This is a genomic window from Arthrobacter sp. NPDC055585, assembly GCF_053619115.1.
On the sequence record NZ_JBSHIT010000001.1, the window covers coordinates 296,681 to 522,765 of the forward strand.

206 protein-coding genes, 5 pseudogenes and 2 riboswitches (2 of these 213 running past the window's edge) are annotated in these 226,085 nt (G+C 65.4%); of the genes and pseudogenes, 84 read left to right on the top strand and 127 right to left on the bottom strand.

From position 1 onward, the window contains the following. The 17 genes and pseudogenes from ACWGQ2_RS01210 to ACWGQ2_RS01290 form a co-directional block, all read right to left on the bottom strand. Positions 1 to 43, bottom strand: partial view of an NAD(P)/FAD-dependent oxidoreductase gene (locus ACWGQ2_RS01210; protein WP_452013493.1) — the 5' end (the start) only. It extends 1,340 nt beyond the left edge of the window; the window shows 43 of its 1,383 coding nt (coding positions 1-43); its start codon is at positions 41 to 43; its stop codon lies off the left edge, out of view. A 124-nt stretch (positions 44 to 167) separates the two neighbouring features. Then, complete coding sequence (locus tag ACWGQ2_RS01215) at positions 168 to 1,634, bottom strand: S8 family serine peptidase (RefSeq protein WP_452013496.1); 1,467 nt, start codon at positions 1,632 to 1,634, stop codon at positions 168 to 170. Further along, positions 1,631 to 2,611, bottom strand: coding sequence for a Ppx/GppA phosphatase family protein (locus tag ACWGQ2_RS01220; protein WP_452014468.1), 981 nt, complete (start codon positions 2,609 to 2,611; stop codon positions 1,631 to 1,633). The genes ACWGQ2_RS01215 and ACWGQ2_RS01220 overlap by 4 nt, the downstream gene beginning before the upstream one ends. Before the next feature lie 87 nt (positions 2,612 to 2,698). Next, a pseudogene (locus tag ACWGQ2_RS01225) lies at positions 2,699 to 3,289 on the bottom strand (DUF501 domain-containing protein); the annotation flags it as partial. Positions 3,290 to 3,373: 84 nt separating this feature from the next. Further along, the gene (locus tag ACWGQ2_RS01230; protein ID WP_452013498.1) at positions 3,374 to 4,096 is read right to left on the bottom strand and encodes a septum formation initiator family protein; all 723 of its coding nucleotides are present in this window, start codon (positions 4,094 to 4,096) and stop codon (positions 3,374 to 3,376) included. Between the two features lie 141 nt (positions 4,097 to 4,237). Beyond that, the gene (gene eno / locus ACWGQ2_RS01235) at positions 4,238 to 5,518 is read right to left on the bottom strand and encodes a phosphopyruvate hydratase (RefSeq protein WP_452013501.1); all 1,281 of its coding nucleotides are present in this window, start codon (positions 5,516 to 5,518) and stop codon (positions 4,238 to 4,240) included. Positions 5,519 to 5,635: 117 nt separating this feature from the next. Continuing rightward, the gene (locus ACWGQ2_RS01240) at positions 5,636 to 6,328 is read right to left on the bottom strand and encodes a MazG nucleotide pyrophosphohydrolase domain-containing protein (protein WP_452013503.1); all 693 of its coding nucleotides are present in this window, start codon (positions 6,326 to 6,328) and stop codon (positions 5,636 to 5,638) included. Further along, entirely contained in the window at positions 6,321 to 7,472 is a 1,152-nt protein-coding gene (locus ACWGQ2_RS01245; RefSeq protein ID WP_452013505.1) for an adenosine deaminase, read from the bottom strand. The genes ACWGQ2_RS01240 and ACWGQ2_RS01245 overlap by 8 nt, the downstream gene beginning before the upstream one ends. A gap of 33 nt (positions 7,473 to 7,505) precedes the next feature. Further along, positions 7,506 to 8,150, bottom strand: a complete 645-nt coding sequence (locus ACWGQ2_RS01250) for a DedA family protein (protein WP_452014470.1) — start codon at positions 8,148 to 8,150, stop codon at positions 7,506 to 7,508. Between the two features lie 237 nt (positions 8,151 to 8,387). Beyond that, on the bottom strand, positions 8,388 to 9,671 hold the full coding sequence (locus ACWGQ2_RS01255) for a thymidine phosphorylase (protein WP_452013507.1): 1,284 nt from the start codon (positions 9,669 to 9,671) through the stop codon (positions 8,388 to 8,390). After that, positions 9,668 to 10,093 (bottom strand): annotated as a pseudogene (locus ACWGQ2_RS01260) (cytidine deaminase); the annotation flags it as partial. The pseudogene ACWGQ2_RS01260 and the gene ACWGQ2_RS01255, both read right to left, overlap by 4 nt. Positions 10,094 to 10,124: 31 nt before the next feature. Beyond that, complete coding sequence (locus ACWGQ2_RS01265) at positions 10,125 to 11,414, bottom strand: ABC transporter permease (RefSeq protein ID WP_452013509.1); 1,290 nt, start codon at positions 11,412 to 11,414, stop codon at positions 10,125 to 10,127. Next, positions 11,411 to 12,778 carry an ABC transporter permease gene (locus tag ACWGQ2_RS01270; RefSeq protein ID WP_452013512.1) on the bottom strand — a complete coding sequence of 456 codons (1,368 nt, stop codon included), beginning with the start codon at positions 12,776 to 12,778 and terminating at the stop codon, positions 11,411 to 11,413. The genes ACWGQ2_RS01265 and ACWGQ2_RS01270 overlap by 4 nt, the downstream gene beginning before the upstream one ends. Continuing rightward, the gene (locus ACWGQ2_RS01275) at positions 12,775 to 14,319 is read right to left on the bottom strand and encodes an ABC transporter ATP-binding protein (RefSeq protein ID WP_452013515.1); all 1,545 of its coding nucleotides are present in this window, start codon (positions 14,317 to 14,319) and stop codon (positions 12,775 to 12,777) included. The genes ACWGQ2_RS01270 and ACWGQ2_RS01275 overlap by 4 nt, the downstream gene beginning before the upstream one ends. A gap of 137 nt (positions 14,320 to 14,456) precedes the next feature. Next, on the bottom strand, positions 14,457 to 15,569 hold the full coding sequence (locus ACWGQ2_RS01280; RefSeq protein WP_452013518.1) for a BMP family lipoprotein: 1,113 nt from the start codon (positions 15,567 to 15,569) through the stop codon (positions 14,457 to 14,459). Between the two features lie 253 nt (positions 15,570 to 15,822). After that, entirely contained in the window at positions 15,823 to 17,028 is a 1,206-nt protein-coding gene (locus ACWGQ2_RS01285) for an amidohydrolase (protein ID WP_452013521.1), read from the bottom strand. Positions 17,029 to 17,158: 130 nt separating this feature from the next. Beyond that, on the bottom strand, positions 17,159 to 18,307 hold the full coding sequence (locus ACWGQ2_RS01290; protein WP_452013524.1) for a mannose-1-phosphate guanylyltransferase: 1,149 nt from the start codon (positions 18,305 to 18,307) through the stop codon (positions 17,159 to 17,161). A 228-nt stretch (positions 18,308 to 18,535) separates the two neighbouring features. Here ACWGQ2_RS01290 and sdhC point away from each other — a divergent pair, with 228 nt between their 5' ends. The 5 genes from sdhC to ACWGQ2_RS01315 all read left to right on the top strand — a co-directional run bounded on the left by sdhC (position 18,536) and on the right by ACWGQ2_RS01315 (position 22,901). Continuing rightward, positions 18,536 to 18,916 (top strand): succinate dehydrogenase, cytochrome b556 subunit, encoded by a 381-nt coding sequence (gene sdhC / locus ACWGQ2_RS01295; protein WP_452013526.1) that lies wholly within the window; start codon positions 18,536 to 18,538, stop codon positions 18,914 to 18,916. A gap of 3 nt (positions 18,917 to 18,919) precedes the next feature. Then, positions 18,920 to 19,387: a succinate dehydrogenase hydrophobic membrane anchor subunit gene (locus ACWGQ2_RS01300; protein ID WP_452013528.1), complete on the top strand. Its 468-nt coding sequence runs from the start codon at positions 18,920 to 18,922 to the stop codon at positions 19,385 to 19,387. Between the two features lie 64 nt (positions 19,388 to 19,451). Then, on the top strand, positions 19,452 to 21,218 hold the full coding sequence (sdhA, locus tag ACWGQ2_RS01305; RefSeq protein WP_152228749.1) for a succinate dehydrogenase flavoprotein subunit: 1,767 nt from the start codon (positions 19,452 to 19,454) through the stop codon (positions 21,216 to 21,218). Next, positions 21,218 to 21,994 carry a succinate dehydrogenase iron-sulfur subunit gene (locus tag ACWGQ2_RS01310; protein ID WP_452013530.1) on the top strand — a complete coding sequence of 259 codons (777 nt, stop codon included), beginning with the start codon at positions 21,218 to 21,220 and terminating at the stop codon, positions 21,992 to 21,994. Before sdhA ends, ACWGQ2_RS01310 begins: the two co-directional genes overlap by 1 nt. A gap of 124 nt (positions 21,995 to 22,118) precedes the next feature. Further along, positions 22,119 to 22,901, top strand: a complete 783-nt coding sequence (locus tag ACWGQ2_RS01315; protein ID WP_452013532.1) for an alpha/beta hydrolase — start codon at positions 22,119 to 22,121, stop codon at positions 22,899 to 22,901. Here ACWGQ2_RS01315 and ACWGQ2_RS01320 read toward each other — a convergent pair. From ACWGQ2_RS01320 to ACWGQ2_RS01335, 4 genes are all read right to left on the bottom strand, one after another. Continuing rightward, positions 22,898 to 23,479: a 2'-5' RNA ligase family protein gene (locus tag ACWGQ2_RS01320; RefSeq protein WP_452013534.1), complete on the bottom strand. Its 582-nt coding sequence runs from the start codon at positions 23,477 to 23,479 to the stop codon at positions 22,898 to 22,900. The two genes, ACWGQ2_RS01315 and ACWGQ2_RS01320, sit on opposite strands and share 4 nt — an antisense overlap. 6 nt (positions 23,480 to 23,485) lie before the next feature. Then, a complete protein-coding gene (gene trpS / locus ACWGQ2_RS01325) occupies positions 23,486 to 24,514 on the bottom strand; it encodes a tryptophan--tRNA ligase (protein WP_452013536.1) in 1,029 nt (342 codons plus the stop codon). 10 nt (positions 24,515 to 24,524) lie between these two features. Further along, the gene (locus ACWGQ2_RS01330; RefSeq protein ID WP_452014472.1) at positions 24,525 to 25,373 is read right to left on the bottom strand and encodes an exodeoxyribonuclease III; all 849 of its coding nucleotides are present in this window, start codon (positions 25,371 to 25,373) and stop codon (positions 24,525 to 24,527) included. A gap of 80 nt (positions 25,374 to 25,453) precedes the next feature. Beyond that, positions 25,454 to 25,966: a hypothetical protein gene (locus tag ACWGQ2_RS01335; RefSeq protein WP_452013538.1), complete on the bottom strand. Its 513-nt coding sequence runs from the start codon at positions 25,964 to 25,966 to the stop codon at positions 25,454 to 25,456. 177 nt (positions 25,967 to 26,143) lie between these two features. Here ACWGQ2_RS01335 and ACWGQ2_RS01340 point away from each other — a divergent pair, with 177 nt between their 5' ends. Beyond that, positions 26,144 to 26,665, top strand: coding sequence for an O-acetyl-ADP-ribose deacetylase (locus ACWGQ2_RS01340; protein WP_452013541.1), 522 nt, complete (start codon positions 26,144 to 26,146; stop codon positions 26,663 to 26,665). A gap of 6 nt (positions 26,666 to 26,671) precedes the next feature. On the opposite strand, the gene ACWGQ2_RS01345 is transcribed toward ACWGQ2_RS01340, so the two are convergent. Continuing rightward, complete coding sequence (locus ACWGQ2_RS01345; protein ID WP_452013544.1) at positions 26,672 to 27,529, bottom strand: GAP family protein; 858 nt, start codon at positions 27,527 to 27,529, stop codon at positions 26,672 to 26,674. A gap of 125 nt (positions 27,530 to 27,654) precedes the next feature. Between ACWGQ2_RS01345 and ACWGQ2_RS01350 the strand changes: the two genes are divergently transcribed. Together ACWGQ2_RS01350 and ACWGQ2_RS01355 are read left to right on the top strand one after the other, a co-directional pair. Then, on the top strand, positions 27,655 to 28,929 hold the full coding sequence (locus ACWGQ2_RS01350; RefSeq protein ID WP_452013547.1) for a sensor histidine kinase: 1,275 nt from the start codon (positions 27,655 to 27,657) through the stop codon (positions 28,927 to 28,929). After that, positions 28,926 to 29,600 (top strand): response regulator, encoded by a 675-nt coding sequence (locus tag ACWGQ2_RS01355; RefSeq protein WP_452013549.1) that lies wholly within the window; start codon positions 28,926 to 28,928, stop codon positions 29,598 to 29,600. The genes ACWGQ2_RS01350 and ACWGQ2_RS01355 overlap by 4 nt, the downstream gene beginning before the upstream one ends. Before the next feature lie 24 nt (positions 29,601 to 29,624). On the opposite strand, the gene ACWGQ2_RS01360 is transcribed toward ACWGQ2_RS01355, so the two are convergent. From ACWGQ2_RS01360 to ACWGQ2_RS01380, 5 genes are all read right to left on the bottom strand, one after another. After that, positions 29,625 to 30,485, bottom strand: a complete 861-nt coding sequence (locus ACWGQ2_RS01360) for an ABC transporter permease (RefSeq protein WP_452013552.1) — start codon at positions 30,483 to 30,485, stop codon at positions 29,625 to 29,627. Then, positions 30,482 to 31,354, bottom strand: a complete 873-nt coding sequence (locus tag ACWGQ2_RS01365; protein WP_452013554.1) for an ABC transporter permease — start codon at positions 31,352 to 31,354, stop codon at positions 30,482 to 30,484. Before ACWGQ2_RS01365 ends, ACWGQ2_RS01360 begins: the two co-directional genes overlap by 4 nt. Next, positions 31,347 to 32,282: an ABC transporter ATP-binding protein gene (locus ACWGQ2_RS01370; RefSeq protein ID WP_452013557.1), complete on the bottom strand. Its 936-nt coding sequence runs from the start codon at positions 32,280 to 32,282 to the stop codon at positions 31,347 to 31,349. The genes ACWGQ2_RS01365 and ACWGQ2_RS01370 overlap by 8 nt, the downstream gene beginning before the upstream one ends. Positions 32,283 to 32,406: 124 nt before the next feature. After that, the gene (locus ACWGQ2_RS01375) at positions 32,407 to 34,017 is read right to left on the bottom strand and encodes a flavin-containing monooxygenase (protein ID WP_452013560.1); all 1,611 of its coding nucleotides are present in this window, start codon (positions 34,015 to 34,017) and stop codon (positions 32,407 to 32,409) included. Then, positions 34,014 to 34,967, bottom strand: coding sequence for an alpha/beta hydrolase (locus ACWGQ2_RS01380; RefSeq protein WP_452013563.1), 954 nt, complete (start codon positions 34,965 to 34,967; stop codon positions 34,014 to 34,016). The genes ACWGQ2_RS01375 and ACWGQ2_RS01380 overlap by 4 nt, the downstream gene beginning before the upstream one ends. 183 nt (positions 34,968 to 35,150) lie before the next feature. Between ACWGQ2_RS01380 and ACWGQ2_RS01385 the strand changes: the two genes are divergently transcribed. Next, positions 35,151 to 35,846 carry a GntR family transcriptional regulator gene (locus ACWGQ2_RS01385; RefSeq protein WP_452013565.1) on the top strand — a complete coding sequence of 232 codons (696 nt, stop codon included), beginning with the start codon at positions 35,151 to 35,153 and terminating at the stop codon, positions 35,844 to 35,846. A 123-nt stretch (positions 35,847 to 35,969) separates the two neighbouring features. Here the strand turns inward: ACWGQ2_RS01385 and ACWGQ2_RS01390 are convergent, their stop codons facing one another. From ACWGQ2_RS01390 to ACWGQ2_RS01400, 3 genes are all read right to left on the bottom strand, one after another. Next, positions 35,970 to 36,908, bottom strand: a complete 939-nt coding sequence (locus ACWGQ2_RS01390; protein ID WP_452014474.1) for a bifunctional methylenetetrahydrofolate dehydrogenase/methenyltetrahydrofolate cyclohydrolase — start codon at positions 36,906 to 36,908, stop codon at positions 35,970 to 35,972. A gap of 20 nt (positions 36,909 to 36,928) precedes the next feature. Continuing rightward, positions 36,929 to 38,212: a serine hydroxymethyltransferase gene (gene glyA, locus ACWGQ2_RS01395; RefSeq protein ID WP_452013567.1), complete on the bottom strand. Its 1,284-nt coding sequence runs from the start codon at positions 38,210 to 38,212 to the stop codon at positions 36,929 to 36,931. A gap of 88 nt (positions 38,213 to 38,300) precedes the next feature. Then, positions 38,301 to 38,389: riboswitch (ZMP/ZTP riboswitch) on the bottom strand. Between the two features lie 2 nt (positions 38,390 to 38,391). After that, positions 38,392 to 38,934 carry a GNAT family N-acetyltransferase gene (locus ACWGQ2_RS01400; protein ID WP_452013569.1) on the bottom strand — a complete coding sequence of 181 codons (543 nt, stop codon included), beginning with the start codon at positions 38,932 to 38,934 and terminating at the stop codon, positions 38,392 to 38,394. 69 nt (positions 38,935 to 39,003) lie between these two features. Between ACWGQ2_RS01400 and purU (ACWGQ2_RS01405) the strand changes: the two genes are divergently transcribed. From purU (ACWGQ2_RS01405) to ACWGQ2_RS01445, 9 genes and pseudogenes are all read left to right on the top strand, one after another. Next, positions 39,004 to 39,897, top strand: coding sequence for a formyltetrahydrofolate deformylase (gene purU / locus ACWGQ2_RS01405; protein ID WP_452014476.1), 894 nt, complete (start codon positions 39,004 to 39,006; stop codon positions 39,895 to 39,897). Positions 39,898 to 39,969: 72 nt separating this feature from the next. Beyond that, the gene (locus ACWGQ2_RS01410; RefSeq protein ID WP_452013572.1) at positions 39,970 to 40,494 is read left to right on the top strand and encodes a gamma carbonic anhydrase family protein; all 525 of its coding nucleotides are present in this window, start codon (positions 39,970 to 39,972) and stop codon (positions 40,492 to 40,494) included. Between the two features lie 102 nt (positions 40,495 to 40,596). Then, complete coding sequence (locus ACWGQ2_RS01415) at positions 40,597 to 41,805, top strand: ROK family transcriptional regulator (RefSeq protein ID WP_452013575.1); 1,209 nt, start codon at positions 40,597 to 40,599, stop codon at positions 41,803 to 41,805. A 240-nt stretch (positions 41,806 to 42,045) separates the two neighbouring features. Continuing rightward, positions 42,046 to 43,617, top strand: coding sequence for a multiple monosaccharide ABC transporter ATP-binding protein (mmsA, locus tag ACWGQ2_RS01420; RefSeq protein WP_452013577.1), 1,572 nt, complete (start codon positions 42,046 to 42,048; stop codon positions 43,615 to 43,617). Then, the gene (gene mmsB / locus ACWGQ2_RS01425) at positions 43,614 to 44,906 is read left to right on the top strand and encodes a multiple monosaccharide ABC transporter permease (RefSeq protein WP_452013579.1); all 1,293 of its coding nucleotides are present in this window, start codon (positions 43,614 to 43,616) and stop codon (positions 44,904 to 44,906) included. The genes mmsA and mmsB overlap by 4 nt, the downstream gene beginning before the upstream one ends. Positions 44,907 to 44,973: 67 nt before the next feature. Then, complete coding sequence (locus tag ACWGQ2_RS01430; RefSeq protein WP_452013581.1) at positions 44,974 to 46,056, top strand: substrate-binding domain-containing protein; 1,083 nt, start codon at positions 44,974 to 44,976, stop codon at positions 46,054 to 46,056. A 193-nt stretch (positions 46,057 to 46,249) separates the two neighbouring features. After that, a complete protein-coding gene (locus tag ACWGQ2_RS01435) occupies positions 46,250 to 47,365 on the top strand; it encodes a Gfo/Idh/MocA family protein (RefSeq protein WP_452013584.1) in 1,116 nt (371 codons plus the stop codon). Between the two features lie 142 nt (positions 47,366 to 47,507). Then, positions 47,508 to 48,977: a glutamate--cysteine ligase gene (locus ACWGQ2_RS01440; RefSeq protein WP_452013586.1), complete on the top strand. Its 1,470-nt coding sequence runs from the start codon at positions 47,508 to 47,510 to the stop codon at positions 48,975 to 48,977. Positions 48,978 to 49,167: 190 nt separating this feature from the next. After that, a pseudogene (locus ACWGQ2_RS01445) lies at positions 49,168 to 49,584 on the top strand (Hsp20/alpha crystallin family protein); the annotation flags it as partial. A 532-nt stretch (positions 49,585 to 50,116) separates the two neighbouring features. On the opposite strand, the gene ACWGQ2_RS01450 reads toward ACWGQ2_RS01445, so the two are convergent. Both ACWGQ2_RS01450 and purH read right to left on the bottom strand, forming a co-directional pair. After that, entirely contained in the window at positions 50,117 to 51,337 is a 1,221-nt protein-coding gene (locus ACWGQ2_RS01450; RefSeq protein WP_082413390.1) for an NADP-dependent isocitrate dehydrogenase, read from the bottom strand. A 175-nt stretch (positions 51,338 to 51,512) separates the two neighbouring features. Beyond that, on the bottom strand, positions 51,513 to 53,126 hold the full coding sequence (gene purH / locus ACWGQ2_RS01455) for a bifunctional phosphoribosylaminoimidazolecarboxamide formyltransferase/IMP cyclohydrolase (protein WP_452013589.1): 1,614 nt from the start codon (positions 53,124 to 53,126) through the stop codon (positions 51,513 to 51,515). 273 nt (positions 53,127 to 53,399) lie between these two features. Here purH and ACWGQ2_RS01460 point away from each other — a divergent pair, with 273 nt between their 5' ends. Next, entirely contained in the window at positions 53,400 to 54,752 is a 1,353-nt protein-coding gene (locus ACWGQ2_RS01460) for an MFS transporter (RefSeq protein ID WP_452013592.1), read from the top strand. A gap of 38 nt (positions 54,753 to 54,790) precedes the next feature. On the opposite strand, the gene purN is transcribed toward ACWGQ2_RS01460, so the two are convergent. After that, a complete protein-coding gene (gene purN / locus ACWGQ2_RS01465; protein WP_452013595.1) occupies positions 54,791 to 55,369 on the bottom strand; it encodes a phosphoribosylglycinamide formyltransferase in 579 nt (192 codons plus the stop codon). Positions 55,370 to 55,408: 39 nt separating this feature from the next. Here purN and ACWGQ2_RS01470 point away from each other — a divergent pair, with 39 nt between their 5' ends. Further along, positions 55,409 to 55,852 carry a hypothetical protein gene (locus tag ACWGQ2_RS01470; protein ID WP_452013598.1) on the top strand — a complete coding sequence of 148 codons (444 nt, stop codon included), beginning with the start codon at positions 55,409 to 55,411 and terminating at the stop codon, positions 55,850 to 55,852. Positions 55,853 to 55,932: 80 nt separating this feature from the next. Here the strand turns inward: ACWGQ2_RS01470 and ACWGQ2_RS01475 are convergent, their stop codons facing one another. The 3 genes from ACWGQ2_RS01475 to ACWGQ2_RS01485 form a co-directional block, all read right to left on the bottom strand. Continuing rightward, positions 55,933 to 57,252, bottom strand: a complete 1,320-nt coding sequence (locus tag ACWGQ2_RS01475) for a cell division protein PerM (protein WP_452013600.1) — start codon at positions 57,250 to 57,252, stop codon at positions 55,933 to 55,935. Positions 57,253 to 57,675: 423 nt separating this feature from the next. Next, on the bottom strand, positions 57,676 to 59,457 hold the full coding sequence (locus ACWGQ2_RS01480; protein WP_452013603.1) for a DUF222 domain-containing protein: 1,782 nt from the start codon (positions 59,455 to 59,457) through the stop codon (positions 57,676 to 57,678). A gap of 242 nt (positions 59,458 to 59,699) precedes the next feature. Further along, positions 59,700 to 60,452 carry a TSUP family transporter gene (locus ACWGQ2_RS01485; RefSeq protein ID WP_452013606.1) on the bottom strand — a complete coding sequence of 251 codons (753 nt, stop codon included), beginning with the start codon at positions 60,450 to 60,452 and terminating at the stop codon, positions 59,700 to 59,702. A gap of 22 nt (positions 60,453 to 60,474) precedes the next feature. On the opposite strand from ACWGQ2_RS01485, the gene ACWGQ2_RS01490 reads away from it, so the two are divergent. Beyond that, positions 60,475 to 61,104: a DUF1684 domain-containing protein gene (locus ACWGQ2_RS01490; RefSeq protein ID WP_452013609.1), complete on the top strand. Its 630-nt coding sequence runs from the start codon at positions 60,475 to 60,477 to the stop codon at positions 61,102 to 61,104. Positions 61,105 to 61,125: 21 nt separating this feature from the next. After that, on the top strand, positions 61,126 to 61,920 hold the full coding sequence (locus ACWGQ2_RS01495; RefSeq protein ID WP_452013612.1) for an MSMEG_6728 family protein: 795 nt from the start codon (positions 61,126 to 61,128) through the stop codon (positions 61,918 to 61,920). Positions 61,921 to 61,948: 28 nt separating this feature from the next. On the opposite strand, the pseudogene ACWGQ2_RS01500 reads toward ACWGQ2_RS01495, so the two are convergent. From ACWGQ2_RS01500 to ACWGQ2_RS01530, 7 genes and pseudogenes are all read right to left on the bottom strand, one after another. Continuing rightward, positions 61,949 to 62,680, bottom strand: a pseudogene (locus tag ACWGQ2_RS01500) (DUF6318 family protein). Next, positions 62,661 to 63,344, bottom strand: coding sequence for a DUF6318 family protein (locus ACWGQ2_RS01505; RefSeq protein ID WP_452013615.1), 684 nt, complete (start codon positions 63,342 to 63,344; stop codon positions 62,661 to 62,663). Before ACWGQ2_RS01505 ends, ACWGQ2_RS01500 begins: the two are co-directional and overlap by 20 nt. Further along, positions 63,344 to 64,231: a hypothetical protein gene (locus tag ACWGQ2_RS01510; RefSeq protein ID WP_452013618.1), complete on the bottom strand. Its 888-nt coding sequence runs from the start codon at positions 64,229 to 64,231 to the stop codon at positions 63,344 to 63,346. Before ACWGQ2_RS01510 ends, ACWGQ2_RS01505 begins: the two co-directional genes overlap by 1 nt. Next, positions 64,228 to 64,875 carry a DUF6318 family protein gene (locus ACWGQ2_RS01515; protein ID WP_452013620.1) on the bottom strand — a complete coding sequence of 216 codons (648 nt, stop codon included), beginning with the start codon at positions 64,873 to 64,875 and terminating at the stop codon, positions 64,228 to 64,230. Before ACWGQ2_RS01515 ends, ACWGQ2_RS01510 begins: the two co-directional genes overlap by 4 nt. A gap of 39 nt (positions 64,876 to 64,914) precedes the next feature. Then, positions 64,915 to 65,346: a hypothetical protein gene (locus tag ACWGQ2_RS01520; protein ID WP_452013622.1), complete on the bottom strand. Its 432-nt coding sequence runs from the start codon at positions 65,344 to 65,346 to the stop codon at positions 64,915 to 64,917. Between the two features lie 467 nt (positions 65,347 to 65,813). Then, the gene (locus tag ACWGQ2_RS01525; RefSeq protein ID WP_452013625.1) at positions 65,814 to 66,455 is read right to left on the bottom strand and encodes a DUF6318 family protein; all 642 of its coding nucleotides are present in this window, start codon (positions 66,453 to 66,455) and stop codon (positions 65,814 to 65,816) included. 113 nt (positions 66,456 to 66,568) lie between these two features. Further along, the gene (locus tag ACWGQ2_RS01530; protein ID WP_452013627.1) at positions 66,569 to 67,162 is read right to left on the bottom strand and encodes a hypothetical protein; all 594 of its coding nucleotides are present in this window, start codon (positions 67,160 to 67,162) and stop codon (positions 66,569 to 66,571) included. 383 nt (positions 67,163 to 67,545) lie between these two features. On the opposite strand from ACWGQ2_RS01530, the gene ACWGQ2_RS01535 reads away from it, so the two are divergent. Then, positions 67,546 to 68,991: a stealth family protein gene (locus ACWGQ2_RS01535; protein ID WP_452013630.1), complete on the top strand. Its 1,446-nt coding sequence runs from the start codon at positions 67,546 to 67,548 to the stop codon at positions 68,989 to 68,991. 74 nt (positions 68,992 to 69,065) lie between these two features. Here ACWGQ2_RS01535 and ACWGQ2_RS01540 read toward each other — a convergent pair whose 3' ends face one another. After that, positions 69,066 to 69,779, bottom strand: a complete 714-nt coding sequence (locus tag ACWGQ2_RS01540; protein WP_452013632.1) for a FadR/GntR family transcriptional regulator — start codon at positions 69,777 to 69,779, stop codon at positions 69,066 to 69,068. A gap of 221 nt (positions 69,780 to 70,000) precedes the next feature. Here ACWGQ2_RS01540 and eat point away from each other — a divergent pair, with 221 nt between their 5' ends. From eat to ACWGQ2_RS01565, 5 genes are read left to right on the top strand one after another with little or no spacing between them, the layout of a single operon-like run. Then, entirely contained in the window at positions 70,001 to 71,434 is a 1,434-nt protein-coding gene (gene eat / locus ACWGQ2_RS01545) for an ethanolamine permease (protein WP_452013634.1), read from the top strand. A gap of 27 nt (positions 71,435 to 71,461) precedes the next feature. Continuing rightward, positions 71,462 to 72,841 carry a glutamine synthetase family protein gene (locus ACWGQ2_RS01550; RefSeq protein ID WP_452014478.1) on the top strand — a complete coding sequence of 460 codons (1,380 nt, stop codon included), beginning with the start codon at positions 71,462 to 71,464 and terminating at the stop codon, positions 72,839 to 72,841. Next, complete coding sequence (locus ACWGQ2_RS01555) at positions 72,828 to 73,631, top strand: gamma-glutamyl-gamma-aminobutyrate hydrolase family protein (RefSeq protein ID WP_452013637.1); 804 nt, start codon at positions 72,828 to 72,830, stop codon at positions 73,629 to 73,631. Before ACWGQ2_RS01550 ends, ACWGQ2_RS01555 begins: the two co-directional genes overlap by 14 nt. Continuing rightward, positions 73,628 to 74,983, top strand: coding sequence for an aldehyde dehydrogenase family protein (locus ACWGQ2_RS01560; protein ID WP_452013640.1), 1,356 nt, complete (start codon positions 73,628 to 73,630; stop codon positions 74,981 to 74,983). The genes ACWGQ2_RS01555 and ACWGQ2_RS01560 overlap by 4 nt, the downstream gene beginning before the upstream one ends. Before the next feature lie 22 nt (positions 74,984 to 75,005). After that, on the top strand, positions 75,006 to 75,812 hold the full coding sequence (locus ACWGQ2_RS01565; protein WP_452013642.1) for a 3-oxoacyl-ACP reductase: 807 nt from the start codon (positions 75,006 to 75,008) through the stop codon (positions 75,810 to 75,812). Between the two features lie 65 nt (positions 75,813 to 75,877). Here the strand turns inward: ACWGQ2_RS01565 and ACWGQ2_RS01570 are convergent, their stop codons facing one another. Further along, positions 75,878 to 77,506, bottom strand: coding sequence for a catalase (locus tag ACWGQ2_RS01570; RefSeq protein WP_452013644.1), 1,629 nt, complete (start codon positions 77,504 to 77,506; stop codon positions 75,878 to 75,880). A gap of 161 nt (positions 77,507 to 77,667) precedes the next feature. Here ACWGQ2_RS01570 and ACWGQ2_RS01575 point away from each other — a divergent pair, with 161 nt between their 5' ends. Further along, positions 77,668 to 78,099, top strand: coding sequence for a pyridoxamine 5'-phosphate oxidase family protein (locus tag ACWGQ2_RS01575; RefSeq protein ID WP_452013646.1), 432 nt, complete (start codon positions 77,668 to 77,670; stop codon positions 78,097 to 78,099). A gap of 66 nt (positions 78,100 to 78,165) precedes the next feature. Here ACWGQ2_RS01575 and ACWGQ2_RS01580 read toward each other — a convergent pair whose 3' ends face one another. Beyond that, positions 78,166 to 79,062, bottom strand: coding sequence for a phosphodiesterase (locus ACWGQ2_RS01580; RefSeq protein WP_452013648.1), 897 nt, complete (start codon positions 79,060 to 79,062; stop codon positions 78,166 to 78,168). Between the two features lie 254 nt (positions 79,063 to 79,316). Between ACWGQ2_RS01580 and ACWGQ2_RS01585 the strand changes: the two genes are divergently transcribed. Beyond that, complete coding sequence (locus ACWGQ2_RS01585) at positions 79,317 to 79,859, top strand: hypothetical protein (protein ID WP_452013650.1); 543 nt, start codon at positions 79,317 to 79,319, stop codon at positions 79,857 to 79,859. Positions 79,860 to 79,987: 128 nt separating this feature from the next. On the opposite strand, the gene ACWGQ2_RS01590 is transcribed toward ACWGQ2_RS01585, so the two are convergent. From ACWGQ2_RS01590 to ACWGQ2_RS01625, 8 genes are all read right to left on the bottom strand, one after another. Next, the gene (locus ACWGQ2_RS01590; RefSeq protein ID WP_452013652.1) at positions 79,988 to 81,013 is read right to left on the bottom strand and encodes a zinc-binding dehydrogenase; all 1,026 of its coding nucleotides are present in this window, start codon (positions 81,011 to 81,013) and stop codon (positions 79,988 to 79,990) included. Between the two features lie 95 nt (positions 81,014 to 81,108). Next, positions 81,109 to 82,167 (bottom strand): zinc-dependent alcohol dehydrogenase family protein, encoded by a 1,059-nt coding sequence (locus ACWGQ2_RS01595; RefSeq protein ID WP_452013654.1) that lies wholly within the window; start codon positions 82,165 to 82,167, stop codon positions 81,109 to 81,111. 144 nt (positions 82,168 to 82,311) lie between these two features. Further along, entirely contained in the window at positions 82,312 to 82,707 is a 396-nt protein-coding gene (locus tag ACWGQ2_RS01600; RefSeq protein WP_452013656.1) for a YchJ family protein, read from the bottom strand. A gap of 55 nt (positions 82,708 to 82,762) precedes the next feature. Beyond that, the gene (locus ACWGQ2_RS01605) at positions 82,763 to 84,235 is read right to left on the bottom strand and encodes a serine/threonine-protein kinase (protein ID WP_452013658.1); all 1,473 of its coding nucleotides are present in this window, start codon (positions 84,233 to 84,235) and stop codon (positions 82,763 to 82,765) included. A 211-nt stretch (positions 84,236 to 84,446) separates the two neighbouring features. Then, the gene (locus tag ACWGQ2_RS01610) at positions 84,447 to 85,754 is read right to left on the bottom strand and encodes an Nramp family divalent metal transporter (RefSeq protein ID WP_452013660.1); all 1,308 of its coding nucleotides are present in this window, start codon (positions 85,752 to 85,754) and stop codon (positions 84,447 to 84,449) included. Between the two features lie 103 nt (positions 85,755 to 85,857). Further along, positions 85,858 to 86,253 carry a hypothetical protein gene (locus tag ACWGQ2_RS01615; protein WP_452013662.1) on the bottom strand — a complete coding sequence of 132 codons (396 nt, stop codon included), beginning with the start codon at positions 86,251 to 86,253 and terminating at the stop codon, positions 85,858 to 85,860. A gap of 141 nt (positions 86,254 to 86,394) precedes the next feature. Then, positions 86,395 to 86,520, bottom strand: a riboswitch (SAM riboswitch). 99 nt (positions 86,521 to 86,619) lie between these two features. Then, the gene (locus ACWGQ2_RS01620) at positions 86,620 to 87,069 is read right to left on the bottom strand and encodes a hypothetical protein (protein ID WP_452013664.1); all 450 of its coding nucleotides are present in this window, start codon (positions 87,067 to 87,069) and stop codon (positions 86,620 to 86,622) included. A 156-nt stretch (positions 87,070 to 87,225) separates the two neighbouring features. Further along, positions 87,226 to 87,429: a cold-shock protein gene (locus ACWGQ2_RS01625; RefSeq protein WP_066298618.1), complete on the bottom strand. Its 204-nt coding sequence runs from the start codon at positions 87,427 to 87,429 to the stop codon at positions 87,226 to 87,228. Positions 87,430 to 87,640: 211 nt separating this feature from the next. On the opposite strand from ACWGQ2_RS01625, the gene glsA reads away from it, so the two are divergent. Further along, on the top strand, positions 87,641 to 89,455 hold the full coding sequence (glsA, locus tag ACWGQ2_RS01630; protein ID WP_452013667.1) for a glutaminase A: 1,815 nt from the start codon (positions 87,641 to 87,643) through the stop codon (positions 89,453 to 89,455). Positions 89,456 to 89,667: 212 nt separating this feature from the next. Here glsA and ACWGQ2_RS01635 read toward each other — a convergent pair whose 3' ends face one another. The 5 genes from ACWGQ2_RS01635 to ACWGQ2_RS01655 form a co-directional block, all read right to left on the bottom strand. Beyond that, the gene (locus tag ACWGQ2_RS01635) at positions 89,668 to 89,871 is read right to left on the bottom strand and encodes a cold-shock protein (protein WP_055240158.1); all 204 of its coding nucleotides are present in this window, start codon (positions 89,869 to 89,871) and stop codon (positions 89,668 to 89,670) included. Positions 89,872 to 90,082: 211 nt separating this feature from the next. Then, complete coding sequence (locus ACWGQ2_RS01640; protein ID WP_452013669.1) at positions 90,083 to 90,661, bottom strand: DUF421 domain-containing protein; 579 nt, start codon at positions 90,659 to 90,661, stop codon at positions 90,083 to 90,085. A 93-nt stretch (positions 90,662 to 90,754) separates the two neighbouring features. Next, positions 90,755 to 91,225: an acyl-CoA thioesterase gene (locus ACWGQ2_RS01645; protein WP_452013671.1), complete on the bottom strand. Its 471-nt coding sequence runs from the start codon at positions 91,223 to 91,225 to the stop codon at positions 90,755 to 90,757. A gap of 99 nt (positions 91,226 to 91,324) precedes the next feature. Further along, positions 91,325 to 92,314 carry an LLM class flavin-dependent oxidoreductase gene (locus ACWGQ2_RS01650; RefSeq protein ID WP_452013673.1) on the bottom strand — a complete coding sequence of 330 codons (990 nt, stop codon included), beginning with the start codon at positions 92,312 to 92,314 and terminating at the stop codon, positions 91,325 to 91,327. 66 nt (positions 92,315 to 92,380) lie between these two features. Continuing rightward, positions 92,381 to 92,887: an SRPBCC family protein gene (locus ACWGQ2_RS01655; RefSeq protein WP_452013675.1), complete on the bottom strand. Its 507-nt coding sequence runs from the start codon at positions 92,885 to 92,887 to the stop codon at positions 92,381 to 92,383. A gap of 138 nt (positions 92,888 to 93,025) precedes the next feature. Between ACWGQ2_RS01655 and ACWGQ2_RS01660 the strand changes: the two genes are divergently transcribed. Continuing rightward, a complete protein-coding gene (locus ACWGQ2_RS01660; RefSeq protein WP_452013677.1) occupies positions 93,026 to 93,754 on the top strand; it encodes a DUF72 domain-containing protein in 729 nt (242 codons plus the stop codon). A 72-nt stretch (positions 93,755 to 93,826) separates the two neighbouring features. On the opposite strand, the gene ACWGQ2_RS01665 is transcribed toward ACWGQ2_RS01660, so the two are convergent. Genes ACWGQ2_RS01665 through ACWGQ2_RS01680 form a run of 4 tightly spaced genes read right to left on the bottom strand, consistent with a single transcriptional unit; the run spans position 93,827 to position 97,932 of the window. Continuing rightward, complete coding sequence (locus ACWGQ2_RS01665) at positions 93,827 to 94,624, bottom strand: ABC transporter permease (protein ID WP_452013679.1); 798 nt, start codon at positions 94,622 to 94,624, stop codon at positions 93,827 to 93,829. A gap of 10 nt (positions 94,625 to 94,634) precedes the next feature. Further along, positions 94,635 to 95,561: an ABC transporter permease gene (locus tag ACWGQ2_RS01670; protein WP_452013681.1), complete on the bottom strand. Its 927-nt coding sequence runs from the start codon at positions 95,559 to 95,561 to the stop codon at positions 94,635 to 94,637. Then, positions 95,561 to 96,712, bottom strand: a complete 1,152-nt coding sequence (locus ACWGQ2_RS01675; protein WP_452013683.1) for an ABC transporter ATP-binding protein — start codon at positions 96,710 to 96,712, stop codon at positions 95,561 to 95,563. The genes ACWGQ2_RS01670 and ACWGQ2_RS01675 overlap by 1 nt, the downstream gene beginning before the upstream one ends. Before the next feature lie 5 nt (positions 96,713 to 96,717). Beyond that, on the bottom strand, positions 96,718 to 97,932 hold the full coding sequence (locus ACWGQ2_RS01680) for an ABC transporter substrate-binding protein (protein ID WP_452013685.1): 1,215 nt from the start codon (positions 97,930 to 97,932) through the stop codon (positions 96,718 to 96,720). A gap of 249 nt (positions 97,933 to 98,181) precedes the next feature. Here ACWGQ2_RS01680 and ACWGQ2_RS01685 point away from each other — a divergent pair, with 249 nt between their 5' ends. Genes ACWGQ2_RS01685 through ACWGQ2_RS01700 form a run of 4 tightly spaced genes read left to right on the top strand, consistent with a single transcriptional unit; the run spans position 98,182 to position 101,934 of the window. Beyond that, complete coding sequence (locus tag ACWGQ2_RS01685; RefSeq protein ID WP_452013687.1) at positions 98,182 to 98,646, top strand: Lrp/AsnC family transcriptional regulator; 465 nt, start codon at positions 98,182 to 98,184, stop codon at positions 98,644 to 98,646. Beyond that, positions 98,643 to 100,046 carry an aspartate aminotransferase family protein gene (locus ACWGQ2_RS01690; RefSeq protein WP_452013689.1) on the top strand — a complete coding sequence of 468 codons (1,404 nt, stop codon included), beginning with the start codon at positions 98,643 to 98,645 and terminating at the stop codon, positions 100,044 to 100,046. The genes ACWGQ2_RS01685 and ACWGQ2_RS01690 overlap by 4 nt, the downstream gene beginning before the upstream one ends. After that, positions 100,046 to 101,431 (top strand): NAD(P)/FAD-dependent oxidoreductase, encoded by a 1,386-nt coding sequence (locus ACWGQ2_RS01695; RefSeq protein ID WP_452013691.1) that lies wholly within the window; start codon positions 100,046 to 100,048, stop codon positions 101,429 to 101,431. Before ACWGQ2_RS01690 ends, ACWGQ2_RS01695 begins: the two co-directional genes overlap by 1 nt. A 35-nt stretch (positions 101,432 to 101,466) precedes the next feature. Then, positions 101,467 to 101,934, top strand: coding sequence for an N-acetyltransferase family protein (locus tag ACWGQ2_RS01700; RefSeq protein ID WP_452013693.1), 468 nt, complete (start codon positions 101,467 to 101,469; stop codon positions 101,932 to 101,934). Positions 101,935 to 101,950: 16 nt separating this feature from the next. Here ACWGQ2_RS01700 and ACWGQ2_RS01705 read toward each other — a convergent pair whose 3' ends face one another. Further along, on the bottom strand, positions 101,951 to 103,582 hold the full coding sequence (locus tag ACWGQ2_RS01705; RefSeq protein ID WP_452013695.1) for a PucR family transcriptional regulator: 1,632 nt from the start codon (positions 103,580 to 103,582) through the stop codon (positions 101,951 to 101,953). Positions 103,583 to 103,728: 146 nt separating this feature from the next. Here ACWGQ2_RS01705 and ACWGQ2_RS01710 point away from each other — a divergent pair, with 146 nt between their 5' ends. From ACWGQ2_RS01710 to ACWGQ2_RS01740, 7 genes are all read left to right on the top strand, one after another. Continuing rightward, positions 103,729 to 105,219, top strand: coding sequence for a CoA-acylating methylmalonate-semialdehyde dehydrogenase (locus tag ACWGQ2_RS01710; protein ID WP_452013697.1), 1,491 nt, complete (start codon positions 103,729 to 103,731; stop codon positions 105,217 to 105,219). Between the two features lie 20 nt (positions 105,220 to 105,239). After that, on the top strand, positions 105,240 to 106,610 hold the full coding sequence (locus ACWGQ2_RS01715) for an aminotransferase class III-fold pyridoxal phosphate-dependent enzyme (protein WP_452013699.1): 1,371 nt from the start codon (positions 105,240 to 105,242) through the stop codon (positions 106,608 to 106,610). A gap of 280 nt (positions 106,611 to 106,890) precedes the next feature. After that, positions 106,891 to 108,609, top strand: coding sequence for an amidohydrolase (locus ACWGQ2_RS01720; protein ID WP_452013701.1), 1,719 nt, complete (start codon positions 106,891 to 106,893; stop codon positions 108,607 to 108,609). Continuing rightward, on the top strand, positions 108,603 to 110,042 hold the full coding sequence (locus ACWGQ2_RS01725; protein ID WP_452013703.1) for an NAD(P)/FAD-dependent oxidoreductase: 1,440 nt from the start codon (positions 108,603 to 108,605) through the stop codon (positions 110,040 to 110,042). Before ACWGQ2_RS01720 ends, ACWGQ2_RS01725 begins: the two co-directional genes overlap by 7 nt. Further along, on the top strand, positions 110,039 to 110,407 hold the full coding sequence (locus ACWGQ2_RS01730) for a cupin domain-containing protein (protein WP_452013705.1): 369 nt from the start codon (positions 110,039 to 110,041) through the stop codon (positions 110,405 to 110,407). The genes ACWGQ2_RS01725 and ACWGQ2_RS01730 overlap by 4 nt, the downstream gene beginning before the upstream one ends. A gap of 64 nt (positions 110,408 to 110,471) precedes the next feature. Continuing rightward, positions 110,472 to 111,965, top strand: coding sequence for a gamma-aminobutyraldehyde dehydrogenase (locus tag ACWGQ2_RS01735; RefSeq protein WP_452013707.1), 1,494 nt, complete (start codon positions 110,472 to 110,474; stop codon positions 111,963 to 111,965). A 45-nt stretch (positions 111,966 to 112,010) separates the two neighbouring features. Next, a complete protein-coding gene (locus ACWGQ2_RS01740) occupies positions 112,011 to 113,024 on the top strand; it encodes a nitrilase-related carbon-nitrogen hydrolase (RefSeq protein ID WP_452013709.1) in 1,014 nt (337 codons plus the stop codon). Here the strand turns inward: ACWGQ2_RS01740 and ACWGQ2_RS01745 are convergent. From ACWGQ2_RS01745 to ACWGQ2_RS01755, 3 genes are all read right to left on the bottom strand, one after another. Next, complete coding sequence (locus ACWGQ2_RS01745) at positions 113,021 to 113,983, bottom strand: L-lactate dehydrogenase (RefSeq protein ID WP_452013711.1); 963 nt, start codon at positions 113,981 to 113,983, stop codon at positions 113,021 to 113,023. The two genes, ACWGQ2_RS01740 and ACWGQ2_RS01745, sit on opposite strands and share 4 nt — an antisense overlap. 128 nt (positions 113,984 to 114,111) lie before the next feature. Continuing rightward, a complete protein-coding gene (locus ACWGQ2_RS01750; protein WP_452013713.1) occupies positions 114,112 to 114,771 on the bottom strand; it encodes a GntR family transcriptional regulator in 660 nt (219 codons plus the stop codon). A 4-nt stretch (positions 114,772 to 114,775) separates the two neighbouring features. Further along, positions 114,776 to 116,590, bottom strand: coding sequence for a gamma-glutamyltransferase family protein (locus ACWGQ2_RS01755; RefSeq protein WP_452014480.1), 1,815 nt, complete (start codon positions 116,588 to 116,590; stop codon positions 114,776 to 114,778). Between the two features lie 118 nt (positions 116,591 to 116,708). Here ACWGQ2_RS01755 and ACWGQ2_RS01760 point away from each other — a divergent pair, with 118 nt between their 5' ends. The 3 genes from ACWGQ2_RS01760 (at position 116,709) to ACWGQ2_RS01770 (ending at position 119,913) form a co-directional block, all read left to right on the top strand. After that, positions 116,709 to 117,410 carry a YoaK family protein gene (locus tag ACWGQ2_RS01760; protein WP_452013715.1) on the top strand — a complete coding sequence of 234 codons (702 nt, stop codon included), beginning with the start codon at positions 116,709 to 116,711 and terminating at the stop codon, positions 117,408 to 117,410. A 113-nt stretch (positions 117,411 to 117,523) separates the two neighbouring features. Then, complete coding sequence (locus tag ACWGQ2_RS01765; protein ID WP_452013717.1) at positions 117,524 to 118,063, top strand: GNAT family N-acetyltransferase; 540 nt, start codon at positions 117,524 to 117,526, stop codon at positions 118,061 to 118,063. A gap of 110 nt (positions 118,064 to 118,173) precedes the next feature. After that, positions 118,174 to 119,913 (top strand): L-lactate permease, encoded by a 1,740-nt coding sequence (locus tag ACWGQ2_RS01770; protein ID WP_452013719.1) that lies wholly within the window; start codon positions 118,174 to 118,176, stop codon positions 119,911 to 119,913. 88 nt (positions 119,914 to 120,001) lie between these two features. Here the strand turns inward: ACWGQ2_RS01770 and ACWGQ2_RS01775 are convergent, their stop codons facing one another. Beyond that, positions 120,002 to 120,820, bottom strand: coding sequence for an HpcH/HpaI aldolase family protein (locus ACWGQ2_RS01775; RefSeq protein ID WP_452013721.1), 819 nt, complete (start codon positions 120,818 to 120,820; stop codon positions 120,002 to 120,004). Beyond that, the gene (gene hpaH, locus ACWGQ2_RS01780) at positions 120,805 to 121,590 is read right to left on the bottom strand and encodes a 2-oxo-hept-4-ene-1,7-dioate hydratase (RefSeq protein WP_452014482.1); all 786 of its coding nucleotides are present in this window, start codon (positions 121,588 to 121,590) and stop codon (positions 120,805 to 120,807) included. The genes ACWGQ2_RS01775 and hpaH overlap by 16 nt, the downstream gene beginning before the upstream one ends. 123 nt (positions 121,591 to 121,713) lie before the next feature. On the opposite strand from hpaH, the gene ACWGQ2_RS01785 reads away from it, so the two are divergent. From ACWGQ2_RS01785 to ACWGQ2_RS01795, 3 genes are all read left to right on the top strand, one after another. Beyond that, complete coding sequence (locus ACWGQ2_RS01785) at positions 121,714 to 122,772, top strand: alpha/beta hydrolase (protein ID WP_452013723.1); 1,059 nt, start codon at positions 121,714 to 121,716, stop codon at positions 122,770 to 122,772. A 24-nt stretch (positions 122,773 to 122,796) separates the two neighbouring features. Continuing rightward, positions 122,797 to 124,266, top strand: coding sequence for a DUF5129 domain-containing protein (locus ACWGQ2_RS01790; protein ID WP_452013725.1), 1,470 nt, complete (start codon positions 122,797 to 122,799; stop codon positions 124,264 to 124,266). 76 nt (positions 124,267 to 124,342) lie between these two features. Further along, entirely contained in the window at positions 124,343 to 125,191 is an 849-nt protein-coding gene (locus ACWGQ2_RS01795; RefSeq protein WP_452013727.1) for a methylenetetrahydrofolate reductase, read from the top strand. 93 nt (positions 125,192 to 125,284) lie between these two features. On the opposite strand, the gene ACWGQ2_RS01800 is transcribed toward ACWGQ2_RS01795, so the two are convergent. Beyond that, positions 125,285 to 126,268 carry an ABC transporter substrate-binding protein gene (locus ACWGQ2_RS01800; RefSeq protein WP_452013729.1) on the bottom strand — a complete coding sequence of 328 codons (984 nt, stop codon included), beginning with the start codon at positions 126,266 to 126,268 and terminating at the stop codon, positions 125,285 to 125,287. 194 nt (positions 126,269 to 126,462) lie between these two features. Here ACWGQ2_RS01800 and ligM (ACWGQ2_RS01805) point away from each other — a divergent pair, with 194 nt between their 5' ends. Further along, positions 126,463 to 127,872 carry a vanillate/3-O-methylgallate O-demethylase gene (gene ligM / locus ACWGQ2_RS01805; RefSeq protein ID WP_452013731.1) on the top strand — a complete coding sequence of 470 codons (1,410 nt, stop codon included), beginning with the start codon at positions 126,463 to 126,465 and terminating at the stop codon, positions 127,870 to 127,872. Positions 127,873 to 127,969: 97 nt separating this feature from the next. Here the strand turns inward: ligM (ACWGQ2_RS01805) and ACWGQ2_RS01810 are convergent, their stop codons facing one another. The 3 genes from ACWGQ2_RS01810 to ACWGQ2_RS01820 are packed head-to-tail and all read right to left on the bottom strand — an operon-like array spanning position 127,970 to position 130,916. Continuing rightward, positions 127,970 to 128,605: a LutC/YkgG family protein gene (locus ACWGQ2_RS01810; protein WP_452013733.1), complete on the bottom strand. Its 636-nt coding sequence runs from the start codon at positions 128,603 to 128,605 to the stop codon at positions 127,970 to 127,972. Further along, entirely contained in the window at positions 128,602 to 130,119 is a 1,518-nt protein-coding gene (locus tag ACWGQ2_RS01815; protein ID WP_452013735.1) for a LutB/LldF family L-lactate oxidation iron-sulfur protein, read from the bottom strand. The genes ACWGQ2_RS01810 and ACWGQ2_RS01815 overlap by 4 nt, the downstream gene beginning before the upstream one ends. Next, complete coding sequence (locus ACWGQ2_RS01820; RefSeq protein WP_452013737.1) at positions 130,116 to 130,916, bottom strand: (Fe-S)-binding protein; 801 nt, start codon at positions 130,914 to 130,916, stop codon at positions 130,116 to 130,118. The genes ACWGQ2_RS01815 and ACWGQ2_RS01820 overlap by 4 nt, the downstream gene beginning before the upstream one ends. 193 nt (positions 130,917 to 131,109) lie before the next feature. On the opposite strand from ACWGQ2_RS01820, the gene ACWGQ2_RS01825 reads away from it, so the two are divergent. From ACWGQ2_RS01825 to ACWGQ2_RS01850, 6 genes are all read left to right on the top strand, one after another. Next, on the top strand, positions 131,110 to 132,834 hold the full coding sequence (locus ACWGQ2_RS01825) for an L-lactate permease (RefSeq protein ID WP_452013739.1): 1,725 nt from the start codon (positions 131,110 to 131,112) through the stop codon (positions 132,832 to 132,834). A gap of 114 nt (positions 132,835 to 132,948) precedes the next feature. Continuing rightward, positions 132,949 to 133,683, top strand: a complete 735-nt coding sequence (locus ACWGQ2_RS01830; RefSeq protein ID WP_452013741.1) for a FadR/GntR family transcriptional regulator — start codon at positions 132,949 to 132,951, stop codon at positions 133,681 to 133,683. A gap of 101 nt (positions 133,684 to 133,784) precedes the next feature. Further along, on the top strand, positions 133,785 to 135,131 hold the full coding sequence (locus ACWGQ2_RS01835; RefSeq protein ID WP_452013743.1) for a sensor histidine kinase: 1,347 nt from the start codon (positions 133,785 to 133,787) through the stop codon (positions 135,129 to 135,131). A 48-nt stretch (positions 135,132 to 135,179) separates the two neighbouring features. Continuing rightward, the gene (locus ACWGQ2_RS01840; protein ID WP_452013745.1) at positions 135,180 to 135,839 is read left to right on the top strand and encodes a response regulator transcription factor; all 660 of its coding nucleotides are present in this window, start codon (positions 135,180 to 135,182) and stop codon (positions 135,837 to 135,839) included. Positions 135,840 to 135,912: 73 nt separating this feature from the next. After that, a complete protein-coding gene (locus ACWGQ2_RS01845; RefSeq protein ID WP_452013747.1) occupies positions 135,913 to 138,723 on the top strand; it encodes an FAD-binding and (Fe-S)-binding domain-containing protein in 2,811 nt (936 codons plus the stop codon). 83 nt (positions 138,724 to 138,806) lie between these two features. After that, complete coding sequence (locus tag ACWGQ2_RS01850; RefSeq protein ID WP_452013749.1) at positions 138,807 to 139,727, top strand: hypothetical protein; 921 nt, start codon at positions 138,807 to 138,809, stop codon at positions 139,725 to 139,727. Between the two features lie 20 nt (positions 139,728 to 139,747). Here ACWGQ2_RS01850 and ligM (ACWGQ2_RS01855) read toward each other — a convergent pair whose 3' ends face one another. The 13 genes from ligM (ACWGQ2_RS01855) to ACWGQ2_RS01915 all read right to left on the bottom strand — a co-directional run bounded on the left by ligM (ACWGQ2_RS01855) (position 139,748) and on the right by ACWGQ2_RS01915 (position 151,325). Then, positions 139,748 to 141,157, bottom strand: coding sequence for a vanillate/3-O-methylgallate O-demethylase (ligM, locus tag ACWGQ2_RS01855; RefSeq protein ID WP_452013751.1), 1,410 nt, complete (start codon positions 141,155 to 141,157; stop codon positions 139,748 to 139,750). Between the two features lie 29 nt (positions 141,158 to 141,186). Then, the gene (gene purU / locus ACWGQ2_RS01860) at positions 141,187 to 142,020 is read right to left on the bottom strand and encodes a formyltetrahydrofolate deformylase (protein ID WP_452014484.1); all 834 of its coding nucleotides are present in this window, start codon (positions 142,018 to 142,020) and stop codon (positions 141,187 to 141,189) included. Positions 142,021 to 142,129: 109 nt separating this feature from the next. Then, positions 142,130 to 142,996, bottom strand: coding sequence for a methylenetetrahydrofolate reductase (locus ACWGQ2_RS01865; protein WP_452013753.1), 867 nt, complete (start codon positions 142,994 to 142,996; stop codon positions 142,130 to 142,132). Positions 142,997 to 143,223: 227 nt separating this feature from the next. Continuing rightward, positions 143,224 to 143,895, bottom strand: coding sequence for a response regulator (locus ACWGQ2_RS01870; protein ID WP_452013755.1), 672 nt, complete (start codon positions 143,893 to 143,895; stop codon positions 143,224 to 143,226). Beyond that, entirely contained in the window at positions 143,895 to 145,397 is a 1,503-nt protein-coding gene (locus tag ACWGQ2_RS01875) for a histidine kinase (protein ID WP_452013757.1), read from the bottom strand. Before ACWGQ2_RS01875 ends, ACWGQ2_RS01870 begins: the two co-directional genes overlap by 1 nt. Positions 145,398 to 145,524: 127 nt before the next feature. Then, positions 145,525 to 146,205, bottom strand: coding sequence for a 4-carboxy-4-hydroxy-2-oxoadipate aldolase/oxaloacetate decarboxylase (locus tag ACWGQ2_RS01880; RefSeq protein WP_452013759.1), 681 nt, complete (start codon positions 146,203 to 146,205; stop codon positions 145,525 to 145,527). Continuing rightward, the gene (locus ACWGQ2_RS01885) at positions 146,202 to 146,927 is read right to left on the bottom strand and encodes a PIG-L deacetylase family protein (protein ID WP_452013761.1); all 726 of its coding nucleotides are present in this window, start codon (positions 146,925 to 146,927) and stop codon (positions 146,202 to 146,204) included. The genes ACWGQ2_RS01880 and ACWGQ2_RS01885 overlap by 4 nt, the downstream gene beginning before the upstream one ends. Before the next feature lie 46 nt (positions 146,928 to 146,973). Further along, entirely contained in the window at positions 146,974 to 147,720 is a 747-nt protein-coding gene (locus ACWGQ2_RS01890; protein WP_452013763.1) for an SDR family NAD(P)-dependent oxidoreductase, read from the bottom strand. Then, positions 147,717 to 147,992: a muconolactone Delta-isomerase gene (locus ACWGQ2_RS01895; RefSeq protein ID WP_452013765.1), complete on the bottom strand. Its 276-nt coding sequence runs from the start codon at positions 147,990 to 147,992 to the stop codon at positions 147,717 to 147,719. Before ACWGQ2_RS01895 ends, ACWGQ2_RS01890 begins: the two co-directional genes overlap by 4 nt. Positions 147,993 to 148,030: 38 nt before the next feature. Beyond that, positions 148,031 to 148,732, bottom strand: a complete 702-nt coding sequence (locus ACWGQ2_RS01900) for an alpha/beta fold hydrolase (RefSeq protein WP_452013767.1) — start codon at positions 148,730 to 148,732, stop codon at positions 148,031 to 148,033. Next, the gene (locus tag ACWGQ2_RS01905) at positions 148,729 to 150,099 is read right to left on the bottom strand and encodes an MFS transporter (protein WP_452013769.1); all 1,371 of its coding nucleotides are present in this window, start codon (positions 150,097 to 150,099) and stop codon (positions 148,729 to 148,731) included. Before ACWGQ2_RS01905 ends, ACWGQ2_RS01900 begins: the two co-directional genes overlap by 4 nt. Next, positions 150,092 to 150,976 (bottom strand): class III extradiol dioxygenase subunit beta, encoded by an 885-nt coding sequence (locus ACWGQ2_RS01910; RefSeq protein ID WP_452013771.1) that lies wholly within the window; start codon positions 150,974 to 150,976, stop codon positions 150,092 to 150,094. The genes ACWGQ2_RS01905 and ACWGQ2_RS01910 overlap by 8 nt, the downstream gene beginning before the upstream one ends. Beyond that, the gene (locus ACWGQ2_RS01915) at positions 150,969 to 151,325 is read right to left on the bottom strand and encodes a protocatechuate 3,4-dioxygenase (RefSeq protein WP_452013773.1); all 357 of its coding nucleotides are present in this window, start codon (positions 151,323 to 151,325) and stop codon (positions 150,969 to 150,971) included. The genes ACWGQ2_RS01910 and ACWGQ2_RS01915 overlap by 8 nt, the downstream gene beginning before the upstream one ends. 263 nt (positions 151,326 to 151,588) lie before the next feature. On the opposite strand from ACWGQ2_RS01915, the gene ACWGQ2_RS01920 reads away from it, so the two are divergent. From ACWGQ2_RS01920 to ACWGQ2_RS01955, 8 genes are all read left to right on the top strand, one after another. Then, positions 151,589 to 152,725 (top strand): ROK family transcriptional regulator, encoded by a 1,137-nt coding sequence (locus ACWGQ2_RS01920; RefSeq protein ID WP_452013775.1) that lies wholly within the window; start codon positions 151,589 to 151,591, stop codon positions 152,723 to 152,725. Positions 152,726 to 152,777: 52 nt separating this feature from the next. Next, complete coding sequence (locus ACWGQ2_RS01925) at positions 152,778 to 153,842, top strand: extracellular solute-binding protein (RefSeq protein WP_452013777.1); 1,065 nt, start codon at positions 152,778 to 152,780, stop codon at positions 153,840 to 153,842. 79 nt (positions 153,843 to 153,921) lie between these two features. Further along, a complete protein-coding gene (locus ACWGQ2_RS01930) occupies positions 153,922 to 155,010 on the top strand; it encodes an ABC transporter ATP-binding protein (RefSeq protein ID WP_452013779.1) in 1,089 nt (362 codons plus the stop codon). After that, positions 155,007 to 156,821, top strand: a complete 1,815-nt coding sequence (locus ACWGQ2_RS01935; RefSeq protein ID WP_452013781.1) for an ABC transporter permease — start codon at positions 155,007 to 155,009, stop codon at positions 156,819 to 156,821. The genes ACWGQ2_RS01930 and ACWGQ2_RS01935 overlap by 4 nt, the downstream gene beginning before the upstream one ends. A 1-nt stretch (position 156,822) precedes the next feature. After that, complete coding sequence (locus ACWGQ2_RS01940) at positions 156,823 to 158,313, top strand: lyase family protein (protein WP_452013783.1); 1,491 nt, start codon at positions 156,823 to 156,825, stop codon at positions 158,311 to 158,313. Further along, positions 158,310 to 159,251: a carbohydrate kinase family protein gene (locus tag ACWGQ2_RS01945; RefSeq protein ID WP_452013785.1), complete on the top strand. Its 942-nt coding sequence runs from the start codon at positions 158,310 to 158,312 to the stop codon at positions 159,249 to 159,251. The genes ACWGQ2_RS01940 and ACWGQ2_RS01945 overlap by 4 nt, the downstream gene beginning before the upstream one ends. Positions 159,252 to 159,260: 9 nt before the next feature. Beyond that, the gene (locus tag ACWGQ2_RS01950) at positions 159,261 to 160,304 is read left to right on the top strand and encodes an amidohydrolase family protein (RefSeq protein WP_452013787.1); all 1,044 of its coding nucleotides are present in this window, start codon (positions 159,261 to 159,263) and stop codon (positions 160,302 to 160,304) included. Between the two features lie 2 nt (positions 160,305 to 160,306). Then, positions 160,307 to 161,059: a glucosamine-6-phosphate deaminase gene (locus tag ACWGQ2_RS01955; protein ID WP_452014486.1), complete on the top strand. Its 753-nt coding sequence runs from the start codon at positions 160,307 to 160,309 to the stop codon at positions 161,057 to 161,059. 4 nt (positions 161,060 to 161,063) lie between these two features. On the opposite strand, the gene ACWGQ2_RS01960 is transcribed toward ACWGQ2_RS01955, so the two are convergent. Beyond that, the gene (locus ACWGQ2_RS01960; protein WP_452013789.1) at positions 161,064 to 161,438 is read right to left on the bottom strand and encodes a VOC family protein; all 375 of its coding nucleotides are present in this window, start codon (positions 161,436 to 161,438) and stop codon (positions 161,064 to 161,066) included. Between the two features lie 136 nt (positions 161,439 to 161,574). On the opposite strand from ACWGQ2_RS01960, the gene ACWGQ2_RS01965 reads away from it, so the two are divergent. Genes ACWGQ2_RS01965 through ACWGQ2_RS01975 form a run of 3 tightly spaced genes read left to right on the top strand, consistent with a single transcriptional unit; the run spans position 161,575 to position 164,082 of the window. After that, a complete protein-coding gene (locus ACWGQ2_RS01965; protein WP_452013791.1) occupies positions 161,575 to 162,441 on the top strand; it encodes an aldo/keto reductase in 867 nt (288 codons plus the stop codon). A 47-nt stretch (positions 162,442 to 162,488) separates the two neighbouring features. Continuing rightward, on the top strand, positions 162,489 to 163,190 hold the full coding sequence (locus ACWGQ2_RS01970) for a type 1 glutamine amidotransferase domain-containing protein (protein WP_452013793.1): 702 nt from the start codon (positions 162,489 to 162,491) through the stop codon (positions 163,188 to 163,190). 37 nt (positions 163,191 to 163,227) lie between these two features. Next, positions 163,228 to 164,082: an SDR family oxidoreductase gene (locus ACWGQ2_RS01975; RefSeq protein WP_452013795.1), complete on the top strand. Its 855-nt coding sequence runs from the start codon at positions 163,228 to 163,230 to the stop codon at positions 164,080 to 164,082. A 15-nt stretch (positions 164,083 to 164,097) separates the two neighbouring features. Here the strand turns inward: ACWGQ2_RS01975 and ACWGQ2_RS01980 are convergent, their stop codons facing one another. The 3 genes from ACWGQ2_RS01980 to ACWGQ2_RS01990 all read right to left on the bottom strand — a co-directional run bounded on the left by ACWGQ2_RS01980 (position 164,098) and on the right by ACWGQ2_RS01990 (position 166,366). Further along, the gene (locus ACWGQ2_RS01980) at positions 164,098 to 164,553 is read right to left on the bottom strand and encodes a DUF3817 domain-containing protein (protein ID WP_452013797.1); all 456 of its coding nucleotides are present in this window, start codon (positions 164,551 to 164,553) and stop codon (positions 164,098 to 164,100) included. A 79-nt stretch (positions 164,554 to 164,632) separates the two neighbouring features. Next, positions 164,633 to 165,430, bottom strand: a complete 798-nt coding sequence (locus ACWGQ2_RS01985; RefSeq protein WP_452013799.1) for a nitrilase-related carbon-nitrogen hydrolase — start codon at positions 165,428 to 165,430, stop codon at positions 164,633 to 164,635. A gap of 18 nt (positions 165,431 to 165,448) precedes the next feature. Further along, positions 165,449 to 166,366: a DUF5996 family protein gene (locus tag ACWGQ2_RS01990; protein WP_452013801.1), complete on the bottom strand. Its 918-nt coding sequence runs from the start codon at positions 166,364 to 166,366 to the stop codon at positions 165,449 to 165,451. Between the two features lie 227 nt (positions 166,367 to 166,593). Here ACWGQ2_RS01990 and ACWGQ2_RS01995 point away from each other — a divergent pair, with 227 nt between their 5' ends. After that, on the top strand, positions 166,594 to 167,877 hold the full coding sequence (locus tag ACWGQ2_RS01995; RefSeq protein ID WP_452013803.1) for a multidrug effflux MFS transporter: 1,284 nt from the start codon (positions 166,594 to 166,596) through the stop codon (positions 167,875 to 167,877). Between the two features lie 13 nt (positions 167,878 to 167,890). Here ACWGQ2_RS01995 and ACWGQ2_RS02000 read toward each other — a convergent pair whose 3' ends face one another. Next, entirely contained in the window at positions 167,891 to 168,919 is a 1,029-nt protein-coding gene (locus tag ACWGQ2_RS02000) for a LacI family DNA-binding transcriptional regulator (protein ID WP_452013805.1), read from the bottom strand. 164 nt (positions 168,920 to 169,083) lie between these two features. On the opposite strand from ACWGQ2_RS02000, the gene ACWGQ2_RS02005 reads away from it, so the two are divergent. The 5 genes from ACWGQ2_RS02005 to ACWGQ2_RS02025 all read left to right on the top strand — a co-directional run bounded on the left by ACWGQ2_RS02005 (position 169,084) and on the right by ACWGQ2_RS02025 (position 175,600). After that, positions 169,084 to 170,394: an ABC transporter substrate-binding protein gene (locus ACWGQ2_RS02005; protein WP_452013807.1), complete on the top strand. Its 1,311-nt coding sequence runs from the start codon at positions 169,084 to 169,086 to the stop codon at positions 170,392 to 170,394. A 12-nt stretch (positions 170,395 to 170,406) separates the two neighbouring features. After that, positions 170,407 to 171,360, top strand: coding sequence for a carbohydrate ABC transporter permease (locus ACWGQ2_RS02010; RefSeq protein WP_452013809.1), 954 nt, complete (start codon positions 170,407 to 170,409; stop codon positions 171,358 to 171,360). Further along, on the top strand, positions 171,361 to 172,179 hold the full coding sequence (locus ACWGQ2_RS02015; protein ID WP_452013811.1) for a carbohydrate ABC transporter permease: 819 nt from the start codon (positions 171,361 to 171,363) through the stop codon (positions 172,177 to 172,179). Between the two features lie 3 nt (positions 172,180 to 172,182). Beyond that, a complete protein-coding gene (locus tag ACWGQ2_RS02020; protein WP_452013813.1) occupies positions 172,183 to 174,537 on the top strand; it encodes a beta-xylosidase/alpha-l-arabinosidase in 2,355 nt (784 codons plus the stop codon). Positions 174,538 to 174,604: 67 nt separating this feature from the next. Then, entirely contained in the window at positions 174,605 to 175,600 is a 996-nt protein-coding gene (locus ACWGQ2_RS02025; protein WP_452013815.1) for an acetylxylan esterase, read from the top strand. Between the two features lie 17 nt (positions 175,601 to 175,617). Here the strand turns inward: ACWGQ2_RS02025 and ACWGQ2_RS02030 are convergent, their stop codons facing one another. The 12 genes from ACWGQ2_RS02030 to xylA form a co-directional block, all read right to left on the bottom strand. Further along, complete coding sequence (locus ACWGQ2_RS02030) at positions 175,618 to 176,016, bottom strand: hypothetical protein (protein WP_452013817.1); 399 nt, start codon at positions 176,014 to 176,016, stop codon at positions 175,618 to 175,620. Further along, positions 176,016 to 177,119 (bottom strand): serine hydrolase domain-containing protein, encoded by a 1,104-nt coding sequence (locus ACWGQ2_RS02035; protein WP_452013819.1) that lies wholly within the window; start codon positions 177,117 to 177,119, stop codon positions 176,016 to 176,018. The genes ACWGQ2_RS02030 and ACWGQ2_RS02035 overlap by 1 nt, the downstream gene beginning before the upstream one ends. Continuing rightward, entirely contained in the window at positions 177,119 to 177,628 is a 510-nt protein-coding gene (locus tag ACWGQ2_RS02040) for an ArsR/SmtB family transcription factor (protein ID WP_452013821.1), read from the bottom strand. Before ACWGQ2_RS02040 ends, ACWGQ2_RS02035 begins: the two co-directional genes overlap by 1 nt. Positions 177,629 to 177,666: 38 nt before the next feature. Further along, positions 177,667 to 177,972: a cytoplasmic protein gene (locus ACWGQ2_RS02045; RefSeq protein WP_452013823.1), complete on the bottom strand. Its 306-nt coding sequence runs from the start codon at positions 177,970 to 177,972 to the stop codon at positions 177,667 to 177,669. A gap of 74 nt (positions 177,973 to 178,046) precedes the next feature. After that, the gene (locus ACWGQ2_RS02050) at positions 178,047 to 178,619 is read right to left on the bottom strand and encodes a hypothetical protein (RefSeq protein ID WP_452013825.1); all 573 of its coding nucleotides are present in this window, start codon (positions 178,617 to 178,619) and stop codon (positions 178,047 to 178,049) included. 19 nt (positions 178,620 to 178,638) lie between these two features. Continuing rightward, the gene (locus ACWGQ2_RS02055) at positions 178,639 to 179,787 is read right to left on the bottom strand and encodes a zinc-dependent alcohol dehydrogenase (protein ID WP_452013827.1); all 1,149 of its coding nucleotides are present in this window, start codon (positions 179,785 to 179,787) and stop codon (positions 178,639 to 178,641) included. An 83-nt stretch (positions 179,788 to 179,870) separates the two neighbouring features. After that, positions 179,871 to 180,494: a GNAT family N-acetyltransferase gene (locus ACWGQ2_RS02060; protein ID WP_452013829.1), complete on the bottom strand. Its 624-nt coding sequence runs from the start codon at positions 180,492 to 180,494 to the stop codon at positions 179,871 to 179,873. A gap of 86 nt (positions 180,495 to 180,580) precedes the next feature. Continuing rightward, on the bottom strand, positions 180,581 to 181,978 hold the full coding sequence (locus tag ACWGQ2_RS02065; protein WP_452013831.1) for an ABC transporter substrate-binding protein: 1,398 nt from the start codon (positions 181,976 to 181,978) through the stop codon (positions 180,581 to 180,583). Between the two features lie 65 nt (positions 181,979 to 182,043). Next, the gene (locus ACWGQ2_RS02070; RefSeq protein WP_452013832.1) at positions 182,044 to 182,949 is read right to left on the bottom strand and encodes a carbohydrate ABC transporter permease; all 906 of its coding nucleotides are present in this window, start codon (positions 182,947 to 182,949) and stop codon (positions 182,044 to 182,046) included. Further along, complete coding sequence (locus tag ACWGQ2_RS02075; RefSeq protein ID WP_452013834.1) at positions 182,946 to 183,887, bottom strand: carbohydrate ABC transporter permease; 942 nt, start codon at positions 183,885 to 183,887, stop codon at positions 182,946 to 182,948. Before ACWGQ2_RS02075 ends, ACWGQ2_RS02070 begins: the two co-directional genes overlap by 4 nt. A gap of 224 nt (positions 183,888 to 184,111) precedes the next feature. After that, complete coding sequence (locus ACWGQ2_RS02080; RefSeq protein WP_452013836.1) at positions 184,112 to 185,524, bottom strand: xylulokinase; 1,413 nt, start codon at positions 185,522 to 185,524, stop codon at positions 184,112 to 184,114. Between the two features lie 62 nt (positions 185,525 to 185,586). Next, entirely contained in the window at positions 185,587 to 186,774 is a 1,188-nt protein-coding gene (gene xylA, locus ACWGQ2_RS02085) for a xylose isomerase (protein ID WP_452013838.1), read from the bottom strand. A gap of 172 nt (positions 186,775 to 186,946) precedes the next feature. On the opposite strand from xylA, the gene ACWGQ2_RS02090 reads away from it, so the two are divergent. Next, complete coding sequence (locus ACWGQ2_RS02090) at positions 186,947 to 188,146, top strand: ROK family transcriptional regulator (protein ID WP_452013840.1); 1,200 nt, start codon at positions 186,947 to 186,949, stop codon at positions 188,144 to 188,146. A 90-nt stretch (positions 188,147 to 188,236) separates the two neighbouring features. On the opposite strand, the gene ACWGQ2_RS02095 is transcribed toward ACWGQ2_RS02090, so the two are convergent. The 6 genes from ACWGQ2_RS02095 to ACWGQ2_RS02120 form a co-directional block, all read right to left on the bottom strand. Continuing rightward, complete coding sequence (locus ACWGQ2_RS02095) at positions 188,237 to 189,337, bottom strand: NAD(P)/FAD-dependent oxidoreductase (protein ID WP_452013842.1); 1,101 nt, start codon at positions 189,335 to 189,337, stop codon at positions 188,237 to 188,239. Positions 189,338 to 189,363: 26 nt separating this feature from the next. Continuing rightward, a complete protein-coding gene (locus ACWGQ2_RS02100) occupies positions 189,364 to 190,983 on the bottom strand; it encodes a GMC family oxidoreductase (RefSeq protein WP_452013844.1) in 1,620 nt (539 codons plus the stop codon). Further along, the gene (locus ACWGQ2_RS02105) at positions 190,980 to 191,648 is read right to left on the bottom strand and encodes a hypothetical protein (protein WP_452013846.1); all 669 of its coding nucleotides are present in this window, start codon (positions 191,646 to 191,648) and stop codon (positions 190,980 to 190,982) included. Before ACWGQ2_RS02105 ends, ACWGQ2_RS02100 begins: the two co-directional genes overlap by 4 nt. Positions 191,649 to 191,650: 2 nt before the next feature. After that, positions 191,651 to 192,727, bottom strand: a complete 1,077-nt coding sequence (locus ACWGQ2_RS02110) for an NAD(P)-dependent alcohol dehydrogenase (protein WP_452013848.1) — start codon at positions 192,725 to 192,727, stop codon at positions 191,651 to 191,653. A 74-nt stretch (positions 192,728 to 192,801) separates the two neighbouring features. Next, the gene (locus ACWGQ2_RS02115) at positions 192,802 to 194,094 is read right to left on the bottom strand and encodes an ion channel protein (RefSeq protein WP_452013850.1); all 1,293 of its coding nucleotides are present in this window, start codon (positions 194,092 to 194,094) and stop codon (positions 192,802 to 192,804) included. A gap of 145 nt (positions 194,095 to 194,239) precedes the next feature. Next, positions 194,240 to 196,138 carry an FAD-binding monooxygenase gene (locus ACWGQ2_RS02120; protein WP_452013852.1) on the bottom strand — a complete coding sequence of 633 codons (1,899 nt, stop codon included), beginning with the start codon at positions 196,136 to 196,138 and terminating at the stop codon, positions 194,240 to 194,242. 401 nt (positions 196,139 to 196,539) lie between these two features. Here ACWGQ2_RS02120 and ACWGQ2_RS02125 point away from each other — a divergent pair, with 401 nt between their 5' ends. Next, positions 196,540 to 198,084 (top strand): M20/M25/M40 family metallo-hydrolase, encoded by a 1,545-nt coding sequence (locus tag ACWGQ2_RS02125; protein ID WP_452013854.1) that lies wholly within the window; start codon positions 196,540 to 196,542, stop codon positions 198,082 to 198,084. 126 nt (positions 198,085 to 198,210) lie between these two features. Here ACWGQ2_RS02125 and ACWGQ2_RS02130 read toward each other — a convergent pair whose 3' ends face one another. Continuing rightward, a complete protein-coding gene (locus ACWGQ2_RS02130; protein ID WP_452013856.1) occupies positions 198,211 to 200,031 on the bottom strand; it encodes a bifunctional metallophosphatase/5'-nucleotidase in 1,821 nt (606 codons plus the stop codon). Between the two features lie 331 nt (positions 200,032 to 200,362). On the opposite strand from ACWGQ2_RS02130, the gene ACWGQ2_RS02135 reads away from it, so the two are divergent. Continuing rightward, on the top strand, positions 200,363 to 201,301 hold the full coding sequence (locus tag ACWGQ2_RS02135) for an EamA family transporter (protein ID WP_452013858.1): 939 nt from the start codon (positions 200,363 to 200,365) through the stop codon (positions 201,299 to 201,301). On the opposite strand, the gene ACWGQ2_RS02140 is transcribed toward ACWGQ2_RS02135, so the two are convergent. The 4 genes from ACWGQ2_RS02140 to ACWGQ2_RS02155 form a co-directional block, all read right to left on the bottom strand. After that, on the bottom strand, positions 201,264 to 202,142 hold the full coding sequence (locus ACWGQ2_RS02140) for a DUF4190 domain-containing protein (RefSeq protein WP_452013860.1): 879 nt from the start codon (positions 202,140 to 202,142) through the stop codon (positions 201,264 to 201,266). The genes ACWGQ2_RS02135 and ACWGQ2_RS02140 overlap by 38 nt on opposite strands. A gap of 181 nt (positions 202,143 to 202,323) precedes the next feature. Beyond that, complete coding sequence (locus ACWGQ2_RS02145; RefSeq protein ID WP_452013862.1) at positions 202,324 to 202,824, bottom strand: hypothetical protein; 501 nt, start codon at positions 202,822 to 202,824, stop codon at positions 202,324 to 202,326. A 37-nt stretch (positions 202,825 to 202,861) separates the two neighbouring features. After that, on the bottom strand, positions 202,862 to 203,440 hold the full coding sequence (locus tag ACWGQ2_RS02150) for a hypothetical protein (protein WP_452013864.1): 579 nt from the start codon (positions 203,438 to 203,440) through the stop codon (positions 202,862 to 202,864). A gap of 45 nt (positions 203,441 to 203,485) precedes the next feature. Next, on the bottom strand, positions 203,486 to 203,896 hold the full coding sequence (locus tag ACWGQ2_RS02155) for a RidA family protein (RefSeq protein ID WP_452013866.1): 411 nt from the start codon (positions 203,894 to 203,896) through the stop codon (positions 203,486 to 203,488). A 98-nt stretch (positions 203,897 to 203,994) separates the two neighbouring features. Here ACWGQ2_RS02155 and ACWGQ2_RS02160 point away from each other — a divergent pair, with 98 nt between their 5' ends. From ACWGQ2_RS02160 to ACWGQ2_RS02185, 6 genes are read left to right on the top strand one after another with little or no spacing between them, the layout of a single operon-like run. Continuing rightward, a complete protein-coding gene (locus tag ACWGQ2_RS02160; RefSeq protein WP_452013868.1) occupies positions 203,995 to 204,618 on the top strand; it encodes a TetR/AcrR family transcriptional regulator in 624 nt (207 codons plus the stop codon). A gap of 33 nt (positions 204,619 to 204,651) precedes the next feature. After that, positions 204,652 to 205,266: a TetR/AcrR family transcriptional regulator gene (locus ACWGQ2_RS02165; RefSeq protein WP_452013870.1), complete on the top strand. Its 615-nt coding sequence runs from the start codon at positions 204,652 to 204,654 to the stop codon at positions 205,264 to 205,266. Positions 205,267 to 205,319: 53 nt separating this feature from the next. Beyond that, a complete protein-coding gene (locus ACWGQ2_RS02170; protein ID WP_452013872.1) occupies positions 205,320 to 206,609 on the top strand; it encodes an MFS transporter in 1,290 nt (429 codons plus the stop codon). Next, the gene (locus tag ACWGQ2_RS02175) at positions 206,609 to 208,246 is read left to right on the top strand and encodes an amidohydrolase (RefSeq protein WP_452013874.1); all 1,638 of its coding nucleotides are present in this window, start codon (positions 206,609 to 206,611) and stop codon (positions 208,244 to 208,246) included. The genes ACWGQ2_RS02170 and ACWGQ2_RS02175 overlap by 1 nt, the downstream gene beginning before the upstream one ends. Positions 208,247 to 208,269: 23 nt before the next feature. Further along, a complete protein-coding gene (locus ACWGQ2_RS02180; protein WP_452013876.1) occupies positions 208,270 to 209,328 on the top strand; it encodes an agmatine deiminase family protein in 1,059 nt (352 codons plus the stop codon). Then, positions 209,328 to 211,040 (top strand): amidase, encoded by a 1,713-nt coding sequence (locus ACWGQ2_RS02185; protein ID WP_452013878.1) that lies wholly within the window; start codon positions 209,328 to 209,330, stop codon positions 211,038 to 211,040. Before ACWGQ2_RS02180 ends, ACWGQ2_RS02185 begins: the two co-directional genes overlap by 1 nt. Before the next feature lie 805 nt (positions 211,041 to 211,845). Here the strand turns inward: ACWGQ2_RS02185 and ACWGQ2_RS02190 are convergent. The 11 genes from ACWGQ2_RS02190 to ACWGQ2_RS02240 all read right to left on the bottom strand — a co-directional run bounded on the left by ACWGQ2_RS02190 (position 211,846) and on the right by ACWGQ2_RS02240 (position 223,802). Continuing rightward, the gene (locus tag ACWGQ2_RS02190; protein WP_452013880.1) at positions 211,846 to 212,277 is read right to left on the bottom strand and encodes a hypothetical protein; all 432 of its coding nucleotides are present in this window, start codon (positions 212,275 to 212,277) and stop codon (positions 211,846 to 211,848) included. Positions 212,278 to 212,282: 5 nt separating this feature from the next. After that, positions 212,283 to 212,864 carry a hypothetical protein gene (locus ACWGQ2_RS02195; protein WP_452013882.1) on the bottom strand — a complete coding sequence of 194 codons (582 nt, stop codon included), beginning with the start codon at positions 212,862 to 212,864 and terminating at the stop codon, positions 212,283 to 212,285. Continuing rightward, positions 212,815 to 213,810 carry a hypothetical protein gene (locus ACWGQ2_RS02200; RefSeq protein ID WP_452013884.1) on the bottom strand — a complete coding sequence of 332 codons (996 nt, stop codon included), beginning with the start codon at positions 213,808 to 213,810 and terminating at the stop codon, positions 212,815 to 212,817. The genes ACWGQ2_RS02195 and ACWGQ2_RS02200 overlap by 50 nt, the downstream gene beginning before the upstream one ends. Continuing rightward, positions 213,807 to 214,310, bottom strand: a complete 504-nt coding sequence (locus tag ACWGQ2_RS02205; protein WP_452013886.1) for a hypothetical protein — start codon at positions 214,308 to 214,310, stop codon at positions 213,807 to 213,809. The genes ACWGQ2_RS02200 and ACWGQ2_RS02205 overlap by 4 nt, the downstream gene beginning before the upstream one ends. Before the next feature lie 114 nt (positions 214,311 to 214,424). Beyond that, on the bottom strand, positions 214,425 to 215,024 hold the full coding sequence (locus ACWGQ2_RS02210) for a phosphatase PAP2 family protein (protein ID WP_452013888.1): 600 nt from the start codon (positions 215,022 to 215,024) through the stop codon (positions 214,425 to 214,427). A gap of 39 nt (positions 215,025 to 215,063) precedes the next feature. Continuing rightward, positions 215,064 to 216,038, bottom strand: a complete 975-nt coding sequence (locus ACWGQ2_RS02215) for a D-2-hydroxyacid dehydrogenase (protein ID WP_452013890.1) — start codon at positions 216,036 to 216,038, stop codon at positions 215,064 to 215,066. A gap of 105 nt (positions 216,039 to 216,143) precedes the next feature. Next, entirely contained in the window at positions 216,144 to 219,431 is a 3,288-nt protein-coding gene (locus ACWGQ2_RS02220) for a glycoside hydrolase family 3 C-terminal domain-containing protein (protein ID WP_452013892.1), read from the bottom strand. A gap of 333 nt (positions 219,432 to 219,764) precedes the next feature. Next, on the bottom strand, positions 219,765 to 220,568 hold the full coding sequence (locus ACWGQ2_RS02225; RefSeq protein ID WP_452013894.1) for an ABC transporter ATP-binding protein: 804 nt from the start codon (positions 220,566 to 220,568) through the stop codon (positions 219,765 to 219,767). Continuing rightward, on the bottom strand, positions 220,565 to 221,608 hold the full coding sequence (locus ACWGQ2_RS02230; protein WP_452014488.1) for a FecCD family ABC transporter permease: 1,044 nt from the start codon (positions 221,606 to 221,608) through the stop codon (positions 220,565 to 220,567). Before ACWGQ2_RS02230 ends, ACWGQ2_RS02225 begins: the two co-directional genes overlap by 4 nt. Positions 221,609 to 221,691: 83 nt before the next feature. Beyond that, positions 221,692 to 222,783: a FecCD family ABC transporter permease gene (locus tag ACWGQ2_RS02235; RefSeq protein ID WP_452013896.1), complete on the bottom strand. Its 1,092-nt coding sequence runs from the start codon at positions 222,781 to 222,783 to the stop codon at positions 221,692 to 221,694. Beyond that, positions 222,780 to 223,802 carry an iron-siderophore ABC transporter substrate-binding protein gene (locus ACWGQ2_RS02240; protein WP_452013898.1) on the bottom strand — a complete coding sequence of 341 codons (1,023 nt, stop codon included), beginning with the start codon at positions 223,800 to 223,802 and terminating at the stop codon, positions 222,780 to 222,782. The genes ACWGQ2_RS02235 and ACWGQ2_RS02240 overlap by 4 nt, the downstream gene beginning before the upstream one ends. Positions 223,803 to 224,050: 248 nt before the next feature. Between ACWGQ2_RS02240 and ACWGQ2_RS02245 the strand changes: the two genes are divergently transcribed. Continuing rightward, entirely contained in the window at positions 224,051 to 225,163 is a 1,113-nt protein-coding gene (locus ACWGQ2_RS02245) for an alpha/beta fold hydrolase (protein WP_452013900.1), read from the top strand. 21 nt (positions 225,164 to 225,184) lie between these two features. Here ACWGQ2_RS02245 and ACWGQ2_RS02250 read toward each other — a convergent pair whose 3' ends face one another. Both ACWGQ2_RS02250 and ACWGQ2_RS02255 read right to left on the bottom strand, forming a co-directional pair. Next, the gene (locus ACWGQ2_RS02250; RefSeq protein ID WP_452013902.1) at positions 225,185 to 225,514 is read right to left on the bottom strand and encodes a nuclear transport factor 2 family protein; all 330 of its coding nucleotides are present in this window, start codon (positions 225,512 to 225,514) and stop codon (positions 225,185 to 225,187) included. Positions 225,515 to 225,656: 142 nt separating this feature from the next. Beyond that, positions 225,657 to 225,869, bottom strand: coding sequence for a hypothetical protein (locus ACWGQ2_RS02255; RefSeq protein ID WP_452013904.1), 213 nt, complete (start codon positions 225,867 to 225,869; stop codon positions 225,657 to 225,659). A 150-nt stretch (positions 225,870 to 226,019) separates the two neighbouring features. Here ACWGQ2_RS02255 and ACWGQ2_RS02260 point away from each other — a divergent pair. Next, positions 226,020 to 226,085: pseudogene (locus tag ACWGQ2_RS02260) on the top strand (DUF4236 domain-containing protein); its annotated part runs 87 nt beyond the window's last position; the annotation flags it as partial.

Genomic DNA, 226,085 nt, shown 5'->3' on the forward strand with positions numbered 1-226,085 from the left:
CCAGAACGCGGGGACGATCAGAGAATTGTGTTTGCGATGCCATAGGCAACATCCTACCCGACTTGTGAAAGTCTTCACTAAGTCGCACAACTTGATTTCTTCACCTTCCGGCACAGCGGTTATCGGCCTTCACTGCGGCTGTTTCCAGCCGGCCCGGAAGTGCCCGCTCAGGGCTGTGAAGCGCGCTCTGCCCGGTGGTCAATGTCATCTTCGGCAGCATCGATTTGCTCGGCAGTCTCCGGGTCCGGCGAACCGTTCCCGGCGGTCTGCGCCGAGCGCCTTACCCGCACTACGGCAATGGCTCCGCCGGCGCCGACGATCAGGATCAGCCCACCAAATCCCAGAACCAGGCCGGCCGGCAGCGGGTCATCACCGGAGCGGGGATCAGCTGCCACCGGCACCTGGGGTTCGGGGATGTCCGGAAGACTCTGGCCCGGCGCAGGCGCTGTGTCTTCCCCCGCAGGGGCTTCACCGCGGCGGTGAATGCGGATCCATTCCTCGATCGTTCCGAGAGGGTTCCCGGCAACAGCCGGAACATCGGCATTCAGGGCGGCTGCGGCGTCCACCACGCCGTACCCGTAGAGTGTGTCCCGGCCGGGAGCACCGCTGTCCTTTGCCGTGGTGATGATCCGGTTGATCACCTGCGGGGCAGTCAGCTCCGGATAGGCAGAACGGATCAGGGCCGCGACGCCGGCAACCAGCGGCGCGGCAGCGGAGGTTCCGGACCACTCGGCGTAGCGTGACGGCCCGTCCGGCAGGCCGCCCACCAGCTTCTCAGCCGGGGCGGCTACGCCGATACTGATGCCTTCGGAGGAGGAATCCCAGCTGGCACGTCCTTCACGGTCGAGTCCGGCGACGGTCAGGACACCCGGGATCGTTGCGGGCGCCCCTACCTGGGTCATCCCCGCGACGCGGTTGCCGGCCGCCGCCACAATGACGACGTCGTTCTGTTCCGCGTAGAGGAAGGCCTCGTCCCAGCTTTCAGGCCAGGCCGTCGAGGTAGACCCGAGGGACATGTTGATGACTTTGGCGCCGTTGTCCACGGCCCAGCGCACAGCGTTGGGCAGCTGCTCGTCAATCGTAACGCCGCCCGGATTGGCACCGCCGATCCACGCCGAGACAGAGAGGATCTCAGCCTTGGGAGCCACGCCGATGATGCCGTCCGGGCCGGCGCCGGGGCCCTTGTAAGCGTCTTTGTCCTCTTTGTCAGCCTTGTCTTCCTTGTCAGCCTTGTCGTCTTTGCTCTCTTCAGCGGCATGCCCGCGTCCGCCCAGCAGCGTTGCAACGAGGGTGCCGTGCACCGGGTTCACACCCAGCCCGCGTGCGCCGGCGGGATCACCGGCGCCGGAGACATCCGTTCCGCCGGTGACGGCCCCGGCAAGATCCGGGTGGCTCGTGTCGATGCCGGTGTCGATGACCGCCACCTTGACGCCCTCACCCTGGCTCTTCTTCCAGGCCTCGGTAATGCCGTAGTCGGAAAGCCAGTACTGCCTGTCCCGCCATTCGTCCGCGTGGGCGGCCTCCGGGGCCGCCAGCTGGAACAGGATCACGGCGGTGAGCGAGAAGGCTCCGGCACCGGCAGCACGCCTGAACGCGGCGCCGGCCTTCCGGCGCCGTCCTGCTTCCCCGCTCACCGGAGGGTGCTCAGGGCTATGCCATCAAGGATGTCGTGCTCCGAGGTGATCGCGGATTCAACCCGCCCATCGGTAAGTTCTGACACCCGGTCAACGATTGTCTGCCAGATCAGTGCGCCGGCGCCGATCACGTCGACGCGTCCGGGGTGCATGTACGGCAGGGCGGCGCGCTCGGCACGGCTCATGTGGAGCAGTGAGGCGGCCGCGTGGTCCACCTGTCCGCTGCTCAGCTCGGTTCCGTGGATCGCTTCGGAGGAGTATTCAGGCAGTTTGAGGGCATGCGCCGTAACTGTGGTGATGGTTCCGGCAACACCAATGAGCCGGTCAGCGGTAGCCAGCGGAACCGTTGGGAGGACCTGGGCAATCATGTCCAGGATGTCCCCGCGGGCCATGGCGATTTCCGCCTCGGTGGGCGGGTCGGAGACCAGATGGCGTTCGGTAAAGCGCACGCAGCCCATGTCCGTGCTCTTGGCCGCCAGAACGTGGCCGTCGATTCCCAGCACAAACTCCGTGGAGCCGCCGCCAAGGTCGACGACGAGAGTCCGGGCGCCCTTGTCCCCCGCCAGGACGCTGGACGCGCCCGCAAAGGACAGCCCGGCTTCCTCATCACCTGAAATAACCTCGGGTTCAACGCCCAGCCGGGAGCGGATGCCTTCGGTGAATTCTTTCCGGTTCTCGGCGTCGCGGGTGGCGGACGTGGCGACGAACCGGACCTTCTGCGCTCCGTGTTCGCGGATCAGGGCTGCGTATTCGTCCGTGGCTTCGAAGGTGCGCTCCAGCGCGGCGTCAGAGAGCCGGCCGGTCGCGTCCACCCCTTCACCCAGGCGGACAATGCGCATCAGGCGAACGACGTCGGTCAGCCGGGTAACGCCGTTTTCAGTGTGTGCGTCAGCGATCAGCAGCCGGATCGAGTTGGTGCCGCAGTCCACGGCAGCTACCCGGAGGACTCCGGCGGTTCCTGCATCCTGCTGTTCCATGGTGGCCTCCTGCTCTGACGCTGCTGCCTGCTGTTCAGCCTGCAGCGCCGCACGCCGGGCAGCCCGTTTCCGGTCCAGTTCCTCTGCCGAGAGGCCCTGGGTCTTGGTGTGGCGGCTCAGGTCACGGATGGGTGCAGGACTGTCGGTGTCCCATGCGCCAACACAATAGCAGCGCTCCCGGGTCCACCATTCGGCAATGGCGTCCAGGGCTTCGTCGCCCAGCGGGTTGACCCCGGGCCCGGCGGCCAGCGAGTGGCCCACCAGGACGTGCAGGCACTTCACGCGTGTGGGCATGCCTCCGGCGGAAACGCCGTCGATCTCCGGTACCGGCCCGGTGCCGGTGCGTTCGCCGATGTCATTGCGGACCTGAAGGTAGGCCTCGTGGGCGTGGCGGTAGCGTTCTGCCAGTTCCGGGTCCTGTTCCAGCCGTTCGGTCATTTCGGTCATCAGCCCGGAGGCCTCGAGCCGGGACACGGCCGAGGTGATGACGGGGTGGGTCAGGTAGTACGTGGTCGGGAAGGGAATTCCGTTGCTGAGCCGCGGCGCGGTGGTGGCGACCAGCGGGTTGCCGCAGACGCAGCGGGCCCCGATTTCGACGACGTCGCGGACCGGCCGTCCGAGCTGACGGCTCAGGGTCTCCAGGTCTTCCTGGGTCGGGGTGAGCTGCTCTGGGGTCATACCGGAAGGTCCTTCCTGGGGGTCCGCTGGGGACCCGAACTGGCAATGTTTCTATGCACCAGCCTACTGTGCCCGGCGTGCAGGTCAGGGTGCGGTGGCTGAGCGGAGAACCGAATCCCAGAGGGCATCGACCCATTCCAGGTCCTGCGGAGCCTGCGCTGCAGCCTGCTCCTCGACGTCCTCCACACCGTGTTCGCCCTTGACCAGGTAGCGGGTCTCCCCCGGCATCACCAGGAAGATCCGTTCGCGGGCCTGTGCCTTGATGTACGCAGGGTCTTCCCAGCGGTCCAGGGTCTCTTCGAGTTCACGCCCCACTTCCTGCTCACGGGCGATTTCGGCTTCCAGTGCCGCGATTTCCGAACGCTGCTGCAGGAAGGTGCGCACGGACGGGGCGAGCAGCACGGTGATGACCACCATCACAATGCCAAGGGCCAGCAGCCGTCCGGAAAAGGACTTGGCCGGGACAGGCTTCAGCGACGGTTCGGTGCGTGCGGATGTGCCGGCCGCTTCAGCGGCGGGGACATCCCGGCGGATTTCTCCGGCCAGTTCCTGGCGCGCAGCGGCGCGCGCTTCGGAGGGATCCGCCGGTTTTGCCGGCCTGGCGGGTTTCGCAGATTTCGCTGACTTCTCGGACTTGGCGGTTTTTCCCGCTTTCACGGCTTTCGCGGGCTTTGTCCGGGGCGCGTCAGTGCCGGAGGCGGTCAGCTGATCCGTGGTCCTGGGAGCTTCCGGGGCAGTGCCGGGGCGCCGCTGGGTCCCGCCGGGCTGGCCGGCCGGCCGGGGTACCTTGGGGCGTCGGGTGGGCATGCGGCTCCTGTCTCTGGCTGGCTCTTCCGGGTCCTGTGTTGCCGGCGGTGGTACCCGCAGCGCAGGGAAGGACCAAACAGGACCAAAAACAGCGCCGGTGGGCACCCCCACATTCGAGGGTACCCACCGGCGGCGGTGTTACTAGGCCGTGAAACGCGGGAAAGCGCTGCGTCCTGCGTAGCGTGCGGCGTCGTCGAGCTCTTCTTCGATGCGCAGCAGCTGGTTGTACTTGGCAACACGCTCTGAACGGGCCGGAGCACCGGTCTTGATCTGGCCTGCGTTGGTGGCAACGCAGATGTCCGCGATCGTGGTGTCTTCGGTTTCCCCGGAGCGGTGCGAAGTGATGGTGGTGTAGCCGGCGCGCTGGGCCATGGTGATGGCGTCCAGGGTCTCGGAGAGGGTGCCGATCTGGTTGACCTTCACCAGCAGGGAGTTGGCGGCGTTTTCCTTGATGCCGGTCTCCAGGCGGGCCGGGTTGGTGACGAAGAGGTCGTCGCCGACCAGCTGCACCTTGTCGCCGAGGCGGGCGGTGAGGGAGGTCCAGCCTTCCCAGTCGTTCTCATCCAGCGGGTCTTCGATCGAGACCAGCGGGTAGTCACGCACCAGTTCCTCGTAGTACGCGGACATTTCCTCAGCGCTGCGGTTCTGGCCTTCGAAGACGTACGCGCCGTCCTTGAAGAACTCGGAGGAGGCAACGTCCAGGGCCAGCGCAATGTCACGGCCCGGCTCGTAGCCGGCACGCTTGATGGCTTCCACGATCAGGTCCAGCGCGGCGCGGTTGGACGGCAGGTTGGGAGCGAAGCCGCCCTCATCGCCCAGGCCGGTGGAGAGGCCCTGTTCCTTCAGGACGGACTTGAGGTTGTGGTAAACCTCAACACCCCAGCGCAGGCCCTCGGAGTAGGTGTCCGCGCCGAGGGGAACAATCATGAATTCCTGGATGTCGACGTCGGAGTCCGCGTGGGATCCGCCGTTAAGGATGTTCATCAGCGGAACGGGCAGGATGTGCGCGTTCGGGCCGCCGAGGTAGCGGTAGAGCGGCAGGGCAGCGGACTCAGCAGCTGCGCGTGCGACGGCAAGGGAGACGCCCAGGATGGCGTTGGCGCCCAGGCCGGACTTGTTCTCGGTACCGTCCAGGTCGATCATGGCCTGGTCGATGGCACGCTGGTCAGCGGCGTCGAAGCCCAGCAGTGCGGGCTGGATCTGGTCGATCACGGCTTCGACGGCCTGCAGCACGCCCTTGCCCTGGTAGCGGTCCTTTTCCCCGTCGCGGCGTTCGTTGGCTTCGAAGGCACCGGTGGAGGCACCGGAGGGCACTGCGGCCCGGCCGAACGTGTCGTCGTCGAGCAGTACCTCAACCTCAACGGTCGGATTTCCGCGCGAATCTAGGATCTCGCGGGCGTGAATGGCATCAATGATGGCCATGGGAATGCTCCTGTTCATTGGAACTCGGGTTGGTTGCTACAGCCAGGCCTATGACGGGGACCACGCTGTCTGCTTCCAGCCTAGTGGAATCGGGTCGCTGAGTAAGGACTCAGGGCGTCAATCGGTAATGCCGGGGCCCTGAGCCGTAAAACGGCGCACGGCGCGGCGGAGTGCGGCTTCGGGGTCGATGCCGCGTTCGGATGCCTGGCGGACCGCTTCGAAAAGCAGGTCACCGAGCTCCTGCTCATCTGAGAAGTCAGGCAGTACGGCTCCGGAGCCGGGTACCTGCTGCCCTGCCCGGCGTGCCCTCTCCTGTGCCTTGGCTGCCAGGGCCAGGGCGGGCAGCGCCTTCGGGATGCCTTCGAACGGGCTGCTGCGCTGCGGTTTTTCGGTTTTCTTCACTGCGTCCCAGGCCCGCTCGATTTCCGCAGTGTCCCCGGTGGTGGAGTCCTGCAGGGAACCGTCCGGGCGGAAGACGTGCGGATTGCGGCGGATCATTTTGTCCGTCAGCCCGGTGACGACGTGGTGTATGGAGAAGTTGCCGGATTCCTCCTGCAGCCGGGCGTGCAGCAGCACCTGGAAGAGCAGGTCCCCCAGTTCTCCGCTGAGCTCCCGTGCGTCCTCGGCCCGGGTATGGCCTGTCTCCACGGCTTCTATGACCTCGTAGCTCTCCTCAAGCAGGTACTCGAGCAGGGATTCGTGGGTCAGCGCCCGTGTCCAAGGGCATCGTTCGCGCAGCTGCGCAACGACCTGGGCCAGGCGGGAAAACTCCTGGCCCAGGCCGCTGCTGCCGTGCAGGGAATCAGTCACGGGCGTTGCTGAAACCTTCGGTGATGTATTCGGCGAGGACGGCACGCTCTTCCAGCGGCAGGAACGCTGCGTTGGCCGCATTGAGGGTCAGCTCCAGGAGATCATCCAGGTCGTAGCCGAAGGTGGCTGCCAGCAGTTCGAACTCGTCCGTGAGGCTGACGCCGCTCATGAGCCGGTTGTCGGTGTTGACGGTGACCACAAAACCGGTCTGGAACAGCAGGTCGATCGGGTGGGACTCGATGTCACCGCCGAAGGACTCCACGGCGCCGGTCTGCAGGTTGGAGGAGGGGCAGATCTCCAGGGGGATGCCCCGGTCGCGGACCCATGCTGCCACGTCGCCAAGGGTGACCATGCCGACGGCGGCGTCCTCACCGGCGTCGGGCGCTTCCTCGTCTTCGAAGTCGACTTCGATGTCCTCGGCGATCCGCACGCCGTGGCCCAGGCGCAGGGCCCGGCCATGCACCAGGGCGTCGGTGATGCTCTCCACTCCGGCGGCTTCGCCGGCATGGACGGTTACCGGGAACATCTGCTCGGCGAGGTAGGTGAAGGCGTCCTTGAAACGCGAGGGCGGGAAACCGTCTTCGGCGCCCGCGATGTCGAAGCCCACGGCTCCGCGGTCGCGGTGGCGGACGGCCAGTTCGGCGATTTCCATGCCGCGGTCACCGTGGCGCATGGCGGTAATCAGCTGGCCAACCTGGATCAGCCGGCCGCTGGCCTCCGCTGCCGCCACGCCTGCTTCCAGGCCTTCCTGCACGGCTTCGACGGCCTCGTCCAGGCTCAGGCCGGCGGCCAGATGCTGCTCCGGTGCCCAGCGGACTTCGGCGTAGACCACGCCGTCCTCCACCAGGTCCTCAACGAACTCGCGGGCCACGCGGGCAAGGCCCTCGCGGGTCTGCATCACGGCGATGGTGTGGTCAAAGGTTTCCAGGTAGCGCACCAGGGAACCTGAGTTGGCGGATTCACGGAACCACTCCCCCAGGGCGACGGGATCAGTGGACGGCAGCGTGTGGCCAACGGCTTCGGCAAGCTCCACGATCGTGGCCGGGCGCAGCCCGCCGTCGAGGTGGTCGTGCAGCGAAACCTTCGGCAGGACGCGGATGTCGAAGCTGGAAAGGGCAGCGGGATTCGTAATGGGCTCAGTCACACGCCAACTCTACGTGAGCGCCACGGAGTGTGCTTAGGGCTCGGAGTTGACGCGCTCTTCGAGCGGCTCGCGGGTGCGGAGGGGAGTCGGGCCGCGGAATTTGGCGATGGTCCGGTCAATGACCAGGCCCAGGACAAGGGCGACGGCGATGGCCACCACAACGGCCAGCAGGTGGTTCTCCTTGAACCAGGCTCCGGCGAGGGCACCGATGGCCACGGAGTACGCGGCCCAGAGGATCGCCGACATACCCGTCAGCGCCACGAACATCCGCCGAGGGAAGCGGGTGGCGCCGGCGGTCAGGTTCACCACCACACGGCCCACCGGGATGAACCGGGCAATCAGGATCAGGGACACCGCGCGTTTCTCCAGCTCCCGGCCGGCCCAGACGAAGCCGCGCTGCATCCGCGGCCCCCGCATCCAGCGGTATCTGTCCGTGCGCAGCGTACGTCCCAGGGCGTAGGCGATGTTGTCCCCGATGAAGGCCCCTGCTGCGGCGGAGAGGGCGATCAGCCAGACGTTCGGGCCGCCGTCCAGGAACACCAGCGCAGCGAGCCCCACTACCAGTGACTCGCTGGGGATCGGCGGGAAAAAACCGTCCAGCAGGCAGCACGCGAAGAGCACCAGGTAAACCCAGGGGGCGCCTGAGTAGGTCAGGACGAAGTTGTTGATGTTGTCCATTACGGCGTTGAGAACGTCCAATGGGCGGCACTCCTCGGGTCGGTTTCTGTCATCTACAACGATGCCACTTCCAGATCAGTGCCCGTCACCGGGTATCTCCCCGGGAACACCCTGAGAGACCCCTGCCCGAACCCTGAGTCCTCCGTCCTCGCCGGTGCCTTCCACCCCATCGAGATAGCAGAAACTGCCCGTATGAGCTCTCATACGGGCAGTTTCTGTCATCTCGTTTTTGGAGGGCTAGCTGATCCGGTCGATGATCAGCGGCTGCACTTCGGAGGCCTCCGGGGCAATGACGGCCGCCCCCTCGAGGGCTTCCTTCGCCCGCTCGAACTTCTCCGGGGTGTCCGTCAGCAGCGTCATCAGCGGCTGGCCGGCTTTCACCGTGTCCCCCGGCTTGGCATGCAGCCGCACGCCCGCTCCGGCCTGCACGGCGTCTTCTTTCCGCGCCCTTCCGGCGCCGAGGCGCCAGGCGGCAACGCCCACGGAGAGGGCATCCAGTTCCGTGAGCACACCGTCTGCGGAGGCCGTGATCGTCTCCGACTCCCGGGCGACTGGCAGCTCGGCGTCAGGATCGCCGCCCTGGGCGGAGATCATCCGGCGCCACACGTCCATCGCCCGGCCGTCCTTCAGCGCCGCGGCGGGATCGGCGTCGGGCTGGCCTGCAGCGGCGAGCATCTCCTTGGCCAGGGCCACGGTCAGCTCGACGACGTCGGACGGGCCGCCGCCGGCGAGCACCTCCACCGACTCCTGGACCTCAATCGCGTTGCCCGCGGTCAGGCCCAGCGGGGTGGACATGTTCGTGAGGAACGCCACAGTATTGACGCCTGCGTCTTTACCGAGTGTGACCATGGTTTGGGCCAGCTCGCGGGCGTCGTCCACATTCTTCATGAACGCACCGGAGCCCACCTTCACGTCCAGGACCAGCGAGCCGGTTCCCTCGGCGATCTTCTTGCTCATGATGGAGGACGCGATCAGCGGGATGGCCTCAACCGTGGCGGTCACGTCGCGCAGGGCGTAGAGCTTCTTATCCGCCGGGGCAAGGCCCGCGCCGGCCGCGCAGATCACGGCGCCGACGTCGGCCAGCTGGGCCATCATCTCGTCGTTGCTGAGCGCTGCACGCCAGCCGGGGATGGCCTCCAGCTTGTCCAGCGTGCCGCCGGTGTGGCCGAGGCCGCGGCCGGAGAGCTGCGGGACGGCAACACCGAAGACGGCCACGAGCGGCGCCAGCGGCAGGGTGATCTTGTCCCCCACGCCGCCGGTGGAGTGCTTGTCCGAGGTCGGCTTGCCCAGCGAGGAGAAGTCCATCCGCTCGCCGGAGGCGATCATCGCCGCCGTCCACCGGGAGATTTCCTCCCGGTTCATGCCGTTGAGCAGGATTGCCATATTCAGTGCGGCCATCTGCTCGTCAGCGATCACGCCGCGGGTGTACGCGTCAATCGTCCAGTCGATCTGCTCCGGGCTGAGGGTCCCCCGGTCCCGCTTCACGCGGATGATGTCTACGGTGTCAAAGCGTTCGCTCATTTGCCTGCCTGCCCTTCCAGGTGCTGCGGCCCGAAGGCATCAGGCAGCACTTCATCCATGGTTCGAATTCCGCTGACGGTCAGCAGCTGCATGCCCGGTGCCCGGAATTCGTAAAGCAGCTGGCGGCAGCGCCCGCACGGCATGAGGGTTTCGCCCTCGCCGTCCACGCAGGTGAAGGCCACCAGGCGTCCTCCGCCGGTCATGTTCAGCTGGCTGATCATGGAGCACTCGGCGCACAGCGTGAGGCCGTAGCTGGCGTTTTCGATGTTGCAGCCCGAGACAATCCGGCCGTCATCGGTCAGTGCGGCTGCTCCCACGGGGTACCGGGAGTAGGGAACGTAGGCATGGGCCATGGCTTTCCGGGCCGCGTCCTGCAGGGCGTTCCAGTCAATTTCAGGCGCAGGGGTAACTGCGTTCATCTGTGTATCCTTCTGTTCCTGGTCGGAGCGGGGATCAGCTCTTGATGTAGGGAATGCCGCTGGCCGCCGGCGCCCTGGACTTACCGACTACACCGGCGACGGCGAAGATAGTCACCACGTAGGGCAGCATGGCCAGGAACTGGTTTGGCACCGGAGTGCCGAGCAGGCTGAGCACGGACTGCAGGTTGGAGGCGAAGCCGAACAGCAGCGCTGCGAAAAGCGCACCAATCGGGTTCCAGCGGCCGAGGATCAGCGCGGCAAGGGCAATGTAGCCCTGGCCGGAAGTCATGTCCCGGTTGAAGGAAGACACCGATACGAGGGTGAAGAAGGCTCCGCCGACGCCGGCAACGGCACCGGCGAGCAGCACGTTCCAGAACCGCATGCGGTTCACGTTGATACCCACGGTGTCCGCGGCCTTGGGGTGCTCGCCCACGGCACGGGTCCGCAGGCCCCACTTGGTGTGGAAGAGGCCGAAGTAGATCGCCGCGACGGCAATGTACATCAGGTAGCCGATCACGGACTGGTCGAACAGGATCGGGCCCAGGATCGGAATATCCGAGAGCAGCGGAATCGCGATCTTGTCCAGGCGAGGGGGCGAGTTCCACTTGGCCGAGTCCGCGCTGAGCACGGTGGAGAAGAGGAAACCGGTCAGGCCGGAGACAAGCACGTTCAGCACGACGCCGACGATCACCTGGTTCACGATGTACTTGATGCTGAAGACTGCCAGCACCAGGGAAACCAGGACACCTGCAATGGCCGCGGCGAACAGGCCCACGAAGGCGTTGCCGGACAGGGAGCCCGCCACGGCGGCCGCGAAGGCGCCGAAGAGGAGCTGGCCTTCAATGGCAATGTTGACGACGCCGGAACGTTCACACAGCACACCCGAGAGCGAGCCGAAGATCAGCGGGAACGCCAGCGTGAAGGAACCGGCAAGCAGCCCGTACAGTGCCACGCTGGGGCTGCGGGCGCTGCCCACCGCCCAGGTCAGGAACGCGGCAATGAAGAACACGGCGAAGATGGCAATCAGCCATCCCGGGATGTGCTGGTAGCGGTTGACCAGAATGAACGCGTAGGCAGCCGAGGCGAGCAGAACCACTGAGGCGATCCAGCCCAGGACCGGGGCTGAAACCACAATGTTGGGCAGCTGGATGGCCGCCCCGTCGTCCGTCAGGCGGAAAGTGACTTCACTGGCCGGGGAGCCCAGGCCAAAGACAATGAAGCCGAGGACAGCCAGGACACCGAGGATAATCGGGGTCTTCCAGCTGCGGATGGCCTGCAGGTCTGCCGGCCGGCCCTTGGAGGCGAGAGTTGTTGCGGTGCTCATGATGCTCCTTGCGCTGCATCGGCTTTTTTGGTCATGCGCTTGCCGGAGGTCTTGAACGCTCCGGGCGGCGGAATCCTGAACAGGGACCGGACCAGCGGCGGTGCGGCGATGAACAGAACGATCAGCGACTGGACCACCAGGACAATGTCAATGTTGGTGCCGGTGCTGGTCTGCATGGTGACGCCGCCTGCGCGGAAGGCGCCAAAGAGCAGGCCTGCCGCGAAGGTGCCCCACGGTGAGGAGCGGCCCAGCAGGGCAACGGTAATGGCGTCAAAGCCGAAGCTGGCCGCAACACCGGAAGTGAGGACCTTTTCGGTGCCCGACACCTGGGCCACACCGGCCAGGCCGGCCAGGGCACCGGCGATCAGCATCACGATCACGTAGCCCTTGGTGGTGTTGATGCCGGCGTTCCGCGCAGCGGCGGGATTGGCGCCAACGGCACGGAGCTCAAAGCCCACGGTGGAGCGGTTCAGCAGCCACCAGATGAAGACCGTGGCCGCGATGGCCATGATGAAGCCCCAGTGCAGGCGGAAGCCGGAACCGAACAGCGGCGGGAACATGGCGCTCTCATCCAGCTGCGGGCTGATGGGGTTGGTGGACCCCGGGCGCTGGAATCCGGGCGTGGTGAGCAGGAAGAGCACCAGCTGGATCGCGATGTAGTTCAGCATGATGGTCACAATGACTTCATGCGCTCCGGTCCTCGCCTTCAGCAGACCGGCTATGCCGCCCCAGAGCGCACCGCCCACCGCACCGGCAATGATCACGATCAGCAGGTGCAGACCCACCGGCAGGTGCCAGCTGAAGCCAACCCAGGCTGCCAGGGTGGCGCCGATCAGGATCTGGCCCTGGGCACCGATGTTGAACAGGCCCGCGCGGAAGGCGAGAGCGACGCCGAGACCCGCACAGATCAGCGGGGTCGCCACTGTGAGGGTCTGGGTCAGCGGGTAGATCATCCGGGAGAAGGTGTCTGCTTCAAAGTTGAAGACCGAGCCCTGGAACAGGGCCACGTAGGCGCCCGAGGCCGCGGACCACGCAGCGCCCAGCATGTCGCCCGGGCGGCGGAAGAAGTAGCCTGCGGATTCGGCAACCTCTTCGTCGGTCAGGGCAATCAGCAGGCCGCCGACAATAAGGGCCATCAGCACGGAGAGCACTGAGACCAGCGCATTGCCGGTGACGATGCGGCGCAGCATGGACTCGCTGCCGGTCTCCGGGTGGAGTTCGGCCTCCGCCACGGGTACGGCAGGCGGCGGAAGTGCCCCGCCTGCGGTTTCGGCAGCGGTCAGTAGCCGTGTTTCATCAGCGGCTGCCTCCTCTTTCCGGGGGGCTGAATCGCCCGGCTGCCTGTTTGCTTCCTCCGGGCTCACTGCGCCCCTCCCTCGATCTCGCTCTGGTGCGAAAGTGCATCTTCGGCGCCCATGCCGGCCATCATCAGGCCCAGCACATCGCGCGACGTGTTGCCCGGGACAATGCCCATGAGCCGCCCGCTGTACAGCACGGCGATCCGGTCAGCCAGTTCCAGGACCTCGTCCAGCTCCGTTGAAACGATCATCACCGGGGTGCCGCCGTCGCGCTCTGCCACGATCCGCTTGTGCAGGAACTCAATGGATCCGACGTCGACGCCGCGGGTGGGCTGGGAGGCAATGAACAGAGACAGGGGCCGGGACAGTTCCCGCGCCATGACAACCTTCTGCTGATTGCCGCCGGAAAGGGTGCCCGCTGCGGCTTCAGCCGACTGCGTGCGGATATCGAACTCGTCGATCTTTTCTGCCGCGTTCTTGGCCACGACGGCCGGACGCATGGACAGGCCCTTGGCGAACGGGGCCTTGTTGTAGCGGTTCAGGACCAGGTTCTCGGCGACGGTGAACGTTCCCACGAGTCCGTCAACGCTGCGGTCTTCGGGCACAAAGCCCACACCGGCGTCGATGATCTGGGCTACACGCTTGCCGACGAGTTCTTCGCCGTCGAGCTTGATGGATCCCGTGACGTGGTCCTGCAGGCCCATGATGGCCTCGGTCAGTTCTGTCTGTCCGTTGCCCTGAACGCCGGCGACGGCGAGGATCTCGCCCTTGGCGATCTCAAAGCTGAGGTGGTCCACCACTGCCTGGCCGGTCTCGGAGAGCACCACCAGATCGCGGACCTGGAACGTTGCCTCGCCGAGCCTGGCCGGCTCCTTCTGCAGGTTCAGGCTGACCGAACGGCCCACCATCATGGAGGCGAGTTCGGTGGTGGAGGCGCTTGGCGGAGCATCGCCAACTACCTTGCCGCGGCGGATCACGGTAATGACGTCGGAGACGGCCTTGACCTCGCGCAGCTTGTGGGAGATGAACACAACGGACTTGCCGTCGTTGCACAGCTGGCGCATGATCGCCAGCAGCTCATCAGTCTCCCGCGGGGTGAGGACGGCGGTGGGCTCGTCAAGGATCAGGACTTCAGCGTCCCGGATCAATGCCTTGATGATTTCAACACGCTGCTGCACACCGACCGGCAGATCCTCCACAACGGCGTCGGGATCAACGTCGAACCCGTACTGTTCGGAGATCTGGCGGATGCGGGCGCGCGTGGTTTCGAGGTTCAGCGCTCCGGTGCCCCGGGTGGTTTCGTTGCCCAGCGCCACGTTCTCCGCAACGGTGAACACGGGCACCAGCATAAAGTGCTGGTGCACCATGCCGATTCCGGCGGCCATGGCATCGCCGGGACCTGAGAAGACAACGGGTTTGCCGTTGATGAGGATTTCGCCCTCTGTGGGTTCGTAGAGGCCGTACAGGACGTTCATGAGCGTTGATTTGCCCGCCCCGTTCTCACCGAGCAGGCTGTGAACCTGTCCCGGCTCGATCACCAGGTCTATGTGGTCGTTGGCAACCAAGGTGCCGAAGCGCTTGGTGATGCCCTTGAGTTCGAGTTTCACAACCCCAACCAATCTGTTTGTGTCTGAGTGTTTGGGTACCCCCAAAAGGAAGGTTACCCGGAACAGAACGGACCGCTGCCGCCGGCTGCAGCGCAGCCGGACGAACAGCGGTCCGTTAGTTGCGGCCTATGCCCGGATTACTTGGGGCTGGCAGCGGATTCTACGGAGATTTCGCCGGAGATGATCTTGGCCTTGATCTCATCTACAGCGGACTTGACGTCGGCCGGCACGGCCTCTTCCTGGTCGTGGTACGGAGCCAGGGTGACGCCGCCGTTCTCCAGGGTGCCGATGTACGGGGCTGCGTCGAAGTTGCCCTCAACGTCCTGGGTGATGACCTCTTCAACGGCCTCGCCCATGAGCTTCATAACGGAAGTCAGGATGTATTCCTTGCCGTTGCCTGCGGTCTCGTAACCGTCGGAATCGACCCAGATCACCTTGTTGGTGCCGCCGCCTGCGTTGGCTTCGACAACAGCGTCGAGCGTACCGGTGCCCACCGGACCGGCAACCGGCATGATGATGTCGGCGCCTTCGTTGATGAAGTTCTCAGTGGTGGTCTTACCTGCACCGGTGTCGGTGAAGTTGCCGATGAAGGAACCGGTCTGGTCAGCCTTGTTCCAGCCCAGGACCTCGACGTCGGCGCCGTTCTCTTCGTTGTAGTAGGCAACGCCGTCAGCGAAGCCGTCCATGAAGATGGTCACGGTGGGGATGTTGATGCCGCCGTAGGTGGCAACCTTGCCGGTCTCCGACGTTCCGGCAGCTACGTAGCCGGCCAGGAATGCAGCCTGGGCGGTGTCGTAGATGATCGGCTTGACGTTATCCAGCTCGATGGAGTTGTCATCGATGATGGCGAAGTGGCTCTCCGGGTTAGCGGCAGCCACTTCCTGGGTAGCATCGGCGAGGAGGAAGCCGACGGTGACGGTGATGTCACAGCCGTTCTGGACAACCATGGAGTCCAGGTTCGGACCGAAGTCGGTCTCGGACTGGGACTCAGCGGTCTTGATCTCGATGCCCAGGTCAGTTTCAGCAGCCTTCAGGCCCTCGAAGCCGGACTGGTTGAACGAGCGGTCATCGAATCCGCCGGAGTCCGAAACCATGCAGGCCAGGAAATCGCCGTTGGCGCTTGCCTCGCCGCTGGATGCGGAGTCTTCCTCGGGGGCGGCACCGCAGCCGGCCAGCAGAAGCGCCGATGCGCCCAGCATGGCGACGGATGCACCGGCATTGCGCTTGAAGCCGCGCGGGAAATTCTTCAATGTTCCTCCAGAAAAGAAAAGTGTTCCACCGCCTTAACTGCGGCTCGGCCCGCCGGACGGGAGGGCCTTTCGCAGGTGCGTGTGGTGCGCGCTCCTTCCCTCATGGAGCGCAGCAAGACCTAACCATAGTGCATGTGTTGCGAACCACTACGCGAAGAGGCGCCCTGGGGATCATTTGTTTACATGTTGTTATCAATCGGGGCTCTGTGAAGGGCCCGCGAGGTTGCGGGCAGGCCGCGGAATCCCGCCTGGATCAGTGCCGCAGGCCGCGCGCAGCGCGCACAGCGGCTGCCGCCATCACGGAGACGCCGCAGCTGATCGCCAGTTCATCCGGGTTGTAGTCCCCGCGGTGCAGGTCGAAGGTTTCCCCTCCCGGCGTGCGGGTACCGAGGCGCATCATGGCGCCGGGGATGGCCTGTGTCATCCAGGCAAAGTCTTCCCCGCCCATGGACTGCGGAGTCAGGACTACCGAATCCTCCCCAAGCTCAGCCCGGGCAGACGCTTCGATCAGACCCGTTTCGGCTTCGGAGTTGATAACCGGCGGCACACCCCTGGTGTGCTCCAGCGCCACCTCCACACCGTAAGGAGCGGCAACTTCGCGGACCACGTCGTCGAGCAGTTCGCCCGCCGCGTGCCAGGCCTCGGCGTCAAGGCAGCGCATGGTGCCCGCCATAAAGCCGTGGCCGGGGATGGCATTCGGCGCGGACCCGGCGTGGATCTGGCCCCAGACAACGGACACACCGCTGCGGACATCGATCCGCCGGGACAGGATGGCGGGAACGCTGACGGCGATCTGGCTGAGCGCGAAGACCAGGTCCTGGGTCAGGTGCGGCCGTGAGGTATGTCCGCCCTGGCCGGAGAGTTCAATCCGAATGGTGTCGGAGGCGGAGGTGATGGCACCGATGCGGGTACCCACCTGCCCGACGTCGACGCGGGGGTCGCAGTGCAGGGCCAGGATGCGCGGAACTCCGGAAAGCACTCCCTGTTCGATCACGGACAGTGCACCGCCGGGCATGACTTCTTCGGCCGGCTGGAAGATCACCCGGATCCGCCCGCCCAGCGATCCCTCGGCGTCGAGCTTTGCCAGCACCCGGGCAACGCCGAGCATTACGGTGGTGTGGATGTCATGCCCGCAGGCGTGCGTTATCCCGGTGTTCACCGAGGCGTAGGGAAGGCCGGTTTCCTCCAGGACAGGCAGCGCATCGATGTCCGCGCGCAGCGCCAGGCCGATCGGGCCGTCTCCAATGTCCACGTAGGCACCGGTGTTTTCAAGCCGCTTGGGCTGCAGGCCTGCTGCCTCCAGCGCCTCAACGATCCGGTCCGTGGTGCGGAACTCCTTGTGTGAGAGCTCGGGATGCGAGTGCAGATCCCGCCGGAACTCGATCAGCTCACCCAGGATTGGAGCAACACTGCCCCTAATAGACGGAACTGGTGAACTGCTAAGTGGGGTTGTCTGCACGTATTCAAGGTTAGCCAACCTGTGCTGGTTCGCGGGAACTGGATGACTTTAAGACTTCCCACGGCCCAATTTCGTGAGCCGGGGAGCCCTGCGGTGTTGCCTGGGCTACTCCTTATAACTGCAGGTCTAACTACAGGACGTCCGTGTCACCGCTGGCCTTGAGGTGCTCCACAGCCTTTTTGACTTCCTGTGCGTGGTCCTTCGTGGTGACCAGCAGGGCATCAGGCGTGTCCACAATCACCACGTCCTCGATGCCGATCAGGGCAATAACGCGTTTGGTATCAGACACAACAATCCCCGAGGCATCCTCGGAGTAGACACGCGCACCCTCGCCCATCACAGTCAGTTCACTGTTTTCAGCAGCCGGGTTCAGCCGCCCGATGGCGGCGAAGTCCCCCACGTCATCCCAGCTGAAGATGCCGGGAATCATGGCGACGTCTCCGGCCGCCGCAGCGGGTTCAGCCACCGCGTAGTCAATGGCGATCTTGGGCAGCGTCGGCCAGACCCTCAGCACCACTTCCCGGCGGTTCTCGGTGTCCCAGGCTTCGGCGATTTCCATCAGTCCGGCGTGGAGTTCAGGTTCATTAGCCAGCAGGTGCTTGAGCATCAGGGCGACCGGGGCCACGAACATGCCGGCATTCCAGCTGTAGTTGCCGCTGCGCAGGTAGCCGCGGGCGGTGTCCTCGGACGGCTTCTCGACGAATTCAACAACGGAATGCGCGCTGGGCGCCCCGTCAATGACCAGCGGTTCCCCGGCCTTGATATAGCCGAATCCAGTGGAGGGGTGCGTGGGGTGGATGCCGATCGTGACGATATATCCCTGTGCGGCAGTGTGGATGGCCTCCCGGACGGTCTCCTGGAAAACCTCGACGGGCGTGATCACCTGGTCTGCGGCGAAGGAACCCATGATGATGGACGGGTCGCGCTGGTACAGGATTGCCGCCGCCAGGCCAATGGCGGCAGCGGAGTCCTTGGGCTCATTTTCCAGCACCAGGTTCTCCTGCTGGATTTCGGGCAGCTGGGCCAGCACGGCGGAGCGGTGAAGCTGGCCGGTCACCACCATGACACGGTCGTCACTTAGCGGTGCCAGGCGGTCATACGTCGCACGGATCAGCGTGGATCCGGAACCCGTGAGGTCGTGAAGGAACTTCGGCGCCGCGGCGCGGGAAAGCGGCCACAGCCGGGTCCCTACTCCCCCGGCCGGAATCACGCCGTAGAAGCGGTCGAAGATGTCGGCGCCGGCCGATTCCGGGTTCACATTTGTCATTTCAGTACTCATCAGTGCCAAGGTTAGCTGAGAGTCCCCTCAGCCATGGCCGCAGACACGAGCGCGTGCTGCCGCCGGCGCACTGCGGAGTGTAAGCCAGGTCACACTGTAGGGGAACCTAAATTGATCCCGCTACGGGTGGGACCTAGATTATGCTTGAGCTTATAAGTGCTCTCGCACCGGCGTCATCACTGCGTGGAAGACGCGCTAGCGCCGCTGCGATGCAGGGAGGAATATTCAGTGTCGAAGTTACCAGCAGGCACGCTTTACCGCGGCCGCGAAGGCCAGTGGTCATGGGTGGCCCATCGGATTACTGGCGTGGTGATCTTCTTCTTCCTTTTGGTCCATGTTCTGGATACCTCGCTGGTGCGCGTGTCGCCCGAGGCCTACAACGTGGTCATCGGAGCGTACAAGAACCCCATCATGGGCCTCGGTGAGCTTGGGCTCGTCGCCGCCATCGTGTTCCACGCCTTCAACGGCCTCCGGGTGATTCTTATCGACTTCTGGAAGAAGGGCCCCAAGTACCAGCGCCAGATGCTGTGGGGCGTCGTCGGCCTTTGGGCCGTGACCATGATCGGCTTCTCCATCCGCCACATTCCCATCATTTTCGGGGGTCACTAAGCCATGAGCACTCCTTCAATTGACGCCCCCCGGGCAGGACGCATCTCCCCGAAGTACACCCGCAACGGGTCGGGCAAGGGCAACTTCGAGATGATCGCATGGCTGTTTATGCGCATCTCCGGCGCCCTGCTGGTCATCCTGATCTTCACCCACCTCTTCATCAACCTCATGGTTGGCGACGGCATCAAGGCCATCGACTTCGGGTTCGTTGCCGGCAAGTGGGCCTCCCCGCTCTGGCAGATCTGGGACCTGGTCATGCTCTGGCTGGCCATGCTCCACGGAACCAACGGCGTGCGCACCATCATCAACGACTACGCCGAGAAGAACTCCACCCGCATGTGGCTCAAGACGGTGCTGTACTCGGCAACCGTCGTCATCATCGTTCTTGGCACCCTCGTGATCTTCACCTTCGATCCGTGCCCTGCCAACGCGACGCTGGACCAGCTGCCGTCCTTCTGCCCCGCTCCCTAGCCGGGCAGACACCGCAGCAACTCCCTAAGAGCTACAAACAGTTTCAACAGAAAGAGCATCTGGTATGCAGGTCCATAAGTACGACGTCGTCATTGTCGGCGCCGGCGGCGCCGGTATGCGTGCCGCCATCGAATCCGGACAGCGCGCACGGACGGCGGTACTGACCAAGCTGTACCCCACGCGTTCCCACACCGGAGCAGCGCAGGGCGGCATGTGCGCAGCACTGGCCAACGTAGAAGAAGACAACTGGGAATGGCACACCTTTGACACGGTCAAGGGCGGTGACTACCTGGTGGACCAGGATGCCGCCGAGGTCATGGCGAAGGAAGCCATCGACGCCGTGCTGGACTTGGAAAAGATGGGCCTGCCCTTCAACCGCACGCCTGAAGGCCGGATCGACCAGCGCCGTTTCGGCGGCCACACCCGGGACCACGGCAAGGCTCCCGTGCGCCGCGCCTGCTACGCAGCAGACCGCACCGGCCACATGATCCTGCAGACCCTGTACCAAAACTGCGTCAAGCACAACGTTGAGTTCTACAACGAGTACTACGTTCTGGACCTGCTGACCGTTGAAGACAGCTTCGGCCAGAAGCGCGTTGCGGGCGTCGTCTCCTACGACCTCGCCACCGGTGAACTGCACGTTTTCCAGGCCAAGTCCGTGGTCTTCGCGTCCGGCGGTGCCGGCAAGGTCTTCAAGACCACCTCCAACGCCCACACCCTGACCGGCGACGGCATGGGCATTGCGTTCCGCAAGGGCATCCCGCTGGAAGACATGGAGTTCATCCAGTTCCACCCGACGGGCCTGGCCGGCCTGGGCATCCTGCTCTCCGAAGCTGCCCGCGGTGAAGGCGCGATCCTGCGCAACTCCGAGGGTGAGCGCTTCATGGAGCGCTACGCACCGACCATCAAGGACCTCGCTCCCCGAGACATCGTTGCCCGTTCCATGGCCAACGAAGTCCGTGAAGGCCGCGGCTGCGGCCCGAACAAGGACTACGTCCTGCTGGACCTCACCCACCTGGAGCCGGCACACATCGATGCCAAGCTCCCGGACATCACGGAATTCGCCCGCACCTACCTGGGTGTGGAGCCGTACACCGAGCCCGTTCCCGTGTTCCCGACGGCGCACTACGTCATGGGCGGCATCCCGACCAACATCAAGGCCGAGGTCCTCCAGGACAACGACACCGTGATCCCGGGCCTGTACGCGGCCGGCGAAGTAGCCTGCGTTTCCGTCCACGGCTCCAACCGCCTGGGCACCAACTCCCTGCTGGACATCAACGTCTTCGGTAAGCGCGCCGGCATCTACGCCGCCGAGTACGCATTGCAGGCCGACTTCGTCGACCTGCCGGAAGATCCGGAAGCAGACACGATTGCCCTGCTGGATGTTGTCCGCAACTCCGAAGGCACCGAGCGCGTTTCCGAAATCCGCCGCGACCTGCAGAACACCATGGATGCCAACATGCAGGTGTTCCGTACAGCCGAGACGATCCAGAAGACGCTTTCCGACATTGCAGATCTGGAAGAGCGTTACAAGAAGATCAACGTCCAGGACAAGGGCAAGCGCTTCAACCTTGACCTGCTGGAAGCCGTAGAGCTCGGCTTCCTCCTGGAACTGGCCAAAGTCATGTCCGTGGCTGCCCTGCACCGCGAGGAATCGCGCGGCGGCCACTTCCGTGAGGACTTCCCGGAGCGCGATGACGAGAAGTTCATGCTGCACTCCATGGCCTACAAGGTCGATGAGGCCGACAACGCCGAGCACACGGCCGGCATCCGGCTCGATACCAAGCCGGTTATTTTCACGCGCTACGAGCCGATGGTGAGGAAGTACTAATGACAACGGAAGTCGCTGAGCCGGCCTCAAAGATTGACCTGGCTGAATCAACTGCCGGTGAAATCCCCTCCTTCGACATCACGCTGAAGGTACGCCGCTACAACCCGGAGATCTCTGACGAGGCCCACTGGGACGAGTGGACGCTGACCATGTACGGAACGGACCGCGTGCTGGATGCCCTGCACAAGGTCAAGTGGGAGCATGACGGCACCGTTTCCTTCCGCCGTTCCTGCGCCCACGGCGTCTGCGGTTCCGATGCCATGCGCATCAACGGCCGCAACCGCCTGGCCTGCAAGACCCTGCTGAAGGACCTGGACACCTCCAAGCCCATCCTCGTCGAGCCCATCAAGGGCCTGCCGGTGGAAAAGGACCTGATCGTGGACATGGAACCCTTCTTCCAGTCCTACCGCGAGATCATGCCGTTCCTGATCTCCAAGGGCCACGAACCGACGAAGGAGCGCCTGCAGTCCGCTGAGGACCGTGAGCGTTTCGACGACACCACCAAGTGCATCCTCTGCGCTGCCTGCACGTCTTCCTGCCCCGTCTTCTGGACCGACGGACAGTACTTCGGCCCGGCTGCGATCGTGAACGCACACCGCTTCATCTTCGACTCGCGCGACGACGCCGGAGACATGCGCCTTGAAATCCTGAACGACAAGGAAGGCGTGTGGCGCTGCCGCACCACCTTCAACTGCTCGGAAGCATGCCCCCGCGGCATCCAGGTCACCAAGGCCATCTCCGAGGTCAAGCAGGCCATCCTGAACCGCTCCATCTAGTTCAGGGGCTTAGCCCGCTTTCATAAGGCGGGGGAACCGGATTATCGTCCGGCTCCCCCGCCTTTTGCATACCCCGGCACCCGTCCTTCGGGTACACGTCCGGGCAGCAGATAGGGTTGACTGCATGCCAGAGTTCGAATCTGTTTCTTTCCCCGGTGTCAACGGCACCACCCTGGCCGGCACCCTGGACGTTCCCGACGGAGATCCACTCGGCTGGGCGGTGTTCTGCCACGGCTTTGCCCTCGGGAAGAACAGCGCAGCGGCTTCCCGCATTTCCAAGGCCCTCGCCGAGCGGGGCATCGGAGTGCTGCGCTACGACGCCGCCGGGCTGGGCCGTTCCACCGGGTCCTGGGAAGACGGATCCTTCACCACCAAGGTCAGCGACCTGCACAACGCCATGGCCTATCTGCGCTCCTCCGGGCGCCCGCCAACACTGCTGCTGGGCCACTCACTTGGCGGAGCAGCCGCCCTCGCCGCCGCCTCAGCCGAAGACTCCCTGGCTGCCCTGGTGACGATTGGCGCCCCGTTCCGGCCCTCCCACGTGGCTCATCTGTTCGAGGATGAGCTGGGGACCATCGCTGACCAGGGTGAGGCCGACGTCGAGCTGGGCGGGCGCACCCTGACCATCCGGCAGCAACTGGTCGAGGATCTCCACAGCCACGACCTGCGCGGGTGCATCGAGACCCTGGAAATACCGCTGCTGGTGATGCACTCCCCCACGGATGAGACCGTGGGGATCGAGAACGCCTCGGAGATCTTCAATGCCGCACGCCATCCGCGCAGCTTTGTCTCCCTGGAAGGGGCCAGCCATCTCATGCCGGACAGGGAACAGACCTCCCGGGCAGCGGAGATCATCGCCGCGTGGGCGGGTATCTATCTGCGGCAGGCCCGGGACAAGGGCTTCTAGCCCTTCAGGACCATTTCCTCGCGCAGCACCCACAGGCCGTGCGGATCGTGTTCAAACACGCCGATCCGGTCAACGGTGAAGCTCGCGGAATAATCCCTCAGGGTCTCCACTGCGTTGTCCATGCTGGCCTCGGAAACGTCGTGGGCAACGGTGACGTGCGGGTGGTAGGGGTACGGCATCTGGTGATCCAGCGGGCCCGACTGCAGCTGCTGGTGCAGCTTCGAGCACTCCTGGAAACCATCGTCTACCTGTACGTACACCACCGGAGTGACGGGCCGGAAGGACGCGGCGCCGCGAAGGGTCACGGTGAAGGGCGCCTGGGCGGCCGTCACTTCACGCACGTGCTCCAGCGCCGATGCCCAGTCCGGTGCCGGCGTCGTGGTTACCAGCGTGATGTGGGCCGGAATTACTGATGCCATCGGGTCGCCAAACGAGGCCCTTGCACGTCGCAGCTCCGAGGCGATGGGCTCGGGAACCGAGATCACAATCCCGACCCAGCACGGGCTTTCGGGCACCCGGCCGCTGCCGCCGCGGGCTGCGCCGGATGAAGTCTGGACGGTCGAGTTCGTGTAGCCCATGAGCGCTTAGCGGGCGGTGGAACCCAGTGGGAGGAAACCGATCTTCTCGTACACATCGGCAAGTGTAGCCGACGCCGTTTCACGGGCTTTCAGGGCCCCCTTGGCCAGCAGGCGGTCCAGTTCCGCCGGGTCAGCCAGCAGCTCCAGGGCCCGCTCCCGGATGGGACGGATGTGGTCGGTTGCAGCTTCTGCCAGGTCTACCTTCAAGTGTCCGTACATCTTGCCTTCATACTCCTTGACCAGGGTGTCGATGCTCCGGCCGGTGATCAGCGAGTAGATGGAGAGCAGGTTGGAGACACCGGGCTTGGCTTCCCGGTCAAACCGGATCTCCGTGCCGTCGTCAGTCACGGCCGACTTGATGCGCTTGGCAATTACCTTGTCCGGGTCCAGCAGGTTGATCAGCCCTGCCTGGGATTCGGCGGACTTGGACATTTTTGCAGCCGGGTTCTGCAGGTCGTAAATCTTTGCGGACTCCTTCTGGATGAAGGCTTCCGGCACCGTGAACGTGTCTCCGTAGCGGGTGTTGAACCGCTTGGCGAGGTCGCGGCTGAGCTCAACGTGCTGCCGCTGGTCCTCACCCACGGGTACGCCGTGGGGCTGGTACAGCAGAATGTCCGCCACCTGCAGGATCGGATAGGTGAACAGTCCCACACTGGCTGAGTCAGCGCCGAAGCGCTGCTGCTTGTCCTTGAACTGGGTCATCCTGGACGCTTCGCCAAAGCCGGTAATGCAGTTCATTACCCATGCCAGCTGCGCGTGTTCGGGCACCTGGGACTGGACGAACAGGGTGGCCTTGTCCACATCCACCCCGCCGGCAATGTACTGCGCAGCGGTCACGCGGGTGCGCTGGCGGAGGTCCGCCGGGTCCTGCGGCACGGTGATCGCGTGCAGGTCCGGGATGAAGAAGTAGGCGTCGTACTGCTCCTGCAGGCGCACCCAGTTCACCAGGGCACCCAGGTAGTTGCCCAGGTGCAGTGAATCCGCGGAGGGCTGCATTCCGGAGAGAATGCGCTGGCGGGCGGGGGTCTGCGTCATGTTTTCTGCCTCAGAACTTGTAGTCGACAACCACGGGGGCGTGGTCGGAGAAACGGGCGTCGTACGTGGCTGCGCGGTCGACGACGGCGCTGACGGCACGCTCGGCGAGGGCGGGAGTGGCCATGTGGTAATCGATGCGCCAGCCGGCGTCGTTGTCGAAGGCCTGTCCGCGCCAGGACCACCAGGTGTAGGGCCCGGGAACCTCGCCGGCGAGCTTGCGGGCTACGTCCACGTAACCGATTTCGTCGCTGAAGAAGCGGTCAAAGTAGGCACGCTCTTCCGGCAGGAACCCTGCCCGCTTGACGTTGCCCTTCCAGTTCTTGATGTCCAGGGTGGTGTGGCCGACGTTGAGGTCTCCCACAATCAGGGCGTAGTCGCTGGTGGCAGCGAGCACGGGCAGCCGGGCGGCCATGACGTCCAAGAAGCGGTACTTGTCGTCCTGTTTGGGTGTGCCGGCCTCGCCGGAGTGCACGTAGGCGCTGACCACGGTGAGGAGCTTCTCCTCGCCGTCGACCGGGATCTTGAAGTCGGCTTCGACCCAGCGGCCGGAGAGGGCGAAGTAGTCTTCACCGATGTGTTCGCGCACGGCCACGGGTTCGGCGCGGGAGACGATCGCCACCCCGGAACGCCCCTTGGCTTCTGCCTCGGCGTGCAGGATGTGCCAGTCGCTGCCCAGCAGGTCGCGGACAACGGCGTCGGGAGCACGGACTTCCTGCATGCAGAGGATGTCCACGCCGCGCTCGGCAAGCCAGTCGGCCATGCCGCGTTTGTACGCCGCGCGGATGCCGTTCACGTTGACGGTTGCGATCCTCAGTGCTGACGCACCGGGTTCAGGGCTGGACTCCCCAGTCGATTCCATGCTCACGCCAAATACCTTACCCCTCAGTAGCTTTCGTTTCCGGCGGTTCCGCCGCGCCTAGAGCGTGCGGCGTCCGCTGCCTAGTCGACTACAGTGCCTTCGACCGGACCGCCGTCATCCTTCTTCATCATTCCGCGGGCGTTATGCGCCGTGATCTCAATCGTTTCAATGGCGCGGGCAACCTGGTCGGCGTCGGTGCCGAGGTTGTCGCGGATCACCTTGGACTGGACCTGGATGATCTTGAAGCTGTGGTCCAGCTTCTGGTCGCGGATGAGAGTTGCCTCGTCCATGACCTCAACGGAAGGTGCCGCGCCGGCGGCACGGTTCAGTGAATCCTGTGCCTGGGCGAGCTTGGCGCCGGCCTTGCGCGCCGCACCGCGGATGCTGAAGACAACAAAGGCGAACAGCAGCAGCCAGCCCAGGGAGATGATCACCACCAGCCAGCCAACGACGTCGTTCTCATTGGCGGCGAAAAGCACGGCAACAATGAACACGAAGACCATGACGGTGGTCCCGATCGTGGCCATCTGGCGGCTGATACCCCGGCCGGGATTGCTTGCTGACGGCGTCTTGCCGTTACGGATGGACTGCATAACCCTATTCTCTCAAATTTTCGGGGGCCTCATTCCGGCTTACCCCCTCGGCGAAATGAGAGGCCAGTTACGGCTCTTTTGAGGTGCCAAAAGAGCTGTAACTGGCCTCTCGATGGAGGGATTCGAGACATGCTGGCGGGGTTGCCCGAGCGCGGCTGCGGCTGGAAGGCTGAGCCCATGGAGATTGAGCTGCTGCAGGGAGACATCACAACGCGCGACGTCGACGCGGTAGTCAACGCCGCCAACTCGTCACTGCTGGGTGGCGGCGGTGTGGACGGAGCCATCCACCGGGCGGCCGGCCGGCAGCTGCTGGAAGCCTGCCGCGCCCTGCGGCAGGCTGATTATCCGGACGGGCTTCCGGTAGGCCAGGCAGTGGCCACGGAAGCCTTCAATCTTCCGGCCCGGTGGGTGATCCATACCGTAGGCCCCAATGCCAACGCCGGGCAGACCGACCCGGAGCTGCTGCGCCAGGCGTTTGCCAACAGCCTGGCCGTGGCTGAGGAACTGGGGGCTGCCACCGTGGCCTTCCCGGCAATCAGTGCGGGGGTCTACGGCTGGGACGCGGACGACGTCGCCCGCACGGCGCTGCAGGCAGTTAGCAATCATCCGGGAACAGGCATTGCACGCATCGAGTTTGTGCTGTTCAGCGACCGCGTAGCCCAGGCCTTCCGTTCCGCTCTGGATGAGCTCCGCGGTTAAGGCGCCTCACCCGCCGAAGGGGTTCCAGGAAGCGCCCGGAAACAGCCCGGCCAGTCCTGCCCGCAGCATCAGGAACCCGACAATCCCCACGATCCAGAGCACCGCTTCACCCACTGCTTTGGACAGCCATGCCCGCAGCCGCTCCAGCGGGCCGTCCAGACGCCTTCCCAGTACCCGCCGCGCTGTCAGCAGCACAGCCGCAGGCAGCAGCATCACCAGGCAGTAAAGCGCCAGGACCCCGGCGGACGCCGTCCAGTCTGTCCCCGAGGCGGTCACCAGTCCCACGGCAGCCAGGTAGGGCAGCATGGTGGGCAGCTCCAAGACCCCGGCCAGAAGCGCGAGCCCCAGGAGTCCGCCCCGGGTATCCAGGGCCTTGCCGATCCGCTGCTGCCAGCGGCGCTCCGTGGCTTGCGAGCGCTGGAGTGCGGCGGTTGTCCGTGTGTTGCCGGTTTGGGCGTCAGCCCTACCCGTGGTTTCCGGCGTGAAGCCCGGCCCCGTGTGCGGCCCGGCAGCGCCGGCAGCAGCGCCGGTTTCAGCGCCGGGTTTCTTGAACAGGGTGTCCCTGAACGACCAGAGAAGCATGCCCGCGCCTGCCGCGATCATCAGCGCCTGCACAGCCGGGAGTTCCAGGATCGTACCCATTCCCCCGCCCAGCATCCGTCCCAGCCCGCTGGCACCGGAGAGCAGCAGCAGACCCACCAGGAAATAGAACAGCCCGACGGCGCCGAGGTAGGTTGCCACCTTCCCGGTGGTCTTTCCAGCGTCACGCCGCATCAGGAGCCATATAGGGATCACGAGGGTGCCGATGCTGGTGCTGTCTACCAGGGCGAGTATGCCCAGCTGGGCGAGGGTTTCCGGAGTCATAGCGGCTACTCTTCCCGGGCGGCGGCCTGTAGGAATCCGGCCTTCGGCGTAACCGGGGTCATTCTTTAGTGCCACGGCACCGATACCTCCTTGGCCGAAGACAACACCCACGTCAGGATGGAGTCATGAACTTTTCCCCGGGCCAGGCTGCCCCGGCCCGCAGGATCCGGCGTGAGGACGTCCTGCTGGCGTTTGCCTACGCTGCCCTGGCCTGGCTGCTGCATTCCCTGGACCTGACTGCCACCGGCACCCCGGCGGTCCCGCAGCTGGTGCCGTGGTGGCCGATGCTGACCGTCATCGGCTGTGCCGCCGTCCTGTTCCGCCGTGTCCGGACGGCCGTGATGGTGCCGGTTGCTCTGGCCGCGGCGGTCCCGCTGGTCCTGGCCAACAGCACGGTCGGGTTGTTCCTTATCTTCGAAGCTGTCTTTTCCCTGGTCCTGTTCGGTTCCGCCCGGGCGGCCCGTGCAGCGGAGGTCACTGTCCTTGTGCTTTGTGCCGCCTCAGGCGTGACTGTCTGGACGCTGACCGGAGACCTCGGCGACGGTGTAACGGTCATCCTGCTCGCCGGCATGATTCTGCTGCTCCCGGCAGAGTGGGCGTCCAACCTGCGCAAGGCGGCCCAGCTGGCCAAGAGCGAGAGTGCCCGCGCAGCTGCTATCCGCGCGGCCGCGCGGGACCAGGAGCGTCTTGCCGCCCGCGAACACGAGCTCGCCCTGGCAGCGGAGCGGCAGGACATGGCACGGGAACTGCACGATGTCCTCTCCTCCCGGCTCTCCGCTATTGCCCTGCAGTCCGGAGCAGCGCTGCGCAGCCCGCAGGGCAGCTCCCTGCCGCTGGAGGTGCTGGCGCACGTGCGTCAGGAAAGTGTGAAGGGTTTGGAGGAGCTCAACGGGATGATCCGCACCCTCAGTACCGGCATCCCCCGTGCCCTGGCCGGCAGTGTCCAGGACCTCGACGCCGTCGTTGCAGGACACCGGGCCGCCGGAATGAACATCTGCTGGACAAACCGCGTTCCCCGCTCTGACGAGCTGCCCTCCCCTGTGCAGGCCGCCATATACCGGATTGCCGTGGAGTCGCTGGTCAACGCTGCCCGCCACACGGACGGCGCCCGGGTCAGCATGCTGCTGGAGCGCACTTCCGGCGGTCTGCGGCTGGTGGTGGAGGACGACGGCGGAAGCACTGTCCCGGGATCCGGCTCGGCTGCCGGTACCGGCCCGGGTACCGGCACCGGGCTGCCCAGCATCCTGGCACGCGCCGAGCAGCTTGGCGGCCGGGCGGCTGCCGGCCCGGGGCCGGAGGGCACCGGGTGGAAAGTTGAAGCTATGCTCCCGGTCAGCCCGCCGGAAGCGGCACCAGAGCAGCACCAGAACAGCGTCAGCACAGGAGGAACAAAGGTATGAGCGGGGATATTCGGGTTCTGCTGGCTGACGATCACGCTGCGATCCGGCTGGGTATGCGCATGGTCCTGGAGACCGAGCCGGGGTTCGAGCTGGTTGGCGAAGCGTCCGACGGCGCCACGGCCGTGCGGATGGCCCGTGCACTGCGCCCGGATGTTGTGCTGATGGACCTGCGGATGCCCGTGGTTGACGGTGTCCAGGCCACCGGGGAAATCGTGTCCGGCGGCCTGGCGAAAGTGGTAGCCCTGACCACCTTCGACCATGATTCCTATCTGTTCGGTGTCCTCTCCGCGGGCGCAGCCGGCTTCCTGCTCAAGACAGCGGAGCCTGCCGAGATTACGACGGCGCTGCGGCGGGTCCACGACGGCGGCACGGTGATCGCTCCGGAGGTTGCAGGGCGGCTGGTGGATGCCTTCGTCTCCGGGCGGGAACATGCGGTTCCTGACGCACCGCTGGCCCCCTCCCAGGCCCTGGCCCCGGAGAATGAGCTGACCACGCGGGAAGAGGAAGTCCTGGACTGCCTTGCCGAAGGGCTCAGCAACGTCCGGATCGCCCGCAAACTGGGCATCTCTGAAACCACAGTCAAGACCCATGTTTCACGGGTGCTGGCCAAGCTTGGCGTTGAATCCCGGCTGCAGGCGGCGCTGGCTGCCCGGGTCCGGACACCCTCATAGGGTCCGTGCACCCCGGCACAGACCCTACTTCTGGAACAGCGCTTCGAGCCTGCGGGTGGTCACAATCAGGCCGATCGCGATCATCACCACGAAGTAGAGCAGGTGCCCGGCCGTGGCGAGGCTGAAGGCTCCGGCGCTGATTTGGCGCAGCATTTCCACGCCGTGCCACAGCGGGAGTGCCTGGATGATCCACTGCACTGCCTGCGGGTAGACGCTGAGCGGGTAGAAGGTGGCGGAGAACAGGAACATGGGCAGCATGACGAAGTTGACCCAGTCCAGCTGCTGGAAAGTCTTCATGTAGCTGGTGATTGCCATCCCGAAGGACGCGAAGCCGAAGGCGACCACCACTGCGGCGGGAATCATCAGCAGCGCCGCCGGGGAGGTCACCAGTCCCATGGCAGCCATAACAGCAGTGAAGCCGGTGGCGTACATGGCTCCGCGCAGCAGGGCCAGCAGGATCTCGCCCAGTGCCACGTCCAGCGGCCCCAGCGAGGTGGCCAGCATGCCCTCATAGAGCTTGGCGTAGTTGAGCTTGAAGAACACGTTCATGGTGGAGTCGTAAACGGCGCCGTTCATGGCGGAGACGGCCAGCAGTGCGGGCGCGATGTATGCCGCGTAGCTGATCTGCTCGCCGCCCGGTCCGGTGACGGTGCCGATCAGTGCGCCCAGACCGATGCCCATGGCAATGAGGTACAGCACCGGTTCCACAAAACCGCTGATCATGATGGACCAGTTGGTTCCCCAGGTCGCCTTCAGCCCGCGGGCAAAGACGGCCCGGATGTTCCGTGCATAGAGCGAGCCCAGGACCCGCTTCCCGGCCAGCGCCGGAGATCCGGGTGCCAGGAAGTCCGACGCCGCTCCCCCGGTACGTTGTTCAGCACTCATTTGCCCAGCCTCCGTGTAAAGGTACGCCGGGCCAGGAGCCAGCCGCCCGCTGCGAGGGCCAGCAGATAGGCCACGTGCACCACGGTCAGGAGAACCGGTTCAGCCAGTCCGTAGCTGAACATCCGGCCCAGCTCGGTGGCATGCCAGAGCGGTGAGATCCAGCCGATCCAGCGGATCACCAGCGGCAGGGTGTCCAGCGGGAAGAAGGTGCCGGAGAACAGGAACAGCGGCATGACGATGAACCGCTGCACCATGGCGAACTGTCCGCGGTCTTCGGTGATGGAGGCACTGTAGGCCATCAGCGGCAGGCCGAAAGCCAGCCCGCCCAGGATGGCCGTGAAAATCATCAGCCAAGCGGTGCCCGGATTGCCGACGGCGCTGAAGAGCAGCAGGAACACGAAGTAGGCTCCGCAGGTAATCAGCAGCCGCACGCCCAGTCCCAGCACATGCCCGTCCACCAGCTGCCCGCTGGAGAGCGGCGAGGCGTTGGGCCCGTAGTAGGTCCGCCGCCATTTGAAGCCGGACATCACGGTGTACGTGTTTTCCTCGCTGGAAACCATGATCGCCGCCGTCGCCAGCAGCGCCGGAGCGACGAACATCAGGTAAGAGACAGAGGAGCCGTTGCCGGTTTCGAAGGCCGCGTTGGTACCGGTGTCCACCAGCGAAGCCAGTCCGATCCCCATGCCGAAGAGGTACACCAGCGGGGTTCCGACGGCGGTGACCAGCACGGTGATCCCGTAACCGCGCATCCGGCGCAGCCAGTGTTCGGCGTAGTAGACCGCTCCGAAGCGCCGCGCCCTGCGGGCGGTCTCTTCCGGTGTCAGCGGGGACCGCAGCCCCAGGACTGCGTGGGTGCGCTGCTCAGTCAACGAGACTCCTGCCGGTCAGGCGGAGGAAGACGTCCTCCAGCGAAGAACGCCGCACCAGCGAGGTGATGGGCCGCAGCCCACGGGAGCTGACCGCTTCAAGGGCAGCTTCGCCGTCGTTCGCGTAGATCAGAACCCGGTCCGGCAGCGTCTCGATGCGCTCACCGATGCCGTCGAGTTCCGCCGCGACCGTGGTGTTGCGTTCGGACCCGAAGCGCAGCTCCACCACCTCGCGGGAGGAGTGGGTGCGGATCAGCGCTGCCGGAGACCCTTCGGCCATGATCGTGCCCTTGTCCACCACAATGAGCCGGTCGCAGAGCTGCTCGGCCTCGTCCATGTAGTGCGTGGTGAGAATCAGGGTGACGCCGGCTTCCTTGAGCCGGAAGAGGCGGTCCCAGAGGATGTGCCGGGCCTGCGGGTCCAGCCCTGTGGTGGGCTCGTCCAGCAGCAGGATCTTGGGATCGTTGATCAGTGAGCGGGCGATGGTCAGGCGGCGCTTCATACCGCCCGAGAGGTCGTCCACCCGCGCCCTGGCTTTGTCCGTCAGCTGCGCGAACTCCAGCAGTTCGTCCGCCTTGGGCTGCAGGTAGCTCTTGGGCAGGCCGAAGTAACGTCCGTAGGCAAGCAGGTTGTCCCGGACGCGCAGCTCCTCGTCCAGGTTGTCCTGCTGCGGAACCACTCCCAGGTGTGCCCGGACTTCCGGTCCGTTGGTGTTCGGGTCCAGGCCCATGATCGCCAGCTCGCCGGAGGTGCGCCGGGAGACTCCGCCGATCATCTTCATGGTGGTGGATTTCCCGGCACCGTTCGGACCCAGCAGCCCGAAGGACTCCCCTGCCGGAACTTCGAAGCTGATGCCGTCAACGGCGGTGAAGTCCCCGTAGGACTTGGTGAGGTTCGACGCGGCGATGACCGGGCCCTGGAAGCCGCTCATGGCGGGCGTTTTAGAGGTTGTGATCTGCGGCACCCGGCAATCATAGTGCAGGGTTCAGGGGGAAACACGCAGGCCCGCCCTCCAATCGGAGGACGGGCCTGCGGTTCGTGTTCGGTGCCCTGCACTAAAGGAGGGCGAACCCGTCGTAGCGGCTGGCCGCTACCTGGTCGCACTTCGCCCGGTACGCTCCTACTCCCCCGACATAAGGCATGAACACCCGTGGCTTTCCAGGCACGTTCGCGCCGAGATACCAGGAGTTGGCCTGTGGATAGAGCGTCAGGTCCGCAACTTGGTTCACGTGGTCAACCCAGCTGTCCTCGGCTTCGGGAACAGCCTCACTCTCGGCCAGTCCCTCCCGCTCCAGAAAGCTGATGTGGTCTGTAATCCAGTCCACGTGCTGCTCGATCGAGGTAACCATGTTGCTGAGAACCGATGGACTGCCCGGCCCCGTGACCATAAACAGGTTGGGGAACCCCGACGTCGCCAGGCCCAGGTAGGTGCGCGGGCCCGCCTCCCATTTCTCCGCCAGGGCGGCATTGCCCCGGCCACGGATGTCGATGCGGGCGAGCGCTCCGGTCATGGCGTCGAATCCGGTGGCGAAGACGATCGCATCGAATTCGTACTCCGCTTCGGTGGTGCTCAGGCCGGTCTCCGTGATCTTGGCAATCGGCGCCTTGCGGACGTCGACCAGTTCCACATTCTCCCGGTTGAAGGTTGCGTAGTAGTCGGTGTCCACGCAGATTCGTTTTGTCCCCACCGGATGATCGAACGGCTTGAGCAGTTCGGCAACCGCCGGATCCTCGACTATTTCCTCGATGCGTTCCCGGATGTATCCGGCCACCACCTCGTTCGCTTCGCGGTTCACACCTATGTCAGAGAAGCACTGGGCCAGACGGTATCCGCCCTGTTTCCAGTGCTCGTCCAGGATCTGGCGCTGCTCATCCGGTGCAACCGAGAGTGCCGGTGCCTCACCGGGAGGGAAGGGCAGGCCCGTGGGCGTGTGCTTTGCCCGGCTCCGGAGATCCGGGTACTGCTCCTTGATGGTTGTCCATTCCTCCGGTTCCAGCGGCCGGTTGTGTGCGGGGACGCTGTAGTTCGGTGTCCGCTGGAAGACCGTCAGGTGATCCGCCTGCTGGGCAATAATTGGAATTGACTGGATCCCAGATGACCCCGTACCCACTACCCCTACTCGCTTACCGGTGAAGTCAACGCCCTCATGCGGCCAGCTACCGGTGTGGTAAATGTCCCCGGTAAAGGACCCGAGTCCGGGAAACTCCGGGATCCTCCCTGCGGAAAGACACCCGGTGGCCATGATGCAGTAGCGCGCCACCACCTTCTCCTCGCTTCCGTCCTGTTTGCGGACAGCGAGGTGCCAGCGCTTCTCTGCCTCGTTATAGACGGCAGAGACGACCTCACGTTCAAGTTCGATGTCCCGCATCAGGTCAAAGCGTTCGGCAACGTGGTCCAGGTACCGCAGGATTTCCGGCTGGGTGGCGTACTTTTCCGACCAGACCCATTCCTGCTCCAGCTCCGGGGAGAACGAATATGAGTAGTAGGCGCTTTCAACATCGCAGCGGGCGCCCGGGTATCGGTTCCAGTACCAGGTTCCGCCGATGCCCTCGCCCCGCTCGAACACGGTGCAGCTAAGCCCCAGTTCCCTCATCCGGTGCAGCAGGTACAGCCCGGAGAACCCCGCGCCTACAACGGCTGTGTCTACTTCCCGTTCCGCGCTCACCGCTCCGTCACCGCCTCCAGGTCACGGGAGACAGACTCAACAATGTGGTCCAGGACCTCGGTGCTGGCCGGCAGGATCCCGAGCATCGTAATGAACCCGTGCATCTGCCCTTCCCAGCGCTTGTGGTTTACCGGCACTCCGGCCGCCTCCAGGGCCGCGGCATAGGCTTCTCCTTCGTCCCGGAGCACATCATGGGCGGCGGTAATAATCAGGGCCGGGGGCAGTCCGCTGAGATCGCCGGCGTGCAGCGGTGCGGCTTCGGGATGCCGGCGCTGGCCCGCGTCCGGCACGTACTGGTCCCAGAACCAGCTCATGAACTCGGTAGTGAGCAGCGTCTGGTTCTCCGCTTCAAGGTAGGAAGAGCGCGTGAAATCTGCGTCCGTGACGGGGTAAATGAGCACCTGCACTGCCAGCGCCGGTCCGCTGTGGTCCCGTGCCCGAAGGGTCATGGCTGCGGCCAGGTTTCCACCGGCGCTGTCCCCTCCAATGATCAGGGGCACGTCACGGCCGGCAATGTTCGTCAGATGTTCGGCCGTCCAGGTCAGGGCTGTCCAGGAATCCTCCACCGGAAGCGGGAAGGGATGCTCCGGTGCCTTGCGGTAGTTCACCAGCACAACCGCATACCCGGAGCGTTCCGCGAGCTGCCGGCCAAGGGCGTCGTATCCGTCAATGTCCTGCAGCACCCATCCGCCGCCGTGGAGGTAGATGAACACGGCGTCAGGTGACTCCACCGGAACGTGGACCCGCACCTCGAACTGGCCGCCGTCGGTGCTGGTGAGCAGGTGGTCCTCGGTGCGGACCATCTCGATCACCGGGTCAGCATCTCCGGTCAGGGCTTTGGCTGCCAGGCGGGCATCCGCGGGAGCCATGGTCCACATGGGTTGGGCGTCCGGCCCTGCGGCCTCCGCCGCGGCCGCGAGAAAAGCTGTGGTTGCTGAGTCCAGGGGCATGGCATTCTCCTCATTGAGTTGCTTCCCGCACCCGCTCTATCGAGTGCAGGTCCGCGACAATGTAAGTTGCAGAATGCATTCTTGCCATAGGTATTCCGGAAAATTGGTGGACGGGTACCCTAAGTGCAAGCTCCCATGGGGGACGGCCGCGGACGTGCCGCGGACGGGAAGGAGAGCCGGTCCTTGGAATTCGAATTGCCTACCACCCGGCGCGAGGCGGTGGCCAACCACCTGCGCGAGGAGATCCTCAGCGGCAAGCTGGAACCGGGCCGTCCGATCCGGGACAGCGAGATCGCTGCCCGCCTGAACGTCAGCATCACGCCTGTCCGCGAGGCCATAACCGAGCTGGTGGCAGAGGGCCTTATTGACGCCGCCGCGAACAAGCGGCGCAGCGTTTCCGTGCTGACCCAGCGGCAGGCGATGGAACTCATGGATGCCCTGGGCATCGTGACGGTCGCGGCCCTGGAACGGGCACGGACGCTCAGCACCGCGCAGCTGGAGCAGCTCAGCACCGCCGTCGACCTGTTCACCCGGGAAGTGAGCCAGTACCGCTTTGAGGCATCACGGACCCGGCTGATCGACATCATCCGCGTGCTGCTGGAGGCCGCGGACAACGCCGAGCTCGAAGCCATGGCTGAACGGGTGATGCTGCGGTCCCTGCGGCGGATCAGCCTCTACCCCTCCGGGCACCTGGTCCCGCTGTGGGTCGATGCTTTCCAGGACATGCTCAGCTGCCTGCGCCGCGGCGAGAATGCCCAGGCGCAGGCCAGGCTCCGGGAGTTCTTTGCCCGCCTGGTTCAGCGGATGAATGAGGACCGGCCCGCGGACGCTGTGCTGCTGCCGGGAGCACCGAACACCGTGGAGCCCGCAGGGACCTAGTCCCCGGAACTTCCCCTGCCCACTTCCGGAGACCCGGCGCTCTCATAGCCGCTGATCCCAAACAGACAGGGAGCGGAACCGCCGTGCTCGGTTCCGTTCCCTGTCTGTTCTCAGCGTGACGCTTTAGGCAGTGGGAAGGATTCCCACGCTGCGCTCGGCGGCCTCCACCACGTTGGCCAGCAGCATGGCGCGGGTCATCGGTCCCACACCGCCCGGATTCGGGGACATCCAGGACGCCACAGAGGCAGCATCCTTCTCGACGTCGCCGCTCAGGGTCGTTTTGCCGGTCTCCGGATCGGTGACCCGGGTGACGCCTACGTCCAGCACAATGGCGCCGGGCTTGAGTTCGGCAGCCTTGACCATGCCCGGGAATCCGGCGGCGGCAACAACGACGTCGGCCTCGGCCAGCAGCTCAGGCAGGTTGACCGTGCCGGTGTGCGCCAGGGTGACCGTGGCGTTGATCTGGCGCCGGGTCAGCAGCAGTCCCAGCGGACGGCCCACCGTGACACCGCGGCCGATCACCAGCACACTCTTGCCGGTCAGGACCAGCCCGTTGCGTACCAGCAGCTGCACAATGCCATGCGGCGTGCAGGGCAGGGGTGAGTTCATCGGGTCGGAGACGTTCAGCACCAGCCGGCCAAGGTTGACCGGGTGCAGGCCATCAGCGTCCTTTTCAGGCGCGATGCGCTCGAGGATGGCGTTGGTGTCCAACTGCTTCGGCAGCGGGAGCTGCACAATGTAGCCGGTAACAGCCGGGTCCTCGTTCAGCTCATCAATGACCTTCTCGAGTTCTTCCTGGCTGATGTCAGCGGGCAGGTCGCGGCGGATGGAGTTGATGCCCACCTGCGCGCAGTCCTTGTGCTTGCCGCCCACGTAGGAGTGGCTGGCCGGGTCATCGCCCACCAGCACGGTTGCCAGTCCCGGAGTGATCCCGTGCTCGTCCTTGAGGACCTGGATGCGTTCGGTCAGCTCAGCCTTGATCTCCTTGGCGGCTTTGATGCCGTCCAGGACCTGGGCCGTTGCGGGTGCGGTTTCCTTCGCGGTCTCCACTGCGCCTTCCATGTTGGTTGCCTGCTCCATGCTTACCATTCCTCCTGGCCGGGGTAGAGCGGAAAGTCCTCGGCGAGTGCCGTGACCCGGTTGCGCAGGGCCTCCGTATCCGGGGAGGGCTTCAGCGCTGCGGCAATAATTTCTGCCACCTCAGTGAACTCCTTGGCGCCGAAACCGCGGGTAGCCAGCGCCGGGGTTCCAATGCGCAGTCCGGAGGTGACCATCGGCGGCCGCGGGTCGAAGGGGATCGAGTTGCGGTTCACGGTAATGCCGACGGAGTGCAGCAGGTCTTCGGCCTGCTTGCCGTCCAGCACCGAGTTGCGCAGGTCCACCAGGATCAGGTGTACGTCGGTGCCGCCGGTCAGCACGGATACACCGTGCTCAGCTACGTCAGCGGCGGTGAGGCGGTCCGCGATGATGCGGGCGCCTTCAAGGACACGTTCCTGCCGTTCGCGGAACTCCTCGGAGCCGGCCACCTTGAAGGCCACGGCCTTCGCAGCGATCACATGCATCAGTGGGCCGCCCTGCTGCCCCGGGAAGACGCTGGAGTTGATCTTCTTGCCGAACTCCTCCTTGGCCAGGATCATGCCGGAACGCGGACCGGCAAGGGTCTTGTGCACCGTGGAGGTAACGACGTCGGAATACGGCACCGGGCTCGGGTGCAGGCCGGCCGCTACGAGGCCGGCGAAGTGAGCCATGTCCGTCCAGAGGTAGGCACCAACCTCGTCGGCAATGGAACGGAACGCTTCAAAGTCCAGCTGCCTCGGGTACGCGGACCATCCGGCGATGATGACCTGCGGCTTTTCGGCGATCGCCTGCTCGCGGACTTTGTCCATGTCAACGCGGTAGGTGTGCTCGTCCACGCCGTAGGCTGCCACTTCGTAGAGCTTGCCGGAGAAGTTCAGCTTCATGCCGTGGGTCAGGTGCCCGCCGTGGGCCAGGTTCAGGCCCATGATCTTGTCACCGGGCTTGATCAGGGCGGCCAGGGCGGCAGCGTTGGCCTGGGCCCCGGAATGCGGCTGCACGTTGGCGAACTCGGCGCCGAACAGGGCCTTGACCCGTTCGATCGCGAGGTTCTCGGCAACGTCAACCTGCTCGCAGCCGCCGTAGTAGCGGCGTCCGGGGTAACCCTCTGCGTACTTGTTGGTCAGGACGGAACCCTGGGCTTCCAGGACGGCACGCGGCGCGAAGTTCTCGGAAGCGATCATTTCCAGCGTATTGCGCTGGCGGGCCAGTTCCCCGTCAAGGACTGCGGCAATCTCCGGGTCAACCTCGGAGAGGGGGGCATTGGTGACGGGCTGGGTGGATAGTCTCACGTGGATCTCCTGGGGAAAGGTGTTCTATAGGTCAGGCTACCTGCCGGGCACCCCCGGGGTCCGGGCATGACAAACAGATGACAACTTGACCGAAGGCCCAGGCGTGCGATCCGCGGTGTGTTACTGCTGTGCCGCTTCCTGGTGGTTACCCACCCAACGCCAGTTGCGACGGTTACATCCTACCGCGCAGCCAGGTCTTCCCATTCGAAGCCGGTCACGGTGCCTGCCTCCCAGTCGGAGCGCAGCCGGCTGTAGACCACTTCGGCCAGCCGGTTCCCGTCCGGCAGCGGCCACTGCTCGCGCAGGTGCGCTTCCTTGACGAATTCGGAGCGAAGCAGGGTCTTGCGCATGGCGATGTTGTCCTCCCGCATCCTTCCGGCGAAACGCCGCAGGTGCGGATAATCGGTGAAAACCTTGTCTGTCAGCGCGCGGAGCACGGGCACCCCCTTGCCCTCTCCCCTGTGCTCCTCCACGAGGCGAAGGTCAAAGTAAGCGCACTCCTGGTCAAGGTCTTCCAGGATCACTAGGCCAAGGCGGTGGTTGCCGCCGAAAACCCAGAAGGTGCAGACGCCGTCGGACTCAAACCGTCCTTCCAGCAGCAGCCGGCGGACCAGTTCCTCGGAGGGGGCTGTGATCCGGTGGAACGGAAAGCTGTTGGTGGTCAGGAATTTGACCAGTTCCTCTTCGTCCTTGTCCATAAGCGGGGCGAAAGTAACGTCCATTCACCCAGCCTAGGCGGTAGCTGCCCGGGCGGTAACCTTGGAAGGGTGAGAGAAGATGCCTCCGCCGGGCTGCCGGCGTCCCCCGTTTCCCCTGCCTCCGATGCAGGCGCTGCTGCTGAAGCCGGTGCCTACACCCTGACACTCTCCTGTGCCGACCGGCCGGGAATCGTCCACGCCGTCTCCGGAGCGCTGGCGGGGGCCGGCGGGAACATCACGGAGTCCCAGCAGTACGGGAGCCCGGACTCCGGCACCTTCTTTATGCGCGTGGACTTCACGGCGCCGGGCAGCTACGACGACGTCCGCTCCCGGATCACCCCGGTGGCCGGACAGTTCGGCATGGATTGGGAACTGCACCGCGCCGGGGTTCCCGTGCGCACCCTGATCATGGCATCCAAGGACGGGCACTGCCTCAACGATCTGCTTTTCCAGCAGCGGGCGGGCAACCTGCCGATCGAGATCCCGGCGATCGTCTCCAACCATCGGGATCTGGCCGGCCTGGCTGAGTTCTACGGCATTCCGTTCCACCACATCCCGGTCACTGCGGACACAAAGCAGGAAGCCGAAGACCAGCTCAGGGCGCTGATGGCTGAACTGGACATTGAGCTGGTGGTGCTGGCCCGGTACATGCAGATCCTCAGCAATGAGCTCTGCCAGGAACTCTCCGGGCGGGCAATCAACATCCACCACTCCTTCCTGCCCTCCTTCAAGGGCGCCCGCCCGTACCACCAGGCGCATGCCCGCGGCGTAAAGCTGATCGGCGCGACGGCACACTACGTGACCTCGGACCTGGATGAGGGGCCGATCATTGAGCAGGAAGTCATCCGGGTGGACCATTCCCGCACAGCGCAGCGGCTTGCCGCCCTGGGCGCGGGAGTGGAGGGACGGACCCTGTCCAAAGCGGTGCAGTGGCATGCCGAACACCGCGTGCTGCTCGACGGCCGCCGGACGATCGTCTTCAACTGATTCCGGGGCGCGCACGGAAGGGTGGCGTGCCGCACACCGGGGCGTCCGGTGCACGCCCGTTAGAGTTGTCGCATGGCTCACATCGTTACGCTCCGCGGCAAGACGCCCGTTATTGACCCGTCCGTTTTCCTGGCGCCTACGGCGTCACTGATCGGCGACGTCGAAATGGGGCCGGGGGCCAGCGCCTTCTACGGTGTCTGTGTGCGCGGTGACTCCAACTCGATCCGGGTCGGTGCCGGAACCAACCTGCAGGACAACGTGGTGCTGCACGCAGACCCCGGGTTCCCAACCAGCGTGGGTGAGCGGGTCAGCGTGGGGCACAACGCCGTGGTGCACGGCTGCACGGTGGAGGACGACTGCCTGGTGGGCATGAGCGCGACCATCATGAACGGAGCAGTGATCGGCGCCGGTTCCCTTGTTGCTGCCGGAGCCCTGGTGCTCGAGGGCACCCAGGTTCCACCGCGCTCCCTGGTGGCCGGGGTGCCTGCCAAGGTGCGCCGCACCCTGAGCGATGAGGAGTTCGCCTCCGTGCAGCGCAACGCTGCCCATTACCTCGACATGGCCGCGGAGCACCGCGAAGCCCTCACAGCGAACTAATTTCTCCGCACTCCCCCGGACCTCTGGAAATTCAGCGCGCCCGTGAAATCTCTTTGCATTCATTTCTTGACGACAAGCCATCCGTATAGGACCCTGAACTTTATGTCTGCCGAATCACCCTCAATGTTGAGGGCATTTCCCGCCGCCGGCCGGCGTACAAAACCCGGTTCCCAGACCGCGCTGCGTGCCCGCAACGCACAGCGCATCCAGGAGGCGCTGCTCGCTGCAGGCCCCCAAACCCAGGCCGAGCTCTCACGCTCGACCGGCCTTTCCAGTGCCACGGTCTCAAATATCGTGCGGCAGATGACTGAATCCGGACTGGTCAGAACGGAACCCACCACAAGTTCCGGCCGCCGCGCTCTTTCCGTCCGGCTCAATGACACGGGCGCCGTCGCCGCCGGGATCGATATCGGCCGCCGCCACGTGCGGGTAGTGCTGGCCACTCTGGGCTACAGCATCATCGCTGAAGACTCGATCTCCCTGCCCGCCGGGCACAGTGCCGATGAAGGCATGGACGCCGCCGCGGAACTCTTCGAATCCGTGCTCCGGGAAGCCGATGTGGACCGGGACCGGGTCCTGGGCGCCGGCGTCGGCATTCCTGGTCCGATCGACCGGCGCAGCGGCACCGTGGTGCGGGGCGCGATCCTGCCCGAATGGGTGGGCATCAATATGCGTGAAGACCTGGCTGCCCGGCTCAAAGTCCCCGTTCACATCGACAATGACGCAAACCTTGGCGCGCTGGCGCAGGTTACCTGGGGGCCGCACGGCGGCTGTGAGAACCTCATCTTCGTCAAGGTGGCTACCGGCATCGGCGCCGGGCTGGTGATCAACGGGTCGCTGTTCTACGGCCACGTAGGCATCACCGGGGAGATCGGCCATGCCACCATCTCTGACCAGGGCCTGATCTGCCGTTGCGGCAACCGGGGCTGCCTGGAAACCGTTGCCTCCACCGCCACCATGATCGACCTCCTCAGCCGCGCAGCCGCTGAGCCGGTCAGCACCGCGGACATCATCGCGCAGGCCGCAGCCGGAGATCCGGCGACCCTGCGGGTGGTGGACGACGCCGGCATGGCAGTGGGGCGGGCCATGGCGGGAATTGCCAATGCGCTGAACCCCGAGGTGATCGTCGTGGGCGGTTCGCTGACTGGGCTGGGCGAAGCCTTCCTTGGGCCGATTGAGCGCGGACTCCTGCGGCACGCCGTGCCGCTGATCGGGGAAACCACCACGATCACCATGTCCTCGCTCGGGGACCGCGCCGAAGCGCTCGGCGCTGCGTCCCTGGTCCTGGCGCAGGCCGATGCCCTGCTCTGATCAGCCCGTTTCACCGTAAGCCCTATTTATTTAGAATCTATGTTTTTTCATGCTGTTTCCGCCTTGTGTTCAAGACTTGACGGCAAGTAGGGAATAAGAGTTTACTTCTCTATCGACCCCTTCTTAGGGTCTGCAGCAAGACAAAGAAGTCACAACGGGAGGCACTTATGCGAGCAGCAGTTGCAGCTCGGGCAACTGGAGCGCTCAGCGTCCAGTGCCCCTACGGCGGGGTTTGGGCACATGCCGCATAACCACACCATCCTGGAAATGCGTTCCATCACCAAGGAATTTCCCGGCGTCAAGGCTCTGGCCGACGTCTCAATCTCCGTAAAAGCAGGCGAAATCCACGCCATTTGCGGTGAAAACGGAGCCGGAAAATCCACCCTCATGAAGGTTCTTTCCGGCGTTTACCCCTACGGGACCTACAGCGGCGAAATCGTCTTCCAGGGCGAAGTTGTCCAGTTCAAGGACATCCGTTCCTCCGAAGCCGCCGGAATCGTCATCATCCACCAGGAACTGGCGCTGATCCCCGAACTGTCCATCGCGGAGAATATCTTCCTGGGCAATGAGCCGCGTCGCTTCGGCGTCATCGACTGGGACCGTGCCAACCTCGAAGCCTCAGAGCTGATGGCTCGGGTTGGCCTGGAGGAAGATCCCACCACCCCGATCAAGGATATCGGCGTGGGCAAGCAGCAGCTGGTGGAAATCGCCAAGGCCCTGAGTAAGCGCGTGAAGCTGCTCATCCTCGACGAGCCCACCGCGGCCCTGAACGAAACCGATTCCCAGCACCTGCTGGATCTGATGGCCGGGCTGCGGTCCAAGGGCATCAGCTGCATCATGATCTCCCACAAGCTGAACGAGATCGAGCAGATCGCGGATTCGATCACCATCATCCGTGACGGCCAGTCCATCGAGACCATCGACGTCGCCGTCGAAGGGGCGAATGAAGACCGCATCATCAAGGGCATGGTGGGCCGCTCGCTTGAATCCCGCTTCCCGGACCACACGCCGAACATCGGCGAAGTGTTCTTTGAAGTCCGGGATTGGACCGTCGGCCACCCCACGGTGCCGGACCGCCTGGTCTGCAAGGGCTCAAACTTCCACGTCCGCCGGGGCGAGATTGTCGGTTTTGCGGGTCTTATGGGGGCGGGGCGCACTGAACTGGCCCGGTCCCTCTTCGGCCGCTCCTACGGCAACTTCATCAGCGGCCAGATCATCAAGGACGGACGGGAAGTCACCTTCAAGTCCGTGCCGCAGGCCATCAGCCACGGCCTGGCGTACGTAACAGAGGACCGCAAGACCCTCGGACTGAACCTGCTCGATGACATCAAGGCCACCACCGTGGCCTCAAACCTGAAGAAGATCACCAAAGGCCTGGTCGTCGACAAGGACGAGGAATACCGCTACGCCGAGGAATACCGCAAGAACCTGCGGACCAAGGCTCCCACCGTGGACGAAGGCGTCTCCAAGCTTTCCGGCGGAAACCAGCAGAAGGTTGTCCTGGCGAAGTGGATGTTCACCGACCCGGACCTGCTGATCCTCGACGAACCCACCCGCGGCATCGACGTCGGCGCCAAATACGAGATTTACGGGATCATCCAGCAGCTGGCCAACCAGGGCAAGGGCGTGATCGTGATCTCCTCGGAGCTTCCCGAGCTCCTTGGTCTCTCCGACCGCATCTACACCATCTTCGAAGGCGCAATCACCGGCGAACTTTCCAAGGCTGAAGCCAGCCAGGAAAACCTGATGAGGCTCATGACCTCAGCCGGCAAGCACACCTCCGACCTCGCCACCCAAGGACCCCTCTCATGAAAGCCATGAAACAGCTGCTGAGCGGCAACGGCCGCCAGTTCGGCATGATCTTTGCCCTCGTCGTCCTCATTGGCCTCTTCCAGTGGCTGACCGACGGCAAGACCCTGACGCCCACGAACATGATCAACCTGTTCAACGGCAACTCCTACATCCTGATCCTTGCCGTGGGCATGGTCTTTGTGATCATTGCCGGGCACATTGACCTCTCCGTCGGCTCAGTCGCCGCCGTAACGGGCATCCTTGTGGCGATGGCCATGCGGGACTGGGGCATCCCGTGGTGGGCCGGCATCCTGCTCGGCCTGCTGATCGGTGCCGCCATCGGCGCCTGGCAGGGCCTCTGGGTGGCGTACGTCGGCATCCCGGCGTTCATCGTCACCTTGGCGGGCATGCTGATCTTCCGCGGAGCCAACCAGTGGTTCGGCAAGTCCAACACCGTTCCCGTACCGCAGGAATTCCAGTTCATCGGCGCCGGCTACCTGCCCGAGATTGGTCCGGACACCGGCTACAACAACCTGACTCTCCTGCTGGGCCTGGTTCTCGCCGCTGTGGTGATCGTGGGCGAAATGCGCCGCCGAGCAAAGACCGTCAAGATCGGCTCCGTCAATCCGCCGGCCTGGGTTGCCGTCACCAAGACCGGCCTGCTGGTAGCAGCCATCCTGTACGCCACGTACCTGTTCTCCACCGGCCGCCCCGGCACCTCCTTCCCGGTATCCGGCATCATCCTGGCTGCCCTGGTGGTCCTGTACGTATTCATCTCCACCAAGACCGTGGTTGGCCGCCACGTCTACGCAGTGGGCGGCAACCTGCACGCTGCCGAACTCTCCGGCGTTCGGAGCAAGAAGGTCAACTTCCTGGTCATGATGAACATGTCCATCCTGGCCTCCCTGGCCGGCATGATCTTCGTGGCCCGCTCCACTGCCTCCGGCCCGTTCGACGGCACCGGCTGGGAGCTGGACGCCATCGCGGCCGTCTTCATCGGCGGTGCGGCCGTCTCCGGCGGCGTCGGCACCGTGGTGGGCTCGATCGTCGGCGGCCTGGTCATGGCCGTGCTGAACAACGGCCTGCAGCTGCTCGGCATTGGAGCCGACCTCACCTCGATCATCAAGGGCCTGGTCCTGCTGATCGCCGTGGCACTGGATGTCTGGAACAAGAGCCAGGGCAAGCCCTCCATCATCGGCCTGATGATGAAGAACTTCGGGTCCAAGGACAAGCTCTCCGTCCCGGCTCCCGTAAACCCCAAACCTGAAATGCCCACCGGCACCAAGTCCACCATCGGAACGGACGCCTAAGCCCTACCGGGCCTTTCAATCCGCACCACCCATACCACCCGCACCACCCATCAAGAGAAGGAACACCATGCGTAAGATCGCAAAGTCATTTGCCGTAGTCGCCACGGTGGCAGCACTGTCGCTGTCTGCCTGCGGCCGTGCCGACGAAGCTTCCACCGGCGAGGCTGCCGGCTTTGAAGAGGGATCGGCAATCGGCGTCGCGCTGCCCCAGAAGACCTCGGAAAACTGGGTCCTTGCAGAAGGCCTGTTCAACGACGGCTTGGAAGAAGCCGGCTACGAACCGCAGGTCCAGTTCGCCAACGGCGGCGTCTCCGAGCAGCAGAACCAGATCAGCTCCATGATCACCAACGGTGTGAAGGTCCTGGTTGTCGGTGCTATCGACGGCGCCCAGCTGGGCTCCCAGCTGCAGGAAGCCAAGGATGCCGGCATCACCGTCATCGCCTATGACCGCCTGCTGACCAACACCGAAAACGTTGACTACTACGTCGCGTACGACAACTTCCAGGTCGGCCAGCTCCAGGGCCAGGCCCTGCTGGACGGCATGAAGGCCAACAAGCCCGAAGGCCCGTGGAACATCGAGCTGTTCGCCGGCTCCCCCGATGACGCCAACGCACAGGTCTTCTTCGACGGCGCGATGGACGTCCTGAAGCCGGAAATCGAAGCCGGCAACCTGAACGTTGTTTCCGGCCAGTCCGAATTCAACCAGGCTGTCACCCAGGGCTGGAAGGCCGAGAACGCCCAGAAGCGCATGGACACCCTGCTCTCGGGCTCCTACGGTGCTGAGGAACTGGACGGCGTCCTGTCCCCGAACGACACCCTGGCCCGCGCCATCCTGACCTCCGTTGCCGCTGCCGGTAAGCCGGTTCCGGTTGTCACCGGTCAGGATTCCGAGGTTGAGTCCGTGAAGTCCATCATGGAAGGCGTCCAGTACTCCACCATCAACAAGGACACCCGTGCCCTGGTTAACCACACCATTGACATGGTCAAGGGCCTGGGCGCCGGCGAAGAGCTGGAAATCAATGACAACGAGTCCTACGACAACGGTGTGAAGGTTGTTCCGGCTTACCTGCTGGAACCGCAGATCGTCACCAAGGACAACGCTGCCGAGGCTTACGCCAACGACCCGACGCTGGCTGAACTGGTTAAGTAAGTCCGGTTCTCCTGACGCAGTTCAGCCCGGGCTGCCCTCCATCGCCGGAGGGCAGCCCGGGCTTTTTCGTACACACCGGAACCAAACCGTCCGCCAGTGAGTCTGGGGACTGGGCAGTTCCCTGCACTGCCCATAAGGTAGTTCTAATGCCGAGACACTAGCTGGCCAAGCCACTATTTGAGAGCCGAGGAATATGAGCGCCCCGCAGTTTATCCGCACACCGCCGTGCGTCCTTCAGGGGGCGCCCAGCCCGGTGCAGTCCACCGGCCGCACCCTGAGGTGGGGCGTCGTCGCCACAGGCCGTATTGCCGCCCGCGTGACCGAAGACATCGCCAGGCTTGAAGACGCAGTCCTCCAGGCAGTCAGCTCTCGTTCAGAGGCTACGGCGGTTGAATTCGCCGACCGGTTTGGGTTCGCCTCCAGCTATTACGACGACGATGCCCGGGGCAAGGGGTACCGCCAGCTCTTCGCGGACCCGGAAGTCGACGTCGTCTACATCGCTTCCCCGCATGCCCAGCACTATGAACTTACCCGCGAAGCACTTGAAGCCGGCAAGCACGTGCTCTGCGAAAAATCGATCACCATCAATGCCGCGGAACTGGCAGACCTGATTGAGGTGGCCTCCCGCCGCGGAGTCTTCCTGATGGAAGCCGTGTGGACACGGTTCCTGCCGTGCATCAACCGGCTGTGGGAAATCATCTCCAGCGGCGAGCTCGGCGAAATTCACTGGGTCCAGGCAGACCTCGGTTTCCCGGCCCCCTATGACCCCGCCAGCAGGCTCTGGGACCCTGCGGCCGGCGGCGGAGCCCTGCTGGACCTCACTGTCTATCCCCTGACCCTCGCCGTCGGAGCGCTCGGTTTTCCGCAGCGGATCCAGGCGACCGGCACCCTGAACGCCGACGGCGTGGACACCCAGAATGCACTGAACCTCGGCTATGACTCCGGCGGGCAGGCCCAGCTGACTTCCTCGCTGCTCGCCTCCGGTCCCCGCACGGCAACCATCTGCGGCAGTGAAGGCTGGGTCCGGACCGGCGCTCCCTTGCACAACCCGGTGGAACTGCATATCCAGCAGCACATGGGTCCCTCACGGACCGAGCGTTTCCAGCAGGTCGGCAACGGCTACACCTATGAGCTGCGGGAAGTCACGCGCTGCATCCAGGAAGGCCTGACCGAAAGCCCGACGATGCCCTGGGCCGATTCCCTGCAGACCATGCAGCTCTTTGACGAGGTACGTGCCCAGCTTGGTGTCCGCTACCCCAACGATGAGCGTTCCCTGCCGTCCCTGCAGCCGGCCAGCAAGCTTCCCTAACAGTCCGCGCTGCCCCACCGCCCGTCTGTAAGCACAGCTTCCGGACGGGCGGTTTTCTCTGTCCGGGAGTTGTTGGCACGGACCGAAAATGAGGGCCGCCGGGACGCTATACATCCCCACCCCGGCGTGGTTATCTTCATCCATGGGAACAGAGGTCAACGCCAGGTCGTTCACCCGCGAAGAGCGGACCCGCTACCGACGCCGCCTGCTGGAGAACCTGGACCGGTTCGCCGGTTTTCTGGGGACTGCACAGTTCGCAGACACCGCGAGCATCGGCGTCGAACTTGAATTGAACCTGACCAACGACGACTTCACGCCCGCGCTGCGGAACACCTCCGTGCTGGAGGAAATCGCCGATCCGTCATTCCAGACGGAGATGGGCGCCTTCAACATCGAGATGAACCATCCGGCGATGTCCATCCGCGGGCAGGGCCTGCTGGAGCTGGAAGAAAGCCTGCGAGCCCAGCTCAACCGGGCAGATGAGCTTGCTGCCAAGGCCGAGGCGAACATCCTGATGGTGGGGATCCTCCCCACGCTCACCAATGAAGTGCTCGACGGCGATGCCTGGATCAGCTCCGGCGCACGCTACGCAGCACTGAACACCTCCGTGCTCCAGGCCCGCGGCGAGGACGTTTATCTCTCGCTGAACGGTTCCGAATCCCTGACGCAGTACGCCAAGAACATTGCCCCGGAGGCTGCCTGCACCTCACTGCAGCTGCACCTGGAGGTAAGCCCGGCGGACTTCGCTCCCGCCTGGAACGCTGCCCAGCTGATTGCGGGCCCGCAGGTGGCTCTGGCTGCCAACTCGCCCATCTTCCTGGAGCATGTGCTGTGGCAGGAAACCCGCATTGAGCTGTTCAAGCAGGCCATAGATACCCGTCCCCCGGAGATGCGGAACCAGGGTGTGCGGCCGCGGGTCTGGTTCGGCGAACGCTGGATCACCTCCATCTTTGATCTCTTCGAGGAGAACGTCCGGTATTTCCCGGCCCTGCTGCCCGAGCTTTCCTCCGCCAGCTCCGGTTCCACGGACGCCGGAGCTCCCCTGCTCCCGGAGCTTCGGCTCCACAACGGCACCGTGTACCGGTGGAACCGGCCCATCTATGATCCGGGTACCCATACGCCCAACCTGCGGCTTGAAAACCGTGTGCTGCCCGCCGGGCCCACCGTCCTGGATGTCAGTGCCAATGCCGCGTTCTTCTACGGACTAATCCAGAAGCTGCGGACTGCTGACCGGCCGCTGTGGACCCGTACAGCGTTCAAGACCGCCGCGGACAACTTCCTGGCCTGTTCGCGGCTGGGTCTGGATGCCTCGGTGTATTGGCCAGGGATCGGCGACATTCCGGTGACGGAGCTGGTGGTCCGGCATCTGGTGCCGATGGCGGCGGACGGACTCCGGGAGCTGGGCGTGGATGACGAGCTCATCGAGCGGTACCTGACGGTGATCCGTGAACGCGCCAGGACCGAGCAGAACGGTGCGTCATGGCAGGTTTCGGTTCTTTTGCAGCTGGAGGCTGAGGGCTACGACCGCACCTCTGCACTGGCTGAAATGACCCGCCGTTACTGGCACCATATGCACAGCAACCAACCGGTTCATCTGTGGCCGGTGAATTGATCATCCGGAGTCGGATTTTCACGCGGCCTCTGGCACTCGACATCACCGAGTGCTAGCCTAATTTCATTCTTGAGTGGATATGACTCAACCCGATTCAGTGACCGCTCAAGTAATCGACCCTTCGTTATTCCTGTCAGTGAAGAACACATCCACCCGTCTGAACGGGACGGGTGAAAAGGAGTTGATGAGAATGGCCATGAAATTCGATCCTTTCCGCGAACTGGACCGCATGGCAGGTGCCCTTCTGGATCCCCGGCAGCGGCTGCGGCTGATGCCGATTGATCTGTACCGCGAGGGCGACCACTACATCTTGAACGCAGACCTGCCCGGCATAGATCCGGGATCGGTCGATGTGGATGTTGACGGCCAGCTGCTTACCATTCGGGCTGAACGCACCATCCATGTGCCTGAAGGCGCCACCTGGCTGAACCGTGAGCGTGAGTCCGGCACTTTCCTGCGCCAGCTGAACCTTGGCCAGGGCATCAACATTGAGGGCATCTCCGCCAAGTATGAAAACGGTGTCCTGAGTGTGTTTATCCCGGTCAGCGAGCGGGCGAAGCCACGCAAGATCGAGGTTTCCTCGTCCTACAGCGGCAGCGGTGGTGACGTGGTCAGCGGTGAGTCCACCTCCGAACCACTGATCTCTTCCGTGTCCGGCTCTTCCGGCTCGAGCGGCTCTTCCGGTTCAAGCTCCTCCGGCTCCTCGGGCGGGATGGGTTCTAGCGGTTCGGGTTCCGGCTCCTCGGGCGGGATGGGCTCAGGAGGTTCAGGCTCCGGTGGCATGGGCTCCGGTTCGGGGATGGGCGGCTCCGGCTCGGGCTCATCGGGTTCCAGTGGCTCGGGCTCCGGCGGCATGGACTCAGGCTCCAGCTCAGGCTCTTCCGGCTCCTAGTGCCCAGCAGGCTGTGCCCCTATGAGCCCGCCGGACGGGCCGGGATTAGGCGGCTTTAATACTCCGGAGCGAGCTCTGCGAGCGAGGAGTTTCGTTGCCTCCGTTCCGGCCCGCCCGGGGGCCAGTACGGGACCCGGCAGACCGGCAGGACCAACGAGGCCACACCGGTCCTAACGCACCATAAAACACAGCCAGCCCCAGTCCTTCCGGACCGGGGCTGGCTGTTTGCGGCTGTGAAGCTTGGGTTTTAGCCCAGGCGCACCTTGAGGTTCTCGTCCAGTGCGGCGAGGAACTCTTCGGTGGTCAGGTACGGCTGGTCGGGTCCGACCAGCAGTGCCAGGTCCTTGGTCATCTTGCCGGATTCAACCGTCTTGACGACTACGTCTTCAAGGGTCTGGGCGAAGTTGATGACCTCGGGGGTGTTGTCCAGCTTGCCGCGGTGCATCAGGCCACGGGTCCACGCGAAGATCGAAGCGATCGGGTTGGTGGAGGTGGGCTTGCCCTGCTGGTGCTGGCGGTAGTGACGGGTCACGGTGCCGTGTGCAGCTTCAGCTTCAACGGTCTTGCCGTCCGGGGTCATCAGCACGGAGGTCATCAGGCCCAGCGAGCCGAAGCCCTGGGCAACCGTGTCCGACTGGACGTCGCCGTCGTAGTTCTTGCAGGCCCAGACGTAGCCGCCTTCCCACTTCATCGCGGAGGCAACCATGTCATCGATCAGGCGGTGCTCGTAGGTGAGCCCGGCTGCTTCGAACTGGTCCTTGAACTCGGCGTCGAAGACTTCCTGGAACAGGTCCTTGAACTGGCCGTCGTAGGCCTTCAGGATCGTGTTCTTGGTGGAGAGGTACACCGGGTAGTTGCGCTGCAGGCCGTAGGCGAAGGATGCCCGGGCGAAGTCCTTGATGGACTCGTTGAAGTTGTACATGCCCATGGCCACGCCGCCCTCTTCGGGGTACGTAACAACGGTCTGCTTGATTTCTTCGCCGCCGTCAGCCGGGGTGTAGGTCAGGGTCAGGGTGCCGGCACCCGGAACCTTGAAGTTGGTGGCCTTGTACTGGTCGCCGTGTGCGTGGCGGCCAATGATGATCGGCTTGTTCCATCCCGGAACCAGACGCGGGATGTTGGAGATGATGATCGGTTCGCGGAAGACGACGCCGCCGAGGATGTTGCGGATGGTCCCGTTCGGGGAGACCCACATCTTCTTCAGGCCGAATTCTTCAACGCGGGCTTCATCGGGGGTAATGGTTGCGCACTTGACGCCCACGCCGTGTTCCTTGATGGCGTTGGCTGCGTCGATGGTGACCTGGTCGTCCGTGGCGTCACGGTTCTGGATCGAGAGGTCGTAGTACTTCAGGTCTACGTCCAGGTACGGGTTGATCAGGCGGTCCTTGATGAACTGCCAGATGATCCGCGTCATCTCGTCGCCGTCGAGCTCTACGACAGAGCCCACAACCTTGATTTTGTCAGCCACACGGTCTCCTTGTGGAATGGGGGTCCACGGACATGGCTTTAGACATGCGGGGACCCGGCTTTTTGGGTCTGGTTTCTGAGGTCAACTATGCCACAGCGCGGATGCGCTCCCTAAACTGCGGGCCGCATGCTTTCGTCATGCAGGCGGCCCGCAGCGGGGCATTGCCGGGAATTTTCTAGTGGAAGAAGTGCCGTGCACCGGTGAAGTACATGGGCACGCCGGCCGCGTTCGCAGCAGCAATTACCTCTTCGTCCCGGACGGAACCGCCGGGCTGAACGACGGCGCGGACGCCGGCATTCAGCAGGATCTCGAGTCCGTCTGCGAAGGGGAAGAACGCGTCCGATGCGGCTACGGAGCCGCGGGCACGCTCGTCATCTTCGCCGGCCAGCGTGTTGGCGCGCTCCACGGCGAGCTTGCAGGAATCCACGCGGTTGACCTGTCCCATGCCCACACCCACTGAGGCGCCTTCACGGGCCAGCAGGATCGCGTTCGACTTGGCGGCGCGGACGGCGCGCCAGGCGAAGACCAGATCTGCCAGCGTCTTTTCGTCGGCTGCTTCACCGGTCACCAGGGTCCAGTTGGCCGGATCGTCACCTTCTGCCTCGACGGTGTCCGGCTGCTGCATCAGCACGCCCCCGGAGACCTGGCGGAACTCCACCGGGTTGCGGCCGTAGCCGTCCGGAAGCGTGAGCAGGCGGATGTTCTTCTTGCGGGAGAGGATTTCCACGGCTTCCGGCTCAAAGTCCGGTGCAATGACTACCTCGGTGAAGATGTCCTTGACCGTCTCAGCCATGCCTGCCGTGACCGTGCGGTTCGCTGCGATCACTCCACCGTAGGCGGAAACCGGGTCGCAGGCGTGAGCCTTCAGGTGGGCGTTGGCGATCGGGTCTGCGGCGCCGGGGGAAGCTACGGCCACACCGCAGGGGTTGGCATGCTTGACGACGGCGACGGCCGGCTCTTCGAAGTCGAAGGCAGCACGCAGGGCGGCGTCGGCGTCGACGTAGTTGTTGTAGGACATGGCCTTGCCGTGCAGCTGGTCTGCCTGTGCCACACCGGGCATCGAGTCCTGGTCTGCGTAGAGCGCAGCTGCCTGGTGCGGGTTTTCGCCGTAGCGCAGCACCTCCGAGCGTTCCAGAGCCATGCCGGTGTACGCGGGCCAGGTTGCTCCGGCTTCGGTCCCGTCGCCGAACTCCGCGGCAGTCCACTTCGCCACAGCCGTGTCATACGCAGCAGTGTGGGCGAACGCTTCGGCGGCCAGGCGGCGTCGCTCGTTAAGGTCAAAGCCGCCCGCTGCGGCAGCTGCGGTCACAGCACCATACTTGGCGGGATCCACTACGACGGCGACGGAGGGGTGGTTCTTGGCGGCGGCGCGGACCATGGAGGGGCCGCCAATGTCGATCTGTTCGACGACGTCGTCCTGCGCTGCGCCGGACTTCACGGTCTCGACGAACGGGTAGAGGTTCACCACCACGAGGTCGAAGGCTTCGATTCCGAGCTCTTCGAGCTGGTCCCGGTGATCCTGGCGGCGGCGGTCGGCCAGGATTCCGGCGTGCACACGGGGGTGAAGTGTCTTAACGCGGCCGTCCAGGCATTCGGAGAAGCCCGTAACCTCGGCAACCTCGGTGACTTCGATGCCTGCCGCGGCGATCTGCTTGGCGGTGGAGCCGGTGGAGACAATGCTGACGCCGGCGGCGGAGAGGCCCTGAGCCAGTTCCGTCAGGCCGGTCTTGTCATAGACCGAGATGAGGGCCCGGCGGATGGGTACACGGTCAAGGGGGGTGTTGCTCACGGAAGTCACTCCAACTGGGTATCGGCGAACGATGCACGCGGGCCATCGGCGGGCCCAAGTTGAGTTTATGCCTTGGACCGCCCGGGAGCAGGGCAGCTGGGTAATACTCACTGCCGGGGCCGTCACCCTTTTGACGCAGCCGCGCCCGGGTGCTTAGCGGCGGCGCATCCGCGAACATTACGGCGGCCGCGCGTGCAGCAGCTCCGGACGTTGTACAGTTTCCCCAGTTAGTGCATTTATGACTATAAGTCCCGGCGGAAGGCCAGCCCCTAAATGACAACGACCCATACCCTGCCTGCGGGCGACGAGGTGGTCCAGAACCTGCCGTGGCGCTGGCGGGTGCAGGGGAAGATCTTCCTGATCGGCGGGCTGGGCTTTATGTTCGATGCCTGGGACGTCACGCTGAACGGCATCCTCATTCCCCTGCTGTCCCAGGAATGGAATCTGGTGCCGGCGCAGGCAGCCTGGATCGGTACTGCGAACCTGCTGGGAATGGCTATTGGTGCCTTCCTGTGGGGTTCCATTGCGGATGCGATCGGCCGAAAGCAGGCCTTTACCGCGACGCTGCTGATCTTCTCCATCTTTACCGTGGCCGGCGCCTTTGCGCCGGACATCGCCTGGTTCTGTGTCTTCAGGTTCCTTGCCGGTGTGGGACTGGGCGGCTGTGTTCCGGTGGACTACGCCCTGGTTGGCGAGTTCACGCCGCGGAAGCAGCGCGGCCGGGTGCTGACTGCAATGGACGGCTGGTGGCCGGTGGGGGCTGCGCTGTGCGGAGTCACCTCCGCCGTCATCATGGCCACGGTCGCGGACTGGCGCTGGACCATGCTGGTCATGGTGATCCCGGCGCTGCTGGTCTTCTGGGTCCGCCGTTCCGTTCCCGAGTCCCCGCTGTTCCTGGTCCGCAAGGGCCGTACCGAGGAAGCCAGCGCCGTCATCAATGACCTGATCCGGCGTACCGGAGGAACCCAGACCGAGTGGCGGCTTCCAGAACCGGAGGCGGCGCAGAAGTTCTCCCTGAAGACCACCGGCAGCCAGCTGGCCGAGCTGTGGAAGAGCAATCCGAAATCCACGGTCACCGCGTGGTCGCTGTTTGTGACCGTGCTGCTGGTCTACTACCTGGCTCTGCAGTGGATGCCGAAGATCCTCGTGGATGCGGGGTATGCCGAGTACAAGGCGTTTCTGACGACGTCCGGCATGGCTGCAGTGGGCCTGCTGGGTGTTGTTGCTGCCGCCCTGCTGGTTGAACGGGTTGGGCGCAAATGGCTGCTCGGCATTACCGGTCCAGCGGCTGCCGCGTCATTGGTTGTGGTGGCCCTGGTGGTTGATGTTCCGGCTGCTGCGACTACCTGGCTGCTGATCTACGGGTTCGTGGTGCAGGTGGCGATTCCGGTGCTCTACACCTACGTTTCCGAGCTGTACCCCACACGGCTGCGTGCCAGCGGGTTTGGCTGGGCGTCTACTGCGTCCCGTGTGGGTGCAGGTTTTGGTCCATTGCTCTTTGTCTCCGTGCTGTGGCCGTATCTGGGCCTGCCGATGTCCTTTGCCGTGGCCGGACTGCTGGTGCTGGCTGCTGTCCTGTGGATGGCAAAGTTCTCGCCTGAAACCAGGGGCGCTGCACTGGACTAGGGTTCGCTGGGTTCGGTTCGCTCGAGCCGGTTGCCCGGCTAGAGTGCCGGAACGCCCTCTTTGCTGATCTTGGCCAGGGTCTCGATGAGCAGCCGGCGTTCCTGCACCTTGATGCGCTCGTGCAGGGTCTCCTCGGTATCGCCGTCGAGCACCTCCACCGCAGCCTGCGCCAGGATCGGACCGGTGTCCACACCGGCGTCGGCGATATGGACCGTGCAGCCAGTGACCTTCACTCCGTATGCCAGTGCGTCGCGGACACCGTGCGCACCCGGGAAGGACGGCAGCAGAGCGGGATGGGTGTTGACGTAGCGGCCTTCGAATGTCTCGATGAAGTGCTCATCAACAATCCGCATAAATCCCGAGGAGAGAACGATGTCCGGCCCGTAGGATGCGACCTTTTCGGTCAGTGCCCGGTTCCAGTCGGCACGGACCTCATAGTCCTTGAAGTTCACAACGAACGTTTCGTACCCGGCTGCAGCAGCGCGTTCGACGCCGTAGGTTCCGTTCCTGTCGGCACCCACAGCCGCGATTTCGACGTCGAGCTCCCCCGCTGCCACCGCATCGAGGACGGCCTGGAGGTTGGAGCCGGTGCCGGAAACGAGAACAACAATTCGCATGTGTCAACCTTAAGTCCAAGCGTCGCCTAGGCTTAATCCATGAATAACGACGGCCCTGAAGTACGCCCGCGACCGCCGTTTCCGCCGGCAACACGCAAACCTGAGCCCACGCCGGCCCAGTCGAAGCAAGCCCGGTCCTATCTGTGGGTGTTCATTGCCCTGCTGCTGGGAATGCTGATCAGCTCCGAGCTTGTGCTTCCCTGGAAGCTGCTCCCGCTTGCCCTGGGGATTGCGGCCCTGGTGGTTGGCATTATGACCATGGTGAAGGTGGTCCGTTACGGGCTGCACAGTGCGCTGCGTGTCATCATTTCGATGGGTCTGGCAGCAACAGCCTTCATGACTCTTGGGCTTGCTGCCATGGTGGCGTTGTGGCCGCTGACCGCCAAATATGAGAGCTGCATGCAGTCAGCGCTGACTGTCCAGGCTACGGAGACCTGCACCAAGGATTACCTGAGTTTCGGCGGGATGCTGCCTCAGCCGTAAGTGGTTTGGCGGATGGGTTGCCGTCCGTTTGCCCCGGTTGCTGACTGGCTCGGTTGTCTACTTGGCCCGGTTGTTACTGGTTAGCTCCGTGATCCGGCTGAGATAGCGGAGGGGCGTCTGGTCCGTTCACGCTCCAGCCAGGGTCCCACGGCATAGCCGATCACAACACCGACGGCGACTTCCGCAGCGATCCAGATTCCGGTCCAGAGGGGATCCGGGCCGATCTCCACGAACCGCCCAATCCCCAGTGAGCCTCGTGCAATGAGTGCCGCTGCGGCTGCCAGGAGTCCGGAGATCAGTCCGATCACGGCTCCGAGGCAGATGGTGGAGACGGCTGCCGTGAACCACCGCGCCCGGATCTTGATGGAGAGCCATTCGTCGAAGTGGTTCTCCCCCTCACGCAGGAACCACCAGCCTGCAAGTACTCCTGCCACCACGGGAATCAGCAGTGCTGCGTAGGCATATTCTGCTTGTCCGCTCGGCAGTGCTGCCAGCAGCGGGACAGCTGGCAGGGGGCCGACAGTTGTTTCCAGCGGACTAATGATGCTTCCGGTTCCGATGCTGAAGCCTGCTCCGGATGCCCAGGCAAGGGCCCAGACAACGAGGTTTGGCAGCAGTCCCAGCTGTGCGACGGTGAGGACGATGCCTCCGATGATTCCGGCGTCGAGCTTTTGGTACACCGTTGCGATTTCTGCCCAGCTCAGGGCCACAGCCACCACCAGGAGAACTGCTGAGAGTCCGATTGCTGCTGTAATGCCAACGACTCCGGCGCGGATGGCTGCCCACAGGTACGATCCTGCCCAGCGTGAGTGCTGGCTGGTCCGGGCGATCCAGTCTGTGAGGTCCACGCCGATTAGCCGGACCCAGGATCCGGCCTCCAATCTGGCGCCAACGATTACTCCGAGGCCTGCTGCGATGAGTGGTATCAGCGCTCCTGCCACAAGGGAGATGCGTACATCTTCATTTGCGGAGAAGTATGCAGCTGCCGTTCCAAGCAGGGCGTAGGTTCCCAGTGCTCCCAGTAGTGCCTGCCAGAGCTGGTCTGTGTAGCAGGCCCGTGCCAGTCGCCGTCCGGCTCTCCAGCAGAGGAAAAACGGTATGAGGGTCAGTCCCAGCGGAATAAGTGAGAGCAGCCCTCCGGAGGCTTCGGGCCCTACTGTTCCAGCCGGAAAGGTGAGCGACAGCGGAACTCCGTGCAGCAGCAGCCAGGCTTGTCCGCTCAGCCGTGCCAGGGATGCGTAGTCGCGGTCTGAGAACCCGTTTGCTGCCCACACTCCGGTTAGCGGCAGGATTACGACCAGGGCTGACAGCACTGCTGCCTGACCGAGTTCGAACATTCCCTGCAGCCAGAGCGGCATGGGCACCACACCCGGTTTCTTCGGGCGCTTAAAGAGTTTCATCGCTTTCTATCGTGCCATTCTGATGGGTCCCAGCAGTTGAGGGTGTGGGTGTGAGTCGAGGTTGGAGTTGTGATCCTGCACGCTCCAGCGCATTGTCCCCTTTAGACCCGCCAGGTTCACTTCAGAACACTGCCGTCTCCATCTCTACCACTGGTGCGGTAGCTGAGGACGAGTCAAAGCAGGACTGTACCGCTGCATTGTCTGTGCTGCCTGCACTGTCTGCGCTGCCTACACTGTCTGCGCCGGCTGCACCGTTCGAACCGTCTGCACCGTCTGCACCGTCTGCCAAGACTATTGAGACTTCTGGGTGTGAGACTCCGTCTGTCAGCTGCCGAACCGGGCTGTCCTGGCACCAAGTGAGACCGCGTAGCCGAACGTCGGAAGTGACGTTGCCTAGAAGTCGTGGCTCAGAAGGGACGTGACTCAGAAGGGAGGTGGCTCGTCGTCCGGTTGTTTGGCGTTCTGCCCGGGCGGCTCGCGGCGCTGTTTTGGTGGAGTGGGCATGGACGCCAGTGCTGGGTCGGTGGCGTACGTGCGCCCTGTGGGTGAGTCCCATTCGATGGTTCCGGGCTCTGATTGGCGTGCTTTCCAATGTCCGAGGGTTTTGAACCGGTGGTGTTTGGGACAGAGGTGTTCCAAGTTCGAGTGGTCGGTTGCTCCGCCGTGGGAGAACGGCGTGGTGTGGTCGATCTCCGCGTGGGTGACGCTCACTGAGCAGCCTGGGAATCTGCAGGTTCCGTCCCGTGCTTGGAGCCAGCGTTTGAGTCCGGCCGGGATGCGGCGTGTTCGTCCGACATTCAGGATTTCACCGGTGCTGGGGTCTTGGAGCAGGGGTGTCCAGTGCAGTGCCTCGAGGATCATGGCCCGTGCTGTCTCGGCACTGATGGGTCCGTAGCCGTTGAGCTCAGCGGGGTTCTCATCGACCCCGGCGAGGGTATCTGCGTTGACCAGGACCATGACCTCGGTGCGGACCTTTGAAGGGTTCTGGTTGCGGTTGCGGTGCCGTTCCGCCCGGCGAGGACGTTTCGCTTCCCTGTTCGTAGCGGCTTTGCGGTCGGCGGTTTTTTGTCCGCCTGTCCCAGTATCGTTTGCGGTATCCGTGGTGGGTTCGCCTTCGAGCAGCAGTGCGGTAAGGGTGTCGGCGCGGAGCTGGTCCATGGTTCGGGGGTCTCCGGCTCGTTTGCCGGCCTTGGCTGCACCGGTGAGGGCAGCGAACATGGACTGGCCCTTCTCAGCAGCGATGATGGCACTGAGGCAGGACATACCGTCAGGCAGCGGCTGGAGGTAAACGCGGCGTTTGTCCTTCGCCTGCCGGTGACGAACCGGAATGAGATCCGGAAACCGGGATTCCCGAAGCCTGCGGGCACGGCGGCCAAACCCCGCGGCGGTCCGGCCTTCCGCCTCTGTGAGCAGATCGCGCTCGAACGCGCCGCGGACAGTGAGCACCTCGGCGCCTGCCAGGACATCATCGGTTCCGGCTCCGCCTGCCGACGCTGCCCCTTTGTCAGCTGGTCCCGGTCCTCCGCCCTCACATCCCTCACTTCCGTCACCAGCTCCGTCCTCGGCGCCATCACCGGGTTCTCCATCGAGCCCGAGATCCAGCTGGCCCGGATCCCCGGCAGAGTGGTTTACGGCGGTGCCTGCCTCAACCCGGTCATCGGCGGCGGCCTGGACGTCCGGGACCTCGAGGACCTCGGTGGGGAGGTTATGGGTTTCTTCGAGGATGATCCGGGCGTGCTGCAGACCGATCTTGCCCTCGGCCAGGCGGGCAAGGGTCTCCGGAGCGTCAGTACACAACCTGGAGGATTCGCTGATGAGCTGCATGGCCGTCATGTGCGGAATGTTCAGGACGGTGGACGCTTCAGCAGCTGCGAGACTCAGGGCAAGGGCAGGCTCTTCCCGGCCGGATGCATCGGAAATGTCCCGGGCGAAAAGCACCTCCAAACGGGCCGCGGCATGTGCCTGCTGGGCCTGTGCCCAGGAGATCAGCATGCCAAGGCGCTGCAGAGCAGACACGGTTTCGTCATAGCCCAGGGACTCGGAACCACGGAACGACAACCGGCCAGCAAACCCCTCCGGCAAAGACAACACCGCCGCATCGTCGGAGGACGCCGGATCGGCGCAGAACACTGCACTGGCACCCGGCACACCGCTACGATCCCGGTCTGCTGACCGGGAAAACGGTGTGCCCGAGGAGCGGTTCATACCCCTAACTCTTTCAGCTGCCACTGACATTCAGAGGCCTAAATCGGCCCTTTTCAGGAGCACGAAATACCGGCGATTTACCCGCTTTTCCGGCAGGATTGGGCTCCACCTACGGGCCACGAAATGCGAGCTAAGTCAGCCCTGCACAGCCGGCGGACGCACAGTCCCAGCCCACCGCCCCTACGCGCCGCCGTCGGCCACCGCCCGTACGCACCGCCGTCGGGCACCGCCGCCCTGCCCTGCTACGCCACCAGGTCGATGATGCCCTTGACCATCGCTGCGCCGGCGCCGAGGAAGGCGATCACGATGACTGCGAAGCGGACGTGGTCGTCGCGGATGTGCTTCTGCAACCGCTCCCCCGCATAGATGCCACCAACAATCATCAGACCGATCAGCACCCAGGCAACAACACCAAACGGCGGCATCTGGCCCGGGTCAACAGTAAGTTTCACCGCGAGGGTCACCGTGGCAATGGTGACGAAAAAGGGCTGAAGCGTCGCGGCGAACGGCCGCTGCGGCCACCGCGCCATCACGGCATAGGCACTGACTGCAGGCCCGCCGACACCAGCAATAGCGTTGGTCACGCCCGAGGCAAAACCTGCGATTGCCTTCGCCGGGTTACCGGTGACGACCACCGAATTGCGTGCCAAGACCAGGGACGCGCCCAGAGCCACCAGGACGATCGCACCGACGATCACAGCCATCGGCGCTGCCGGCAAATACACAGCAGCGATCGACGCCGGAACACTCCCGATCCCGGCAGGAATCACCAGCCACCGGTACATGCTCCAGTCCACGTCTTTCCAGACCCGGAACATGATCAGCAGCGACGAAACCAGTCCGCACACATTCACCATCAGCACGCCGGCATGGGCGCCAAGGATGATCACCAGGAACGGCGAAATCAGAAGTGCGAACCCAAGTCCGGCGATCCGCTGGGCCAGCGCCCCAACAAAGATCGAAGCCAGCACAACAATTAGCAGTCCCGTAGTCACCCGAACACACTACGCTGGGGTCATGGTTTCCCCCGATTCGGCACTCCGGACGGCTGACTGGCGCCGTCGCATGTTCGACATATACGCACAGGTGCGCCGGGAGGCGGAGGCGGGCTCGCCGTCGTCGGCCCACGAACTCTGGCGCCGCGAGCGAGACGATCTGTTCGCCACCCACGCCGCGTCACCGCTGAGTGAGGACGCGAAAGAGCGTTTCCGGGGACTCGCCGTCGCGCCCTATGATCCGGAGCTGCGCTGCGAGGCAGCAATCGACGACGACGGCGCCGGGCAGCAGCTCGAAGTCCCCACAGGCACGGACGGGATGGTCTACTTCGAACGCCTCGGAACCGTTTCGACGCCGGTTGGCAGGCTGGCACTGTGGCGTCTTGCCACGTACGGAGGCGGGCTTTTCCTGCCGCTGCGCGACGGTCTGGCCGGCAAACCGGACGGAACGTACGGCGGCGGGAGGTACCTCCTGGACACGATCAAGGGGGCTCATCTCGGGGAAGCGCCGGGCGATTCCCTGATTCTGGATTTCAACTTTCTGTACAACCCGTCGTGCGCGTACGACGAACGCTGGGCATGCCCCCTGCCCGGGCCCGATAACCGTGTCGCTGAGCCTGTGTATGCGGGGGAACTGTATGCCGAGTACTAGTCCCTGCTGCGGAGGCTGAAGGTGCAGACGTTTCTTCCTTACGAGGATTTCCGGCGCAGTGCCGAAGTACTCGATTCGCCTCGGCTGGGCAAGCAGCGGGTGGAAACACTACAGATTCTGCGGGCGCTGGTGGTGCCCGATTACGGCTGGCAAAGTCATCCAGTGACGCGCATGTGGATGGGTTACGTGCCGGCTCTGACGCTGTACGGGCTGGCGATGACGGATACCTGGGTGGCGCGCGGGTATGCGGATACGGTGCGGGATCAGCTGGTTGAGTTCGCTCCCGACGCCGACGTCCGCAAGGTGCCTCTGCCCCCGTGGCTGGGTGATGCGCGTGTTCACGAGAGCCATCAGTCGAACCTGCTTGCCAAGGATCCTGTTTTCTATGCGGACCTGTTCCCTGGCACTCCCCCGGACCTGCCCTACGTCTGGCCGGAACCGGAAACTCTGCTGCTCCCCGCCGAACCGGTGAAAGATGCCTTGTGGGTGGCCCGGCCGGTGACCGGATGTGATGTGCCGGTGATCGAGCTGCAGATGCTGACCGCCCGGGGTAAGCCTGTGACGGGCAAGAAGGCCCGTGAGCTTGAGCGATTCCTGGATGTAATGGACGACGGCGATACGGTCGCTCTGCTCGGTCCGGACCGATCCGTTCTTGAGCTGGGAACGGTCGGCGGAGTTACCCTCACCAATGACACTGCCCGGCGTAATGTCGACATTTTCGGTAGCGTGAACCGTTCGGATTTCAGGTACCCGGCGCTGCTTCAGGATCCGCGGACGGTTTTCACTGTGCCTCGACCCGATGTTCCTGGGCATTAGCCCGGCCATCCGGTCAACACGGCAGTATCTAACCGCTGTGACTGATGGTCACCACATCGACAGCAGTCCATCCTCCCTCACCATAGGATGCTTCGATCATCTGTACAGAGGGACGCTCATTGCCGTCAACTGTTTTTTGAAACCCGGAAGGTCCATAGAACTCGAGGGGTTCCTGAATCATCTGCACAAGCACCTGTCGGAGACCGTCAGGGGTGAGCGCAAATGAGCTATCCACTCCTAGGACCGTTATCTCGGCTCCTGCTATCCAGTCTTCGCCTGTGAACCCACTCTCAACGGTTTCATAGAACGGCCCACACACGTAGCACTCTGGTCCACTGACGGATTTCAACAGCTACGCGTCGCCCGTCTCGTATCCGTAGTTGGCCAACTCATACCAGTGCCGGGCAAAGGCAATAAGCCCCTCCTTGGACTCGGCCTTCGCCTCTTCAGGCATCACAGGCAACGGAACGGTCTCCGCAGGACCCTCAGCCGACGCTGGCTTATACGTCGCGGAGGGAGAAGGCGTAGGAGAAACGGCCTCCATGACAGATGGGCTCGGAGACTGTGCCACGTCGGCGCCAGATCCGGAACATCCAGCAAGAAACGTCACTGAACCAGCCACCATAAGTGAAACCACAGCCAAACGTCGTTTAACAGGGCGCCCCAGCATCAGAACAGCTGACAGGAGGGTGACTATCTTGCCGTCGGGCCTCCAGCCACCTCTAATGAACTTCATACCGTCACATGCTTCGTAGTTCATCGACTATCCACTGATGGCCTTTGTAGTGTGCCTCCAACATCTGGACGACGGGTCGATCAGTTCCTGGATAATGGTCGTATATTCGGTTGTCGGGCCCCTGTAGTTCAAAGGCGTCCTGTTTGAATTGGACAAGAACCTGGTAGCGGCCTTCAGAGGTCAATACATACGCTGAGTCGATTCCCAGGACAGTAATATGCGCCCCAACGATCCAATCCGAGCTGTCGTACCCGTCTGAAACGACTCGGTAATAGCGCGAACAATCAGTGCATTCCGGCCGGCTCACCGTCTTGATCGGCTGGACGTCCCCGGTCTCATACCCGTAATTCACCAGCTCATACCAGTACCGCGCGAAAGCAATAAGCCCCTCCTTGGAGTCGACCTTCGCTTCCTCAGGCATGACAGGCAACGGAACATTCTCCGCAGGACCCTCAGCCGAGGCAGGCTTATACGTCGCTGACGGTGAAGGAGCAAGAGAAACAGTTTCACTGACAGATGCACTCGGAGACTGGGCGGCATCAGCACCAGGATCATCAGATCCGGAACACGCGCTTAGTGCCACCAGAGAACCAGCCACAACAAGAGAAACCGCAGCTAAACGGCGTCCAACACCAAGGCTGGATGTCAAAGCCTTCTTTATCCGTTGCAACATATGAGAGACGTACATCAGCAGCCAACTCCTGCCGGATTCACCAAGCAGTTATCTGCGACATTGCGGGATTCAGAACGCCATACGCTGAGGACCTGGGACGGAGAGGCAACTTCAGCTCGGCCGTCCATGGGAATCATGGGTCCCCCGTTCACCGAGTATTCACCCGAGAAGAAGGTCGTTACCGCCACCGGAAAATCACCTGTCTGGGAATACATGTGACTCGTTTCCGTCTGCTCTCCCCAGCGCGCCTCTGGCAAAGGTCCACCGGGAGTCGAAACCGGTCCATAATTCGTCCCGTCACCGTAATCAAAGGTGTACTCCGTAGGCTCGACCTCGATGCGGATGGACTGACCCAGCAGTTCCATCTCAAAAACCTGGCTCGATGCCTCAACATAAACGTTTGTGTTCGCGCCGATCAGAGTATGTGGGCTGGGCTGCAGAGTCATGGTTCCGGGCGCGATCGGAGCCTCTTGGAAGGCTGTAAGTACAGCTTCGCGGAGTCGCTCTTGGAAGGCAGCCGGGTCTTCTGAGTAGATGCAGGTAGGAACTTCACTCATTCGGGTCCATTCCGGGTTTTCATCTGCTCTCAACGCCGAAGACCACCAAACTAAGCGGCCATCCGGCCCCGCTGAGCACTCGAGCCCGTATCGAACAAAGCAACTCACGTCGCCGTCGTTATCGTCAAAACACGCAGCCTCATATTTGTATTGCATAGGGTCTTCCGCCAAACCAGTTTGAAACGTTCCCCAGACACCTGTCGACGGATCCTGGTAGTAAGTGGCCCGTCCTTCTACAGTGCCCCCTCCTCCGAGATCTCCTTCCCCTTCGCCTCCGGCTGCCACAACCATCCTGATGGCTAGAGCCGCGGCGAGGAACGGTAACGCAGCCGGTCGAAGGATCATGGCATTTGCCTTATGGTGACCACATCCGTGGCAATCCATGATCCTTCATGAAAGTGGGCGTCCATCAACTGGACGTATACGTTCCCCTCGCCAACTGTCCGTGAAAAAGAGTTGGATTCGTAAACGTCGATCGGGACCTGCTTGAACATCACGAGTACTTGTCGGGCACCTGACTCGGTTAGCGCGTATTCGGATGCCACCGAACTCACTTCGATCTGCCCTCCTGCAGCCCAATTCTCACCTTCGTACCAAGTTTCGAGGGTCGAATATGCTCCATTACAAGCAGTGCAGTCCGGTCCGCTGACAGACTTCAGCGGCTCCACATCCCCCGTTTCGTACCCGTAATTAGCCACCTCATACCAGTACCGTGCGAAAGCAATAAGTCCCTCCTTGGACTCGACCCTCGCCTCCTCAGGCATCACAGGCAACGGAACATTCTGCGCAGGACCCTCAGCAGACGCAGGCTTATACGTCGCCGACGGTGAAGGCGTAGGAGCAGGAGCAACAGTTTCACTGACAGATGCACTCGGAGACTGGGCAGCATCAGCACCAGGATCATCAGATCCGGAACACCCAGTCAGAACCACCAAAGAACCAGCAAAAGCAACCGCAGCTAAACGGCGTCGAACACGAAAACTAGACATCAAAGCCCCTTATCCGTTGCACCATATGAGAGTCGCGCATCAGCAGCCGACTCCTGCTGGATTTATCAAGCAGTTATCAGCGACGTTGCGCGATTCCGAGCGCCACACACTGAGAACCTGGGCCGGAGACTCAATTTCAGCGCGTCCGTCCATAGGAATCGTGGGTCCGCCGTTGACGGAATATTCGCCGGAGAAAAATATCGTCACGCTCACGGGGAAATCACCGGTCTGGGAATACATGTGGCTCGTCGCAGTCTGCTCACCCCAGCGTGCTTCTGGCAGAGGTCCGCCGGGTGTTGATACCGGCCCGTAACTTGTGCCATCACCATAATTGAACGTGTACTCCGTAGGCTCCACCTCGATGCGGATGGACTGACCCAGCAGTTCCATCTCAAAAACCTGGCTCGATGCCTCAACATAAACGTTTGTGTTCGCGCCGATCAGAGTGTGTGGGCTGGGCTGCAGAGTCATGGTTCCCGGCGCGATCGGAGCCTCTTGGAAGGCTGTAAGTACCGCTTCGCGGAGTCGCTCTTGGAAGGCTGCTGGATCCTCTGAGTAGATACAGCTGGGGGCGTCACCTAGGCGGGGCCAAGTTTCGGGATCTGTGGCTCGTAATCCAGAGAACCACCACACCAACCGACCGTCTTCTGAAGCAGTACACGTCGCCGCCTGGTTCAGGCACGTCAGGTCACCAGAGTTTTGGTCATCGAAACACGCAGGCTCAAAACGATATCCGTTAGGGTCGTCCGGGATCCCTACTTGCACACTCGTCCACACTCCAGAGTCATGTTGGTACCACTCGCCAACGACATTCCCATCGTGGAACGACGAATCTCCACTCCCTTTTTCTTCGCTGGAAGCGACGGCCGGTGTTGGAAACGTAGTCATCAAAACCAAAGTGAATAAGGCGCCCCATCGTATTGTCGTAGCCTGTCGCATTACATACTCGACAATTGTTCGACGATCCAATGATCCTTCTCGTAGCGTGCCTCCAATATCTGGACGACGGGCCTTTCACTTCCGGGGTCAATTCCATACTCCGCCCCACCTGGACCGTAGTACTCAACCGGCTCCTGCGTGAACTGGATCAGCACTTGATACAGGCCAGCCGGTGTAAGCACATAGTCGCTGTGGACACTCCTGAAATCGATCAGAGAGCCGGCCATCCAATCGTCGTCACTATAACCGCGATCGACAACACCGAAGTATCGATTACAGTCAGTGCAGTCCGGCCCGCTCACCGCCTTAACCGGCCCCACATCCCCGGTCTCATATCCGTAATTCACCAGCTCATACCAATACCGCGCGAAAGCGATAAGCCCCTCCTTGGACTCGACCTTCGCCTCCTCAGGCATCACAGGCAGCGGAACATTCTCCGCAGGACCCTCAGCAGAGGCAGGCTTATACGTCGCTGACGGTGAAGGAGTAGGTGTAGGAGAAACCGACTCAGCGACAGATGCGCTCGGAGACTGGGCAGCATCCGCACCAGGATCATCAGATCCGGAACACGCACTTATCGCCGCCAAAGAACCAACAAGAGAAACCGCAGCTAAACGGCGTCGAACACCAGGACTGGACATCAGAACCCCCGTGATAGGCAAGGCAGCGTGCGGTAGATCCTACTCAAACTGGCGCACAGCATACTTACTTATCCACAGGACACCACAGCAGAAGAGCAACAAGCCCAAAAAGTTCAGTCAGTACTGCGCAAGGACACAAGCATCCGCTTCACATCACGGAACTCGTCCGAGCCGGCATACGCCGCAGCCTTCTCCAGATGGGCCGAAACATCAGAACCCGCATCAGGAGGGACCACACCGGAAAACCGGCCACCGCTGGACTCAGTCAGGGTGAAGAAATCAAACAAGCCGCAGGAAGCCTGCTCGGCAGTCGGAGGCGGAGCACTGACAACCGCATAGGAAACCAGAGCTTCACCAGCTGACGGAGCAACAGAGTGGTACACAAAACGCTGGGAGGTGCCCTGGGCTGACTTCAGCTCCGGCATCGGCTGGGAATCGTACTCCGTATACGTGACCGGCTCCTGCATGCCCATACATACCTGATCGGTAATAATCCCGGTGTCGAGCCAGGCCATCAAAGCGCCGTCGGCATCGTAGACATGGTAGGAAACACCGCCGGCAGGATCATTCGCCAACGCAGCAACTTCACGAACTGACCAGTCAGGAGGGTATTCAAACTCAAGGGAAGCCGAGTCAATTTTCTGGACAGACCAGGCCGGATCCGACGGGTCTGGAACTGCACAGGACTGCACAGCCAAGGCCGCCATTACGGCGCCTGCGAACAGGGTGTTACGGTATCTCACATCGGCTCCCGGAGGTTTCCGCGTGCTAAGCATCAATGCTACGCAGCCCCGCCAGCGCCGCCCATAGCATCCCGCGGTTTCCCAGCCCCGGCACGGCACCAAACCGGCCAGAGCACACCGAGGGTCCAGCTACCTGTGCAGCGTCGCACGCTTCCCCTTTTTCAGCGCCTTAACGGCTCGACCCCTCGGAGGCTCCAATTACCGACATCACAGCTGAGCACGACGTTTACTTCGGCACGCCCGAAGAAACCACAGAGACAGAAGACCTCCAAACAGCATCCCTGGCAGTCATCGAACGGGTAGAACACCGGCCGAACGTTCGCAAGATCAAGGGCCGGCTGACACTTATGGACACCGGTCTGACCCCGCACCAGGCAATGGTGGAAGACCTGCTGTTTGTGCGCCGTGTACTGGACGACGCCGGAATCGACTACCTGCTGGTCCGCGGCAACGACCAGCGCCCCGTAATCGCCATCGACCTTCAGCTGCGCGAAGACCTGCGCCGCGCCCTGGTCGAAGCCTGCCGGGATGAACCCTTCTACTCACGCAGCGTAGACACCGAAAAGTCCCGGACAGTACTGGTGGCCGACGGCGATCTCTCGCCGCACCAGAAAACCCGCATCATCCGGCTGTTCCGGCCGCGCGGCACCAGCGGAACCAACCTCGTCTTCGGACCCTCCGCCGGCGTCCAGGTTGAGCTCTGGGAGCTTGGGGAAAAGGAAATCACCCTTCCGGTGGAAAACTCCCTGACCCGGCGCACCCTGCCCGCCGCAGAAGTTGTCCGCGGAAAGGTAGACAAGCACGGCCTGATCTGGCCGACGATCGAGAACATGTTCGCGGACCATGCCACGGACATCAGGTTCGACGTCGATCTGGTCTTCTCCTGGGTGGACGGCAGTTCACCGGAATACCGGGCCCGGCGCGCAGCACTGATGCAGGACGCCGTAGTCGGCGAAGGCGATGACCATGAAGCCCGTTACCGCCAGATCAACGAACTCAAGTACGCCCTGCGCTCGGTGTACATGTTTGCCCCTTGGATCCGGCGCATCTTCATCGCCTCGGATTCCCCACGCCCGGACTGGCTGGCTGACCACCCGTCCGTCACGTTTGTGCCGGCAATCGAACACTTCCGCGACCCGTCCGTGCTGCCCACCTTCAATTCGCAGGCCGTAGAATCCCAGCTGCAGCACATCCCCGGGCTCTCCGAACACTTCCTGTATTCCAATGACGACATGTTTTTCGGCCGCCCCGTAGGACCGGACCTGTTTTTCTCCCCCGGCGGGATCACCAAGTTCATCGAAGCCAGCACCCGCATCGGCCTCGGCGCCAACGACCCCGAACGCAGCGGCTTCGAAAACGCCGCACGCGTGAACCGCATGCTGCTCTGGGAACGCTTCGGCCGCATCACCACACGCCACCTCGAGCACACCGCAGCGCCGCTGCGCAAAAGTGTCCTTGTGGAAATGGAAGCCGTGTTCCCCGAAGAATTCGCGGCCACGGCGGCAAGCAAGTTCCGCGCAAAGGACAACATCTCCGTCACGAACTCGCTGTACCACTACTACGCGCTGCTCACCGGACGTGCCGTCACGCAGGAAACCGCGAAGGTGAAGTACGTGGACACCACGTCCTATCAGGGCCTGAAGTCCATGGACCGGCTGCTGGCCAAACGGAACAAGGACCTCTTCTGCCTCAACGACGGGTCCTTCCCCGAAGTCTCCGCCGAAGAGCGCACCGAACGGGTCACTGACTTCCTGGAGAAGTACTTCCCCATCAAGGCGCCCTGGGAAAACTAAGAAGACAGCAAAGCACGACGGCGGCACCCGCCTCCCACGGGGAGGGCCGGGTGCCGCCGTAGTAGTTTCGAGCGCTACCCCAGGAACCCGCGCAGCAGCCGCTCAGTTCCTTCAAGGTGCGCCATAGCGGCAGCCTCGGCAGCATCCGCATCTCCGCGCAGCACAGCATCCACGAGCTCCCGGTGCTGGGCCTGGGAATGGTCCAGGTTGGCCTGCAGCAGCGGAATCCGGTCCAGAAGATCACTGGCCTGGGCACGGACCTCGGCAACGGCAGCCACCAGGCGCGACGAACCTGACAGTTCAGCAACGGCGATGTGGAACCGGGCATCTTTCGGGCGGAAAGTATCCGTGGAGGCGTGGTCCACTTCCTCCAGCGCCGCCAGCAGATGCCCGCGCGCAGCAGGGGTCAGCGTCGCTTCGGCCGCAAGCCGGGCCGCAGCCGACTCCACCACCCGGCGGAACAGCAGTACGTCTTCCAGGTCCCCCGCATCACCCTGGCTCACAGGCACGGGCTCGGGCAGGACCTCCGCGGCGAAGGTTCCGCCGTAGCGTCCGCGCCGTGACTCCAGGTATCCCGCGGACTGAAGCTCTGCGAGCGCCTCGCGCAAAGTAGCCCGGGAAACACCCAGCTGGGCGGCAAGCTCACGCTCGGGCGGAAGCCGGGAGCCGGCGGCGTAGATGCCGAGCTTGAGGTTCTCCAGCACCCGCTCCACGGTCTCTTCAAACGCGTTGCCGCGGCGCACGGGCCGCATTGGCAGCGCCCCGGAGTCGAAATGCGGCATGCCCATGCGGGAAGTCTAAGCCCTAAAACACTCAAATCAGGCCAATAAAAATGTTCGTTGAACTATTGACGGGCAGCGGTCTCTAGCCGCAGACTCTTCACCAACCTTCATGGACTGAAATCAGTCCATTGTGCGCCCAGTGCGCCTGCGTCCGGCTACACCAGCTTTTGCTCCACGCGGTTTGTTCCTGCACCGTCCGGCTTCACTGAACGAACGAGGAAGACAGCATGGCTAAATCCCGGGTCGACTACACAAAAGTCGGCGCTAACTACATGAGCCAGCGGCAGCTCAAGCGCGGCGCGGCAGGCTGGATCCTGCTGGCAGGCCTGGGCGTCGCCTACGTGATTTCCGGAGACTTCTCCGGCTGGAACCTCGGCCTGGCCCAGGGGGGCTGGGGCGGACTGCTCATCGCCTTCGTCCTCATGGGAATCATGTACACGTGCATGGTCTTCGGGCTGGCCGAGCTCTCCTCCACGCTGCCGACCGCAGGGGCAGGCTACGGCTTCGCGCGGCGGGCCCTGGGACCGCTGGGCGGCTTCGCAACCGGCATGGCCGTGCTGATCGAATACGCTGTGGCGCCGGCTGCCATCGCCACCTTCATCGGCGGGTACATAGAAGCGCTGGGGCTGTTCGGCCTGACCAACTCCTGGCCGGTCTACCTGGTCACCTACGCCGTCTTCATCGGCATCCATCTGCGCGGAGTGGGCGAGGCGCTCAAGCTGATGTTCGTCATCACCGCCATCGCCGTCCTGGCGCTGGTCGCCACCGTGGTGGGCCTGGTTCCCAAGTTCGACGCCGCCAACCTGTTCGACATTGTGCCCACGGACGCTGCCGGAGCGAGTTCCTTCCTCCCCATGGGCATTGCCGGTGCCCTGGCCGCCCTGGTCTACGGCATCTGGTTCTTCCTCGCTGTGGAAGGCGTCCCACTGGCCGCCGAGGAGACGGCAGACCCCAAGCGGGACATGCCCCGCGGCATCATTGCGGCCATGGCGATCCTGCTGGTCTTCGGTGCACTGATGCTGGTGCTCGTGCCAGGAGCCGCCGGTGCCGAGGCCATGAGCACCTCGGACAATCCGCTGCCTGAGGCCCTGCGCATCGCCTACGGCGGCAACACGTTCCTGGCCGACTTCGTGAACTACGCCGGGCTGGCCGGACTGGTGGCCAGTTTCTTCTCCATCATGTACGCCTACTCCCGGCAGCTCTTCGCCCTCTCCCGCGCCGGTTACCTGCCGCGCTGGATGTCCCTGACCACCCGGTGGCGCACCCCGTACATGGCGCTGATTGTCCCGGGCACCATCGGCTTCCTGCTCGCAGCGATCACCGGTGACGGCGGGCTGCTGATCAACATCGCCGTCTTCGGCGCAACGGTCTCCTACGTGCTGCTGAACCTCTCCCACATAGTGCTCCGCCGGCGCGAACCGGACCTGCCGCGCGGCTACCGCACCCCTGGCGGAGTGGTGACCACCGGCGTCGCGCTGGTCCTGGCGGTAGTGGCCGTAGTGGCGACCTTCGTAGTGGATGTGCTGGCCGCTTCGATTACCGCGGGCATATTTGTAGCCGCGCTGGCCTACTTCTGGTTCTATAGCCGCCATCATCTGGTCGCCAGCGCCCCGGAGGAGGAATTCGCCCAAATCACCGAGGCCGAATCGGAAATCCGTTAGGAACAAAACGTGGGAAGCGGACAGAGCATGAAGCAGCAGGAGCAGAAACTACCGCCCAACGGGCTGGACATCGAAGAACTGCGCGAACGCACCGAAGCGGGCAGCATCGACACCGTGATCGTAGCGATCACGGACCATCTGGGCAGGCTGCAGGGCAAACGGTGCGGCGCGAAGTCCTTCCTGGAGGACGTCTACCCGCACGGAGCGGAGGGCTGCAACTACCTCCTCGCAGTGGATGTGGATATGAACACCATTGACGGGTACGAGTCCTCCTCGTGGGAGAACGGCTACGGAGACCTGGTGATGCGCCCGGACATGGAGACACTGCGCCTGGTGCCCTGGCTGCCCGGCACCGCCATAGTCCAGTGCGATGTGCTGCACACCGACGGCACTCCCCTGGCGCCCTCGCCGCGGCAGATCCTGCGCCGCCAGCTGGACCGGTTGGAGGAACTTGGCTACCGGGCCTACATCGGCACCGAACTGGAGTTCATCCTCTTTGATGACAGCTACTCCTCTGCCTGGGACCGCGAGTACACCGGCATGCAGGCCGCGAGCCGGTACAACGTGGATTACTCGCTGCTGGCCACCTCCCGGCTGGAACCGGTGCTGCGCGCCATCCGCACCGGCATGGAAGGCGCCGGCATGGTGGTTGAATCCTCCAAGGGCGAATGCAACTACGGGCAGCAGGAAGTCACCTTCCGCTTCGACGAAGCCATGCGCACCTGCGACAACCACGCCTTTTATAAGACCGGCGCCAAGGAAATCGCGGACCAGCAGGGCAAGAGCGTCACGTTCATGGCGAAATTCAACGAACGCGAAGGCAACTCCTGCCACATTCACTTCAGCCTCCGGGACCTCGACGGCGAACCGGTGTTTCCCGGAGACGGTGAGCACGGTTTCAGCCCGGTTATGGAACACTTCCTCGCCGGGCAGCTGGCAGCGCTGAAGGAACTGACCTACTTCCTGGCCCCCAATGTGAACTCCTACAAGCGGTTCGTGGAAGGCAGCTTCGCACCCACCGCGATTGCATGGGGCTTGGACAACCGCAGCTGCGCGCTGCGCGTAGTGGGCCACGGTTCCGGAATGCGCAGCGAAAACCGGGTGGGCGGCGGCGACCTGAACCCGTACCTGGCCACTGCGGCCCTGGTGGCAGCGGCCATCCACGGCATTGAAAACCGGCTGCCGCTGGAACCGGTCACCGCCGGCAACGCCTACACCACCGGAGCGGACCGGCTGCCGACGACGCTGCGGGCCGCCCGTGATCTGCTGGCCGGCAGTGAGATGGCCCGCAAGGCCTTTGGCGACGACGTCGTCGCCCACTATGTGCACGCGGCCGACGTCGAGCTGGCCGCCTTTGAATCCGCCGTCACCGACTGGGAGCGCAAGCGTGGTTTTGAGCGGCTCTGAGCGTCCGGCCCCCGGAGGTGCCGCGCGGCCGCTGATCGGCATCACCACCTACTACCAGGAAGCGGCCTGGGGCGTCTGGAAAGGAACCGCCGCCCTGATCCCGGCAACCTATGTGGAGGCCGTCGCCGCCGCGGGTGGTGTTCCGGTGCTCCTGCCCCCGGTTGCCACCGGAGTGCATGTGCTGGACAGCCTGGACGGGCTCATCACCGCGGGCGGGACGGACGTGGACCCAGCGGAGTACGGGCACGAGCGGCATCGACTAACGGTCAGCCAGCCGCAGCGGGATGCCCACGACCTGGCGCTGACCAGGGCCGCCCTTGAACGGGGCCTGCCGCTGCTGGCGATCTGCCGGGGAGCGCAGGTCCTGAACGTGGCCCTCGGCGGCACCCTGATTCAGCACCTGCCCGATGTCCGCCCGGAAGCGAACTACCAGCTCTCCCCCGGCGTCTTTGGGGAGGTTGGGTTCACGACCACCCCGGGCAGCCTCATCGCGTCCCTGCTCGGCCCGCAGGCCAGTGCCCCCTGCTACCACCACCAGGGCATCGCCGAACTGGGCCACGGGCTGGTGGTCACCGCGGTGGCGCCGGAAGGCACCATCGAAGCCGTGGAATTGCCCGACGGCGGCAGCTGGGTGCTGGGGGTTCAGTTCCATCCCGAGCAGAATCCCGACGATTTGCGGCTGTTCCGCGGATTCGTCGCGGCGGCCGCCCGGTGGTCCGGCGAAGGCGCCAACGAAGGCAACGCCGGCCCTGTCCCGCACACGTCGACAGCACAAGGAGCCCGCAGGTGAGCACGCCCATCCTGAACCCCGCCACGGAGGAAATCATCACCACCGTGGCACCGCTGGACCTGGACGCCACCGATGCGGCCATCAACGCCGCTGCACGCGCCTTTGAAACCTGGCGGAACACCGGCCCCTCGGACCGTGCCCGCTTGCTGCGGCGCTTCGCCGCCGCCGTGGACGCAGACCTGGAGAACCTGGCGGCACTGGAAGTGGCTAACGCCGGACACACGCTCGGGAACGCACGATGGGAAGCCGGCAACGTCCGGGACGTGCTGAACTACTACGCCGGTGCCCCGGAGCGGCATACCGGTGCGCAGATCCCGGTGGACGGCGGCATCGACGTCACCTTCCACGAGCCCCTGGGCGTGGTGGGTGTGATCGTCCCGTGGAACTTCCCCATGCCCATCGCAGGGTGGGGCTTCGCACCCGCACTGGCTGCGGGAAACACCGTGGTCCTCAAACCGGCTGAGCTGACCCCGCTGACCGCGCTGCGGCTGGCCGAGCTCGCTCTCGAGGCAGGTATCCCCGAGGGCGTGTTCCAGGTGCTGCCGGGCAAGGGATCGGTGATCGGCGAGCGCTTTGTCACCCATCCGGCCGTCCGCAAAGTCGTGTTCACCGGATCCACGGAGGTGGGCAAGCAGATCATGGCCGGCTGCTCCGCCCAGCTGAAACGGGTGACCCTGGAACTGGGCGGCAAGAGCGCCAACATCATCTTCGACGACGCAGACCTGGAACAGGCCGCCGCCGCAGCGCCCGGGGGTGCCTTCGACAACGCTGGACAGGACTGCTGCGCCCGGTCCCGGGTTCTGGTGCAGGCCGGGGTGTACGAACGGTTCCTGGAACTGCTCGAACCGCACGTCACGGGGCTCCGGGTAGCCGACCCCCGGCTCCAGGACTCAGCCATGGGTCCGCTGATTTCTTCCGCACAGCGCGACCGGGTGGCCGGATACGTGGCGGCAGACGACGTCGTTATCCAGGGCCAGGCACCGGAAGGGCCGGGATTCTGGTTCCCGCCGACTGTCCTGGCACCGGCGCCGGGCAGTCCGTCCCTGCGCGAGGAGATCTTCGGACCGGTCCTTGCCGTCGTTCCGTTCACGGATGAGGAGGACGCCGTCCGGATTGCCAACGATTCGGACTACGGACTCTCCGGTTCAATCTGGACGCGGGACCTGGGGCGTGCCCTGCGCACCTCCCGGGGTGTGGAAGCCGGGAACCTCTCCGTGAACTCGCATTCTTCCGTGCGCTACTGGACGCCGTTTGGCGGCTTTAAGCATTCGGGGCTCGGCCGGGAACTGGGCCCGGACGCCCTGGACGCGTTCACGGAAACCAAAAACGTCTTCATTGCCACCGGCCGGTAACGGTCCCACGAAGGAGAACACCATGTCAGAACAGGTCTCACCGGAACGTCCCGCACCGGCACCGCTGCGCAGGCTGGAAGGCCGCAGCGCCGTCATCACCGGCGGAGGCAGCGGCATCGGCCTTGCCACGGCACGCCGGCTGGCAGCGGAAGGCGCGCACGTCGTCGTCGGGGACGTGGATCCGGTGGCGGGCAAGGCTGCAGCCCATGAGGTGGGCGGACTGTTCGTGCCGGTGGACGTGACGAATGAAGAAGAGGTCCGGCGGCTCTACGAGGTGACGCAGGAAACCTACGGCCGCGTGGACATTGCGTTTAACAACGCCGGGATCTCCCCGCCGGAGGATGCGTCCATCCTGGACACCGGTATCGATGCCTGGCAGCGGGTACAGGAAGTGAATCTCACCTCGGTCTACTACTGCTGCAAGTACGCGCTGCCGCACATGCTCGCTGCCGGAAAGGGCTCCATCATCAACACCGCCTCCTTTGTGGCGGTGATGGGCGCCGCGACCTCCCAGATCTCCTACAGCGCATCCAAGGGCGGGGTGCTGGCGATGAGCCGGGAACTCGGCGTCGAATTCGCCCGCCGAGGAGTGCGCGTGAACGCCCTGTGCCCCGGACCGGTGAACACTCCCCTGCTGCAGGAACTGTTCGCCAAGGACCCGGAGCGGGCAGCCCGCCGGCTAGTGCACATCCCGCTGGGCAGGTTCGCCGAGCCGGAGGAGCTCGCCGGTGCGGTCGCCTTCCTGGCCAGTGATGATTCGTCCTTCATCACGGCGTCAACGTTTATGGTCGACGGCGGCATCTCGGGCGCGTACGTGACTCCGGCTTAGCCAGCGCACTAACGCAGCAAACGGCGGCCGGTTGGACCGGCCGCCGTTTGCTGGAGGTGCTGGGACTAGCGGGAGACCACTACGTGCTCGTTGGGAACGCAGTGCGTCATGGTCAGGCCCTCGACGTTGCGCGGACCGTTGCTGCCCAGGTTCTTGACCCGCTCCTGTTCCTCCTCGGTCAGGGTCTGGGTGGGAAGCGGGCCAAGATCCTTGATCTCAGCCAGCCCGATGCCCAGGCCCTCGCCGACGCGTGCGCCGAGTTCGTCGTCGCACATGTAGAAGTGCCAGAGCATCCGTTCCTGTACCGGACGGGCTGCCTGGGAGATGTTATCGACGAAGTTCTTCACCAGGTCGTCCTTCTCCCACTGTTCCATCAGCTGGTAGCGCTGGCCGGCCTGCAGGTAGTCATTGGTCCGCTCGATCCGTTCACGGGTCAGGCGCCCTTCCAGCTCGGGCCCAACAGCCGAGGGACCCTGCTTCGGAGCCTCCTGCACGCCGCCGGTGATGCTCGGCTCATAGTTGACGTGCGGGTTCTGGCCCGGAGCGAGGTCCGTGCCGTAGGACATCTGCCCGCCGCGCTGGTTGGTGGCAACCTTCGCGTTCTTCGGGGCGTTGACCGGCAGCTGCAGGTAGTTTGGCCCCACCCGGTAGCGCTGGGTATCCGAGTAGCTGAAGGTACGTCCCACGAGCATCTTGTCATCGGAGAACTCCAGTCCGTCCACCAGCACGCCGGTGCCGAAGGAGATCTGCTCGTTCTCATTGTGGTGGTCGGAGACGTTCCGGTTCAGCGTCATGGTGCCCACGTACTGAGGCACAAACACCTCTTCGGGCCAGGTCTTGGTGTCATCGAGCGGATCGAAGTCCAGTTCCGGATGGTCGTTGTCATCCATCATCTGCACGTACAGGTCCCACTGCGGATAGTCGCCGCGCTCAATGGCCTCGTAGAGGTCCTTGGACGCGTGGCCGAGGTCCCCGGCCTGGATGTTCGCGGCGTCCTCTTCGGTCAGGGACTTCACGCCCTGCTTGGGCTGCCAGTGGTACTTCACCAGCTTCGATTCACCGGCCGCGTTGACCCAGCGGTAGGTGTTGACGCCGAATCCCTGCATGTGGCGGTAGTCCGCGGGGATGCCGCGCGGGCTGAAGAGGTTCACCAGCATGTGCATGGACTCCGGGGTCTGGGACATAAAATCGAAGATCCGTGCAGGTTCCTGGCGGAAGGTAACCGGGTCCGGTTTCAGGGAGTGGATCACGTCCGGGAACTTGATCGCGTCACGGATGAAGAAGACGCCGAGGTTGTTGCCCACCATGTCCCAGTTGCCGTCTTCGGTGTAGAACTTCACGGCGAAACCGCGCGGATCGCGGGCCGCTTCGGAGGAATCACGGCCGCCGATCACCGTGGAGAACCTGATGGCGACGTCGGTCTTCTTGCCCGGCTCGGAGAAGAGCTTGGCGCGGGTGTACTTGGAAATGGGTTCGTCGCCCCACTTGCCGCTTGCCTCGAACTCACCGTAGGCCACAAAGCCGCGGGCGTGGACCACACGCTCAGGGATCCGTTCCCGGTCAAAGTGGCTGATCTTCTCGAGGAACTGGTAGTTCTCCAGGGTTGCCGGTCCGCGGGAGCCCACCGTGCGGGTGTTCTGGTTATCAGATACCGGGTGGCCCCTGCCGCGTGGTGAGGTGCTCCTGGGCGGCATACTGCTTGTCGTCGTCCGTCATCATGCTCTCTCTCGCTCGAGGTCGTGCTGATTAGGTCAAATATCCTACCGGTTCCACTTTTGTGAGTAAGCGGCCGGCAGTCAACCCGGCTCCGGAGCCTTGGCTGGCGGCGCGGGTCCCGGCTTGGCAGACTGGAGGCATGACTACTGAAGAACGGCCTCCGGTTGTTGAGCTCACGGCAGAAGAAGCCTGGAAGTACGTCGAGAAGACCTTCCACGGGCGAATCGCAGTCAGCGTCGGCAACCAGCCCGACATTTTCCCCATCAACTACTACGCCCACGACGGCGTGATCCTGTTCCGGACGGCCCCCGGCACCAAGCTGGCCGGCCTGACGATCAACTCCCACGTGGCCTTCGAGACCGACGGCATCATGAGCGACGAAGCCTGGTCCGTCATCATCAAGGGCACCTGCCGGGAGCTGGAACGCAGTGCAGAGATCGAAGAGGCGGAGAAGTTCCCGCTGAAGCCATGGGTCCGCACCCCGAAGTACCGCTACGTGGAACTCACTCCTGAATCGATCACCGGCCGGTTCTTCAACCTTGGCCCGGAACCGGATCCCGACGAACTCTAAACGAGATAGCAGAAACTGCTCTTTTGACGGCTGAAACGAGCAGTTTCTGCCATCTCGATGGTGTAGCTACGCGTTGCTGAAGGTCCGGGCGTCGAGGATGCGCCTGCCCGCGGCCTCCAGCCGGCGGCGGGTCTCAGCTTCATCCACCCGCTCGCCAACAGTGCTGCTTTCTTCCAGCGGCACCACCGAGTGCACCACTGAATCCTCGTAGACGTGGATCATGTTGAAGCCCTGCGCTGCATCCTGGCCCCGGGTTCCGGGAGTAGCCAGGTCCTGGGTGTAACAGGTGGCCGAAGCCACTGATACCGGAATACCCGCGAACGTCGTGAAAGTCGAATAGTGCAGGTGCCCGGCAATAACTGCCCGGACGTCGGATCCTTCCAGGGCGGCTGCAAGATCGCGCTGATGGCGCAGCTCCACCAGGACAGTGAGGTCCTGGACGCTGGGAACCGGAGGATGGTGCAGGGCCAGGATGGTGCCCTCCGGCGCCGGAGTCCGCAGTTCTGAGCGCAGCCAGGAAAGCTGTGCATCACTGAGTTCACCGTGGTGGTACCCGGGAACCGTGGAATCAAGTGTCACGATCCGCAGGCCGTTGACCTCATATACCCGGTCCATCGGCGCCATATCCGGTGCTTCGCCCAGCAGGCGTTCCTTGAAGTGCGGGCGCTTGTCATGGTTGCCCATAACCCAGATGACCTGTGCGCCCATAGCTTTCGCGGCGGGCTCCACAATGGACCGCAGCTCGTCGTAGGCTTCCGGTTCGCCTTTGTCTGTCAGGTCCCCGGTGAACACGATGGCTTCCGGTTTACGCTCGGCGGCAGCGAGCCGTTCAAAGAGGGAGAGCAGCTTGGCCCGGCTGTCCACCGCTCCGTACAGCGGGTCCGGTCCCGCCAGCAGGTGGGTGTCGCTTAGATGAAGGATGAAATGTCGCGGCCGCGGATGCTCGGCCGGGAGGTAATCCATTGGTGGCCTTCCAGCGTTGTTGACGGTTTTCCCGGTAACCCCTTAATAAAAGCAGAAATCCTGGGAGGCGGGGCAGTTTGCGTCGGCATGTTGGCCCTTGGCACCGAATGTCCACCTGCTGGCCGTGAACTGTTTACCCACGTCCGGTGGTCTGTCTGAAATCTTCCGCCGGCAATGCGCATACACTCTTCCACCTGCTGGGACGCGGTCGTAGGCTCGTGCGTGGACACTGCCCACTTGAGTGAGGAACCACCATGAAACTCAGCCACATTCCGCTGCGGCTCACCACCGGCGCCTACATCCTGAACTCGGGCCTGAACAAGCGCAACCTGGATGAAGAGTCCGCCGCGGGACTGCAGCATCTGGCAGGCAACGCCTTCCCGCAGGTCCTGGATCTGGAGCCCGCGAGGTTCGGGAAGCTGCTCTGCGCCGCGGAAATCACCCTCGGCCTGACCCTCCTGACGCCGTTCGTTCCCAGCCGGCTCGCAGGACTGGCCCTCGGGGCCTTCTCCGGCGGAATGATGCGGATGTACCTGAAGACGCCGGACTTCACCGAAGACGACGGCGTGCGCCCCAGCGCTGCGGGTGTCCCGTTCGCAAAGGACGTCTGGATGCTGGGAATCGCCGCCGCCCTGGTGCTGGACACCAAGAGCAAAACGAAGACCAAGACCAAGGTGGTCAAGGTTCCGACGCCGGTGAAGGCCACCGCCGCGGCGGCAGCGGTTAAGGCTGCCAAGGACATCAAGGAATCAAAGGACGCCACGTCCAAGAAGAAGGACAAGCAGGGTAAGGCCTAAGCGCGCCGTGCCGGCACCGGCGCAAACCCTTATCGAGATGACAGAAACTGCCCGTATCAGGCCTGAAACGGGCAGTTTCTGTCATCTCGGTGGGGTGGGGTGGGCAGGGCCGGACGGCCGGACGCACGCTACGGGATCAGCACGATTCGGATGGGGTTGCCTTCCTTGGCATCCAGCGACTTCACTGCCCGTTCCGCCTCGCCCAGCGGAAGGCGCGCGCTGATGGACGCGGAGAAGTCCAGGCGGCCCAGCTGCGTCAGCGAGACCAGCTGCGGAACGTGGTGTGCCTCTGAACCGTAGTGGCCAAGGACCTGCTTGCGCGCATAGGAGAACCCGGTGCTGTCACCAATGGTTACCGGTTTGCCGCTCAGGCCGACTAGGACAAGGCGTCCGCGGACCCCAAGGCATGCCAGCGCCTGGCTGCGCACGGCGTCGACACCCGCGAAGTCCAGTGCGGCGTCGAGCCCCCTGCCGCCGGTGGCGGCCTTTACGGCCTCGGCGAAGTCCTCAGCCATCGGATCCAGGGCAGCGTCGGCGCCCAGTTCGAGGGCACGTGCCCGTGCTTCCGGAATCGGGTCGACGGCGATGATCGGCGCCGCACCCACGAGCCTGAGTAGCTGGACGCCGTGGGCGCCCAATCCGCCGATTCCCCAGACGCCAACGGCTTCGCCGGCCCGTACGTCGGCGGTGGAGGCGATCGCCGCCCACGGCGTGGAAACGGCGTCGGGAATGATGGAGGCCTGGTCAAACGGGATGTCATCCCCCAGCGGAACGCATACACCCGCGGGCACCACCAGGTACTCGGCCCACCCGCCGTCGTAGTCCACCCCCATGGTGAGGGTCACTCCGTTGTATTCATAACCTGCCTGAACCACCACACGGTCCCCCGGTGCCAGGGATGTCACGCCCGGTCCGGGCAGGTCAATGGTTCCGGCAACCTCGTGGCCGAGGGTGACTTCGCTGCCCTTGAGGAACTTCGGGCGCAGCAGGCCCTGGATCAAGTGGACATCCGAGAGGCAGACACCGGCTGCCTCCACCTTCACCCGGACAAAACCCGGTCCGGGCTCCGGAACCGGAACCTGCTTGAGCGCAAATGCACCGGTTTCGACGTTAAGCCGGCCGGCGGTCATGGTGCGGGACGTGTCTACGGACATTACATACCCCCTACAGACTGGAAGTACGGGCCGCAGCTGCGGTCCGTACTTCCAGTATGTTCAGCCGTTACACCCGCTCCAAAACGGTGCGGGTGCTACGACGCGGTGAGGATCACCTTCAGTGCGTTGGTTTCCGCGGCACGTGAGAAGGTGTCGTACGCCGTCATCACGTCATCGAGCGGATACCGGTGGCTGATGAACTCCTCCGCTGGGAGCTTTCCCTCCGCCATGAGCTTCAGCAGCATGGACAGGGTGTCCGTGTTGACCAGGCCCATGCTGATGTCGATGTTCTCGATCCACAGCCGGTCCAGTTCAAGGCTCACCGGCTTGCCGTGAACCCCCACGTTCGCCACGTTGCCGCCCGGGCGGACAATCTCGGTGCACATCTCGAACGTCCGGGGAATGCCAACGGCCTCCACCGCGACGTCCACACCCCAGCCGTCCGTCTGGGACATGATCTGCTCTTTCCAGTCGGCGTCGCCGGAGTTCACCCCATGGGTGGCGCCGAACCGGCGGGCCTGGTCCACCCGATTCTGGTCCAGGTCAACGGCAATGATCTTCGCTGCACCGTACAAGCCCGCCGTCGAAATCACGGCAAGGCCCACGGGCCCGGCACCGATGACAGCGACGACGTCGCCCGGTTTGGTCTGGCCGTATTGGACGCCCATCTCGAAACCGGTGGGGAAAATGTCGCTCAGCAGCACGCCGTGCTCGGCGGAGACACCCTCGGGCAGGATGTACATGGAGGTGTCCGCATACGGCACCCGGACGTACTCCGCCTGGGTTCCGTCGATCAGGTGCCCGAAGATCCAGCCGATTCCGGACTGGCCCTCGGAGCCGGTGCAGTGTGAGTACAGCCCGTCCTTGCAGAAGCTGCAGGAGCCGTCCGCCGAGACGCAGGAGAGGATGACCTTGTCCCCTGCCTTGAAGTTGGTGACGCCGGAGCCCGTCTCAGTGACCGTTCCCACCCCTTCGTGGCCGAGGATACGGCCGGGAGTGACAGCCGGAACGTCGCCCTTGAGGATGTGCAGGTCAGTGCCGCAAATGGTGGTGGTGTCGATCTTGACGATCACATCCCGGGGGTCCTGGATCGTTGGATCAGGAACGTCCTTCCATGCCTTCTGTCCGGGTCCTTCATAAACGAGTGCTTTCATGGTGTCCTCGTTCTGCTGGGGTCCGACCACTGGCAGGCGTACGCCTGTTCGGGAGACTTCCCTGTACGGGCCCGGGGATTCGGACCACTGTCGGACGCTATTTAAGCCTAGGCTTGCTCCGCGGCAGGGGGAAGGCAGCAGCCCTTACTGGCCCGCGACGTAGAGCCATCGGCCGTCCTCCCGGACGAACTCTGAGCGTTCACGCTGCACGCCGGCTGCGCCGTCCTGGCGGTAGTGCGCTTCGAAGGTGACGGAGCCGGCTGTATCCAGCGGTCCTCCTGCCTCAGTGGCGATGATGTCCAGGCGCCGCCACCGCAGGTCCTGGTCCAGCTCAAGTTCCGGCGGCCGGGTGCTGGGGTGCCAGGAACGCAGAAGGTATCCGGTGTCTCCGGTGACGAAGGCGCTGTACCGCGAACGCATCAGTGCCTCTGCTGTCGGAGCCTGTGCGCTGCCGGAGTGGAACCGGTCGCAGCAGTTCCCGTAGGTTTCTCCGCTCAGGCAAGGGCAGCGGTCGGTCTGGGCGGGGGACGGGAAACTCATCATTCCAGTATGCAGCCGGCTGCCCCGCAGCCTAAACCGGCGTGGAGCGGCTGGACTACGGCGGGCCGCCGGTGCTCGTCCCGCCGATCTGGCCCGGTGCCGGCTGCTGGTTCACTGAGTCGGCTGCTCCTACCCTGCCAGCAGCCAGGACGACGGCGACTGTCAGGACGGTCATGGCGAGCACCGCGAGCAGCGCGCGCCCGGCCAGCACAGCACGGCCGGGAGGCAGCGGAAAGGCTGGTGCCATGACCGCTGAGGATCGTCGTCCGGAGCGCGCCTTGTGTTTGCGGCCGGCTGGGACCCCACCCTGCACGATTCCGATGGAAGGAGGCGTGGGCGGAGCTGCCGGTGTGTGTATGTCGGGATGGTCCGATGCGTCTTTGGCCAGGTAGGCTGCCGCGGCACGTTCCATGGCGGGTGTGCGGACGTCCTTTCCGCCAAACGCCGCCGCAGGTGAAGGCAATGGTGCGTCTGCCCCGGGTACAGCCGCCGGACCGGACTCCGCTCCGGCAGCCAGGGCTGCCGCGGATGCGCCGGATTCCGCTGCTGCTGTGTCGTTGGCAGGGTCCCGTATGTCAGCGGTATCCGAGCCCGCCGGGCGCTCAGTCGTTGGACCCAGTGCCTGAGGGCCCTGGGCCTGCGCTCCAGCAGAAGCGGCGGGGTCAGGAACCGCCCATCGGTAGTCCAGAAGGGCAGATGAGACTTCCGCCGCAGTGGGCCGGGAGTCCGGATCACGCGCCGTCATACCCGTCAGAAGCGATTGCCACTGTTTTCCCAGTGAGTCGGGAATCTCCGGATCCCGGCTCAGCCGGGCCACTGCAGCTTCAAGAGGGCTGCCGCCGAATTCGATCCTGCCGGTCAGGCATTCCAGAAGCACCAGGCCAAGGGAATAGATGTCCGAAGCCCCGGAGGCCGAACGGCCTGATGCCTGTTCCGGGCTGAGGTAATTGGCTGTCCCCAGCGTGGCTCCGGTCGCTGTGAACCGGGCGCCGTCGATCACCCGGGCGATTCCGAAGTCCGTAAGTTGTGCCCGGGGCGCCGTCCCGGCGACGGCCGGCGGCAACAGGATGTTCGCAGGTTTTACGTCCCGGTGAATAACGCCCCGCGCATGGATGTAGGCCAGCGCGCCGGCCAGTTCCGCACCAATGTAGGCAACATCAGCGGCCGGTACCGGTTTTTCACGCAGCCGTTTGCGCAGATCCGGCCCGTCCACGAGTTCCATGACCAGGAAAGCCCGGGGTTCACCGTCGGGACCGTCGTCTCGTCCGGCGTCGTCCTTGCCTGCGTCGTAGAGCGTGACCAGCCCGGGATGGGTGAGGGAAGCCAGAAGCCGCATCTCGGTTTCCTGCCGCCCGACGTCGTCGGGGTCAACAGCACTGGCCCGGAAGAGCTTCACGGCGATGTCGCGGCCGAGAGCCTCGTCCAGTCCTCGGTAGACGGTGGCCATGCCACCGTGGCCAATAGGTTCGATGAGTCGGTATCGGCCCGCAATCAGACGATTCAGGCCACCCGCTGCGCTGATTTCCATGCTGCAACCTTCTCTCGCCATTACAGCGTAGCGGAGGGTGCTCGGGGCGTAGATGGGCTTTCCCTACATATTTTCGAACTGCGTTTTTCCCTCGTGGAAGCAGGTGCAATACGCTAAACTGCCCTGCTGCGCGAGGGCGCGGCAGGGCAGTTTCGGGTGCTTCGATCCGGGCTCCCCGGAAGGGGCCCGGGAGCCCGTCCGGCTCGCGGGATTACTCCCCGCCGAGTACCGGTGCGAGAGCCTTCCAGGCCTGCTGCAGGCCCAGGATGATGAACAGCAGGGCGGTGAGACCCAGCGCGATATTGGTGTGCAGACGGTTGGCCCATTCCTTGGGGATGCGCTTGCCGTTCAGCAGGCCCAGCAGGGTGACTGCGAGGAACGGCATAAACAGCGAGCCCAGCACGCCGTACGCCAGGATCAGGCCGATCGGCTGACCCAGGGCGAAGAGGATCATGGGCGGGAAGGTCAGCCACAGGACGTAGAACTTGAAGTACTTGCCGCCCACGCGGGTGTCCGGGTGGCCGGATTCCTTGCCGCGCATGTTGCCCCAGAAATCGGCGAACATCAGGGAAACGCCGTTCCAGACCCCGATGATGGAGGAGAAGGACGCTGCCCAGAAACCGATCAGGAAGCCGGTACCCACGAAGTCGCCGTATTCGAGCTTCAGCACGTCGTAGAGATCCAGCAGTCCCTTGTCTCCGGCGCTGAGGGTGATGCCCGCGGTGCGCACAACTTCGGCACCCACGATGAGCATGGCGATGACGAAGATGCCAGTCATGACGTACGCCATCGAGTTGTCGATGCGCATGACCTTCATCCACTTAGGCGTGTACCAGCCCTTTTCACGCAGCCAGTAGCCGTAGGCAGCCAGCGTGATGGTGCCGCCGACGCCGCCGGCAAGCGCCAGCGTGTAGACGATGCCGCCTTCGGGGATCATCGGGACGAGGCCCTTGAACATCTCCGGGATATTCGGGGTGGCGATGATTGCCAGACCGACAACGGTAATGAACATCAGCCCGACGAGGGCCGCGGTGATCTTCTCGAACGTGGCGTACTTGCCGAACCACACCATCACAAAGCCTGCCAGGCCCATCACAATCGCCCAGGCCCACAGCGGCAGGAACGGGAAGACCGCCGCCAGCGGCAGCGCGGCGGAAGACATGGCCGTGGCACCGTAAACGAAGCCCCAGATCATGATGTACGGGCCGAAGTACCAGGTGGTCCAGCGGCCCAGGGAACGCCAGCCCTCGAAGATGGTCTTGCCGGTGGCGAGCGTGAAGCGGCCCGCTCCCTCAACCAGGATGATCTTCAGGATGACGCCGAGGATGACTGCCCAGAGCAGGCCATAGCCGTAGCGTGAGCCCGCGACCAGGGTCGCAACCATGTCGGCTGCGCCAACACCCGTGGCCGCAACCACGAGTCCGGGGCCAACTATTTTCCATTTGGCAGCCTTGCCGCCGTCATCATCGATCCGCTCCGAATGCGGTACCGCGTCAGCGCGGGGATTGTTTTCAGCCATCGGCCAAGAATTCCTAACTAGCGAGTGGCCGCGGCGCCAGGACAGCACGCGGCAGTGTGCCCGGCCTCACCCGGGACAATGAATTCTCTCACAGGGCTTGCACTCAGTGGAATTCCGTGAACGGGCTGACCGCACTGGCCCCACAGGCCACAAACGCCTCAGGTTCGGGGGTCACGACCGTCAAATTGCCCTGGATGGCCGTAGCGGCGAGCCAGGTCCGGAGGACACCACGGGCATCCCCGGGCGCTGCTTCCGGAAGCGTGCGCCAGAGCAGGGCAACCTCGTGGTCCACCGGCAGGATGTTGGCCGTGAACCGGGAGGACAGCTCGCGGAGCCATCCGGGCGACGATGACTCAAGTTCGCCTATGGTCAGTGCCGACACAAAGACGCGCAGGTGGCTGCGGCTGCGGAGGAAACCCACGACGGCGGGATCCGGCGATCCGCTGCGGACCTCCGCCAGGACCGGTGTATCCAGGAGCAGGCCCGAGGGACCGCTCATGCGGCGGCAGGCTCGCCCAGCAGGAAGTTGACGAAAGCTTCCCGGATGCTGACGAGGGCCTCGTAATCCTGCAGGCTGACTGCGTTGAGGGAAACGGGTACAGAAGTGTCCATGGCTGCGGCGCCGGGCGCCGGTCCTTTCGGCGTGCTCTTGCCTGGCACCGGTTGCCCCGAAGGCGAGTGCAGGCCGCTTCTTCATCCGAACCACCCAACGAGCGTGGGGTTGGTATGCGGCCAAGTCGGAGCTTGGCGGCCGCAGTTCTTGAAGCTGTTAGGAGTATAGGCAGAACCCGGCCGGAATTGTGTGCTGCGTTACGCCCGTGTGGCGGATATGTCCTGCTCCGGCCGCCCTGCCGCAGCACCGGTCTCATCCGGCATATGTGCCGTTGAAGCGTTCAGGCACCCATTCCAGGAAGATGTTCGCGGTCACCGGGCCTATGCCGGGGAATTGCTCGAGCCGGCGGCGGAGCTCTGCCGGGGATTCCGCGTCCTTGACCATGTCCGATACGGAACCGAACTCCCTGATGATTCCCGCCATCACGGTGTGCAGCTCGTCATCCTCCTTCCAGCGGTAGTGGACGTAGCCGCCTTCGGTGAGCAGGCGCATCAGCTGGTCCCGGCTGACGTCTGCAAACTTTTCGGGGCCAGTGAGCCCGTTGTCGATCAGGACGTGCCAGGTGCGGGCGGCGATCTCCTGCTGAATGCGCTTGCCGAACAGCAGGCTGGCGAGCAGCCACCGGTAGAGCTGATCCGGCGCGCCGGAGCTGAGGTCCAGTCCAAGGTCTGCGGGAGTCATCTTCTTCTTGTTGCTGGCCATGCTGTTCAAAGTACGCCGGCTGCCCGCCGCAGGGAATGTCCGCCGGTTGCTCCCCATCAGCAGTTGATGGATGCGTGGTTAAACAGAGGATGCAGGACGGAAAACCGTCCTGCATCCTGAGTCCAGCTGGCCCGTGAAAGGGCCGGAAGTCTTTGGTTAGACAGCCTGGATGTTTACCGCCTGGGGGCCCTTGGGTCCCTGTTCGGTATCGAAGCTAACCTTCTGGTTCTCTTCGAGGGAGCGGTAGCCGCTCGCGTTGATGGCGGAGTAGTGGGCGAAAACATCGGCGCTGCCGTCATCGGGCTCGATGAAGCCGAAGCCCTTTTCGGAGTTGAACCATTTCACGGTGCCTGTTGCCATTTTTAATCATCCTTCTGAGGCGAAACTTCCCCGACCGTCGAGGAGTTTCCAGCTGAAGTGTCCCATGCAGCGTATGGACAAAAAAAGCGGCTGGCCCTGGTTTCGGGGTTCGCCGCTTCAAGTTCAAACGCTCAACACAACAACTGCGTGCCAGTATACACAGAGGTAACGGTCAGGTCACGGGGTTTTAGGACCCCCGTAGGCTGGTTGGATGGACTCCCCCATTGATCACTACCTGCAGCGAATCCACACCGAGATAGCCGACCTGAAGGACGGCAAGCCGTACAGTTCGATTCCGGCGATGGCGAACGTCGATCCGAACAACTTTGGCATTGTCCTTGCCACTGCGGACGGGTACGTCTACGAGATTGGGGATACCCGTGAGGAGTTCAGCATCCAGTCGATCTCCAAGCCGTTCACCTACGGGCTCGCACTGGCGGACCGCGGCATGGACGACGTCGATGCGAAGGTTGATGTTGAACCGTCCGGGGATTCCTTCAACGAGATTTCCCTCGCCGAGGGCACCGGCCGCCCGGCGAACGCCATGATCAACGCTGGAGCACTGACGGCTACCTCCCTGGTCCGCGGCTCCGGAGGAAACTCCCGGTTTAAGCGGATCCTGAACACCTATTCCGCGTTCGCCGGGCGCCAGCTCTCCGTCAGTGAACGGATCTACCAGTCCGAGCTCAAGTCCGGCCACCGCAACCACGCGCTGGCCTACCTGCTGCGCAGCTTCGACATCATCGAATCCGACCCCACCCCGGTGATTGAGGACTACTTCCGGCAGTGCTCGGTGATGGTCAGCGCGCTGGACCTGGCCATGATGGCCGCGACTCTGGCGAACAGCGGCCGCAATCCGCTCACCAAAGAACAGGTCCTGGATATTGCACCGGTGGAGCGGGTGCTCTCCGTCATGGCTACCTGCGGAATGTACGACGACGCCGGCGCCTGGATGAGCAGCGTCGGCATGCCGGCAAAGTCCGGAGTGGCAGGAGGCACCATTGCCGTGCTTCCGGGCCAGATCGGCCTTGCTGTCTACTCTCCGCCGCTGGACGCGCACGGTAGCAGCGTCCGCGGCGTCGCCGTCGCGCAGCGTCTCTCCAGTGATCTTGAACTGCACTTTGTCCGCGCCGGACGCACCGGCCGCTCTGCCCTGCGCGGCTCGTATGACATTGGCACCACGCCCTCCGGCATCCGCCGCAGCGAGGAAGCAGCCGGGGTGCTGCGCGCCAACGTGGCCCGGGCCCGGATTCTTGAACTGAATGGGGACCTGCTCTTTGCCGGCGCCGAGGCCATGGTGCGTGAGCTCGCGTCCCTGGACGACGACGTCGAACTGGTGGTCCTTGACCTGCGGAGCGTGGATGAGGTGTCCGGGGTGGCGATGCGCATGTTCGCTGAAGCCGCACACATGCTCACGGAAGCCGGACGCAGCCTGGCGATCGTGGACGCCGAAGGTGCCGTGGCGGAAAGCCTGATGGAGGACGGGCATGACATCCAGTCCTTTGCCACCCGTTCGGCCGCGGTCGAGTGGTGTGAGGAGGAGCTGCTGGAACGCCATGCGGTGGATCTGGTGCAGCCGGCACGTATCCTTCCGGTGCACTCCCCCGCGCTGGCACCGATGGATGAGGCAGATGCCAAGGACGTGGCCGCGCGGATGGAAAAGCTGACGTATGACGACGGCGACGTCATCCGCCGGATCGGCCAGCGCTTCAGCGGTGTGTACTTCATTGCGTCCGGCCACGTTCAGACGCTGATGCCCGGACCAGACGGGCACCGGGTGAAGCTGAACCGGCTGGGTGCCGGCATGACCTTCGGCGAGATGGCCCTGGGCGAGGACAAGAGGCAGGAAACCACGGTCAAGGCCGAGGGCGCGGTGGAGGTCTGGCGGCTTCCGGCGGAGGAGATCGCGCAGCTGGAGGAAAACGAGCCCCGCCTGGCCATGCACTTCTGGCGTGCCTTGACCCAGGACGCGTATACCCGGGTGGAGCAGTATCTGCGCGAAACCGCTGTGCGGGTGCAGGACTAGCTCCCTTTCCTGGGCCGGCAAAAACCCATCGAGAGGGCAGTTACGGCCCGTTTGAACGCTCAAACCAGCCGTAACTGCCCTCTCGGTGAAGAGGAGGTTGAAGAGGAAGTTGAAGAGGAAGCGCCGGGGTTAAACAAGAAGAGCAGGACGGTTGCCCGTCCTGCTCTTCTTTTTAGATACCTGCCTTAGCGGCGGTGTCTAGGCTTCTGGAATTAGAGGCCCTGAATGTTCGTAGCCTGCGGACCCTTGGGGCCCTGCTCGGTGTCGAAGGAGACCTTCTGGTTCTCTTCGAGGGACTTGTAACCGCTGGAGTTGATAGCGGAGTAGTGAGCGAAGACGTCGGCGCTGCCGTCGTCCGGCTCAATGAAGCCGAAGCCCTTTTCGGAGTTGAACCACTTCACGGTACCTGTAGCCATTTTAATATTCCTTCTGGATTGAAACACTTCCCGACTTTCGGGAGGTTTCAGTCGCGGTGTTCCTTTACCGCTTTTACAGAAAAGCGGCTAGCCCGTTTGGGTTTCGCCGCTTGAAATACAAAATGCGCAACACAACAACTGAGAAAGACTCTACACGGGATCTTCCCAAACACCTAATCGTGCTCCCGGGCCGGGCCGGCCATGGGCCCCGCTAGGTGCGCTGGTGCCCCTCCCGCTCCGGCAGCAGCAGCTGGGTGGGGATCCGGTCCCTGTCAGCCACGCGCCGCAGCAGCTCGCGTTCCACCGGCACTCCCCTGCGCATCACGCTCACGTCTCCGGTGGGCTCCAGCAGCACTATCGAGACCTCGGAGAAGTTGCGGATCCCGGCTTGGCGCAATTTGAAATAGAGCTCATCGTTCTGGATCCGGGCCTTTTTGAGGTTATCGGCGAGGATCTCGTCCCCTGCCATCAGCAGTACCGGTTTGCTGCTCAGGTACACGCCGCGTTTGGTACGGCGGAGGTACTCTTCCAGCCGCATCATGGTGAACAAGGTGATGAGTCCGACGATCCCGCCGGCGAGGGTGGGTGTGTAACCGAGGATGACCCGGCCCACTACGCCGCCCAGGGCAATCACAATCGCCTTGTCCAGGGTGCTCCAGCTGGCCAGCGCACGCTGGCCGAAGCCCCGGATCAGCAGGAAGAACGCGGCGTAGATACCGATGGCCGAGACCACCACCCACAAGGCTTCGATCGGCGTTATGCCAAGGCTGTACCACGGATCATTCGACACGGCAGGGTCTCCTCCGGCAGTGAGCGGTTCCCCCGTACCTCAGACAGGCAGCTGTCTCAGATGGTAGCCCGCGCGCTTTTCCGCGGGGACCCGTCAAGCAAAGACAGATGCACCGGTATGCCGGCGCAACAGTTCGCGCTGCTCCGCATTGACCCGCTGCAGGGCTCCGGTGGCAGCGTCAACGAAGGCCAGGGTGGTTTCAGCCTTGATGCACGGCTTGTTCGTCACCGGGTCAGATACCAGGTAGGAAACAGCCAGGCTGGCTCCCTTGACGGAGCTGAACCAGATATCGACGTCGGCCGGGACGTTGCGGTACTCCAGCGGAGCGAGGTACTTGACCCGGTGTTCGGAGACCAGCGACTGGGTGTTTGGCGGAACCGTGTTGAAGAGCGGCACGGGCGGCTCGATCCCCGGAGCCCCGGTGCCTCCGGGCGGACCGAACGCGAGGATCCTGGCTTCTTCCAGCATCCGGACCACTTCAACGTTGTTGATGTGGCCGTACGCGTCCATGTCCGACCAGCGCATCGGCACTTGAACCCGGATGACGTGGGCGGATGTTTCCATGCCTAGATTCTGGCACAGCTCGGCCGGCGCGCCCGCCGTAGTTCTCCGCGCACCGGACGCCCGCCGCTCCGTTAGGGAGAGGGGGAGGTGGAAGCCGAGTTAGGGGGAGATCAGCTCGGCGGCTTCGGCCAGCAGGGTGAACGAACGCAGGCGCTGCTCCAGAGTCTGCGCATGGGTGGCCACGATCAGCTCGTCAGCCGCGGCATGTTCGGCGAACCAGTCCAGGTAGGAGCGGACTTCGGCCGGCGTTCCGACGGCGGAGTAGTGGCCCATCATCTTGATGTGCTGCCCGGCCGGGGAGTCAAGCACCAGGTCCGCTTCCTCATCCGTGTAGGTGCGGTCCTTACCCAGCAGCTGAGTGACCCGGCGGCGCTGGGACTGCTGGAAGATTGCGTTTGCTTCCTCGGTGGTGGGGGCAGCGAGGGCGTTGACGCCGGCAATGACGTACGGCTCGGCTAGCTGTTCGGACGGCTGGAACTCACGCCGGTAGAGCGCGACGGCGTCCTGCAGCGCCTGCGGGGCGAAGTGGGAGGCGAAGGAGTACGGCAGACCCAGGGCGGCGGCCAGGCGGGCACCGAAGAGCGAGGACCCCAGGATGTACAGGGGCACGTTGGTGCCCTTGCCGGGAATCGCGTCGATGCCGGGAATCAGGCTGTTGCCGGTGAGGTAGCCCTGCAGCTCCTGCACGTCACGCGGGAAGCTGTCAGCAGACATGGGATCCCGGCGCAGGGCACGCATCGTCTTCTGGTCGCTGCCCGGAGCACGGCCGAGGCCAAGATCGATCCGTCCCGGATACAGGGACTCCAGCGTGCCGAACTGCTCGGCAATGGTCAGCGGGGCGTGGTTGGGCAGCATAATCCCGCCGGCGCCGAGCCGGATGGTGGACGTGTTGGCTCCGATGAAGGAGATCAGCACGCTCGTCGCCGAGGAGGCGATGGTGGGCATGTTGTGATGCTCCGCGTACCAGACGCGGCGGTAACCCAGCTTTTCAGCGTGTTGGGCCAGAGCCAGGCTTTCCCGGAAGGAGTCTGCTGCGGTTCCGCCCTCTTCAATGGAGGCGAAGTCGAGGATGGAAAGCGGGTACGTCATGGAACGCGGGCCTTTCGTTGCACTGGGTGGGCTTAGCAGTACAACCCACTGACCCCCGGGGTTATTTCAGGCCCGGCGGGCCAGGTAGTCCGCGAGCCGGGAAAAGGACGAGTTCCAGCCCGTTTCGTGGCCGTCCCTGTCCCCAGTATTCGGAAAGGGACCCTGCACAAAAGACATCTGCGTCCCGCCGTCGTGCGGTTCCAGATCCACGGTAATCAGCGTGGTGTTGCTGGCCGGCCTGCCGTCCGGTTGCTCCCACTGCTGGGTCATCGACAGGTGGTCCGGCGGGTCCAGCCGTTCCAGGGTGCCGCCCCACCACAGCTCATCCCCCGTGATGGTGTTCACCATGCAGGCCTGGTACCGGCCGCCCTCCCTGCTGTCCATGCGCACCCGGTCCTCCGGGACGATAAAGCCCTCCGGCCCGCACCAGTCGGTGACGTGGGCGAGGTCCGTCCAGGCGTTGTACACCGCGCCGGGCTGTGCCCGGAAATCGCGGACCATCCGAAGGTAGATTCCCCGCCTTGAACCGGATGACGGCTCAGGCACTTCAGGCTCTTGTTCGGGCTTTTCCATGGCGGGTCCTTTCCCCGGGTTCTTCCGGTTAATACAGGGCTCCGTTTCCAGTCTGCCGCCCACCTGCCGCGTCTGGGTACGCTGCCCGGCGGTTTTCCGGGTGCGGGGGTACGTTGGTCCGGACAGAAAGGGGAACGAATGGGACGGCTGCGCATCGGAACGTCCGGGTGGACCTACAGCGACTGGCGCCATGAGCTGTATCCCGCGGGTGTGCCGGCTGCCAGGTGGCTGGAGTTTTATGCCGGGCAGTTCGACACCGTGGAGTTCAACGGCAGTTTCTACCGCTGGCCACGGGAGGAGGCCTTTGCCCGCTACCGGGACCGGCTGCCGGAAGGTTTCAAGTTCTCGGTCAAGGCTCCGCGGGGACTGACGCATGCCCGCAAGCTGCGCGACCCGGAGATCTGGATTGGCCGGATTAGCCGCTGCTGGGAGGAACTCGGTTCCCGGGCCGGTGTGCTGCTGCTCCAGCTGCCGCCGGACTTTGAACGCGACGACGCCCGGCTCGACGCCGTGCTGACCGCGCTTCCGGAGTCAATCCGGGTGAGCGTTGAATTCCGGCACGAGAGCTGGAACAACCCGGAGGTCTATGCCCTGCTGGCCCGGCACAACGCCGCGTACTGCGTGATGAGCGGCGCGCAGCTGCCCTGCATCCTGGAAGCCACTGCGGACTTCGTCTACGTGCGCCTGCACGGGCCGGATCAGCACACCCTCTATGCCGGGTCCTATCCGGAGCAGGACCTGCAGTGGTGGGCTGAGCGGATCCGCGAATGGCAGGCCGGCGGCCGCGATGTTTATGCCTATTTCAACAACGACGGCGGCGGCGCAGCGGTGCATAACGCCCGCCGGCTAAGGGAGCTGCTGGCATGAGGGACGCCAGGACAAGGCAAGAGGCACCGCGGTATTCACCGCGGTGCCTCTTCGATTGCAGCTGACGGTTCCCTAACGGGCCGCCAGCATCTTGGCCCGGCGGTGCGCCAGGACCTGGCCGCCGATGACCACCAGGAGGGAAATGATGAACATGGCCGAGCCGATCACGTTCGCCTGCGCCGGGATACCCCTGGTCGCTGCGACGTAAATGAACTTCGGGAACGTGTCCAGGTTGCCTGAGTTGAAGTTGGTGATGATGAAGTCATCAAAACTCATGGCAAAGGCCAGCAGTGCAGCGGCCACGATGCCCGGCAGCAGCAGCGGGAACGTGACCCGCCAGAAGGCCTGGATCGGTGAGGCGTAGAGATCCCCGGCCGCTTCCTCCAGCTTCGGGTCCAGACTCGCCACACGGGCCTTGACCGTCACCACCACAAAGGAGATGCAGAAGATGGAGTGGGCAATGATCACGGTGCCCATGCCCAGCTCGGCTCCGATGTTCAGGAACTGTGCCAGCAGCGAGGCACCGAGCACCACCTCGGGGGTGGCAAGCGGCAGGAAGATCAGCATGTTGGCGGTTGCGTTGAACTTGAACCGGTAGCGGACCAGCCCGACGGCGATTGCCGTGCCCAGCGCCGTGGAGATCACCGTTGCCGCCAGTCCCACCTGCAGGCTGTTGCCCAGCGCCTCACAGACACCCGGGGCACCGCAGGGGTTCTTCCAGTTGTCCAGCGTGAAGCCGCGCCAGCTCAGGTTGGTGCGTCCGGCGTCGTTGAAAGAGAACGCGAAAACGTAAACGATTGGAACCAGGAGGAAAAGGAAGGCCAGTCCTCCGAACACCGGCACAAGCCAGCGGCCTAGTTTCTGTTTCATCTGTGGTTCCTTACATCAGTTCTTTGGTGCCAAAACGCCGCACGTACAGGATCACCAGGAACAGGATCGCGAGCATCAGCAGGAAGGACAGGGCCGAAGCGCCCGGGTAGTCGACTACCCGGAAGAACCGGGAATCGATGACCTGGCCGATCATGGTGGTGTTCTGGTTGTTGCCCAGCAGCGCAGCGTTCACGTAGTCGCCGGTGGCCGGAATGAAGGTCAGCAGGGTTCCGGCCATAACGCCCGGCAGGGACAGCGGGAAGGTGATTTTGCGGAAGGTGGTGAAACCGTTCGCATAAAGATCGCCGCCGGCCTCGATGAGCCGGGTGTCCAGGCGTTCCAGGTTGGCGTAGATGGGCAGGGTCATAAAGGGCAGGAAGTTGTACGTCAGGCCGCAGATCACGGCGAATGCCGTAGCAGTGAGCCGGCCGTCCTCGGGCAGCAGGGACACTGCCCGGAGTACGGAGACCACAGGCCCTTCGTCCGCCAGGATCTGCTTCCAGGCTTGGGTGCGCAGGATAAAACTGGTGAAGAACGGCGCGATGATGAGGACCAGCAGGATGCCCTTGAGCAGCTTCCTCTCCCGCAGCCGCACGGCCACCAGGTAGGCCATCGGATAGCCGATGGCCAGCGCGGCAACCGTGGCGATCAGCGCAAACCCGAACGAGCGGAGCACCGCCGGCCAGTAGTTCTGCAGCACCACCACATAGTTGCCGAATTCAAGCGCCGGAACGAACTGCCCGACGTCGGCCCCTTCAGGCTTGATGTACAGCGAGGTGGCCAGCAGCGAAAGCACCGGCATGGCGAAGAACAGCAGCAGGAAGATGAACCCGGGAAGGATCAGCAGGTAGCCGATCCGGCCGCGGCGTTTGCTGGCCTCGTCTTCCGCGGCGCTGGGCCCGGTGCCGGTGGCCTTGCCCGCGGTGAGGAGCGCCATTAGAGGCCGTCCTCTCCGGCGCCGGCCTCCCGGTCCTCGCTTCCGCTGAGGCCAAAGGCGTGTTCGGGATCCCAGGCCAGACGCACCCGGTCACCGTCATTGAAGAGGGCTCCGCCGTGATTCTGGGAGAAGACACCAACGGTGCCGATCCCCTCGGCGTCAACCAGGTATTCGGTGCTGGCCCCGGTGAAGGAAGCATCAAGCACCACGCCGCGGATGGAACCGGGTGCGGCAGCAGCCGTGTCGGCTTCCATCCGCAGCTTCTCCGGGCGGATGCCCACCAGGATCTTGCCCGTGTGATCAGTGGCGCGGTCCTTGAGCAGGGTCAGGGAGTTGCCCGCGACGTCGATCTGCAGGTACTGCCCCGCGTCACCGGCAACCGTGGCAGGCATGAGGTTGGACTTGCCCAGGAAGTTCGCGACAAAAGCGGTTCGCGGAAGTTCGTACAGTTCCTGCGGCGGGCCCATCTGCTCAACCTGGCCGTGGTTCATCACGGCCACGGTGTCGGCCATGGTCATGGCCTCCTCCTGGTCGTGGGTGACGTGGACGAAGGTCAAACCGACTTCGGTCTGGATCTTCTTCAGTTCAACCTGCATTTGACGGCGCAGTTTCATGTCCAGTGCGCCTAGCGGCTCATCGAGGAGCAGCACGGCGGGCCGGTTGACGACGGCGCGGGCAAGGGCAACGCGCTGCTGCTGGCCGCCGGAAAGCTGCGCCGGCCGGCGGGCGGCCAGATGGGCCAGCTCCACCAGTTCCAGCGCGGCTTTGGCCTGGGCTTCGGCGTCGCGGATCTTCCGCCGCTTCAACCCGAATGCAACGTTGTCCAGCACGCTCATGTGCGGGAACAGCGCGTAGTTCTGGAAAACCGTATTGACCGGACGCTGGTACGGGCTGGTGCCCGTGATGTCCTTGCCGCCAATGGAGATGGTGCCGGCCGTGGGCTGTTCCAGGCCGGCAATCATCCGCAGCGTGGTGGTCTTGCCGCAGCCCGAGGGGCCGAGCAGGGCGAAGAAGGATCCGGAGGGGATAACCAGGTCCAGGTTGTCCACGGCCGTGAATTCGGTGAAGCGCTTGGTGACGCCGGTGAGGACAAGGTCTGCGCCTGTGCCCGTTGCTGCGCCGGGGTCCCGGGAAAGTTCGGTGGTGCTCATGGTGCCTAGTTTCCGATCGCGGTCTGGAAGCGGTCGTTGTAGTCGGTCTCTTCGTCCGGGGTCAGCGTCCGAATGACGTGGGCGTTGGCCAGGTACTCATCGGTCGGGAAGATCAGCGGGTTGTCCACGAGTTCCGGATCAATGGCTTCCATGGCCTCGCGGGCGCCTTCAACGGGGCAGATGTAGTTCACGTACGCAGCGACCGTGGCAGCGTTCACCGGGTCGTAGTAGTAGTCCATGAGCTTCTCGGCGTTGGTCTTGTGGGTGGCTCCGATGGGGACCAGGAGGTTGTCAGACCAGAGGGTGCCGCCGGCTTCGGGGATGGCGAATTCCCACTTGTCGCCTTCTTCGAAGTTCAGCTGGGTGATGTCGCCCGACCAGCCGATGACAGCCAGTGCGTCCCCGGAGATCAGGTCTTCCTTGTAGGAGTTGCCCTTGACCTGGCGGATCTGTCCGTCGGCGATCTGCTTAGAGAGGACGTCCAGGGCGTTCTCGAACTCGTCCTCGCCCCAATCTCCGGTAATGTCCACGCCGTTGTCCATCATGAGCAGGCCCATGGTGTCCAGCATTTCGTCGAGGACCTCGACCCGGCCCTTGAGCTCGGGCTGCCAGAGGTCGGAGACGGACTTCAGGCCCTTCGGGAAGGCTTCCTTGTTCCAGACAATGCCGCCGAAGCCGGACTGCCAGGTCAGGGAGTGCTTGCGTCCGGGGTCGAAGTCCACGTTCTTCAGGCTCGGGAGCAGGTTCTTGGAGTTGGGGATGTTGGCGAGGTTCAGTTCCTGGGTGTAGCCGAGGCGGATCAGGCGGCCGGCCATCCAGTCAGTGAGCGTGACAATGTCCTGTCCAATGTCCTGGCCTGCGGAGAGCTGGCCCTGCACCTTTCCGAAATAGGAATCGTTGCCGTCCACGTCCTCGGAGTAGTTGGCCTTGATTCCGGTGGCCTCGCTGAAGGCATCCAGCGAAGGATAGGTCCGGGAGGAGTCGTCGTAGTCCAGGTAGAGGGTCCAGTTGGCCCAGTTAACGATCTTGTCTGTGTCTGACACATCAGCTGCCGCGCTCGGCTTCGAGGAGGCACCGCCTCCGGTTCCTCCGCCCGTGCCGCAGGCCGCGAGCATGCCGGCAAGCGAGAGTCCGCCGGCCCCCATGAGCAGCTTCCGCCGGGAGAGCTGGGCGTTGACGATACTCCGTAGCATCGGATCATTCACGGGGCGCTTCGACATAAGGGGCTCCTTGCTGGCACTACTTGCACTGCGGACGGGTGTTGATGATTGATAGTGCCAGACCGAAATCCGTTGGGACAAGGTTTTCGTTGTAAAAGTTTTGTTACACAACGGTTTCCAAATGAATATGCCAAAGATCAGCACGCTTTCAGTATCGAAAAGCCTTGATTTCGCACGAAATAAAAGATTCAATTGCTAACACTCACGCAGTCTGAGCTCTCGAATCCGCACCTGGAGGTGGCGCAAACCATGGAATCCGCTTCTGCGAACCATTCCGTCGACGACATCTCCAAGGCGATCATTGAGCAGCTTCAGGAGGACGGACGCCGTTCCTACGCCGCGATCGGAAAGGCCGTTGGCCTCTCCGAAGCAGCCGTACGCCAGCGGGTCCAAAAACTGACAGACAGCGGCGTCATGCAGATCGTCGCGGTGACCGATCCCCTGCAGCTGGGCTTCCCGCGGCAGGCGATGCTGGGCATCCGCGTAAACGATGACGTCCTGGCGGTAGCCGACCGGATCTCAGCCATTGATCAGGTGGACTACTGCGTTGTCACCGCCGGCTCGTTCGATCTGCTGGCCGAAGTGGTGTGTGAAAACGACCAGGACCTGATGCTGCTGGTCAACCGGTTCCGCAGCATTCCCGGAGTTTCCACCACCGAGACCTTTATGTACCTCTCCCTGCGCAAGCAGGCCTACAACTGGGGCACCAGATGACCGAAACAACTGTCCAGCCTTCCTCAACAACGCCGCGCGGAACGGACCGCCAGGAGGCAGCCCGCAGGAACCTGTGGATGCACATGGCCCGCCACTCCGGAATCGCCGCCGGCGGAAATGTACCGATTATTACGCGCGGCAAGGGCCACCACATTTATGACGACCGCGGCCACGAACTGATCGACGGCCTGGCCGGACTCTTCACCGTGCAGGTTGGCCACGGCCGCGAAGAACTGGCCGAGGCCGCCGCCCGCCAGGCCCGCGAACTGAGCTTTATGCCGCTGTGGTCCTACGCCCACCCGCCGGCCATCGACCTGGCCGAGCGCCTCGCTGCAGAGGCCCCGGGCGACCTGAACCGCGTCTTCTTCACCAGCGGCGGCGGCGACTCCGTCGAGTCCGCCTGGAAACTGGCCAAGCAGTACTTCAAGCTCACCGGCCGGCCCACCAAGCACAAGGTCATTTCCCGTGCCGTCGCCTACCACGGCACTCCGCAGGGCGCCCTGTCCATCACGGGCATCCCGGACATGAAGTCCGCCTTCGAACCGCTGGTCCCCGGTGCCTTCCGCGTGCCGAACACCAACCAGTACCGGGCACCGGAAGGACTTGAAGATCCGGAGGCCTTCGGCCGCTGGGCCGCCGATCGCATCGGCGAGGCCATTGAATTCGAAGGCCCGGACACCGTCGCCGCCGTTTTCCTGGAGCCGGTGCAGAACTCCGGCGGCTGCTTCCCGCCGCCCCCCGGCTACTTCAAGCGCGTGCGCGAAATCTGCGACCAGTACGATGTCCTGCTGGTCTCGGATGAAACGATCTGTGCCTTTGGCCGCGTCGGTTCCATGTTCGCCTCCACCGACTTCGACTACGTCCCGGACATCATCACGTGTGCCAAGGGCATCACCAGCGGTTACGCGCCGCTGGGCGCGATGATCGCCTCGGACCGGCTGTTCGAACCGTTCGCCAAGGGCGACACCACGTTCTACCACGGCTACACCTTCGGCGGGCACCCCGTCTCCGCCGCCGTCGCCATGGCGAACCTGGACATCTTCGAAGCTGAGGACCTCAACAACCGGGTGAAGACCAACGCCCCGGCTTTCCGCGCGACGCTGGAGAAGCTGAAGGACCTGCCGATCGTGGGCGACGTCCGCGGCGAGGGCTACTTCTACGGCATCGAACTGGTCAAGGACAAGGCAACCAAGGAGACCTTCTCCGCAGACGAGTCCGAGCGCCTGCTGCGCGGATACATTTCCACGGCACTGTACGACGCCGGCCTCTACTGCCGGGCCGACGACCGCGGAGACCCCGTCATCCAGCTCGCGCCGCCGCTGACCATCGGCCAGCCCGAATTCGACCAGATCGAATCGATCCTCCGCTCCGTCCTCACGGAAGGGCTGAACCACCTCTGATGAGCATTTCCACAGCCCCGGTGAACGGAAACGTCTCCTTCTGGTACGCGGACACCGGCCTTCCGGATCCGCGTCCCGGACTGGACGGGGACCGCGAGGCGGACGTCGCCGTCGTGGGCGCCGGTTACACGGGGCTGTGGACCGCTTATTACCTGAAGAAGGCCCGGCCGGAGCTGTCCGTGGTGGTGCTCGAATCCCGTTTCGCGGGGTTCGGTGCCTCCGGACGCAACGGCGGCTGGCTGACCAACTCGATCACGGGCGGCCGCAGCCAGTACGTGAAGTCGCACGGCCGCGCCGTGGTGGGCCGGTTCCAGGAACTGCTTAACGAAACCGTGGACGAAGTCATCGCAGCTGCCGCGGCTGAAGGCATCGACGCTGCGGTGGCCAAGGGCGGTGAACTCAACGTTGCCCGCAACGAGGCCCAGCTGGGCCGGCTGCGTGCCTGGGCGAAAGAGGAAGCAGCGTGGCCCGAGGCCGGAACCCGCCTGCTCGACGCCGCCGAAACCGCCGGGCGGATCCACGTTGCCGGTGCGCTGGGCAGCATCCACCACCCGCACTGCGCCCGCATCCACCCCGCCCGCCTGGTGCGCGGGCTGGCTGCCGCCGTCGAACGTCTTGGTGTTCCCATATATGAGGGAACCACTGTGACTGATATCCAGCCCGGCCGCGCAGTCACTGACCGCGGAACTGTTAGTGCGAAGTATGTGCTCCGCGCTACCGAGGGCTTCACCGCGAACCTGCGCGGCCACCACCGCGAATGGCTGCCGATGAACTCGTCCATGATTGCCACCGAGCCGCTGCCGGACTCGGTCTGGCAGCAGATCGGCTGGGATTCAATGGAAACCGTCGCGGACATGGCCCACGCCTACATGTATGCCCAGCGCACCGCCGACGGCCGCATTGCCCTGGGCGGGCGGGGTGTGCCCTACCGCTTCGGTTCCCGCACCGATACTGACGGCGCCACCCAGCCGGAGACCATCGCCAGCCTCACGGCGCTGCTGCAGGACATGTTCCCCGCAGCGGCCGACGCCCGGATCGAACACGCCTGGGCCGGTGTCCTGGGCGTTCCGCGGGATTGGAAAGCCACCGTGGGCCTGGACCCAAAGACCGGCCTGGGCTGGGCCGGCGGGTACGTGGGCACCGGTGTGGCTGCCACGAACCTTGCCGCGCGCACGCTGCGGGACCTGATCCTGGAGCCCGGCAGCGAACTCACCCGGATGCCGTGGGTCAACCGGAAGGTCCGCCGGTGGGAACCCGAACCGCTGCGCTGGATCGCGGTGAAGGCTATGTATGCCGCGTACTACGCTGCCGACCGCGCCGAACGCAATGGCCGGAGCACGACGTCGCCCATCGCCAAGGGGGCGGACCTCGTCTCCGGGCGCTAAGGACGCTGCAGTCTCTCCTGCGCTACGCTCCACGTGTGCGAATCCGTGAACGCCGTGAGGGCGATGCTGCCGACCTTCTCCCCCGGCTGCGCGAAGTGCACCTTCGGGACCGCTATCCCCTGCGGCCGGGCAACGTTTCCTGGGCCTGGATTTGTGCCCCGTCCGGAGGCCCGGCGTGGGTTGCCGAAATCGGCGGCCGGGCCGTCGGCCATATAGCGCTCACACCGGACGGACCCGCAGTCAGCGATGGTGCCCTGAGTATCACGCGGTTCTTTGTGGGCGACGGCGCACGGGGTACGGGTGCCGGGGCAGCACTGCTCACCGCGGTGGAGAAGTACGCGGACGAAGCCGGCGTTTCCCTGGTGCTTGACGTGCTGGACGGCAGCGATTCAGCCATCCGGCTTTACGAAAAGCATGGCTGGACCCGGTTCGGCACCGTTCGGGCGAGCTGGACCGGACCGGACGGCACACACCCCGTCCTGCACCTTTACTCGTTTGGCTGATACGGCTTCGGGCCGGCTAGCCCGCCGGAGTCAGCGACTGCAGCTGGCGCAGCAGCACCGCAACGTGCAGGGACGTGCGGGACTCGGGATCATCCAGCGAAACCCCCAGCCGGGACTCAAGCTTCTGCAGCCGGGCGTAGAGCGTGGGACGGCTGAGGTAGCCGCTGCGAGCCAGCGCGGTCTTGTTGCCGCCGCACTCCAGGAAGCGCTGCAGAAGCACCAGGTCTTCGGCAGCCTCAATCCCGCGCAGCTCCGCTTCGGCGAAGGAGACCGCCCGCGGGTCTTCCCGCAGCAGGGCCAGGAGTCCGCGCAGCCGGACATCGGTGGACCGGAAGTACCGGTTGGCGCCGGCCGCCAGTGTGCCGGCCGTCTGCGCCACATGCGCGGCCTCATCCAGTCCGGCAGCGGCGTCGGACAGGCGTGACCGGGCGCGGCCTACTCCAGCGGTCCAGCGCAGCTCTCCCGCAGCCGCAGAAGTGCGCGCCGCAAGGTCACCGCAGATCCGCTCCAGCAGGCTGTCCTCCAGCATCCGCGCCGGCAGTGCCAGCAGCACTGCCACCTGCCCGGTCTGCAGCGCGGCCGCGAGCGCACTGTTCCGGGTCGCTGCCAGCACGGCGTCAAGCATTTCCAGCAGGGCACGTTCCCTGCGCTGCATGGACATCGGATCCTTCCCGGAGCCTGAATCCAGATGCAGCACCAGCGGCAGGTAGGCCGGGGATGGCTTCAGCCCCAGCGCCGATGCCCGGGTCAGCGCCTCGTCGTCGTCCTGTGACCGGGACCCGCGCAGCTCATGAATCAGGCCGGCCTGCGCCTGCTGGGCCAGTCCCGCCTGGTCCCGTTCGGCAAGGCGGTTGATGGACAACGCCTGGCCCGCACGCTCCAGGACCATGGCCGCTTCGGCCACGGCCGCGTCCGGGACACCGGGGAGCACAAGCCGGCCCCACTGCGCGCTGCCCAGGCCCACCGGGGTCTGCAGCCAGCGCTCGTCTCCGGCAACTTTGGTTTCCCGGTAGCCGCGAACTGCCCGGGAGCGCCGCTGCCAGTCCCGCAGCAGGTCCTGGGCCGGCAGCCCTGCGGCGGCGAACGCCACCACCAGGTGGGAGTTGTCCTCCAGCACCACGGGAGCATTCAGCAGCGCGGCGGTACGGTCCACAATTTCCTGCACCCCGGCGCTTTCCAGGCTCAGCATGGTGAAGACTTCATGCACCTGACGTGCTTTTTCAACCTGTTCGAGCTGGCTGGCGACAATCCTGCGGTGCACCACTTCGGTGACTTCCACAAACCTCACGGTCCGGTGCAGGCGGATCACGGGAAGTCCGGGCGAACCAGCTTCCAGCGCGCGCTGCGCACCGGCTGCCAGCGCCGCGGCTGCCTCCGGGCGGTCCGCAGGGATCTCGACAACCACGCCGGCCACCCCGGCGGCCTGCAGACCCGAGAGGTACTCCGCTGCCTGGTCCGCCGATTCGCCAAACGCCAGACCGGTGGTGAGCACCAGTTCCCCGCCCTCCAGCAGGTCAGCGAGGCTGCGCAGCTCGGCAACGTGCACCCAGCGCACCGGCACATCCAGCGAATCGTGACCGGTGAGGATCTCCGGCTCCCCGGCACGGACGACGTCGAGGTCCAGGACGGTGCGCAGCTGCAGGCTCATGCTGGGAGTCTAGGCAGACTCGAACCCGCTGACCTGACAGATCGTAAAGATTTCCGAATATTTCCTGACAACCTGGCAATGTTCCTCGCCTGCCGCTCCGGGCTTAGATGGTGTCCAGTCCCACCATCTACGCCCAAGGAGCAAACGTGCAGACCACGAAGCACTGGATCAACGGCGCCTTCACGGCACCGGCAGACACCCGCCTCGCCGACGTGACCAATCCGGCCACCGGCAAGACCACCTCCCAGGTTGCCCTGGCCAGCGAGGAAACCGTCAACGAAGCCGTTGCGGCCGCAGCTGCCGCCTTCCCGGCCTGGCGCGACACCTCCCTGGCCCGCCGCGTGCAGATCCTCTTCAACTTCCGTGAACTGCTCAACGCCCGCAAGCCCGAACTCGCTGCGATCATCACCGCCGAGCACGGCAAGGTCCTCGACGACGCACTGGGCGAAATCAGCCGCGGCCAGGAAGTCGTTGAATTCGCCTGCGGCATCCCGCACCTGCTCAAGGGCGGCTTCACGGAGAACGCCTCCACCAAGGTGGACGTGCACTCCGTGCGCCAGCCGGTTGGGCCCGCTGCGATCATCAGCCCGTTCAACTTCCCGGCCATGGTTCCCATGTGGTTCTTCCCGGTTGCGATTGCCACCGGCAACACCGTAGTGGTCAAGCCCAGCGAAAAGGACCCGACTGCGGTCAACTGGGTTGCCGAACTCTGGAAGGAAGCCGGCCTGCCGGACGGCGTGTTCAACGTGGTCCACGGTGACAAGGTTGCAGTGGACACCCTGCTGCACCACCCGGATATCAAGTCCGTCTCGTTTGTGGGCTCCACCCCGATTGCCGAGTACGTCTACCGCGAAGGCACTGCCAGCGGAAAGCGCGTCCAGGCCCTGGGCGGCGCCAAGAACCACATGATTGTCCTGCCCGACGCCGACCTGGACCTGGCTGCCGACGCCGCAGTCAACGCCGGCTTCGGCTCCGCAGGCGAGCGCTGCATGGCAATCTCCGCCCTGGTCGCCGTCGGACCGATCGCTGACGAGCTCGTTGCCAAGATCGCCGAGCGTACCCGTACCCTGCGCATCGGCGACGGCCTGCGCGGCACCGACATGGGTCCGCTGGTCACCTCCGCCCACCGCGACAAGGTGGCAAGCTACATCGACGCCGGCGAGGCCGCCGGAGCCACGGTTGTCCTGGACGGACGCAAGGTGGAAGCCGACGCAGACGGCGAAGGCTTCTTCCTCGGCCCGACCCTGTTCGACAACGTCACCCCGGAGATGTCCATCTACACCGATGAGATCTTCGGCCCCGTGCTCTCTGTGGTCCGCGCCGAAAGCTACGACGAAGCGCTGGCCCTGATCAACGACAACCAGTACGGCAACGGCACCGCGATCTTCACCAACGACGGCGGCGCCGCCCGCCGCTTCCAGAATGAAGTCCAGGTGGGCATGGTTGGAATCAACGTTCCGATCCCCGTACCCATGGCGTACTACTCCTTCGGCGGCTGGAAGAACTCGCTCTTCGGCGATTCCCACGCACACGGCACCGAGGGCGTCCACTTCTTCACCCGCGGCAAGGTTGTCACCACCCGCTGGCTCGACCCCAGCCACGGCGGCCTGAACCTCGGCTTCCCGCAGAACGCCTAAGCCCCAGGAAGGATTCGATCATGAGCACCACAGCTGAACCGGCAGTCTCCGAAGAGGAACTGGCCGCAGGACGCCGCGCCTGGGAGCTGGACCGCAAGCACGTGTTCCACTCCTGGTCCGCCCAGAAGCAGATCAACCCGATGACCATCACCCGTGCTGAAGGGTCCTGGGTCTGGGATGGAGAGGGCCGCAAACTGCTGGACTTCTCCTCCCAGCTGGTCAACACCAACATTGGCCACCAGCATCCCAAGGTCGTGGCAGCGATCCAGGAGCAGGCCGGCAAGCTGTGCACCGTTGCCCCGCAGTACGTCAACGATGCCCGGTCCGAAGCCGCACGCCTGATCTCCGAGCTGACCCCGGGGAACCTGGACACGGTGTTTTTCACCAACGGCGGCGCCGACGCCATTGAGCACGCCATCCGCATGGCACGCCTGCACACCGGCCGCTACAAGGTTCTCTCTGCCTACCGCTCCTACCACGGCGGCACGGCACTGGCAGTCAACGTCACGGGTGATCCGCGCCGGATCCCCAATGACTACGGCACTTCAGGAACCGTGCACTTCCACATTCCGTTCCTGTACCGCAGCCAGTTCCACGCCACCACGCAGGAAGAGGAAGTCCAGCGCGCGCTGGACCACCTGGAACAGCTCATCCTGCTTGAAGGTGCCGGCGCGTTCGCTGCCCTGGTGCTTGAGTCCATTCCGGGCACCGCCGGCATCATGGTTCCTCCGCCCGGTTACCTCGCCGGTGTCCGGGAGCTGACCCGCAAGTACGGAATCGTGTTCATTGCCGACGAGGTCATGGCCGGCTTCGGCCGGTCCGGCAAGTGGTTCGCCGTGGAGCACGCCGAGGGTGTGGAGCCTGACCTGCTCACCTTCGCCAAGGGCGTGAACTCCGGCTACGTCCCGCTGGGCGGCGTGGCAATCTCCGACGAGATCGCGGCGACGTTTGCCAGCTCGGCCTACCCGGGCGGCCTGACCTACTCGGGCCACCCCCTGGCCTGTGCTGCAGCCGTTGCCACCATCAACGCCATGCGCGATGAAGGCATGGTGGAGAACGCCGCCCGGCTGGGAGAAACAGTGTTTGGCCCGGGACTGGCCGAACTGGCGCAGAAGCACGCCAGCGTCGGCGAGATCCGCGGAACCGGCGCGTTCTGGGCCATCGAGTTCGTTCAGAACCGTGAAACCCGCGAACCGCTGGCACCGTACGGCGGTTCCAGCCCGGCCATGAATGAACTCATTGCCGCCTGCAAGGAACGCGGGCTCCTGCCGTTCGCGAACTTCAACCGCATTCATGTGGTGCCGCCGCTGAACATCACCGAGGAAGAGGCCCGGACAGGCCTGGGCATCCTCGATGAGGTCATGGCAATCGCGGACGATTACACGGAGTAGCCGCCTCACCGCAGCTTCCGGTCCGGCGGCGGGCCCCCTCCGGGACCGCCGCCGGACCGGCAGCGCCGGCCGAAGTTTTGCACGGTGATACCGGTGCGGAACCGGAGGTGTTTCGCGCCCGTAAACACTTCCATCAACTTCCCACCCACCGTTGACAACCCTGCCGGCCTCCCGTTTTATAAGAACAGTCTTGACCAATGAATGGCATTCATTTAAATGCCGGGTCCGGAATAGCGCTGGGCTAGTCCGAAAATGACCAAAGTGGAATAACGAGGTTTTTGTGCCACAGATCGAGTGGGTTTTCCATTCCGGTGCGGTCTTCGACGGCCACCGGCTAGTTCCGGGGGCTACCGCAGTGGCCGTCTCAGGCGGCGTCGTCTCAGCCGTAGGAACCGATGCGGAGCTCCGTGCCATGGCCGGACCTGCCACGCAGACAATCGACCTCGCAGGGCGGCTGATCTCCCCCGGCTTCACCGACGCCCACATCCACGCTGCCTACGCCGGGGTGGAACGCCTGGGCTGCGACCTCGCTGAGCTCAGCGGCGCCGAGGCCTGCCTGGAACGGATCGCCGAGCACTCCCGGCGCCCCGCAGCGCCGGAGAACCCCGAAGGGTGGGTCACCGGCGGAGGCTGGTACAAAGGTGATTTTCCCGGCGGCTATCCGGACAGGCACACGCTCGACGCCGTCGTCCCCCACCGCCCGGTCTACCTGATCAACCGCGACCACCACAGCGCCTGGGTGAACACCCGGGCCCTTGAACTTGCCGGCATCGACGCGTCAACACCGGACCCCGCGGACGGACGGATTGAACGCAGGGAAGACGGATTCCCCTCCGGCACCCTGCACGAAGGCGCCATGGACCTGGTGGCCCGAATCCTGCCCCCAGTCACAGACGAGCTGATGGCTGACGGGATTCTCCATGCCCAGGAACACCTGTTCTCCGCAGGAATCACCGGCTGGCAGGAAGCGATCCTGGGCAGCTACGGCGGCTACCCCGACGCTTCCGCGGCATACCGGTCCCTGGCGGCCGACGGCCGGCTGAAAGCGCGGGCCACCGGAGCGCTCTGGGTTCCGCGGGACACCACTGTTGATTCAGTTCCGGACCTGGTCCAGTCCTTCACCGAACGCCGCCGCGCCAACGCAGCCGCCGGGTTCAGCACCGTCAGCGCCAAGATCATGGTGGACGGAGTTCCGGAAAACTACACCGCCGCCATGCTGGACCCCTATCTGCGCCCCTGTGCCTGCGCCGACGACGCCCCCGCTGACGAGCGCGGCCTGCTCTACCTCTCCCCCGAGGTCCTGACGGCCGTCTCTGCCGCCCTGGATACGGCCGGGTTTGACCTGCATATGCACGTGATCGGGGACCGGGCCGTCCGCACCGGGCTCGACGCCGTGGCCGCGGCCCGCGCCGCCAACCCGGGTTCGGCGGGCAGGCACCATATGGCGCACCTGCAGATTATCCATCCCGCGGACGTTCCGCGCTTCGCCGAACTCGACGTCACCGTCAACGCCCAGGCGCTCTGGGCCTGCAACGACGACCAGATGCGGGAACTGACCGTTCCCCTGATCGGGGACGAACGTGCAGCCTGGCAGTACCCGTTTGCCAGCCTTCAAGCCGCCGGTGCACGGCTCGCCATGGGATCAGACTGGCCCGTTTCCACCCCGGATCCCTGGCAGGCCATCCATGTTGCGGTGAACCGGGCACATCCGGACTATCCCGGCGCCCCGCCGCTGCTGCCCGGCCAGGCGCTTTCCCTGGAAAGTGCCCTGGCCGCCTACACCTCCGGTTCCGCCTGGCTCAACCGAGCCCGCGGCGGAACCCTGGCCCCGGGTGCACCTGCCGACCTGGCAGTCCATTCGGCCAACCCCTTCGAGCTGGCACCCGCCGATCTCTCTGCTCTGCAGGCGGAGATCGTGCTGGTGGCCGGCGAACCTGTCTTTATCCGTTCCAGCGCCGATGCCGGCGCAGCCATGCTTTCAAGGACCGCCCCATGCTGACCGTGTACGACCTCGCCGAATCCCAGTACGGCCGGCCCCGCGCTGCCAAAGCCCTTGCCGGGGCTGCCCGGGAACCCTACTGGCTGGACGATCCGGAGCGGCCTGAGGCACTGCCCGCACTCGCCGGGGATACCGAAGCGGACCTCGCCGTCGTCGGCGGTGGCTACACCGGTCTCTGGACCGCGCTGATGGCCAAAGAGCGGGATCCGAACCGCCGCGTAGTGCTGCTGGAAGCGTCCCGCGTTGCCTGGGCCGCATCGGGACGCAACGGCGGTTTCTGCGAAGCTTCACTGACCCATGGCGAAGCGAACGGCCAGAAGCATTTGCCGGACGAAACCGAGCAGCTGGACCGGCTGGGACGGGAGAACCTGCGCGAGATCGCCGAGACGGTGAAGCGGTACGGCATCGACTGCGGCTTCGAGCTCACCGGCAGCCTGTCCGTGGCGACCGAAGAACACCAGGTGGACTGGCTCGCCGAGGAAGCAGCAGCGGACAACCCTGATCTGGTGTTCCTGGACCGCGAAGCCGTGCGCAAGGAAGTTGACTCCCCGCTTTACCTCGCCGGTCTCTGGGACCGCACCAGCACCGCCCTGCTGAACCCGGCCCGGCTCGCCTGGGGACTGCAGCGCGCAGCCCTGGCCGCCGGCGTCGAAATCTATGAGAACACCCCGGTGCGGGACCTGCAGAACGCCGGCCGGAAAGTCCGCGTCCTGACCGGCGGCGGGACCGTCACCGCCGCCCGCGTGGCGCTGGCCACCAACGTGTTTCCCTCGCTGCTCAAGCGCACCCGCCTCTTCACTGTGCCGGTCTACGACTATGCACTTATGACGGAGCCGCTGACTCCCCAGCAGCTGTCCGAAATTGGCTGGCACAACCGGCAGGGGCTCAGCGACCTGAACAACCGGTTCCACTATTACCGGCTCACCACGGACCGCGACGGCGCTGCGCGCATCCTCTTCGGCGGCTACGACGCGGTGTACAACTACGGCCGCAGCATGAAGCCGGAGTACGAACACCGGCAGGCAACCTATGAACGGCTCGCAGCGCACTTCGCCGCCACGTTTCCCCAGCTCGCCGACATCCGCTTCAGCCATGCCTGGGGCGGCGCGATCGACACCTGCAGCCGCTTCTTCGCCTTCTTCAGCACCGCCCACGGCGGCAAAGTCGCCTACTCAGCCGGCTACACCGGCCTTGGCGTCGGCGCCACCCGCTTCGGCGCCAATGTCATGCTGGATCTGCTGTCCGGCGAGAAAACCGAACGAACGGAACTTCAGATGGTCAAACGCAAGCCCATTCCCTTCCCGCCCGAGCCCGTCGCCTGGCTGGGCGTGAAGATCACTACCGCCGCCATGGTCCGCGCGGACCGCCGGCAGGGCCGCCGCGGTCCCTGGCTGAAGGCCATGGACGCCGTCGGAATGGGGTTCGATTCATGAGCACCCTGATCTCCCTGCCCGCCGGAACCGCCGTCCATCCCGATGCCCTGGATCTGGAGCATGAACCCGTTCCCGCTGAGGCAGTAGCCTCCGGAACCCCGGCCACCGGCCTGCACCCGCTGGGCAGTTTCGGCGGGGTCAACCTGGGTGTCTGGGAAATGACCGAAGGCGGGATGTTCGACACCGAAGCCGACGAGGTGTTCCTGGTCCTCTCCGGGAACGCAACCGTGGAATTCCTGGCCGAAGACGGCACCACAGAGTCAACTGCAGCACTCTCCCCGCACACCCTGATGCGACTCGCCGCCGGAACCCGCACCCGCTGGACCGTCACCAAGACGCTCCGCAAGGTCTACCTCACCGCCTGACCGCCCCGGCGGCCGGAGCGCCCGCCGCACAAAGTACCGCCCACCACTTTCACGGAGTTTTGAAATGCACCAGTTTTCCGAAGGACACCTCTTTATCAACGGCAGCTACCGGCAGGGCCGGGGCGAGGAAGCCAAGCGGGTCAACCCGGCAACGGGAGAGATTGCCGAGACCATCCGCTACGCGGACGCCGCTGACGTGGACGACGCCGTAGCCGCCGCCAAGGCTGCCTTCCCCGGCTGGTCCCGCCGCACTCCGGGCGAAAGGTCCGAGGCCATGCTGGCGCTGGCCGCCGAACTGGACAAGCGCTCCGCTGAGCTGGCCGAGCTGGAGACTGCCCAGACCGGCAAGTCCATCCGGATGTCCACCGAGTTCGATGTGCCCGGCACCGTGGACAACGTGTCCTTCTTCGCCGGGGCCGCCCGCCAGCTCCACGGCCTGGCCGCGGGCGAATACGGCGCCGGCGGCACCTCCATGATCCGCCGCGAAGCGATCGGCGTGATCGGTTCGATTTCACCGTGGAACTACCCGCTGCAGATGGCCGGCTGGAAGATCCTCCCCGCCATCGCCGCCGGCAACACGATTGTGCTCAAGCCCAGCGAGCTCACCCCGGGCACGTCTCTGATCTTCGCCGAGGCTGCAGCCGCCGCCGGGATCCCGGACGGCGTCATCAACATCGTCACCGGCTCCGGTCCGGTGGCCGGCGAAGCGCTGGTGACCCATCCGGACGTCGCCATGACTTCCTTCACCGGTTCCACCGCCGTCGGCCGCCGGATCATGGCCATGGCCGCACAGACCGCCAAGCGAGTGCACCTGGAGCTGGGCGGCAAGGCACCGTTCCTGGTCTTTGACGACGCCGACGTCGAAGCAGCCGCCCACGGTGCGGTGGCAGGCGCCATCATCAACGGCGGACAGGACTGCACCGCAGCAACCCGCGCCTACGTCCAGGCCCCGCTGTTCGACGCCTTCACCGCACGGGTTGCCGAGCTCATGGACGCCGTCGTTGTGGGTGATCCCTCGGATCCGGACACGGACCTCGGGTCCCTGATCAGCCACGCCCACCGGGACAAGGTGGCCGGGTTCGTGAACCGTGCCCGCGAATCCGGTGCCCGGATCCTGGCCGGCGGCGAAGCGCCCGGCGGCGACCTGGCCGCCGGTGCGTTCTACCGCCCGACTCTGGTGGCCGGCGCGGCGCAGGACTCGGAGATTGTGCAGGACGAGATCTTTGGTCCGGTGCTCACTGTCCTGCCGTTCGAGTCCGACGACGAAGGCATTGCCCTGGCCAATGACACCCCCTACGGGCTGGCTGCCTCCGCCTGGACCCGGGACCTGAACCGGTCCCTGCGGGCCAGCGAGGAAATCGCCGCCGGCTGCGTGTGGGTGAACGACCACATTCCGATCGTGTCCGAGATGCCGCACGGAGGCTACAAGGCCTCCGGCTTCGGCAAGGACATGTCCGTGTACTCCTTCGAGGAATACACCAACGTCAAGCACGTGATGATGAGCCGTGATGCTGCCGCCCACAAGGAATGGCAGGACACGGTCTTCAAGGAGCGCTAACACCCCCCAGCGCCACCCACCGCACCCTTTCTCCGGAGGTTTCCCATGATAGAAATCACCCGTACCGGTGCGCTGCGCTCACCGGCCGCCGCCACCCGCGCAAGGCCAGGGCCTTCCCTGCGGGTGGGGGTGGTCCAGCACCGCTGGCAGCCCGACCCGGCGGCCCTGAAGGCCGAACTCAATGACGGGATTGCCCGTGCTGCCGATCAGGGAGCCGCTGCCGTCTTCCTGCCCGAGCTGACGCTCTCCCGCTACCCGGCGGACACCTTCCCGGACGGGCCGCCGGCGGAACTGGCCGAAGACCTCACGGGCGGGCCCACCTTCGCCTTCGCGGCGGAGGCGGCCCGCCGGCACGACGTCTGTGTCCACGCCTCCCTGTTTGAACGTGCCGAAGGAGCGGACGGGCTGGGACTGAATACGGCCATCCTGGTTTCCCCCGGGGGCCAGCTGCTGGGCCGGACCCGGAAGCTGCACATTCCGGCGTCGGAGGGGTACCACGAGGCGCACTACTTCCGGCCCGGTCCGGCGGACGGAGATCCCTACCCGGTGCACGCCGTGGCGGAGCTCGACGGCGCCCGGCTGGGCCTGCCGACCTGCTGGGACCAGTGGTTCCCGGAGCTGGCGCGGCTCTATTCCCTGGGCGGTGCCGAAGTACTGGTGTATCCAACGGCAATCGGTTCCGAGCCGGACTTCCCCGACTTTGATACCCAGCCGCTGTGGCAGAAGGTGATCGTAGGCAACGCGATAGCCAACGGCCTGTTTATGGTCGTTCCCAACCGCTGGGGCAACGAGGGAAACCTGACCTTCTACGGATCGTCCTTTATCTGCGACCCGTACGGGCGGGTTCTGGTCCAGGCGCCGCGGGACGAATCGGCCGTGCTGGTGGCGGACCTTGAACTGGACCAGCGCTCCCACTGGCTGGAACTCTTCCCGTTCCTGGAGTCCCGCCGGCCGGAAACCTACGGTGCACTCACGCAGCCGGCGCCGGGCCGGACCCGCCATGGCGGGCCTGCTGCGGAAGCAGTGCCGGCCCGGGAACCCGACCGCGCGGTCTTCTAGAGTCCCAGCGAGGCGAGGTTCTGCTTCAGGGTCTCCGCCGAGTCCTGCAGCAGCTGTTCCTCCCTTTCATCCAGCGGCATCTCCAGCATCTTGTAGACCCCGCCCGAGCCAACAATCGAAGGCAGGGAGAGAGCGACGCCGGAGATTCCGTGGACGCCGCGCAGCAGCGCGGAGACCGGTAGGACGGCGTTCTCGGCTTGGAAAACCGCCTCGACGATCCGGACTCCGGCCAGTCCGATCGCGTAGTTTGTGGCGCCCTTGCCCTCGATCACCTTGTAGGCGGCGTTGACGACGTCGTCCGTAATGGAGGCCAGCACCTCATCGGTGAAGACCTGGCGGCCGCTGATGGTCCATTCCCGGATCGGCACCGGGCCGATGGTGGCGCTGGACCAGACCGGGAACTCGCTGTCCCCGTGCTCGCCGATGATGGTGGCGTGCACGCTGGTCATCAGCACGTGCGCCATTCGGGCCACCAGCAGGCGCAGCCGGGAGGTGTCCAGCACGGTGCCTGAGGAGAAGATGCGGTTCGGCGGCAGGCCGGTGATCTTCTGCGCGGCAACGGTGAGGATGTCGCACGGGTTGGTAACCAGGATGTAGACGGCCTCGGGTGCCTGTTCCATCAGCTGCGGCATGAGGGTTTCCATGATCCGCACGTTTGCCGCCGCCAGGTCCAGCCTGCTCTGGCCGGGTTTCTGCCGGGCCCCGGCGGTCACCACGATCACGTCGGAACCGGCCAGCGCTTCGATCCGTCCGCCGCCGGCTACGGTGTTGGCGCCGGTGAACTGGGTGCCGTGGGAGAGGTCCAGTGCTTCTGCCTCAGCCCGCGTACCGTCAATGTCATAGATGACGATTTCCCGCGCCGCCTCACGGATCAGGGCGGCGTAGGCGAGCGCCGTGCCCACGCTTCCCGCGCCGACGATCCCGAGCTTGGTGACTGGTCTGGTGGTGATGTTGGCCATTGCGTAATGCCCCGCTCGCGGTAGGAGGATCCCCCTACATGGCACTATAGGTTCCGCTCGGCGGTGACGGAACGGTTGCCCGCACGGGGCCCTGCTCCGTCCGTAAAACGGCTCAGTCCGGAAAGCGGTCAGTCCGGAAAGCGGCTCAGGAAGGAATCCTTTGACCGGCGGATATGGGCACGCATCAGCTCCTGGGCCTCTGCCGGGCTGCCGGCGTCCACTGCCGCCAGGATAGGCCTGTGCTCGGACCACGAGTCACGTCCGCGAAACCCAACATCCGAGGCATAGAGCCACTCGATTTTGCCGGCCAGCTGGGCGAGCAGCGCCTGTAGGGAGGCGCTGTCCGCCAGGTCCGCGATCCCACGGTGGAAACGCAGGTTCAATTCCGGCAGTACGTCCAGCCGGCCGTCGGCCGCAGCGGAGTCTCCGGCGGACAGGATCTCCCCGAGCTGCCTGCGTGTGGCCCACCAGGCCGGGTCCGGTGTGCCGGATGAGGCCTGGCCGGCGGCCCGCTTTGCCGCGCGCCGCGCCGTCGCGCTTTCCACGGCCATCCGGACATCAAACAGGTCTCCGGCTTCCCCGGGATCCAGCCGGGCCACCCGGGATCCGGCGTACGGGCGGGATTCAACAAAACCTTCGGCAGCCAGCGCCCGCAGGGCTTCACGTACCGGGACCCGGGAGGAGCCGTAGCGGGCGGCCAGTGCGGCCTCGGTGATCTTGGCTTCCGGTGCCAGGACGCCGCGGATGATGTCCCGCCGGATCCGGTCGCTGATGCCCGGTTCGCTCACGGGTTCAGCGGCCGGCTGCATAGCCCTGCGCTCCGCGCGGATTCGCTGCTGCCATCAGCACGCCGGTCCGCGGGTCGCGCACCACGGCGGAGAGCCGGCCCAGCGCCCAGTCCCCCGCCCGGGTGACAACGTGGCCGCGGTCCGCCAGGGCCTCGATGACCTCGGTGCCGAGCCGGTCTTCGACCACGGCGCCGCCCGGGGTCCACGTGCGCGGCCAGAAGGATCCGGGCAGGGAGGTGGTGTGGAAGGCCGGGGCGTCGATGGCCTGCTGCGGGGTGTAGCCGCCCACGATGGTACGCAGCAGGTAGAGCAGCTGCCACTGGTCCTGCTGGTCTCCGCCGGGCGAGCCGAGCGCGGCAACCGGCTGCCCGTCCTTCAGCACCAGGGTGGGAGTCAGCGTGGTCCGCGGACGCTTGCCCGCCTGCAGGGTGGAGGGCGCACCGTCTTCCAGCCAGGTCATCTGCAGCCGGGTGCCGAGGCAGAAGCCCAGTTCCGGGATGGCCGGGGAAGACTGCAGCCATCCGCCGGACGGAGTCACTGACACCATGTTTCCCCAGCGGTCCACCACGTCCACGTGGCAGGTGTCCCCGCGGGTTTCCCCGGTGGGTGAGACGGTTGGTTCCCCTGTCCCGTCTCCGCCGGCGGCGCCGTCGCCCGCCAGCGCCGGGGGCACGTACTCGGTGCGCAGCGGAGGCTGGAACGGAGTGTGGCCGGGGACGTCCCCGGGGCGGAACTCCAGCGAGGCGAGCGCGGTGATCTGTTCGCGGCGCTGCGCTGCGTACTCTTCGCTCAGCAGGTACTCCAGCGGCACGTGGCTGTCCCCGTAATAGGCCTCGCGGTCCGCAATCGCGAGCTTCTGCGCCTCCAGGATGGTGTGGATGCCCAGCTCGGTGGAGGGATCCAGGTACTCGTCGGCGAACCCGTCCAGGATCGCGAGGGTCTGCAGCAGCGCAGGCCCCTGGCCCCAGGGGCCGGTCTTGGCGATGGTGTAGCCGCGGAATTCGAAGGTGACGGCGGGCTCGTACCCGGCCTCGGATCCGGCAAAATCCGACGCCGTGATGACCCCGGCGTGGTCCGTTCCGGAGGAATGGCGGTGCGGTTTGGCGGCGAAGTCTGCTGCGGCCTGGGCGACGAAGCCTGTGCTCCATTCCTGCCGGGCGGCGTCGATCCGCTCCTCCCGGGTACCTGCACCGTCCCCGGCTTCGGCGAGCCGCTGGAGCACGGCGGCGTAGGCCGGGTTCTTGATCAATTCCCCTTCGGCCGGCGGGCGGCCCTCAGGCATCCACAGCTGCGCCGAGGTGGGCCAGTGTTCCTGGAACAGCCGGGCAACCTGTCCCACGGTCCGGCCAACCTGGGCCAGCACGGGGTGTCCGTCACGGGCGTAGCCGGCGGCGTAGGCCAGCACGTCTCCCAGCTCCCAGGTGCCGTGGTCGCGCAGCAGCAGCAGCCAGGCGTCGACGGCGGCGGGCACGGCGGCCGCGAGTGCGCCGGACCCGGGAACCAGTTCCAGCCCTTCGGCAAGGAAGTGCTCGCGGGTGGCTCCTGCCGGAGCACTGCCCTGGCCCATCAGGACCACCGGTTCAGCCGGGTTCTGCGCGGTGGCGAACACGCCGGTGAGGTCGCCGCCGGGGCCGTTGAGGTGCGGCTCCACAACATGCAGGACGAACCCGGCTGCCGCGGCGGCGTCGAACGCGTTGCCGCCTCGTTCCAGCACGGATTGTGCGGCTGCCGTGGCCAGCCAGTGGGTGGACGCACTCATTCCGAAGGTCCCCTGCAGGGTGGGCCGGGTAGTGAAGGGGCCGGGGGCGGTGAAGGACATGGCTTCGCTTTCGGTGAATGCGGTGGCGATGCGACGCGTTGAACTCAGATTGAATACAAAACCCACACCTCGGTTCGTTTCGTATACATTAGGCGGGATACCGAGGGAAGGGAAGCCCATGAAACGCCTCAATGCCGTGCCCACTGACCGGGTGCATCTGTGGCTGATGCTGGCGCTGACCTTTTCCACCGGGGTGATCGACGCCGTCGGCTACCTGGGCCTGGACAACGTCTTTACCGGGAACATGACCGGCAACGTTGTACTGCTGGGCATGGCCTTCGCAGGCGGGGCGGAACTGCCGATCCTGCGCCCGGCCCTGGCCCTGGTGTTCTTTATGCTCGGCGCCGCCTTGGCCGGGCGGATGCTGCGCCGCGGACCGGAAGGCTGGTCCTGGCGGGTATCAGTGGCTGTGATGGTCGTTGCCGCGTGGATCACCCTTCTTGCCGTCTTCACCGCTGTGGTGGACGTACAGGCCAATGAGGTCCTGGGCAGCATCACCACCTCGTCAATGGCTACGGCCATGGGTGTCCAGGCCGCCACTGCCAAACGTCTGAAAGTCGCTGAGATCACCACCGTCGTCGTCACCTCCACGATCACCGGGCTGGCAGCGGATTCGCGGCTGGCCGGCGGGGACAGCAAGTTCTGGGCCCGCCGTGCGCTGGCGATCGCGCTAATCCTGGCCGGAGCCGTGGCCGGAGCCGCCGCCCTGAACGTGGGCCTGTGGCTGGGGCTGGCGCTCTCTGCCGTGATCTCGACTGCGGTGGCCGTGTTCGGCTACGTGCGGCACCACCGCGAGACCCGCGATCCTTCCCTCCCCTAACCCCATCGAGATGGCAGAAACTGCCCAAAAGAGGGGGTCTATCGGGCTGTTTCTGCCATCTCGATGAAGGGGGGACGCTGCCGGAAAGGGCTCACAGGCTTACAGTGGTGGCCATGCTGGAGCAGAAAACCGGGGACTGGACCCCTGTGCGCACACCGCGGCTGCTGCTGTGCCGGCCCGAAGCCCGCGATGAGGCCGCGGCGGTAGACCTGCACACTGACCCGCGCACCAACGTGCACCATCCGGTGCCCTCCAGTGTCACCCGGGCGTCCTCCGCCCGGACCTTCCATGAGATCCGGCAGCACTGGTACCGGCACGGGTTTGGCGTCTGGGCCGTCTTTGCTCCCGAGGAACCCGGCCGGCTGATCGGATTCACCGGGGTGTCCCACCGGATCATCCGGGGCAGGCCCTCGCTCAACCTGTATTACCGCTACACACCCGAGGTCTGGGGCCAGGGACTGGCGACCGAGGGTGCCCTGGAAGCGGTGCGCCTGGCCGAAGACCTGCTGCCCGGCCTGCCCGTGGTTGCCTACACCTCGGTGGACAACATCGGCTCCCAGCGCACAGCCCTGGCCGCCGGTCTTGAGCGCCGGGAAGACCTTGATGTGGACCGCGGCGCCTATCTGGACATCTATCTCGCCAAGGGCTGGTAGCGCTCCTACTCTTGAAGCAGCGCCTTTTCCGCCACTCCCGACGCCAGTCTCCGGCCCCGCTGCCCCGTACACCGCAGCCCGGCCCCGCGGCACCAGGCACGGAGGGTCCCATGGAGAGCTTCACCCCCGCTACCGACGCGGTCGGTTCCAGCGTCGCACTCTCTGCTTTGCTCGCGCTCGTGCCGCTGCTGGTGTTCTTCCTGCTGCTGGCCTTCGCGAAGACCAAAGCGTACGTCGCCGGAGCGTGGGCGCTGCTCACTGCCCTGGTGATCGCCGTCGCCGGGTTTGGCATGCCTGTGGGACTTGCTGTTCTGTCCGCGACGCAGGGTGCGGCCTTTGGCCTGTTTCCGGTGGTGTGGATCATCATCATGGCCGTCTGGCTGTACGAGGTGACCGTGCGGAGCGGACGCTTCGAGGATCTGCGCCGGGTCTTTGACCGGGTGGGCGGAGGTGATCTGCGCATTCAGGCGATCCTGGTGGCCTTTTGCTTCGGCGGGATGCTGGAGGCGCTGGCCGGGTTCGGCGCCCCGGTCGCCATCACGGTGACCATGCTGCTGGCGCTCGGGATCGCCCCGGTCCGCGCCGCCACCGCCGTCCTGGTCGCCAATACGGCTCCAGTCGCCTTCGGTGCGCTGGCCATTCCCATTACGACGGCGGCGAACCTCACCAGCTACACCGGGGACGAGCTGGGCGCCGTCGTCGGCCGTCAGACTCCGCTGCTGGCATTCCTGATTCCACTGGTGCTGCTCTTTATCCTGGACGGGCGGCGCGGGCTGAGGGAGTGCTGGCCGGTGGCCCTGTTCACCGGCGTTGTGTTCTCCGTCTTCCAGTTTCTGTGTTCGAACTTCTTCTCCTATGAGCTGACGGACATTGTGGCGTCCCTGGTGGCAATGGCTGCCGCCGTCGGATTCCTCCGCTTCTGGCATCCCCGCGGCGGAGAGCAGGCGGCCGGGCGAATGCAGACCGAGCTGGCCGCCGCCAAGGCCGCGGGCTGGACCCCGGCCGGAGGAGGCGGGGAAGCCGGGATCGGCAGCGCGCAGACGGATACTGCGTCAGATGCCCTGACCCCCTCCCGGGCCTGGATGGCACTGTTTCCCTACGTCCTGGTGATCGTCATCTTCGGATTTGTGAACCTGTGGACGCTGGGCATCAACGTGCCGGAGGTGCTGGCCCGGACCAGCATCGAGATCCCCTGGCCGTGGCTGCACGACGCACTGCTGGACGCCAACGGCGAACGCCTGTCCTCCACGGTCTACAACTTCGAATGGCTGATCAGTCCCGGAACCCTGCTGCTGATCAGCGGCCTGATAGTTGCTGCCGTCTATTCGCGCTTTGATGACAACGGACGGTATCCGCTCAGCATGGGCGTGGCGGTGAAGGAAATCTGGACCACCGCCCGGCGGATGACTTCCGCGGCGCTGACCATCCTGGCTGTCCTGGCCCTGGCCTACGTTATGAACAACTCCGGGCAGACCGTCTCCATTGGCACCTGGCTGGCGGCAACCGGTGCGTTCTTCGCCTTCCTCTCGCCGGTGCTTGGCTGGATCGGCACGGCTGTCACCGGATCGGACACTTCGGCCAATGCGCTCTTCGCACGGCTGCAGGAAACGGCCGGCGCCGCTGCGGGACTGGATCCGAAACTGCTGATCGCGGCCAATACCGGCGGCGGCGTGATGGGCAAGCTGATCTCTCCGCAGAACCTGGCGATCGCGGCGGCGGCAGTGAACGTGAGCGGGCAGGAGTCCGTGCTGCTGCGCAAAGTCTTCGGCTGGAGTGTGGGGCTGCTGTCCGCCCTGTGCATCATCGTCTTCCTGCAGTCCACCCCGGTGCTTAGCTGGATGCTCCCGTAGTCCTCCCCCTATCGAGATGGCAGAAAACTGCCCGAAAGAGGGGGTCTAACGTGCAGTTTCTGCCATCTCGGTGGGGAGGGAGGAGAGACTAGTAGCTGGCGGGAGCGGAACCCGACGGATCTGAATCCTGCGGCAGGAACTTCGCCGCCAGCGCCTCCGCGGCACGGGCGAGCATCGCCACATCCGCGCCGACGGCAATGAAATCCGCTCCGGCGTCCAGGTACCGGCGGGCACTGGTCTCAACGAACGCGTTGACTCCCACCGGCACACCGAGTTCGTTGGCAGTCCGGATGCAGTGCTCGACGGCGGCGGTCACCTCCGGGTGGTCCTGCTGGCCCAGGTGCCCCATTGAGGCCGCGAGGTCCGAGGGGCCGATGAAGATCCCGTTCACGCCGTCGGTGCCGGCGATCTGCGCCACGTTGGCAACGGCTTCCCCGGACTCAACCTGCACCAGCAGCGTGATGGTCTCCTCCGCGCGGTCCAGGTAACCCTCGATCCGGTTCCAGCGTGATCCGCGGGCCAGGGCGCTGCCCACGCCGCGGACACCGCGCGGCGGATACCGCACCGCGGCAACCGCTTTCTCCGCCTGCTCGGGGTTGTCCACCATGGGAACGATCAGGTTCTGCACGCCCAGGTCCAGGTACTGCTTGATCAGGACGGTGTCATTGGCAGGAACCCGGACCACCGGGTGGATCGGATACGCGGCGGTGACCTGCAGCTGCGTGCTGATGGACTCCAGCGAGTTGATGGAGTGTTCGCCGTCGATCAGCAGCCAGTCGAAGCCGGATCCGGCGCCGATTTCGGCCAGGAGCGGGTTTCCGGTGCAGGCCCACATGCCCACCTGTGCACGGTTGCCTCCGCCCAGGACGGTTTTGAAGCTGGCAGCAGGTTCTACTCGAAACGGCATGTTACTGATCCCAGCTGTCCGTAGTCGGCATGGACGGTGTCTCCCTTGTGCACCCACATGGGGCGGGTGAAGGAACCGGCCAGGATGATTTCTCCGGCGCCGAGGCTGGCACCATGTGCAGCGATTTTGTTCGCCAGCCAGTAGACGCCCGCGGCTGGATGATTCAGGACCCCGGCTGCCACACCGGTTTCCTCGATCGTCTGGTTCTTGTACAGCAGGGCGGAGATCCAGCGGAGGTCGACGTCGTCCACCTTGACCGGGCGCCCGCCCACCACCATGGCGCCCATCGCGGCGTTATCCGCGATGGTGTCCACAATGGTGCGGCCTTCCATCTCAATCCGCGAGTCCAAAATCTCCAGCGCCGGAACCACGTACTCAGTGGCATCCAGGACATCAAAAATGGTGCAGTTCGGGCCGGAGAGCGGCTTGCCGAGCACAAAGGCCAGTTCAACTTCGATGCGCGGATGCGTATAGGCATCCCACTCCACCGTGCAGCCGTTTTCAAGAATCATGTTGTCGAAAATGACGCCGTAATCCGGCTCGGTGATTCCGGTGGCAGCCTGCATTGCCTTGGACGTCAGCCCGATCTTGCGGCCGGCAAGCTTTCGCCCCTGTTCCTGCATCCGGCTGCTCCACAGCGCCTGCACAGCGTAGGAGTCCTCCACCGTCATCTCCGGATACCGGGCAGTCAGCCGCGGCACGGGGGTGCGGTTGGCGCCGGCAGCCACGAGCTCATCGGCGATCTTTTCTATGGTCTGTTTCTCGAGCACGCTTACTGCACCACTTTCGGGGAACACTGGTCCGATCCATACGGCTGAAATGGATTGTATATGATCCTCGACACATTCAAGCGGAAAAGGACCAGCCCAGCGGCGCTCGATTACGCTGATGGTGTGTCTGCTTCCCATACCCCGAAACTGCGCCCTGTTGCGGCTGTGGTGGCGACGGCGGCGGCCGCAGGAGCAGCAGCGTTCCTCCTGACGCCGTGGCCGGCAGCGCTGCTGATCCGGGGTGTCTTCCACCGCGGGGCGCAGCAGCTGGTACAGCAGATGCGGCCCTACTCGTCCTCGGCAGGTGAGCACCTCACCCTGGATTACGCGTCCGACGGCGGTGCAGGGCGCCTGGATCTTTTCCTGCCTCCCGGCCACACACCACAGGGCCTCCGCAAGCTGCCGGTGATCGTCTGGGTGCACGGCGGTGCGTGGATCTCCGGCTCCCGCCGGGATGTGGCACCGTACCTTCGGATGCTCGCCGCCCGCGGATATGCCGCCGTCGGCGTTGACTACCCGGTAGCCCCGGGCAGCCGGTATCCGCGGGCGCTGAAAGAAGTGAATGAGGCAGTGGCGTTCCTGCAGAAACAGGCCGGAAGCCACGGCCTGGACATGGAGCAGATGGTCCTGGCCGGGGATTCAGCAGGTGCGCAGCTCGCTGCCCAGCTCAGCGCCGCGGTGACCTCCCCGGCCTACGCGGCCCAGCTGGGGTTCACCCCTGCCCTGCCCGCGGAACACCTCCGTGCGGCGATCCTGCACTGCGGCGTTTACGACCTCGAGGCCATGGGCCGGCTCACCGGAGTCCTGGGCTGGGGTTTCCGGACAGCACTCTGGGCGTACACCGGCCTGCGCCGTTTCAGCGGCAGCGCCGCCGCGGACCAGATGTCCGTGATCTCCCACGCCACCAGTGCGTTCCCGCCCACCTTCATCAGCGGCGGAAACGGCGACGGGCTGACCCTGCAGCAGTCGGTGCCCTTCGCCGACCGGCTCCAGGAACTGGGCGTACCCGTAAGCCGCAGGTTCTGGCCCCAGACCCTCTCCCCCGCCCTGCCGCACGAAGCGCAGTTCCATTTTTCCCGTCCGGAAGCACGCGTTGTACTCGAAGAGACCACCGCTTTCCTGGACAGCCTGATGCCCGGTGCCGCTGCTGCGGACCAGCCCGCCAAACGGCCGCCCGTATAGCCAACCTTTCCAAGGAAACCAAACATGCGCAGAGTCCTTTTGATCGTTCTTACTGCTTTTTTCCTGGCCCTGGCTGTCCCGGCAGCTCCGGCCTCCGCCGTCGAACCGGTGGACATTGTCGTGGATGACACCGCCGGCGTCCTGGATCAGAACACCCTGCTTCCGGCGCTGGAGGACATCCAGTTCCGCGACCCCACCACGGTGGCGATCTACACCTACCGCGGAGATCCCGACGCCGAATACGCCGACGGGGACACGGTGCTGAATGAGGAGGTGCTCCGGTTCGCCCGTGAAGAGCGCCCCGAATGGATCAGCCCCGACGGACAAAAGTGGGCCGACGGCCTGTTCATCTTTGCGCTTGACCCGGACGGACGCTGGATTGGCACCTACTTCGGTGAGGACCGCAAGGTGGAAAGCAGCGAAGCCCAGGAAATCCGCGACGAGGCCGCGGAGCTTTTCCGGGACGCCCAGTGGACCGACGGCACCATCGCCGGGGTAAGGGAAGCGGCGAAGCTGATCAACCGGCCCTGGTACCAGGACCCGTTCGTCTGGATCCTGGGCGCGGCTGCCGTGGCGCTGGCCGGCGGGATCTGGCTAACGGTGGTGCTGGTCCGCCGCAACCGGCTGAAGACCAACCGCGAGCTCATTGCCGCCGGCGAGAAGTCCTATGCCAGCGTCAGCATGGACCTGGACGCCACCGAACTCAACGCCCACACCATCCCCGAGACCTCCCGCTACGGCGCCAAGGTCCTGGAAGAGCACCGCACTTTCCGCACCCGTTACAACATGGCCACTGACCTCGGGAACACTGTGCGTTCCTACACGGACAAGGATCTCAAGCGGCGCAAAGCGCGCAAGCCGGTGGAAGAGTTCGCCGAACTGGCAGCCGCACTGGACGGCATCGACGATGTCATCGCGGACACCAACACCCTGCTGAACATGGGACCGGGCTGGCAGGCAGCATGGGACCGGCAGGCCCACCCGCTGCTGGAGGAACTGGACAAACTCGAGGACCTGTTCGAAAAGGACAAGACCGGCGGCTCGGCAACAGCCGCTGCCCTCCTGGCTTTCCGCACCGAATGCCGGCGCCGCCTGCAGGCCACGGCAGCCGGGCTCTCAGACGGAACCGTCACCCCTGAGGCAGCCCTGGACGTGATCCGGGACTCCGGGCAGGAGCTGGCCGGGCTGCTGAAGAACCACTCCGAGACGGTCATCGAGAAGGCTGCGAAGAACAGTTCCGAAAAGAAGCTGATGCGTGAAGCCCTGGAAGAGGAGCGCACACGCACCCGCCATTACCGCGACGGCTACCGGCCCGGCATCCTGGACACCGCCTACCCGAACTATTTCTGGAGCGTGGCATCCTTCAACGCGGGCGTGCAGACCGGCAGCAGCAAGATCGAGTCCGCCCGGAGCTCCGCTTCCTCCGGATCCTCCTCCGGCTACGGCGCGAGCGGCGGCAGCTTCAGCGGCTCCGGCAGTTCCTCACGGTTCTAGGCTTCCGTTCCGCCGCCGCTGATGCGTGGACACCGGACCGTGGACACCGCACTGCCCGCTGGCTAGGGTGTTCGGCATGAACCCCGTGGACCCTGCCTCGTCGCTGCTGGATGATTTCTCGCTGGAAATGACCGGGAAGGATGTCCCGGCCCTGGCCGAGGCGCAGGATGTCCTGCCCGCAGGCACCCGGATCAACGTGACGTTCCTGGGCAACGAGGACCTGCCGATGCGCCTGGCCGCCGCCTCAGCTGTCAGGGCAGCCGGACACGTGCCGGTGCCGCATATCTCCGCCCGGCGGCTGGGCTCGGCGGCTGAGCTGGAGAAGTTCCTGGGCGCCTTGTCCGACGCCGGAGCGGTGGAGAACGTGTTTGTGGTGGCCGGGGATCCGGCCGAGCCCATGGGTCCGTACGCCGACTCGCTGGCCGTGATTGCCTCCGGGCTTCCGGCAGCCCACGGTGCCCGGCACATCAGCATTTCCGGGTACCCCGAAGGCCACCCGGACATCGACGAAGCCACCCTGTGGTCTGCGCTGGAGCAGAAGCTGGCCGCTGTGCAGGAGCAGGGGTTGGAGGCCTCCATCATCACGCAGTTCGGCTTTGACACCGCTCCGGTGCTGGCCTGGTGCGAGGAGCTGCGCGGCCGCGGCATTACGGTTCCGGTGCGCGTCGGAGTGCCCGGCCCGGCGGGCATCAAGCGGCTGCTGGGATACGCGCGGCGCTTCGGTGTGGGGACTTCGGTCTCCATTGCGCACAAGTACGGTTTCTCCCTGACCAACCTGCTGGGCACTGCGGGCCCGGACCGGTTCCTGCGCGATCTGGCTGCCGAACACGATCCCGGCCGGCACGGAGTGGTACAGCTGCACTTCTACACTTTCGGCGGGCTGCGGCCCACCGCCGAGCGGGTCCGCGGTTTCCGCGGTTACTAAAACGCAAAACGCTCCGCTTTGTGCATATTCGTCCACCGCGCGGCGGAGCGAAGAGCGCAAAGCGGAGCGTTTCCGCAGGGCTGGAAACCGGTCCTAGTCCTGCGGCAGCAGCTCATCCAGGTTGGGCATCGATTCCACCAGTCCGCGGTCCTGGGAAATCCGGGCAACTTCCTCCACCGAAGCACGGTTCACCTCGGTGGTGAACCGCGGCAGGGTCAGCTGCTCAATCACTTCAGGCTGCAGCGAGGTGTACGTGGGCAGTACTGCCCGGACCTTGTCCGGGTTCTGCTCAGCGAACTCCTGCGAGGCGTTCATGGCCCGGACAAACTTCTCCACAATCTCCGGATTCTCCTGCACATACTCATCCGAGGTGAAGTAGACGGCCACTGTCAGGTCATCCACCGGCTCCGCATAGTTGGAGAACACCGGAACGGCGCCGTCGGCACCGGCGATGGTCACGAAGGGCTCGACGGCGGCGATCGCGTCCACGGTCCCGGCCGCCAGCTGCCCGGAGAGTTCCGGGAACGGAATCTCCACGAACTCGATGCTCTCGTAATCCCCTCCGGCCTGCTTCACGGCTTCGGAGATGGTGGAGTCGGAGATGTTGTTCAGCGTGTTGACGCCAACCTTCTTGCCGGCCAGGTCCGTGACCGTCTCGATGCCCGAATCCGGCAGCGTCATCACCGAAGCGAAGTCAGCGTCAGTGTCGCCCGTGGAGCTGCCCCCGGGAGCCACCATCTGCACCGGAAGGCCCTTGGAGCGGCCCACGATCATCGACGTAATATTCGAAAAACCAAAGTCCATTTGACCGGATGTGACCGCCGGAACGATCGCGGCTCCGCCCTGCGCCAGGGTCAGGGTGACATCAAGGCCTTCATCTTCGAACAGCCCTTCCTGGACCCCTAGGTAGATCGGCGCCACGTCGACGATTGGAATGACGCCGACTTCCAGAGAAGTGAGTCCTTCCGCTCCGCCGGATGCCGAAGAAGACTCCTCACTCGATGTCAGCGACCCCGATCCGCAGGCCGTCAGGCCGAGCAGCGCCGCCGTTGCCGCTGCCGCCAGCAGTTTCCTCATGGTGTGCCTCCTCGTTCGGGCACGGGCCAGCCGTACCGCAAGTGTGATGCAGCACACAATATCTATCCTGATAGGCATTGGCTAGGCGTTCGCTCTCCAGCCCCGAAGACCCTCGACTTATCTATGTCCATAGATATAAAGTCGGCGGCACCGGCTTTCGGCCGGATCCCGTCCGACAGAAACAGAGGTTCACCGTGGCACCAAAGAATCTGCAGGAAGTCCTGGATGCGTCCGAGGGAGTGGTCGACCTGCTCCGGAACTCACAGATCGGCGCGTACATCTACCCGGTAGTGGCACCCGAATTCACCAACTGGCGCAGCGAACAGCGGGCCTGGCGGGAATCCGCCGTGCTGTTCGACCAGTCCCACCACATGGACAACGTATTCATCAAAGGCCCGGACGCCCTGCAGCTCCTCTCCGACACAGCCATCAACTCCGTGGCAAACTTTCCAGTCAACAAAGCCAAGCAGTACGTGCCGACGACGCCGTCCGGCCACGTGATCGGTGACGGCATCCTCTTCCACCAGGACGAGAACGAATACGTGTACGTCGGCCGGGCCCCGGCCGCCAACTGGCTGCTTTTCAACGCCGAAACCGGCGGCTACAACCTGGAGATCGAAGTGGACCGCCGGTCGCCGTCGCGCCCCATGGGCAAGCCCGTAAGCCGGCGCTACTGGCGCTTCCAGATCCAGGGACCGAACGCCTGGGACATCATCGAGAAGGTCAACGGCGGATCCCTGGAGCAGCTGAAGTTCTTCAACATGGACACCATGAGCATCAGCGGTGAACGGGTACGCACCCTGCGGCACGGTATGGCAGGCGCTCCCGGCCTCGAAATCTGGGGCGACTATGCCTCTTACGACAAGGTCCGCGACGAGCTGATGGAAGCCGGTGCCGAGTTTGGCATGGCTGCCGTGGGAGCCCGTGCCTACCCCTCAAACACGCTTGAGTCCGGCTGGATCCCCTCCCCACTGCCCGCGGTGTACACCGACGAACGGCTCCGTCCGTACCGCGAATGGCTGGGCGCGGACAGCTACGAGGCGACCAACGCCGTCGCCGGCAGCTTTGTCTCCGAGAACATCGAGGACTACTACCTCACCCCCTGGGAGCTGGGCTACGGCTCCTTCGTGAAGTTCGACCATGACTTCATTGGCCGCGAGGCACTCGAAGCCATGGATCCGGCCGCGCAGCGCCGGAAGGTAACCCTGGCCTGGAACGCCGAGGACCTGGGACGGATTTTCACCTCGCAGCTGGACACGGAGCAGACCCCGTACAAGTACTTCGACCTGCCCCTGGCCAACTACGGGTCCTCGAACTACGACTCGGTGATCGACGCGGACGACAACGTGGTGGGCGTGTCAATGTTCACCGGGTACTCGGCCAATGAGCGCCGCGGCCTGTCCCTGGCCACCGTGAATCCGGACGTGCCCGAGGGCAGCGAACTGCGCGTGGTCTGGGGTGAACCCGACGGCGGCACCGCCAAGACCACCGTGGAGCCGCACCGCCAGCTGGAGGTGCGGGCAGTGGTCAGCCCGGTCCCGTATTCGGAGACCGTGCGCAAGGACTACAAGGGCGGCTGGCGCACCGGCTACACCGGAGCCTAGACCTAGCTGAACCTCAAGTCGGAACCTCGAAGGAGGCCGGTCCCCCCAACGGTCCGGCCTCCTACGGTTGAGCTGTGCAGGCTCAGTGGGAGCCGGCTCAGCTGCGGACGATAATCACGTCCAGGGTGCGAGGACCGTGTACGCCCTCAACTCTTTCAAGCTCAATATCGCTGGTGGCGCTGGGCCCGCTGATCCAGGTCAGCGGCCGGGTGCCGTCCAGCCGCCGCAGCGCCTCCGGCAGGATCATGGTGATGTCCGAAGCCCGCACCACACACACGTGGTGGTCCGGAATCAGGGAGATGGCGCGCCGGCCCATGCCTTCACTGCCGTCCAGGATGATGGTTCCGGTTTCCGCCACGGAGACCGCGCTGCCGGTGACCACGGCGGACGTGCCATCCAGTTCCGTCACACTGAGCGGTTCGGTGCGGGAGTCTTTGCGCCGACGGCCCGGCCCGGCCGCCTCGGCCTCGGCCAGCCAGGCTTCCTCAATGCCGGCGGGCACCACGTAGCTGGCGGCGCCGTCGAGCAGTTCCGCGATGCGGGGGCCAACCCCGGCCTCATCCACCACGGTGACGCCGGCCTTGTAGTCCTCCAGCCGGTCCACCAGCACGCTAATGCGCTCGGCTTCGGGGGCGTCGACGGCGGTGCGGTAGGTGCGCGGCACATCGGGGACGGCGGGTGCGTCCTTGAGGGCTCCGCGGAGGCGTTCCAGGATTTCTTCGCGTGCGCTCATGCCTGGTTCTCCCCCTGGTTAGGTGTGCCGGCAGCCGGTGAGCTGCCCTCATGTTCCTTGGCCCACCAGTCGCGGAAGGACTGGGTGGGCGGTGCCGGAATGTCCCGGCTCTGGGTCCAGCCGGCGGCAATGCCGGGCAGCTTGGTGATCTTGCGCTTCCGTCCGGCGGCCAGCTTGCCCAGCGGCAGGCCCTTCTCCAGCAGTCCCAGGTTCCGGCCACGGGAGAACGCCCAGGAGGCGCCCTTCATCAGCAGGTCCATCTGGGTGGGAACCTTCTTGGCGCGCTTGCTTTCAACGTCTACTGAACGCAGGTGGACCAGGATCTCCGGAATGTTGATCTTCACCGGGCAGGCGTCGTAGCAGGCGCCGCAGAGTGAAGACGCGTAGGGCAGGGAGCTGTTTTCCTCGCTCTTGATGCCGGTCATCATCGGCGAGAGGATGGCGCCGATCGGTCCCGGGTAAGTGGAGCCGTAGGCATGGCCGCCGGTGCGCTCGTAGACCGGGCAGACGTTCATGCAGGCGCTGCAGCGAATGCAGTGCAGGGCCGAGCGGCCCATTTCATCCGCCAGTGCCGCGCTGCGACCGTTGTCCACCAGTACCAGGTGCACGTTCTGCGGCCCGTCACCTTCAGTGACGCCGGTCCAGAGCGAGGTGTACGGGTTCATCCGCTCCCCGGTGGAAGACCGGGGCAGCAGCTGCATAAAGACTTCCAGGTCGCTCCAGGCCGGCAGCAGCTTCTCCACGCCCATGACCGTGATCAGGGTTTCCGGCAGCGTCAGGCACATGCGCCCGTTGCCCTCGGATTCAACAACAGCCAGGGTGCCGGACTCGGCGATGGCGAAGTTGGCACCGGAAATAGCGACCTTGGCGGAGAGGAACTTGCGCCGCAGGTGGGAGCGGGCTGCCTCGGCCAGCTTGGCCGGCTCATTGGTGAGCTCCGGATCCACGCCCGGCATTTCGCGCAGGAAGATCTCCCGCACCTGGGAGCGGTTCTTGTGGATGGCCGGCACCAGGATGTGGCTGGGCTTGTCATGGTCCAGCTGGACGATCAGTTCCGCGAGGTCGGTCTCAAAGGCGGCGATGCCCTGCTCTTCGAGGTATTCGTTCAGGCCGATTTCCTGGGTGGCCATGGACTTGACCTTGACCACCTCGTCCACGCCTTCGGCACGGATCAGGTCACGGACAATCTCGTTCGCTTCGTCCGCGTCCCGGGCCCAGTGAATGATGCCGCCGCGGGCGGTGAAGTTCTTTTCGAACTCCTCCAGCAGCTGGGGCAGCCGAGCCATGGCGGATTCCTTGACCGCACTGCCGGCGTCGCGCAGGTCCTCCCAGTCCGGCAGTTCACCGACGACGCGCAGGCGCTTGTCCCGGATGGTGTGCGTGGCGTGTTCCAGGTTGGCGCGCAGCTGGGCGTTGCCCAGTTCCCGGCGTGCCGCGCTCGGGAAGGAGTCGACGGCGTTGAGGTTGCCCCGGCCGTATACCGGCAGGGTGGGCATGCCGAGGTAAGTGCTCATCGAACAGCCTTTCCGCTGACCAGGACGTCACCGGTGATGGACACCGGGTTCTCCCGGGTGCTGGCGAGGATTTCGGCGAAGTGCAGGGTGGTGACATCGCTGCCCTCGCGGGAGAGTCCGCCGCCGATGTGCAGCAGGCAGGACGCGTCGCCGCCGGAGCACAGCGAAGCGCCGGTGGCCTTGATGTTGGCAGCCTTGTCTTCGAGCATCGCGGAGGAAACGTCCGCGTTCTTCAACGAGAAGGTTCCGCCGAAGCCGCAGCACTGATCTGCCTGCGGGAGCTCGGCAACTTCAATGCCGCCCACGCTCTGCAGCAGGTTCAGCTGCCGGTCCCCCAGACGCAGCAGGCGCATGCCGTGGCAGCTGGGGTGGTAGGTGATCTTGTGCGGGAACCAGGACCCGAGCTGCTCGGCGGCGTTGGTGATGCCGAGGACGTCGGTCAGCAGTTCGGAGAGTTCGTAGGTCCGGGCGCCCACGGCCTCGGCCCGGGCTTCCAGGTCCTTGTCCCCGGCGGACCGGGCAACCATCGGATGCTGGTGCTTCACCGACCCGACGCAGGAACCCGAGGGCGCGACGGCGACGTCGTACCCTGCCGGATCAAAGGCCTCAACGTGATTCCGGACCACGGGCACGGCTTCGGGCAGGTAGCCGGAGTTGACGTGCATCTGGCCGCAGCAGGCCTGGCCGGACGGGAACACCACTTCGTGTCCCAGCCGCTCCAGGATCGTAACGGTGGCGCGGGCCGTCCGCGGATACATCGCATCCACGATGCAGGTGGCAAATAGTGCAATTCTCATGGGTTGCCTCTCAGCGGGGATGCCCCGGAGCTCGTGTGGTCAGACCATACTAGGCACGTTGCCTGCAACACACCAAAGAGCCCCGGGACGGGTGGCCATGATCACACGCAGCGCCGGAGTGCGCTAGAGTTCCATGGTCTGACCATTGTGGTCTGACCAACTTCCCGTCAGTTCATACCCCCGGAGGTCCCCCGTGGATCACTTCACCGCCACCACTGATCCGGTGTTCGGCAGCGTTGCCGCATCCGCCATCGTGGCGCTAATCCCCCTGCTCACGTTCTTTATCCTGCTGGCCTTCGTGAAGGTCAAAGCCCACGTGGCAGGCGGGTTGTCACTGCTGGTGGCGATCGCCGTCGCCATCTGGGCGTTCAAGATGCCCGCCGGCCTGGCCCTGCTGTCCGCGTCCCAGGGCGCCGTCTTCGGTGCGTTCCCCGTGGTGTGGATCGTGATCATGGCGATCTGGCTGTACCAGGTGACCGTGGTGAGCGGACGCTTTGAGGACCTGCGCCGCGTCTTTGACGTAATCGGCGGCGGCGACGTGCGCATCCAGGCGATCCTGGTCGCCTTCTGCTTCGGCGGCCTGCTCGAGGCACTGGCAGGATTCGGTGCTCCCGTGGCAATCACCGCCACCATGCTGGTCGCCCTGGGCCTGAAGCCGATGAAGGCCGCCGCCGCCGTACTGGTGGCCAACACCGCCCCGGTTGCCTTCGGTGCCATGGCCATCCCGATCACCACGGCTGCCAACCTCACGGGCCTCGACGCGGACCACATCGGTGCCGTTGTGGGCCGCCAGGCTCCGCTGCTCGCCGTCGTGGTTCCCCTGATCCTGGTCTTTATCCTGGACGGCTTCCGCGGCATCAAGGAAACCTGGCCCGCCGCCGTCGTAACCGGCGTTGCCTTCGCCGGAGCCCAGGTGCTGTGCTCCACCTACTTCTCCTACGAACTGACCGACATTGTTGCCGCCCTGGCCGGCCTGGGCGCCGCTGTGGTGTTCCTGCGCTTCTGGCAGCCGCGGGGCATCGAGGGCGCACGGGTCCGCATGGGCCTGCCCGAGATGGCGATGGCCGGATCCGGTGCCGGCAAGTCCGGTTCGGCCGGTGGTTCTGTTGCCGTGCGCGACGAGAACTCCCTGACCGCATCCCGCACCTGGCTGGCACTCTTCCCGTACTTCCTGGTGATCATCATCTTCGGCATCGCCAAGCTCTGGAAGATTGGCGTGGATATCCCCGCGTTCCTGGCCTCCACGGATATCAAGGTTCCGTGGCCCGTGCTGCACGAACGCCTGGTGGACGCCGCAGGTGAACCGGTCTCCTCCACCATCTACACGTTCAACTGGCTCTCCACCCCCGGCACCCTGCTGCTGATCACGGGCCTGATCGTTTCCTTCGTCTACTCCAAGTTCGACGACGGCGGACGCTACAAGATGACCGTTGGCGCCGGTGTGGCCGAAATCGGCCGGACCGTGTGGAACATGCGCTGGGCCGGCCTGACCATCCTGTCCGTTCTGTCCCTGGCGTACGTCATGAACTTCTCGGGGCAGACCGTTTCGATCGGAACCTGGCTGGCCGGAACGGGCGCGTTCTTCGCGTTCCTCTCCCCCGTGCTGGGCTGGGTGGGGACCGCGGTTACCGGTTCCGACACCTCCGCGAACGCCCTGTTCGCCCGCCTCCAGCAGACCGCCGGGCTTGAAGCCGGGATCGATCCGAACCTGCTGGTGGCCGCGAACACCACCGGCGGCGTCGTGGGCAAGCTGATCAGCCCGCAGAACCTGGCGATCGCCGTGACCGCCGTGAAGCTGGACGGCCAGGAATCCGTGCTGCTGCGCAAGGTGGTGGGCTGGAGCGTGGCCCTGCTCCTGGTGCTCTGCACCGTTGTTTACCTGCAGTCCACCCCGGTGCTTGGCTGGATGCTTCCGTAACTAAGAACGGCCGGCCCGGGACATCCCTCACGGGGATTCTCCCGGGCCGGTCCGTTTAATCCTCTGTGACAACAAAAGACCGTCCGCCCGCTGTGCCCGTGCAAGGATATTGCAGTGACCTCTCCCACCTCCCTCCCGCCCCGCCGCAGCTATGACCTGCTGCTGGAGAACATCGAAGCCGACCTCCGCTCCGGTGCCATCAAACTTGGCGACCAGCTGCCGGGTGAACGAACGCTGGCGGAAACCTACGGCATTTCACGCGCCTCTGTCCGGGAAGGCATCCGGATCCTGGACGCCATGGGAGTGCTCCGCTCGTCCTCCGGTTCCGGTCCCAAGTCCGGGGCGATCATCGTTTCCGAGCCCTCGGCCGGGCTTTCCTCCGCCCTCCGCCTGCACATGGCCAGCAGCCGGCTCTCCGTGGAGGACATTGTGGAGACCCGCGTGCTGCTTGAAACCTGGGCCGCCCAGGCGGCCGCCGGCGCCCCGGACAGCCCCGAGAAGCAGGCCGCGCTGGACCGCGCCCGCGACCTGCTCGAAGCCATGGACCGTCCGGACCTTGACCGGGACACCTTCCACACGCTGGACGCCCGCTTCCACGTGGAGCTCAGCTCCCTGGCCGGGAACTCGGTCATTGAAACCATGATGGATTCTCTCAGCGGGGCGATCCGCGGCTACGTCAAAGACGCCATGGACAACTTCGACGACTGGCCCCGGATCCTTACCGCCCTGCGCGAGCAGCACCACGGGATTTACGACGCCGTTGCTGCCCGCGACGGCGTGCTGGCCGCGGACCGCCTGCGCGAACACATCACCTGGTTCTACGCCCAGATTCCTGCTGCGGACGGATAGGCCCGGGCCGTGGCGGGCGGGACATCCCTGCCGACATCCCCCGCCGCACAACGGGGGAAAACCCCATGGTGGCACGCGCCGCCGCGTAGGAAGCTGGATTCATGACCAATACCTACGCCTCCGAACCAGGTGCCGCACCAGAAGCCGAGTTCGCGCCAGCTCCCCCGCGCGACAGGCAGATCCGGCGTCCGGCGTTCTTCCGCAGCGCCACCTGGCGCGCCTTCGGCTACCACTGTGTGAGCCTCCTGCTGGCTCCCCTGGCCTTCACTTACGCGGTGACCACTGTGTCCCTCGGAGCTTCCCTGCTGGTGACCGTGGTGGGACTGGTCATTGTTGCCGCCATGGTTGTGGCGGCAAGGTTCTGGGGCACGGTCAACCGGGGTCTCACCGCGTCCCTCCTGGGCCGGAACGTCCCGGCACCGGCCCCCTTTGCCTCGCGGCCCGGATTCTTTGGCTTCCTGCGCTCCGGACTGGCTGATACGGCCGGCTGGCGGGCGATCGCCCACATGGGCGTCAGTTTTGTGACGTCCGTGACCGCAGCAGTTCTCAGCATCACCTTCCTGGTCACCGGTCTGGGCTGCATGACCCACTGGTACTGGTCCCAGTGGCTCCCCCCGATGCAGGCGTCCGACGGCAGCTGGCACCGGGGCAGCATGATCGCCCCGGACGTGTTCGTGGACGGTTTCTGGTGGCAGCTTGCCTACATTGCAGTCGGCATCCTCCTGACGTTCGTGCTCTGGCCGGCCATCAACAACGGCGCCGCCAAACTCCAGGGTCTCCTCGCAGCCGCACTGCTGGGCCCCACCGCCGCCCAGGAACGGGTCCGCGACCTGGAAGCCAGCCGCAGCAGCTCGGTCAACACCGCGGACGCACGGCTGGCCCGGATTGAACGCGACCTGCACGACGGCACGCAGGCCCAGCTGGTTGCCATCGCCATGAAACTGGGCGACGCCCGGGACCGGCTGTCCGCCGGAGATGCAAACGAGGACCTGCAGCGCCTGCTGGACAGCGCCCACGGAACCGCCAAGGACGCTCTGGCAGACCTGCGCGGAATTGCCCGCGGCATCCGCCCGGCGGTCCTGAATGACGGGCTCGACGCCGCACTGGAGTCACTGGCCGCGACCGCGCCGCTGCCGGTGGAGCTGGACTACCGGCTTGGCGTCCGGCCAGCCCCCGCTGTGGAGGCCATCGCCTACTACAGTGCGGCGGAGCTGCTGAACAACGCCGTCAAGCACTCCAGCGGCACGGGAGCCTGGATCTCAGTCTCCGGCCAGGACAACCGGCTCTTCCTCACCGTTACCGACAACGGGACCGGCGGTGCCGATCCCGCAGCAGGCACCGGCCTGGCCGGGCTGGCTGAACGGGTCCGCACCGTGGACGGCACGCTGCACATCTCGTCGCCCGCGGGCGGTCCCACGTCGGTGACGGTCAGCCTTCCGCTTGGTTAGGGCAGAACCGTGGCAGCGTTGGGCGGTTCCATGCGGCAGGCTACAGGTATGAAGATTGCGATTGCCGAGGATTCAGCCCTGCTGCGTGCCGGGCTGGTGGAACTCCTGGCCGGCCGCGGCCACGAGGTGGTGGCTGCGGCCGGGGACGCCGAGGAACTGTTCACCGCGCTGGAAACCGCACATCCCGACGTCGTAATCCTGGACAACCGAATGCCGCCCACCCACACCAGCGAGGGCATCCGGGCCGCACTGTCCCTGCGGGAGACCCGGCCCGAGATCGGCGTCCTGCTGTTGTCCCAGTATGTGGAGACCCGCTACGCCACCCGGCTGTTTGCCGGCGAGCCGAGCGGTACCGGATACCTGCTCAAGGACCGGGTGGCGGATGTGCGCAGTTTCCTGGACGCGCTCGAACGCATCCGGGCCGGGGAAACCGTGCTGGACCCGGAAGTCGTGCGGCAGCTGATGGGGTCCGGGAACACTGCCGGCTTGGGATCGCTGACTCCGCGGGAGACGGATGTCCTGGACCTCATGGCGCAGGGACGGACAAATGCCGGCATTTGTGCTGAACTGTTCCTCTCCGCCGGCGCGGTGGAGAAGCACATCACTTCCATCTTCAGCAAGCTGAACCTGGCACCGGCGGCCGGGGACCACAGGCGGGTCCTGGCCGTCCTGCAGTATCTGCAGGCCGCCTCGCCGGGTGTGGCCTGACCAATTCACTGTGTCCCGGGCATAGAGTTGATTCGGGAGACAAATCCCCGTCTATGTCATGGATCAGGATCGTATGTCAGTCACAGCAGAGCACTCCGCACCAGCAATCTCAGGCCTCGGCAGCGAGGGCATCAGCACCCGGGAAATCGACCGCCGGAAAATGGCGCACGATGCCTCCCACTACTTGCTGGTCCCCCAGGCCGTCGCCACTCCGTCCAGCACCGCCGACGTAGCGCAGCTGCTGCGCCGCAGCCGTGAACTGGGCATCCCCGCCACGTTCCGCTCCGGAGGAACCTCCCTCTCCGGCCAGGCCGTCAGCGACAGCCTCCTGATCGACACGCGCCACCATTTCCGGGACATTGAAGTGCTCGACGGCGGTGCCCGCGTCAGGGTTGCCCCCGGTGCCACGGTGCGGTCGGTGAACTCCCGGCTGGCTGCCTTCGGCCGGAAGCTGGGCCCCGATCCGGCCAGCGAAATCGCCTGCACCATTGGCGGCGTCGTGGCCAACAACTCCTCCGGCATGGCGTGCGGCACCGAGTTCAGCACCTACCGGACCCTCGAATCGATGGTCCTGGTCCTGGCCAGCGGCACCGTCCTGGACACCGGGGCGCCCGACGCCGAGGAGAAGCTCCGTGCCCTGGAACCGGAGCTGTTCGAGGGGCTGCTGCGGCTGCGCGGGCGGATCGTGGCGAACCCGGATTCCGTCGCCACCATTACCCGCCTGTTCTCGATGAAGAACACCATGGGCTACGGCCTGAACTCCTTCCTGGACTTCGAGAACCCGGCGGAAATCCTGGCGCACCTGATGATCGGCAGCGAAGGCACCCTGGGCTTCGTGGCAGAGGCGACTTTCCGGACCGTTCCGGCGCTGCCCAAGGTCGCCACCGGCCTGATGTTCTTTGACACGCTCGACGCCGCTGCCACCGCGCTGCCCGAGCTCACCGCTTCCGGGCTGGCCACCGTGGAACTGATGGACGCCACCTCGCTGCGCGTTGCCCGGCTGGCCGCCGATGCGCCGCTGGAGCTGCGGAATCTGGAAGTCCAGTCCCACGCCGCACTGCTGGTGGAGCATCAGGCCGCCACCGCCGAGGAGCTCGAAGCCAAGCGGGACGCTTCCCAGCCGCTGTTCGAGTCACTGCGCCTGGCCGCTCCGTTCGCCATGACCACCAACGCCCGGGACCGGGCCGGCATGTGGCACATGCGCAAGGGCCTCTACACCACGGTGGCCGGTGCCCGCCCGTCCGGCACCAACGCCCTGCTGGAAGACATTGTGGTGCCGGTGCCGTCGCTGGCCCGCACCTGCGCCGAACTGGCCACCCTGTTCACCGCACACCATTACCGGGATTCGGTGATCTTTGGGCATGCCAAGGACGGCAACATCCACTTCATGCTCAATGAGAACTTCAACGACCCGGCCGAACTGGCCCGCTACGAGGCGTTCACCGAGGAAATGGTGGACCTGGTGCTCGGCGAGGGCGGCTCGCTGAAGGCCGAGCACGGCACCGGCCGGATCATGGCACCTTACGTCCGCCGCCAGTACGGCGATGAGCTGTACGAGGTCATGTGCGAGATCAAGCGGCTGATCGACCCGGCCAACCTCCTGAACCCGGGCGTGCTGATCAACGACGACCCGCGCTCCTACGTGCAGAACCTCAAGGTGGCCCCCACGGTCGAAGAGGAAGTGGACCGCTGCGTGGAATGCGGCTACTGCGAACCCGTGTGCCCCAGCAAGGACCTCACCACCACCCCGCGCCAGCGCATTGTCCTGCGACGGGAAATCGCCGACGCCGAGGCCCGCGGCGACTCGGTCCTCGCCGCCACCCTGCGCGCTGACTATGACTACGACGGCGTGCAGACCTGCGCCGTGGACGGCATGTGCGGCACAGCCTGCCCGGTGCTGATCAACACCGGCGACCTGGTCCGCCGGCTCCGCGCGGAGAACTCCAACAAGGCTGCCGGTGCCGGCTGGAAGGCCGCCGCCGGGCGCTGGGGCCCCATGACCTCCGTGGGAGGAAAGGCCCTGAGCCTGGCCAAGGCCGTGCCCTCTCCCCTGCCCAAGCTGGCCACCGCCGTCGGCCGTGCTGTCCTGGGCGCGGACAACGTCCAGTCCTATGAGACCGTGCTGCCCGCCGGCGGATCCCGGCGTACCGCCCATGAGGATGCGGATCCGGTGGCAGTGTTCTTCCCGGCCTGCATCGGCACCATGTTCGGCCCGGCCAAGGGCGGCGAAGGATCCGGCCCGGCGTTCATGGAGCTGTGTGAACGGGCCGGTGTTGGTGTCCGCGTACCCAAGGGCATCGAGAACCTGTGCTGCGGCACGCCGTGGAAGTCCAAGGGCTTCACCTCCGGCTACGAGGTCATGACGGAAAAGGTCCTGGCCAACCTGTGGGTCGCCACCAACGGCGGTGAGCTGCCGGTGGTGTGCGACGCCGCGTCCTGCACCGAAGGCCTGGACACCATGAAGCGGCTGGCCGGGGAAAGCCCGGTTTACCCTGGCCTGCGGTTCGTCGATTCGGTGGACTTTGTCCGCGATGCTGTCCTGCCGCGGCTGGAGGTAACCCGGAAGCTGGGGTCCCTCGCACTGCATCCGACCTGCTCCTCCACCCAGCTGGGCGCCAACGATGCCCTCACGCAAATTGCGGCTGCGGTCAGTTCCGAGGTCTTTGTGCCGCCAAGCTGGGGCTGCTGCGCGTTCGCGGGAGACCGCGGGCTGCTCCATCCTGAACTGACGGCTTCGGCAACGCAGAAGCAGGCGGAGGAAATCAACGCGCGGGTCTTCGACGGATATGCCTCAGTGAACCGCACCTGCGAAATTGGCATGACCAAGGCAACCGGCCACGACTACCGCCACATCCTGGAGTACCTGGCTGAAGCCACCCGCTGACGCGCCGGTTCGACTCCGGTGGCTGCACGGGAGCACAATCGAAGGGAAAGCAGACACCACATCCTTTCGGAGGATGAGCTTGAATGAGCAAGTCCAAGAACGCCGTGGCTGCCGGTGTGCTGGTGCTGGCGCTCGGTGCTTCCGCTGCAGGACTCTCGGCGCTGGCCCGGACGGGTCCCGGCGAGGCTGAACCGTACCGCACGCTGGTTCCGGCGCCGTCGCCCACCCTCAGCGTTCCCGCCGAGGCCGAGCCGGAAGCCCCTGTCCGCGAGTACGTTGCCGTCCCCGCACCCACAACGGTTCCCGTCTCCCCCGCTCCGGATCCCGGGAAGGCACCCGCGCCGGATGCCGGTGTGGCTGCCACCGAGGATCCGGGCGGGGAGACGTCCGGCGGCGGTGTGAACGCCGCATCGGAAGACTCCGCCGGATCGGAAGACATGGTGCCGGTTGACGGTGAACAGCTGGAGACAGCTTCCCGAACCGCCTGGGATGCCGCCGAACGGGACCGCGTTGCCGCTGCCCTCGCCGCCGCCGATGCCTATACCGCCGCCCATCCGGGAACTGCCGAGGCAGCCGTGTACACCTCAGTTCGTGCCGGAATGGCCGGCGGCTCAGCCGGGGACGGCACCGCACTGGTGACCCGTGCCCTGCGGAGCGCCGGCTACACCTTCACCGGCTGCGGACCGCAGGACATTCTCAACTGGTTCACCGGTCACCCGGATTACGGTGCGGTGGTGGCGGATGCTTCCTCCGCCCGGCCCGGCTCACTGGTAGTGGCCCGCGGCCGGTGCGGAAACCCCGTCATCGGGGTCTACCTCAGCGACGGGCTGGCCGTGTTTGGCGGTGATGCGGCAGTGTCCGGCGGCATCGAGCAGGGTGCAGCCGGGGCCGGGGCCGAACACGCCCTCATTGCCCCGGCTGACCTGACCCGGACCGCGCTCCTGCCTGCCGGCACCGCCGCGGAAGAAACGCCGGTCTACGTCCGCCCGGCGCCCTTCAGCTGAGCGGTGCCGCGTGCTGGTTTCTAGACGCCTACAGCCTTCCGCCATCCGTCTTCCGTGTAGTCGCGGCGGACCACTTCGGAGTAGGGCACGGGGCTGACGTCCACTCCCGCCCGGTACTGGCGGTGAGGTTCGACTGAAGACTTCCTGGTGCCGCCGTCCGGTTCGCCCCAGACCACCTTCAGCTGGGATCCGATTTCCACGTCAGGATCAACGATGGCCAGTGAAAGCGGCCGCTTTTCATTCCAGCTGTAGCCGGTGAACATCGAGACGCCCACAATGTCACCGGACTCATCCACCACGGAGTCGAAGTTCGAAGCCCCGTAGTTCGCGTTCGGAAGGTCGAAGAACTTATAGGGCAGCTCGTCCTTTTGGTACATCGAGGCATGAATGGTGGCGACGTCGTTACCGTCCCATGCCAGCGTGACCTTCTTCCGCTGGGCCTGGGGATCCATTGCTTCCAGTGCTTCCCGGCCAATGAAGTCGTGGTCGTACTTGATAAACGATCCGTACCCCAGTTCCCAGGGAGTGGTGTAGTAGCCCTCAACTGAATCCGGCACGTAGGAGCCCGCCACCGCGGAATTGGCCTCGTAGCTGTCCGCGCCGAGCCAGCGGCGGTAGTCCGCCAGCTTCTCTCCGCTGTAAATGCCGGGCAGCGGTGACGGTATCCAGCCGGATTCAAGCGTGTTGCAGGAGTAGGCCCGTGACCCGGCCGGCTCCAGTCCGAACTCCGCTCCGGCTTCCAGGATCGTTTCCCGGATCCTCTCATAGTCCCCATAGGGTCCCCAGAGTTCCAGGCCCGGGGCCCCCGCCATGCCATGGCGCAGGGTCCGCACCTGCGTTCCGCCTACGTTCATGTAGGACATGTTGAAGAACTTGAGCTGCTCGAGCGGACCGCAGTTGACCTTCTCGATCACTTCCCAGGCACGCGGGCCCTGGATCTGCAGGCGCCAGTATTCACGGCTAACCGCTTTGCCCATGGGCCGCGACGGCGAGCGACGGTCGGTCTTCATTTCGACGTCATAACCGCCCTTTTCGGCGTTGTAGAGCAGCCAGTTCGCAGCCGGGGAACGGCCTACGTAGACGAATTCCTGTTCGGCCTCCCGGAAAAGAATTCCGTCCCCGATGACATGGCCGTACGGCGTGACCGGAACGTACTGTTTTGCCTTGTTCACGGGAAAATTCGACATGGAGTTGATCGCCGTGTCAGAGATCAGCTGCAGTGCCCCCGGCCCGGAGATGAACAGGTTGTCCATGTGGTGGGATTGGTCGAACAGCACCGCGGATTCGCGCCAGGACCTGACTTCATTGCGCCAGTTGGTGAATTCGGCTGCCACAACCGGATAAACGTAGGCCCCGACCTGCACATTTCGCAGGTGGTCCACGATGTTGCCGGACGCGTCCAGTACCTCCTGCAGGGAAGTCTTGGTCATCTTGGTTTTCCTTTCGTAGTGATAAGTCGTTAGAAGACGATGGTCACGTTGCCGTCGCGGATGACCCGGTCCTCGCAATGTGCCTGAACGGCGGTGGACAGCACACGGCGTTCGACGTCGGCGCCCCGGCGCTGGAGATCCGCTACGGATTCGCGGTGGCTGACGCTGATCACGTCCTGGCTGATGATCGGCCCTTCATCCAGGTCCTTGGTCACGTAGTGGGCGGTCGCTCCGATGAGCTTTACTCCGCGCTCCTTTGCCTTGCGGTAGGGCCCGGCGCCGATAAATGCGGGGAGGAACGAGTGGTGAATGTTGATGATGGGAACGCCGGCCTGCTCAATGAAGTCCTCGGTGATGATCTGCATGTAGCGGGCCAGGACAATCAAATCCACGTTCCCCTGGATGAGTTCGAGCTGCCGTGCTTCTGCTTCCGTGCGCCGGGCCCTGTCTGCCGGAATGTAGAAATACGGAATGCCGAATGCGCGGACGTCCTCGCTGAGGTCAGGATGGTTTGAAACCACCATCGTGATGTTGATCGGAAGTTCCCCCCGGCGCTGCCTCCACAGCAGATCCAGCAGGCAGTGGTCTGACTTGGACACGAATACTGCCACACGTTTGCGTTTCCGCGCCTCGATCAGCTGCCAGTCAAGGCCGAATTCGGCAAGGCGTGTGCCCAGGGCCCCACGAAGCTCATCAACGGCTGCTGAGAGGTTCGGCAGTGTGAAGACCGTGCGCTGGAAAAAACGGCCGCCGGCCGGATCGGAGGTGTGCTGATCCAGGGAGACGATGTTGGCGCCGAAGCGGGCCAGGGCGTCGGTGGCAGCTGCCACGATGCCCGATTGGTCCGTTCCCTTGAGCACCAGCCGGGCGAGGTTGTCCTGTCCCTGCTCAGGTACCGGCGCCTGCGGAACGGCCGTTGCGGCGGGCGAGGACAGGGAAGCGGTGAAGGTTTCCACTGATACTCCTAATCGGTTAGCCGTGCGCCTGTTTGAGCATGCCCTGCCGCCAGGCTTCGGTCTGGGCCAGGTCGTTGAACGTAAAAATGTGGAACCCTTTGACCACTGCACCGCTGTCCGGCAGCGACTGGACCAGCCCCCGGATGAGCTGGGTGGGCTCGTAGCCAGAGGGCGTAAAGAAGCGCCAGAACATGTTCTGCTGCTTCTTGAGGAAGTTGGCTGACTGCCCCAGCCCCAGTCCGGCCGAGACCCGCAGGAGCTTTTGCCGGCTGACCGGGCCGGGCATTCCGGCATAAACCGGCAACGAAACGCCGTCACGGTGAACCCGTGTTCCCCACTCGAGGAAGGTCTGCGGATCGAAGCAGATCTGGGTCAGGATGCGCGTCGCAAGGGGTGCCTTCTTCAGGAGGGCATTGTGGATGACGGAGTCACTGAAGGACGCGTGTCCCTCCGGGTATCCTCCAATGCCGACGTCGGTGAAATGGTGTCCGCGCTCGGTCAGGGCAGTGAGCAGACTGTGGGCGTCCGGGAAATCGCCGGCAGCCTCTTCGGCGTCGCCGCCGATCACGAACAGCCGGTCAATCTCGGCCGCTTCCAGCCGGCGGACAATTGCGTCCAGTTCTTCGGGCCCGCGCACCAACCGGGCGGGAAGGTGGGGTGAAACTGAATATCCCCGTCCGCGGAGATAGACGGCGGTGTCCAGGGTGGGTTCGAGGCCCTTGCCGCCGGTTGCCGTGATGGTCAGCGGAATGCTCTGGGGTACCTCCGCTACGACCTTTTCCTTGGCCGTTTTGAAAGGCATTACCTCGTATCCGATGTTGTCCAGCAGAGACGCGAGTGTGTTCCGCTGTTCATCGGTCGCTGCCAGCAGCCGCGGTGCCATGTGTCCTCCTCGTTGGCGGATCTCCGGTGCCGAAGATCCAGACGCCTTCACTCTAGGTATGACGTTCCCGCCGTCCGTAAGGTAAGCGTCCCAACTATGACCGCGACGTTTGTCGCGGGGAGGAGAGACCTTCCCTGTCAGCCGGGCCCGGCGCGGGAGCAATGGGGCAGGTACGAAAAAAGCGCCGCCCGGGGGCGGCGCTTTTCCTCCGGCAGAGCAGGGGCGGTTCAGAATGTGGGGGCTGTTAGTCCCACGTTCACTGCCAGCAGGGCCGCCTGGGTCCTGGAGGAGAGGTTGAGCTTGCCCAGTACGTTGGAGACGTGTGTGCGGGCCGTGCGCTCACTGATGTGCAGTTCCCTGGCAATGTCCTTGTTGGACTTTCCGGTCCCCACGAGCTGAAGCACGGTCTTCTCCCGCTCCGTCAGGGAAGAAACCCCAATTCCGGGCGAAGTCATGATCTGTGTGAACTTCCTGGCCATGGTTGTATCAATAAAGACTTCATCCCGGGCGGCGGCACGGATGGCGGCGGCTACTTCCTGGGCCCCGGCATCCTTGAGCAAGTAGCCGGAAGCTCCCAGCTGCATCACCATATTCATCCGCTCGGTCTCGCCAAAGCTCGTCAGGACAACTACTTTGACCTGGGGGTATTTCCGGCGGATCTCCCGCAAAGCGGCGGTCCCGTCCATCCGCGGCATCATGAGGTCCAGGAGGACCACATGGGGCAGTTCCCCGTAGACGGCGAGCGCTGCCAGCTGCTCCAGCGCGTCCTGGCCGTCCACTGCCTGTCCGGCCGCCACAATGTCCTCAAGGACGTCGATATAGGCGGAAATGCCCCGCCGGGCGATCGCGTGGTCATCGACGATGAGCACCCGCAGTTTGCCCTGGTCCGTTGACTCCATCAGTTGTCTCCTTGAATCCGTTTGCTGGCTGTCTGCGGGACGTCGGCGCGGACTACCGTTCCGGCACCGCCGAATTTCGGCAGCACCGTGAGGCTCCCCTGCCAGCGCTCGACGCGCTGGCGCATAAATGAGAGTCCGTGGCCGTCTTCTTCAGCGGGCGGTGCGGCAGGTTCCTTGGCATCCGGCCCGCTTCCGTTGTCCTGGATGACCAGCCGGATCCGGCCGTCTTCCGCGGAGCAGTGAATGCTGATGAGATCCGCAGGCGAGTGCTTCACTGCGTTGTGCACGGCCTCCGCTGCCACGTAGTAGAGGTCTTCGCCCAGTCCCCCGTCCACGCTTCCAAGGTCCGGGTCGACGTGGAGGTCGAACCGCACCCCGGTTTGCCGGTGCGTGGCCGCGGCCAGCCGGGACAGCGCTCCGGGCAGCCCTATTCCTTCAATGGCGCTGGGACGCAGCTGGGCCACCAAGCCGCGCAGGTCCTTCAGCACGGATCCGGTGATCCCTTCGAGCTCCTCCGCGATCTCCTGGATGCGCTGGTCCTCCTGGCCGGGGCGCGTTCCAGCCAGGATATTCAGCGTCCGGGTCAGCATGCCCATGGAGAAAATCTGCTGCACCACCGAATCATGAAGGTCCCGGGCCAGTCTTTGCCGTTCCTCGCGGTGGGCCGCGCTTCGTTCTTCTTCAAGCAGGGAGGCGTAGTCGATGGCCAGGGCCGCCTGCTCTGCCATGGACACCAGGAATTCCATCGCTTCCTCGTCGATTTCCTGCCCGGGTTTTAGGAAGACATTGAGGACTCCGATGGTGTTCTCCCGCACCCTGATCGGGAGCGAGGCAAACGCATCCCATTCGGGATAGCGGTGAAAGTCGTGCAGCGGTTTCCAGGCGGGGTTGGACATTACTGCGGCGTAGCGGTGCGGAATGACTACCGGAGCGGAGGACTCCAGGGAGTCGAGCATCCTCAGGTCCGCTCCCAGTCTTCGGCACTCCATCAGCAGCGAGAAGAACGCGCTGCTTCGGGAGGAGGGGAACCCGGCCATCCCCAGCATGTGGAGCTTGTCCCCTGAATGTTCATTGGTCAGGACCTGCACGCCGGCCAGTCCGTCTGCCTGCAGGATTTCGTGGGCCAGGGCGTTCAGCGTCGCCGGCAGGGACCGTTCCGATGCGACCCGTGCAGCAGTACGGGCCACAGCTGCGGCACGCCGCTCCCGCTGCCGCCGGGCAGTCACGTCAAAGAACGCCACCATGGACTTCCCGCCGGATGACTGATGACGGTATGCAACCTCGATGGATTGGCCGCCGGCGTCGAGCCAGCCTGAGTTCCAGCCGGCTCCGGCGGGGGTGCCCGCCTCGTTCAGCGGGCTCCGCGACAGCAGGTCCTGGAACGCGTCAAGGGCCTGCCCCTTGAGCATGTCCCGGGCGGTGGAATTGGCGCTGAGGATACGCCCCGTCTCATCAAGATGTGCCAGGCCTACGGGCCAGTCATCCCATTCACCCCCCGGCACGTTCCACCTTCCAGTCTCTTCATTGTGACCTGTGTCGCATTGACGCCCAGCGTACTACTTCCGGTCCCGGGTTCCGGGGCGGCTCACCGGCATCTGGCAGGACCGGAGCGGCCCCGGCAGGGCTGGTTCAGCCGTCCACATACTCGATTCCGAGCTCCTTCAGTTTGGGCCGGAGGTTGTACAGGTCCAGGCCCAGTACCCCGGCTTTGAACTGCTCACGTTTTTCCGCCTCGAGGTCCTCGCGGTGCTGCGCTTTGCGCGCCGCATCCTGCGCTTCGGCCCGGGGCACAACCAGGACGCCGTCGTCGTCAGCAAGCACCGCATCGCCGGGCATGACGCTGACACCCGGGAGCATGATCGGAACGTTGATCGACCCGGGGTTCAGCTTGTTGGTGCCCTGTGCGTGGACGGCCCTGGACCATACGGGGAACCCCATCGCGGTCAGGTCTGCTACGTCCCGGACGCCCGCGTTGATGATCAGGCCCAGGGTCCCCCGGGCTTTCAGTGCGGTGGCGAACAGGTCACCGAACATCCCGTCCGCAGACGGAGACGTTGTAGTCACCACCAGGACGTCCCCGGCACCGCATTGTTCAATGGCCGCATGGATCATGAGGTTGTCACCGGGATGGCTCAGCACGGTCACGGCACGGCCGGCAATCCGGGCGCCGGGGTAGATGGGCCGCAGCACGGGATCTGCCAGCCCCCGCTTCCCCATCGCTTCATGGACTGTGGACACGCCGAGCCGCCCAAGGGCTGCCAGCGCCTCCGGGTCCGGTCCCGCCGTCGTACGCACTATCCGGTGTTTCATACCAGTTCCCTTCCAACCACCGGGAACAGCCGGGAATGTGCCTCGGCGTACCGGATGGATTTCGCCCCGCCGTTGCGCACTGCCTGCACCCCGCGCCGTCCAGCGAGTTCGGTGTAATAGTCCACCAGGTGGTCCTGGGCTCCCATGCACTTCATGGCGGCCTGCTTGCGGTCGAAGACATCCGTGATGTCCAGGAGGAGATCGACGGAGAATCCGCACATCTCCGGCTGGTGCGGTTCGAACATCAGGACCTGAGGGGCGCCAAGCGGCTGCTGGTCGGTCAGATGCCCCATCGCCTGGGCAACCATCCGTGCCCTCAGCAGCGTCTCGTGCGCCATGTTGTGGTCCCGGTTATAAGGGTCGTTGGCAACGTGCGTCAGGATGGTGTCCGGCCGGTACCCTCGCAGCAGTTCGACAATGTGGTTGAACGCGTCGTCGTCAACCTGCAGCGGGTAGTCGCCAAGGTCCAGGAAATCAATGCCCGCTCCGAGTGTCTCGGCGGCCTGGGCAGCCTCTTCCCGGCGGATCTGCCGGACCGTCTCCAGGGTCATTCCTTCGCGCCGCCACAGGCCCTGGGACTCGCCCTTCTCGCCGAAACTCAGGCAGATGACGCGCACGTCATCGCCCCGGGCAGAGGCCAGGGCGATTGCGCCCCCTGCCCGCCAGACAAAGTCGCCGGAATGGGCACTGAAAACTACAACGGACTGTTTCTGGTGTGTCATGCTCTCTCTTGCCTGTCGCTGGAACTCGGTGTGGTCTGGGGGCGGTTCACCTCATAAGTCCCCCGCCGTCGCAAACAAGCGTCTGGCCCGTCATCAGGTCTGCATCGGCAGATGCCAGGAAGACAGCCAGCGACGCGAACTGCTCAGGAGCAACCTGCTCCTTGATTGCCTGTTTTGCCATGGTGGCGGCAAAGACTTCGTCGCCCGAATAGGTGCGGGTCCCCGGGGTGGGGACCTGGGCCGGGACTATGGCGTTAACTGTGATCCTGTCCGGGCCCAGCTCGTTGGCCAGGACGCGTGTCAGTCCGAGGAGCGCCCCCTTGGAAGCTACATACGCGGCCTGTCCTGCACTGCCGGTGAAGAACGTCCGGGAGGCAACATTGATCACCCGGCCGCGGAAGGAGCTTTGCTGCAGGTACGGATATGCGCTCTGGACAACCAGCAGCGGTGCCACCGCGTTCACGTCGAAGTACCGGTGCATTTCCTCGGAGGTCACCGTCCGGAAGCTGTTCCTCCCGCTGAGCACTCCGGCGTTGTTCACCACAATGTCCAGTGCGCCAAAACGCCTGGCCACGCTCTGGACGGCGGCTTCCACCTGGTCCGGATCAGTGATGTCGCAGCGGAGGAACTGCAGTTCAGGTGCCGGGGCAGAATCCGGTTCCTTGATGTCCAGGACAGCCACGTTGGCGCCCTCGGCGGCGAAACGGTCCGCTATCGCCCTGCCCAGTCCGCCGGCTCCTCCGGTCACAACGGCGGTCCGTCCCTGCAGCCGGCCGCTTCCGGTCCCTGTCATTGTTCCTGCGGATGGGTTGCCAGCGGCTCAATGCGGACGTCCATCCAGGGAAACTGCGGCAATGAGGACAGTGCCTCGTGCAGTTCCGTAGCGTCCGCCGTCTCCCAGAGCCCGACGACGGCGCGCCGGCCCGGAATCCGCCACAACCGCTTCAGCGCACCCTCCCCGCGCAGCTCCAGGGCACGCTCACGCTCCCGCGCCTTGAGATCGGCCACCTGCTCCGGACTGAGGGAATCAGGCAGGGCCGTTTCGAATCGGACAAGAAACTCCATTGTGGTCAAACCTCTCTGTGGAACCGGCGGTACCGGTCTCAGCCAACGACTTTCAGCAGCACCGCGGCCAGCTGCTCCGGCGCCGTCACCATCGCTTCATGCCCGGAGTTCACCTCGTGGGTCTCCCAGCCGTCCGCCGCCGCCTGCTCGGCAAACGTCTTGAAAACCCTCATCCAGTCCACGCACTCGATGAAGACACCCGGTACGTTCCGGTGGGCATCGGTGAGCGGCAGCGGATCGGTGTAGGTCTTCCACGGATGAGGTGTCAGACGCGGGAGCAGCCATTGCCTGTCCGCTGAATCGGTGATGCCCAGTTTCTCGAGCGGACGCGGCGGAATGAGCCAGCCAAACCCCGCGTGCTCCACCGACTCCCGGTAGTGGCCGGCTACGGCCGGGGGCAGCAGTTCAATGGCGGACCGGCCATCGCCGATGAATCCGTCCAGGTGCACCCGGCGTGCGGTGCGCCCGGGAAGCCGGTCGGCCACGCCGGTGATGACCTGCCCGGCGTAGCTGTGCCCCACCAGCGTGACGTTGTCCAGGTCATAGGCCTCAATTAGCTGAACTACGTCCTCGACGTGGGTCGCCAGACCCACTGACGGACTCACCAGATGACTCCGGTCGGAGATGCCGGACAATGTTGGGGTCAGGACCCTGTGCCCGGCGTCTTCCAGGAATGGCACCACCCGCTGCCAGCACCATCCGCCGTGCCAGGCTCCGTGGACCAGGACGATGCTGCTCATGCCCGGCCTCCCCTCGTCAGCGGCCGGTCCGTGTCCGGCTGCTCTCCGGCATCAGCCGAGGCCTGGTACCGCCCGACTTTCAAAACGGCCATGGCAGCGAAGCTGATCAGGCCCATCAGGAGCAGGTATACGGAGATTGGGGTGGAGGAGTTGAAGGCCACGTACAGGCCGGTCGCGATCAGCGGCATAAACCCTCCCCCGAGGATGGAGCCGATCTGGTAGGCCGTTGAGGCCCCGCTGTAGCGCACCTCCGTGGGGAACAGTTCAGCGATCAGGGCTGCCTGGGGCCCGGCCATCAGGGACTGCCCCAGCAGGATCACGGCGAAAGCCACCGCGATGTTGACGGGTTGTCCGCTGTCCACCAGCCAGAAGAAGGGAAAGGCCCACACCGTGAGCAGTGCAGCGCCCCAGAGGAAGACGGGCTTCTGCGCAAACCGGTCTGCGAGCACCGCACCCAGCGCAATTGTCACCAGGTGGCAGACAGCGCCGAAGATGATGAGCAGCAGCATGGTGTTCCGCCCCAGCCCAAGGGTGCCGGTTCCGTAGGACAGCATGTAAACCGAGTAGAGATATCCGATTGCAGGGGCCGCGATTGAGACGATTCCGGCCAGCAGCACGGTGCGTGTGTGGTTGCGGAACAGGTCGAGGATCGGAGCGTTGACTTCCCTCTTCTCCCGTTTGACCGCCTTGAACGCCGGCGAGTCCTCGATTTTCAGCCGCATCCACAGCGCGATCAGGATCAGTACTGCGCTGAACAGGAAGGGCACCCGCCAGCCCCATGCTTCGAAGGCCCCGGGGTCCAGAATGTTCGTGACGATCACGAACACGACGTTTGCGCCGATGATGCCGATCGGAAGACCCATCTGCGGGAAGGAACCGTAGAGGGACCGGCGGCGGGCGGGGGAATACTCCACCGCCATCAGAACCGCACCGCCCCATTCACCGCCGACGCCGACGCCCTGGAGCAGCCGGAGAAACACCAGCAGGATGGGAGCCCAGATCCCGATCGCCGCATAGTTCGGCAGCAGCCCGATCGCGACCGTCGCGCCGCCCATCAGCAGCATCGAGAACAACAGCATGGACTTGCGTCCAACCCGGTCGCCGAAGTGGCCCATCAGCAGGCCGCCGAGCGGGCGCGCCAGGAAGCCGACGGCGAAGGAGGCAAAGGCTGCCAGTGTTCCCGCCAGCGGATCATCCGTTGGAAAGAACTGCGGGCCGAAGATCAACGCGGCCGCTGAACCGTAGATAAAGAAGTCGTACCACTCGATTGCGGTGCCAATGAGGCTGGCACCCAGCACCTGCTGCCGCTTCTTGGCCGAGGGCAGGGCACTGTTTTCCGTGGCCGGTGCCGCAGGCAGCTCAGCCATTGACGCCCGCCTCCATGGCCGGGACGCGGCTGGGGGCTTCGACCGCGAACAGTGCCAGTGCTGCGGCCGTGTTCGACGCCGGAACATGGTACGTGTCGTGGACGCGCCGGATGTCATCCCCGAGCGCGCCGCGCATGATCAGCCACATGATCATCTCAATGCCTTCGGATCCCGCTTCGCGGATGTACTCCTCGTGGGAGATCCGGGCGAGGCTCTGCGGGTCCGTTTCGATTTTGGCGAGGAAGTTCCGGTCGAACTCCTCGTTGATCAGGCCGGCCCGCGCACCGGAAAGCTGGTGGGACATTCCCCCGGTTCCGAAGACGGCAACTTTGATGTCCTCGGGGAAGGAACGGATTGCCTCTCCCAGCGCTTCACCGAAATCCAGGCAGCGCTGGGCGCTCGGCTGCGGATAGTGCAGGACATTAACCAGAATGGGAACTACGGAGCACGGCCATGCTTCACCCGGGTCTGGGGTATACACGGACAGCGGGACGGTGAGCCCGTGGTCGACGTCGAGTTCCTGGAAAACGGTGAGGTCAAATCCTGCGCCCACCATTTCCACCAGCAGGTGCTCGGAAAGCTCGGGTGCGCCAACAACGTTGGGAACACGCCGCGGCCCGTAGCCTTCGTCGGCAACCTGGTAATCGTCCGCGGTCCCGATGGCGAAGGTGGGAATGATGGACATGTCCAGGGCATTGGCGTGGTCGTTGTAGACAACGATTGCAACGTCAGGCCTGTGCGCTGCCATCCATTCCCTTGCCGGGGCATAACCGTCAAAAAGGGGTTTCCAGTACTCGTCCGTGGTCTTGCCGTTATCCATCGCCGCACCAATTGATGGAACGTGCGAGGTTGCCAGGCCCCAAATGATGTCAGCCAAACTTCCGCCCTCCTGCTCTGAGTGCTGCGATGAATTCCTCGGTGCTCATGCCGGTAAAAGCAGCACCGAGGTCCTGAACCGATTTCCGGTCGACGGCCGCGAGTTTGACGACGTAGAAAATTGATGCGCCAATCTCGGTCATCGTCGTCCAGTCCCGGTCCAGGACTGCCTGTTTTTGTTCCTCATTGAGTTTGTATTCGTCGCAATAGGCGGATTCGTCCGCGGTGAACCGGTCACGGTTCTCTGCGTGCTTCAGCGAGAACAGCATTTTGTTCAGCGCACGGCCGCGGCTGCTGGACCGGGTGTCGTAAACGTGTGTGCCCTCAATGCGTGGGGTGTGGGACGGCACGGTGTCTCCCTCCTATTGCCGTTGTGGTACTGCTCACAGCGAGCCTAGGAGCTGGGGGCGGCGCCGTCATGGGCGCCGTGACGCAGCCGGACCGCGACATATGTCCTGCCCGGACGGCCCCCTCCGGCGTCCCTACGGAGCAGCTGCAGCACGTTCCGGTTCATGGTCAGAGCAGGTGTCGTCGCAGCCCTGCTCTGGAACAACCGCATGTCAGGGAGGAAAAAGGCCTTGCAATCTTACTTTCTTCACCGTATAAAGTAAGAATGTCATCCACCTCACATGCACCAACTGGCCGCCGGGAACTCCGGCGGATCCGGGTGGAATCCGTCGTGGGAGCCCTCCTGTCCCAGGGCCCCATCTCCCGCACCGACCTGGCCGCAGCCACGGGCTACAGCCCCTCCACCGTGACCGGAATCGTGCATGAACTGCAGGAACTGGGTTATCTCCATGAGGTCGGCCAGCGCGAATCCACCGGCGGACGGCGCCGAACCCTCATGGAAATCGACCGCTCGGCGGTAGTCCTGGTGGTTGCCGAAATCTGCCGCGGAAGTGTCCGTGCCAGCCTGGTGGACCTGGACGCCAACGTGCTGGAAACCCGCGAGTCCGTGTTCGACACGGAAGATCCGGTGGCGTCCACCGCCCAGGCGGTATCCGAACTCACCGCCGCGGCCCCCCGCCGGCCGTCCCGGCTCGTCCTGGCCCTGCCCGGCGTCGTCGGCAATGACGGCACAGTGAGCCTGGCTCCCGATTTTGCCGCCGCAAACGGCTCCGAACTGGCCGGGGAACTGCAGCGCCGCACCGGACTTCAGGTGACCCTCGAAAACGATGTGAACCTAGTGGCCCTTGGCGAGCGCAGCGCCGGTGCTGCCGCCGGTGTGGATGACCTGGTGCTGATCCATGTTGCCGAAGGCGTCGGCGCTACCATCCTCAGCGGCGGCAGACTCCTCCACGGCGCCACCCGGTCCGCCGGCGAGGTCGGCTTCCTTCCGGTGGCACCGCGCCCGCTCCCCCACGGCAACCGCGGCCCCTTCGAGGCGGCCTGGAGCACACCGGCCATCGCCGCGGCTGCCCAGTCCGCAGGGCTCGACGCCGACGGCGGCGTCATTGCCCGCATGTGCGCTGACGAACGGACCCGGACCCTGCGCGACGACGTCCTGGACGCCTGGGCCTGGGCCGCCGTCGTCTGTGCCTGTGTCCTGAACCCTGCGCTCGTTGTGTTCTCCGGAGACGCCGTCGGGCTGGACAGCCCGGCACGCACCGCACTGGCCAACCGGATCCGCGCCGCCGCGCCGTCGGCCCCGGAGGTCGCCTTCGCTTCGCTGGGCGCGTCCGGCATCCTCCACGGCGCCGTAGCACGTGTCCTGGAAGATCCCTCTGCCCTCATTACACCCGGCGGCTAAGCCGCCGGCACCCACAGATCACCGCGCACCACCCAAACCCTAGGAGAAGTACATGAACCGCACTTTCCGCAAACCGCTCGGCGCTGTTGCCGGCGGCCTCGCGCTGATGCTCGCTCTCTCATCCTGCGGCCTGGACGATTCGTCCTCCGGCGCCGAGGGGTCCGACGGCGGCACCCTCACCATCTACACCGCCCGGGACAAGGGCCTCGCCGAAGCTGTCGTGGCGGACTTCGAGGCAGCCAACCCGGACTACGCCGGCAAGGTGGAGATCCTCACCCTCGGCGCCCAGGAGGCACTGGAGCGCATCCGCGCCGAGAAGGCCAACCCGCAGGGTGACATCTGGTGGGGCGGCACCGGCCAGCAGATGAAGCAGGCCGCGGGCGATGACATCCTTGCAGCCGCACCGGAAGCCGTGATTGACGCCGTTCCGGAGGACCTGCGCGACCCGAGCGGACTCTGGGTGGGCGAAATGCAGCTGGCTGAGGTGATCTTCTACAACCACGACATGCTCAGCGAAGCAGAAGCGCCCAAGGACTGGGACGACCTGATTGCTCCGGAGATGGCGGACAAGCTGGCCATCCGCGACGTCGAGGCCTCCGGAACCATGCGCAGCATCTACGCAGCCATGATCGACCGCCAGTACGACGCCGCCGGCTCACCGGAGGCAGGCTACGACTGGCTGCGCAAGCTCGACGCCAACACCAAGGTCTACGCGGCCAACCCGACCGACCTGTACCTGCGCGTGACCCGCCAGGAAGCCGCAGCCAGCGCCTGGAACCTGCAGGACGTCATGCTGCAGATCGAAAACCAGAACGCCCCCTACACCCCGGTGATCCCGGAGTCCGGTGCCCCGATGCTGGTGGACGGCGTGGCCAAGATCAAGAACGGACCCTCCAGCGAAGCCGCTGATGCGTTCCTCGAGTTCCTCTTCAGCGAAGAGACCCAGAAGGACCTCTCCGAGACCTACTACCAGATCCCCTCGATCGAGATGACCGAGACCCCGGCCTGGCTGGCCGAGCTGGACCTGGTGGAAATGGACGTTGACTGGGACCGCATTGGCCAGAACGAATCCGAGTGGATCGGTTACTGGGCCGAGAACATCAAGGGCAAGGGCTAGCCAGCCCGCGAAGGTGGCCGGCGCCGGGTGCGCCGGCCACCTCCTGAACCTTCCAACCCCCTACCTGCGGAGAGCAGCCATGACACGAGTCCTCCTCGAATCGATTGAAAAACGGTACGCTGGTGCCGCGCCTTCAGTGGCAGACCTCAACCTCACCATCGAAGACGGAGAGTTCTTCACCCTTCTGGGTCCGTCCGGGTGCGGCAAATCGACCACCCTGCGCATGGTTGCGGGCTTCATCCAGCCCTCCCGCGGGCGGATCCTCTTCAACGACCGCGACGTCACGAATACCGCGCCCAACCGCCGTGACACCGGAATGGTCTTCCAGAACTACGCCCTGTTCCCCCACATGACCGTACGGGCCAACGTGGGCTACGGCCTCAGCGTCCGCCGCACCGCACGGGCTGAAAAGAACAAGCGGGTGGACCGCGCACTGCAGCAGGTTGGCCTCGAAGGCTACGCAGACCGCCGCATCGACATGCTCTCCGGCGGACAGCAGCAGCGTGTTGCACTGGCCCGGGCCCTGGTCATCCAGCCCTCGGTCCTGCTCCTGGACGAGCCGCTCTCCAACCTGGATGCGAAGCTCCGCGAGGAGACCCGCGCGGAAATCCGCGGCACCCAGAAAGCTGCCGGCATCACCAGCATCTACGTCACCCACGATCAGGCCGAGGCCATGGCCATGAGCGACCGCGTGGCTATCCTTGAATCCGGCAGGCTGCACCAGGTTGCTCCTCCGCGGGAGGTCTACCACCGTCCGGCCACGTCCTTCGTGGCCCGGTTCATCGGCCGCTCCAACGTGCTGGAGTGCACGGTGCTGGAGACAGGCTCCGACTCCGTGCACCTTAAGCTGGCCGACGGTTCGGTGCTGCGCGCCCCGCGGGTAGCCGGCACAGTCTCCGGCAACGCTGCCGCAGGCGACACCGCCGCAGTAAGCCTGCGCCCGGAATCGTTCACCATGCACACGGACGCCGGCGGCGAGAGCCGTCCGGGCACCCTCCGCGGCACGGTCAAGACAGCTGAATTCACCGGTGCCGTGAACGTCTACGAAGTCGACTGGAACGGCAAGGAACTGGTGGTCTCCGTCCCCGATTCCGAGGACCGGGCGCAGCCCGGGGACAGGGTCACCCTGTTCCCGCATCCGGACCGGGTCTGGCTGGTAGCCCCGTGACCGGCCTCGCCGCAAGACTGCGGAACCGCAGCGGAACCACGTCCTCGGACCGGTTCATCTACTGGCTGGCCATTCCGCTGGCCCTGGTCCTGCTGATTTACATCGTCATTCCGATGTTCGCCACGGCGCGCACCAGCATCGACGGCGGAGTAGGCAACTACAGCGGCTTCTTCGGCGGAAACTCCGGCCGCGCCCTGGGCCTGTCCGTTGGCATCTCCGTGATCTCCGTGATCACCACCGGCATCATCGGCACGGCGCTGGCCGTGCTGCTGACCCGCTTCGACTTCCCCGGCCGCAACGTGCTGCGCCTGTTCGCGATGCTGCCCATGGCGCTGCCGCCGCTGATCGGCGCTGTCTCCTTCTACTTCCTGTACGCCGAAAGCGGGATCCTGCCGCGCTTCCTGGCACAGTACTTCGGCGCCGACCCGGGAGCAGTCTCCGCCAACGGCGTCCTGGGTGTGCTCTTGGTCCACACCATGACCATGTACCCGTACTTCTATCTGGCGGTCTCCTCCGGCCTGGCCGGTTCCGACGCCTCCATGGAAGAAGCTGCCCTGAACCTGGGTGCCAGCCGCTTCACCATGTGGCGCACGGTGCTGCTGCCCATGCTGACTCCGGCCCTGGTCTCCGGCGCCCTGCTGACCTTTATGGTCTCCATGGCTTCCTTCACCGCACCGCAGTTCTACAACGTGCAGACCCTGACCATGCAGATCGTCGCTTCCCGGACCTCCGGCGCCTACGAACTCGCGGCTGCCCAGTCCACCGTGCTGTCCATCGTCTCCATCCTCTTCCTGCTGGCAATGCGCTGGTACCAGAACCGGCGGGTGCACCGCAGTGCTTCAAAGGGCACTCCGCAGGCCGTGAAGGTCATCCACGGAACTCTCCCCCGCCTCGGCGCCGGGTTGGGCTCCGCCGTCCTGGTCCTGATTCTCATGGCACCGGCAGCCGTGATCGTGCTGCTGGCCTTCACCGTGGACGGCTCCTGGACCGTGCAGATCCTGCCCAGCCAGTACACATTGGGCAACTTCTCCCGGATCTTCACCGACCCGGCGACCCTGCGCCCGATCCTGGTCAGCAGCCAAATGGCGTTCATCGCCATGATCGCGTGCACCGTGGTCGGCGTCATTGCCTCCTGGGTAGTCACCCGGTGGAAGGGCCCGGGCAAGGGACTGCTGGATGTGATGGTCATGATTCCTTGGGCGCTGCCCGGCACCGTCGTCGGCGTCAACCTGGTGACCGCTTTCGCCAGTCCTTCCCCCTTCAACCTGGGCCAGGTCCTGATCGGTTCGCTGTGGATCCTTCCGGTCGCCTACTTTGTGCGGTTCCTGCCACTGGTCTTCCGCTCGGCCAACGCCGCGCTGGCCCAGATCGATCCCTCCGTTGAGGAAGCTGCTCGCAACCTCGGTGCCGGACACTGGCGCGTGCTGCGCACCGTGACGGTTCCGCTGATGTACCGCGGCATCCTCGCCGGAGCCCTGATGGCCTTTATCCAGGGCTTCGGTGAGTACGTGGCCTCCGTAGTGATCTACCCGGCACGTTTCGCGCCGCTGTCTGTGGAGATCTACAACCGGATCTACTCCAACGAATTCGGCACAGCCGCCGCCTACGGCACCCTGCAGATGGGCCTGATCCTGATTGTCCTGATCATCTCCCAGCGGCTGGAGAACCCCGGCAGCGGTGGCATCGCGAAGATGCTGCGCCGCCGCCGTCGTCCCACCGTGGAGACTCCGCTGGTTGGACCCATGCCTCCCACGGCCACTCCGCTGCCGATTCCTTCGTCCGCCGCCCCCGACCTGAAGCCGGTGAAATAGCATGACTACCCCCGCCCGCCCTTCCCTGACCGACCGTCCCGATCTGTCCGTCTACTGGGACAACCACCTGCGCGATGCCTTTGAAGAAGCGGCCGCCAACATCTATCCGCCCATGGTGGAAGCCTCTCTGGCGCACGTCTGGATGCTCGACGACGAAGGAATTCTTCCGCGCGAACGTTCCGCCCGGCTCGAAAAGGGCCTGCTGGCCCTGTGGGAGCGGATCAGCGACGGCAGCCAGGAATACAGCTTCGACGGTTCCGTGGAGGATCCCTACTACTTCATGGAGCAGCAGCTCGCCGCTGCCTGCGGCATCTCCACCTCGGAGCTGGACGTCCAGCTGGCCCGCAGCCGCAACGACCTCGATGCCGGGGCGTTCCGGATGGTGCTCCGGCGCCAGATCCTCGACCAGGCGGATCTGGTCCTCCAGGCCGCAGCGGACGCCGCTGAACTGGCCCGCCGGCATTCCGACGCACTGATCATCGGCTTCACACACCGCCGCCCTGCCCAGCCCACCACCATCGGCCATGTTCTGGGGGGCCTGGCCGAAGCCCTGTTGAGCCAGGGACGGGAGCTGCTGGACATCTACGCCGAAATGAACGTCTCCCCGCTGGGGTCAGCGGCCTTCACCGGGTCCGATGTGCCGATCAACCCGCAGACGGTTGCTGACCTGTTGGGCTTCGATTCAACGTTCACCTCAAGCTATGAGGCGGTGGCCGGTGCGGAGCACTTTATGCGCCTGGCCGCCGCGCAGGCCCGGATTTGCGCCACCGGCGCGCGGTTCTCCCGCGTGCTGCTGGAATGGATGACCTTCGGCTGGGTCGCCACCCCGGATGCCTACACCCAGGGCTCCTCGATCATGCCGCAGAAGAAGAACCCGGTTGTCCTGGAGCACATGGTCTCCATGGCCGGTGCCGCCGCCGCGGACATGTCCGCCACCTACGCGAACATCAACTCCGGCTGGTACGAGGACTCCAACAACGCCACCACCGACGTGCAGAAGCACCTCTGGCGCGCCTCGGACCGGGTGATCCGGTTCGTGCGGATGCTGGACGGCTTGCTGGGTGAATTCACCGTACTGCGGCTGCCGGACAAGGCGGAGATCGTCCGATCAGGCGCCACCACCACCTCCGTGGCCGAGGCGCTGGCCGTCGCCGGTGTGCCCTGGCGCGGAGCGCACGACGTCGTGGGGCGGCTGTTCAAGTCTGCTGACCCTACAGCGTGGTCACGGGAGCAGGTGGAGCAGGCCCTCGCCGCGGGGAACATCAGCACGGACCTGACCGATCTGGTGCTCGCCGCCGGAACCGATCCGGCTCGCATCCTGGACCGCCCGCAGGCAGGCAGCCCCGGCATCAAAGCGGTCACCGCAACCGCCGACGGCGCAGCTGAAGCGGCCCGGATCCTGGCGGTCCGTGCCGCCGAGCTCCGCACCGGCATCGATGCCGCACGCGCTGCCCTGCTGGAACGCGCACGGGCCCTGGCGGCCGCGGCATGAGCGGTGCCCAGGCCACCATCACCGTTGTAGGAAACACCAACCTGGACATCATGGTTTCCGGTGCAGCGGCGCTGCCCGCCCCGGGAACCGAGGCCATCGTGCCGGGCATCGACATCCGTCTGGGCGGATCTGCCGGGAACCTGGCGGTACGCTGTGCCGGGCTCGGCCTGGGAACCATCCTGGTCAGCAAGGTCGGCGAAGACGCCTCGACCCGGCTGGTGGAACAGGAACTCGCCCTGCCCGGGCTGGAGGCGGTCCTCGTGCGGGACACCGGGCTGCCCAGCGGCATCACCGTTGCAGTTGAGGCTCCGGGACGGGACCGTGCCTTTCTCTCCTCGCTGGGTGCCATGGCGGAACTGACCCCGCAGGACGTTCCGGCTGCCGCTCTCCGCGCCGGCACCGTAGTGCTGGCCGGTTACTTCCTGCTGCCCAAGCTGCGCGGCGCCGCAGCACACGGGCTGTTCGCCGCAGCCCGTGCAAACGGCGCGCTCACCGTGCTGGACACCGGATGGCCCGCTGAAGACTGGACCGAAGACGTGCGGGAGGAAGTCCGCAGCGTACTCGGCTCCGTGGACCTGTTCCTGCCGAACAGCGACGAGCTCACCGGGCTCACCGGCAACCCGGATGCGCAGGCCGCCGCCCTGCAGCTCGCAGCGCAGACCTCAACCATGGTGGCCGCCAAACTTGGTGCCGGAGGCGCCGGGCTGGCCCTGCCGGACGGAACCTGGCTGCACACTGCCGCCCGCCCGGTAACACCGGTGGACAGCACCGGCGCCGGAGACGGGTTCAATGCCGCGTTCCTGGCCTGCCTCGCCCGCCGGGACTCACCCGCGCAGGCGCTGGCCGCCGCCGTCAGCTACGCCACTGACCTGGTGGCCACCGCGCCCGAACAGCGCGGCGCCGTCGTGCTGTCCGAACCCCAGCCTCTGTCCCTGTAGGAGGAACCCGTGCACGTCTCCCGAATCGGTAACCGCCCTGTGGTGCAGGGCATCTCCATCATCGATTTCCACCTGCATTTCCGGATGCCGTTCGACCCGCTGACCCGGTCCCTGTCCGGCGGCCAGTTCGCCTGCGAGGAATCCAGCGCTGCCGCCGCAGAACGCGCCGCGAAGGTGGCCGGCATGTCAGCCCAGTGGCGGCGCAGCTGGGACTTCGCTGACCCGGAAAACACAGAACAGGATGCCGGCTGGGAGGCGGAAGCTGACCGCTGGATCACCGAGCTGGACCAGCACCATATTGAGCACGCGGCATTCGTCACCGCCGGCGGAAACACGGAAATGGCTGCGCTGGTGGAGCATGGCGCCGGGCGTTTCCTCGGCCTGGCAGCCATGGCAGATCCCTTTGCGCCCGGAGCCGTGGATGACTTCCGGCGTGCGGTCCGGGACTCCGGGCTGCGCGGGCTTAAGCTCTTTGCCCCGCTGATGTCCTCCCGGATTGATGACCCCGCAGCGGATCCGCTCTGGCGGGTCGCCGCGGAATACCAGGTCCCTGTGCTCATCCACTTTGGCCACTGCGGTTCGGCCGGCGGCATAGCGCACAACGCCATGATCGAACCGGCCTGGCTGGAGGCCGTGGCCAAACGGCACCCGGACGTGACGTTTGTGATCCCGCATTTTGGGATCCAGCACGTTCAGCAGGTGCTGTTCCTGATGTGGGCCTGCCCCAACGTGCTGGTGGACACCTCCGGCTCTAACCAGTGGGTGCGGTTTATGGCCCAGAAACTGACGCTGGAGGACCTCTTCCGCCGGTTCTACGAAACGCATGGACCGGAACGGATAGTCTTTGGCACGGATTCGTCCTGGTTCCCCCGGGGCTATGCCCGGCGCTACCTGGTGGACCAGCTGCGGATCTGCTGGGAAATAGGCATGCCGGCCCCTGACGTGCAGAAAATCTTCGGCGCCAATGCCGCCGGCCTGCTGGGACTCTCCGACTGGGCGCCCGCGGATCCCGTGCTGGCCCGCTCGCTGTCCCTGGAAGGAGCCGGGGCATGAGCCTGCGGGTGCTGACTGCCGCGTCTGGCCGGGACCTGGGGATTGCCGCAGCAGATGCTGTCCTGGACCGCCTGGCTGCACGGCCGAATCCGGTGCTCGGCATTGCCACCGGCTCCTCGCCGCTGCCCCTCTACGAAGAACTGGCACGCCGGGCACGGGATCTGCCGCCGCTGCGCGGATTCGCGCTGGACGAATATCTCGGCCTGCCGCCGGGACATCCGGAGAGCTACCGCGAGGTGGTTCGGCGGGAAGTCATTGATCCGCTGGGCCTGGATCCTGCGGCTGTGTCTGTGCCGGATGGCGGCGCCCCTGATCCCGAGTCCGCCGCCGCAGAGTACGAGTCCCTGATCCGTGCCGCCGGCGGTATCGACGTCCAGATCCTTGGCATTGGCAGCAACGGTCACCTGGCCTTCAACGAGCCGGGGTCGGCACTGGATTCCCGCACGCGGGTAGTCGAGCTGGCAGCCAGCACCCGCGAGGCCAATGCCCGGTTCTTCCCCTCACTGGATGACGTGCCGACGCACGCGCTGACCCAGGGGCTGGGAACCATCCGGGAGGCACGTGCGCTGGTCCTCATCGCTTCCGGGGCAGCCAAGGCGGATGCCGTCGCCGCAGCCCTGACCGGTCCGGTGACACCGGATGTTCCGGCATCAGTCCTGCAGCTGCATCCGGACGTCACAGTGGTCCTCGCCGACGGCGCTGCATCCCGGCTTCCGGAAATCCAGTTAGCCGGAGGATCTTCCGCGGCGCGGTAGACGGCTAGATCGGGCTGATCGCCGGCATCTCCTGCAGCGACCACTGGTTGCCGTCCGGATCGCTGAAGTAGACGAACGTTCCCCACTCCAGCGGAGTCACATCGCTGGCCTGCACACCGCCGTCGAGCAGGTGCTGCCGCGCATCGGCAGCGCTGGGCACCACGATCTGGATCCGCTGGGAGCCGGGAACCATATCCGTGGTGCCGTCCCCGATCACCACGGAGCAGGCCGATCCCGGAGGCGTCAGCTGCACAAAACGGAGGGTTTCATCCACCCGGTGATCATGGTCGGCGGTGAAGCCCACCTGGTCGACGTAGAAATGCTTCGAGGCGTCAACATTGGACACCGGCACGGGCACGAGTTCTATTTTCCAGTCCATACGCAGGACCGTACGCCCGGCGGGAAGCCGGAAAAACACCCGGGCGGACAGCTTTGGTCCGCATTGCCCTGCGGTCCCCCGGCACAAACACGGCCCCGGTGGAATAAGCCTGCTTAGTATTGGGTTGTACCCCTACATGACTGAGCAGACTGAAAACACCCTGTCCGCGACCATCGACCTCAAGGACCTCGGCGTGGTCAAGCGCCTCGGCTTCGGGGCCATGCGCATTGTCGGCCCCGGTGTCTGGGGTGAGCCGGAAAGCCGCGGCACCGCCGTCGAGGTGGTGCGCCGCGCCGTCGAGCTCGGTGTGGACTTCATTGACACCGCAGACTCCTATGGCCCGAACATCAGCGAAGAGATCATCGCCGAAGCGCTCTACCCCTACCCGGACGGCGTCCGGATCGCCACCAAGGCCGGGTTTGTGCGCACCGGACCGGACGAGTGGATCCCGCTGGGCCGTCCCGAATACCTGCGCCAGCAGGCCGAGCTGAGCCTGCGCAAGCTCCGCGTGGATTCCCTGGACCTGTTCCAGCTGCACCGCATCGACCCCACCGTTGATGCCGCTGAGCAGTTCGGTGTCCTCAGTGAGCTGCAGAAGGAAGGCAAGGTCAAGGCACTGGGTCTGTCCCAGGTCAGCCTGGAGCAGCTGAAGGAAGCCGAGGAGTACTTCACCGTCTCCACCGTGCAGAACCGATACAACCTCACGGACCGTTCTTCCGAAGACGTGCTCGAGTACGCTACCGCCAACGGAATCGGCTTCATCCCGTGGGCTCCGATCTCCGCCGGGGAACTCGCCAAGCCCGGAGGCGTGCTGGACGAAGCAGCCAAAAAGCTCGGCGCCACCACTTCCCAGGTTGCCCTGGCATGGCTTCTGAAGCGTTCACCGGTCATGATGCCCATTCCGGGCACCGGCTCCGTCGCCCACCTCGAGGAAAACCTCGGTGCCCGGGACCTGGTGCTCGACGACGCGACGTTCGAAGCCATCGACGCCGCCGCCCGCTAGCCGCGCTCCCCGCTCTTTTCTCCGCATCTCCAATGGAAGGACCCTCCATGAACAACATCCTGATGGTTGTCTCCGCCGCCGATTCCCTCACCATGAAGGACGGCTCCGAACACCCCACCGGCTTCTGGGCCGAGGAACTGGTTGAAGCGCACCGCACGCTGGCCGAAGCCGGCCACCGCATCACCTTCGCCACCCCGGGCGCCAAGGCCCCGACTGTGGATGCGATCAGCCTGCAGCCGGACCAGGCCGGCGGTGAGGAAAAGGCCGCGCACCTGGCGTCCTACCTGGAGGAACTGCGTCCGGAACTGAACTCGCCGATGGCGCTGGCCGACGTCGCGCCCTTGGAATACGACGCCGTCGTGATCCCGGGCGGGCACGGCCCCATGGCGGACCTGGCCACCGACTGGGACATGGGCCGGATCCTCATCGCGGCAAACGACGCCGGCATGCTGATTGCACCGTTCTGCCACGGCCCGGCGGCACTGCTCAGCGCTGAGACTCCCGACGGCGGGTTCGCGTTCTCCGGACGGCGGCTCACGGTCTTCACCAACGAAGAGGAGCTGAACGGCGGCACCGGGGAGAACACGCCCTGGATGGTTGCTGACGCTCTGGCCGAAAAGGGTGCCATCGTGGACTCCGGCCCTGCCTGGGAAAGCTTCGTCGTGACGGACGGCAATCTCATCACCGGCCAGAACCCGCAGTCCAGCGTTGACGTGGCGCAGCAGGTTCTCGCCTCACTGCCCGACTGAATCTCTGGCCCAGCCAAATCTCTGGCAGAGTAAAGCCATGACTGTCCTGATTGCCGGCTGCGGCGACCTGGGCACGGAAGCCGGCCTGCGGTTCGCCGCGGCCGGCTTTCCCGTGCTCGGCTGGCGCCGTTCCCCCGAAAAGATCCCTGCTCCCCTCACCGGCCAGCGCGCCGACCTGACCGGGGAGCTGCCGGCCATTCCGGCCGGCACCGAGATTGTGGTGATCTCAACTGCCGCCCGGGAACGCACCGAAGCTGCCTACCGGGCCGCGTATGTGGACGGCACGGCGAACGTTCTGAACGCCTTGGAGCGCGACGGCGTGCGGCCGCGGCGGATCCTCTTTGTGTCCTCCACCGCTGTGTACGGGGACGCCGGCGGCGGATGGCTGGATGAGGACTCCCCTACAGCACCCGCGTCGGTGACCGGCGCCGTCATCCGCGAAGCCGAAGACCTGCTGCATTCCCGCCGCCCCGACGCGGTAGTCCTGCGGCTCGCGGGAATTTACGGGCCCGGACGCACGCGGCTGATCGACCAGGTCCGCTCCGGGGCAGCTGACCCCGGGCCGGGACAGCTGACCAACCGGATCCACCGGGACGATGCCGCCGCCGCGATTGTCCACCTGACTACGGCCACGGCCGACCCGGCGCCGCTGTACCTGGGCGTCGACGACGAACCCGTGGAACAGCGTGATGTGCTGTCCTTCCTGGCCGCCGAGCTGGGCACGGAGCTGGGCAGCGCACCGGCACCGGGCGAAGCCGGCCGGTCAACCCGGGGCGGCAACCGGCGCCTGTCCAACGCACGCCTGCGTTCCACCGGATTCACCTTCACCTACCCGAGCTTCCGGGAAGGCTACCGTGCGGTGCTGGCCGGTTCAGGCGTACGGCACGGCTAGGATCCTCAAGCTGGTTTAGCCCTTGGGAATGGGCGGGCCGAGGATGAGCAGGATCGTAAAGACAACCGCGACGCCGGCCACCGCCACCAGGGCAGCGGCAACGGGACGGCGCAGCACCATGGCCTGCACCTTGTCCACGAAGTTCTTGGGCTCCTCGCCGCCCGGGCTCAGCCGCCAGCCGCCGTCGAGCAGACCGCGCTTATCCAGCGACTTCTCGAACGGAATGGTGGCCCAGGGAACGACGGCGAGCGCAACGCCCAGCACACCGGTGGCAGCGGACCACTTCTGGTTCACCCACACGAAGACCGTCACCGCAGCGTAGGACAGGAACACAAAGCCGTGCAGTCCGCCGGCAATCGGCGTGAAAGCTTCGTTGCCGAACGCATACTTGCCCACCAGGGCCGCGATCAGCAGGGTCCACGTCACGGCCTCAGCGAAGGCCAGGGTGGTGAACAGTTTGCGGGGAGTCATGGAGCAGGGCCGCCTTCCGAAGGGGGTTTGCCAACATTATGTCAGCATGGCCCTGCCAGCCCTAATTCCGTGGGCCTCCCTACCGGTAGAGCTCCGGCCGGATGTCCTGTGCATAGGTGTTGATCCGCCGGGCGCGCTGGACCTCATCCGGATGGATGTCCGTCAGCAGCAGTTCTTCCCCGCCGGCTGCGGCAGCGAGCACGGTGCCGTACGGCGAAGCAATAACGCTGTGACCGGTGAAACCCGGGCCGGCGTAGTTTGCGTACGCAATATAGACCCCGTTCTCCAGTGCCCGGGCAGGCACCAGGAGGGTTGAGATCCGTTCGGCATTGTAGGTGTGCAGGGGCTGCGGTCCGCCGACGTCCCCGGTGGCAGGAACCGCCGTCGGAATGCACAGCAGGTCTGCCCCGCCGCGCACCGCGGCCCGGGCATACTCGGGGAACTCAATGTCATAGCGGATGCCCAGGGCTACCCGCAGTCCGCGGAAGAAAGCGGTGCGGGGCACTCCGGCGCCGGGAGTGTAAATGCGGTGTTCCTCGTCGCCGGACAGGTGGGCCTTGCGGTAGCGCAGCCGCTCCGCGCCGGTCTCATCAAAAAGCGAGGCAGCGATGAAGCGGGTGCCGGCGTCGTCCTCCACTGTTGAGGCGACGACGCCGATGCCTTCCTCGTCCGCAATGGCAGCGATCCGCTTCCGCAGCCCGGCGCCGTCGGACTCCGCCGCGAGGGCCGGAGCGTAACCGGTGGCGAAGAGCTCGGGGGTAACCAGCAGGTCTGCTCCGGCTTCTGCCGCGCGGAGGGCTGCCCTCCGGATCACTGCCAGGTTCTCTTCCGCGGCACCCATCCGGGATGCAGCCTGAAGCACCGCTGTGCGGGCCATTTCCGCTCCCCTCCGGTACTACGCCGGTGCCGCGGGGTAGGAGAGCGGTTCGGTGATCCACTCCAGGTCCGCCCACCGGTCCATCCGCTGCACAATCTCAAAGCTAGTGCGGCACATGTCCACAACCGCCTGTTCCGGGTCCGGATAGGAGAAGGCATCCTCCAGGGTAAGGATGAACTCACTCATCTGTGGCCGGAACTCCGCACGGTCCGGTTTCAGCATGGAGGCATAGCTCTCGATGCCGGAGAAGAACGGATACGGCATGCCAAAGAAGGCAGGCTTGGACATCTTCACATCCCCGGGCCAGAACCCGTACTCCACAAACTTCTCATCGAAGCAGTTCACGCCGATCACGTCGGTGCCGCTGTACGGGGCGGCCTGCCCGGCGAACACCGTTCCGGAGAGGTCCATGGTTCCGAACCAGAACTCGGGCATATCCACCTTGCCGCGGAAGGGCGCCAGGAAACGGGACAGGCTGCGGTAGGCGAAGTGCAGGTTCTCCAGGTACAGCTCCACGGCGTGCCGGTCCCACGAATGGTGCTTGGTGTCCTCATCGAACGGTGTCTCGTCATAGAACTCCTGCGGCGTGGTGTTGATCGCCGTCGGCATCCCGATGTAGTCCAGCGCGGCCATCAGCTGGGAATGGAAGCCTGCCACACTCAGGCCGTCGCCGAGGGGAATCCTGGATTTGCCGCCGTCGGTGTTCTGGACGTCCACGTGGTGCTGGCGCAGGTTGAAGTAGATCTCGAAGCTGGATCCGTTGCCAGGGATGATTCCGGTGCCGATCCCGTCAATCGTCAGCGGCATGCGCACATGGCCCCACTCAGGTTGCTTGTAGCTGCGCTCGATCTTGACCTTGCCGGCCATCTGGAGGAAGAGGTGCAGGGTGTCTGCCGTGTCCTGCCAATCGGTGTAGTCCAGGATCCGTTTTTCCATGGGTATCGCCTCAGCTCGGTGGCGGTCAACGGGGTTCACTCAGCGGGGCGGGATGTTCCTCCAGTGTGAAACTCCGCTCCGCACCGGTCAACGCTTCCCGCCCCATTCCCGCGAAAGGCCAGTTACGGCTCGTTTGAGGGCTGAAACAAGCCGTAACTGGCCTTTCGGCGGGACTATACTGGCCGAGGCCCACCGTCTTCATAATCCTGCTTAGGAGCCCCTCCCCGGTGTCCAAAACCTCCCCCGCACGCACCTCCTCCCGGTCCCGCAGCCTGAAGTACATCCTGATGCTGGGCGCCCTTGCGGCGCTGCCGGCAGTGACCACCGATATGTACCTCCCGGCCCTTCCGGAGGTCGCCTCGGACCTGGCCACCACGACGACGGCAGCCCAGTTCACGCTCTCCGGCACCCTCCTGGGCACCGCCGTGGGCCAGCTGGTCATCGGCCCGCTGTCCGACCGGTTCGGCCGAAGGCTGCCGCTGCTGATCGGCATCTCAATGCACGTGGTGACCTCGCTGCTGTGCGCGATCGCCCCGAACATCGGCCTGCTCATTGGCCTGCGCATTATGCAGGGCTTCTTCAACGCGGCCGCCTCCGTGGTTGCGATCGCCGTGATCCGGGACCGGTTCACCGGTTCCGACGCCGCGCGGCTGCTTTCGCGGCTGATGCTGATGATCGGTCTGGCGCCGCTGCTGGCGCCCACTCTGGGGCAGGCAGTTGCCGGGATCTGGGCCTGGCGGGCGGTCTTCTACGCCCTGGCGCTGATCGGGGTGATCCTGGTGGTCATCGTCTGGCGCTGGATGCCTGAAACCCTGCCGCCGGAACGGCGCCTTACAAAGGCGAAGAAGGGCACCCCGAAGTCCGGGAAGCCCGGCGGCTACCGGATCCTGCTGCGCGACCGCCGCTTCCTCGCGTTCGCCGTCATCCCGGGCCTGTCCATGGGCATCATCATGAGCTACGTGGTCGGGTCCCCGTTCGTGATGCAGGAGGAGTACGGCCTCTCCCCCGCAACCTTCGCGCTGATCTTCGCCGTCAACGGCGTCGCCATGGTGGTCTCCTCGCAGGTGAATGCCTCCCTGCTGAACCGTTTCCCCTCCGCGGGCATCCTTCGCATCGCAGCTCCGGTGCTGCTGGTGCTGGCTGTGATCCTGCCGATCATCATCGCCACCGGATTCGGCGGCGTCATCGGACTGGTGGCCGGTCTCTGGGTGGTGCTGGGCATGCTGGGCTTCATCTTCTCCAACGCCACGTCCCTGGCGCTGGACGGCTACGGCCACATGGCCGGAACGGCGGCTGCACTGCTGGGCTGCCTGCAGGTGGGACTGGCCGGGCTGATCAGCCCGCTGGTCGGGGTCTTCGGCGGGACGGCACTCTCAATGGCCGGAGTGATCATCGGCTGCGCCGTGCTCATCAACGTGGTCCTGGCTACGACGCCTGCCTACCGCCGCAGCGGACGCAGGCTCGGCACCGCTGCCCAGCCTGACGGCGTCGGCACGGCAGACCAGGCCTAAGCGGGATTCGACCCTAAACGCTCCCGGACGGCGGCTCGGCAGTGCTCTGCCGGATGACCAGGGACGTGGAGAGGTCCAGGCGCGTGTTCTTGGGCTGTTCACCGTCCCGCAGCATCAGCACCATGCGCGTGGCTTCCTCGGCCATTTCGATCAGCGGCTGATGCACGGTGGTCAGGGCGGGCGAGGACCAGCGGGCCACCTGAAGGTCGTCATAGCCCACCACCGAAAGCTCCTCGGGCACGGTGATGCCCAGCTGCCGGGCGGCGTCGAGCACCCCCAAAGCCTGCAGGTCGCTGCCCGCAAAGATGGCGGTGGGCCTCTCCGGCTGGGCGAGCAGGTCCAGCGCATGGTCCCGCCCGCCGTCGACGTGGAAGTTGCCGTACCGCACCAGCTCCGCGTCGAACACCAGCCCGGCCGTGTTCAGCGCCGAACGGTAGCCGTCGATCCGCGCCAGCGAGCACATCAGATCCCCTGGCCCGGTGATGGCGGCGATCCTGCGGTGCCCCAGATCGATGAGGTGGCGGGTGGCCATCATCCCGCCCGCCCAGTTGGCCGAGCCCACCGAAGGCACATCCGGTGCCGGGTCCCCCGCGGGATCAATGATCACAAACGGTATGCCGCGGGATTCGAGCAGGCGGCGGGAATCCTGTGCCAGATCCGCGAAGACCAGTACGACGCCGGCAGGTCGCCGTGCGATCACACCCTCCACCCACTCGGGGCCGGGTGAATGCCGGGTGCCGCTTTCGGTGAGCACCACGCTCAGCCCGTGTTCGCGCGCAACGTTTTCAACGCCGCGGATGATCTCCAGCGCCCAGGCGCTTTCAAGCTCGTGGAACACCAGTTCCAGCAGTCCGGACTTGGTGCTGCGGCTGGCCCGGCGCTGATAGCCATGTCCGTCCAGCAGTGCCTCAACTTTCGTCCGGGTTTTTCGCGAAACGTCCGACCGTCCGTTGAGAACTTTCGAAATGGTGGACAGCGAGACCTCGGCCTCCGCCGCCAGTTCCGCGAGGGTAATGCGCCCAGCCGCAGGCGTTTGTGCCATGAGTTTCTCCTCCGTGCGAAAGTCCCCGGCGCGAAGACGCAGCGAAAAAGTGTTGCGCATCACATCCCTGCATCCTAAGCTAGCCGCATTCCAGAACTTTCGGCAAGTATTTCGAAACTTTCGGAACATTCTTCCCGGGAGACCTTCCAGTGAGGAGCAGTTCAATGAGGAACAACCGCAGCTGGCTGAAACCAGCTACCGCAGCCGCGGGCGCGCTGGCACTCGGCATGTCGATGGCCGCCTGTTCGAACAGCGGTGAATCCGCTGCCAGCAACCGGCCAGAAAATGAAGTCCACGTCCTGGTCTACGGCGACGCCGGCAACGACGTCGAACGGGCCATGGTGGACAAGTTCAACGAAACCTCGGACGTCAAAGTTGTCCTGGACACCATCCCCGGGGCCGACTACCAGCAGAAGCTGCAAACCGTCATCGACACGGATTCAGCACCTGATGTGTTCTTCAACTGGGGCGGCGGATCCATTACTGACTACGTGGACGCCGGGCTGCTGATGCCGCTGGATGACTTCATCGAGGAAGAACCGCAGCTGAAGGACGCTTTCCTGCCTTCGGTCTTCGACACCGCTGTGGTGGATGACCAGGCCTACGGCATTCCCATGCGCGGCACCCAGCCGGTGATGCTCTTCAGCAACGAAGAGGTCCTGGCCAGTGCCGGCGTCGACGGCGCTCCGGAAACGTGGGACGAGCTGCTGGACGCGGTGGAGAAGCTCAAAGCGGCCGGGGTCACCCCGATCGCCCTCGGCGGCGCCGATGAATGGCCCACCCTGATGTGGGTCGAATACGTCTATGACCGCGTCGCCGGACCTGAACTCTTCGAAAGCGCCCTGGCCGGAAACACCGAGGTCTGGGACTCCGAGGAAAGCCGCGAGGCCCTGGGCATGCTGCGTGAGCTGGTGGATGCCGGCGCCTTCGGCACCAACTTCCAGTCCGTGAAGTTCACCGACGGCGGCTCCGCATCCCTGCTGTCCAGCGGTCAGGCAGGCTTTGAGCTGATGGGCTCCTGGGCTTATTCAACACACCAGGACGCTGCACCCGAGTTCGTTGAGTCCGGCTCCCTGGGCTACAGCGAGTTCCCGACCATCGACGGCGGCAAGGGCGATCCGAAGAACCTGGTCGGCAACACCAACAACTTCTACTCCGTCCTGGCGAACACTCGGTACCCGGACACCGTCCGCGACTTCCTGAAGCTGATGTACTCGGACGAGTTCGTCCAGGAGCAGGTGGCAATCGGCAACCTGCCCACCACCACCAACACGGAGCAGTTCCTGGACCAGTCCGCGGATCCCGACTACGCCCGGTTCCAGTACGGACTGGTGGAGCAGGCCCCGGCCTTCCAGCTCTCCTGGGACCAGGCCTACCCGCCCTCGGCAACCCCGGCCATCCACGGAGCGATGTCCGACTTCTTCAGCGGACGGATCGACGAAGACGGCTTCATCTCCGCCATGCAGGGACTGTAGGAACTTCGTCTCATGACTGCCCTGCTTCCTCCGAAGCCGCCGGCGCTGCCGGACGGATCCGAACGGGTCCGTCCGGCAGCGTCCGGCCGCTCGGCCCGCACACCCCGTCCGGGACTGGCCTGGACTCTTCCGGCCACGGTGTTTTTCCTGCTCTTCGCCGTGGTTCCCCTGATCGCCGTCGTGGTGCTGTCCTTCACCAGCTGGCGCGGCATCGGCGACCCGAAGTTTGTTGGGATGGAAAACTGGCAGGAGCTCGCCGGGGATCCGGTGATGCTCAAGAGCCTCTGGCTGAGCCTGCTCTTCATCGTGCTCGGGGTGGCCACCCAGACTCCGGTGAGCATGCTGCTGGGCGTCTGGGCGGCCGGGCCGCAGCGGAACCGTGCCGTCCTGAGTGCGATCTACTTCGTGCCCCTGCTGCTCTCGTCAGCCGCCATCTCGGTCCTGTGGCGCGCCCTGCTGGACCCCAACTTCGGCGTGCCGTCCCAGTTCCGCTGGCTCTTTGGCGACGGCAACCTCTTCGGCCACCAGGCCACCGCGATCGGCGTCATCATTTTCGTGAGCATGTGGCAGTTCACGCCGTTCCACACGCTGATCTACCAGGGTGCCGCCCGGGCGATTCCGCAGGTGCTCTACCAGGCGGCGGAGGTCGACGGCGCGGGGCGGGCACGCACGTTCTTCAGCATCACCCTGCCGCAGCTGCGCAACTCCATCATCACGTCCGTGATCCTGATGGTCGTGGGCGGGCTGACCACCTTTGAAACGGTGCTGATCCTGACCAACGGCGGACCGGGCACGGACACCACCATCACGGCCTTCTACATGTTCGAGCAGGCCTTCCGCCGGTTCGACTTTGGCATTGGCGCCGCCGTCGCCCTCGTCCTGGTGGTTGTGGCCACCACCATCTCGCTGATCATGGTCAAGGTCTCCGGCTACGACAAGATGCGCAGCACCATGGAAGGAGTCTAGATGCGCACGCGCCCCAACTACATTGCGGGAGCCGCCGCCGTCGTCTGGCTCCTGATCGTTGCCCTGCCGCTGTACGTGATGATTGCCGCCAGCGTGCAGACGCGCAGCGATTTCAGCGCCGGCGGACCGCTCTCCTTCCCCACCAGCTTCACGCTGGAGAACTACGTGGGAGTGTTCGAGAGCGGGTTTGGCCTCTACTTCCTGAACACCGTGATTGTCACCGGCGGAGTGGTCGGAATTGTCCTGCTGGTGGTGCCGCCGCTGGCCTACGCCATTGTGCGCAGCCAGTCCCGCACCACCACCCTGGTGTTCCGGTTCTTCCTGCTGGGCCTGGCCATTCCGGTCCAGGCCGTCATTGTTCCCATGTTCTACCTGATCAATACGGTGGGGCTCTATGACACCCTGCTGGGCATCATCCTGCCCACCGCCGCGTTCGCCCTGCCAATCTGCACACTGATCCTCTCCGGAACCATGCGGGACATCACCCCCGAGCTGTATGAGGCGATGGCCGTGGACGGCGCCGGAACCTGGCGGACATTCGTGCGGCTGGTGCTGCCGCTGTCCAAGCCGGGGATCTCAACGATCGCCGTCTTCGCCGCCCTGCAGGGCTGGAACGGTTTCCTGCTGCCGCTGATCCTGACCCAGTCGGAGTCAACCCGGGTCATCACCCTTGGCCTCTTCAACTTCCAGACCCAGTACGGAATCAACGTCCCCGGCATCCTCGCCGCCGTGATGCTCTCCATGATTCCTGTGCTGCTGGTGTACCTCTTTGCGCGCCGCGCACTAGTCCAGGGCCTTATGGGCGCTGGCGGAAAGTGACCCATGTCCAACACCACCACCAAGCGCGTCCCCTGGCGGGATGCCTCCCTCTCCCCCGCCGAACGCGCGGATGCCCTGCTGTCCCAAATGACACTTGAAGAAAAGACCGCCCAGCTGATCGGCGTGTGGGTCGGTGCCTCCGCCGACGGCGCCGAGGTAGCTCCGCACCAGCACGAAATGAACGAGCCCCCGGACCTCGAGGCGCTGCTGCCCGCCGGACTGGGCCAGCTCACCCGCCCCTTCGGTACCAAACCGGTCGACGCCGGTGCCGGCGCCCTGTCCCTGATGCGCACCCAGGAGCGGATCGCCGCGTCCAACCGGTTCGGCATTCCGGCGATGGCACACGAGGAGTGCCTGGCCGGGTTCGCGGCCTGGGGCGCGACGGCGTACCCGGTTCCGCTGGCCTGGGGCGCCACGTTCAACCCGGACCTCGTCCGACAAATGGCCGGAGCCATCGGCGATGACCTGCGCCGGGTGGGCATCCACCAGGGACTGGCCCCCGTGCTGGACGTGGTGCGCGATGCCCGCTGGGGCCGGGTGGAAGAGACCATCGGCGAGGACCCGTACCTGGTGGGCACCATTGCCACGGCCTACATCCAGGGCCTGGAACAGGCCGGGGTCGTCGCCACCCTCAAGCACTTCGCCGGCTACTCGGCCTCCCGCGCCGGCCGGAACCTCGCACCGGTTTCAATGGGCCCGCGGGAATTCGCCGACGTCGTCCTGCCGCCGTTCGAAATGGCGGTGCGGGAGTCCGGCGTGCGCTCCGTGATGCACGCCTACACGGATACCGACGGCGTTCCCTCCGCGGCAGACCACTCGCTGCTGACCGGGCTGCTGCGGGACACCTGGGGATTCGCCGGGACCGTGGTGGCTGACTACTTCGGCATTGGGTTCCTGCAGGACCTGCACGGTGTGGCGGCAAACCGCGGCGAAGCCGCGGCGGCTGCCCTGGCCGCCGGGGTGGATGTTGAGCTGCCGACCGTGGATGCCTACGGGGAGCACTTGCTGGAAGAACTGAAAGCCGGCCGGGTTGACCCGGCGCTGGTGGATGCCGCGGCACGGCGGGTCCTGCTGCAGAAGATCGGGCTCGGCCTGCTGGATGAGGACTGGAGCCCGGTTCCCCAGGCGCTGGCTGCCGGGGCCTCGGACCTCGAAGCGGTCCAGTCCACGGTGGACCTGGATTCCCCCGGAAACCGGAAGCTGGCCCGTGAGCTGGCCGAGGAGTCCGTTGTCCTGCTCAGCAACAACGGCATCCTGCCGCTGCAGGCGCCGGCGCGCATCGCCGTCGTTGGTCCCAACGCCGAGAACCCGATGGCGTTCCTTGGCTGCTATTCATTCCCCGCCCACGTCGGCTCGCAGTTCCCGGAGATCGCCGCGGGGATCGACCTGCCCACCGTCGCGGCGTCGCTGCGGGACCTGTTCCCGGACGGCAGCATCGAGTACGTTCCCGGCTGCGGAATCGATGATCCGGATGTGTCCGGGATCGGTGCCGCCGTGGCCGCGGCGCGGGAGGCCGACGTCGTTATTGCCGCTCTCGGAGACCGTGCCGGGCTCTTTGGCCGGGGCACCAGCGGCGAGGGATGCGACGTCGAGTCCCTGGTGCTGCCGGGCGTGCAGCAGCAGCTGCTGGATGCCCTGCTGGACACCGGCACACCGGTGGTGGCCGTGCTGCTGACCGGGCGCCCGTATGCCCTGGGTGCCGCTGCATCCCGGTCCGCCGCCGTTGTCCAGTCGTTCTTTCCCGGGGAGGAAGGCGGGCCCGCCGTCGCGCGGGTGCTTAGCGGTGCGGTCAATCCTTCCGGCAGGCTGCCGGTCAGTGTTCCGGCCACGCCCGGAGGCCAGCCCGCCGGCTATCTGGCCGCGCCCCTGGCCGGGCCAACGGATGTCTCCAGCATCGATCCGACGCCGGCCTTCGGGTTTGGCCACGGGCTCAGTTACACCCGGTTCGAGTGGGACTCACTGTCCGTGGACAGCACTGAAATCAGCACCGCCGGCGAGGCCGCTGCCGCGCTGACCGTGACTAATACGGGAGAGCGCGACGGCGTGGAAGTGGTTCAGCTGTACCTGCACGATCCAGTGGCGTCGGTGGTGCGGCCCGTGCAGCGCCTGGTTGGCTATGCCCGGGTGCCGCTGCGCGCCGGGGAATCCGCGCGCGTTCGGTTCACCGTGCCGGCGGACCTTGCCTCTTTCACCGCGGTGGACGGGCAGCGGAGGGTGGAGCCTGGAGAACTGGAACTGCGCTTCGGGGCATCCAGTACCGACATCCGGCTGAGCACCGGAGTTACGCTCACCGGACCGGTACGCTCGGTGGATCACACCCGGCGGCTGCACTGTGCGGTTCACGTGGACGCTGTGTAGTTCACGTGAACGCAGTGGAAACAGGGCCGGTGGACGTCACGGCCCCGTAGGAGGAATTTACGTGTACATGGATATGCCCGCTGACCAGCTGACCACGTATCTGGGAAGCCAAAGCGATCCCGCGGCGTTCGACGAATTCTGGGCACAGACCCTGGCCGAGGCTCAGGCCCATCCGCTGGGCCTGAGCCTGGAGCCAGTCGAGACGGTGCTGTCCACGGTGGACGTTTGGGACGTGACCTTCAACGGCTATGCCGGCGAACCCATCCGCGCCTGGCTGCGGGTGCCGTCCGGAGCATCCGGTCCGTTGCCCGGCGTGGTTCAGTTTGTGGGCTACGGCGGAGGCCGCGGCGACGCGCACGAAAACCTCTTCTGGGCCTCCTGCGGTTTCGCGCACCTGGAGATGGACACCCGCGGGCAGGGAGCGGGCTGGAGCACCGGCGTCACCCCTGATGCCGCCGGCAGTGCCGGACCCCAGGGACAAGGCGTGATGACCCGCGGCGTCACCGATCCCCAGACGTACTATTACCGGCGGCTGACCACGGATGCCGTCCGGGCTGTCCAGGCGTTGAGGTCATCGGACAGGGTGAATCCCGCCCGCTGCGCAGCTGTGGGGATGAGTCAGGGCGGCGGACTGGCAGTGGCCGCTGCGGCGCTGTCCCCGGAGCTGGCAGCCATCGTGGCGAAAGTGCCCTTCCTGTCCGACATTCCCCGGGCACTGCAGGTGACGGATGCGTACCCGTTCCGGGAGCTGGTGGACTATCTGGCGATCCACCGCACGCGGGTGCAGCAGGTGCACCAGACACTGCAGTATTTTGATTCGATCAACTTCGCCAAGCGGGCCAAGGTTCCGGCCCTGTTTTCGGTGGGCCTGATGGATGAGATCACGCCGCCGTCCACCGTTTATGCGGCGTACAACAACTATTCCGGGCCCAAGGAACTGCAGGTCTGGCCCTTCAACGGGCACGAGGCCGGCGGAATAGAGGACGACGTGGCTGCCGCGGCGTTCCTGCGCCGGGTTCTTGCCGGCGGCTCAACCGCCGGCAGTGCTGATCCGGCAGACTGAGCAACGGTCTGCCGGGCTCAGCCGATCACCACGGACGCTGCCACAGCGGCAGCCAGGACAGCCGCATAGCCGGTGACCGTCGCCGGACCCGGTCCCCTGGTTTTGCTCACATGGACGTTCGCCGGTGTTCCGGACTCCGGATGGACACGCCGTCCTGGCAGCTCCGGCCAGCGGATAACCAGACCTGCGGCAGCAATCCCCAGCGCGGCAACGGAGAATACCCACAACCAGACCGTCACGGACGAGAACTCAATCATCAGCCGGCAAACCACCACCACGAACCCGACCTCCAGCAGGGCTGCGAGATAGGCGCTGCGGGACTTCTCCGGCAAAGAAGGCGTCCAGGCTGAGTAGGCTGCCCAGCCACAGTAGACCACCAGGCCTGCCGGGATCACCCACGCGATCGCCGCGGCCATCACTTGGCACCTGCCGTGAGGAGCTCAAACACTGCTTCTTCGTGTCCGGCCGAGACGTTGGAGAGCATCACGACTGCGGTGCCGGCCTCCCGGTCAAGTGCCACCATGGACCAGAACCCGCCGGTCTGTCCGTTGTGCCAGGTGATATCCCGGCCTCCATGTTCTTCGGTGATCCAGGCCAGTCCGTACCGGCCACCGCTTCCGTCGTCCCACTGCGGTTCCAGCGCCGCGGCGCCCGGGGCAGTTCCGTCCAGCTGCGCCCGTGCGTAAAGCACCAGGTCAGCGGCGGTGGACCGGATTCCGCCTGCCGGCGCCGTGCCGTTCGCCGTCCAGGCTCGTTCCGGACGGCCGGCGGCGCTTCGCCCGGTGGGGGCGGCATCGGGCAGGTTTTCTGCAGTGACCGGCGCGAAGGTTTCCGCCAGTGCCAGCGGGCTCAGCACCCGCTCGTCCAGGAGTTCTTCCCAGCTCGCGCCGGCTGCCCTGGCCAGCAGCTGGCCGAGGAAGGCGTAGCCCAGATTCGAGTAGGTGGCCGTTCCGTGGCCGTCCAGGCGGGAGGCCTGAGCCTGCTCCAGAACCTGTTCCGGCGAGGCGGTATACGGATCCCGGTTCAGCAGCTGTCCGGCCAGGAGGGAGGGCAGGGCATCGAGTCCTGTTGCCAGCCGCGGCAGGCCGGAACGGTGGCTGGCCAGTTCGGCCAGGGTCACGGTGCCGATTTCGGCGTCGGGATCGAGCAGCTCCTCCCCCAGGATGTCCGCGACGGTGGTTTCCAACGTGACTTCCCCGCGGGAGACGGCGTCGGCCAGCAGCGAGGCGGTGAAGGTCTTGCTGACGGAACCGATCTCATATTCCGTATGTTCATCCGCCCCGAAGCCGGCGTACCGCACGTCGTCGCCGTCGATCCAGGCAACACTGACCTGATCCGCCGGAGCGGTGAGCAGCGGACGCACCCGCTCAGCCAGGGCAGCATCTCCGGTGACACTGCCGGACAGCTTGGGCGGCCACGGCGCTGCAGCCAGGCCAAAGACCAGAATAACGACGGCGGCGGCACCTCCCGCCAGCATCCGTGGTGTCAGCTTTCGTGTGTGCGTGACAGCTTCGGGCATCAGTTGCCTCCTGCAGCGGCGGTAAGGATAGCCAGCAGCGGAATGACCCGGGCAGCGGGCACCCGGTAGCGGGAGCGGGCATGGGCAGCCAGCCACCCCTGGGCGCTGAGCTGGTTCACGTGGTGGTAGATCTGCCCGGCGGTGCCGGCGCCCAGTTCCTCCGCGAGCGCCGCGACGGTTTCAGTTCCGCCCAGGACTGCGCGCAGGATCGAGAGCCGAACCGGGTTGCCCAGGGCGGCGAGGGACTCAGCGAGGGGCGCCCAATCGACGTCGAGCAGGTGTTCTGTCTCCAGGCCGTACTGGTACTCGTACCGCTCACCGGTGGGCGTGCTCGCGGTTCCGGCAAACAGGACGGCTCCGGGGTCCGGATAGCGGTCCCGGATGCCGTTCAGTGCCCAGAAGATGTCATCTGTCTCCGGGCGGCCCGCCGGTGGCGCAGCCGTGAGCCGTTCCTCCAGAGCGGCAACTCGTTCCTCGAGTGCCTGCAGACGGTCATCGTGCGAACTCATGCGTCAAGAATTACGTAATTCCTGAAATGAGTCAAGGATTACTGAATAGGTTCCTTGAGTTCGACAAAGAACACATGGGTTTCCGTCTCGCCGGTGTTCTCACCGACGTGCTCCTGGGCGGGCAGCCACTGGACGGTGCCTGCAGGCAGCTCGACCTCGCGCTGCTGATCACCGGAGGTGAGCCTGCGGTGGAAAGAGCTGGCGGTGATCATCACACTGTCCGGATGCCGGTGCACAACGGTCCGGTGTCCGGGAGTGTCCCGGTACTCGAGGACACGCACTCGGTTGTTCTCAAAGACCACGGAATAGTTGTCCGGGTTGGACTGGACTGGATCCTGCGTCATACCCCGAAGACTAGGCCTGCCTGCGGGCATCCTGAAGTGGTCCCGCTAACCAGCCCGGTTCACTTCAGCCGGAGTCAGTTCCGCAGCCGCCGCAGTGCCCGCACCCCGGCGAAAACCGCTCCCCCGGCAATGACCCAGGGCGCGCCAACAACAATGGGGTCGATCCAGGCGTGGTTCACGTCCGCCCGGCGCCGGCCTGCCCGTGAGGCGAACCCACCGCGGCGGAACTCGCTGAGGATTCCGGTTTCGGTGACGGGGTTATCCGGATGCAGGGTTACCAGGGATGTCACATGCGCGCCGAATGCATCCACCCGGTCCGCTGCGAGGAGGATCAGCCAGTGCGCGGCACGTGCCTCGCTGTAGCGGCGGTAGGCGAGGCGCCGCATCGCTCCGGATAGGCCCTTGAGCGGGACGGCGGTGCCGAAGACCGGGGTCAGCCGCTCATGCTCGATCGACCGTTCCCGCGGATAGGTTTCTTCCTGCTGCTCAGGGAAATCCCAGTGCGCGCCCGTGCGCCCGGGATCGAACTGCAGCTTGGGAACGGACGGGCGGTCCAGCGGATTCAGGTCCGCGCCCCAGCCGGGGATGCGAGCCCGCAGTTCCTCGGCGGTGAGGACGGTGACGGGGTTCCGGGCGGTGTAGGGCATGGAGATCTCCTTCGCAGGTTCAATTTGCGCTGGGCACAATGACGGGCTTGATGCAGTCATCCAGCTTGGAAGAGAAGATGTGGTAGCCCTCTGCGATGTGCTCCAGCGGAATGCGGTGGGTGATGATGTCACTTGGCGTGAGGTAGCCGTTGCGGATGTGCTCGAACAACCGGGGCCACTGCCGCTTCATGGGGCACTGGTTCATGTTCAGCGTCAGGCCCTTATTCATGGCGTCGCCGAATTTCACGGCGTTGAAGATGGGACCGTAGGCACCCATGACCGAGACGGTCCCGCCCTTACGGACGGAATCAATGGCCCAGTTCAGGGCAACCGCGGAACCACCCTGAAGCTTGAGCTTGGTGCCCGTGACGTGCTGGAGGAAGTTCCCGTCCGCTTCGGCACCCACGGCATCGATCGCCACGTCCGCGCCAAGGTAGCCGGTGTCCTTTTTCATCTGGACCACAATGTCCTCGTACTGCGTGAAGTTGTAGGTCTCGGCGTGGGCGAAGTCCGGCGCCTTGTCCAGCCGGTAGTCCAGGTGATCGATCACCAGGACCCGTCCGGCACCCATCAGCCACGCAGACTTGGCCGCGTACAGCCCCACAGGCCCGGCGCCGAACACCACCACAGTGTCGCGTTCCCTGATGTCCCCCAGCTGCGCGCCGAAATAACCGGTGGCCAGCGCATCGGTACACATCAGCGCGTCTTCCTCCGACATCCAGTCCGGAATCAGGGAGGGTCCGACGTCGGCGAACGGCACCCGCACGTACTCCGCCTGGCCGCCGTCATAGCCGCCAGCGATGTGGGAGTAGCCGTACAGGGCGCCAACAGCCGTGGCGTTCGGGTTCACGTTGTGGCAGTTGGAGTACAGCCCGCGGACGCAGAACCAGCAGGAGCCGCAGTAGATGTTGGCCGGGACCATCACGCGGTCCCCCGGCTTGAGGTTCTGCACTGAGGAGCCCACTTCCTCGACGACGCCGATGAACTCGTGTCCGAAGGTGGTTCCGACCCGGGTGTCCGGCATCAGCCCGTGGTAGAGGTGCAGGTCGGAGCCGCAGATCGCGGCAAGTGTCACTCGAATAATGGCGTCATTGGGGTGCTCAATGCGCGGCATGTCTTTTTCTTCAACCCGCACCTTGTACGGGCCGCGGTACACCATTGCTTCCACTGGTCCTCCTCGTCGGCGAGCAGATAGTAAGCAACCTTCACATACCGGTTTCCGGGCGGTCAACCGCGGATGCGGGGCGTTTGTTACCAGAGCTGGCCGGGGAGCTTCAGCTTCTGCTTCGGCGGGAACCGGGCGTCGAACGCGTCTACGTCCTCGTCGCTCACCGCGTAGCCGGGCGGATCGCGATAGATCCAGGGACCTCCGGCCAGGTAGCCGTCCTGCAGTTCAAGGGCCTGAAGGTACGGTGTGGGCTCATCCCGGGGAACGCCGTCGTAATAGATCCCAAAGGTCTTTGCCTCCGCGAAGCCAAAGCGGCCGTAATACTCCGGGCTCCCGGTAATAACGACGGCGCCGAAGCCACGTTCGGCTGCCTTGGCCAGGGTGTGCCGGATCAGTGCCGCGCCGTAACCGCGCTTCTGGTATCCGGGCAGCACGGAGACCGGCCCGAAGACCAGGATGGGCAGCGCACCGCCGTCCTCCCGCGTCAGTTCGGCACGGCTGTACATGATGTGGCCGGCGATCCGCCCGTCCGCCTCAAGGACCTGGCTGAGCTCGGGAACGAACTCCGGCAGGGAGCGGTAACGGTGCAGCAGGAAGTGTTCAACCGCGCCCGGACGGTAAACGTTCCAGAACGCCTCGCGGGTCAGATTCTCCACTGCGGCCCAGTCTTCCGGGTTTTCCCGGCGGATGGTGTAGTCGGTGCCCATTCCGGGAGACTACCCCGGCACGCGCAAAAGCGCTGGTCCCGCCTGCCTGATAGGAGGCGGGACCAGCGCTTCGAGGGTAGACCGGGCTACTGCACCGAGTTGTTGTAGTTCTCGATTTCGGTCTTGAGGGCCTCAACCGATTCGGTCAGCTCTGCCTTGCTGTCTCCGCCGAGCAGGGCCCCTTCAAGGGCGTCCTCAGCAGCCTTGCGGGCCTGAGGCATGGAACCGGCGGCGCAGCCCTGGGTAGCGGCAGTCAGTTCAGTTGCCTCAAGCTGCTGCACGGCGACGTCGAACTGGGGGTACTGCTCGCGCCAGGCGATGTCCTCGGGCTCATCCAGTGCGGCCTTGGAGATCGGGAAGTAGCCGGTGCCGGTGTGCCATGTGGCCTGGGTTGCCGGCTCGGCGAGGAACTGCATGAACTGCCAGGTGGCTTCCTTCTCCGCGTCGGAGTGCCCCTCACCGGAGATCCAGAGCGAGGCGCCGCCGATGATCGGACCGGAGTCGTTCTCCTCGATCTTCGGGTAGAAGCCGACGCCGAGCTCGAAGCCCTGCTCCTCAGCTGCCTTCTGCATGCCGCCCAGGGCACCCGTTGATTCGAGGGTCATGCCGATGGTGCCGCTCTTGAAGGCGTTCTGCGCGTCGGCAGTGGCGCGGCCGGTGTTGCCGGCTACCCCTGTTGCCACGAGTTCCTTCCACCAGTCCACAAACTCCACGGCGGTGTCATTGTTAAAGCTGTAGTCGGAGGCACGTTCTCCGGAGCGTCCGTTGTCCGGGCTGCAGTAGAGGGCGCCGTTGGCAGCGATCTCCTGTTCCAGGAGCCAGCCGTAGATGGCGGCGTTGAAGCCGAACTCCGCCGGTCCGCCGTTCTTCTTGGACAGGGCATTGGCTGCTTCGCCAACCTCGTCCAGCGTTACGGGCGCAGTTTCCGGGTCCAGCCCGGCCGCTTCGAAGAGGGTCTTGTTGTAGTACAGGACCGGCATGGACGTGTTGAACGGCATGGACCAGAGGTCCTCATCGATCGTGTAGTAGCCGGCAATGTTCGGCTGCAGGTCCGAGACGTCGTAGTCGTCCCGGTCGATGAAGGCCTGGGTGGGCAGCACGGCGCCGGAGTCGATCATGAACTGCGTGCCGATGTCATAGATCTGCACCATGCTGGGTGTGCTGTTGGACTGGACCGCAGCCTTGTACTTGGTGATGGTGGAGTCGTAGTCGCCCTGGTAGACGCCCTTGACTTCAATCTTGCCTTCATTGGCAGTGTTGAATTCGTCAATGAGCTTGCCCAGGGTCTCACCGTTGGTGCCGTCCATGGAGTGCCAGAAATTGACGGTAGTGACACCCTCAGCCGACTCGAGTGCATCCGCGGCCGGCGCTTCGCCTGCTCCGGTTGTGGTGCTGCCTCCGCCGCAGGCGGACAGTACAAGGGCAAGCCCTGCGGCGCCGGCGGCCATCATTGGCAGCCTGCGTCCTCTGGTTGTAGTTCTCAATGCGTTTCCCTTCAGGGTTGGCCGGAGAGTGAGCTCCGGATAGCAGTGGCGTTTGGGCCGGTGCGTTACTTGATGGAGCCCGCAGTCAGGCCGCGGACAATGAACCGCTGGCCGAAGATCACCAGCAGCAGGGTGGGAATGATGGCCAGGACTGTTCCGGCAAGGACCAGCCCGGCGTTGAAGTTGTCCGCCGAACGCAGCTGGGTGATGCCGATCTGGATGGTCTGCATCTGCGGGGTCTGGGTAACCAGCAGCGGCCAGAAGTACATGTTCCAGGCCGAGAGGAAGGACCAGATTCCCAGTGCTGCAAGGGTGGGCTTGGAGAGCGGAACCAGGACCGAGAGCAGGAACCTGAAGTGTCCGGCTCCGTCGATCCGGGCCGCTTCCCACAGTTCGGTGGGGAAGGACAGGAACGCCTGGCGGAGCAGGAAGATCCCGAATCCATGGGCGAGGAACGGCAGTACCAGCGCCGGAATGGTGTTGATCAGCCCCGCAGAGGACATGGTCAGGTAATTCGGGATGATGATCGCCTCGGCCGGCACCATCATGCTGCACAGGAACAGGGCGAACCAGAAGGCCTTGGCCCACACTTTCAGGAAGACCAGGGCGTATGCCGCGAGCAGCGAGGTCACCAGCTGGCCCACGGTGATCAGTCCGGCCATCACCACGGAATTCACGTACTGCCGGCCCAGCGGGATTGAGTTCAGTGCACCGGCAAAGTTCTCCACCCGGAATCCGTTGAACGGCCACAGCGACGCCGGGTAGGCGTTGATGTCCGCCGGGCCCATGAAGGAACCGACAAAACCGAAGTAGACGGGGAACAGGACGATCACGGCGCCGACGGCCAGCGCGGCATAGGTCAGGACCCTGCCCACGGTGAGCGGACGGCGCTGGCGCTTCTTCAGCGACTGGCTGCGGCGCTGCGGAGCCGCCTGCGGTTTTGCGGGGGCAGGAGCTGCTGTGCGGCTCATCGGTAGAAGACCTTCCGTTCCAGGACACCGAATTGGATGGCGGACACCGCTACCACGATGATCAGGAGCACCACGGCCTGCGCGGAGGCATAGCCGAAGTTTGAGTTGTTGTTCGCGAACGCCTGCTCATAAATGGAGTAGACGAGGGTGGTGGTGCTGTCCTGCGGGCCGCCCTTGGTCAGAATGTGGATCTGGCCGAAGCTCTGCAGGGCATGGATGGTTCCGGTGACCAGCAGGAAGAACAGCTGCGGTGTCAGCAGCGGCATGATGATGGACCGCTGCATCCGCCAGCCGTGCGCACCGTCGAGCCGTGCTGCCTCGACGACGTCTTCGGAGACCGCGCCCAGACCGGCGGAAAGCACCAGCAGGTTGTAGCCCAGCTGCATCCATACGGTGGCCAGGGACACCGAGACCAACGCCCAGGCCGGGTCTGTGAGCCAGCCAACCCGGTCAAGCCCGAAGAATCCGAGCATTCCGTTCAGCACACCGGTGGCCTGGTTGAACATGACGCCGAAAATTACCGACGCCGTTGCCACTGAATATGCGAAAGGCAGGGCGAATGCGGTTCTGAAGAATCGGATTCCCTTGATTTTCTGGTGCAGCAGCAGCGCCAGCGCCAGGGCAATGCCAATGGAGGGAATCACGGTGAGGACGGTAAATCCGAGGGTCACACCCATGACCGTCCAGAAACCACTGTCCGTAAACAGGCGGGTGTATTGGTCGAAACCAACAAAACCCGAGGGCCGGCCGAATAGGTCGCTGCCCTGGAAGGAAAGAAATACCGACCGCCCCAGCGGGTAGAAAAGGAACAGAGCGAAGACCACCAGTGCGGGCGCGAGGTACCACATGGCGCTGACGCTGCCACGGTCCGTTACGCGCTGGGGCGGGTTTTTCTTCGGTTCCTGTTTGGGTGCGGTTGCCGGCTTAAGGGCACTCATGCCCAGGCGCCCGGAGCGGGCCCGCCGGGATGGGGATACGAACAGCGGACGGTTCCATCCGGCTGCAGCGATTCACTGCAGGAAGCTTTCATTGACTAATTCCGTCCATCATTCTGCGGCGCCCAGAAGCGCCGGATACCGGTGTTACGCCCGTCACAGTACCCATTAGTTTTTACCCATGGCAAACAGGCTGGCCGTTGCCGCAGGTATTGCTTCTCCGCAGGTCAGCTGGCGGAACCGTGCATGCGCTGCGCGGCAGCCCGGTAGCGTTCGAGCACTAGCGGAGCCGGCGGCGCGGAAACCGTCAGTGAGTCCTGGGTTTTCCACTCCGGCCAGGCACCGGTGAGCACCGCTGCTGCCTGGCGGGCAGCGCCGTCGGCCACGTATTCCCCGGGCTCCGGAACGTCCACCGGCATCCCCAGCACGGAGGACAGCGTCTGCTGCATGGCTGCGGAGCGGGCACCGCCGCCCACCAGAATGACGCGCCGCGCTTCGATACCCAGCCCGGTGACCGCCCGGAAGGCATCCGCGAGCGAGCAGGCCACGCCTTCGAACGCCGCACGGGCGAGGTTGGCGGGGGTGTAGCTGGCCAGTGTCATGCCGTGCAGACTGGCTTTCGCCTCGGGCAGGTTGGGCGTGCGTTCCCCCTCGAAGTAGGGAACCAGGGACAGCCCTCCGGCGCCGGGCTCTGCAGCCAGCGCCAGATCGGTGAGCGCCGGAAGGTCGACGCCGAGCACGGCGGCCGTGGCGTCCAGGACCCGGGAGGCGTTCAGGGTTGCGGCCAGCGGCAGGAAGTTACCCGTGGCGTCCGCGAATCCGGCCACCATGCCGGTGACATCGGCGGTGGGGTCCGCCGTGACCGCGAAGACAGTACCGGAAGTCCCCACCGAGACGACGACGTCACCCACGGTGGCGCCGACGCCGAGCGCCGCACCGGCGTTGTCCCCGGTTCCGGGGCCGATCAGGGCCCCGGATGGAGTCTGCAGGCCCGGCTCGAGCGGGCCGAGGACCACGGGGAGCGCCGGTACGTGCCCGAGCGTACTTTCCAGGACGTCGGGCAGGTACTGTCCGGTGGCCGGTGACCAGTAGCCGGTACCGGATGCATCCGAGCGGTCGGTGCGCAGGGCAGCCAGTCCCCCGGTGCCCGGTCCGTGGCCGGCCAGCCGCCAGGAGAGCCAGTCGTGCGGCAGGCATACGGCAGCCGTGGCGGCCGCGTTCTCCGGTTCGTTCTCCGCCAGCCACTTCAGCTTTGCGGCCGTGATCGAGGCAACCGGCACGGTCCCGGTGGTCTCGGCCCAGTAGGCTGCCCCGTCCGGACCGGCCTCCTCGATCAGGTCCCGGGCCGCACCGGCTGAGCGCGTGTCATTCCAGAGCAGTGCATCGCGGACCACGGCGCCGTCGGCGTCCAAGCACACCATGCCGTGCTGCTGGCCGGATACGGCCACCGCGGCGACGTCATCCAAGCCGCCGGCAGCCGCGGCTGCCTCGAGCAGCGCCGTCCACCAGGTTTGGGGATCCACCTCGGTTCCGGGCGCGTGGCGGGCAGTCCCCTGCCGCTGCAGCGCTCCGGTTTCGGCATCGCGGATCACGACCTTGCAGGACTGCGTGGAGCTGTCCACTCCTGCTACAAGCGGCATAACGGACCTTTCGGCAGGCGGAGGGGCGTCAGCGCCCGGAACCAGGAATGCTAGCAAACCGCCTAGCGGGCGCCGAGGAGGTGCTCCAGTGCCAGCTGGTTCAGCCGGACAAAGCCGAAGGAACGCTGGGCGGCGGCATCGGCGTCGAACTCTTCAAAGGACGCCGCATCGGCCAGGAGGTCGGCGGTGCTCTCCCCCGCAGCCAGCGTCGGTTCGGCGAGCTCTCCGATGCCGGACGCGGCGAGCGCCTCCTGGACCTCCGGGTCCGCCCGGAAGGACTGCGCGCGTTCCTTCAGCAGCAGGTACATGGACATGTTGGCGGCTGCCGACTCCCAGACGCCGTCGTAGCCGTCGGTCCGGGAGGGCTTGTAGTCGAAGTGGCGCGGGCCCTCGTAGACCGGCCCGCCGTTCGGGAAGCCGTTCTCCAGCAGGTCCACGGTAAAGAAGGCACTGGTGAGGTCGCCGTGACCGAAGACTAGGTCCTGGTCGTACTTGATGGACTTCTGCCCGTTGAGGTCGATGTGGAAAAGCTTGCCGGCCCACAGTGCCTGCGCGATTCCGTGGGTGTAGTTCAGGCCCGCCATCTGCTCATGGCCGGTCTCCGGGTTCAGGCCCACAATGTCCTGGTGCTCCAGCTGGGCGATGAAGGCCAGGGCGTGGCCGACGGTCGGCAGCAGGATGTCGCCGCGCGGCTCGTTGGGCTTCGGCTCCAGAGCGATCCGCAGGTCGTACCCCTGCTCCTTGATGTAGCCGGCGGCGGTGTCCACGCCTTCGCGCATCCGATCCAGCGCCGCCGCAATATCCTTGGAGCCGTCGTACTCCGCGCCTTCACGCCCGCCCCACATCACGAAGGTCTTGGCACCGAGTTCGGCAGCCAGGTCCATATTTCGCAGCACCTTGCGCAGCGCGAAGCGGCGCACCGAGCGGTCATTGGAGGAGAAGCCGCCGTCCTTGAAGACCGGGTGGCTGAACAGGTTGGTGGTGACCATGGGAACCTGCAGGCCGGTCTCGGCCAGGGCGGCACGGAAGCGCTTGAGGATGAGGTCCCGTTCCTGGGAGGAAGAGCCGAACGGCACCAGGTCATCATCGTGGAAGGTGACGCCGTAAGCGCCCAGGTCTGCCAGCTTGTGGACCGCTTCCACGGGGTCCAGGTCGGCACGGGTCGCGGTGCCGAACGGGTCGTTGCCCGTCCACCCCACGGTCCAGAGTCCAAAGGTGAAGCGGTCGGCAGGTGTTGGCGTCTTTGTCATGATGCTCTGCTCCAAAGGGGATCCACGGGATTAGTTGTGGACAACAACATATGCACCGCCCGAAGGCCTGTCAATGGGTTCCCGCGGCGGCTTTCCTGCCGAAACGTACTGTCGGAAATGGTGTTCCGTGCAACAATCAATCGTTCAGTCTCCTCCGCAAAGGACCCAGCGCATGCCGAGCAAACCGGCCACCGAGAGCATCCGGGTGCAGAACCTGTCCCGGGTGCTGACCCTTGTGCACCGCCGCGGAGCGCTCTCCCGGGCAGAACTGACCCGGCTCACGGGGTTCAACCGGTCCACAATCGGCGCTCTCGCCGCCGAGCTTTCCCGGCTCGGGCTCGCCTATGAAACCGAACCCGCTGCCGCGGGCCGCGCCGGACGTCCCAGCCCCCTGGTCCACCCCAACGAACGCGTCGCCGCCCTGGCGGTGCATCCCGACGTCGATGCCGTCACGGTGGGCCTGGTGGGCCTGGGCGGGAAGGTTCACCGCCGGGTCCGCTACGACGCCGCCAGCGTGCCCGGAGTTCCGGAGACGCTGAGCATCACGCGGGCTGTGGTGGAAGGCATGGGCGCCGAGCTCGCAACAATGGACCGGATCGTGGGCGTCGGGGCAGCCGTCCCGGGACTGGTGGACAGCACCGACGGATCGGTGCGGCTGGCACCGCACCTGGGCTGGAGGGACGAACCGCTGGCGCAGGCACTGTCCCAGGCGCTCGGCTTGCCTGCTTTCGTCGGCAATGACGCCACCGTCGGCACTCTGGCCGAGTCCGTTTTCGGGGCCGGCGTTGGGGAGACGGACGTGGTCTACCTCAACGGCAGCGCCAGCGGCATCGGCGGCGGCGCCGTCGTCGGCGGGGTACCGCTTGGCGGGGAAGCCGGGTTCGCCGGGGAACTGGGCCACACGCTGGTCCGGTCGGACGGGCTGGCCTGCTTCTGCGGACGCCGCGGCTGCCTTGAAACCGAAGTGAACCTCGGCGGCCTGCTGGTGCCGCTCGGACTCGAGCACGCTGACCTTGATGAGCTGGAGGCCGCCATGGCCGGCAGGCCCGGGCCGGAGTTTGAGGCAGCCGCCGCCCGCCAGCTGGATCTCCTGGCGGAGGCGCTGGTCAACTTTGTGAACATCTTCAATCCGCGCACCATCCTGCTGGGCGGATTCCTGGGAGTGCTGTTCTCCTTCGATCCCCGGCGCCTGCAGGATGCGGTGGCGCAGGGCGGCATCGGCGGCCTCGGCCGGCGGGTGGATATCCGCCGGGCTGCCTTGGGCGCGGATCTGCTGCTGGTCGGCGCGGCGGAGCTGGCGTTTTCCGGGCTGCTGGCTGCACCTGCGGCAGCTGCTGCCCAGGTGCCTGCGGGTGTGCCTTCCGGGGCCTGACGCCGGGAATCCTGCCGCGGCGCGGCCCGGCCCGTCCCTGCCTGGTATCCGGCCGGGAAGGCTGCCGCGGCGCGGCCGGGAACCCGGTTCTCAGGATTCCCAGCCGAAGCCGAACCGCTCGGGCCGGAACGGTTCCAGCATCGGGTGCCGGCGGCCGGTGAGGATTTCATCCGCCACCAGCTCACCGGCGATCAGCCCCAAGGTTGCCCCGGAGTGCGTGAACACGGCCCAGCAGCCGGGCAGGGCCCGCAGCTCCCCCAGCACCGGCTCCCCGTCACCGGGCACGGGTTTCAGCCCGGCGTGCCAGGACTGGACCCGTATCTCCGGGTTTCCCGCGAGCAGGCGGCTGGTCTCGGCAGCTACCTCCTCGAGCACATCGGCGGGAAGGTCCCAGCTGCCGTCTTCCCGTTGACTGACCAGGTCCAGGTACCAGGTATGGTCCATGGCCAGCCGTCCGCCCGGGTGCGGCCGGACGGAGATCCGCGGAGTGTTCAGCACAGTCTGCAGCCCGTGGTTCAGCGGCTCGGAGATCAACAGCACGGCGGGATCAGACGCATCGGGCAGCTGGATTCCGGCTTCGCCCAGAACCGCCGGGGTGCCGGCGCCGCAGGCCACCACCACCGTGCCGGCACCGTATTCCTGCCCGGAAGCTGTCCGCACTCCGGCGGCCCTCCCGTCCGGCCCGGTTTGAACCGAACACAGCCCTGCGTCCTCAATCAGGGTTCCGCCCCGGAAAGTGAATTCCTCCGCGAGCAGCCGAAGCAGCTGCGGCAATGCCACCCATCCTTCGCCGGGGTTGACCAGCACCCGGTGCGGAAGCACACCCGGGTCGATCCCGGGCACGGCGGAGGCGGCGTCGTCGCGCTCCAGCATCCGCGCCTCATACCCTGCGCGGGTCTGCCGGTTGTGCCGCTCGATCACCTCGAACGGATCATCGTCCCAGTACAGCCCGCCGCCGAACGCCAGCCAGTCCGCGGCCGGGTTCCGTGCCAGCAGGGAGCGGTAGCGGTCAATCCCGGCCATCCGCAGCCGGAAGTACGGGTCCGGGTAGGCGCCGCCGGCGTTCAGCCAGGACAGCGAGCGCCCGGACGCCCCGCTGCCCGCCTTTGCCTCGGTCAGCAGGAGCACCTCGGCACCGCCGCGCAGCAGTTCCACCGCTGTGGAAAGGCCCAGGACGCCGCCGCCCAGCACGGCGACCCGTTCGGCGGCTGGCGGGTTCAGATCGCTCCTCCTGCCATCTGGGCTGCGATGTGCTCTGCCTGCCGGATGGCCAGCGCCACGATCGTCAGCGTGGGGTTGGCGGCTGCCCCGGTGGTGAACTGGGAACCGTCGGAGATAAAGAGGTTCGGCACGTCATGGGCCTGGCCGAATCCGTTGCAGACTCCGTCCTCCGGCCGGGCGCTCATCCGTGCCGTGCCAAGGTTGTGTGTGGAGGGATACGGCGGGGTGCGGACCGCCGACACCGCTCCCACTGCCTCATACAGTGCCTGGCCCTGGCCGTAGCCGTGTTCGCGCATGGCGACGTCGTTCGGGTGGTCGTCAAAATGCACGTTCGGAACGGGGAGGCCGAGCGGGTCCGTGACCGTGGAGTTCAGCGTGATCCGGTTGGTCGCCTGCGGCATGTCCTCCCCCACGATCCACATGCCGGCTGTGCGGCGGTAGCCGTCCAGGATCGCGGCGAAGCCCGGCCCCCAGGCGCCCGGGTCCACAAAGGAAGCAAGGAAGGCCGGACCCAGGGAGATCGTCTCCATGTAGTAGCCGCCGGCGAACCCGCGGTCGGGGTCGTGCCGGGACTCGTCCGCGATCAGCCCGGCCATGGTTTCGCCCCGGTACATGTGCACGGGTGAGTCGAACTGGGCGTACACCGAACCGGTGGTGTGCCGCATGTAGTTCCGGCCCACTTCCCCGGAGGAGTTGGCCAGCCCGTCGGGGAAAAGCGGGGAGGCGGAGAGCAGCAGCAGCCGCGGTGTCTCGATCGCGTTGCCGGCCACCGCCACGACCCGCGCCTTCTGCCGCTGCAGCTGCCCGTCAGCGTCGGCATAGACAACCCCGTCCACCTTGCCGGCGGGAGTGTGGGTAATCTGCACGGCGTGGCAGCCGGGGCGCAGATCCAGCAGCCCGGTCTTGAACGCCTTGGGGATCTCCGAGACCAGGATCGACCACTTGGCTCCTGACTTGTCGCCCTGGAAGTTGAAGCCGTCCTGCACGGAAGCGGGCCGGCCGTCGTACGGCTCCGCGTTGGTGGCGTACGGGCCGGTGGCAAAGTGCCGGTAGCCCAGTTTCTCCGCTCCGTTGGCGAAGACCTTGTAGTTGTTGTTGGCAGGCAGCGGCGGACGGCCGTGGACGTGGGTGGAGCCCATCTTCTTCTCGGCCCGGTCGTAGTAGGGTTCCAGTTCCTCGAGGGTGAGCGGCCAGTCCAGGAGGCTCGCGCCGTCGATCCGCCCGTAGGTGCTGCGGGCGGCGAATTCGTGTTTTTTGAACCGCGGCGTGGCGCCGGACCAATGGGTGGTGGTTCCGCCCACCGCCTTGACGATCCAGGCCGGCAGGTTCGGGAAATCACGTGCAATGCGCCAGGACCCGGATGTGGTGCGCGGATCCAGCCAGGCCATCTGGTTGAACGCTTCCCATTCGTTGTTCACATAGTCGGAGTTGGTGAGGAACGCCCCGGCTTCCAGGAGCACCACCTTCACACCCTTTTCCACCAGTTCGTGGGCCAGGGTTCCCCCGCCGGCACCGGAGCCGACGATCACCACCACGGAGTCGTCGTCGTGCTCGAAGTGCGCCGACTGGGCCAGCGGGTCAGCGGCTTCTACGGGCCGGAAACTCTGGGTGCTCATTTGCTTCCTCCTCCGCGCTGCTGCGGCGCCTGGGCTTCGGTTCCTGATTCGGGGGCCGGTCCTGCCGCGCGGGCGGCCTTTGAGCCGGCGGCGGTGTCCCGGTCCGGTGCGCTGTCAAAGCTGCCTGCAGCGGCGTCGGTCCCGGCGGCTGCTGGTCCGTCGGCGGGTTTGCCCACCTGGTACGGCAGCGGCCCGGTGTCCTGCAGTTGTTCCGCGGCGCCTTCGACCCGGGGGCTCGGCAGCCAGTCCAAGTCATCGAAGCCGCGGTTCAGGTATCCGCCCTTGTCGAAGGACGGGCCTTCGTAGCCGAGGACTTCCCAGACGTCCGGATCGTCATAGAGGTTCAGTACTGTGGTTCGGCGGATGAACCCGAAGAACTCCAGATCCGAGACCCGCCGCAGCACCGCCAGCGCCCGTTCGTCAGAGAGTTCCAGGAAGGGTTCCTCGGACTGGGCGCCGAGGGCGATCAGGCCCTGTGTAAGCACCACCCGGAACCAGGTGGAGGAATCGGCTTCGGCGACGATCCGGCTGGCCATCCGCTCGTAGGCGGCATCCGGGAAGTTCGGGTGCGGAAACGCGACGCGGATGATCCGTTCCAGGATGGCCCGGGCTTCCGGGGTGAGGTTGGTCTGGTTCAGCGTGGGGTACTTGGCGGGAAACGTCATTGTCAGCCTTTCTGCTCCGGGACCAGGATGGCCCGGCCGGTGAGTTTTCCTGCGTCCAGATCGTGCAGCGCCTGGACTGCGTCCTGGAGGTCATAGGTGGTGGTGTGCAGGGTGATTTCTCCCTGTGAGGTCAGCGTCATCAGTTCGGCCAGGTCCTGGTAGGTGCCCACCAGGTTTCCCACCACGCTGATTTCCCGCGAGATCAGGTCAATGGTCGGCAGCGCCAGTGTGCCGCCGTAGCCGATTGCGTAGTAGCTGCCCCGGTTGCGGAGCATGGCCGGGCCGGTGATTTCAGTGCCGTGCTCGCCCACAAAGTCGAAGACCACGTGCGCTCCCCCGCAGGTGATGTCCAGGACGGCGAGGACGACGGCGTCTGCCGGGGGTTCACCGACGGCGCGGGCCGCGGGGTGCAGGTCATTGGGGTTCACGGTCGCGTCGGCGCCGAGTTCCTTGGCCAGTGCCAGCGCCGCATCGGAGGTGTCCACCACGGTGATGTGGGCGCCGGTCAGTGCTTTGAGTGACTGCACACCGATGTGTCCCAGGCCGCCGGCGCCGATCACCACGGCTTCCGATCCCGGCGGCAGCAGCGGCACGGCCCGGCGCACGGCATGGTAGGCGGTGAGGCCGGCGTCGGCCAGGGCTGCAACGTCCGACGGCGCCACGGAGGGATCCAGCTTCACCACGGCGCGGGCGCTGGTCTTGAGCAGTTCGGCCATGCCGCCGTCGGTGTTCAGGCCGGGAAAGGCGGAGGCTTCGCAGTGTGAGTCCTGCCCTGCCCGGCACGGGGCGCAGAGTCCGCAGGTGACTACCGGGTGCATAATCACCGTATCCCCGGGCTGGACATTGGTCACCGCGGAACCGGTCTCCAGCACCCAGCCGGCGTTCTCGTGGCCCAGGATGTAGGGCAGTTCCGGGCGCTGGATCGCGTCCCACTGCCCCTCGAGGACGTGCAGGTCCGTGCGGCAGACACCTGCGGCTCCCACCTGCACCAGCACATCCCACGGACCGGTAATGACCGGCTCCGGCACCTCGTCAATGCGTGCGTCTTCCCCGTAGGCGTGCACCCGAACAGCTTTCATGCCTTGCTCCTTTGCAATGGACTGTGGCCGGAATGGTATCCCGCGTTCCCCCGGCTCCAACACCCCCTGCCTGGTTAGCCGGGCCCGGCGGGGCGGGCACCGGCGTCGTCCTCCGCCAGCATGTGCGGCGCACTGGTGACCACCAGCCAGGCCGGCAGCACGGCCAGGCACATCAGTGCCGTCACCGTCACGTCCCCGGTGATGACGACGGCGATGAACAGGGCCATCCAGCCGTCCCGGGCCACTGCCAGGACCAGACCGAGCACGGCAGCGGAGACGGCGACGCTCACCGGCACGGCAGGCACCATCGCCTGCGCGGCGAGCCCAAACGCGACGCCGGTGAACACCGCGGGGAAGATCCGCCCGCCCCGGAACCCGGTGGCCGCCGCGACTACCAGAGCCGCGAGTTTCACGGCGGCGAGCAGGAGCAGCGCGCCAAAGGGCTCCGGCCCGCTGCCGAGCAGTTCAGCTGATTCCTCGGCGCCCTTGAACAGGGTGAGCGGACCGCCCAGCACACCGAGCAGGCCCAGCAGGGCCCCGCCCAGGGTGGTGAACAGGATTGGGCTCCGCAGCCGGCGGGCCCAGCGGTGCGCCCACCGGAACACAACAACGCCCAGCAGCCCGAATGCCGCTGCGGCCGGCGCGATGAGCAGGGCCGCTAGGACGTCCCACCCGGTGTGTACTCCGGCGGGCGGAACCGTGAAGCTCAGCAGTGTTCCGCCCAGCAGGGTCATGGTTGCCGCGCCTGCCCCGGCAGCGACCAGCGGCAGGAACAGCTTGTCAAAGAGTGCCCCTTTGGTGGCCATGGACCCGGCCAGACCGGTGAACAGCAGGGCTGCGGCGACGGGGGTGCCGAAGAGCGCCCCCACGGTTCCGGCGACGGCCAGTCCGGCCACGAGTTTCGCCGGCACGCGGGGATAGGTGCGGGCCAAAAGCACCGTCAGGACCGCAGTGTTGATGGCGATGATCGGGTTCTCCGGGCCTAGGCTGACACCGCCCGCCAGACCGACGACGGCGGCGGCGGCCAGGCCGGGCACCACCCGCAGCGGCAGGGCCGGGCCGCCGAGTTCGGAAGCTGCCGAGTCAGGGCCCGCGTGGCCGGGTACGTAATGAACGATCAGCCCGACCGCCAGCCCGGTGGCGGTGAGCATCCCGAAGATCCACCAGCCGCTGTCCGGGTCGATGCCGGCGGCGTGCGGCAGGTTCTCCCAGAGCAGGTGCTGCAGCAGCAGGCTGATCTCGTCGAAGGCGAAGAGGATCAGGGCGGAGAGCACTCCGGTCAGGAGCGCCGGAACCGAAGCCGCTGCGAGCGTCTGGACGCGGTTCTTCGCCAGGGGGTCGTCTGTGTTTCCCGCGGATGCCGGCATGGTGTGCCTTCCTGGGCGGCGCTGTTTTCAGCGTACGCTCAGGGCTTCGGGGGCGGCCAGCACTGCGGGATTCTGCGAAACCACACGGTTAAACCCAAGACGACGGCGGCACCGGGGTGCCGCCGTCGTCCTGGGTTTTGTGCACCTAGTGCTGCGGCTGGCGTGCGGGGACCAGCGGCGCGAAGAACTCTGCGAGTTCCGCCGCGGCGGTCAGCGGAAGCACGGAGGCAACATACTGGTCCGGGCGGACCACCACCATGGCGCCGCTGCGGTCGATGCCGCGAAGATCGAAGATGTCCTGCTCGGGATCCGTGCCGTAGACCTTGTTCAGGTCGGTGAGGCGGAACGGGCCAACCTGCGGCTTGAAGACCTGCGGCACTGCATTGATGTCGATACCGGTGTGGTCCTGCTGGTAGATCACCTTCACGTCGAACCAGGCGTCATCATCGCCGTCGACCGGCTGCGCAGCGAGCGGGGATTCCGGCGCGTTCTGCAGCCACTCGGCCAACTCGTTGACACCGGACTGCGTGCCGGCGGGGGCCGCGTCCGCGAAGACGTAGATGCGCCAGCGCCCGTCTGCCTTGGCCTGGTGGCCCAGCTGCAGCGGGTTGGTGTCGCTGACCCGCAGCACCGGAGCGGACTTGAAACGCTTGCCGATGGGAAAACCGGTGGCCAGGTCCTGGTGCTTCGCCTCGCTGATCAGCATGGACGGGGTGTACTCGGTCATGAAGCCGGCCGGGAACTCGGCGGTGCGGACGTAGAAGTCCTCCAGATCCGAGGGGTTCTCGAACTCCTCAGGCTTCTTGGCCATGAGGGTGGACCATTCCTTGTCGAAATCGATGAGGTTCTTGGCCACCACCTGGCGCTCGGCGGAGTAGGTGGTGAGCAATGACTCCGGTGCGCGGCCGTCCAACACGTGGCCGAGCTTCCAGGCGATATTGAAGCCGTCCTGCATTGACACATTCATGCCCTGGCCTGCCTTGGCGCTGTGGGTGTGGCAGGCGTCGCCGGTGATGAAGACGCGCGGGGTGCGGGTGCCGACTTCCTCCGGCTTGACGTCGTCGAACCGGTCGGTGAGCCGGTGGCCCACCTCGTACACGCTGTGCCAGGCAACGTTGCGCACGTCCAGCGTGTACGGGTGCAGGATCGCGTTGGCCTTGGCGATGATCTCGTCGATGCTGGTCTTGCGGACGGCGCCGTTGTCGCCCTCGGGGACTTCACCCAGGTCCACATACATGCGGAACAGGTGTCCGCCTTCGCGCGGGATGTGCAGGATCGAGCCGCCGTTGGAGGACTGGATGGCGCACTTGGTGCGGATGTCCGGGAAGTCGGTGGAGGCCAGAACGTCCATGACACCCCAGGCGTGGTTCGCGGCGTCGCCGGCCAGAGTGGAGCCGATCGACTGGCGGACCTTGCTGCGGGCGCCGTCGCAGCCCACCACGTACTTGGCCTTGACCGTGCGCTCGGTGCCTTCGTCGGCTCCGGCGGTGCGACGGAGGGTGACGGTGACCGGGTACTCGGCGTCGTCGTCGACCTCCAGGTCAACGAACTCGTAACCGTAGTCCGGCTTCATACGGGCCGGGGAGTTGGCCATGAACCTGGCGAAGTAGTCCAGGACGCGGGCCTGGTTGACGATCAGGTGCGGGAACTCGCTGATCCCGGCGGGGTCATCCAGCGCACGGCCGGAGCGGACGATGTTTTCCGGGTTCTCCGGATCCGGGCGCCAGAAGCACATCTCAGTGATGCGGTAGGCCTCGGCGGTGATTTCCTCGGCGAAGCCGAACGCCTGGAAGGTTTCCACGCTGCGGGCCTGGATGCCATCGGCCTGGCCGATGACCAGGCGGCCCGGGCGGCGCTCGACGATGCGGGTGGTGATGTTCGGGAACTGGGACAGCTGTGCCGCGGCCAGCATGCCTGCCGGGCCGGAGCCCACGATCAGGACGTCGACTTCCTCGGGGAGCTCTTCGGGGCGGTCAATGCCGACGCCTGCTGCCGGCTCGACGCGCGGATCTCCGGAAACGTAGCCGTGGTGGTGGAACTGCACAGTGTCCTCACTTCTCTGGTTCTTCGTGTTCGATATTTGAACAACTCGTTCAATATTCGAATCAAGCTCGGATTTACTGTACTTGAGGCATGACGCAGGTCACAAGCACGTTCATTCGTGTGACGGTTTGCGGACTGGCCGACATCTTGGGGGCCTTGTCCAGGGTCCGCGGCGAGCCGTACCGGAGCGATTTTCCAAACTGGAGCAGGCTCCTAATCGGCGCCCGAGGGGCGGGAGTGTGCCCGTCGCACGCTGCGGGCGTCAACCGGCTCAGGCGTACGCCCGAGCGTTTGCCGCGATTCCAGCCGCAGGTCTTGCGAGTTACTTAGGGCCCCTGACACCGTGGCAGCCCCGGCGTCCTTCACTGGGACAGAGCCGGCCCGCACCGAGAGGGATCAATCATGCGCACACCCACATCCAATAACAGCCAGCCGGCACCCAGCGTCCGCCGCAGGACTTTTCTGGGCGGCGTCGCCGGCACCACCGCTGCCGGTCTGGCCGGACTCAGCCTGCTGACCGCGCCGTCGGCCGTTCCCGCACCATCGGCTCCGGCCATCCCCGGCACGGACACTGATCCGCTGGACCTGCTTAGGCGGATGCTCTCCTTCGATACCCAGAACTTCGGCACCGGAGCCAACACCCGATCCCACGCGGAAATGCTGCAGGAGGTCTGGACCCGTGCCGGCGTTCCGGTCGAAATCATAGACACGCCGCAGCCGAACAACGTCCACCTCATCGCCCGGATTCCGGGCACCGGCCGGGCCGAGCCACTGCTCTTGCTTGGCCACTCAGACGTGGTTCCGGTGGAGCTGGAAAACTGGACGGCGGATCCTTTCAGCGGTGAGATTCGTGACGGCGAAATCTACGGGCGCGGGGCGCTGGACATGAAGGGTGCGAATGCCGCTTCCATCGCAGCCCTGCTGCGCCACCTGAGCGAGGGCGCCCGTTTCGACCGGGACATCATTGTGCTCACGGACTGCGACGAAGAAGCGGGTTCCTTCGGATCCCGCTGGCTCGCGGCCAACTACTGGGACAAGCTCGACTCCGGTTCCGTCTTCACCGAAGGCGGCTGGTTCCTGGCCCAGGACGATGGAACCACGCCGATGCTCATCAGCGCGACCCGCCAGGACAAGGTCTACTTCAACATCGATCTCGTTGCCCGGGGCACAGCGACGCACTCCTCGAAGCCGCTCGATGACGCCTCGATAGTCACTCTGGCCCGCGCCGTCGCGAAGCTGGGTGACTGGCAGGCGCCTGTCTACCTCACTGACGTAACCCGCGAGTACTTCAGCGCCCTGGCCAAGGCCACCTCAAACAGGCGGTTCGCCCAGGCACTTCGGCGAATGCTCGATGCTCGGAATCCGCAGATGCTCGAGCGCTGGGCGCGAATGGTCATCGCTAAGTCGCCCTACCCTGCACTGCACAGCGCGCTCCTGCGCACCACCCACGCGTTTGTGATCGAGAACGCCGGATACAAGGAGAATGTCATCCCTTCCACGGCCGAGGCACGGCTCAACTGCCGCGCAGTTCCGGGCGGGCAGAAACCCCGGGATTTCCTTGACCAGGTCCGGGGCAAGCTGTCCCGGAGCGACGTCGAGGTCAGGATTGCCGCTCCCGAAGGAGTCAGCGAAGAGGAGTACCTGGCAACCCTGGACGAGACGTGGGCCATCCCGCCGGCAGACGTGGACACCGATCTGTTTCAAGCTCTCAAGTCGGCGTCGCGGAAGACCTACCCTGACGCCCGTTTCACACCGGCGCTGTTTGAAGCCGGCACCAGCCTGGCTCCATGGCGTGACCGCGGGATCCCGGGATACGGCGTATACCCCTACGTCCTGAGCAATGACCAGCTGATTGGCATGCACGGCAACGACGAGCGGATCTTCACTGCAGCCCTGCAGCAGGGCACGGACTACATGTACTCGGTCTTCTCCAGATTCCGGGTCTAGTCTGGCGGCGACCGGAAGGGCGGGCAGCCACCCACCGGGTTGGCCAGCTCTGCGCCGCGGAGCAACAAAAAAGACTGTGCCCGGCCCCATCGGGTCCGGGCACAGCCCACCAACGAACAGGTCTGGTTACTCGAAGACCGGCACACCAGCCCGGACGAGCCGCCAGTTCTCTTCGGCAAAAGCAGCCGGATCGATGCTCTGGTTAGCTACCACATAGTCGATCAGCAGCTGGCGGATTTCGGTCTGCTGGTTCAGCAGCACCGGAGCCGTGGCAATGTGCGGGAAGTTCCCGCCGCCGGACTGGCGGTAGTTGTTGGTTGCAACGGCGAAGTGCTGCTCCGGATCCAGCGGAGCGCCGTCGTACGTCAGATTGGTGATCCGCTCCCCCACCGGCGCGCTGATGTCGATGTCGTAGCCGATGCCGGAGAACATGTCGTAGTTGTAATCGGGAGTCCCGTCCGCATTGGTCAGGGTTTCCGGATCCACCGGAGCACCCGGAGCCGTCTGGTTGAAGTACTTCGCCGAGTACTCGAGGTAGTCCTTGATCTGCGCACCGCTCATGTCCACCGCGTAGAGCGTGTTCGGGAAGACGTAGAGGCCGGCGAGGTCGCGGATGGTCACCGGCCCCTCGGGGATCACCGCCGTCCGACTGAAGGGCGCCGCGATGGAAAGGACCGGGAGGTCGCCGGCAGGAGTGCCGGCCAGCGCCCGCTCCACCGCCTGGGTCTGCACCTCGTTGACGAAGTCGATCACGGCCGTGTCCCGGTACCGCGACTCGGCGGCCGGCATGGTCTGCGTAGCCGTGCCCACCGGTGTGTTCACGTAGTCGATGACCCGCTGGTGCGCGTCCCGGACCAGATCCGAAACCACCGGATCAGCCTCGACGGTGTTGGCGTTGAGCAGGGAGGCCGACGCCGATGTCACGTCCCATTGGCCCCGCACCTTGGTCAGTTCAAAGTCCATGACGGACAGGCGCATGCCCCAGTTCAGCGGTTCTGTCAGCAGAACCTGCTCGCCGGTGGCTTTGTTGGTGACGAAGTGCTCGGGGATTTCCTGGTGCGCGTGGCCCACCAGGATCGCGTCGATCCCGGGAACCTCCTCCGCGACCTGCGTCGCGGCATTCTCCAGCGGGAGGTCATCACCGTAGGAGGATGTGCCGGAGGTGCCGGAGTGCGCACTGACCACAACGACGTCGGCTCCCGCGGCCTTCATCTGCGGCACGTACTCGGCAGCGGTTTCCACCAGGCCCGGGAAGCGCAGCTTGCCTTCAACGTTGCCCTTGTCCCAGATGGCGATGCCGGGGTTGGTCAGGCCCAGGACGCCGACCTTAATCGGTTTGGCGCCCTTCGGCTTGACGGTCTTGATGATGTACGGCTTGAAGGCCGGTTCGTCCGTGGCTTCATCAACGGCGTTGGCAGCGAGCAGCGGGAAGTCCAGCTGATCCTCGAACCGGGCAAGCAGGTCGGTGCCGTAGTTGAACTCGTGGTTGCCCAGGGCAGCGGCGTCGTAATCCATGGCGTTCATGGCGGCGGCCATCGGATGGATTTCACCCGTCTCGGTGATGGGCTCCACGTTGGCGAAGTAGTCGGTGAGTGACGTGCCCTGGATGGTGTCCCCCGCGTCGATCAGCAGGGTGTTGTCGACCCCGCGGTCAGCACGGACCTGGTTGACCAGGCCGGAGATCTTGGCGAGGCCCACGTCGTTGCCGGCGGCGTCGTCGTACTCCGCGTTCTGAAAGTAATCCCAGTTTTCAATGTAGCCGTGCAGGTCTGACGTGCCCATGACCGTGATGCTGGCCGTCTTGTCCTTGCCGGGATGACCGGGTTTGTCCGGCTTGCCGGGATCCCCGGGGTGCCCCGGTTTTCCGCCGTGGCCGGGCCCGTTTCCGTGTCCGGACCCGTGGGCGGAGCCGTGACCGGGGCCCGGCGAGGCGGCAGCAGATGGCATAACTACAAGGCTAGCCGCGCAGAGGGCGGCGAGGACGGCGGCGATGCGCGTACGCGGCCTGGGTGATGGGAAGAACACTGGAAACCAGCTCCTTGGAGGGAGTGACGGGGGTTAGGGTACCTAGGCAGCCTTTCCCGGCACCCTGCGCGGTGGAAAGGCCCACCGCCCCGTTTGCGCGATCGGAACCGCAAAATATCAGGTGCCGGACGGCGCCTGTCCCCTTCCCCGAGATTGCAGAAACTGCACGTTTGAGCGCTCATACGGGCAGTTTCTGCAATCTCGATGGTGGGACACCCTAGACATTGCTAAGCACTTAGGTAATTATGGCTAAGTGCTTAGCAAACTCAGCCTGCTGTCCCTCACGGCCCTCGCTCCCCTCGCCTGGGGAACCACTTATCTGGTCACCACGGAGCTTTTGCCTCCGGACCGGCCGCTGCTGGCCGCCGTCCTGCGGTCCCTGCCGGCCGGATTGGTGCTGCTGGCTGTGCTCCGCCGATTGCCAGCCGGTGCGTGGTGGTGGAAGTCAGCAGTTCTGGGGCTGCTCAACTTCGGTGCCTTCTTTGCGCTGCTGTTCATTGCTGCCTACCGGCTGCCCGGAGGTGTGGCGGCGATGGTCGGCGCGGTGCAGCCGCTGCTGGTGGCGGTGCTTGCCTCGCGGGTTCTCGGCGAGCGCCTGGGGCCGGTGAAGCTGGGGGCCGGTGCCGCGGGAATCGCCGGGGTGGGCCTGCTGGTCCTTTCATCAGATGCCCGGCTCGACGCCGCCGGGGTGCTGGCAGCACTGGGCGGGGCGGCTTCGATGGCAGCGGGCATTGTGCTGACCAAACGCTGGCAGGCGCCCGCCGGACCGCTGGTCTCGACCGCGTGGCAGCTGGCAGCCGGCGGGATGTTCCTGGTACCGGTCATGCTGGTGGTGGAGGGGCCCTCACTGCCGGACTTCACTGCCGCGCATGGTGCCGGTTACCTGTATCTGGCGCTGGTGGGGACGGTACTGGCGTACTGGCTGTGGTTCCGCGGGATCCGCCGGCTCCCGGCCTCCGGCGTCAGTTTCCTGTCCCTGCTGAGCCCCGTGGTGGCTGCGGCCGCGGGGGCAGCTGTGCTGGGTGAGTCCTTCACACCGGGCCAGCTGGCCGGTCTGGTACTCATCCTCGGCGCACTGATCGCCGCGAACGTTGCCGGCTCGATAGCGCGGCCGGCCCCGTCAGTCCCGGAAGGCAGGGCCCGACGCCGGCCGGTTACTGGGTCTGCCAGCTCGCCTCGGTGGGGCCGCTAATTCCGAAGGTTTCCTCCACCAGCACCCGCTGGCCCGGAAGCGCTGCTGCAGGAATGTCCATACAGACCTCGTACTGTGCTGCTCCGCCGTTCTCGAGCGTGGGCACCGAGGTGCCCTCCAGGTCGAGCGTGGCGGTACACGTCGATTCGTCATACTGGCGACTGTCGGATCCCACGAAGGCCGGCGTGAGGTCCAGCCAGGGGTCACCTTCCTCGTTGCCGTTGTAAACGACGTCGAGAGTTATCAGCACATACTGCCCCTCGGGCGCTTGATTGAATTCGTTGAAGCCGAGGATCGCATCGGTCGCATCCAGCTGAACACTGGAAACGGTCACCGTGTACTCCCCCACTTCCGCCGCGGTTCCCAGGGGGAGCAGCTCCGCGCTGGCAGTTGCCGACGGGGAGCTGGCGGAAGGACTGGCCGTGGCCGACGAAGGGCCGGCGGAAGGACTGGCTGTGGCCGACGGAGTTCTTGTGGAGGAGGGGTTGTTGGTCTCCTCCTCCACCGCATTGAAAAGCGCTCCCCAGAAAACCGTGCCCAGGATCGTGGCTATCAGGGCAACACCGGAGACCACCACCGCAGCGATGGACAAACCCTTAGCCGACGTTCGCTGCCGCACAGCCGTCACCAGTGCCGCTATGCCGAGCCCCAGTCCAACCAGCGCCATGATCAGAGCCACCCAGCTGATCAGCGGAATCCAGAACAGGAAGAGGGCAATGATTCCCAGGATCAGGCCGGCAAGCGCCATGCCCCTGCCTTGGTTGGACTGCATAAACCCCGGCGGAGGCGGATACCCCTGCCCGCCGTAGCCGTACATCGGATCGTTTGGCTGAGTACCCATGATCGCCTCGCTGGATTCGGACGCCGCAGCAAGGGAACCCTGTTTCTGGCCCTCCCGGCAGCGGGTCGATTTTTTGGGTCTTTCAACCGTAGGCGCGCCCGGCAGGGGCTACAAGGACTTGCTGCGTTCCGGCGTCGGCCTTGGTATATCGACATCCCGGCATCCCGGTGGTCCCGCACAATCAGCGCGATGCGGTGGCTCCGCTGGTCGGGGCCGCGGGAGCGGAGGTGGACCCGGCGGTGCCTGAGGGCGCAGACGAGGGCGCGGTACTGCCGGTCGCAGGCGGCGCCGACGACGACGGCGCGGTGGTGCGCGTGACCGTACTGGTGGGAGCGGGGGACGGAGTAACGGTGTTCCCGTCCATCGGGGTAAACAGCGATGCCCACATGATTGCCGCCAGGATGCTGAGCACAAGCGCTGCCGCAGAGATGATGATGGCAGCCACGGACAGGCCTTTGGCGGAGCTGCGCGCCCGGCCGGCAATGACCAGCGCCCCGATGCCCAGTCCAAGTCCGATGATGGCGATTACTACCGCCAGGACGTTGATTGCCGGAATCCAGAACAGCAGGAGTGCAACTATGCCCAGGATCAGACCACCGAGCGCCAGCCCCCTGCCTTGGTCCTGCCCCTGCGGCGGATACCCCTGATAACCCCTGGGGTCGAACGGCTGGGAGCCCATCATCGCCTCGCTGGGTTGGACACCACAGGGAACCTGCGGGTCAGTGGTTTTGGCTCTCTCCCACGGTAGGCGCGGCAGATGACCCCGGCAAGAAGGCGGAGGGTGCCGACCGGTCCCCGGCGAGCTGTTCCAGCTGCGCCCGAAGGGCAGCCTCCAGCAGGGAATCCTGATCCCGCCGCACGCTCCGCACAGCCGGTCCGCCACCCGGCACGCCCCGCTCGCCGGCCGACCCCGGCCCATCGAGTCCAGCACCCGGCCCCAGGCCGGAGCCCAGGCCCGAACCCGAACCCGGGCCCGCCGCCGGGCCCAGCAGTTCCTCCTGAGCCGTCACCGCTATCAGCCGGAACAGCTCCCTGTCCTCGCGGGTTGCCAGCGATGAGGTCTTCAGGTCATTCAGCACAGCCAGCCCGGCCAGGGAGCGGCGCGGATTGGCGCTCAGGGACGCTTCGAGCGCCCACTGGGCACGCACCCACCACTGAGCCCGGCGGTCCGCTTCCAGCTTCTGCCGGTACGCGAAGTAGGCAACCAGCGCCGTCACCAGAATCCCCAGCGGACCCAGCACCGGAATCCACGTGATGGCCCAGTCCGCTGCGGCCTGCCAGAAGTCTCCCCAACCCATGCCCGGAGCTTAGCCCTGAGCACGGACCGTGCGGGAGTGCGGCCCCTAGTCCAGCACGGCCACGGCTTCGATCTCCACCAGCAGCCCGGGACCGGCGAGTGCCGCGACGCCGATGCCGGTAAACGGCGGCAGCGGCTCGGCGATGCCCAGCTTCTGGACGGCACGGTCCCGGCCTTCCATAAACAGCGGGAATTCCTCGGGCTTGTAGTCCACGAGGTAGCAGGTCAGCTTGGCCACGTCCGCAAAGGAGGCACCGGCGGCTTCCAGGGCAGCAGCCAGGTTCAGGTACACCTGTTCCACCTGCGCGGCGAGGTCGCCTTCCCCGACCAGGTTGCCGGCGGAGTCGAGGGCCACCTGGCCGGCAATGTAGACGGTCTTCGATCCGGAGGCGACGGCGACCTGGCGGTACAGCGGCACCTCGGGCAAGGTGCTCGGGTTCAGCAGGGTGACGGACATGGATTGCTCCTTGGCGGGTAGGGCCGATGGAAGCTGGACTGCCTCCGGTGGCTTGCTGGAAATAACATAGCATTGCTATGCCATGTAGTGTTGACGGCATGGCACGCCCCACTGATCCGGCGGTACGACGGCGGCTCCTGGAACGCGCGGCGCGGATGCTCCGCGACCGCGAGCCGGTGACGCTCCGTTCCCTGGTGGCCGGCACCGGCGCCTCCACCATGGCCGTCTACACCCATTTCGGCAGTATGGAAGGCATGTGGCAGGCGCTGCGGCAGGAGGGGTTCACCGGATTGGAAGAAGCTTTCTCAATAATTCCCGCCACTGATGATCCGCTGCAGGACCTCACTGCCCTGATCTGCGCCTACCTCCGCCACGGGCTGGAACATCCGGACCTCTACCGGGTGATGTTCGACGCCAGCATCGAACTCGTGGACCTGCCTGCGGCAGACGCAACCCTGGACTATCTGGTCCGGGCAGCCCGGCGGGCCATCGACGTCGGCCGGCTGCACCCGGATACGGAACCGCTCGACGTCGCAACCCAGAGCTGGGCGGTTGCCCACGGCCTGCTGTCCCTCGTAGCCGGGGGCCCGCTCCCGAGCGAAGCGCTGCAGCACGCCGTTCCAATCCTCAGTGCACTCTTCGCCGGCTCCGGCGATGATCCGGAGCGCTCCCGCCGGTCCGTGCAGGCGGGGTGGAACCTCCAGGAGCCAGGCGGCCGGTAGATTGTTGAGTCCCACTATCCGAGGAGTCCCTGCATGCCCCGTCCCCGCTCACCGCTGCTATCCGTGGACGGAATCGTCACGACGGCACTGGAGCTGATCGACGAAACGGGAAACTTCAGCTTTCCCCGGATCGCACGCCGGCTGGAGGTCAGCCAGTCCTCGCTGTACAACCACATCGACAACCGCGAGCACATCATCGAGCTGATCCGCGCACGGGTCTTCGCCGAAAAACTGCAGGTGCCGGTGCAGGACCTGCCCTGGGACGAGGCCCTGCGCGCGGTGATCCGCGCCTACCGGGAATGCATTGCCTCCCATCCGCGGCTGGTGCAGCTGATCCTTGCCCAGACCGTCCAGGATCCGGGAGCACTGTCCGCGTACGAAACCATGGCACTCGCCCTGGAACAGGCCGGCCTCCCGCCGCACCGCATTGTGTCTGCCCTGTCCCTCATCGACAACCTGGTACTCGGCTCCGCGATGGAACTCAATGCCCCTGCCGTGGTCTGGGCTCCGCCGAAAGGGCAGTTCCCGGCGCTTGAACGCGCCCTCGAAGAGCCTTTCACCGTGGAAGGAAGGGCCGAGGCAGCCTTCGAGCTGGGACTGGATGTACTCATCGAGGGACTGCGGGCACAGGATTTAACACAAACGTAACTGAAAGCCTTTCGTTTTCTATTGCGCAAGGCGGGCCCGGTGCCGGAAAGTAAATGAAATCCATTCACTTACTCTTCACCGCACGTACTGAGGGAGACACCATGGCCCAGACCATCACCGCTGAGGGGCGCGTTCCACTCACCGCCAAACGCGCCGTCGCGGTCTTCGGCATCGGCGTGATCGGCTTTATGACCGCCAACCTGGTGCCTATCATGATCGTCGCCCTCACCGGGGACCTCGGCTTCTCCGTCACGGCTGCCGGGACCCTGATGACGGCGTCGCTCCTGGCCTGCGCAGCCTCCTGCCTGCTCACCTCCCGCTGGGCTGCTGCATCCGGCCGCTACATTATTGCCCGCGCCGGGCTGGCGCTGACCGCCGCCGGATTCGGCGCAGCGGCCTTCATTCCGTCCGAACCGGTGGTTATTGCCGGCGTCATCCTCGGCGGCCTGGGCGCCGGCGGCGCAGTCTCCTCCGCGGGCGCCGCACTGGGTGCGCTGCGGAACCCGGACCGGGCCTCGGGCATCAGCGGTTTCAGCAACCGGGCCATCGTCTCCGTGGTTCTCTTTGTGATCCCCGTCCTCGGCGCAGGCATGGGCAGCGCGTTCGGCCTGTTCGCCGGACTGGCCCTGGCGGCACTGCTGGCAACCGGCTGGCTGCCGGACCGTCCGACGGCGGAACCCGGCGCCGCTGCCGCCGCCCTGGGCCTTGCCGCCGGAACAGCCTCCCCGGCCGGCCCCAAAACCTCACGCACCGCCACCCTGGCCGGCCTGGCGCTGCTCGCCTGCTTCGCCCTCTGGGGCCTGAGCGAGGACTCGCTCTGGGCCGTTGCCGCCACCATGGGCGCTGACCAGGCCGGACTCGATGAAACCGGCATGGGCCTGGTGCTCAGCCTCTCCACGCTGGGCGGCCTGGCCGGCTCGGCCCTGGTGGCACTTGCCGGCCGACGGCTGGGCCGCACGCTCCCCCTCGCCGTCGTCCTGGTTGCCGGCGCCGCCATGAAGTTCGTTTCCGGCATGGTGGAGGATTCGGGTCTCTACATGGTGGTCATCATCATCTGGAACACGCTCTACCTGATCGCCTTTGTCTACATCATCGCGATCGCCGCTGCCCTGGATGCGTCCGGTAAGTGGTCCGCCCCGGCGCTCGGTGTTTACCTGATCGGCTCCTCTTTCGCGCCGTTCCTCGGCACCGCGGTCTCTGCCTCCGCCGGTTACGAGGCACTCGGCATTCTCCTGGCAGTCATGACCCTGGCCCTGCTGGTGCCGTTCGTGCTGATCTCCCGCTACTCGGTCCGCGCCGAAAAGGCTGCTGCAGCACCCGCACCCGCAGCGGTGGTGGCCTGATGCGCACGCTCTACACCAACGCCGCGGTCTTCACCGCCGACGGTCCGCCCGCCGCCGCGTTTGTGGTCGACGGCGGGAAGTTCAGTTACGTTGGCGACGCAGCCTCCGCAGCCGCTGCCGCCGGGCCCGGTGCCCGCACCGTGGACCTGGGCGGCGCGTTTGTGCTCCCCGGCATCATCGACGCGCACACCCACCTGCTGATGACCGGCCAGGCGCTGGGCAAAGTCCAGCTGCGGGACGCCTCGACCCTCGCCGGGCTGCAGGAACGGCTGCGGCAGGCCGACGCGGAGAACCCGGATGCACCGCGCATCCTCGGCGCGGGCTGGCTGCACACCGCACTCGACGGCGCCGCGCCCACCCGGGAACTGCTGGACGCCGCGGTGCCGGACAAGCCGGTGTACCTGGACGCCAATGACCTGCATTCGGTGTGGGTCAACACTGCTGCGCTGGCCGAACTGGGCATCGATGAGAGCACGCCGGACCCGCTCGGCGGGCGCATTGGCCGCGACGCCGCCGGCGCTGCGGACGGCATGCTGTACGAAACCGCCGCCATGCAGATCGTCTGGCCCGCACTCGCCGGTGCGGCCCACGACGAGGACCGCGATGCCTGGCTGGAGTCCGCATTCGAGCACTACGCTGCCGCCGGCGTCACCGGTGCGGTGGACATGGCAGTGCAGGAGGACGACGTCGCCGCCTTCGAACGTGCCCTGGCCCGCCGTGGTTCCCTCCCGCTGCGGGTGAAGGGCCACTGGCTGATCCACCGCAGGGACAGCACCGCCGAGAACCTGGCACAGGTGGACCGGGCCCTGGAGCTGGCGCGCCGGCTGGCGGCGCAGCCCGCTGCCGAGTACCTGCAGCTGTGCGGGATCAAGATCATCGTGGACGGGGTGATTGACAGCTGCACCGCCGCAATGAAGGAACCCTACGCGGACGGCAGCACCTCCGGCCCCATCTGGGACCGGGAATCACTGCTGCCGGTAGTTGCCGCCGCGGATGCCGCAGGCCTGCAGGTGGCGCTGCATGCCATTGGCGACGAAGCCTCGGACATCGCCCTGGACGCACTGGAACACGCCGCTACGGTGAACGGTCCGCGCGACCGCCGCCACCGGATCGAACACCTGGAAACCGTCACCGAAGCCAACGTTGCCCGTCTGGCGGATCTCGGCGTCGTCGCCTCCGTCCAGCCCGTGCACGCGGATCCGGCGATCCAGGAGAACTGGCAGGCCGTGCTCGGGGACGCACGGGTGGACCGCGCCTACCCGTGGACGGAGTTCACCGCCGCGGGCGCCACGCTGGCGATCAGCACCGACGCGCCCACCGCCCCGTACCAGGCGCTGCCGAACCTGTACGTTGCCGCCACCAGGAAGTCAGCGCTGGAACCGGGCCTTCCCGCCAACCTGCCCCAATACGCCCTGGACCTGGCCGATGCCATCTGCCACGCCACCCGCGATGCCGCGTTCTCCTGCCGCGCCGAAGCCAGCCTGGGCCGGATCGCTGCCGGCTACCGGGCCGATTTCACCGTCCTGGCCAGCGACCCGCTGACCTCCCCGGCAGAGAATCTCCTAACCAACAGCGTGTTACTGACCGTTACCGGCGGCGAAACGGTCTTCGACGCCGCTGCCGCTACCCTGAGCTAAACGACGCGTAAGGATCCACCGAAATGTCTTCGAGCATCACTTCCATGCCCGCTGAGTGGGCTCCCCACGAACGCACCTGGATGGCATTCCCGCCGCCGAATGAGACGTTCGGCGAGCCCGGAAGCGCCACCCTGGACCGGGCACGCACCGCCTGGTCCGCCGTCGCGCGCACCATCGCCCGATACGAGGCGGTCACAGTCCTGGCCGATCCGGCAGACCTGGATGCCGCCCGCGAATACCTCGGCGACGGCATCAAGGTCCTGGCCGCCGAGCTGGACGATGCGTGGCTGCGGGATTCCGGGCCCACCTTCATCCACGCGGCAGACGGATCCGTGGCTGCAGTGGACTGGATCTTCAACGGCTGGGGCGCGCAGGACTGGGCGGCCTGGGATAAGGACCAGCACCTGGGCCGGTTCATCGCCGGGCAGGCCGGTGCTGAGGTTTACGCCAGCAGCCTCGTCAACGAAGGCGGCGGCTTCCACACCGACGGCGAGGGCACGGTGCTGCTGACCGAAACAGTGCAGCTCGATCCGGGCCGCAACCCCGGCGCCACCCGTGCATCGGTGGAAGCTGAAATCCACGCCCGGCTCGGCACCTCCAAGGCCATCTGGCTGCCGCGCGGCCTGACCCGCGATTACGACGAGTTCGGCACCCGCGGCCACGTGGACATCGTCGCGTGCTTCGCTTCCCCCGGCACCGTGCTGCTGCACCGGCAGGACAATCCGGCCCACCCGGACCACGAGGTGATGCAGGAAATCCGTGCCGTCCTCGAATCGGCCACCGATGCCCGCGGCCGGAAGCTGGAACTCATCGACGTCCCCGCGCCCACGGTGATCGACGCCGGCGACGGGTTCGTGGACTACTCCTACATCAACCACTACGTCGCCAACGATGCGGTCATCCTCTGCGCCTTCAATGACACGAACGACGCCGCTGCCGCGGACATCCTGTCCCGCGCCTACCCGGGCCGCACCATCGAACTGGTGGATGCGCGGGACATCTTCGAGTTCGGCGGCGGCATCCACTGCATCACCCAGCAGCAGCCCGCGCCCCGCCCTGGTTCTTCTGGAGCCGGCGCCTGATGTTCGACGTCGTTGAGGCCGGCATTGCCGAGCTGCGGGACGCGCTTGAATCCGGCAAAACCACCAGCGAGGAACTCGTTGCCGCCTACCAGGCGCGGATCGAGGCCTACGACCGGTCCGGACCAATGCTGAATTCAGTGGTCGTGGAGAACCCGGAGGTGCTGGCCGAGGCACGTGCCTCCGATGCCCGCCGTGCCCGCGGGGAAACCCTCGGTCCCCTGGACGGCATCCCATACACGGCGAAGAACAGTTTCAAGGTGCGGGGGCTGACCGTCGCTGCCGGGTCCCCGGCGTTCGCGGACCTCGTGGCCCAGGAGGACGCGTTCACCATCGGCCGGCTGCGCGAAGCCGGTGCGGTGCTGATCGGCCTGACGAACATGCCGCCCATGGCCAACGGAGGCATGCAGCGCGGCCTCTACGGCCGGGCCGAAAGCCCGTACAACGCGGGCTTCCTCACCTCGGCGTTTGCCTCCGGCTCCTCCAACGGATCGGGCACGGCGACGGCGGCGAGCTTCGCGGCGTTCGGACTCGGCGAGGAGAGCTGGTCTTCCGGCCGGGCTCCGGCGTCGTGCAATGCCCTCTGCGCCTACACTCCCTCCCGCGGCGTGATTTCCATCCGCGGCAACTGGCCGCTGGTGCCCACCATGGACGTGGTGGTTCCGCACACGCGTTCCATGGCCGATTTGCTCGAGGTCCTGGACGTGATCGTCGCGGACGACGCCGAGACACGCGGGGATTTCTGGCGCGCCCAGCCATGGGTTTCGGTGCCGCGCGCATCCGAGGTGCGGCCGCCGTCGTACCCTTGCCTGGCCGTGCCCTCCGCCGATGCCGCACGCGGCGTGCTCACCGGAAAGCGCTTTGGCGTGCCGAAAATGTACATCAACGCCGATCCCGACGCCGGCACTGCGGACTCCCCCGGCATCGGCGGGCCGACCGGGCAGCGGATCGACACCCGGGCCTCCGTGCTGGAACTGTGGCGGGCAGCCCGGCGGGACCTGGAAGCTGCCGGTGCCGAGGTGGTAGAGGTCGATTTTCCCGTCGTCTCCAACTACGAAGGTGACCGGCCCGGCGCACCGACCGTGTTCACCCGCGGACTGGTCAGCCCGGAGTTCCTGCACCGGGAAATCGTTGACCTCTCGGCCTGGGCGTGGGATGACTTCCTGGCGGCCAACGGTGATCCGAAGCTGAACGCCCTGGCACAGGTGGACGGCGCTGCGATCTTCCCGCACCCCGAGGGTGCACTGCCGGACCGCTACACGGGGTTCGACGACGACATCGCAATGTATCCCGAGCACGTCCGGAACCATCCGGCGGAGTCCTTTTCCGAGATCCCGCATCTGGCTGAAGGCGTGCGGGGGCTGGAGGAAACCCGGCGGATCGATCTTGAAGAGTGGATGGATTCACTCGGGCTGGATGCCGTGGTGTTCCCGGCCGTGGCCGATGTAGGTCCTGCCGACGCCGATGTGAACCCGGAGTCCGCCGAGCTGGCCTGGCGCAACGGTGTCTGGGTTGCCAACGGCAACCTGGTGCCGCGGCATCTTGGCATCCCGACAGTCACCGTGCCCATGGGTTCCATGGCCGACACAGGTATGCCCGTGGGGCTGACATTTGCCGGCCGGGGCTGGGATGACAACGCTCTGCTCCGCATTGGTGCTGCGTTTGAGGCCACCGGTTCCCGCCGCACCGAGCCTCCCCGGACGCCTCGGCTGTAGGTCGGTTCTGGGGCCGGCGCTCGTCCGGCGCCGAGCGCATTCGGCGCACGGTCCGGGTGCTGCACAGATTCCCTGCCGATGTGAAACCTGTTGCCTCCTGGGACCACATCCGTCCCACCAGCAACGATGGCGGGGAACCCGGGCGGATGAGTTCCGCCACGGCCAGGTCCGGCTGCACAGATTCCCTGCCGATGTGAAACCTGTTGCCTCCTGGGACCACATCCGCCCCACTAGCAACGACGGCGGGGAATCCGTGCCGGCACGGATAATCCTGTGTTGCAGTAACAGTGCTTAGGCCGGGCCAACTTCGTCCTGTGTCGCAATACTGCAGCTGCGGGCTCGGCGGAACGACGCTATTGCAGCACAGGATGCCACGAACGGCTGAGAACAGCGTTATTGCAGCACAGGATGGTCCGCCGAAACAGTGCACGGATTCCCACCTGTTGTAAGCCGCTGCGGGACCCCAGACACAGCAAAAGCCAGCGAAGTCACTCCGCTGGCTTTCACCCGCAATCTCCTACTGGTCCCCCCACGGGCAGCAGATCATGCTCACACCGCCCTGAGGCTGAGTTCCGGGCGGTGACCAAGAACGCGGACGGGGTGCGCAGCCCCCGGGACACGAGACCCCGGGTGCAGACGTGATCCCCCAATCACATAATGTCTGCGGCTTCGCACTAAGCGAGCGCTTTCCCCGTCCGGCATTCTTGGTTTCACTCATGTTTCACACATGTGTGAGACATGAGTGAAACCCTAACAGTGCACGCCGAAAGGGTCAAAGAAATCAGGGTGAGTCGAACCAAAAAACCTAGTCGGCTTCGTCGAGGATCTTCGCGATGGCCCGCAGCGCTTCCGGATCCACCGGACCCAGGGCGCGGGCAGCAAAGTTGCGGACCTCCGCACGGCGCAGACTGCGGATCAGTTCCAGTTCAGCCTCCACCCGCTCGGGCAGCTTGCCGCCCTCCTGGAGCAGGTACTCCGGGTCGACGTCGAACACCGCGGCGATAGCGCGCAGGGCTTCGTCCGGCACCACCTGTTCCTTGCCGGATTTCAGCAGCGACCAGCGGGTCCGGGAGAGGTAGTACCCGGCTTCCCGGGCGCCGTCGCGGATGGCGGGATAGTCGTAGGGCTTCCCGGACTCGGACATGATCACGTCCAGGAGCAGGTTGATCTTCCTGGCGAGCGTTTCGGCCCGCCGCAGGCCCGCCTCCCGCTCCGGAGGAAGATCGAAGTTCTCCACTTAGTTCAGCTCCAAGTCATTGCAACAAGAAAACAACAGAAGGTTGCCAGTCCCAGCAAGGCGCCTGAGAGGGCCTCCGGCCATGTGTGTTCACGGAGGGTAACCCGGCTGAACATCATCACCGGCGATGATATCAACAGCCAGGCCCAGCCTCCCCCGAATACTGCCACAACCCACAGCGCTCCGAAGGTAATGACGGACACGTGGGCAGACACATTGAGCCAGCGGCGGAAAAACACCAGGCCCGCGTTGCCCACAAACAGCGCGGCCACGGTAAGCGGAACCGGTGGCCCCAGCGGAAGCAGGAAACAGGCGACGGCGCCCGCGAAGGTCAGGACGGCAAGCAGCTGGATCCGCAGCCGGTCCGGAAGCCCCCGCCGCTGGAAAGGACGTTTGGCGAGCTTGTACAGCAGTCCCGGCACTCCGATGATGCAGGCCAGGAGCAGGCCTGCACCGGCCCAGCCCAGCCCGGCCTGCATCCCGGCCAGGAACACCAGCGCTGACAGAACCAGCGCCGGAGGCAGGATCCTGGAAAAGCTAGCGGCCAGTGGATGCCGGATTCCGGACCGGTGAACCGTTGTGCTCAATGCGTGTGCCTATCTCGTCAACAATCGTGGTTTCCTGCGGTGAAAGCATCCCGGGGTTCAGGACGCGGACGTCACCGATGAAAATGATCCAGCGGTAGAGCTGCGCCTTCGAGGCCCGGCCCTGCAGGTGGATGCTGGCTGCGCGCAATGAACGGCGGCCTTCCGGCGTCTGCACCAGGCGGGCCACAATCGGGCGAAGCGCCTCGATATCCCGTGCGCGGTCATCCCGGGCCCGGAAGGCCGCCTTGACCCGCTCGGAGGAGGGAAGAATGAATCCCGCTGCGAACCCCAGGATCATCAGCGCCAGCAGAATGTTGTATCCCAGGACCAGGGCACGGCTGAAGCTCTCTCCGGATCCCTGCACCTCCAACCCAATCTGGATCATCTTCAGGGCCACTGCGCCCAGGCCAAACAGGCACCCGAAGCCCAGTACGTCGAACCCTATCCGGAATGCCCGGGATTCCCCGCTGCGGTTTCGGCGCAGCATTTCAAAGGCGGTGTAGCCGCTGATCATGCCCACCCAGGCAAAGAAAGTGCCCTGGTACCAGGCGATGGTTTCGATGGTACCGAAAGTATCCGTAAAGTTGGCAGCGGACCCGCGGGTGTCCGAGATGACCAGCAGCACAATCTGCACCGCTGCCAGGACAAGTCCGACGCCGACCAGTACCTTTACATGGCGGCCCCGCCCGGTGACCTGCAGCAGCAGCCGGCTGAGGTCAGTCATGCCGACGCCCATCAGCAGGTGGACAAGGAGGTTCAGTATGTTCCGGCCGCCCAGCAGCGGATCGAGCGCCAGATACACCTGATCGATGTTCAGGGTTGCCGCCGCTGCGACAGCCGACACCGCCGGAAGAACACCAGGCTTCCAGCCGACCCGCAGCCCTACCAGCCGGATGGCTACCACCGCCCAAAGCACCAGAACCGGCAGGACCTGCAGGAGCGTCATATAAACGTCCGCTCAAAGTCGCTGGGACTCCCGCCGTCCTTCGGCAGCAGCGCCAGGGAAAGCAGGTAGGCGACGTGCTCGGCCGCGCGCTCGGTTTCGTTCCAGTCCAGGGACCGGGCCAGCATCGTCTTGATGCCGCGGCGGCTGCCGACGTGGGCAAACACGGACGGAGAAGCTGTCTCCACTCCCCCGCACCCCTGGTGCTGCAGAAGGATGTGGCCGAATTCGTGGCAGGCTGCGTGGGTCCGGTGCAGCCGGTTGTCCCCGGCGGGCAGCAGGATGACGGACTTCTTTTCCCGCTCGATCCACAGCCCGGTCACGGCGGGAATGATCGAATGGTCAATATCCCGGAGTTCAATCGGTTTTCCGTGGGCTTTGGCCACAGCGGCAAGGAGTTCGTCGAAGCTGATGTGCTCCGTCAGGTTGAGCGCTGCCACGGCGGCTTCGGAGGCAGCCCGCTCACGCGCCCTGCCTGCTGACCTCGTAAAACGCAGTGCCATTATTTCCCCATCGTCGTTTCACTCACCGTTTTGCCGGAAGTGAAGAGCACGGACCCTAGGACTTTATCCCACTCCCCCGGTGCACGACGGCGCCGGGCAGGCCGGGCGGGGACGTCAGGGCAGCAGCAGCGCGGCTGCGAATGCCACGCACCCGGCCAGGTGCCCGGCCAGGACCTGCGTGGGAGTGTGGTCGCCCAGCTTGATCCGGGACCACCCGGTGGCCGATGCCAGCAGCAGCGCCAGGGCGGGACCGAGGACGGGGACGGGTGCCAGCAGCGCCAGGCCTACGTACGCGGCGACGGCTGAATGAACCGACAGTTTCCAGACCAGGTTCGCGGCCATGCAGATAACCAGGCCAATGAACACTCCTCCGATCTCGCCAAACAGAACCGCCGGAGCATCCACGAGAATCAGCACCAGCGCGCCGAGGCCCAGGGACACCGCCGACGCCGCCAGGATCGGCGCCCGCTGGGACCGCACCCCCACATGGTGGTCGGTGACGGACCCGCGGCGTTTCAGCCAGAGGATCAGGCAGAACGGCAGGCCCACGGTAAAGACGGCTGCCACGGTGCCCTGCAGCCAGGTCACGCCCGGGCTGAGCAGCGGCTGCAGCAGCAGCAGGATTCCCACCAGGACAGCCGGGGCGGAGACTTCGGTGACGGTGCGCGCCAGCCGGGACGAACGGGCTGCGGCGGCCTGCAGGGTTTGGGGCATCAGCCGATTCTACGGGTGCCGGTGGCACCGGCAACCGCGTCAGCCCGCCGGAGCTGCCACGAACCCCAGCTGCTTATCCACCACGTTCTGCAGCGGCTGACCGTCAAGGTAGGCCCGCAGGTTCGCTTCGAACTGCGCAGCCATCGCGGGCAGGTGGCTCCGCGAGTCGCCCGAGAGGTGCGGTGTGATGAGCACGTTCTCCAGTCCCCAGAGCGGGCTGGATTTCGGCAGCGGCTCAGGGCTGGTGACATCCAGCACCGCCCCACGGATTTCCCCGGCCCGCAGCGACCGTTCCAGCGCCGCCTGCTCCACCAGCTCCCCGCGGCCCATGTTCACCAGCACTGCGGAGGAGCGCATGGCACCCAGCACCCCGGCGTCGAGCATGCCCCGGGTGTCCCCGGTGAGCGGCGCGACGAGCACAATCCAGTCATAGTTCCCGGCCACGGCCGCGAAGTCCGTGCTGGCGAACACGGCGCCAAAGTCCGCATCGCCGTCGCGCGCGGTACGGCCCAGGCCGTCGGCTTCGATGCCGACGGCGCGCAGCATGCGGGCGGTGGCCCGACCGATGCTTCCGGTTCCGGCGACGAGCGCCCGGGTGCCCGCCAGATTGGACGTGGTGAAGTGCTGCCAGCGCCGCTCGGTCTGGTTCATCCGGGCCTGCGGGAAGTTCTTGGCGAAGTACAGGATTCCGGCCAGCGCGTACTCGGCCATCGCGGCGTCGAAGATTCCGCGGGCATTGGTGACGGTGACGTCCGACGCCGCCAGCTCGGGGAAGAGCAGCCGGTCCACGCCGGCGGCGGGCAGGTGCACCCATTTCAGGGCATCGGCCCGGTCCCAGCCCGAGCGCAGGCCGTCGGCGAAGTAGTTCCACAGGTACACAATTTCGGTGCCCGGTAGGGCGTCGGCCAGCTCGTCGGCGTCGGCGGCGAGCCGGACGTCGGCGAGCGCCCGGAGATTCTCCAGGCCGGTGACTTCGCGGTTGCCGGTGAGGATGGTCAGCACTGGTTTAGCCATGCGCTCAGGCTAGGCGATCCCCGCGGCGGGACCTGAATCCGTTACGTCCCCCGGACACCAGGACAGCCCGGGACTCCTCCCGGGCTGTCCTGGTTCCGGATGAAACTACTCGATGGTCACCTGGCCGATCAGCCGGGTGTCGGAGACGGAGCTGCCCACATAAATCGACACAGGCCCCGTGGGAGTCACGAAGTCGTCTGCTTCGTCATCCCAGTACTGCAGGGACCGCGGGTCCAGGGCAATGTTGACGGTTCCGATGCCTCCGGGCGGAAGCGTGATGGAACCGTACCCGGCCAGCTGGCGTGCCGGCGTCGGCTCGTCTCCGGGCAGGGTGCCCACGTATACCTGCACGGTTTCCTCACCGGTCCGGGTTCCGCGGTTCGCTACCTGAACGGATACGTTCCCGCCTGGATCGGCTGCGTCCAGCACTGCCGGTGCGGACAGGTTGCTGTAGGCGAACGTTGTGAAGGAGAGCCCGTGGCCGAAGGGGAACAGCGGCACTGCGCCCTGGGTGACGTAGTTCTTGTATCCGACGAAGACACCCTCCGTGTAGTTCACCACCGGGGAGACGACGTCAAAGATGCTGAACGGATTCGGCGGTCCCACGGTCGTGGCCTGCTCGTCGCTGACCGGGAAGGTAACCGGCAGCTTCCCGGACGGGTTCACGTCCCCGTACAGGATCGAGGCGACCGCCCTCCCCTGTGCCTGCCCGGCGTACCAGGCCTGCAGCACCGAGGGTACGTCCTCGATCCACGGCATAGTCACCGGTCCGCTGGTGGCCAGCACCACCACCGTCCGCGGGTTCGCTGCCACCACTGCGCTGATCAGCGCGTCCTGGTTCTGCGGGAGCACCAGTGAACCGCGGTCAGCACCCTCACCGGTGTAGTCGCGGGCCACCACGACGGCGACGTCCGCTGCTGCCGCTGCCTGTGCGGCTGCGGTGATGCTGGGTGCCACCACACCCTCCGGCGGTGTCCATCCCAGCCGGGCAATCGCACCCGGCTGGTCATTCAGGCCGCCGTTGAACTGGTTCGGCGCGTCCGTGGTGTATTCAACCCGCACCGGTACCGGAGTTCCTGCCGTCAGGTCCGCGCTCACCTCGCTTGTGGTGAGGCTGTCCGCCGGCTCGTTCAGGACCTCGGTGCCGTTCACGTACAGCCGTGCAGTGCCGAGGTGGGTTAGGGACAGCGTGTAGGTTCCCGTGGCAGGCGGCACGATCGTGCCTGTCCAGACTGCGGACATGGGCTGGGTGGCCAGCAGACCGCCAATCCCGGGTACCTGGGCGGTGTTGATGACGTCACCGGAGATACCGGTCCGGAGGTTAACCTGCCGCTCAGCGCGGGCCAGCGTGGTGTCTCCGGTGAAGTTGTTGACGCCCAGCCGGTATTCCGCGTTGACGTCTGTCAGCACGTCGCTGGGCATCGGGAACGGTCCGGGGATGGTATCTGCCAGGGACACCGGGTCCGTGCCTGCGGACTGGGTGACCGAGGCGCCGGCGGCCCGGGCGGTGATGCCGTCCAGGATGGTGGTCAGCCGGGCCGGGTTCTGAATGGCACCGGAACCGCCGCCGTCGATGTACCAGTCGGCGTCGGACCCGATCACGGCTATCGAGGAGGTGTCCTGTTCCACCAGCGGCAGGGTGCTGCGTGTGTTCTTCAGCAGCACGGCGGATTTTTCTGCCACCTCCTCAGCAATCGCATCATGGGCGTCCAGCATGTTCTGCGGAATCGCGAGGTTGGTCGGCTGCGGATTCTGGAAGGAACCCGCCGGCGGATTGTCGATGACGCCGTTGTCGAACATGGCAAAAGCCACGCGCCGGGCGGCGCCGGTCAGCCTCAGCTCCGAGACTTCGTTGTTGATCACGGCCTGCTGCAGGGCCGGGCCGGAGAACTCCGTCCCGGGTCCGGCAACATCGAGCCCGTTCGCGTAATCGGAGAAGGCGTGGGCTGCGTTGAAGTCAGAGCTGACGAACCCCTGGAACCCCAGCCGGTCTTTCAGAATCTTGTTCAGCAGCAGGTCGTTGCCGCACGAGTACTCGGAATTCACCTGGTTGAAGGCACACATCACCGAGCCTGCGTTGCCGTTTTCCACCACGTTCTCCCACGGCCGGGTGTAGGTCTCCAGCAGGGGACGCTCATCGATGCGCACGTTGACGTCGCCGCGGCGGGATTCGAAGTTGTTCAGGTTGTAGTGCTTGGGCAGGGCGACGACGTCCGCTCCCTGCTCGCCGATCACCTGGGCGGCAGCAGTGTCCCCGCTCAGCATCGGATCCTCTCCCAGGTCTTCCCACATACGCCCGTTGTAAGGGGTCCGGACCAGGTCCATGGTGGGTCCGGCGATTGAGTTGAATCCGGTGGCACGTGCTTCCTCGCCGCCAACCGCTCCATAGGCCCGCGCCAGCTCGGCGTCGAACGTTGACGCCAGGCCCACACCAACGGGCAGGCCGGTGGACGGACCTGTCTCCAGGGCGAGGCCGCAGCAGCCGTCCTTGCCCCGGATGCCGGGCAGCCCGAATTCAGGAACACCGGGTCCGCCGGACTGGATCAGGTAAGTGACTTTTTGCCCCAGGTTCATCGCCGCCGTTGCCCACTGCGCGCGGGTCATGGCGTCCTCGTCGCTGCCCAGCCAGGGGTTGCCTGCCGGCACCGGAGGGGTGCAGCCGCCTTCCCTCCCGTTGTAGGCATCCAGCCTGGTCATAAATGCGGCCATCGCGTCACGGGCCACCGGGAGGAACGGACGGTAGGTTCCGTCGGGCCAGCCCGTGGAGATTCCGGATTCCTTCATCCACGCAATCTCCTCAGCGAACTGGAGGGTTACTGGAACGTCGGTGAACGGCGCAGTGGTGGGATCAGGGAACTCCAGGGTCGCGGAAACGCTGCAGTAGCCGCCGCTGAACCGGTTCATAAACGCCGCCATAGCGTCGCGGGCGACTGGTTCAAGCGGGCGGAAGGTTCCGTCCGGGTAGCCGGTGGTAATGCCGGTGGACGCGAGCCAGGTGATTTCCTTGTAGAACTGGATCTCCGGGGTGATGTCCGTAAACGGTGAGGTCGCCGGTGGCTCAAAATAAGGTTGTCCGGCCAGCCGGTAGATAAACGCCGCCATCGCATCACGGGCAACCGTTGCCAGCGGACGATAGGTCCCGTCGGGGAAACCGGTGGTGATTCCGTTCGCGGCGATGAATTCAATCTCCGTTGCAAACGGATCGTTGGCTATGTCGCTGAACGGCGGCGGCTGCACCGTGTATACAGGGTCCGCCTGAATCACAACGTCATCAGCGCCTACCGCCGACGGAAGAAAACCGGTGGCCGCGAATAAGCCTAGAAAGGCCACCAGCCCGTACCGGCGCGCATTGCGCCGTTTTCGAGTGCTGATGCGCCGTTTTCGAGTGAACATACAAGCTCCTCAGTTATTCGGCGTGCGAGGCCATTCACGCATCACCGTCTGCAGGGGTTGGAGCGCGCGGCGCTGAGACTGGACGCCGGAATGAGGGCAGTGAGAATTACCGGGTTTACCGGTTTCCAGGACAGCATTCTTTGAATGCCGGGCCAGGAAGTTTGGGGTGCGAACTACTAGTGAATCGGAGCCTAGATGTATGCCCGGAAGCCTTCAATAGCACAAACTACGCGCTTGCACCGGGTACTCCTCGCGGCACTTCCGTTCCGAAACCATCCGCAAGGGTAGAGGGGTATTTACCCCCGGTGCACCGCAGATTTCCCTCGATACGTGTCAGCCAACCACGTGGTGCCGGCCCAGCGGCAGCACCAGCGGCTTGCCGGAGGCAGGGTCGGTGATGACCCGGTTCTCCAGCCCGTACACCGCGCGGACGGTGTCCTCGGTGAGCACCTCGGCGGGGGTGCCTGCGGCGAGGATCTTCCCGCCGGCCATGGCCACCAGGTGGTCGGCATAGCGGCCGGCCAGGTTGAGGTCATGCAGCACCATGACGATTGTGGTGCCGCGGCTGCGGTTCAGGTCGGTGAGCAGGTCCAGGACTTCCACCTGGTGGCTGACGTCCAGGAACGTGGTGGGTTCATCGAGCAGCAGCAGGTCCGTCTGCTGGGCCAGGGCCATGGCGATCCAGACGCGCTGGCGCTGCCCGCCGGAGAGTTCGTCCACGGAGCGCTCCGCCAGCCCCGCGGTTTCGGTGGCGTCCAGCGCAGCGGCGACGGCGGCGTCGTCCTCCGCGTTCCACCGGGCCAGCAGCTTCTGGTGCGGATGCCGGCCGCGGCCCACCAGGTCCGCGACGGTGATGCCTTCGGGTGCCACCGGGGACTGCGGCAGCAGGCCCAGGGTGCGGGCCAACTGCTTGGGCGGCATCCGGTGCACCTCTTTGCCGTCCAGCAGCACATGCCCCTGCTTCGGGGCGAGCAGCCGGGACATTGAACGCAGCAGCGTGGACTTGCCGCAGGCGTTGGCGCCAATCACGGCGGTGACCTGACCGGGCGGGACCAGCAGGTCCAGGGACTCGATGACCGTGCGGTCTCCGTAGCCGAGAGTGAGGCCTTCGACGGCGAGGGTGTGGGCAGCGGTCACAGTGAGGCTCCTGCGCGGTTGACGCGGACAATGAGGTAAACGAGGTACGGGGCGCCGAGCACACCGGTCACCACTCCCACCGGGAAGCGGGTGCCAAAGGCGTACTGTCCGCAGAAGTCGGCCACCAGCACCAGCAGTGCACCGACCAGGGCGGCGGGGACCAGCAGGGACGGTCCGGGGCCCACCAGCCGGGCGGCGATCGGTCCGGCGAGGAACGCGACGAACGCGATGGGTCCGGTGGCCGCCGTCGCGAAGGAGATCAGCAGCACCGCGGCGATGATGATCACCAGCCGGGTGCGGCCCACGCGCACGCCGAGGGCGGAGGCGGTGTCATCGCCCAGCCGGGTGGCGCCGAGGTTACGGGCCTGACCCAGCAGCACCGGGCCACAGATCAGCAGTGCGGCGAGGACGGGCAGGGCCTGGTTCCAGGAGGCGCCGTTGAGGCTGCCCGTGAGCCAGCGCATGGCTTCCTGCAGTTCCCAGTCAGGCGCCTGGTTCAGGATGTAGGCGGTGACGGATTCGAGCATCGCGGCGATGCCGATGCCCACCAGGATCAGCCGGGTGTCCGCGACTCCGGCCTTATAGGACAGGGCATAAACCGCCAGTGCGACGGCGAGCCCGGCGGTGATCGCGAAGACCGAGACCGAGGCACCGCCCAGGCCCAGGCCCACGATCGCGAACGCCGCGCCCGCGCCGGCACCGGAACTGATGCCGATAATGTCCGGGCTGGCCAGCGGGTTGCGCAGCATGGTCTGGAAGGCGACACCGGCCAGGCCGAAGCTGGCTCCGGCGAGCACTGCCAGGGCGGCGCGGGGCAGGCGTAGGCGCCCGACGGCGAAGGATGCACCGGGCACGTCCTCGCCGAAGATGACGCGCAGTACGTCGCCGAGCGGATAGAACGTGCGCCCGGCCATCACGCTGAGGGCGAAGACGGTGAGGATCAGGATGGTCAGGACAGTGACGACGGTGCGGAGGCGGAGGCCCCGGATGCGGCGGCCGCGGACGACGGCGGCGATGGTCGTGCTGCTGCCGGCTGCCAGGTTCGCGTGGGCAGCGTCCGGGACGGCAGCGTCCGGGGCGTCGTCGGCGGCGGCAGCGGCAGCGGCTGTGGAGGAGGAGACGTTCACAGGGCTCGGACTTTCTGCCGGCGGACAATCCAGATAAAGAAAGGTGCGCCGATCAGCGCGGTAATGATGCCGACGTCGATCTCTGCCGGGCGGGCAACGATCCGGCCCAGCACGTCCGCGGCGGTGACCAGTGCCGCGCCGGCGACGGCGGAGAACGGCAGCAGCCAGCGGTGGTCCACGCCCGTGAGCAGCCGGCAGGCGTGCGGCACCATCAGGCCCACGAAGGCAATGGGTCCTGTGACAGCGGTGGACGCCCCGCACAGCAGGACCGCACCCAGGGCTGCTGTGCCGCGGGCCAGGGCCACGCGTTCGCCGAGGCCGGCGGCCAGTTCATCGCCCAGTGCCAGGGAGTTCAGGGACCGGGCGGTGACCAGGCAGACCAGGAATCCGACGGCCAGGATCGGCAGCACCTGCCCAATCGCGTCAAAGGTTCCGCCGCCCACGCCGCCGATCTGCCAGGACCGCACTCCCCCGGCAAGGTCGTTCCGCGGCAGCACGACGGCGGAGATGAAGGATGCCAGCGCCGCGGAGATGGCGGTACCGGCCAGGGCGAGTTTCAGCGGGGTGGCGCCGCCGCGGCCCAGCGAGCCCACCGCGTAGACGAACAGAGCGGTGATTCCGGCACCCAGGATCGCGGCCCAGACAAAGCTGTTGGCGGCGGTCAGGCCGAAGAAAGCCATGCCCACCACGACGGCGAGGGAGGCACCCATGTTCACGCCCAGGATGCCCGGGTCGGCCAGCGGATTGCGGGTGACGCCCTGCATCACGGCTCCGGCGACGCCCAGCGCTGCACCGGCGAGCACGGCCAGCAGGGTGCGGGGAATGCGTTTGGCCACGGCGGCCTCGCTGAAGCCGTCTGCCGAGCCGCCCAGTGCGGCAACAATGTCCGCCCAGTCGACGTCGCGCGCCCCCACCGTGACCGAGGCCAGCATCAGCAGGCCCAGGAGTACGACGGCGGCGGCGAGCCAGAGGGTGCGCAGCCGCCCCGGGCGCCGTGCCGCAGTTCCGGAAGCCAGGGACTCCGGTGAGTCCTGGTTTTCGGGTGCGGGGGCGGCGTCCGGGGCAGTCGGGCGGGAAGGGTGTGTCACTTGGCGGCGTCGGCTGCTTCTGCGAGCACGGTCAGGTAATCGTTCAGCACCCAGCTGATCGCCAGCGGGGTGGGGTTGGCTGCGGTGCCCAGCGGGTTGTCACCGGGCAGGGTGACGATTGCGCCGTTGGCGACGGCGGGGATCTGGGAGAGCAGCGGATCGGATTCGAGTGCGGTGATCAGTTCCTCGCCGCCGTAGGTGACGATGATGTCCACGTCGCTGAAGGCATCAGCCTGCTCGGCGCTCTGGGTGAGGGAGAACTTCTCGGTTTCGGCGGAGGCCTTGGCGATGCTGCCTGCCACGCTCATGCCCAGGTCTTCGAAGAAGAGGGTGCGCGGGTCGTGCGTGGTGTAGAAGCTGACTTCGCTGAGGTCCGTGGTGTCCACGTGGGTCATGAACATGGCGGACTTGCCGGCCAGGGACGGGAACTTGGCGGCGGCGTCGGTCATTTCCTGCTCCAGGTCAGCGACCAGCTGCTCGCCTTCCTCGGCCAGACCGAGGGCGGTGGAGTTGTACTCGACCATTTCGCGCCAGGAGGTGCCCCAGGCGGTTTCGGGGTAGGCGACCACGGGGGCGATTTCGCTGAGGGTGTCGTAGTCCTCCTGGGTCAGGCCGGAGTAGGCGGCCAGGATGACGTCCGGCTGGGTGTCGGCTACGGCTTCGAAGTCGATGCCGTCGTTCTCGTCGAACAGCACCGGTGCTTCGCCGCCGAGTTCCTCGAGCTTTTCCTCGACCCACGGGAGGATGCCGTCGCCGTCGTCGTCGCCGAAGTTCGCGGCGGCCATGCCCACGGGCACAACACCCAGGGCCAGCGGAACTTCGTGGTTGGCCCAGTTGACCGTGGCGACGCGTTCCGGCTTTTCGTCGATGACGGCGGTGCCCAGGGCGTGTTCAATGGTGATGGTTTCCCAGTCGCCTTCGGGTGCGGCCTGGCTTTCGGCCGGTGTGGAGGAGCAGGCGGCGAGGGATGCGGTGAGCAGGGCGGCGGCTGAGAGCGCAGCGAGTTTGGAGGAGCGCAAGAGTCGTTTCCTTTGGTGCAGGTTCGGGCCGGCCCCGATTGGGGCCGGCGGAAGCCTTCCTGCGACGCTCCGGATACGTACTTAGGGCAGGCTAACCAAGGTAACCCTAAACTGCCGCCAAGGCAGGTGGGAAATTTAGTGACATAAAAGTGTCCTAATTAGCGGACGGGTGGGTTCTTGGAGCCGGCCCTCCCTTCCCGCCGCCCCCGGACTATAGTTTCCGCACACCAACACCGTCAGGAGCTGCCGTGAATCCATACGAACCCGTTCCTCCCGCAGCACTCGAAGACCTCGCCGAGCGGCTGGTCCGGTTCCGGCCGGTGACCGAACCCCGGCTCTTCAACCGCAGCCGCGAGTCCCTCGGGTTTGGCGGCGAGCAGCTGGCCGAACTCGTGGAGCACTGGCGGACCGGATTCGATTGGCCCGCCCAGGAAGCGTGGATTTCGGCCCTGCCGTGGGAGCAGACGGAGCTGTCCACCGTCCCGGTGCGGGCCGTCGTGTCCCGGGCGGCAGCCGCCTACGGCTCGCCGTCGTCGCCCGCGGTGCTCCTGCTGCACGGCTGGCCGGATTCAATCCTGCGGTTCCAGCGGCTCTTTCCGCTGCTGAAGGACCTGACGTATGTGGCGCCGGCGCTGCCCGGTTACCCGTTTGCCGCACCCGTGCCGGCGGGCGGGATGTCCTCGGTGGAGATGGCCGATGCGATTGCTTCGGCAATGTCCGAGTTCGGCTTTGCCCGGTACGTGGTGTCCGCCGGGGATGTTGGCTCTGACGTGGCGGAGGCGCTGGCGGTGCGGCATCCCGACGTCGTGACGGCCCTGCACCTGACCGATGTGTCCCAGTACCACGTCAACCTCGCACCGCCGCAGGACATGGACGACGCCGAGCGGGCGTACGCTGCTCGGGCGCGGCGGTGGCAGGGGGCCGAGGGCGGGTATGCGCATGAGCAGTCCACTCGGCCTGTGACGCTTGCGGCCGGGCTTGGGGATTCCCCGGCCGGACTGGCTGCCTGGATTGGCGAGAAGCTGGTCCGGTGGACCGATTCGGACGGAACGATGACGAACGCGTTCAGCATGGACGAGGCCCTGACCTGGATCAGTGCGTACTGGTTCAGCGGGTCGATCGGGACGTCGTTCGCACCGTACGCTGCGGGCCGTCCGACGGGCTGGCCCCGGATCGAGACTCCGACCGTGTTCACACTGTTCCCGAAGGACTTGGTGAATGCGCCGCGGCAGTTCGCGGAGCGGTATTTCAATGTGGCGGGGTGGACGGAGTTCGAAAGCGGTGGGCATTTCGCTGCGTGGGAGCGGCCGCAGCAGTATCTGGAGGGTCTGCGCGCGGCGGTGAAGCTGGGGTTTAGGTAGGGCTTCAGGGCGTAGGAGGCGTCAGCCGACCGAGTCGGAAATGATGAGCCGGGCTATGCGGTCTCCGTCCAGGGTGAATTCCATTGGTCCGGTCCCGTTGTAGCCGTCGCCGGCGACCTGGAGCTCCACGGTGTACGTGTCCGCCGCGGTCTGCCGCCAGTCGACGAGTTCGAACCGGGTGTTCTTCCCGATGTTATCAGTGCGGTTCCAGGTGCGGATGCCGTCGTGTGCGGTGAAGTTCCGACCCCAGTCCTCCAGGGTCGCGTCTGTGGTGAAAGCCGCGACGAAAGCTTCGGTGTCTGCCCGGTTGGTGGTGTCGATGAAAGCCTGGATGGGTGTGGGAAGGTCCATGAGCGGTTCCCTCTCAATCGGTTGGCTGAAATGGAGTGAGCTGGCCGGGCGGCCGCGCTGCGAAGAGCCGCCGCATGCCTGCCCGGGCGAGCATAAGCACCACGATGAGCACAGTCACCAGAAAAAACCCGCCTAGCTGGACCTAGCCGCGGAATACCAGCGCGGTCATTTCCAGGACCACGAGTTTGCTTCCGGGCAGGACCAGCAACAGCGTCACGGCACTGATTCCCCGTCGAACACCCGGCTGGTCCGAGCGCGCATGTGCCGGGAGCCTCTTCTTCACCCAGACAACGCCTTCCAGCACCACCGTGTAAACGAAGACGTCGACAAGATCGAGCGGGCTAACCCGGTTCATGGGGTGAGTCTAGGCCAGTGCTTTCCGAATCAGGCCTACTCCTTTCACGCAATACCCTGCACCGCGAACTTCCCACGACTGCGGCAGCAGTTGTCTACACTGAGAGGTAGCATTCTGCAGTCGAAGAACCTACAAAGTCATGGGGCTCAGATGGGTTTCAGGGTACGGAAATCGTTCAAAATCGCGCCAGGTGTCAGGATGACAGTCACTCCTAAG

Excerpts from the sequence above, each read along its gene's own strand:
- ACWGQ2_RS01705 (WP_452013695.1), bottom strand. The coding sequence starts at position 103,582 with ATGAGCCTGCAGCTGCGCACCGTCCTGGACCTCGACGTCGTCCGTGCC.
- ACWGQ2_RS01505 (WP_452013615.1), bottom strand. The coding sequence starts at position 63,344 with ATGTACGTCTCTCATATGTTGCAACGGATAAAGAAGGCTTTGACATCC.
- ACWGQ2_RS01765 (WP_452013717.1), top strand. The coding sequence starts at position 117,524 with ATGCTGGAGCAGAAAACCGGGGACTGGACCCCTGTGCGCACACCGCGG.
- ACWGQ2_RS02215 (WP_452013890.1), bottom strand. The coding sequence starts at position 216,038 with ATGGCTAAACCAGTGCTGACCATCCTCACCGGCAACCGCGAAGTCACC.
- ACWGQ2_RS01820 (WP_452013737.1), bottom strand. The coding sequence starts at position 130,916 with ATGAGAATTGCACTATTTGCCACCTGCATCGTGGATGCGATGTATCCG.
- ACWGQ2_RS01615 (WP_452013662.1), bottom strand. The coding sequence starts at position 86,253 with ATGAGCGGTCCCTCGGGCCTGCTCCTGGATACACCGGTCCTGGCGGAG.
- ACWGQ2_RS01585 (WP_452013650.1), top strand. The coding sequence starts at position 79,317 with ATGAAACTCAGCCACATTCCGCTGCGGCTCACCACCGGCGCCTACATC.
- ACWGQ2_RS01695 (WP_452013691.1), top strand. The coding sequence starts at position 100,046 with ATGAGCATTTCCACAGCCCCGGTGAACGGAAACGTCTCCTTCTGGTAC.
- ACWGQ2_RS01605 (WP_452013658.1), bottom strand. The coding sequence starts at position 84,235 with ATGGAAATCAGCGCAGCGGGTGGCCTGAATCGTCTGATTGCGGGCCGA.
- ACWGQ2_RS02160 (WP_452013868.1), top strand. The coding sequence starts at position 203,995 with ATGGCACGCCCCACTGATCCGGCGGTACGACGGCGGCTCCTGGAACGC.
- ACWGQ2_RS02165 (WP_452013870.1), top strand. The coding sequence starts at position 204,652 with ATGCCCCGTCCCCGCTCACCGCTGCTATCCGTGGACGGAATCGTCACG.
- ACWGQ2_RS01340 (WP_452013541.1), top strand. The coding sequence starts at position 26,144 with ATGGAGATTGAGCTGCTGCAGGGAGACATCACAACGCGCGACGTCGAC.
- ACWGQ2_RS01745 (WP_452013711.1), bottom strand. The coding sequence starts at position 113,983 with ATGGCCAACATCACCACCAGACCAGTCACCAAGCTCGGGATCGTCGGC.
- ACWGQ2_RS01370 (WP_452013557.1), bottom strand. The coding sequence starts at position 32,282 with ATGAGCGGCTTCCAGGGCCCGGTCATCGCCGCGTCGAACCTCACCAAG.
- ACWGQ2_RS01315 (WP_452013532.1), top strand. The coding sequence starts at position 22,119 with ATGCCAGAGTTCGAATCTGTTTCTTTCCCCGGTGTCAACGGCACCACC.
- ACWGQ2_RS01360 (WP_452013552.1), bottom strand. The coding sequence starts at position 30,485 with ATGAGTGCTGAACAACGTACCGGGGGAGCGGCGTCGGACTTCCTGGCA.
- ACWGQ2_RS02250 (WP_452013902.1), bottom strand. The coding sequence starts at position 225,514 with ATGGACCTTCCCACACCCATCCAGGCTTTCATCGACACCACCAACCGG.
- ACWGQ2_RS02035 (WP_452013819.1), bottom strand. The coding sequence starts at position 177,119 with ATGCCCGAAGCTGTCACGCACACACGAAAGCTGACACCACGGATGCTG.
- ACWGQ2_RS02210 (WP_452013888.1), bottom strand. The coding sequence starts at position 215,024 with ATGCCCCAAACCCTGCAGGCCGCCGCAGCCCGTTCGTCCCGGCTGGCG.
- ACWGQ2_RS01690 (WP_452013689.1), top strand. The coding sequence starts at position 98,643 with ATGACCGAAACAACTGTCCAGCCTTCCTCAACAACGCCGCGCGGAACG.
- ACWGQ2_RS01510 (WP_452013618.1), bottom strand. The coding sequence starts at position 64,231 with ATGATCCTTCGACCGGCTGCGTTACCGTTCCTCGCCGCGGCTCTAGCC.
- ACWGQ2_RS01520 (WP_452013622.1), bottom strand. The coding sequence starts at position 65,346 with ATGACTCTGCAGCCCAGCCCACACACTCTGATCGGCGCGAACACAAAC.
- ACWGQ2_RS01900 (WP_452013767.1), bottom strand. The coding sequence starts at position 148,732 with ATGAGCAGCATCGTCCTGGTCCACGGAGCCTGGCACGGCGGATGGTGC.
- ACWGQ2_RS02075 (WP_452013834.1), bottom strand. The coding sequence starts at position 183,887 with ATGAGTGCCCTTAAGCCGGCAACCGCACCCAAACAGGAACCGAAGAAA.
- ACWGQ2_RS02060 (WP_452013829.1), bottom strand. The coding sequence starts at position 180,494 with ATGGGCACCGACTACACCATCCGCCGGGAAAACCCGGAAGACTGGGCC.
- ACWGQ2_RS01730 (WP_452013705.1), top strand. The coding sequence starts at position 110,039 with ATGAGCACCCTGATCTCCCTGCCCGCCGGAACCGCCGTCCATCCCGAT.
- ACWGQ2_RS01515 (WP_452013620.1), bottom strand. The coding sequence starts at position 64,875 with ATGTCTAGTTTTCGTGTTCGACGCCGTTTAGCTGCGGTTGCTTTTGCT.
- ACWGQ2_RS01670 (WP_452013681.1), bottom strand. The coding sequence starts at position 95,561 with ATGGCGCTCCTCACCGCGGGCAAGGCCACCGGCACCGGGCCCAGCGCC.
- ACWGQ2_RS01990 (WP_452013801.1), bottom strand. The coding sequence starts at position 166,366 with ATGGAAAAACGGATCCTGGACTACACCGATTGGCAGGACACGGCAGAC.
- ACWGQ2_RS02115 (WP_452013850.1), bottom strand. The coding sequence starts at position 194,094 with ATGCCGGCATCCGCGGGAAACACAGACGACCCCCTGGCGAAGAACCGC.
- ACWGQ2_RS01880 (WP_452013759.1), bottom strand. The coding sequence starts at position 146,205 with ATGAAACACCGGATAGTGCGTACGACGGCGGGACCGGACCCGGAGGCG.
- ACWGQ2_RS02080 (WP_452013836.1), bottom strand. The coding sequence starts at position 185,524 with ATGCCGCTTGTAGCAGGAGTGGACAGCTCCACGCAGTCCTGCAAGGTC.
- ACWGQ2_RS02125 (WP_452013854.1), top strand. The coding sequence starts at position 196,540 with ATGCGCACACCCACATCCAATAACAGCCAGCCGGCACCCAGCGTCCGC.
- ACWGQ2_RS01725 (WP_452013703.1), top strand. The coding sequence starts at position 108,603 with ATGCTGACCGTGTACGACCTCGCCGAATCCCAGTACGGCCGGCCCCGC.
- ACWGQ2_RS01735 (WP_452013707.1), top strand. The coding sequence starts at position 110,472 with ATGCACCAGTTTTCCGAAGGACACCTCTTTATCAACGGCAGCTACCGG.
- ACWGQ2_RS01490 (WP_452013609.1), top strand. The coding sequence starts at position 60,475 with ATGGTTTCCCCCGATTCGGCACTCCGGACGGCTGACTGGCGCCGTCGC.
- ACWGQ2_RS01480 (WP_452013603.1), bottom strand. The coding sequence starts at position 59,457 with ATGAACCGCTCCTCGGGCACACCGTTTTCCCGGTCAGCAGACCGGGAT.
- ACWGQ2_RS01685 (WP_452013687.1), top strand. The coding sequence starts at position 98,182 with ATGGAATCCGCTTCTGCGAACCATTCCGTCGACGACATCTCCAAGGCG.
- ACWGQ2_RS01645 (WP_452013671.1), bottom strand. The coding sequence starts at position 91,225 with ATGGAAACATCCGCCCACGTCATCCGGGTTCAAGTGCCGATGCGCTGG.
- ACWGQ2_RS01380 (WP_452013563.1), bottom strand. The coding sequence starts at position 34,967 with ATGCCCCTGGACTCAGCAACCACAGCTTTTCTCGCGGCCGCGGCGGAG.
- ACWGQ2_RS01540 (WP_452013632.1), bottom strand. The coding sequence starts at position 69,779 with ATGGGCATGCCGCATTTCGACTCCGGGGCGCTGCCAATGCGGCCCGTG.
- ACWGQ2_RS01800 (WP_452013729.1), bottom strand. The coding sequence starts at position 126,268 with ATGAGGAAACTGCTGGCGGCAGCGGCAACGGCGGCGCTGCTCGGCCTG.
- ACWGQ2_RS01230 (WP_452013498.1), bottom strand. The coding sequence starts at position 4,096 with ATGCCCACCCGACGCCCCAAGGTACCCCGGCCGGCCGGCCAGCCCGGC.
- ACWGQ2_RS01665 (WP_452013679.1), bottom strand. The coding sequence starts at position 94,624 with ATGAAACAGAAACTAGGCCGCTGGCTTGTGCCGGTGTTCGGAGGACTG.
- ACWGQ2_RS01865 (WP_452013753.1), bottom strand. The coding sequence starts at position 142,996 with ATGGCACCGCGGCTGCTGGCAGCGACCGATGAACAGCGGAACACACTC.
- ACWGQ2_RS01265 (WP_452013509.1), bottom strand. The coding sequence starts at position 11,414 with ATGAGCACCGCAACAACTCTCGCCTCCAAGGGCCGGCCGGCAGACCTG.
- ACWGQ2_RS01965 (WP_452013791.1), top strand. The coding sequence starts at position 161,575 with ATGACTGAGCAGACTGAAAACACCCTGTCCGCGACCATCGACCTCAAG.
- ACWGQ2_RS01475 (WP_452013600.1), bottom strand. The coding sequence starts at position 57,252 with ATGAAACTCTTTAAGCGCCCGAAGAAACCGGGTGTGGTGCCCATGCCG.
- ligM (WP_452013751.1), bottom strand. The coding sequence starts at position 141,157 with ATGACCAAGACTTCCCTGCAGGAGGTACTGGACGCGTCCGGCAACATC.
- ACWGQ2_RS01810 (WP_452013733.1), bottom strand. The coding sequence starts at position 128,605 with ATGAGCGCACGCGAAGAAATCCTGGAACGCCTCCGCGGAGCCCTCAAG.
- xylA (WP_452013838.1), bottom strand. The coding sequence starts at position 186,774 with ATGACAAAGACGCCAACACCTGCCGACCGCTTCACCTTTGGACTCTGG.
- ACWGQ2_RS01430 (WP_452013581.1), top strand. The coding sequence starts at position 44,974 with ATGCGTAAGATCGCAAAGTCATTTGCCGTAGTCGCCACGGTGGCAGCA.
- ACWGQ2_RS01290 (WP_452013524.1), bottom strand. The coding sequence starts at position 18,307 with ATGAGTACTGAAATGACAAATGTGAACCCGGAATCGGCCGGCGCCGAC.
- ACWGQ2_RS01655 (WP_452013675.1), bottom strand. The coding sequence starts at position 92,887 with ATGGAAAAGCCCGAACAAGAGCCTGAAGTGCCTGAGCCGTCATCCGGT.
- ACWGQ2_RS02010 (WP_452013809.1), top strand. The coding sequence starts at position 170,407 with ATGACTGCCCTGCTTCCTCCGAAGCCGCCGGCGCTGCCGGACGGATCC.
- ACWGQ2_RS01415 (WP_452013575.1), top strand. The coding sequence starts at position 40,597 with ATGTCTGCCGAATCACCCTCAATGTTGAGGGCATTTCCCGCCGCCGGC.
- ACWGQ2_RS01975 (WP_452013795.1), top strand. The coding sequence starts at position 163,228 with ATGACTGTCCTGATTGCCGGCTGCGGCGACCTGGGCACGGAAGCCGGC.
- ACWGQ2_RS01620 (WP_452013664.1), bottom strand. The coding sequence starts at position 87,069 with ATGGCCAGCAACAAGAAGAAGATGACTCCCGCAGACCTTGGACTGGAC.
- ACWGQ2_RS01535 (WP_452013630.1), top strand. The coding sequence starts at position 67,546 with ATGGACACCGGTCTGACCCCGCACCAGGCAATGGTGGAAGACCTGCTG.
- trpS (WP_452013536.1), bottom strand. The coding sequence starts at position 24,514 with ATGACGCAGACCCCCGCCCGCCAGCGCATTCTCTCCGGAATGCAGCCC.
- ACWGQ2_RS02140 (WP_452013860.1), bottom strand. The coding sequence starts at position 202,142 with ATGGGTACTCAGCCAAACGATCCGATGTACGGCTACGGCGGGCAGGGG.
- ACWGQ2_RS01930 (WP_452013779.1), top strand. The coding sequence starts at position 153,922 with ATGACACGAGTCCTCCTCGAATCGATTGAAAAACGGTACGCTGGTGCC.
- ACWGQ2_RS01835 (WP_452013743.1), top strand. The coding sequence starts at position 133,785 with ATGACCAATACCTACGCCTCCGAACCAGGTGCCGCACCAGAAGCCGAG.
- ACWGQ2_RS02005 (WP_452013807.1), top strand. The coding sequence starts at position 169,084 with ATGAGGAACAACCGCAGCTGGCTGAAACCAGCTACCGCAGCCGCGGGC.
- ACWGQ2_RS02110 (WP_452013848.1), bottom strand. The coding sequence starts at position 192,727 with ATGAAAGCTGTTCGGGTGCACGCCTACGGGGAAGACGCACGCATTGAC.
- ACWGQ2_RS01925 (WP_452013777.1), top strand. The coding sequence starts at position 152,778 with ATGAACCGCACTTTCCGCAAACCGCTCGGCGCTGTTGCCGGCGGCCTC.
- ACWGQ2_RS01895 (WP_452013765.1), bottom strand. The coding sequence starts at position 147,992 with ATGGAGTTTCTTGTCCGATTCGAAACGGCCCTGCCTGATTCCCTCAGT.
- ACWGQ2_RS02050 (WP_452013825.1), bottom strand. The coding sequence starts at position 178,619 with ATGCCCTACACCGCCCGGAACCCCGTCACCGTCCTCACCGCCGAGGAA.
- ACWGQ2_RS01650 (WP_452013673.1), bottom strand. The coding sequence starts at position 92,314 with ATGACGTACCCGCTTTCCATCCTCGACTTCGCCTCCATTGAAGAGGGC.
- ACWGQ2_RS01350 (WP_452013547.1), top strand. The coding sequence starts at position 27,655 with ATGAACTTTTCCCCGGGCCAGGCTGCCCCGGCCCGCAGGATCCGGCGT.
- ACWGQ2_RS01890 (WP_452013763.1), bottom strand. The coding sequence starts at position 147,720 with ATGACAGGGACCGGAAGCGGCCGGCTGCAGGGACGGACCGCCGTTGTG.
- ACWGQ2_RS01610 (WP_452013660.1), bottom strand. The coding sequence starts at position 85,754 with ATGGCTGAAAACAATCCCCGCGCTGACGCGGTACCGCATTCGGAGCGG.
- ACWGQ2_RS01310 (WP_452013530.1), top strand. The coding sequence starts at position 21,218 with ATGACAACGGAAGTCGCTGAGCCGGCCTCAAAGATTGACCTGGCTGAA.
- ACWGQ2_RS01960 (WP_452013789.1), bottom strand. The coding sequence starts at position 161,438 with ATGGACTGGAAAATAGAACTCGTGCCCGTGCCGGTGTCCAATGTTGAC.
- eat (WP_452013634.1), top strand. The coding sequence starts at position 70,001 with ATGGCTAAATCCCGGGTCGACTACACAAAAGTCGGCGCTAACTACATG.
- ACWGQ2_RS02000 (WP_452013805.1), bottom strand. The coding sequence starts at position 168,919 with ATGGCACAAACGCCTGCGGCTGGGCGCATTACCCTCGCGGAACTGGCG.
- ACWGQ2_RS02150 (WP_452013864.1), bottom strand. The coding sequence starts at position 203,440 with ATGGGTTGGGGAGACTTCTGGCAGGCCGCAGCGGACTGGGCCATCACG.
- ACWGQ2_RS01770 (WP_452013719.1), top strand. The coding sequence starts at position 118,174 with ATGGAGAGCTTCACCCCCGCTACCGACGCGGTCGGTTCCAGCGTCGCA.
- ACWGQ2_RS02030 (WP_452013817.1), bottom strand. The coding sequence starts at position 176,016 with ATGGCCGCGGCGATCGCGTGGGTGATCCCGGCAGGCCTGGTGGTCTAC.
- ACWGQ2_RS01335 (WP_452013538.1), bottom strand. The coding sequence starts at position 25,966 with ATGCAGTCCATCCGTAACGGCAAGACGCCGTCAGCAAGCAATCCCGGC.
- ACWGQ2_RS01390 (WP_452014474.1), bottom strand. The coding sequence starts at position 36,908 with ATGGAAGGCGCAGTGGAGACCGCGAAGGAAACCGCACCCGCAACGGCC.
- ACWGQ2_RS02015 (WP_452013811.1), top strand. The coding sequence starts at position 171,361 with ATGCGCACGCGCCCCAACTACATTGCGGGAGCCGCCGCCGTCGTCTGG.
- ACWGQ2_RS01590 (WP_452013652.1), bottom strand. The coding sequence starts at position 81,013 with ATGTCCGTAGACACGTCCCGCACCATGACCGCCGGCCGGCTTAACGTC.
- ACWGQ2_RS01460 (WP_452013592.1), top strand. The coding sequence starts at position 53,400 with ATGACAACGACCCATACCCTGCCTGCGGGCGACGAGGTGGTCCAGAAC.
- ACWGQ2_RS02255 (WP_452013904.1), bottom strand. The coding sequence starts at position 225,869 with ATGAACCGGGTTAGCCCGCTCGATCTTGTCGACGTCTTCGTTTACACG.
- ACWGQ2_RS01525 (WP_452013625.1), bottom strand. The coding sequence starts at position 66,455 with ATGTCCAGTCCTGGTGTTCGACGCCGTTTAGCTGCGGTTTCTCTTGTT.
- ACWGQ2_RS02185 (WP_452013878.1), top strand. The coding sequence starts at position 209,328 with ATGTTCGACGTCGTTGAGGCCGGCATTGCCGAGCTGCGGGACGCGCTT.
- ACWGQ2_RS01775 (WP_452013721.1), bottom strand. The coding sequence starts at position 120,820 with ATGCCGTTTCGAGTAGAACCTGCTGCCAGCTTCAAAACCGTCCTGGGC.
- ACWGQ2_RS01220 (WP_452014468.1), bottom strand. The coding sequence starts at position 2,611 with ATGGAACAGCAGGATGCAGGAACCGCCGGAGTCCTCCGGGTAGCTGCC.
- ACWGQ2_RS02145 (WP_452013862.1), bottom strand. The coding sequence starts at position 202,824 with ATGATGGGCTCCCAGCCGTTCGACCCCAGGGGTTATCAGGGGTATCCG.
- ACWGQ2_RS01300 (WP_452013528.1), top strand. The coding sequence starts at position 18,920 with ATGAGCACTCCTTCAATTGACGCCCCCCGGGCAGGACGCATCTCCCCG.
- ACWGQ2_RS02040 (WP_452013821.1), bottom strand. The coding sequence starts at position 177,628 with ATGAGTTCGCACGATGACCGTCTGCAGGCACTCGAGGAACGAGTTGCC.
- ACWGQ2_RS01675 (WP_452013683.1), bottom strand. The coding sequence starts at position 96,712 with ATGAGCACCACCGAACTTTCCCGGGACCCCGGCGCAGCAACGGGCACA.
- ACWGQ2_RS02130 (WP_452013856.1), bottom strand. The coding sequence starts at position 200,031 with ATGCCATCTGCTGCCGCCTCGCCGGGCCCCGGTCACGGCTCCGCCCAC.
- purN (WP_452013595.1), bottom strand. The coding sequence starts at position 55,369 with ATGCGAATTGTTGTTCTCGTTTCCGGCACCGGCTCCAACCTCCAGGCC.
- ACWGQ2_RS01840 (WP_452013745.1), top strand. The coding sequence starts at position 135,180 with ATGAAGATTGCGATTGCCGAGGATTCAGCCCTGCTGCGTGCCGGGCTG.
- ACWGQ2_RS02070 (WP_452013832.1), bottom strand. The coding sequence starts at position 182,949 with ATGAGCCGCACAGCAGCTCCTGCCCCCGCAAAACCGCAGGCGGCTCCG.
- ACWGQ2_RS02105 (WP_452013846.1), bottom strand. The coding sequence starts at position 191,648 with ATGACGTTTCCCGCCAAGTACCCCACGCTGAACCAGACCAACCTCACC.
- ACWGQ2_RS01850 (WP_452013749.1), top strand. The coding sequence starts at position 138,807 with ATGAGCAAGTCCAAGAACGCCGTGGCTGCCGGTGTGCTGGTGCTGGCG.
- ACWGQ2_RS01985 (WP_452013799.1), bottom strand. The coding sequence starts at position 165,430 with ATGGCCCGCACAGCGGTGCTTCAGGCTGCATCCCGGATGGGTGCCGCG.
- ACWGQ2_RS01580 (WP_452013648.1), bottom strand. The coding sequence starts at position 79,062 with ATGGATTACCTCCCGGCCGAGCATCCGCGGCCGCGACATTTCATCCTT.
- ACWGQ2_RS01885 (WP_452013761.1), bottom strand. The coding sequence starts at position 146,927 with ATGACACACCAGAAACAGTCCGTTGTAGTTTTCAGTGCCCATTCCGGC.
- ACWGQ2_RS01945 (WP_452013785.1), top strand. The coding sequence starts at position 158,310 with ATGAGCGGTGCCCAGGCCACCATCACCGTTGTAGGAAACACCAACCTG.
- ACWGQ2_RS01920 (WP_452013775.1), top strand. The coding sequence starts at position 151,589 with ATGTCATCCACCTCACATGCACCAACTGGCCGCCGGGAACTCCGGCGG.
- ACWGQ2_RS01635 (WP_055240158.1), bottom strand. The coding sequence starts at position 89,871 with ATGGCTACAGGTACCGTGAAGTGGTTCAACTCCGAAAAGGGCTTCGGC.
- ACWGQ2_RS02200 (WP_452013884.1), bottom strand. The coding sequence starts at position 213,810 with ATGACGCTCCTGCAGGTCCTGCCGGTTCTGGTGCTTTGGGCGGTGGTA.
- ACWGQ2_RS01940 (WP_452013783.1), top strand. The coding sequence starts at position 156,823 with ATGACTACCCCCGCCCGCCCTTCCCTGACCGACCGTCCCGATCTGTCC.
- ACWGQ2_RS01755 (WP_452014480.1), bottom strand. The coding sequence starts at position 116,590 with ATGTCCTTCACCGCCCCCGGCCCCTTCACTACCCGGCCCACCCTGCAG.
- ACWGQ2_RS02220 (WP_452013892.1), bottom strand. The coding sequence starts at position 219,431 with ATGTTCACTCGAAAACGGCGCATCAGCACTCGAAAACGGCGCAATGCG.
- sdhA (WP_152228749.1), top strand. The coding sequence starts at position 19,452 with ATGCAGGTCCATAAGTACGACGTCGTCATTGTCGGCGCCGGCGGCGCC.
- ACWGQ2_RS01660 (WP_452013677.1), top strand. The coding sequence starts at position 93,026 with ATGGGACGGCTGCGCATCGGAACGTCCGGGTGGACCTACAGCGACTGG.
- ACWGQ2_RS02090 (WP_452013840.1), top strand. The coding sequence starts at position 186,947 with ATGCCGAGCAAACCGGCCACCGAGAGCATCCGGGTGCAGAACCTGTCC.
- ACWGQ2_RS01255 (WP_452013507.1), bottom strand. The coding sequence starts at position 9,671 with ATGAGCGAACGCTTTGACACCGTAGACATCATCCGCGTGAAGCGGGAC.
- ACWGQ2_RS01550 (WP_452014478.1), top strand. The coding sequence starts at position 71,462 with ATGAAGCAGCAGGAGCAGAAACTACCGCCCAACGGGCTGGACATCGAA.
- ACWGQ2_RS01410 (WP_452013572.1), top strand. The coding sequence starts at position 39,970 with ATGGCTCACATCGTTACGCTCCGCGGCAAGACGCCCGTTATTGACCCG.
- ACWGQ2_RS01400 (WP_452013569.1), bottom strand. The coding sequence starts at position 38,934 with ATGGACGTTACTTTCGCCCCGCTTATGGACAAGGACGAAGAGGAACTG.
- ACWGQ2_RS01740 (WP_452013709.1), top strand. The coding sequence starts at position 112,011 with ATGATAGAAATCACCCGTACCGGTGCGCTGCGCTCACCGGCCGCCGCC.
- ACWGQ2_RS01790 (WP_452013725.1), top strand. The coding sequence starts at position 122,797 with ATGCGCAGAGTCCTTTTGATCGTTCTTACTGCTTTTTTCCTGGCCCTG.
- ACWGQ2_RS01570 (WP_452013644.1), bottom strand. The coding sequence starts at position 77,506 with ATGCCGCCCAGGAGCACCTCACCACGCGGCAGGGGCCACCCGGTATCT.
- ACWGQ2_RS01250 (WP_452014470.1), bottom strand. The coding sequence starts at position 8,150 with ATGGACAACATCAACAACTTCGTCCTGACCTACTCAGGCGCCCCCTGG.
- ACWGQ2_RS02155 (WP_452013866.1), bottom strand. The coding sequence starts at position 203,896 with ATGTCCGTCACCCTGCTGAACCCGAGCACCTTGCCCGAGGTGCCGCTG.
- ACWGQ2_RS01435 (WP_452013584.1), top strand. The coding sequence starts at position 46,250 with ATGAGCGCCCCGCAGTTTATCCGCACACCGCCGTGCGTCCTTCAGGGG.
- ACWGQ2_RS01715 (WP_452013699.1), top strand. The coding sequence starts at position 105,240 with ATGAGCACCACAGCTGAACCGGCAGTCTCCGAAGAGGAACTGGCCGCA.
- ACWGQ2_RS01470 (WP_452013598.1), top strand. The coding sequence starts at position 55,409 with ATGAATAACGACGGCCCTGAAGTACGCCCGCGACCGCCGTTTCCGCCG.
- ACWGQ2_RS02020 (WP_452013813.1), top strand. The coding sequence starts at position 172,183 with ATGTCCAACACCACCACCAAGCGCGTCCCCTGGCGGGATGCCTCCCTC.
- ACWGQ2_RS01970 (WP_452013793.1), top strand. The coding sequence starts at position 162,489 with ATGAACAACATCCTGATGGTTGTCTCCGCCGCCGATTCCCTCACCATG.
- eno (WP_452013501.1), bottom strand. The coding sequence starts at position 5,518 with ATGGCCATCATTGATGCCATTCACGCCCGCGAGATCCTAGATTCGCGC.
- ACWGQ2_RS01595 (WP_452013654.1), bottom strand. The coding sequence starts at position 82,167 with ATGAAAGCACTCGTTTATGAAGGACCCGGACAGAAGGCATGGAAGGAC.
- ACWGQ2_RS01980 (WP_452013797.1), bottom strand. The coding sequence starts at position 164,553 with ATGACTCCCCGCAAACTGTTCACCACCCTGGCCTTCGCTGAGGCCGTG.
- ACWGQ2_RS01440 (WP_452013586.1), top strand. The coding sequence starts at position 47,508 with ATGGGAACAGAGGTCAACGCCAGGTCGTTCACCCGCGAAGAGCGGACC.
- ACWGQ2_RS02205 (WP_452013886.1), bottom strand. The coding sequence starts at position 214,310 with ATGGCACTGCGTTTTACGAGGTCAGCAGGCAGGGCGCGTGAGCGGGCT.
- ACWGQ2_RS02100 (WP_452013844.1), bottom strand. The coding sequence starts at position 190,983 with ATGAGCACCCAGAGTTTCCGGCCCGTAGAAGCCGCTGACCCGCTGGCC.
- ACWGQ2_RS01575 (WP_452013646.1), top strand. The coding sequence starts at position 77,668 with ATGACTACTGAAGAACGGCCTCCGGTTGTTGAGCTCACGGCAGAAGAA.
- ACWGQ2_RS02045 (WP_452013823.1), bottom strand. The coding sequence starts at position 177,972 with ATGACGCAGGATCCAGTCCAGTCCAACCCGGACAACTATTCCGTGGTC.
- ACWGQ2_RS01345 (WP_452013544.1), bottom strand. The coding sequence starts at position 27,529 with ATGACTCCGGAAACCCTCGCCCAGCTGGGCATACTCGCCCTGGTAGAC.
- ACWGQ2_RS01625 (WP_066298618.1), bottom strand. The coding sequence starts at position 87,429 with ATGGCAACAGGCACCGTGAAATGGTTCAACTCCGAAAAGGGCTTCGGC.
- ACWGQ2_RS01355 (WP_452013549.1), top strand. The coding sequence starts at position 28,926 with ATGAGCGGGGATATTCGGGTTCTGCTGGCTGACGATCACGCTGCGATC.
- ACWGQ2_RS02170 (WP_452013872.1), top strand. The coding sequence starts at position 205,320 with ATGAAATCCATTCACTTACTCTTCACCGCACGTACTGAGGGAGACACC.
- ACWGQ2_RS01760 (WP_452013715.1), top strand. The coding sequence starts at position 116,709 with ATGAAACGCCTCAATGCCGTGCCCACTGACCGGGTGCATCTGTGGCTG.
- ACWGQ2_RS02025 (WP_452013815.1), top strand. The coding sequence starts at position 174,605 with ATGGATATGCCCGCTGACCAGCTGACCACGTATCTGGGAAGCCAAAGC.
- ACWGQ2_RS01870 (WP_452013755.1), bottom strand. The coding sequence starts at position 143,895 with ATGGAGTCAACGGACCAGGGCAAACTGCGGGTGCTCATCGTCGATGAC.
- glsA (WP_452013667.1), top strand. The coding sequence starts at position 87,641 with ATGGACTCCCCCATTGATCACTACCTGCAGCGAATCCACACCGAGATA.
- mmsA (WP_452013577.1), top strand. The coding sequence starts at position 42,046 with ATGCCGCATAACCACACCATCCTGGAAATGCGTTCCATCACCAAGGAA.
- ACWGQ2_RS01565 (WP_452013642.1), top strand. The coding sequence starts at position 75,006 with ATGTCAGAACAGGTCTCACCGGAACGTCCCGCACCGGCACCGCTGCGC.
- ACWGQ2_RS01680 (WP_452013685.1), bottom strand. The coding sequence starts at position 97,932 with ATGTCGAAGCGCCCCGTGAATGATCCGATGCTACGGAGTATCGTCAAC.
- ACWGQ2_RS01795 (WP_452013727.1), top strand. The coding sequence starts at position 124,343 with ATGAACCCCGTGGACCCTGCCTCGTCGCTGCTGGATGATTTCTCGCTG.
- ACWGQ2_RS02180 (WP_452013876.1), top strand. The coding sequence starts at position 208,270 with ATGTCTTCGAGCATCACTTCCATGCCCGCTGAGTGGGCTCCCCACGAA.
- ACWGQ2_RS01320 (WP_452013534.1), bottom strand. The coding sequence starts at position 23,479 with ATGGGCTACACGAACTCGACCGTCCAGACTTCATCCGGCGCAGCCCGC.
- ACWGQ2_RS01530 (WP_452013627.1), bottom strand. The coding sequence starts at position 67,162 with ATGGCGGCCTTGGCTGTGCAGTCCTGTGCAGTTCCAGACCCGTCGGAT.
- ACWGQ2_RS01845 (WP_452013747.1), top strand. The coding sequence starts at position 135,913 with ATGTCAGTCACAGCAGAGCACTCCGCACCAGCAATCTCAGGCCTCGGC.
- mmsB (WP_452013579.1), top strand. The coding sequence starts at position 43,614 with ATGAAAGCCATGAAACAGCTGCTGAGCGGCAACGGCCGCCAGTTCGGC.
- ACWGQ2_RS01815 (WP_452013735.1), bottom strand. The coding sequence starts at position 130,119 with ATGAGCACTTACCTCGGCATGCCCACCCTGCCGGTATACGGCCGGGGC.
- ACWGQ2_RS02175 (WP_452013874.1), top strand. The coding sequence starts at position 206,609 with ATGCGCACGCTCTACACCAACGCCGCGGTCTTCACCGCCGACGGTCCG.
- ACWGQ2_RS01600 (WP_452013656.1), bottom strand. The coding sequence starts at position 82,707 with ATGAGTTTCCCGTCCCCCGCCCAGACCGACCGCTGCCCTTGCCTGAGC.
- ACWGQ2_RS01905 (WP_452013769.1), bottom strand. The coding sequence starts at position 150,099 with ATGGCTGAGCTGCCTGCGGCACCGGCCACGGAAAACAGTGCCCTGCCC.
- ACWGQ2_RS01330 (WP_452014472.1), bottom strand. The coding sequence starts at position 25,373 with ATGGAATCGACTGGGGAGTCCAGCCCTGAACCCGGTGCGTCAGCACTG.